The organism is Citrobacter sp. RHBSTW-00944 (assembly GCF_013615435.1).
GTDB lineage: Bacteria > Pseudomonadota > Gammaproteobacteria > Enterobacterales > Enterobacteriaceae > Citrobacter > Citrobacter braakii.
The window spans coordinates 2991196-3221881 of record NZ_CP055418.1; the positions used below are offsets into that span (position 1 = coordinate 2991196).

At 51.3% G+C, this 230686-nt stretch carries 224 protein-coding genes, 5 tRNA genes, 9 pseudogenes and 1 riboswitch (2 of these 239 running past the window's edge); of the genes and pseudogenes, 110 read left to right on the plus strand and 128 right to left on the minus strand.

Annotated elements, in window-relative coordinates; genetic code table 11:
• Positions 1 to 1091, minus strand: the 5' portion of a protein-coding gene (zwf, locus tag HV334_RS14430; protein ID WP_003034896.1) for a glucose-6-phosphate dehydrogenase. The gene continues 385 nt to the left of window position 1, outside the view; only the first 1091 of its 1476 coding nucleotides appear in the window; its start codon is at positions 1089 to 1091; the stop codon falls past the left edge of the window.
• Positions 1092 to 1459: 368 nt separating this feature from the next.
• Between zwf and HV334_RS14435 the strand changes: the two genes are divergently transcribed.
• Together HV334_RS14435 and pyk are read left to right on the plus strand one after the other, a co-directional pair.
• A complete protein-coding gene (locus HV334_RS14435; RefSeq protein WP_019076523.1) occupies positions 1460 to 2329 on the plus strand; it encodes a MurR/RpiR family transcriptional regulator in 870 nt (289 codons plus the stop codon).
• A 118-nt stretch (positions 2330 to 2447) separates the two neighbouring features.
• Positions 2448 to 3890, plus strand: a complete 1443-nt coding sequence (pyk, locus tag HV334_RS14440; RefSeq protein ID WP_046276423.1) for a pyruvate kinase — start codon at positions 2448 to 2450, stop codon at positions 3888 to 3890.
• 45 nt (positions 3891 to 3935) lie between these two features.
• On the opposite strand, the gene lpxM is transcribed toward pyk, so the two are convergent.
• The 3 genes from lpxM to znuA all read right to left on the minus strand — a co-directional run bounded on the left by lpxM (position 3936) and on the right by znuA (position 7306).
• Positions 3936 to 4907: a lauroyl-Kdo(2)-lipid IV(A) myristoyltransferase gene (lpxM, locus tag HV334_RS14445; RefSeq protein WP_047501988.1), complete on the minus strand. Its 972-nt coding sequence runs from the start codon at positions 4905 to 4907 to the stop codon at positions 3936 to 3938.
• A gap of 119 nt (positions 4908 to 5026) precedes the next feature.
• Positions 5027 to 6346, minus strand: coding sequence for a murein DD-endopeptidase MepM (gene mepM / locus HV334_RS14450; protein WP_016152763.1), 1320 nt, complete (start codon positions 6344 to 6346; stop codon positions 5027 to 5029).
• A gap of 15 nt (positions 6347 to 6361) precedes the next feature.
• Entirely contained in the window at positions 6362 to 7306 is a 945-nt protein-coding gene (gene znuA, locus HV334_RS14455) for a zinc ABC transporter substrate-binding protein ZnuA (RefSeq protein WP_019076521.1), read from the minus strand.
• A gap of 78 nt (positions 7307 to 7384) precedes the next feature.
• Between znuA and znuC the strand changes: the two genes are divergently transcribed.
• From znuC to HV334_RS14470, 3 genes and pseudogenes are all read left to right on the plus strand, one after another.
• The gene (znuC, locus tag HV334_RS14460; RefSeq protein WP_016152761.1) at positions 7385 to 8140 is read left to right on the plus strand and encodes a zinc ABC transporter ATP-binding protein ZnuC; all 756 of its coding nucleotides are present in this window, start codon (positions 7385 to 7387) and stop codon (positions 8138 to 8140) included.
• Positions 8137 to 8922, plus strand: coding sequence for a zinc ABC transporter permease subunit ZnuB (znuB, locus tag HV334_RS14465; RefSeq protein WP_016152760.1), 786 nt, complete (start codon positions 8137 to 8139; stop codon positions 8920 to 8922). Before znuC ends, znuB begins: the two co-directional genes overlap by 4 nt.
• A gap of 291 nt (positions 8923 to 9213) precedes the next feature.
• Positions 9214 to 9477: pseudogene (locus HV334_RS14470) on the plus strand (SOS response-associated peptidase family protein); the annotation flags it as partial.
• Between the two features lie 417 nt (positions 9478 to 9894).
• Here the strand turns inward: HV334_RS14470 and HV334_RS14475 are convergent.
• Positions 9895 to 10431, minus strand: coding sequence for a HisA/HisF-related TIM barrel protein (locus tag HV334_RS14475; protein ID WP_249415022.1), 537 nt, complete (start codon positions 10429 to 10431; stop codon positions 9895 to 9897).
• Positions 10432 to 10454: 23 nt separating this feature from the next.
• On the opposite strand from HV334_RS14475, the pseudogene HV334_RS14480 reads away from it, so the two are divergent.
• From HV334_RS14480 to HV334_RS14490, 3 genes and pseudogenes are all read left to right on the plus strand, one after another.
• Positions 10455 to 10709: pseudogene (locus HV334_RS14480) on the plus strand (IS3 family transposase); the annotation flags it as partial.
• Positions 10710 to 10939: 230 nt separating this feature from the next.
• Positions 10940 to 12280 (plus strand): IS110 family transposase, encoded by a 1341-nt coding sequence (locus tag HV334_RS14485; RefSeq protein WP_008786676.1) that lies wholly within the window; start codon positions 10940 to 10942, stop codon positions 12278 to 12280.
• A gap of 28 nt (positions 12281 to 12308) precedes the next feature.
• Positions 12309 to 13202, plus strand: a pseudogene (locus tag HV334_RS14490) (IS3 family transposase); the annotation flags it as partial.
• A gap of 17 nt (positions 13203 to 13219) precedes the next feature.
• On the opposite strand, the pseudogene HV334_RS25315 reads toward HV334_RS14490, so the two are convergent.
• Positions 13220 to 13369, minus strand: a pseudogene (locus HV334_RS25315) (permease); the annotation flags it as partial.
• Between the two features lie 101 nt (positions 13370 to 13470).
• Here HV334_RS25315 and HV334_RS14500 point away from each other — a divergent pair.
• Entirely contained in the window at positions 13471 to 13767 is a 297-nt protein-coding gene (locus tag HV334_RS14500; RefSeq protein WP_065554936.1) for a metalloregulator ArsR/SmtB family transcription factor, read from the plus strand.
• A gap of 66 nt (positions 13768 to 13833) precedes the next feature.
• Here HV334_RS14500 and arsC read toward each other — a convergent pair whose 3' ends face one another.
• The 9 genes from arsC to HV334_RS14545 all read right to left on the minus strand — a co-directional run bounded on the left by arsC (position 13834) and on the right by HV334_RS14545 (position 20655).
• Positions 13834 to 14259, minus strand: a complete 426-nt coding sequence (gene arsC / locus HV334_RS14505) for a glutaredoxin-dependent arsenate reductase (protein WP_088583139.1) — start codon at positions 14257 to 14259, stop codon at positions 13834 to 13836.
• 12 nt (positions 14260 to 14271) lie between these two features.
• Positions 14272 to 15561: an arsenite efflux transporter membrane subunit ArsB gene (arsB, locus tag HV334_RS14510; protein ID WP_088583138.1), complete on the minus strand. Its 1290-nt coding sequence runs from the start codon at positions 15559 to 15561 to the stop codon at positions 14272 to 14274.
• 46 nt (positions 15562 to 15607) lie between these two features.
• Entirely contained in the window at positions 15608 to 17359 is a 1752-nt protein-coding gene (gene arsA / locus HV334_RS14515) for an arsenite efflux transporter ATPase subunit ArsA (protein WP_088583137.1), read from the minus strand.
• 17 nt (positions 17360 to 17376) lie between these two features.
• Entirely contained in the window at positions 17377 to 17739 is a 363-nt protein-coding gene (gene arsD, locus HV334_RS14520) for an arsenite efflux transporter metallochaperone ArsD (RefSeq protein WP_088583136.1), read from the minus strand.
• Positions 17740 to 17786: 47 nt separating this feature from the next.
• Complete coding sequence (gene arsR, locus HV334_RS14525) at positions 17787 to 18140, minus strand: As(III)-sensing metalloregulatory transcriptional repressor ArsR (RefSeq protein WP_044700602.1); 354 nt, start codon at positions 18138 to 18140, stop codon at positions 17787 to 17789.
• Between the two features lie 123 nt (positions 18141 to 18263).
• Positions 18264 to 18809, minus strand: coding sequence for a replication protein P (locus HV334_RS14530; RefSeq protein ID WP_146111737.1), 546 nt, complete (start codon positions 18807 to 18809; stop codon positions 18264 to 18266).
• Positions 18721 to 19632, minus strand: coding sequence for a DnaT-like ssDNA-binding domain-containing protein (locus tag HV334_RS14535; protein WP_181220542.1), 912 nt, complete (start codon positions 19630 to 19632; stop codon positions 18721 to 18723). The genes HV334_RS14530 and HV334_RS14535 overlap by 89 nt, the downstream gene beginning before the upstream one ends.
• Positions 19633 to 19884: 252 nt before the next feature.
• Entirely contained in the window at positions 19885 to 20439 is a 555-nt protein-coding gene (locus HV334_RS14540) for a toxin YdaT family protein (RefSeq protein WP_049270566.1), read from the minus strand.
• Between the two features lie 3 nt (positions 20440 to 20442).
• Positions 20443 to 20655: a helix-turn-helix transcriptional regulator gene (locus HV334_RS14545; protein WP_088583174.1), complete on the minus strand. Its 213-nt coding sequence runs from the start codon at positions 20653 to 20655 to the stop codon at positions 20443 to 20445.
• A gap of 105 nt (positions 20656 to 20760) precedes the next feature.
• Between HV334_RS14545 and HV334_RS14550 the strand changes: the two genes are divergently transcribed.
• The 10 genes from HV334_RS14550 (at position 20761) to roxA (ending at position 29993) form a co-directional block, all read left to right on the plus strand.
• Positions 20761 to 21141: a helix-turn-helix domain-containing protein gene (locus tag HV334_RS14550; protein WP_049270562.1), complete on the plus strand. Its 381-nt coding sequence runs from the start codon at positions 20761 to 20763 to the stop codon at positions 21139 to 21141.
• A 195-nt stretch (positions 21142 to 21336) separates the two neighbouring features.
• Positions 21337 to 21552 (plus strand): hypothetical protein, encoded by a 216-nt coding sequence (locus tag HV334_RS14555; RefSeq protein ID WP_048235613.1) that lies wholly within the window; start codon positions 21337 to 21339, stop codon positions 21550 to 21552.
• Positions 21553 to 21713: 161 nt separating this feature from the next.
• Positions 21714 to 22052, plus strand: a complete 339-nt coding sequence (locus HV334_RS14560; RefSeq protein ID WP_135912188.1) for a hypothetical protein — start codon at positions 21714 to 21716, stop codon at positions 22050 to 22052.
• Positions 22053 to 22063: 11 nt separating this feature from the next.
• Complete coding sequence (locus HV334_RS14565) at positions 22064 to 22390, plus strand: Rrf2 family transcriptional regulator (RefSeq protein ID WP_032944383.1); 327 nt, start codon at positions 22064 to 22066, stop codon at positions 22388 to 22390.
• A gap of 141 nt (positions 22391 to 22531) precedes the next feature.
• A complete protein-coding gene (locus HV334_RS14570) occupies positions 22532 to 25003 on the plus strand; it encodes an exonuclease (protein ID WP_181220543.1) in 2472 nt (823 codons plus the stop codon).
• A 66-nt stretch (positions 25004 to 25069) separates the two neighbouring features.
• On the plus strand, positions 25070 to 25285 hold the full coding sequence (gene xisR / locus HV334_RS14575) for an excisionase family protein (RefSeq protein ID WP_003832298.1): 216 nt from the start codon (positions 25070 to 25072) through the stop codon (positions 25283 to 25285).
• Positions 25285 to 26571: a site-specific integrase gene (locus tag HV334_RS14580; protein WP_080858659.1), complete on the plus strand. Its 1287-nt coding sequence runs from the start codon at positions 25285 to 25287 to the stop codon at positions 26569 to 26571. The genes xisR and HV334_RS14580 overlap by 1 nt, the downstream gene beginning before the upstream one ends.
• Positions 26572 to 26644: 73 nt before the next feature.
• Positions 26645 to 27316 carry a two-component system response regulator PhoP gene (gene phoP / locus HV334_RS14585; protein WP_046274776.1) on the plus strand — a complete coding sequence of 224 codons (672 nt, stop codon included), beginning with the start codon at positions 26645 to 26647 and terminating at the stop codon, positions 27314 to 27316.
• On the plus strand, positions 27316 to 28779 hold the full coding sequence (gene phoQ / locus HV334_RS14590; RefSeq protein WP_016152698.1) for a two-component system sensor histidine kinase PhoQ: 1464 nt from the start codon (positions 27316 to 27318) through the stop codon (positions 28777 to 28779). Before phoP ends, phoQ begins: the two co-directional genes overlap by 1 nt.
• Before the next feature lie 92 nt (positions 28780 to 28871).
• Positions 28872 to 29993 carry a [50S ribosomal protein L16]-arginine 3-hydroxylase gene (gene roxA / locus HV334_RS14595; RefSeq protein ID WP_016152697.1) on the plus strand — a complete coding sequence of 374 codons (1122 nt, stop codon included), beginning with the start codon at positions 28872 to 28874 and terminating at the stop codon, positions 29991 to 29993.
• Between the two features lie 104 nt (positions 29994 to 30097).
• Here roxA and pepT read toward each other — a convergent pair whose 3' ends face one another.
• Positions 30098 to 31324, minus strand: a complete 1227-nt coding sequence (gene pepT, locus HV334_RS14600; protein WP_047415361.1) for a peptidase T — start codon at positions 31322 to 31324, stop codon at positions 30098 to 30100.
• Between the two features lie 250 nt (positions 31325 to 31574).
• Between pepT and potA the strand changes: the two genes are divergently transcribed.
• The 3 genes from potA (at position 31575) to HV334_RS14615 (ending at position 34624) form a co-directional block, all read left to right on the plus strand.
• Positions 31575 to 32711 carry a spermidine/putrescine ABC transporter ATP-binding protein PotA gene (gene potA, locus HV334_RS14605; RefSeq protein ID WP_047501985.1) on the plus strand — a complete coding sequence of 379 codons (1137 nt, stop codon included), beginning with the start codon at positions 31575 to 31577 and terminating at the stop codon, positions 32709 to 32711.
• Positions 32695 to 33558, plus strand: coding sequence for a spermidine/putrescine ABC transporter permease PotB (gene potB, locus HV334_RS14610; protein WP_016150058.1), 864 nt, complete (start codon positions 32695 to 32697; stop codon positions 33556 to 33558). The genes potA and potB overlap by 17 nt, the downstream gene beginning before the upstream one ends.
• 832 nt (positions 33559 to 34390) lie before the next feature.
• Positions 34391 to 34624 carry a hypothetical protein gene (locus tag HV334_RS14615; protein WP_029139493.1) on the plus strand — a complete coding sequence of 78 codons (234 nt, stop codon included), beginning with the start codon at positions 34391 to 34393 and terminating at the stop codon, positions 34622 to 34624.
• Positions 34625 to 34643: 19 nt separating this feature from the next.
• Here HV334_RS14615 and HV334_RS14620 read toward each other — a convergent pair whose 3' ends face one another.
• The 7 genes from HV334_RS14620 to HV334_RS14645 all read right to left on the minus strand — a co-directional run bounded on the left by HV334_RS14620 (position 34644) and on the right by HV334_RS14645 (position 45854).
• Positions 34644 to 43226 (minus strand): glucoamylase family protein, encoded by an 8583-nt coding sequence (locus HV334_RS14620; protein ID WP_181220544.1) that lies wholly within the window; start codon positions 43224 to 43226, stop codon positions 34644 to 34646.
• A gap of 156 nt (positions 43227 to 43382) precedes the next feature.
• On the minus strand, positions 43383 to 43547 hold the full coding sequence (locus HV334_RS25185; RefSeq protein ID WP_175299807.1) for a YnfU family zinc-binding protein: 165 nt from the start codon (positions 43545 to 43547) through the stop codon (positions 43383 to 43385).
• 696 nt (positions 43548 to 44243) lie between these two features.
• On the minus strand, positions 44244 to 44417 hold the full coding sequence (locus HV334_RS14625; RefSeq protein WP_016152691.1) for an addiction module toxin, GnsA/GnsB family: 174 nt from the start codon (positions 44415 to 44417) through the stop codon (positions 44244 to 44246).
• A gap of 206 nt (positions 44418 to 44623) precedes the next feature.
• Positions 44624 to 44854: a hypothetical protein gene (locus HV334_RS14630; RefSeq protein ID WP_019076503.1), complete on the minus strand. Its 231-nt coding sequence runs from the start codon at positions 44852 to 44854 to the stop codon at positions 44624 to 44626.
• Positions 44855 to 44927: 73 nt separating this feature from the next.
• Positions 44928 to 45116, minus strand: a complete 189-nt coding sequence (locus HV334_RS14635; RefSeq protein WP_104651946.1) for a cold-shock protein — start codon at positions 45114 to 45116, stop codon at positions 44928 to 44930.
• 10 nt (positions 45117 to 45126) lie between these two features.
• Complete coding sequence (cspG, locus tag HV334_RS14640; protein ID WP_003841958.1) at positions 45127 to 45339, minus strand: cold shock protein CspG; 213 nt, start codon at positions 45337 to 45339, stop codon at positions 45127 to 45129.
• A gap of 284 nt (positions 45340 to 45623) precedes the next feature.
• Positions 45624 to 45854, minus strand: a complete 231-nt coding sequence (locus tag HV334_RS14645) for a DUF2514 family protein (RefSeq protein ID WP_146050115.1) — start codon at positions 45852 to 45854, stop codon at positions 45624 to 45626.
• An 825-nt stretch (positions 45855 to 46679) separates the two neighbouring features.
• Between HV334_RS14645 and HV334_RS14650 the strand changes: the two genes are divergently transcribed.
• Positions 46680 to 47771 carry an FUSC family protein gene (locus HV334_RS14650; RefSeq protein ID WP_181220545.1) on the plus strand — a complete coding sequence of 364 codons (1092 nt, stop codon included), beginning with the start codon at positions 46680 to 46682 and terminating at the stop codon, positions 47769 to 47771.
• A gap of 487 nt (positions 47772 to 48258) precedes the next feature.
• Here HV334_RS14650 and HV334_RS14655 read toward each other — a convergent pair whose 3' ends face one another.
• Positions 48259 to 48447, minus strand: a complete 189-nt coding sequence (locus tag HV334_RS14655; protein WP_071600303.1) for a cold-shock protein — start codon at positions 48445 to 48447, stop codon at positions 48259 to 48261.
• A gap of 428 nt (positions 48448 to 48875) precedes the next feature.
• Positions 48876 to 49088 (minus strand): cold-shock protein, encoded by a 213-nt coding sequence (locus tag HV334_RS14660; RefSeq protein ID WP_005127641.1) that lies wholly within the window; start codon positions 49086 to 49088, stop codon positions 48876 to 48878.
• Between the two features lie 553 nt (positions 49089 to 49641).
• On the opposite strand from HV334_RS14660, the gene HV334_RS14665 reads away from it, so the two are divergent.
• Entirely contained in the window at positions 49642 to 49854 is a 213-nt protein-coding gene (locus HV334_RS14665; RefSeq protein WP_016152687.1) for a KTSC domain-containing protein, read from the plus strand.
• Positions 49855 to 49993: 139 nt separating this feature from the next.
• On the opposite strand, the pseudogene HV334_RS14670 reads toward HV334_RS14665, so the two are convergent.
• Positions 49994 to 50101, minus strand: a pseudogene (locus HV334_RS14670) (antitermination protein); the annotation flags it as partial.
• Positions 50102 to 50339: 238 nt separating this feature from the next.
• Here HV334_RS14670 and potC point away from each other — a divergent pair.
• Both potC and potD read left to right on the plus strand, forming a co-directional pair.
• A complete protein-coding gene (potC, locus tag HV334_RS14675; protein WP_003030794.1) occupies positions 50340 to 51119 on the plus strand; it encodes a spermidine/putrescine ABC transporter permease PotC in 780 nt (259 codons plus the stop codon).
• Positions 51120 to 51146: 27 nt separating this feature from the next.
• A complete protein-coding gene (gene potD / locus HV334_RS14680; RefSeq protein WP_029139492.1) occupies positions 51147 to 52193 on the plus strand; it encodes a spermidine/putrescine ABC transporter substrate-binding protein PotD in 1047 nt (348 codons plus the stop codon).
• Positions 52194 to 52244: 51 nt separating this feature from the next.
• On the opposite strand, the gene cobB is transcribed toward potD, so the two are convergent.
• From cobB to lolC, 5 genes are all read right to left on the minus strand, one after another.
• Complete coding sequence (gene cobB / locus HV334_RS14685) at positions 52245 to 53066, minus strand: Sir2 family NAD+-dependent deacetylase (protein WP_016152685.1); 822 nt, start codon at positions 53064 to 53066, stop codon at positions 52245 to 52247.
• A 15-nt stretch (positions 53067 to 53081) separates the two neighbouring features.
• Positions 53082 to 53993 carry an N-acetylglucosamine kinase gene (gene nagK, locus HV334_RS14690; protein ID WP_016152684.1) on the minus strand — a complete coding sequence of 304 codons (912 nt, stop codon included), beginning with the start codon at positions 53991 to 53993 and terminating at the stop codon, positions 53082 to 53084.
• Positions 53994 to 54134: 141 nt separating this feature from the next.
• A complete protein-coding gene (gene lolE, locus HV334_RS14695; protein ID WP_016152683.1) occupies positions 54135 to 55379 on the minus strand; it encodes a lipoprotein-releasing ABC transporter permease subunit LolE in 1245 nt (414 codons plus the stop codon).
• Positions 55379 to 56080, minus strand: coding sequence for a lipoprotein-releasing ABC transporter ATP-binding protein LolD (gene lolD, locus HV334_RS14700; protein WP_003832278.1), 702 nt, complete (start codon positions 56078 to 56080; stop codon positions 55379 to 55381). The genes lolE and lolD overlap by 1 nt, the downstream gene beginning before the upstream one ends.
• A complete protein-coding gene (gene lolC / locus HV334_RS14705) occupies positions 56073 to 57272 on the minus strand; it encodes a lipoprotein-releasing ABC transporter permease subunit LolC (protein WP_181220546.1) in 1200 nt (399 codons plus the stop codon). The genes lolD and lolC overlap by 8 nt, the downstream gene beginning before the upstream one ends.
• Before the next feature lie 261 nt (positions 57273 to 57533).
• On the opposite strand from lolC, the gene HV334_RS14710 reads away from it, so the two are divergent.
• From HV334_RS14710 to HV334_RS14720, 3 genes are all read left to right on the plus strand, one after another.
• A complete protein-coding gene (locus HV334_RS14710) occupies positions 57534 to 58598 on the plus strand; it encodes an acyltransferase family protein (protein WP_181220547.1) in 1065 nt (354 codons plus the stop codon).
• Between the two features lie 118 nt (positions 58599 to 58716).
• A complete protein-coding gene (gene mfd, locus HV334_RS14715; RefSeq protein WP_016152681.1) occupies positions 58717 to 62163 on the plus strand; it encodes a transcription-repair coupling factor in 3447 nt (1148 codons plus the stop codon).
• 148 nt (positions 62164 to 62311) lie between these two features.
• Complete coding sequence (locus HV334_RS14720) at positions 62312 to 63277, plus strand: L,D-transpeptidase family protein (RefSeq protein WP_016156209.1); 966 nt, start codon at positions 62312 to 62314, stop codon at positions 63275 to 63277.
• Positions 63278 to 63362: 85 nt separating this feature from the next.
• Here HV334_RS14720 and bhsA read toward each other — a convergent pair whose 3' ends face one another.
• Positions 63363 to 63620: a multiple stress resistance protein BhsA gene (gene bhsA, locus HV334_RS14725; RefSeq protein ID WP_029139491.1), complete on the minus strand. Its 258-nt coding sequence runs from the start codon at positions 63618 to 63620 to the stop codon at positions 63363 to 63365.
• A 243-nt stretch (positions 63621 to 63863) separates the two neighbouring features.
• Here bhsA and comR point away from each other — a divergent pair, with 243 nt between their 5' ends.
• Both comR and HV334_RS14735 read left to right on the plus strand, forming a co-directional pair.
• Positions 63864 to 64499: a TetR family copper-responsive transcriptional repressor ComR gene (gene comR, locus HV334_RS14730; RefSeq protein WP_016156207.1), complete on the plus strand. Its 636-nt coding sequence runs from the start codon at positions 63864 to 63866 to the stop codon at positions 64497 to 64499.
• Between the two features lie 254 nt (positions 64500 to 64753).
• Complete coding sequence (locus HV334_RS14735) at positions 64754 to 66934, plus strand: TonB-dependent siderophore receptor (RefSeq protein ID WP_181220548.1); 2181 nt, start codon at positions 64754 to 64756, stop codon at positions 66932 to 66934.
• Positions 66935 to 66991: 57 nt separating this feature from the next.
• Here HV334_RS14735 and HV334_RS14740 read toward each other — a convergent pair whose 3' ends face one another.
• From HV334_RS14740 to hinT, 8 genes are all read right to left on the minus strand, one after another.
• Positions 66992 to 67531 carry a glycine zipper 2TM domain-containing protein gene (locus HV334_RS14740; RefSeq protein WP_003030814.1) on the minus strand — a complete coding sequence of 180 codons (540 nt, stop codon included), beginning with the start codon at positions 67529 to 67531 and terminating at the stop codon, positions 66992 to 66994.
• A gap of 167 nt (positions 67532 to 67698) precedes the next feature.
• Positions 67699 to 69003, minus strand: a complete 1305-nt coding sequence (gene ndh, locus HV334_RS14745) for an NADH-quinone dehydrogenase (RefSeq protein WP_181220549.1) — start codon at positions 69001 to 69003, stop codon at positions 67699 to 67701.
• A 236-nt stretch (positions 69004 to 69239) separates the two neighbouring features.
• A complete protein-coding gene (gene ycfP / locus HV334_RS14750) occupies positions 69240 to 69782 on the minus strand; it encodes an alpha/beta hydrolase YcfP (protein WP_003030817.1) in 543 nt (180 codons plus the stop codon).
• A gap of 21 nt (positions 69783 to 69803) precedes the next feature.
• Positions 69804 to 70829 (minus strand): beta-N-acetylhexosaminidase, encoded by a 1026-nt coding sequence (gene nagZ / locus HV334_RS14755; protein WP_047501964.1) that lies wholly within the window; start codon positions 70827 to 70829, stop codon positions 69804 to 69806.
• Positions 70830 to 70839: 10 nt separating this feature from the next.
• Entirely contained in the window at positions 70840 to 71664 is an 825-nt protein-coding gene (gene thiK / locus HV334_RS14760) for a thiamine kinase (RefSeq protein ID WP_047501963.1), read from the minus strand.
• Entirely contained in the window at positions 71645 to 72286 is a 642-nt protein-coding gene (gene lpoB, locus HV334_RS14765; protein ID WP_181220550.1) for a penicillin-binding protein activator LpoB, read from the minus strand. The genes thiK and lpoB overlap by 20 nt, the downstream gene beginning before the upstream one ends.
• A 13-nt stretch (positions 72287 to 72299) precedes the next feature.
• Positions 72300 to 72674, minus strand: a complete 375-nt coding sequence (locus HV334_RS14770; RefSeq protein WP_019076489.1) for a YcfL family protein — start codon at positions 72672 to 72674, stop codon at positions 72300 to 72302.
• 2 nt (positions 72675 to 72676) lie between these two features.
• Positions 72677 to 73036 (minus strand): purine nucleoside phosphoramidase, encoded by a 360-nt coding sequence (hinT, locus tag HV334_RS14775; RefSeq protein ID WP_016156204.1) that lies wholly within the window; start codon positions 73034 to 73036, stop codon positions 72677 to 72679.
• A gap of 348 nt (positions 73037 to 73384) precedes the next feature.
• Here hinT and fhuE point away from each other — a divergent pair, with 348 nt between their 5' ends.
• Positions 73385 to 75571 carry a ferric-rhodotorulic acid/ferric-coprogen receptor FhuE gene (fhuE, locus tag HV334_RS14780; protein ID WP_181220551.1) on the plus strand — a complete coding sequence of 729 codons (2187 nt, stop codon included), beginning with the start codon at positions 73385 to 73387 and terminating at the stop codon, positions 75569 to 75571.
• A gap of 76 nt (positions 75572 to 75647) precedes the next feature.
• On the opposite strand, the gene HV334_RS14785 is transcribed toward fhuE, so the two are convergent.
• Positions 75648 to 76538 carry a LysR family transcriptional regulator gene (locus tag HV334_RS14785; RefSeq protein ID WP_181220552.1) on the minus strand — a complete coding sequence of 297 codons (891 nt, stop codon included), beginning with the start codon at positions 76536 to 76538 and terminating at the stop codon, positions 75648 to 75650.
• Positions 76539 to 76683: 145 nt separating this feature from the next.
• Between HV334_RS14785 and HV334_RS14790 the strand changes: the two genes are divergently transcribed.
• The 5 genes and pseudogenes from HV334_RS14790 (at position 76684) to HV334_RS14810 (ending at position 81642) form a co-directional block, all read left to right on the plus strand.
• Entirely contained in the window at positions 76684 to 77283 is a 600-nt protein-coding gene (locus tag HV334_RS14790) for a cysteine hydrolase (RefSeq protein ID WP_047501958.1), read from the plus strand.
• Positions 77280 to 78317 (plus strand): hydrogenase expression/formation protein HypE, encoded by a 1038-nt coding sequence (gene hypE / locus HV334_RS14795; RefSeq protein ID WP_181220553.1) that lies wholly within the window; start codon positions 77280 to 77282, stop codon positions 78315 to 78317. The genes HV334_RS14790 and hypE overlap by 4 nt, the downstream gene beginning before the upstream one ends.
• A 3-nt stretch (positions 78318 to 78320) precedes the next feature.
• Positions 78321 to 79859 (plus strand): annotated as a pseudogene (locus HV334_RS14800) (Sua5/YciO/YrdC/YwlC family protein).
• A 50-nt stretch (positions 79860 to 79909) separates the two neighbouring features.
• Positions 79910 to 80607 (plus strand): IS1-like element IS1B family transposase gene (locus HV334_RS14805; RefSeq protein WP_095033700.1). Its coding sequence is split into 2 segments (ribosomal slippage): positions 79910 to 80159 and positions 80159 to 80607, totalling 699 coding nucleotides; the frame shifts between segments, so codons are not numbered across the junction.
• 54 nt (positions 80608 to 80661) lie between these two features.
• On the plus strand, positions 80662 to 81642 hold the full coding sequence (locus HV334_RS14810; RefSeq protein ID WP_181220554.1) for an MFS transporter: 981 nt from the start codon (positions 80662 to 80664) through the stop codon (positions 81640 to 81642).
• Positions 81643 to 81740: 98 nt separating this feature from the next.
• Here HV334_RS14810 and HV334_RS14815 read toward each other — a convergent pair.
• Positions 81741 to 81816, minus strand: a tRNA-Asn gene (locus HV334_RS14815).
• 160 nt (positions 81817 to 81976) lie between these two features.
• Between HV334_RS14815 and HV334_RS14820 the strand changes: the two genes are divergently transcribed.
• The gene (locus tag HV334_RS14820; RefSeq protein WP_345943263.1) at positions 81977 to 83464 is read left to right on the plus strand and encodes an EmmdR/YeeO family multidrug/toxin efflux MATE transporter; all 1488 of its coding nucleotides are present in this window, start codon (positions 81977 to 81979) and stop codon (positions 83462 to 83464) included.
• A 99-nt stretch (positions 83465 to 83563) separates the two neighbouring features.
• Positions 83564 to 83639 (plus strand) — tRNA-Asn (locus tag HV334_RS14825).
• Positions 83640 to 83681: 42 nt separating this feature from the next.
• On the opposite strand, the gene cbl is transcribed toward HV334_RS14825, so the two are convergent.
• Entirely contained in the window at positions 83682 to 84632 is a 951-nt protein-coding gene (gene cbl / locus HV334_RS14830) for an HTH-type transcriptional regulator Cbl (protein WP_181220556.1), read from the minus strand.
• 101 nt (positions 84633 to 84733) lie between these two features.
• On the minus strand, positions 84734 to 85651 hold the full coding sequence (gene nac / locus HV334_RS14835) for a nitrogen assimilation transcriptional regulator NAC (protein WP_016156200.1): 918 nt from the start codon (positions 85649 to 85651) through the stop codon (positions 84734 to 84736).
• A 60-nt stretch (positions 85652 to 85711) separates the two neighbouring features.
• Here nac and HV334_RS14840 point away from each other — a divergent pair, with 60 nt between their 5' ends.
• From HV334_RS14840 to HV334_RS14860, 5 genes and pseudogenes are all read left to right on the plus strand, one after another.
• Positions 85712 to 85864 carry a hypothetical protein gene (locus HV334_RS14840; protein ID WP_181012486.1) on the plus strand — a complete coding sequence of 51 codons (153 nt, stop codon included), beginning with the start codon at positions 85712 to 85714 and terminating at the stop codon, positions 85862 to 85864.
• 113 nt (positions 85865 to 85977) lie between these two features.
• A tRNA-Asn gene (locus tag HV334_RS14845) sits at positions 85978 to 86053 on the plus strand.
• Between the two features lie 213 nt (positions 86054 to 86266).
• A pseudogene (gene shiA, locus HV334_RS14850) lies at positions 86267 to 87583 on the plus strand (shikimate transporter).
• Between the two features lie 118 nt (positions 87584 to 87701).
• The gene (locus HV334_RS14855) at positions 87702 to 89156 is read left to right on the plus strand and encodes an AMP nucleosidase (RefSeq protein ID WP_181220557.1); all 1455 of its coding nucleotides are present in this window, start codon (positions 87702 to 87704) and stop codon (positions 89154 to 89156) included.
• 15 nt (positions 89157 to 89171) lie between these two features.
• Complete coding sequence (locus tag HV334_RS14860; RefSeq protein WP_181220558.1) at positions 89172 to 90950, plus strand: aminopeptidase P family protein; 1779 nt, start codon at positions 89172 to 89174, stop codon at positions 90948 to 90950.
• A gap of 55 nt (positions 90951 to 91005) precedes the next feature.
• Here HV334_RS14860 and ptsG read toward each other — a convergent pair whose 3' ends face one another.
• The 14 genes from ptsG to yceD all read right to left on the minus strand — a co-directional run bounded on the left by ptsG (position 91006) and on the right by yceD (position 103498).
• The gene (gene ptsG / locus HV334_RS14865) at positions 91006 to 92439 is read right to left on the minus strand and encodes a PTS glucose transporter subunit IIBC (protein ID WP_016152655.1); all 1434 of its coding nucleotides are present in this window, start codon (positions 92437 to 92439) and stop codon (positions 91006 to 91008) included.
• A 293-nt stretch (positions 92440 to 92732) separates the two neighbouring features.
• On the minus strand, positions 92733 to 93530 hold the full coding sequence (locus HV334_RS14870) for a metal-dependent hydrolase (RefSeq protein WP_016156196.1): 798 nt from the start codon (positions 93528 to 93530) through the stop codon (positions 92733 to 92735).
• A gap of 10 nt (positions 93531 to 93540) precedes the next feature.
• Positions 93541 to 94545 (minus strand): DNA polymerase III subunit delta', encoded by a 1005-nt coding sequence (holB, locus tag HV334_RS14875; protein ID WP_016152653.1) that lies wholly within the window; start codon positions 94543 to 94545, stop codon positions 93541 to 93543.
• A complete protein-coding gene (gene tmk, locus HV334_RS14880) occupies positions 94542 to 95183 on the minus strand; it encodes a dTMP kinase (protein WP_016156195.1) in 642 nt (213 codons plus the stop codon). The genes holB and tmk overlap by 4 nt, the downstream gene beginning before the upstream one ends.
• The gene (yceG, locus tag HV334_RS14885; RefSeq protein WP_019076480.1) at positions 95173 to 96195 is read right to left on the minus strand and encodes a cell division protein YceG; all 1023 of its coding nucleotides are present in this window, start codon (positions 96193 to 96195) and stop codon (positions 95173 to 95175) included. Before yceG ends, tmk begins: the two co-directional genes overlap by 11 nt.
• 2 nt (positions 96196 to 96197) lie before the next feature.
• Positions 96198 to 97007 (minus strand): aminodeoxychorismate lyase, encoded by an 810-nt coding sequence (pabC, locus tag HV334_RS14890; protein WP_181220559.1) that lies wholly within the window; start codon positions 97005 to 97007, stop codon positions 96198 to 96200.
• 135 nt (positions 97008 to 97142) lie between these two features.
• Positions 97143 to 98384 carry a beta-ketoacyl-ACP synthase II gene (gene fabF, locus HV334_RS14895; protein WP_181220560.1) on the minus strand — a complete coding sequence of 414 codons (1242 nt, stop codon included), beginning with the start codon at positions 98382 to 98384 and terminating at the stop codon, positions 97143 to 97145.
• Positions 98385 to 98469: 85 nt separating this feature from the next.
• On the minus strand, positions 98470 to 98706 hold the full coding sequence (gene acpP, locus HV334_RS14900; protein WP_000103754.1) for an acyl carrier protein: 237 nt from the start codon (positions 98704 to 98706) through the stop codon (positions 98470 to 98472).
• Positions 98707 to 98861: 155 nt separating this feature from the next.
• A complete protein-coding gene (gene fabG, locus HV334_RS14905) occupies positions 98862 to 99596 on the minus strand; it encodes a 3-oxoacyl-ACP reductase FabG (RefSeq protein WP_016152641.1) in 735 nt (244 codons plus the stop codon).
• A 12-nt stretch (positions 99597 to 99608) separates the two neighbouring features.
• Entirely contained in the window at positions 99609 to 100538 is a 930-nt protein-coding gene (gene fabD / locus HV334_RS14910) for an ACP S-malonyltransferase (protein ID WP_016152640.1), read from the minus strand.
• A gap of 15 nt (positions 100539 to 100553) precedes the next feature.
• Positions 100554 to 101507: a beta-ketoacyl-ACP synthase III gene (gene fabH / locus HV334_RS14915; protein WP_016152639.1), complete on the minus strand. Its 954-nt coding sequence runs from the start codon at positions 101505 to 101507 to the stop codon at positions 100554 to 100556.
• A 77-nt stretch (positions 101508 to 101584) separates the two neighbouring features.
• Positions 101585 to 102664, minus strand: a complete 1080-nt coding sequence (plsX, locus tag HV334_RS14920; RefSeq protein ID WP_071601761.1) for a phosphate acyltransferase PlsX — start codon at positions 102662 to 102664, stop codon at positions 101585 to 101587.
• Between the two features lie 122 nt (positions 102665 to 102786).
• Positions 102787 to 102960 (minus strand): 50S ribosomal protein L32, encoded by a 174-nt coding sequence (gene rpmF / locus HV334_RS14925; RefSeq protein ID WP_003036242.1) that lies wholly within the window; start codon positions 102958 to 102960, stop codon positions 102787 to 102789.
• A 16-nt stretch (positions 102961 to 102976) separates the two neighbouring features.
• Positions 102977 to 103498, minus strand: a complete 522-nt coding sequence (gene yceD / locus HV334_RS14930) for a 23S rRNA accumulation protein YceD (protein WP_003036239.1) — start codon at positions 103496 to 103498, stop codon at positions 102977 to 102979.
• Positions 103499 to 103695: 197 nt separating this feature from the next.
• Between yceD and HV334_RS14935 the strand changes: the two genes are divergently transcribed.
• Positions 103696 to 104280 carry a nucleoside triphosphate pyrophosphatase gene (locus tag HV334_RS14935; protein WP_016152637.1) on the plus strand — a complete coding sequence of 195 codons (585 nt, stop codon included), beginning with the start codon at positions 103696 to 103698 and terminating at the stop codon, positions 104278 to 104280.
• Positions 104281 to 104370: 90 nt separating this feature from the next.
• Here the strand turns inward: HV334_RS14935 and rluC are convergent, their stop codons facing one another.
• A complete protein-coding gene (rluC, locus tag HV334_RS14940; RefSeq protein ID WP_049259723.1) occupies positions 104371 to 105324 on the minus strand; it encodes a 23S rRNA pseudouridine(955/2504/2580) synthase RluC in 954 nt (317 codons plus the stop codon).
• A 698-nt stretch (positions 105325 to 106022) separates the two neighbouring features.
• Between rluC and rne the strand changes: the two genes are divergently transcribed.
• Complete coding sequence (rne, locus tag HV334_RS14945; RefSeq protein WP_181220561.1) at positions 106023 to 109271, plus strand: ribonuclease E; 3249 nt, start codon at positions 106023 to 106025, stop codon at positions 109269 to 109271.
• 242 nt (positions 109272 to 109513) lie between these two features.
• Here rne and flgL read toward each other — a convergent pair whose 3' ends face one another.
• The 11 genes from flgL to flgB form a co-directional block, all read right to left on the minus strand.
• Positions 109514 to 110467 (minus strand): flagellar hook-associated protein FlgL, encoded by a 954-nt coding sequence (flgL, locus tag HV334_RS14950; protein WP_181220562.1) that lies wholly within the window; start codon positions 110465 to 110467, stop codon positions 109514 to 109516.
• A 14-nt stretch (positions 110468 to 110481) separates the two neighbouring features.
• Complete coding sequence (gene flgK / locus HV334_RS14955) at positions 110482 to 112140, minus strand: flagellar hook-associated protein FlgK (protein WP_046274758.1); 1659 nt, start codon at positions 112138 to 112140, stop codon at positions 110482 to 110484.
• A gap of 64 nt (positions 112141 to 112204) precedes the next feature.
• On the minus strand, positions 112205 to 113155 hold the full coding sequence (gene flgJ / locus HV334_RS14960; RefSeq protein ID WP_181220563.1) for a flagellar assembly peptidoglycan hydrolase FlgJ: 951 nt from the start codon (positions 113153 to 113155) through the stop codon (positions 112205 to 112207).
• Positions 113155 to 114231: a flagellar basal body P-ring protein FlgI gene (locus tag HV334_RS14965; protein ID WP_019076467.1), complete on the minus strand. Its 1077-nt coding sequence runs from the start codon at positions 114229 to 114231 to the stop codon at positions 113155 to 113157. The genes flgJ and HV334_RS14965 overlap by 1 nt, the downstream gene beginning before the upstream one ends.
• 33 nt (positions 114232 to 114264) lie before the next feature.
• Positions 114265 to 114963 carry a flagellar basal body L-ring protein FlgH gene (gene flgH / locus HV334_RS14970; protein WP_016152630.1) on the minus strand — a complete coding sequence of 233 codons (699 nt, stop codon included), beginning with the start codon at positions 114961 to 114963 and terminating at the stop codon, positions 114265 to 114267.
• 57 nt (positions 114964 to 115020) lie between these two features.
• The gene (gene flgG / locus HV334_RS14975) at positions 115021 to 115803 is read right to left on the minus strand and encodes a flagellar basal-body rod protein FlgG (protein WP_003036202.1); all 783 of its coding nucleotides are present in this window, start codon (positions 115801 to 115803) and stop codon (positions 115021 to 115023) included.
• 13 nt (positions 115804 to 115816) lie between these two features.
• Positions 115817 to 116572 (minus strand): flagellar basal body rod protein FlgF, encoded by a 756-nt coding sequence (locus HV334_RS14980; RefSeq protein WP_016156188.1) that lies wholly within the window; start codon positions 116570 to 116572, stop codon positions 115817 to 115819.
• Between the two features lie 20 nt (positions 116573 to 116592).
• Positions 116593 to 117846 carry a flagellar hook protein FlgE gene (flgE, locus tag HV334_RS14985; RefSeq protein WP_153690524.1) on the minus strand — a complete coding sequence of 418 codons (1254 nt, stop codon included), beginning with the start codon at positions 117844 to 117846 and terminating at the stop codon, positions 116593 to 116595.
• Positions 117847 to 117872: 26 nt separating this feature from the next.
• The gene (gene flgD / locus HV334_RS14990) at positions 117873 to 118571 is read right to left on the minus strand and encodes a flagellar hook assembly protein FlgD (RefSeq protein WP_016152627.1); all 699 of its coding nucleotides are present in this window, start codon (positions 118569 to 118571) and stop codon (positions 117873 to 117875) included.
• A gap of 12 nt (positions 118572 to 118583) precedes the next feature.
• Positions 118584 to 118988 (minus strand): flagellar basal body rod protein FlgC, encoded by a 405-nt coding sequence (flgC, locus tag HV334_RS14995; protein ID WP_006685091.1) that lies wholly within the window; start codon positions 118986 to 118988, stop codon positions 118584 to 118586.
• A gap of 3 nt (positions 118989 to 118991) precedes the next feature.
• Positions 118992 to 119408 carry a flagellar basal body rod protein FlgB gene (flgB, locus tag HV334_RS15000; RefSeq protein ID WP_016152626.1) on the minus strand — a complete coding sequence of 139 codons (417 nt, stop codon included), beginning with the start codon at positions 119406 to 119408 and terminating at the stop codon, positions 118992 to 118994.
• A 157-nt stretch (positions 119409 to 119565) separates the two neighbouring features.
• Between flgB and flgA the strand changes: the two genes are divergently transcribed.
• The 3 genes from flgA (at position 119566) to flgN (ending at position 121038) form a co-directional block, all read left to right on the plus strand.
• Positions 119566 to 120225, plus strand: a complete 660-nt coding sequence (gene flgA, locus HV334_RS15005; RefSeq protein WP_016156187.1) for a flagellar basal body P-ring formation chaperone FlgA — start codon at positions 119566 to 119568, stop codon at positions 120223 to 120225.
• A 93-nt stretch (positions 120226 to 120318) separates the two neighbouring features.
• Entirely contained in the window at positions 120319 to 120612 is a 294-nt protein-coding gene (flgM, locus tag HV334_RS15010) for a flagellar biosynthesis anti-sigma factor FlgM (RefSeq protein WP_016152624.1), read from the plus strand.
• Between the two features lie 3 nt (positions 120613 to 120615).
• Complete coding sequence (flgN, locus tag HV334_RS15015) at positions 120616 to 121038, plus strand: flagella biosynthesis chaperone FlgN (protein WP_016152623.1); 423 nt, start codon at positions 120616 to 120618, stop codon at positions 121036 to 121038.
• An 84-nt stretch (positions 121039 to 121122) separates the two neighbouring features.
• Here flgN and murJ read toward each other — a convergent pair whose 3' ends face one another.
• From murJ to rimJ, 4 genes are all read right to left on the minus strand, one after another.
• Positions 121123 to 122658 carry a murein biosynthesis integral membrane protein MurJ gene (gene murJ / locus HV334_RS15020; RefSeq protein ID WP_016152622.1) on the minus strand — a complete coding sequence of 512 codons (1536 nt, stop codon included), beginning with the start codon at positions 122656 to 122658 and terminating at the stop codon, positions 121123 to 121125.
• A 223-nt stretch (positions 122659 to 122881) separates the two neighbouring features.
• Positions 122882 to 123805 (minus strand): Gfo/Idh/MocA family oxidoreductase, encoded by a 924-nt coding sequence (locus HV334_RS15025; protein WP_181220564.1) that lies wholly within the window; start codon positions 123803 to 123805, stop codon positions 122882 to 122884.
• A gap of 1 nt (position 123806) precedes the next feature.
• Entirely contained in the window at positions 123807 to 124454 is a 648-nt protein-coding gene (locus HV334_RS15030) for a YceH family protein (RefSeq protein WP_046274762.1), read from the minus strand.
• Positions 124455 to 124488: 34 nt separating this feature from the next.
• Positions 124489 to 125073 (minus strand): ribosomal protein S5-alanine N-acetyltransferase, encoded by a 585-nt coding sequence (gene rimJ / locus HV334_RS15035; protein ID WP_006685101.1) that lies wholly within the window; start codon positions 125071 to 125073, stop codon positions 124489 to 124491.
• A gap of 259 nt (positions 125074 to 125332) precedes the next feature.
• Between rimJ and mdtH the strand changes: the two genes are divergently transcribed.
• From mdtH to HV334_RS15080, 9 genes are all read left to right on the plus strand, one after another.
• A complete protein-coding gene (gene mdtH, locus HV334_RS15040; RefSeq protein ID WP_016156184.1) occupies positions 125333 to 126541 on the plus strand; it encodes a multidrug efflux MFS transporter MdtH in 1209 nt (402 codons plus the stop codon).
• A 114-nt stretch (positions 126542 to 126655) separates the two neighbouring features.
• Positions 126656 to 127216, plus strand: coding sequence for a lipoprotein (locus HV334_RS15045; RefSeq protein WP_016152618.1), 561 nt, complete (start codon positions 126656 to 126658; stop codon positions 127214 to 127216).
• Between the two features lie 106 nt (positions 127217 to 127322).
• On the plus strand, positions 127323 to 128369 hold the full coding sequence (gene pyrC / locus HV334_RS15050; protein ID WP_049259720.1) for a dihydroorotase: 1047 nt from the start codon (positions 127323 to 127325) through the stop codon (positions 128367 to 128369).
• A 65-nt stretch (positions 128370 to 128434) separates the two neighbouring features.
• Positions 128435 to 128680 carry a DNA damage-inducible protein I gene (gene dinI / locus HV334_RS15055; protein ID WP_003036157.1) on the plus strand — a complete coding sequence of 82 codons (246 nt, stop codon included), beginning with the start codon at positions 128435 to 128437 and terminating at the stop codon, positions 128678 to 128680.
• 339 nt (positions 128681 to 129019) lie between these two features.
• Positions 129020 to 129274, plus strand: a complete 255-nt coding sequence (gene bssS, locus HV334_RS15060) for a biofilm formation regulator BssS (RefSeq protein ID WP_003036154.1) — start codon at positions 129020 to 129022, stop codon at positions 129272 to 129274.
• Positions 129275 to 129388: 114 nt separating this feature from the next.
• Positions 129389 to 130507, plus strand: a complete 1119-nt coding sequence (gene solA, locus HV334_RS15065; protein ID WP_047501073.1) for an N-methyl-L-tryptophan oxidase — start codon at positions 129389 to 129391, stop codon at positions 130505 to 130507.
• Positions 130508 to 130559: 52 nt separating this feature from the next.
• Positions 130560 to 130673 carry a YceO family protein gene (locus tag HV334_RS15070; RefSeq protein WP_003036148.1) on the plus strand — a complete coding sequence of 38 codons (114 nt, stop codon included), beginning with the start codon at positions 130560 to 130562 and terminating at the stop codon, positions 130671 to 130673.
• Positions 130674 to 130936: 263 nt separating this feature from the next.
• Positions 130937 to 131503 carry a cytochrome b gene (locus tag HV334_RS15075; RefSeq protein ID WP_049282343.1) on the plus strand — a complete coding sequence of 189 codons (567 nt, stop codon included), beginning with the start codon at positions 130937 to 130939 and terminating at the stop codon, positions 131501 to 131503.
• 1 nt (position 131504) lies between these two features.
• A complete protein-coding gene (locus tag HV334_RS15080) occupies positions 131505 to 132080 on the plus strand; it encodes a YceI family protein (protein WP_047501078.1) in 576 nt (191 codons plus the stop codon).
• Positions 132081 to 132126: 46 nt separating this feature from the next.
• On the opposite strand, the gene HV334_RS15085 is transcribed toward HV334_RS15080, so the two are convergent.
• A complete protein-coding gene (locus HV334_RS15085) occupies positions 132127 to 133179 on the minus strand; it encodes a rhodanese-related sulfurtransferase (protein WP_016152613.1) in 1053 nt (350 codons plus the stop codon).
• A gap of 220 nt (positions 133180 to 133399) precedes the next feature.
• Between HV334_RS15085 and HV334_RS15090 the strand changes: the two genes are divergently transcribed.
• The 3 genes from HV334_RS15090 to HV334_RS15100 all read left to right on the plus strand — a co-directional run bounded on the left by HV334_RS15090 (position 133400) and on the right by HV334_RS15100 (position 136155).
• On the plus strand, positions 133400 to 134320 hold the full coding sequence (locus tag HV334_RS15090; RefSeq protein ID WP_181220565.1) for a Kdo(2)-lipid IV(A) acyltransferase: 921 nt from the start codon (positions 133400 to 133402) through the stop codon (positions 134318 to 134320).
• Between the two features lie 155 nt (positions 134321 to 134475).
• Complete coding sequence (gene mdtG / locus HV334_RS15095; RefSeq protein ID WP_016156180.1) at positions 134476 to 135696, plus strand: multidrug efflux MFS transporter MdtG; 1221 nt, start codon at positions 134476 to 134478, stop codon at positions 135694 to 135696.
• 81 nt (positions 135697 to 135777) lie between these two features.
• Complete coding sequence (locus HV334_RS15100) at positions 135778 to 136155, plus strand: MysB family protein (protein WP_181220566.1); 378 nt, start codon at positions 135778 to 135780, stop codon at positions 136153 to 136155.
• Position 136156: 1 nt separating this feature from the next.
• Here the strand turns inward: HV334_RS15100 and HV334_RS15105 are convergent, their stop codons facing one another.
• The 3 genes from HV334_RS15105 to mdoG form a co-directional block, all read right to left on the minus strand.
• Positions 136157 to 136384 carry a YceK/YidQ family lipoprotein gene (locus HV334_RS15105; RefSeq protein WP_016152609.1) on the minus strand — a complete coding sequence of 76 codons (228 nt, stop codon included), beginning with the start codon at positions 136382 to 136384 and terminating at the stop codon, positions 136157 to 136159.
• Between the two features lie 75 nt (positions 136385 to 136459).
• On the minus strand, positions 136460 to 138988 hold the full coding sequence (mdoH, locus tag HV334_RS15110; RefSeq protein ID WP_181220567.1) for a glucans biosynthesis glucosyltransferase MdoH: 2529 nt from the start codon (positions 138986 to 138988) through the stop codon (positions 136460 to 136462).
• On the minus strand, positions 138981 to 140516 hold the full coding sequence (gene mdoG, locus HV334_RS15115) for a glucans biosynthesis protein MdoG (RefSeq protein WP_085951042.1): 1536 nt from the start codon (positions 140514 to 140516) through the stop codon (positions 138981 to 138983). The genes mdoH and mdoG overlap by 8 nt, the downstream gene beginning before the upstream one ends.
• Before the next feature lie 271 nt (positions 140517 to 140787).
• Between mdoG and mdoC the strand changes: the two genes are divergently transcribed.
• Positions 140788 to 141948 (plus strand): glucans biosynthesis protein MdoC, encoded by a 1161-nt coding sequence (mdoC, locus tag HV334_RS15120; protein ID WP_094169054.1) that lies wholly within the window; start codon positions 140788 to 140790, stop codon positions 141946 to 141948.
• A gap of 24 nt (positions 141949 to 141972) precedes the next feature.
• Here the strand turns inward: mdoC and HV334_RS15125 are convergent, their stop codons facing one another.
• From HV334_RS15125 to csgB, 6 genes are all read right to left on the minus strand, one after another.
• On the minus strand, positions 141973 to 143412 hold the full coding sequence (locus tag HV334_RS15125) for a phospholipase D family protein (protein ID WP_152903216.1): 1440 nt from the start codon (positions 143410 to 143412) through the stop codon (positions 141973 to 141975).
• Complete coding sequence (gene ymdB, locus HV334_RS15130; protein ID WP_016156177.1) at positions 143396 to 143938, minus strand: O-acetyl-ADP-ribose deacetylase; 543 nt, start codon at positions 143936 to 143938, stop codon at positions 143396 to 143398. Before ymdB ends, HV334_RS15125 begins: the two co-directional genes overlap by 17 nt.
• A gap of 100 nt (positions 143939 to 144038) precedes the next feature.
• Positions 144039 to 144359: a type 1 fimbrial protein gene (locus HV334_RS15135; RefSeq protein WP_016152603.1), complete on the minus strand. Its 321-nt coding sequence runs from the start codon at positions 144357 to 144359 to the stop codon at positions 144039 to 144041.
• Positions 144360 to 144510: 151 nt separating this feature from the next.
• Positions 144511 to 144843 (minus strand): curli assembly chaperone CsgC, encoded by a 333-nt coding sequence (gene csgC, locus HV334_RS15140; protein WP_016152602.1) that lies wholly within the window; start codon positions 144841 to 144843, stop codon positions 144511 to 144513.
• Positions 144844 to 144903: 60 nt separating this feature from the next.
• Entirely contained in the window at positions 144904 to 145353 is a 450-nt protein-coding gene (gene csgA / locus HV334_RS15145; protein ID WP_016156176.1) for a curli major subunit CsgA, read from the minus strand.
• 40 nt (positions 145354 to 145393) lie between these two features.
• Positions 145394 to 145849, minus strand: a complete 456-nt coding sequence (csgB, locus tag HV334_RS15150; RefSeq protein ID WP_019076446.1) for a curli minor subunit CsgB — start codon at positions 145847 to 145849, stop codon at positions 145394 to 145396.
• A 759-nt stretch (positions 145850 to 146608) separates the two neighbouring features.
• Here csgB and csgD point away from each other — a divergent pair.
• Genes csgD through csgG form a run of 4 tightly spaced genes read left to right on the plus strand, consistent with a single transcriptional unit; the run spans position 146609 to position 148954 of the window.
• Positions 146609 to 147259, plus strand: a complete 651-nt coding sequence (gene csgD / locus HV334_RS15155) for a biofilm master transcriptional regulator CsgD (protein WP_181220568.1) — start codon at positions 146609 to 146611, stop codon at positions 147257 to 147259.
• A gap of 4 nt (positions 147260 to 147263) precedes the next feature.
• The gene (gene csgE, locus HV334_RS15160) at positions 147264 to 147656 is read left to right on the plus strand and encodes a curli production assembly/transport protein CsgE (protein ID WP_016152600.1); all 393 of its coding nucleotides are present in this window, start codon (positions 147264 to 147266) and stop codon (positions 147654 to 147656) included.
• A 25-nt stretch (positions 147657 to 147681) separates the two neighbouring features.
• On the plus strand, positions 147682 to 148095 hold the full coding sequence (csgF, locus tag HV334_RS15165; protein ID WP_016152599.1) for a curli production assembly/transport protein CsgF: 414 nt from the start codon (positions 147682 to 147684) through the stop codon (positions 148093 to 148095).
• Between the two features lie 25 nt (positions 148096 to 148120).
• Positions 148121 to 148954 carry a curli production assembly/transport protein CsgG gene (gene csgG, locus HV334_RS15170; protein ID WP_016152598.1) on the plus strand — a complete coding sequence of 278 codons (834 nt, stop codon included), beginning with the start codon at positions 148121 to 148123 and terminating at the stop codon, positions 148952 to 148954.
• 48 nt (positions 148955 to 149002) lie between these two features.
• Here the strand turns inward: csgG and HV334_RS15175 are convergent, their stop codons facing one another.
• The 4 genes from HV334_RS15175 to ghrA all read right to left on the minus strand — a co-directional run bounded on the left by HV334_RS15175 (position 149003) and on the right by ghrA (position 151927).
• On the minus strand, positions 149003 to 149485 hold the full coding sequence (locus tag HV334_RS15175; protein WP_016156175.1) for a DUF1097 domain-containing protein: 483 nt from the start codon (positions 149483 to 149485) through the stop codon (positions 149003 to 149005).
• A 101-nt stretch (positions 149486 to 149586) separates the two neighbouring features.
• Positions 149587 to 150141, minus strand: coding sequence for a molecular chaperone (locus HV334_RS15180; protein ID WP_016152596.1), 555 nt, complete (start codon positions 150139 to 150141; stop codon positions 149587 to 149589).
• 23 nt (positions 150142 to 150164) lie between these two features.
• Positions 150165 to 150902 carry a phosphatase gene (locus tag HV334_RS15185; protein ID WP_016152595.1) on the minus strand — a complete coding sequence of 246 codons (738 nt, stop codon included), beginning with the start codon at positions 150900 to 150902 and terminating at the stop codon, positions 150165 to 150167.
• A gap of 86 nt (positions 150903 to 150988) precedes the next feature.
• Positions 150989 to 151927 (minus strand): glyoxylate/hydroxypyruvate reductase GhrA, encoded by a 939-nt coding sequence (ghrA, locus tag HV334_RS15190; protein WP_019076444.1) that lies wholly within the window; start codon positions 151925 to 151927, stop codon positions 150989 to 150991.
• Positions 151928 to 152162: 235 nt separating this feature from the next.
• On the opposite strand from ghrA, the gene HV334_RS15195 reads away from it, so the two are divergent.
• Positions 152163 to 152250: transfer RNA gene (locus HV334_RS15195), tRNA-Ser, on the plus strand.
• A 187-nt stretch (positions 152251 to 152437) separates the two neighbouring features.
• Complete coding sequence (locus HV334_RS15200) at positions 152438 to 152806, plus strand: hypothetical protein (RefSeq protein WP_181220569.1); 369 nt, start codon at positions 152438 to 152440, stop codon at positions 152804 to 152806.
• Between the two features lie 57 nt (positions 152807 to 152863).
• On the opposite strand, the gene phoH is transcribed toward HV334_RS15200, so the two are convergent.
• From phoH to putP, 6 genes are all read right to left on the minus strand, one after another.
• A complete protein-coding gene (gene phoH, locus HV334_RS15205; protein WP_016152592.1) occupies positions 152864 to 153652 on the minus strand; it encodes a phosphate starvation-inducible protein PhoH in 789 nt (262 codons plus the stop codon).
• Positions 153631 to 153927 carry a hypothetical protein gene (locus HV334_RS15210; protein WP_016152591.1) on the minus strand — a complete coding sequence of 99 codons (297 nt, stop codon included), beginning with the start codon at positions 153925 to 153927 and terminating at the stop codon, positions 153631 to 153633. The genes phoH and HV334_RS15210 overlap by 22 nt, the downstream gene beginning before the upstream one ends.
• 246 nt (positions 153928 to 154173) lie before the next feature.
• On the minus strand, positions 154174 to 155457 hold the full coding sequence (gene efeB / locus HV334_RS15215) for an iron uptake transporter deferrochelatase/peroxidase subunit (protein ID WP_181220570.1): 1284 nt from the start codon (positions 155455 to 155457) through the stop codon (positions 154174 to 154176).
• Positions 155458 to 155462: 5 nt separating this feature from the next.
• Positions 155463 to 156590 (minus strand): iron uptake system protein EfeO, encoded by a 1128-nt coding sequence (efeO, locus tag HV334_RS15220; RefSeq protein WP_047501089.1) that lies wholly within the window; start codon positions 156588 to 156590, stop codon positions 155463 to 155465.
• 58 nt (positions 156591 to 156648) lie between these two features.
• Positions 156649 to 157482 carry an iron uptake transporter permease EfeU gene (efeU, locus tag HV334_RS15225; RefSeq protein WP_019076441.1) on the minus strand — a complete coding sequence of 278 codons (834 nt, stop codon included), beginning with the start codon at positions 157480 to 157482 and terminating at the stop codon, positions 156649 to 156651.
• 213 nt (positions 157483 to 157695) lie between these two features.
• On the minus strand, positions 157696 to 159204 hold the full coding sequence (putP, locus tag HV334_RS15230) for a sodium/proline symporter PutP (protein ID WP_016152586.1): 1509 nt from the start codon (positions 159202 to 159204) through the stop codon (positions 157696 to 157698).
• Positions 159205 to 159626: 422 nt separating this feature from the next.
• Between putP and putA the strand changes: the two genes are divergently transcribed.
• Positions 159627 to 163589: a trifunctional transcriptional regulator/proline dehydrogenase/L-glutamate gamma-semialdehyde dehydrogenase gene (putA, locus tag HV334_RS15235; protein WP_181220571.1), complete on the plus strand. Its 3963-nt coding sequence runs from the start codon at positions 159627 to 159629 to the stop codon at positions 163587 to 163589.
• 58 nt (positions 163590 to 163647) lie between these two features.
• The gene (locus HV334_RS15240) at positions 163648 to 164043 is read left to right on the plus strand and encodes a lysozyme inhibitor LprI family protein (RefSeq protein ID WP_047501095.1); all 396 of its coding nucleotides are present in this window, start codon (positions 163648 to 163650) and stop codon (positions 164041 to 164043) included.
• Here HV334_RS15240 and rutR read toward each other — a convergent pair.
• From rutR to HV334_RS15255, 3 genes are all read right to left on the minus strand, one after another.
• Complete coding sequence (rutR, locus tag HV334_RS15245; RefSeq protein WP_016152583.1) at positions 164040 to 164678, minus strand: HTH-type transcriptional regulator RutR; 639 nt, start codon at positions 164676 to 164678, stop codon at positions 164040 to 164042. The genes HV334_RS15240 and rutR overlap by 4 nt on opposite strands.
• Positions 164679 to 164736: 58 nt before the next feature.
• Positions 164737 to 165651: a DMT family transporter gene (locus HV334_RS15250; protein ID WP_049283242.1), complete on the minus strand. Its 915-nt coding sequence runs from the start codon at positions 165649 to 165651 to the stop codon at positions 164737 to 164739.
• A gap of 165 nt (positions 165652 to 165816) precedes the next feature.
• Positions 165817 to 165990, minus strand: a complete 174-nt coding sequence (locus HV334_RS15255; protein WP_003036022.1) for a general stress protein — start codon at positions 165988 to 165990, stop codon at positions 165817 to 165819.
• A gap of 386 nt (positions 165991 to 166376) precedes the next feature.
• Here HV334_RS15255 and wrbA point away from each other — a divergent pair, with 386 nt between their 5' ends.
• Together wrbA and HV334_RS15265 are read left to right on the plus strand one after the other, a co-directional pair.
• Complete coding sequence (gene wrbA / locus HV334_RS15260) at positions 166377 to 166973, plus strand: NAD(P)H:quinone oxidoreductase (RefSeq protein ID WP_003832057.1); 597 nt, start codon at positions 166377 to 166379, stop codon at positions 166971 to 166973.
• A 20-nt stretch (positions 166974 to 166993) separates the two neighbouring features.
• Positions 166994 to 167221 carry a YccJ family protein gene (locus HV334_RS15265; RefSeq protein WP_016152581.1) on the plus strand — a complete coding sequence of 76 codons (228 nt, stop codon included), beginning with the start codon at positions 166994 to 166996 and terminating at the stop codon, positions 167219 to 167221.
• 38 nt (positions 167222 to 167259) lie between these two features.
• Here the strand turns inward: HV334_RS15265 and agp are convergent, their stop codons facing one another.
• From agp to HV334_RS15305, 8 genes are all read right to left on the minus strand, one after another.
• Positions 167260 to 168501 (minus strand): bifunctional glucose-1-phosphatase/inositol phosphatase, encoded by a 1242-nt coding sequence (gene agp, locus HV334_RS15270; protein ID WP_115190720.1) that lies wholly within the window; start codon positions 168499 to 168501, stop codon positions 167260 to 167262.
• 87 nt (positions 168502 to 168588) lie between these two features.
• The gene (locus HV334_RS15275; protein ID WP_181220572.1) at positions 168589 to 169296 is read right to left on the minus strand and encodes a winged helix-turn-helix domain-containing protein; all 708 of its coding nucleotides are present in this window, start codon (positions 169294 to 169296) and stop codon (positions 168589 to 168591) included.
• Positions 169297 to 169365: 69 nt separating this feature from the next.
• Complete coding sequence (locus tag HV334_RS15280; protein WP_181220573.1) at positions 169366 to 170121, minus strand: sulfite exporter TauE/SafE family protein; 756 nt, start codon at positions 170119 to 170121, stop codon at positions 169366 to 169368.
• Positions 170122 to 170255: 134 nt separating this feature from the next.
• Entirely contained in the window at positions 170256 to 170762 is a 507-nt protein-coding gene (locus tag HV334_RS15285) for a protein disulfide oxidoreductase (protein WP_181220574.1), read from the minus strand.
• On the minus strand, positions 170752 to 171375 hold the full coding sequence (locus HV334_RS15290) for a DsbA family protein (protein WP_016152576.1): 624 nt from the start codon (positions 171373 to 171375) through the stop codon (positions 170752 to 170754). The genes HV334_RS15285 and HV334_RS15290 overlap by 11 nt, the downstream gene beginning before the upstream one ends.
• Positions 171372 to 173252 (minus strand): protein-disulfide reductase DsbD domain-containing protein, encoded by a 1881-nt coding sequence (locus HV334_RS15295; RefSeq protein ID WP_181220575.1) that lies wholly within the window; start codon positions 173250 to 173252, stop codon positions 171372 to 171374. The genes HV334_RS15290 and HV334_RS15295 overlap by 4 nt, the downstream gene beginning before the upstream one ends.
• Positions 173253 to 173300: 48 nt before the next feature.
• Entirely contained in the window at positions 173301 to 173663 is a 363-nt protein-coding gene (locus tag HV334_RS15300) for a copper resistance protein (protein WP_103766121.1), read from the minus strand.
• Positions 173664 to 173733: 70 nt separating this feature from the next.
• Positions 173734 to 174138, minus strand: coding sequence for a VOC family protein (locus HV334_RS15305; protein ID WP_103766120.1), 405 nt, complete (start codon positions 174136 to 174138; stop codon positions 173734 to 173736).
• A 397-nt stretch (positions 174139 to 174535) separates the two neighbouring features.
• On the opposite strand from HV334_RS15305, the gene dsbA reads away from it, so the two are divergent.
• The 4 genes from dsbA (at position 174536) to HV334_RS15325 (ending at position 177387) form a co-directional block, all read left to right on the plus strand.
• Positions 174536 to 175159, plus strand: coding sequence for a thiol:disulfide interchange protein DsbA (dsbA, locus tag HV334_RS15310; protein WP_181220576.1), 624 nt, complete (start codon positions 174536 to 174538; stop codon positions 175157 to 175159).
• A 206-nt stretch (positions 175160 to 175365) separates the two neighbouring features.
• Complete coding sequence (gene cbpA, locus HV334_RS15315) at positions 175366 to 176286, plus strand: curved DNA-binding protein (RefSeq protein ID WP_016152571.1); 921 nt, start codon at positions 175366 to 175368, stop codon at positions 176284 to 176286.
• Complete coding sequence (gene cbpM, locus HV334_RS15320; protein WP_016156156.1) at positions 176286 to 176579, plus strand: chaperone modulator CbpM; 294 nt, start codon at positions 176286 to 176288, stop codon at positions 176577 to 176579. The genes cbpA and cbpM overlap by 1 nt, the downstream gene beginning before the upstream one ends.
• A gap of 121 nt (positions 176580 to 176700) precedes the next feature.
• Positions 176701 to 177387, plus strand: a complete 687-nt coding sequence (locus HV334_RS15325) for a Crp/Fnr family transcriptional regulator (protein WP_016152569.1) — start codon at positions 176701 to 176703, stop codon at positions 177385 to 177387.
• A 47-nt stretch (positions 177388 to 177434) separates the two neighbouring features.
• Here the strand turns inward: HV334_RS15325 and HV334_RS15330 are convergent, their stop codons facing one another.
• The 3 genes from HV334_RS15330 to deoD all read right to left on the minus strand — a co-directional run bounded on the left by HV334_RS15330 (position 177435) and on the right by deoD (position 180267).
• On the minus strand, positions 177435 to 178271 hold the full coding sequence (locus tag HV334_RS15330) for an outer membrane protein OmpK (protein ID WP_181220577.1): 837 nt from the start codon (positions 178269 to 178271) through the stop codon (positions 177435 to 177437).
• A gap of 95 nt (positions 178272 to 178366) precedes the next feature.
• On the minus strand, positions 178367 to 179521 hold the full coding sequence (gene tsgA, locus HV334_RS15335; protein WP_016156155.1) for an MFS transporter TsgA: 1155 nt from the start codon (positions 179519 to 179521) through the stop codon (positions 178367 to 178369).
• 38 nt (positions 179522 to 179559) lie between these two features.
• Positions 179560 to 180267, minus strand: coding sequence for a purine-nucleoside phosphorylase (gene deoD / locus HV334_RS15340; RefSeq protein ID WP_153690539.1), 708 nt, complete (start codon positions 180265 to 180267; stop codon positions 179560 to 179562).
• A gap of 343 nt (positions 180268 to 180610) precedes the next feature.
• Between deoD and HV334_RS15345 the strand changes: the two genes are divergently transcribed.
• The 8 genes from HV334_RS15345 (at position 180611) to HV334_RS15380 (ending at position 187779) form a co-directional block, all read left to right on the plus strand.
• Positions 180611 to 181108, plus strand: a complete 498-nt coding sequence (locus HV334_RS15345; RefSeq protein WP_249415023.1) for a GNAT family N-acetyltransferase — start codon at positions 180611 to 180613, stop codon at positions 181106 to 181108.
• A gap of 226 nt (positions 181109 to 181334) precedes the next feature.
• A riboswitch (cobalamin riboswitch) is annotated at positions 181335 to 181559 on the plus strand.
• A 220-nt stretch (positions 181560 to 181779) separates the two neighbouring features.
• Positions 181780 to 182835 carry an ABC transporter substrate-binding protein gene (locus HV334_RS15350; RefSeq protein ID WP_181220578.1) on the plus strand — a complete coding sequence of 352 codons (1056 nt, stop codon included), beginning with the start codon at positions 181780 to 181782 and terminating at the stop codon, positions 182833 to 182835.
• 66 nt (positions 182836 to 182901) lie between these two features.
• Positions 182902 to 183969: an iron ABC transporter permease gene (locus HV334_RS15355; RefSeq protein ID WP_181220579.1), complete on the plus strand. Its 1068-nt coding sequence runs from the start codon at positions 182902 to 182904 to the stop codon at positions 183967 to 183969.
• Positions 183966 to 184781: an ABC transporter ATP-binding protein gene (locus HV334_RS15360; protein ID WP_047501115.1), complete on the plus strand. Its 816-nt coding sequence runs from the start codon at positions 183966 to 183968 to the stop codon at positions 184779 to 184781. The genes HV334_RS15355 and HV334_RS15360 overlap by 4 nt, the downstream gene beginning before the upstream one ends.
• A gap of 10 nt (positions 184782 to 184791) precedes the next feature.
• Entirely contained in the window at positions 184792 to 185232 is a 441-nt protein-coding gene (locus HV334_RS15365) for a pseudoazurin (protein WP_047501117.1), read from the plus strand.
• A gap of 27 nt (positions 185233 to 185259) precedes the next feature.
• Positions 185260 to 185811 (plus strand): ubiquinol-cytochrome c reductase iron-sulfur subunit, encoded by a 552-nt coding sequence (gene petA, locus HV334_RS15370; RefSeq protein WP_049271500.1) that lies wholly within the window; start codon positions 185260 to 185262, stop codon positions 185809 to 185811.
• 1 nt (position 185812) lies between these two features.
• Positions 185813 to 186973: a cytochrome b N-terminal domain-containing protein gene (locus tag HV334_RS15375; protein WP_181220580.1), complete on the plus strand. Its 1161-nt coding sequence runs from the start codon at positions 185813 to 185815 to the stop codon at positions 186971 to 186973.
• Positions 186974 to 186975: 2 nt separating this feature from the next.
• Entirely contained in the window at positions 186976 to 187779 is an 804-nt protein-coding gene (locus HV334_RS15380) for a cytochrome c1 (protein WP_181221906.1), read from the plus strand.
• A gap of 387 nt (positions 187780 to 188166) precedes the next feature.
• Here HV334_RS15380 and HV334_RS15385 read toward each other — a convergent pair whose 3' ends face one another.
• Positions 188167 to 188799 (minus strand): hypothetical protein, encoded by a 633-nt coding sequence (locus tag HV334_RS15385; protein ID WP_181220581.1) that lies wholly within the window; start codon positions 188797 to 188799, stop codon positions 188167 to 188169.
• A 62-nt stretch (positions 188800 to 188861) separates the two neighbouring features.
• On the minus strand, positions 188862 to 189218 hold the full coding sequence (locus tag HV334_RS15390; protein WP_101699898.1) for a hypothetical protein: 357 nt from the start codon (positions 189216 to 189218) through the stop codon (positions 188862 to 188864).
• Positions 189219 to 189422: 204 nt separating this feature from the next.
• Here HV334_RS15390 and HV334_RS15395 point away from each other — a divergent pair.
• The 3 genes and pseudogenes from HV334_RS15395 to HV334_RS15405 form a co-directional block, all read left to right on the plus strand.
• A pseudogene (locus HV334_RS15395) lies at positions 189423 to 189757 on the plus strand (integrase); the annotation flags it as partial.
• A gap of 50 nt (positions 189758 to 189807) precedes the next feature.
• Positions 189808 to 190038 carry a type II toxin-antitoxin system Phd/YefM family antitoxin gene (locus HV334_RS15400; protein WP_049040815.1) on the plus strand — a complete coding sequence of 77 codons (231 nt, stop codon included), beginning with the start codon at positions 189808 to 189810 and terminating at the stop codon, positions 190036 to 190038.
• 26 nt (positions 190039 to 190064) lie between these two features.
• Positions 190065 to 190394: a type II toxin-antitoxin system RelE/ParE family toxin gene (locus HV334_RS15405; protein WP_103766111.1), complete on the plus strand. Its 330-nt coding sequence runs from the start codon at positions 190065 to 190067 to the stop codon at positions 190392 to 190394.
• 124 nt (positions 190395 to 190518) lie between these two features.
• Here HV334_RS15405 and HV334_RS15410 read toward each other — a convergent pair.
• Both HV334_RS15410 and HV334_RS15415 read right to left on the minus strand, forming a co-directional pair.
• Positions 190519 to 190606: transfer RNA gene (locus HV334_RS15410), tRNA-Ser, on the minus strand.
• A gap of 142 nt (positions 190607 to 190748) precedes the next feature.
• Positions 190749 to 192377 (minus strand): ABC transporter substrate-binding protein, encoded by a 1629-nt coding sequence (locus HV334_RS15415; RefSeq protein WP_181220582.1) that lies wholly within the window; start codon positions 192375 to 192377, stop codon positions 190749 to 190751.
• A gap of 270 nt (positions 192378 to 192647) precedes the next feature.
• Here HV334_RS15415 and yccA point away from each other — a divergent pair, with 270 nt between their 5' ends.
• A complete protein-coding gene (gene yccA / locus HV334_RS15420; RefSeq protein ID WP_016152501.1) occupies positions 192648 to 193307 on the plus strand; it encodes an FtsH protease modulator YccA in 660 nt (219 codons plus the stop codon).
• Between the two features lie 56 nt (positions 193308 to 193363).
• Here yccA and HV334_RS15425 read toward each other — a convergent pair whose 3' ends face one another.
• Both HV334_RS15425 and HV334_RS15430 read right to left on the minus strand, forming a co-directional pair.
• Positions 193364 to 193840, minus strand: coding sequence for a hypothetical protein (locus tag HV334_RS15425; protein WP_016152500.1), 477 nt, complete (start codon positions 193838 to 193840; stop codon positions 193364 to 193366).
• Positions 193837 to 194592, minus strand: a complete 756-nt coding sequence (locus tag HV334_RS15430; RefSeq protein WP_016152499.1) for a winged helix-turn-helix domain-containing protein — start codon at positions 194590 to 194592, stop codon at positions 193837 to 193839. The genes HV334_RS15425 and HV334_RS15430 overlap by 4 nt, the downstream gene beginning before the upstream one ends.
• A 308-nt stretch (positions 194593 to 194900) precedes the next feature.
• Between HV334_RS15430 and HV334_RS15435 the strand changes: the two genes are divergently transcribed.
• From HV334_RS15435 to tusE, 6 genes are all read left to right on the plus strand, one after another.
• Positions 194901 to 195644, plus strand: a complete 744-nt coding sequence (locus HV334_RS15435; protein WP_181220583.1) for a fimbrial protein — start codon at positions 194901 to 194903, stop codon at positions 195642 to 195644.
• Between the two features lie 74 nt (positions 195645 to 195718).
• On the plus strand, positions 195719 to 196225 hold the full coding sequence (locus tag HV334_RS15440; RefSeq protein ID WP_016152497.1) for a CS1 type fimbrial major subunit: 507 nt from the start codon (positions 195719 to 195721) through the stop codon (positions 196223 to 196225).
• A 72-nt stretch (positions 196226 to 196297) separates the two neighbouring features.
• Positions 196298 to 199015, plus strand: coding sequence for a TcfC E-set like domain-containing protein (locus tag HV334_RS15445; RefSeq protein WP_181220584.1), 2718 nt, complete (start codon positions 196298 to 196300; stop codon positions 199013 to 199015).
• 1 nt (position 199016) lies between these two features.
• Entirely contained in the window at positions 199017 to 200174 is a 1158-nt protein-coding gene (locus HV334_RS15450; protein ID WP_153690547.1) for a CfaE/CblD family pilus tip adhesin, read from the plus strand.
• 10 nt (positions 200175 to 200184) lie between these two features.
• Entirely contained in the window at positions 200185 to 200736 is a 552-nt protein-coding gene (locus HV334_RS15455; RefSeq protein WP_141875046.1) for a LuxR C-terminal-related transcriptional regulator, read from the plus strand.
• 69 nt (positions 200737 to 200805) lie between these two features.
• A complete protein-coding gene (tusE, locus tag HV334_RS15460; RefSeq protein ID WP_016152493.1) occupies positions 200806 to 201135 on the plus strand; it encodes a sulfurtransferase TusE in 330 nt (109 codons plus the stop codon).
• Here tusE and yccX read toward each other — a convergent pair.
• Both yccX and HV334_RS25325 read right to left on the minus strand, forming a co-directional pair.
• Positions 201132 to 201413, minus strand: coding sequence for an acylphosphatase (gene yccX, locus HV334_RS15465; protein WP_181220585.1), 282 nt, complete (start codon positions 201411 to 201413; stop codon positions 201132 to 201134). The two genes, tusE and yccX, sit on opposite strands and share 4 nt — an antisense overlap.
• A pseudogene (locus HV334_RS25325) lies at positions 201412 to 201594 on the minus strand (hypothetical protein); the annotation flags it as partial. The gene yccX and the pseudogene HV334_RS25325, both read right to left, overlap by 2 nt.
• 113 nt (positions 201595 to 201707) lie before the next feature.
• Here HV334_RS25325 and rlmI point away from each other — a divergent pair.
• Positions 201708 to 202919, plus strand: a complete 1212-nt coding sequence (gene rlmI / locus HV334_RS15470) for a 23S rRNA (cytosine(1962)-C(5))-methyltransferase RlmI (RefSeq protein WP_181220586.1) — start codon at positions 201708 to 201710, stop codon at positions 202917 to 202919.
• Between the two features lie 57 nt (positions 202920 to 202976).
• A complete protein-coding gene (hspQ, locus tag HV334_RS15475) occupies positions 202977 to 203294 on the plus strand; it encodes a heat shock protein HspQ (RefSeq protein ID WP_016152490.1) in 318 nt (105 codons plus the stop codon).
• Positions 203295 to 203361: 67 nt separating this feature from the next.
• Here hspQ and HV334_RS15480 read toward each other — a convergent pair whose 3' ends face one another.
• A complete protein-coding gene (locus HV334_RS15480) occupies positions 203362 to 203775 on the minus strand; it encodes a CoA-binding protein (RefSeq protein WP_016152489.1) in 414 nt (137 codons plus the stop codon).
• 171 nt (positions 203776 to 203946) lie between these two features.
• Between HV334_RS15480 and HV334_RS15485 the strand changes: the two genes are divergently transcribed.
• Both HV334_RS15485 and mgsA read left to right on the plus strand, forming a co-directional pair.
• Positions 203947 to 204609, plus strand: a complete 663-nt coding sequence (locus HV334_RS15485) for a DUF2057 family protein (protein ID WP_181220587.1) — start codon at positions 203947 to 203949, stop codon at positions 204607 to 204609.
• Between the two features lie 93 nt (positions 204610 to 204702).
• Positions 204703 to 205161 carry a methylglyoxal synthase gene (mgsA, locus tag HV334_RS15490; protein WP_016152487.1) on the plus strand — a complete coding sequence of 153 codons (459 nt, stop codon included), beginning with the start codon at positions 204703 to 204705 and terminating at the stop codon, positions 205159 to 205161.
• Between the two features lie 32 nt (positions 205162 to 205193).
• Here mgsA and helD read toward each other — a convergent pair whose 3' ends face one another.
• On the minus strand, positions 205194 to 207248 hold the full coding sequence (gene helD, locus HV334_RS15495) for a DNA helicase IV (RefSeq protein ID WP_181220588.1): 2055 nt from the start codon (positions 207246 to 207248) through the stop codon (positions 205194 to 205196).
• Positions 207249 to 207373: 125 nt separating this feature from the next.
• Between helD and HV334_RS15500 the strand changes: the two genes are divergently transcribed.
• Together HV334_RS15500 and yccS are read left to right on the plus strand one after the other, a co-directional pair.
• Complete coding sequence (locus tag HV334_RS15500) at positions 207374 to 207820, plus strand: YccF domain-containing protein (protein ID WP_181220589.1); 447 nt, start codon at positions 207374 to 207376, stop codon at positions 207818 to 207820.
• An 18-nt stretch (positions 207821 to 207838) separates the two neighbouring features.
• Positions 207839 to 209992, plus strand: a complete 2154-nt coding sequence (gene yccS, locus HV334_RS15505; protein WP_181220590.1) for a YccS family putative transporter — start codon at positions 207839 to 207841, stop codon at positions 209990 to 209992.
• On the opposite strand, the gene HV334_RS15510 is transcribed toward yccS, so the two are convergent.
• Positions 209970 to 210584, minus strand: a complete 615-nt coding sequence (locus HV334_RS15510) for a TfoX/Sxy family DNA transformation protein (protein WP_047501141.1) — start codon at positions 210582 to 210584, stop codon at positions 209970 to 209972. The genes yccS and HV334_RS15510 overlap by 23 nt on opposite strands.
• A gap of 216 nt (positions 210585 to 210800) precedes the next feature.
• Here HV334_RS15510 and sulA point away from each other — a divergent pair, with 216 nt between their 5' ends.
• Positions 210801 to 211310 (plus strand): SOS-induced cell division inhibitor SulA, encoded by a 510-nt coding sequence (sulA, locus tag HV334_RS15515; RefSeq protein ID WP_032931135.1) that lies wholly within the window; start codon positions 210801 to 210803, stop codon positions 211308 to 211310.
• Positions 211311 to 211667: 357 nt separating this feature from the next.
• Positions 211668 to 212726: a porin OmpA gene (gene ompA, locus HV334_RS15520; protein ID WP_181220591.1), complete on the plus strand. Its 1059-nt coding sequence runs from the start codon at positions 211668 to 211670 to the stop codon at positions 212724 to 212726.
• 97 nt (positions 212727 to 212823) lie between these two features.
• Here ompA and matP read toward each other — a convergent pair whose 3' ends face one another.
• Positions 212824 to 213276, minus strand: a complete 453-nt coding sequence (gene matP, locus HV334_RS15525; protein ID WP_016152480.1) for a macrodomain Ter protein MatP — start codon at positions 213274 to 213276, stop codon at positions 212824 to 212826.
• A 185-nt stretch (positions 213277 to 213461) separates the two neighbouring features.
• Here matP and HV334_RS15530 point away from each other — a divergent pair, with 185 nt between their 5' ends.
• Both HV334_RS15530 and fabA read left to right on the plus strand, forming a co-directional pair.
• Positions 213462 to 215222 carry a Lon protease family protein gene (locus HV334_RS15530; RefSeq protein ID WP_181220592.1) on the plus strand — a complete coding sequence of 587 codons (1761 nt, stop codon included), beginning with the start codon at positions 213462 to 213464 and terminating at the stop codon, positions 215220 to 215222.
• A 68-nt stretch (positions 215223 to 215290) separates the two neighbouring features.
• Positions 215291 to 215809, plus strand: coding sequence for a bifunctional 3-hydroxydecanoyl-ACP dehydratase/trans-2-decenoyl-ACP isomerase (fabA, locus tag HV334_RS15535; protein WP_003035875.1), 519 nt, complete (start codon positions 215291 to 215293; stop codon positions 215807 to 215809).
• A 107-nt stretch (positions 215810 to 215916) separates the two neighbouring features.
• On the opposite strand, the gene rmf is transcribed toward fabA, so the two are convergent.
• The 6 genes from rmf to rlmKL all read right to left on the minus strand — a co-directional run bounded on the left by rmf (position 215917) and on the right by rlmKL (position 223839).
• Positions 215917 to 216084: a ribosome modulation factor gene (rmf, locus tag HV334_RS15540; protein WP_003035871.1), complete on the minus strand. Its 168-nt coding sequence runs from the start codon at positions 216082 to 216084 to the stop codon at positions 215917 to 215919.
• 258 nt (positions 216085 to 216342) lie between these two features.
• On the minus strand, positions 216343 to 216906 hold the full coding sequence (gene pqiC, locus HV334_RS15545) for a membrane integrity-associated transporter subunit PqiC (protein ID WP_016152478.1): 564 nt from the start codon (positions 216904 to 216906) through the stop codon (positions 216343 to 216345).
• On the minus strand, positions 216903 to 218543 hold the full coding sequence (gene pqiB / locus HV334_RS15550; RefSeq protein WP_003836843.1) for an intermembrane transport protein PqiB: 1641 nt from the start codon (positions 218541 to 218543) through the stop codon (positions 216903 to 216905). The genes pqiC and pqiB overlap by 4 nt, the downstream gene beginning before the upstream one ends.
• Positions 218544 to 218547: 4 nt before the next feature.
• On the minus strand, positions 218548 to 219795 hold the full coding sequence (gene pqiA, locus HV334_RS15555; RefSeq protein WP_047501146.1) for a membrane integrity-associated transporter subunit PqiA: 1248 nt from the start codon (positions 219793 to 219795) through the stop codon (positions 218548 to 218550).
• A 15-nt stretch (positions 219796 to 219810) separates the two neighbouring features.
• Positions 219811 to 221718 (minus strand): ABC transporter ATP-binding protein, encoded by a 1908-nt coding sequence (locus HV334_RS15560; protein ID WP_016152476.1) that lies wholly within the window; start codon positions 221716 to 221718, stop codon positions 219811 to 219813.
• A gap of 12 nt (positions 221719 to 221730) precedes the next feature.
• On the minus strand, positions 221731 to 223839 hold the full coding sequence (gene rlmKL, locus HV334_RS15565) for a bifunctional 23S rRNA (guanine(2069)-N(7))-methyltransferase RlmK/23S rRNA (guanine(2445)-N(2))-methyltransferase RlmL (protein ID WP_181220593.1): 2109 nt from the start codon (positions 223837 to 223839) through the stop codon (positions 221731 to 221733).
• A 98-nt stretch (positions 223840 to 223937) separates the two neighbouring features.
• On the opposite strand from rlmKL, the gene HV334_RS15570 reads away from it, so the two are divergent.
• Positions 223938 to 225044 (plus strand): YcbX family protein, encoded by a 1107-nt coding sequence (locus tag HV334_RS15570; protein ID WP_049042107.1) that lies wholly within the window; start codon positions 223938 to 223940, stop codon positions 225042 to 225044.
• Here the strand turns inward: HV334_RS15570 and zapC are convergent.
• Entirely contained in the window at positions 225041 to 225583 is a 543-nt protein-coding gene (gene zapC, locus HV334_RS15575; RefSeq protein ID WP_181220594.1) for a cell division protein ZapC, read from the minus strand. The genes HV334_RS15570 and zapC overlap by 4 nt on opposite strands.
• 165 nt (positions 225584 to 225748) lie before the next feature.
• A complete protein-coding gene (gene pyrD / locus HV334_RS15580; protein ID WP_181220595.1) occupies positions 225749 to 226759 on the minus strand; it encodes a quinone-dependent dihydroorotate dehydrogenase in 1011 nt (336 codons plus the stop codon).
• Positions 226760 to 227001: 242 nt separating this feature from the next.
• Here pyrD and ssuE point away from each other — a divergent pair, with 242 nt between their 5' ends.
• The 5 genes in view from ssuE to ssuB are tightly spaced (at most 11 nt apart) and all read left to right on the plus strand, a layout consistent with a single transcriptional unit that may run on beyond the window.
• Positions 227002 to 227577: an NADPH-dependent FMN reductase gene (ssuE, locus tag HV334_RS15585; protein WP_103847899.1), complete on the plus strand. Its 576-nt coding sequence runs from the start codon at positions 227002 to 227004 to the stop codon at positions 227575 to 227577.
• The gene (locus HV334_RS15590; protein ID WP_153690550.1) at positions 227570 to 228544 is read left to right on the plus strand and encodes a sulfonate ABC transporter substrate-binding protein; all 975 of its coding nucleotides are present in this window, start codon (positions 227570 to 227572) and stop codon (positions 228542 to 228544) included. The genes ssuE and HV334_RS15590 overlap by 8 nt, the downstream gene beginning before the upstream one ends.
• Positions 228541 to 229686, plus strand: coding sequence for an FMNH2-dependent alkanesulfonate monooxygenase (ssuD, locus tag HV334_RS15595; protein WP_016156131.1), 1146 nt, complete (start codon positions 228541 to 228543; stop codon positions 229684 to 229686). Before HV334_RS15590 ends, ssuD begins: the two co-directional genes overlap by 4 nt.
• A gap of 11 nt (positions 229687 to 229697) precedes the next feature.
• Positions 229698 to 230489: an aliphatic sulfonate ABC transporter permease SsuC gene (ssuC, locus tag HV334_RS15600; protein WP_016156130.1), complete on the plus strand. Its 792-nt coding sequence runs from the start codon at positions 229698 to 229700 to the stop codon at positions 230487 to 230489.
• Positions 230486 to 230686: the beginning of an aliphatic sulfonates ABC transporter ATP-binding protein gene (ssuB, locus tag HV334_RS15605; RefSeq protein WP_016152467.1), read on the plus strand. Its footprint extends 567 nt past the window's final position; the window shows 201 of its 768 coding nt (coding positions 1-201); it begins with the start codon at positions 230486 to 230488; its stop codon lies beyond the right edge, outside the window. The genes ssuC and ssuB overlap by 4 nt, the downstream gene beginning before the upstream one ends.

The following is a 230686-nucleotide window of genomic DNA, read 5'->3' on the forward strand; positions in this document are numbered from 1 at the left end:
CAGGATTCTCTGAACAGATTCAGCTCAGGCGTTTTGAAGTAAACCACCACTTCAGAGCACTTCGTCGGTAAACGTTTACCGGTACGCAGGTAGAACGGAACTCCCGCCCAGCGCCAGTTATCGATATCCACACGGATCGCCACAAACGTTTCCGTGTTGCTGCTCTTGTTCGCGCCTTCTTCTTCAAGATACCCCGGCACTTTTTTGCCCTGGGCAAACCCCGCGGTGTACTGACCGCGAACCGTTTTTTCACGTACGTTCGAACGATCGATACGACGCAGCGATTTCAGTACCTTCACTTTTTCATCACGAATGCTGTCGGCGCTCAGATCGGACGGCGGAGACATCGCAATCATGCACAGGATCTGCAGCAGGTGGTTCTGAATCATGTCGCGCATTTGACCTGCCTGGTCAAAATAGCCCCAACGGCCTTCAATACCCACTTCTTCCGCCACGGTAATTTCTACGTGATCGATAGTGCGGTTATCCCAGTTGTTCACAAACAGGGAGTTGGCAAAACGCAGTGCCAGCAGATTCAGGACCGTCTCTTTGCCAAGATAGTGGTCGATACGATAAACCTGACACTCTTCGAAATACTCGCCGACCTGATCGTTGATTTCACGGGATGTTGCCAGCGACGTACCCAGCGGTTTTTCCATCACAACACGGGCTGGTTTAGCATTCAGCTTTGCTTCACCCAGGCCTTTGCAGATCGCGCCAAAGGTACTCGGCGGCATCGCGAAATAGTTAATGGTGGTACGTGATTTTTGATCCAGCATTTCGCCCAGACGGCTAAACGCGGCGGTGTCATTGACGTCCAGATTACAAAACTCCAGACGACCGCTGAGAGTCTCCCACAAACCTTCGTCGATTTTTTCTTTCATGAAGGTTTCGAGCGCTTCACGCACAACCTTGGTATAGGCTGCTTTGTCCCAGTCGGCACGCCCTACCCCAATGATACGGGTTTCCGGGTTAATCTGGCCGGCCTTTTCCAGTTGATACAGGGAAGGCAGCAATTTCCGCCGCGCCAGGTCGCCCTTCGCGCCGAAAATGACCAGGTCACATGCCTGGGCTGTTTGCGTTACCGCCATGTCATTCTCCTCAATTAAGTGCCTGGTGCTTTTGCCAGACACTGGTTGTAATTTTATTACAGTGCACTGTACTGCTTTTACGTGAATCCGGAAACCGTAAACGCTTATCCAGCCGTGCTGTTACCGCGAACAGTCGCTTTATGGGCGTTTGTCGTCGCAAATTGGACAAAAAAGTCATCTTTTTTCGTACCCCTGAAGACGTAAGAAAACCCGACTCCGATCATGTAATGAAAAAAAACAACAACTATTCTGTCCATTTTGCCCCGTTGCTGCATTAGCAGGGGTAATATCTATACACGAAATTATGCCCCGATTTCTCCGTATCATTGAAATCGTTTTTGCCCATGACCCATGAGTCTACCTACATCATGAATATGCTGGAAAAAATCCAGTTAAAACTGGAACAGTTGAGCAAGTCAGAGCGTAAAGTCGCCGACATTATTCTTGCCTCTCCCGAGCGGGCAATCCATTCAAGCATCGCCACACTTGCTGTGGAAGCCAATGTCAGCGAACCGACGGTGAACCGTTTCTGTCGCAGCATGGATACCCGCGGCTTCCCTGATTTTAAACTGCATCTGGCGCAAAGTCTGGCAAATGGCACCCCATATGTTAATCGCAATGTGGATGAGGATGACAGCGTAGAATCTTACACGGGGAAAATCTTCGAGTCAGCGATGGCAAGCCTCGACCACGTCCGCCAGTCGCTGGATAACGCAGCGGTAAACCGGGCAGTAGATTTATTAACTCAGGCGAAAAAAATTGCCTTCTTTGGCCTCGGTTCTTCTGCCGCAGTGGCGCATGACGCAATGAATAAATTTTTCCGGTTTAACGTACCGGTAATCTATTCCGACGATATTGTTCTGCAACGCATGAGTTGCATGAATTGTAGTGACGACGACGTTATTGTGCTTATTTCTCATACCGGAAGAACCAAAAGTCTGGTGGAACTGGCGCAGTTGGCGCGGGAAAATGACGCCATGGTTATCGCCCTCACCTCTCCCGGCACGCCACTGGCGCGTGAAGCAACGCTGGCAATTACTCTCGATGTACCGGAAGATACTGACATTTATATGCCCATGGTCTCTCGACTTGCTCAACTGACCGTGATAGATGTGCTGGCTACAGGATTTACTTTGCGCCGTGGGGCAAAATTTAGAGATAACTTGAAGCGTGTCAAGGAAGCGCTCAAGGAATCGCGTTTTGATAAAGAATTACTCATCAAGAGTGATGACCGCTAAAAGCAATAACAATGTTCTACCCTTTTATCATCCGGGTCGTTCATTTACCGTTAATATTTGGGAACGACCGGATTAATGTTCACGCAACACCAAGTTGTTTCAGTCAACGGAGTATTACATGTCCAGAAGGCTTCGCAGAACCAAAATTGTTACCACGTTAGGCCCGGCAACTGACCGCGATAATAACCTTGAAAAGATTATCGCCGCGGGTGCAAACGTCGTACGTATGAACTTTTCTCACGGCTCTCCAGAAGATCACAAACTGCGGGCGGATAAAGTCCGTGAAATTGCCGCAAAACTGGGACGTCATGTAGCTATTTTGGGTGACCTGCAGGGACCTAAAATCCGCGTATCAACCTTTAAAGAAGGTAAAGTATTTCTTAACGTTGGCGACAAGTTCCTGTTAGACGCCAACCTCGGCAAAGGCGAAGGCGACAAAGAAAAAGTCGGTATTGATTATAAAGGACTGCCTGCTGACGTCGTCCCAGGCGATATCCTGCTGCTCGACGACGGCCGCGTACAACTTAAAGTGCTGGAAGTTCAGGGCATGAAAGTCTTCACCGAAGTTACCGTCGGTGGCCCGCTGTCCAACAATAAGGGCATTAACAAACTGGGCGGCGGTCTCTCTGCTGAAGCCCTGACCGAAAAAGACAAAGCCGACATCGTCACCGCTGCGCAAATCAGCGTTGACTATCTGGCCGTCTCCTTCCCGCGCTGCGGCGAAGATCTGAACTATGCCCGCCGTCTGGCGCGCGACGCTGGCTGCGATGCGAAAATTGTCGCCAAGGTAGAACGTGCAGAAGCCGTCTGCGACCAGAATGCGATGGATGACATCATCCTTGCCTCCGACGTGGTGATGGTGGCGCGTGGCGACCTGGGCGTTGAAATTGGCGATCCTGAGCTGGTAGGTATTCAGAAAGCGTTGATTCGCCGCGCACGTCAGCTGAACCGTGCGGTCATTACCGCCACGCAGATGATGGAGTCGATGATCACCAACCCAATGCCGACCCGTGCGGAAGTGATGGACGTGGCTAACGCCGTCCTCGACGGTACCGATGCCGTTATGCTCTCTGCAGAAACTGCAGCAGGTCAGTACCCGGCTGAAACCGTCGCGGCTATGGCGCGCGTCTGTTTGGGTGCTGAGAAGATCCCGAGCATCAATGTTTCTAAACACCGCCTTGACGTGCAGTTTGATAACGTTGAAGAAGCGATTGCCATGTCAGCGATGTATGCCGCTAACCACCTGAAAGGGGTCACCGCTATCATCACAATGACGGAATCCGGTCGTACTGCGCTGATGACTTCACGTATCAGTTCTGGTCTGCCGATTTTCGCGATGTCTCGTCATGAACGTACGCTGAATCTGACTTCCCTGTATCGCGGCGTCACCCCGGTTCACTTTGACAGCGAAACTGACGGCGTCGTTGCCGCCAATGAAGCAGTGAATCTGCTGCGCGATAAAGGCTATCTGGTTTCCGGCGACCTGGTCATTGTGACGCAAGGCGATGTCATGAGCACCATTGGCTCAACGAATACCACGCGTATTCTGACCGTCGAGTAACGCCCCGTTTGATGTAAAAAAGCCTCTCGTTTGAGAGGCTTTTTTTTATTTCTTCGGATAAAGATCTTTACGCTTATAAGGCTCAATTTCACCCGGTTTACGCGTCTTAAGCAGTTTTAGAATCCAGGTGTATTGCTCGAGATGCGGCGTCACAAAGATTTCCACTTCTTCGTTCATTCGTCTGGCAATGGTGTGGTCATCCGCCGTCAGGATGTCATCCATCGGAGGACGAACCTGAATCGTTAAGCGATGCGTTTTCCCATTGTATACCGGGAACAGCGGCACCACACGGGCATGACACACCTTCATCAGGCGGCCAATCGCCGGTAACGTGGCTTTATAGGTAGCAAAAAAATCCACAAACTCGCTGTGCTCAGGGCCATGGTCCTGATCCGGCAGGTAGTATCCCCAATATCCCTGACGTACAGACTGAATAAACGGTTTGATGCCATCATTACGGGCATGCAAACGACCACCGAAACGACGGCGTACCGTGTTCCACACATAATCGAATACCGGGTTTCCCTGATTGTGGAACATCGCAGCCATTTTCTGTCCCTGGGAAGCCATCAGCATCGCTGGGATATCTACGCCCCAACCATGAGGAACCAGAAAAATCACTTTTTCATCGTTGCGACGCATCTCTTCGATGATTTCCAGCCCCTGCCAGTCAACCCGATGCTGAATTTTTTCCGGGCCGCGTATGGCGAGTTCCGACATCATAACCATCGCCTGAGGTGCAGTCGCAAACATCTCATCGACAATAGCTTCACGCTCAGCTTCGCTGCGCTCAGGAAAGCAGAGGGATAAATTGATCAGTGCTCTGCGACGCGAGCTTTTTCCCAGCCGCCCTGCCATTCTTCCGAGCTTTGCCAGAATTGGATCGCGAAATGATGCTGGCGTTAACGAAATGCCTGCTATCGCCGCCACACCAAGCCATGCACCCCAGTAGCGCGGATGGCGAAATGATTTGTGAAACTCAGGGATATATTCAATATTCTTTTTTTTCGTTTCCATGCTCTTCCAGTGTTTGGTGCGGCGAAAAGTAGATCTGCTGATAGTGTAGCGGCGCGCGATGCGCCGTACAAAATAAAAAAGCCGGCACGCATAGCGTACCGGCTCTGTCAGCGTGTTAATTAATCGAAACGCAACTGAGGAACAACCTCTTTCACCTGTGCCAGGTAATCGGTACGATCCGAGCCAGTCAGGCCTTCTGTGCGCGGCAGTTTCGCCGTCAGAGGATTCACTGCCTGCTGGTTGATCCAGACTTCGTAGTGCAGATGCGGACCCGTTGAACGCCCGGTATTGCCAGACAGCGCGATACGATCGCCACGTTTCACTTTTTGTCCTGGTTTGACCAACAACTTACGCAGGTGCATATAACGTGTGGTATAGGTGCGACCATGACGAACCGCAACATAGTATCCGGCTGCGCCGCTGCGCTTCGCTACAACCACTTCGCCATCACCCACCGACAGCACCGGCGTCCCCTGCGGCATCGCAAAGTCGACACCTTTGTGCGGCGCAACGCGTCCGGTCACCGGGTTCAGACGACGCGGGTTAAAGTTGGAAGAGATGCGGAACTGCTTAGCCGTCGGGAAACGCATAAAGCCTTTCGCCAGTCCGGTACCGTTGCGGTCATAGAACTTACCGTCTTCAGCACGGATTGCGTAATAATCTTTACCTTCAGAACGCAAGCGTACGCCCAACAGTTGGCTTTGCTCACGCTTACCGTCCAGCATTTCGCGAGACATCAGTACCGAGAACTCATCGCCTTTTTTCAGTTTGCGGAAATCCATCTGCCACTGCATGGCCTTAATCACTGCGCTGATTTCAGAGCTGGTCAGTCCGGCATCTTTGGCACTGGCGACGAAGCTTCCGCCCACGGTGCCTTTGATTCGGCTGTTAACCCAATCGCCCTGCTGCATTTCGCTGCTCATTTTAAAACCCGTCGCGGTGCGATCGTAAGTACGGGTTTCACGACGGGAGACTTCCCAGGTCAGGCGCTGCAAATCACCTTCCGCGCCTAACGTCCAGGAAAGTTGCTGACCAATTTTCAGGTTACGCAGTTGTTTGTCGGAAGCCGCGAGCTGGCTGATGTCACCCATATCGATGCCGTACTGATTCAGAATACTGCTCAGCGTATCGCCCGTGGAGACGACATACTCATGCACGCCGGCTTCACCAGACGTTTTGTCATCCAGTTCGTCCTGTGGGATGGCTTCGTCTTCCTGAGCGGCCTGATCGATAGGTTCACTGGCCTCAGGCAATAGTGAACGAATCTCGCTTTTTTCCAGCTCGATAGTTTTGACGATGGGTGCAGAATCAGGATGGTAAACATAGGGCCGCCAGACAGCGACGGCCAATGTCAGTACGGTAAGCGACCCCAGCATAACGCGATGGGGCCGCGGCAGATTATTAAATGCCAGAGCGACAGAGCGGGCTATCTGTTGCACGTAATCACTTCCTCATTAATCTCCTTTCAGGCAGCTCGCATACTGGTTGGCTAATTGGTTCAAAAACGCTGAATAGCTTGTTTTACCCAGTTTGATATTCGTTCCGAGCGGATCCAACGTTCCCATTCGAACGGATGTCCCTCTCGCGACGGCTTCAACGACCGCTGGCCTGAACTGTGGCTCAGCAAAAACGCAGGTTGCTTTTTGCTCAACCAACTGTGTTCTTATTTCATGTAAACGCTGCGCACCAGGTTGAATCTCAGGGTTCACGGTAAAGTGACCAAGCGGTGTTAGTCCGTAGTGTTTTTCGTAGTAGCCATAGGCGTCATGAAAAACGAAGTAACCTTTTCCCTTGAGCGGCGCGAGCTCGTTACCTACCTGCTTATCGGTTGCGGCTAATTGTGCCTCAAAATCCTTCAGGTTGGCGTCAAGTTTGGCTCGACTTTGCGGCATAAGTTCCACTAATTTTTCATGGATTGCAACCGCTGAGGCCCGTGCTATCTCTGGGGAAAGCCAAAGATGCATGTTGTAATCGCCGTGATGGTGATGCTCGTCACTTTTTTCACTGCCGGCATCATTATGTCCATGATCGTCATCATCGTCATCAGCACCTTTCATGAGTAACGGCTTCACGTCATTGAGCTGCGCAATCGTTACCTGTTTTGCGTTAGGAATATTCTTGACTGATTTTTCCATAAACGCTTCCATCTCAGGTCCAATCCAAACGACTAAGTCCGCGCCCTGTAAGCGTTTTACGTCTGAAGGACGCAATGAGTAATCGTGTTCGGAAGCCCCGTCAGGCAGCAGAACCTGGGTGTCAGTAACCCCGTCAGCAATGGCTGAAGCGATAAACCCCAGTGGCTTAAGAGAAGCCACGACAGCGGCATTTGCCGACTGTGTTGCACTACCCCAAAGAGCAGCGGATAATGCTGCGAAAAGAAGCGTATTTTTATGTAACATAATGCGACCAATCATCGTAATGAATGTGAGAATTGTGATATTATAACATTCTATAACTTCTGCAAGACTAAAATTGATATGACGACTTTGGTTTCACTGGAAAATGTCTCGGTCTCTTATGGTCAACGCCGCGTCCTCTCTGACGTATCGCTTGAACTTCGACCCGGTAAAATATTGACGCTTCTCGGTCCAAATGGTGCCGGGAAATCTACGCTGGTGCGCGTTGTATTAGGGCTGGTAGAGGCTGATGAGGGAGTTATCAAGCGTAATGGTCGATTGCGGATTGGCTATGTGCCGCAAAAACTGTACCTCGATACGACGCTTCCGCTGACGGTAAGTCGGTTTATGCGCCTACGTCCCGGCACCAAAAAAGAAGATATCCTTCCGGCACTGAAGCGTGTTCAGGCCGGACATCTGATGAATGCGCCGATGCAAAAACTCTCTGGCGGGGAGACACAACGCGTCCTGTTGGCCCGTGCTTTATTGAATAAACCTCAGCTACTGGTGCTTGATGAGCCAACCCAGGGCGTGGATGTCAATGGGCAGGTCGCACTGTACGATCTTATCGACCAGTTGCGACGTGAACTGGATTGCGCCGTACTGATGGTTTCTCATGACCTGCATCTGGTGATGGCAAAAACCGATGAGGTACTGTGCCTGAACCATCATATTTGTTGTTCTGGTGCGCCGGAAGTGGTTTCCATGCACCCGGAATTCATCTCAATGTTCGGACAACGCGGTGCCGAACAACTCGGAATTTACCGTCATAATCATAATCACCGCCACGATTTACAGGGTCGTATCGTCTTACGCCGGGGAAATGGTCACTCATGATTGAATTGTTATTACCCGGTTGGTTAGCCGGGATCATGCTGGCCTGTGCCGCTGGCCCGCTCGGCTCGTTTGTGGTCTGGCGTCGAATGTCTTATTTCGGTGATACGCTGGCCCACGCTTCGCTACTGGGGGTCGCCTTTGGCCTGCTGCTGGATGTAAACCCTTTCTATGCGGTCATCGTCGTCACCTTATTGCTGGCAGGCGGTCTGGTATGGCTGGAAAAACGCCCTCACCTCGCGATTGATACCTTACTGGGCATTATGGCCCACAGTGCACTGTCATTAGGCCTGGTTGTCGTCAGCCTGATGTCCAACATCCGTGTGGATCTGATGGCCTATCTGTTTGGTGATTTGCTCGCCGTGACGCCAGAAGATCTTATCTCCATCGCCATTGGGGTGGTTATCGTTCTGGCGATTTTGTTCTGGCAGTGGCGCAACCTGCTGTCGATGACCATCAGTCCGGATCTGGCATTTGTGGATGGCGTGAAGCTGCAACGCGTTAAGCTACTGCTGATGCTGGTCACAGCATTAACTATTGGCGTGGCGATGAAATTTGTCGGGGCGTTAATTATCACCTCGCTGCTTATTATCCCTGCGGCAACCGCCCGTCGCTTTGCCCGTACGCCAGAACAGATGGCAGGGGTTGCCGTTGGTGTGGGAATGATAGCGGTTACAGGCGGGCTGACCTTCTCGGCCTTCTATGACACCCCGGCAGGTCCTTCCGTGGTGCTGTGTGCTGCGCTGCTGTTTATCTTCAGCATGATGAAAAAACAGGCGAGCTAATGCGTATTTTAGCCGGATGGAGGCTATTGCCTTATCCGGCTTTTTATTTCATGAGCGAAATGCTTCCCTTCCCGCGGTTTATTAAATGTTTATCCCCACAGCCACATAATCAGCGTTAGACTATAAAATTGATTTTGTAAATTTAGCAATTACAGTCAATTACCATAAAATCAATCAGTTAATGAAAAATCGCCTTGGACAATTTCGGGCAATGTGAGTCATTTCATCGCCCCAAATCATGCCCCGAACTGATTTTTGCCCCCAAATTTGCCCCCAAAAATTAACAATCGATGGTGGTCTAAGCTGCCGCTAATTTATGCACGTTCTGAAACTGCAACCATCAGCAGAATGTTTAAACCACTCTGGCAGCATGGCCGTGTAATTTGCTTAGCTGATGGCTGGTAAGAATGGAAAAAGGAAGACGACAAGAAACAGCCTTGCTTTATTCATCGGGCCGATGGTGCCGTACCGGCTGATAAATTTATACGACACGCGGTGACGCGTGCCGTTGGAAATGTGAAAAATCAGGGGCCCCAGTTAGCTCAACCAATGTGACGCAGCATTACATTGCCAAATTCATAGCTACCATTTGATATAATTGAAATTATCATGCTTTCTACTTTCAAAAACAGCCAGTGGCTACCTTTTACAACTCATTGATTATCTAAACTTTGATTTTAGTTTTGGGGAAGAGTTTTCGCCAAGAATCCAAGTTTTTCGCCGGCACATTCAACGCGCTACCACTATTGGCAAACCTCGATGATAAAGCTTTTACTGCCGCTGAAGTCCGCTATGAGCGAAAAGCGGATGTTATGCCTGAAATAATGTTCCTTTAGTGTGAAGAGGATTTAAAGGAATAAGATAAAATTTACATGGCCGTCACCCAGTTAATCCCGAAATCCGGCCATGTAAGAACTTTCCAGGTTATGAAGGCAAGTTGATTCTAATTGTCATATTACGGCCAGGCCGTATTTAACGGATGTTAAACCAGCCAGTCGTTTCCTCAATTACACGCCAGAGTTTCTGGGGTATAGCAAGTTGCTCTACGTCTGATGCAGCAATACTGAGAGCAATTTTTCCTTCAGCTTTGCCATCAACGAATTTAACCCAGTCTGGGTTCATCACCATACCCTGACCTACTGCCGTCAAAGATACCCCTGCTTTTACAGCATCCTCGGCCTGCTCTGGCGTTCGCAACTGCCCGGCAACAATCAGAGGTATACGTCCAGCAAGGTGATCGCGCACGATTTCGATGACTTTGGAGCCATTCGGTGCATCAACTGGTCTGGCTTCAAGTGCATTACCGAGTGATACATGAAGATAATCAATACCCTCATCGACCAGGCGGTCAACCAGCTGAAGCGACTCATCAATGCGCAACCCATCTTCGTAATGCTCATACAGTGAAATGCGGTATCCCATCAGGAAGGGATCGGTTGCATGCTCAGCAATCGTTTTACTGAAGTGGTTTACTGAATTTGGCCACCTGAACAGAGGTGATATGCTCACCTCAGAACAACACAGGTGCCATAATGAAAAAAAGAAATTTCAGCGCAGAGTTTAAACGCGAATCCGCTCAACTGGTCGTTGACCAGAATTACACCGTGGCAGATGCAGCCAGCGCTATGGATGTCGGCCTTTCCACAATGACGCGATGGGTGAAACAATTACGTGATGAGCGGCAGGGAAAAACACCAAAAGCCTCTCCCATTACCCCGGAACAAATTGAAATCCGTGAGCTCAGGAAAAAGCTACAACGTATTGAAATGGAAAATGAAATATTAAAAAACTGTCCATGGGTGAAACCCCGTCCTGAGTCTCAGAAACTCCCCGGAAAAGTTGGCAGGCTAATTTAGCGAAGGAAGCAGCCGTCGGCCTTTTGGTGGTATGACCCCGTAAAAAAACATGGTTCAGGGACTGTGGCGGATCCGGCAGTGGTGACTTTGATCCCGTTCAGGAAGGTGATTTCTCCGTCGTCCCCTCCTTCGTTCATCGAAAAATGAGCAAGGAGATTTCCATGAAAAAATCCTCCCGAATGTCTGTTATCCATCCTCATGCTGCGGGCGTTGATATTGGCGCTGAATTCCACGTAGTCGCCGTTCCACCGGATGCTGACGCCGAGCCGGTCAGAACTTTTCAAAGTTTCACTGGCGACCTTCATCGGATGTCCGACTGGCTCAAAACCTGTCACATTACGACCATTGCCATGGAGTCCACTGGCGTTTACTGGTTGCCTGCTTTTGAGATCCTTGAGGCTGCGGGTTTCAATGTGATCCTTGTTAATGCCAGAGACGCAAAAAATGTTCCCGGTCGCAAGACTGATGTCAATGACGCACAGTGGCTGCAGAAGCTGCATTCATTTGGCCTTCTTCGGGCCAGTTTCAGACCTGAACACGACATTTCCGTACTCAGGTCTTATTTGAGACAACGGGAACGCCTGACTGAATACCGGGCTGCTCATATCCAACATATGCAGAAGGCGTTGATGCAGATGAATGTTCAATTGCATCATGCCGTATCGGATATTACTGGCGTTACCGGTCTTTCAATCGTCAGAGCTATTGTCAGTGGTGAGCGCGATCCTTCAGTATTGATCCAGTATCGTGATGTCAGATGTAAAAAGACGCCAGAGGTTCTTCAACAGGCACTGACAGGGAACTGGCAGCCTGAACATCTTTTTGCACTTGAACAGTCGGTGGCATTTTTCGATTTTTACCAGGAAAAAATCCGTGAGTGTGATGATCAAATCGAAACTTCATTATTGCAGCTCAGCACCGGAACTGAAGAGCCTGAAGGAGTATTGCCCTCCGCCAGACATCGTACAAAACAGCCCAATCAGCTTTCCTTTGATGTCAGGCCATTACTCTGGAAAATTACCGGAGCAGACCTGACACAGATACATGGGTTCGGACCTTATCTGGCACTAAAATTCGTTGCCGAATGCGGTACTGACATGAATCGCTGGCCGGATGCGAGCCATTTTACCTCGTGGCTGTGTTTGTCCCCGGGGAATAAGATCTCCGGTGGAAAAGTACTGTCCTCGAAAACACGGCGTTCATCCAGTCGAATTGCTGCTGCACTAAGACTGGCAGCCACAACAATTGGCCGGAGCGATACAGCGCTGGGTGCTTTTTATCGTCGATTATCATCCCGTATCGGGAAAGCAAAAGCAGTCACTGCAACGGCAAGAAAACTGGCAATACTGTTCTACAATGCCCTTAAATACGGTCAGAAATATGTCGATCCTGGCGCGGATTATTATGAAGAGCGCTACCGTAATCGCGTACTCGACGGGCTTAAACGAAGGGCAAAATCACTGGGTTACTCTCTCCAGCAAGATCCCGAGTTATGCGTGTGAACCGGGAGTTTCTCAGGAAAGCTGCGGCGTACTTCGCAAAGCTGTCCGACTGAGGTACGCCTTTATCCGTGACAACTCCTGTTGCTGGCCTGTTCGCCTGCTCTGTCGGGTGCTGGATGTTCATCCCAGTGGTTTTTACGCCTGGCTTCAGCAGCCGCATTCACAACGCCATCAGGCAGACCTGAGACTGACAGGACAGATTAAACAGTTCTGGCTGGAATCGGGATGCGTCTATGGTTATCGCAAAATCCATCTGGATCTGCGTGACAGCGGGCAACAGTGCGGAGTAAACAGAGTCTGGAGACTGATGAAACGTGTCGGAATAAAGGCTCAGGTCGGATACCGAAGCCCGCGGGCACGTAAAGGCGAGGCCAGTATCGTGTCACCCAACAGGCTCCAGCGACAGTTCAATCCGGATGCTCCTGATGAGCGTTGGGTAACGGACATAACCTACATCAGGACCCACGAAGGCTGGCTGTATCTTGCCGTTGTTGTTGATCTGTTCTCACGCAAAATTATCGGCTGGTCCATGCAATCCCGGATGACAAAGGACATTGTCCTGAACGCACTGCTGATGGCTGTATGGCGGCGTAATCCCGAAAAACAGGTGCTGGTTCATTCGGATCAGGGCAGTCAGTACACAAGCCATGAGTGGCAGTCGTTCCTGAAATCACACGGCCTGGAGGGTAGCATGAGCCGTCGCGGTAACTGCCATGATAATGCGGTTGCAGAAAGTTTTTTCCAGTTGTTGAAACGTGAACGGATAAAGAAAAAGATCTACGGAACGCGAGAAGAAGCCCGCAGTGATATTTTTGATTACATCGAAATGTTTTATAACAGTAAGCGTCGGCATGGTTCTAGCGAACAGATGTCACCGACAGAATATGAAAAACAGTATTATCAACGGCTCGGAAGTGTCTAGATTATCCGTGGCGATTCACCTAACATTTTTTGAATCTTATGGTCGGGTATCTTTTGTCTGATAAGGCTAACACCTGCACTTATCAGAAAAAAAAGGACTGATAACTCGACAGCCAGAAACAGGAACATCTCTGCTGCGCTAGTAAACATAGAAATCAAGCTATTCATAAAACCTCCAATAAACTATATTTCTAGAATATTCGAATTGTATGTGTAAGAGCAACATATTTCTGGTATTATCGAAATATTACTGAATTGAGGAAGGCACCATGCAGCTAGAAGAAGTCGCCAAAGCTATGAAAGAGCTAGGCCATCCGACACGTTTGTTTATATTCAAACACCTTGTTAAAGCCGGTGAGCAAGGTTTACCTGTAGGCGATCTACAAAAACAACTTGCGATTCCTGCTTCAACACTGAGCCATCATATCTCCGCTCTAGTTTCTGTAGGACTGGTTAAACAAAATCGCGAAAGCCGCTCCTTAATCTGCGTTTCTCAATATGACAAGTTAGAGTCGATTATTGATTTTCTACGCGAAGAATGTTGCATCAACAGCCTAAAGAATTAAATTGAAGCATTCCATTGTTTTCATTTGATAAAGGAGCCACCCAATTATAGGCGGCTCTTTTGTAGGCTATTTCAGTCTTTTACCTGAATCATCAACGACTTTTTCACCGTCTTCCTTGGCGAAAGCTGCTTTCTGAGCATCTGGAAGGATATCCAGAACCACCTCGGAAGGACGACATAGTTTAGTACCTAGTGGAGTCACCACAATCGGACGGTTAATCAGGATCGGATGTTGCAACATAAAATCTATTAATTGATCGTCAGTAAATTTATCTTCTGCAAGACCAAGTTCCTCATACGGCTCGACGTTCTTACGCAGCAAAGCCCGGACGGAAATACCCATATCGGCAATGAGTTTGACCAGCTCATCACGTGAAGGTGGAGTTTCGAGGTAAAGAATCACGGTCGGCTCATTACCGCTGTTGCGGATCATCTCAAGCGTGTTACGCGACGTGCCGCAGGCTGGATTGTGATAAATGGTGATGTTGCTCATATCAGTATCTCATTACAAAGTGAAAGAGAGACGTAGCGCCAGCGCTGCCAGCGTTACAAACAGCACAGGCAGAGTCATGATAATCCCGGTGCGGAAATAGTATCCCCACGTGATGGTCATATTCTTCTGTGAAAGTACATGTAGCCAGAGCAGCGTTGCTAGGCTACCAATAGGTGTGATTTTCGGCCCCAGATCGCAGCCAATCACGTTGGCATAAATCATCGCCTCTTTGATGACGCCGGTTGCGGTACTGCCATCAATAGAAAGAGCGCCAACCAGCACGGTAGGCATGTTGTTCATGATGGAAGACAGGAAAGCCGTCAGGAAGCCAGTACCCAGCGTCGCGGCCCAGAGTCCTTTATCAGCCAGCACGTTCAGAACACCTGAAAGATATTCGGTTAGCCCTGCGTTGCGCAGACCGTAAACCACCAGGTACATCCCCAATGAGAAGATGACGATCTGCCAGGGTGCACCATGTAGCACTTTACCAGTGTTAATGGCATGGCCTCGTTTCGCCACTGCAAACAGAATTATCGCCCCAACCGCTGCAATCGCACTAACGGGAATACCGAGCGGCTCGAGGACGAAGAAACCAACAAGCAGGAGAATCAGAACTATCCAACCAGTGCGGAATGTAGCCGGATCTTTTATTGCTTCTGCTGGTTTCTTTAGGAGGGCCAGATCGTAAGTTGGCGGGATGTCCTTGCGGAAAAACAGATGCAGCATAATTAGTGTGGCAATAATGGCGGCGATATCGACCGGTACCATCACCGATGCATATTCGGTGAATCCCAGACCAAAGAAGTCCGCCGAAACAATATTCACCAGGTTCGACACGATAAGCGGCAGGCTGGCAGTATCGGCAATAAACCCGGCTGCCATGACGAATGCCAGCGTGGTACCTTTGCTGAATCCTAATGCCAGCAGCATAGCAATAACGATTGGTGTCAAAATAAGTGCCGCACCATCGTTGGCAAACAGTGCCGCCACCGCTGCGCCGAGCAGGACGATATAGGAAAAGAGCAAACGGCCACGACCGTTACCCCAGCGTGAAACATGCAATGCCGCCCATTCGAAAAAGCCTGATTCATCGAGCAGCAGGCTGATGATAATCACCGCAATAAAGGTCGCTGTCGCGTTCCAGACGATATTCCACACCACCGGAATATCGCCTATATCCACAACGCCAGAAATCAAAGCCAGGCCCGCGCCCAGCATTGCACTCCAGCCGATCCCTAATCCTTTCGGTTGCCAGATAACCAAGACAATGGTCAGGACAAAAATAGCGCCTGCCAGTAACATAGACCCTCCTGACAGGGCGGATCTGCCGCCCTGTATAAACAAAAAATTAACTCGCCAACTCTTTGAGTTTTTCAATACCTGTTGGCTCAGAAGCCAGTACCGGAACGAGCGCTATACGGTCAGCGTGCTGATTCTTAACAGCCTCAATCTGAGGCTGTTCCTGCTGAGCGCGCTGGCAAAGCAACGGAGAACGCGTATCCGCGATGGAAAGGCTGTTATTGATAATCCAGCCCCATGGATGAATCCCCGCTCTTTCAAGGTCAGCCTGTAGGCTTGCCGCTTCCAGTACCGGTGTGGTTTCAGGAAGCGTAACCAGCAGAACTTTGGTTCGTTCCGGGTCCTGAAGCTGCATCATTGGGGTAGTAAAATGACCTTTATCCCCCATTTTTTTGGCAATCTCTCGGTGGTAAGCCCCGGTAGCATCCAGCAACAACAGCGTGTGCCCAGTGGGAGCTGTATCCATGACAACAAACCGCTTACCTGCTTCACGAATCACTCGGGAAAAAGCCTGGAACACGGCAATTTCTTCAGTACAGGGAGAACGTAAATCTTCTTCCAATAGCCGTTTCCCTGCTTCGTCCAGATCTCTTCCCTTCGTCTCAAGAACATGCTGGCGATAGCGTTCGGTTTCATCGTGAGGGTTGATGCGGCTGACCTGCAGGTTTTTGAGGCTGCCGTTCAGCGTTGTACTCAGGTGCGCAGCGGGATCAGAGGTGGTGAGATGCACGTCATATCCCATGTCTGCCAGCCTTACGGCGATGGCAGCAGCCATCGTGGTTTTCCCTACGCCACCTTTGCCCATCAACATAATCAGGCCATGTTCACTGCGGGCGATATCATCGACCAGGCCAGAGAGCGATAAGTTTTCAGGCGTGTACAGGACGTTTGTCACCAGGAGCGGTAATGCATCAGAACGGGTATCCAGCAGCCCCTTCAACGCAGACACACCAACCATATTTACTGGCTGTAGTAATAAGGTATCTCTCGGTAGCTCAGATAAACCAGCAGGAAGATTTGCCAGTGCTTCCTGCTCCCGTTGCCATATCGCAGCCGCCAGCGTGTCATGTTCAGCTTCGGCTTTAGGCAGCACACCATTAATAACCAGGTACTGGTTTTTCAGGTCAATTGCGGCCAGTTCTTCATGGGTGCGGGCTACTTCCTGCAGCGTAGATTTTTGCAGTCGTGCAACCAGAACCAGGCGGGTACGTTCAGGATCGGATAACGCCTCTACTGCATGAGCATATTGCTCACGCTGCTTTTCCAGCCCAGCCATTGGGCCAAGACAGGAAGCACCATCTGGATTACTTTCAATGAAACTACTCCAGGCACCGGGTAGCTGGAGAAGGCGAATCGTGTGGCCCGTCGGCGCTGTATCAAAAATGATGTGATCGAAGCGGGTCAGCAGGGAAGCGTCTGTCAATAAGCCGGTGAACTCATCGAACGCCGCAATCTCAGTCGTACAGGCTCCTGAAAGCTGCTCGCTGATACTGTTAACAACGTCTTCAGGCAGAAGACCTTTGATAGGATCAACGATTCTGGAGCGGTATTGTTGGGCGGCTTCCTGAGGGTCAATCTCCAGAGCGGAAAGTCCAGGAACTGCTGTCACAGAGCAAATGGTGTTACCGATAGCCTGGTCGAATACCTGGCCGACATTGGAGGCTGGATCTGTACTGACCAGCAAAACCCGCTTACCTTGTTCGGCAAGGCGGATAGCCGTCGCGCAGGAAATGGACGTTTTTCCTACGCCTCCCTTGCCAGTAAAAAACAGGTAAGACGGGATATTCTCTAAGAATTTCATATGTCCTCCTGACATATTCAGCAACAGGAAGTATTACCACCACAGCAGCTGGTGGGAGCTAACCCTACCTTCTCCAGCGGAATACCGAACCAGCGAGCCAGCTCAGCGCGTTTTGGGTATCGCCCAGCCATCACCGTTTCACCGTCCAACAGCAGTAGTGGAAGCCCTTCTGCTCCAGATGCTTCGAGGAATACTTTCGCTTTCTCATTATGAACAAAGCTCATGGGCTGCTGCGCCAGGTTGTAACGTTCAACCTTTACGCCACGTCCTTTCAGCCACTGCACATCAGCAGAGAAATCAACCAGAACCTGATCGACATCTGAGCCACATACGCCGGTACTGCAGCACATTGCCGGGTCAAACACCGTTAACGTCTTCATTCTGAATACCTCACATTCGGAAAATCATATATGTTCAGGCAAATTTTTTAGATGCAAACAGCCTTACCGCTACCAGAGCAGTTTGCTGATGCCAGCTTACGGGCGATGGCCTGTACGTCGTCCTGTTGGCTTAACCAAGCCTGCTCAATTACCTGAGCAGCCCATGAAGGAATATGCGGAGATAAGCGGTAGTGAACCCACTTGCCCTGCTTGCGATCCAGCAATAGTCCACTTTCCCGGAGCATTGCCAGATGACGGGAGATCTTGGGCTGCGACTGATCCAGCGCCGTACAGAGATCGCACACGCATAGCTCTCCCATTTCTCTAAGCAGCAACACGATGCCCAGCCGAGTTTCATCGGAAAGGTTTTTGAAGAGTTGTAGAGAAGTTAGTTCAGCCATTTTAGTCTCCTGAATTATCTCCGTAGTTTCCTGCAATAGTTGAGTGTCGTCAAGCATCACATTCGAAAATTCGAATATGATGGCTATGTGGTTTTAATATCAGATTTACTGATTGTTCATTATTCAATTTGTTAATCCTGCCGCTTTTCGACGCCTGTATTCATCTATCAGTAATTGTGCTGGCGTTGGTCCTGCCGGATGGCGCGGCGCTTCCAGTTGACGTCGAATTGGTGGGACACTTAGTCCATTGCCAACATGCTTCGACCACTTCGTGAGTAACTTTTCTGCCAGTCGTTTCAGCTCCCCCTCTGTCATTTGTCGTTCTACGCCCGTTCTGCGCATTTCGATGCAGATGTGATACAGCACGGGCTGAGGCCATGGATATTTATCGCTACCTGAATACCGATATGACTCATTGCGCCAGCGCCGGTATTCCGTCATAACCTGCTCCGATGTCAGTCCGAATGGATTCGCTCCACTCTCTGAAACCAGAGAAACAAACTCAGCCAGGTCTGGCGGCCATGTATTTCCCATTGCGCAGCGCTCCATGCACTGCTGACAAACCAGCCGAATTTGCTGTTCAGTCATCGAACCTATCTGGGCTATCCAGATAGGCGAAGGTTCTGCCCCGTTCTTCTGGGTCCATCGGTTCGAATACACCTCCCCCATGACCTGCCACAGACGCCAGGCTGTTTCCGTCGCCATCAAGTCCATTCCTGCGGCGCCACTCTGCGTGGGCTGACTGAATTTGCTGAACTGCCCGGGATGCTGTTGGTTTTGCTCCTGCTCCCACATGACTGTTACCTCCGGTTTCTGGTTTTACCTGCATTCTCACCCGGGCTACATGTCGGGCAAATTTTTGTTCCCACTGGATTTGCGTAAAAACTTTCCCTTCCGACTCCCAGTACGCAATGAATTCTGCGAGTTCAGTCAGAAGGTAATCTGGTTCAGGGAGGGAGATCCCCCACGATGCGGCACGCTGTCGGAAATCTCTGGATGGGAGCCAGCTATCTGCCATGCTGAATTTCCCGATCGGCTCATCAACCCCGTCCAGGTATCGGGGCATGGCCGGGGGCGGCAGGTTCTCCCCATTCGAATTTTTCATCGCGCACGCGTTAAGAGAGGGGTTTAAGATCTGTTTACTGCTAACTGCTTTCTGGATACCTGATGGCAAAGGTTTAGCCAAAGACTTAGCCTTATCCTTAGGCAAGGCGAAAGCCTTATCAAAAGCCATCCCCATAGCGTCAGAAACCCCGTAACATGCGGCTTTGAGAGCTTCATATGCTTTATCTTTCAGTGAACATTCAGGCAGTAATTCAAACGATCTCGCCCATGATTTGATCACGTTCACTGATGCTGGCGGGTTATGTTTGACCGCATTAGGCAACCAAAAAACTCTGGCTTTAAGGTCGGCTTCCACCATACCTAACGCTATGGCTTCGCCTAAGGCTAAGTCGAAGGCTTCGACATCCCAGTTTAATTCTTCAGCCATAGCAGCCCTCCCCGCCTTATACAGGCCGGGGATGATCCCCGTGAATGGACCTGTAAGCAGGTAAATAAACAGACTCTGCCCACTTGGCGGGAGTGGTGATAAGGCTCGAAACTTCGGGTCATCCCACATGGTGATCTTCACCTTACGGTAAGGCTCGTTATTAGCCTTACTCTTAGGCATGGCCTTAGCCAAAGGATTAGGCATACTTCACCCCGCGAGTTGCAGTAATAATGGTCATTGGTCAAAACTCGATTAAAACAATTGCGGCGCTACGGCGCTTATACTCGCCAGTAGTGGTCCCGCCGCATCAGCTGGTAACATGTTGAACAAAGCGATGGCTGCTTCACGAATTTCCTTCTCCAGTTTCTGTAACGGAGCGCCGATTAATTTCGCCTGATGTGCCTCACTGCATTCTTTGATAGCGCTTGCCACCAACTCCGCTTCTGTGCTCGCATTACTTAGCCCGTGCTTCCTGGCAATCTGAACTGGCATAGCAGCAATGATTGAGCCTGACAGCTGCATAACGTAAGCCGTATACTTTTCTGACCCCCCTTCGTTTTTCAGATATCGGAATAAATTCTGCTTATTAACAGCAATTCCGCGGCCATCTGCCTTGGCCCACTCTTCAGCCACCAGCTGAGCGATCCGTTCCTGTGCCTGTCCTGGTAATGTCGATTCCCATTCACGAACGGCTGCCAATATGACGCGGTGCTGAATGCTGTCACGGCGCTGGGGTTTAAAATGATTTTGCGATTTCACCGGAGCGGCTAACCGTGTTTTATTATGGGTATAAGCTACTGATTGCATCTTTCAGACCTCACTTTGTGGCGGAAATACACTATCAAGAGAGCAGGCGCGCCCTAACTCGTTAAGCTTCTCCACAATTAATCTGCATTCCGGTAGTCCAGGCTGGCGTGTCCCGTTCTCATAATTTGAGAGTCTTGACTGACGCCACCCGAATAATTTGGCTAATTGCTCTTGAGTTAAACCGAGCGCTTGCCGTTCTTTGGCGATGTTGTTCATCTTGTCCTCACATATAGTGTTTAGCTGAATTAAACACATAATGTGTTAGATAGTCAAGACGAAACGTTCTTTGAGCGATAACACGTAACGTGGTAAAAATCAGTAATGAATATAAACACTGCAATTGCCGCCAGACTGAAGCAGTTACGCGAACAGAAAAATATGTCGCAATCTAAACTCGCAGAGTTATGTGGGTGGGCTCAGTCGCGCATTGGGAACTATGAAGCAGGTCGCCGCAATGTTGGCGTTGACGACGCTATAACAATATCGAAAGCTCTCGGTATTAGTCCGGCAGAGCTAATGTTTGGTGATGATCACGCCGAATCATGGTTAACGCCTAAACACCGTAAGTTAATCACCCTTTTTGACCAGTTACCGGAGTCTGAACAAGACAAAATGATCGATACCTTTCAATTGCGACTGAAAGAAATTGATGAATATGTCGAGAAGTACCTTCGAGGACGATTCAAGCCAACAGACGACTAAGCAACAATTTTAAGCTACCTAACCAGCCTATTTGGCTGGTTTTTTTATGCCTATCCCCTTCCCTTTTCCCATATCGTTTTCATCCATACAGCTTTAAACACATGTCGTGTTGACTTTTAAACACAGTTTGCAAAACGTCATCAAGGCAGGATGCCCACGAAGTAGCTGCCGGCGGCATACGAATCACCGGATGAGATGACAGGCATTAACACGCAGCAGGTTCAACGTTCCGCCAGCCTGGCGACAAGGGCAACACAAGAGGATAAATCCATGATCGATTTCGCACGTAAACCAGTGCGGTGTCAGGCCGTACATCTAAATCGCATTGAAGTAATCATTCGACTGATTTGCTACACGCTTGCCCAGAAGGGCGACCCGTCTGCCGACCAACAGACTGCTGTTCGTTCATAACGAGTTTGACCAATGGCTGTTGCCAGCCTCATGCCCGGTGCACAGGGCATTGTGATGGTAATACCACCATCGTAACCAAACAGGAGACGAAGACCTGTTCTGGTTAAATTGGAAAAGTGTTCTTTGCCCGTCCCGTGGCGGGCTTTTTTCCGGAGGTTTTTATGTCAGCTAACGATCTGGCATTGCGCTTCAGCAGCGCACCAGCCGAGGCATTAATCGGGGTTTTGCCTGTTCTGGAAGTAAAAGAAGCATTACGTGAAGAAGTTGAAAGTGATGTGATGGATGAAATCTGGACTGAGCACAACTTTGAAATGGAAGCGATGGGTGAACAAGTTGATGAAACAGCCAGGCTCGCTCGTAAGTTTGAATGTGCGGCTGAAGCTCTTGGAACGGCGATCAAACTTGCTCTGACTCTCCCACATAATGAGGCAATGCAGGTTCTGAATGACGCCTTAAACGATAACCCGGGATACGGTCGCGAACCGGCAAAGGATGCATGATGGAGTTTGGAATGAAACGCGTGGTGGCTTCTGTTCAGGTCGTTGCCATCCTCAACAGGATTTACAACGGCAGTCCGGTTTCCATCGCATCTATCAGTAAAGAATCAAAGCTGTCTGTGTCTTACCTCGAGCAGATTTTCTCGAAGCTGCGCAGCAGTGAAATCGTCACCAGCCAGCGTGGTGCTGGTGGCGGGTACCACCTTAGCAAAGCAAACCCCAGCGTGGCTGACGTCGTTCGCGCCGTTACTCACACGCCTGATTCATTTGAGCCCGTGCTGAATGCTCTGGAGTGGGTCCCCGTCGCACAGCTGGCGCAGGGAAAATCCCCTACCCCATAAAGCACAAAACCCGCGCAAGGCGGGTTAAGTACCCGGTCAGCCGACCAAAGCTTTCCGGAACGAGTTTTGACCAATAACCACTACCTTAGGCGGCGATCATCAGCTGCCGGGTATCTTACAATCCTATGGAGCCCGAACGCAATGTTAACGTATGCGTATCTTATTAAAGCCAAAGCAAAAGCAACTGAGGCAAAAAACCTGTTTTGCTGGTTCTCTGCGAAATCAGATTCCCGTGCAGAACGCGAAATCCTCAATATTCTCGAAGACAACGGTATTGCCGTCGGTCGTGGCGCCGACTATCAATTACCTGTCCGCACCAACTGGTTTGTTGTTAACGATCTTCCTGAGGAAAGCACACTTGATGACACATGGTGCGATCGCTACGAACTGGCAGAAGACCAACAAACGTGGCAACTGAAACAGAAGCCTGATAATGAAAATCAGGAGACTTCCTGCCAGCAAAAACCTGAAACCACCAGTGCCAATGTACCCACCAGCGATGCACCCGCGTTGCTCCGCCCCATATCTCGCCTGCGCCTGTCTCAGCGACTGATTGCGCACCTGGTCAATGACACTGAAGAGAAGGAAATCAGCGAAGCGCAGCACATCCAGATCGGACAAATGGAACTGGACGAAAATGATCTCTATGTACAAAACCTGTTACTGGCCGTTGCGAATGTTCCAGCAGTGAAAGAGCTTTCTGCTCATGTTGAGTGGAACCTGGCAAACGCAATAAAAGAAGTCTTCGCCCGTGAGCAGGTCTATGCCATCGCTTCATTTGAGGAATTTATTACCGAATGGATTGCGGAACCGAAAGCACGGACTCAAACCGTGCAGGAGTGGGTTAACGATAAGAAAGCACGAATTGTGGGTGATGAGCCCACCGTTCCACCTGTAACGCCAGAACTCATTACCGTTGCGACCCTCCCTCTACGCCAGCGCCTTTTAGCTCAGTTTATTTCTGAAGAATATGCTTACCATATTGATACTGAGCAGAAGAAAACCATTCAGGAACTCGAGCTGGATGTGGATAACAGCTATGTGCAAAACCTGCTGCTTGCCGCCGAGAATGTAGAACCATTCAGGAAAGCACCAGAGATCGATATCTGGAAAGTTGTCAGCGCGCTGAAAACCGTTTTTCCGGTTGATGGAAAGCGAGTTGATCTGGTCACCGTTATCCAGTTCTTTAAGGCCTGGTTCAATACTGAGCACATTGACCGTGGGCTGCTGATTAAAGAGTGGTGTAAAGGCAATCGTGTGTCGGAGATTCAGCGCACTGACTCCGGAACCAACGCTGGTGGTGGCAATAAGACCGATCGCAACCCGGAACTTGTCCACACGCTGGACACTCTGGACATTGATATTGCGCTGGCCACACTTCCAATGGATTTCAACATCTACGATATCCCTGGTGGCGTTTTCCGTCGTGCAAAAGAGATCATTGCTAAAAACGAAAGCCCGTTCAAAGAGTGGTCCGCCGCCCTGCGCAAACGCGCTGGCATCCTGGATTATTCCCGTGCCGCTATTTTCGCGCTTATTCGCAGTGCAGAAGAAAACACTCACCATTTCCCGGAGCTGCTGAGCCGTTACATCAATAAGAGCCTGACTGAAACCGACCACCAGCACCCAACTGAAGAAACCCTGGCGGCAGCCGGTCATGTACCAGAAAAAAGCTGGGAAAACGAGATAAACGAGAATGTCACAGCTGAACAGAAGGCATTAGCCGAACAACCAGAAATCGCCAACATGGGCAACGGCGTGTTCTCCATCGATGGTCTGATGGGTAACCAGTCGGCGGCCGCGCTTTCTGTCGTAGACCAGGTACGCCAGCGCGCCGTCGATGAAAAATTACATCAAGCCAATACCGAGGAAACCACCAGCGATGTTCAGATGGAAAAAACTGACAACAACAAAATCAAAGCTAATCCTGAAGTGCCTCAGGGCGAAGCAGCAGTTTTGCCAGTTAAAAGCGCTGATGCAACTGGTGAGCATCCAGCTTCCCTGAATAATGAACCCGTTCACCATATCGATACGGATCACCTGAACGCTTTTTATACTCACCTGATGGTTGATTTGGAAACTATGGGCAGCGGTCCTGATGCCCCAATAGTCTCTATCGGCGCTGTATTTTTCGAGCCTTCAACTGGTAACACTGGTGCCGAGTTTTATCAGGTTGTCAGTCTTGAATCATCGATGTCGTTTGGGATGAAACCGGATGCGTCGACGATTCAGTGGTGGTTGAAACAATCATCTGAAGCCCGCTCTGCCATTCTTGTTGATGAAGCTATGGGGCTGCGTGAAGTCCTTGAACTACTGGCTGACTTTATTGCTGAAAATGCTGCTAACGGTAGTCACACCGTTCAGCTATGGGGCAATGGATGCTCGTTTGATAACGTCATTCTCCGCCGCGCGTATGCATTAACAGAAACTCCCTTCGCTGTTCCGTTCTGGAATGACAGGGACGTAAGGACCATGGTTGAACTGGGTAAATCTGTCGGTATCAACCCGCGCTTCGACATCCCGTTTGAAGGCGACATGCACAATGCGCTTTCTGACGCCCGGCATCAGGTCAAATACGTATCTGCAATCTGGCAGCGCCTGACAAAAAACTGATTTTAGGTTTTCACTTACAGCCAGCTGCAGCATGTACTGTTGTGGCTGGCGGCATCGGAGTTATGTATGTCGCAACTCATTTTCAGCGAAGAGTGGATGGTTGAAGCGCGACTAACAGAAAAGACCGGCTTGTCTGAAAGACAAATTAAAAGTTATCGGTTGAATTTGTGGATCGAAGGCGTGCATTTCAAACATCTGACAGCTCTCGGGGAAACTGACAATTCTAAAGGTCTGCTTTGGTACAACTATCCAAAGATTAACCAATTAGTACAGGAAGCATGATGGACTTTCCAACCGGCGTTGAGCTGCATAACGGAAAAATACGGATCACATTTACCTATCGCGGCAAACGTTGCCGCGAAGTCCTTCGGGGCTGGACGGTGAACAGCAGCAACATCAAAAAAGCTGGAAATCTTCGCGCGCTCATAACAAGTGAAATACAGCTCGGTAAGTTCGACTATGCGGAACGTTTCCCGGAATCCAAGGCGCTTAAGAAGTTCATCACAACCAAAAAAATCACCACGTTTAAAGAACTGAGTGTTTTTTTTACAGACACCAAAGCCTTAGAGGTATCAGGTGCAACACTGCTATCGCTTACTTCGGTCGTAAATACGTTACTGCGTGTAATCGGAGAAAATACCCGTCTGGTAGATATTGAGCATGCCGACATTTTGCATTACCGAAAGGAGTTATTGACCGGGACAATTATTAACCCGGCAATGCCGAATCTGGCCAGGCAGGGCCGCGCGCCCTCAACAGTCAATAAACAGATGGCAGTTTTATCAGAAATGCTTAAGCTCGCGAACCGAAGCCAGTTTATATTGCATACTCCTTATGAAGGAGTGTCGCGACTCAAGTTATCTAAAAATGATCCCGACCCACTTTTACTTCATGAGTACCAGGCACTGATAACCGCCCTTCCCCGTAGCCAGGCATTAATCATCATTGTTGCCGTACATACGGGGATGAGGCCGGGCGAGATATGCGCCCTGGCATGGGAAGATATTGATTTGGTAAAAGGTGAAATCCACGTATCCAGAAGTTTGACGAATAAGCGAGTATTTGTACCTCCTAAGACAGATGCCGGAATAAGGACGATAACGTTGCTTAGACCCGCTCTGGATGCACTGAAGGAACAATACGAAATCACCGGCGCTAATCCGAAGCAAGAAATTCGATTTCACCATCGGGAGATCGGAAAAACTGAGCAGCAATCTCTTCGTTTCGTTTTTTCACCGACAGCATATTCGTCCAAGAAAGGCAGTTACTTCTCCAAGAACTCGATTGCCTATGGCTGGAAGCGAGGCACTAAACTTGCCAATATCCGCGAAAGGAATCCTTATCAGTCACGGCATACCTACGCATGCTGGACGTTGATGGCCGGAGCGAACCCGTCATTCATAGCGAGTCAGATGGGACATGAAGATGCGCGCATGGTGTACGAGGTTTACTCCAAGTGGATTGGCGACATGAACCAGGATCAGGTCAACATGCTGAACAATCAGATGCCAACAGCACTGCCCCCAGGACGCCCCCACGGGCAGGGGAGCATGAGAAAAGTTATTTAATTTCATAGCGCTGCTTTCAATCCACATAATCAGCGTTAAACTATTTATACCGTTATTTTAGGGAGAAACGATGATGCGCGTACTGGTTGTCGAGGATAATGCTTTATTACGCCACCACCTCAAGGTTCAGTTACAGGATTTAGGGCATCAGGTGGATGATGCAGAAGATGCGAAGGAAGCGGACTATTATCTGAATGAACATCTGCCGGATATCGCGATCGTTGATTTAGGACTCCCCGATGAAGACGGTTTGTCATTGATCCGCCGTTGGCGCAGCAATGAGGTTTCGTTGCCGATTCTGGTGTTAACCGCGCGTGAAGGCTGGCAGGACAAGGTGGAAGTACTCAGCGCCGGAGCCGACGATTACGTCACCAAACCGTTTCATATCGAAGAGGTGGCTGCGCGCATGCAGGCACTTATGCGTCGCAACAGCGGTCTGGCATCGCAGATTATCTCTCTTCCTCCTTTCCAGGTGGACCTCTCTCGGCGCGAGTTATCCGTCAATGATGAAGTTATCAAGCTCACGGCGTTCGAATACACCATTATGGAAACACTTATCCGTAATAACGGCAAAGTGGTCAGTAAAGATTCGCTCATGTTACAGCTTTACCCGGATGCCGAGCTACGTGAAAGCCACACCATTGATGTTCTGATGGGGCGTCTGCGTAAAAAAATACAGGCGCAATACCCGAATGATGTCATCACCACCGTGCGTGGCCAGGGATATCTTTTTGAACTGCGCTAATGAATAAATTATTGCGTCATTTTTTCCCGTTATCACTGCGGTTGCGCTTTTTACTGGCAACCGCAGGCGTGGTATTGGTGCTTTCGCTGGCCTACGGCATGGTTGCCCTGGTGGGCTACAGCGTCAGCTTTGATAAAACAACGTTCCGCCTGCTGCGGGGCGAAAGTAACCTGTTCTATACACTGGCAAAATGGGAGAACGGTAAGATAAACGTCGAGCTGCCTGAGAATCTTGATATGCAAAGCCCAACAATGTCGCTGATCTATAACGAAGACGGTGAGTTGTTGTGGGCGCAGCGCAATGTTCCCTGGCTGACGCACAGTATCCAACCGGAATGGCTAAAAGCGAACGGTTTTCATGAGATTGAAGCCAATGTAGATGCCACCAGCACCTTACTGGGCGAAGATCATTCCGCTCAGCAGCAGCTAAAAGAAGTCAGAGAAGATGATGACGATGCCGAAATGACCCACTCGGTCGCCGTGAACGTCTACCCCGCCACTGCCAGAATGCCACAGTTGACCATAGTGGTTGTCGATACCATTCCTATTGAGCTAAAGCGCTCGTATATGGTCTGGAGTTGGTTTATTTATGTGCTGGTCGCCAATCTGTTGCTGGTCATTCCGCTGTTATGGGTAGCCGCCTGGTGGAGTCTGCGGCCTATCGAATCGCTGGCGCGTGAAGTCCGTGAGCTTGAGGAACATCATCGAGAGATGCTAAACCCCGCCACCACGCGCGAACTGACCAGCCTGGTCCGCAATCTTAATCGACTTTTAAAAAGCGAACGCGAGCGCTACGACAAATACCGTACGACGTTAACAGACCTCACCCACAGCCTGAAAACACCGCTGGCGGTATTACAGAGTACGCTCCGCTCGATGCGTAATGAAAAAATGAACGTAAGCGACGCGGAACCCATCATGCTGGAACAAATCAGCCGTATTTCCCAGCAGATTGGCTATTACCTGCATCGCGCCAGCATGCGTGGTAGCAGCGTGCTGCTTAGCCGCGAACTGCATCCGGTCGCGCCGTTGCTGGATAAACTCACCTCGGCGCTAAATAAGGTGTATCAGCGTAAAGGCGTCAACATAAATCTCGATATCTCACCCGAAATCAGTTTTGTGGGCGAACAGAACGATTTTGTCGAAGTGATGGGCAACGTGCTGGATAACGCATGTAAATATTGTCTGGAGTTTGTCGAGATTTCAGCGCATCTGTCCGAGGATCAGCTACACATTCTGGTTGAAGATGATGGTCCTGGTATTCCGCAAAGCAAACGGGAAGTGGTGTTTGACCGTGGACAGCGTGTCGATACGCTACGACCAGGGCAAGGCGTTGGACTGGCGGTGGCGCGAGAAATCACCGAACAGTATGACGGGCAGATTATTGCAGGCGATAGCCTGCTGGGTGGCGCGCGCATGGAAGTTATTTTTGGCCGCCAGCAGCCGGGGCAGATAGACGAGTAATCGCCGCATGTAATAAATATGTACTGATTTCCCGCTTGCGGTTAAGTATCCGTTATAATCGGTTGCAGATACCAGCCTGCGGGATGCTCATTATGGAATACCAACTCACACTTAACTGGCCCGATTTTCTTGAACGCCACTGGCAGAAACGCCCGGTGGTCTTGAAACGTGGGTTTAACAACTTTATTGATCCACTCTCTCCTGACGAACTGGCTGGACTGGCAATGGAAAGCGAAGTCGACAGCCGACTCGTCAGCCACCAGGACGGTAAATGGCAGGTTAGCCACGGTCCGTTCGAAAGCTATGATCATCTCGGCGAGAACAACTGGTCGCTGCTGGTACAGGCGGTCAATCACTGGCATGAACCCACCGCCGCGCTGATGCGTCCGTTTCGCGAACTGCCGGACTGGCGGATTGACGATCTGATGATCTCCTTCTCCGTACCCGGTGGCGGCGTTGGCCCACATCTTGATCAGTACGATGTGTTTATTATTCAGGGAACCGGGCGACGTCGCTGGCGCGTGGGCGAAAAACTGCAGTTGAAGCAGCACTGCCCTCACCCGGACCTGCTGCAGGTCGCCCCGTTTGAAGCCATCATCGATGAAGAGCTGGAACCCGGCGATATCCTGTACATTCCACCAGGATTCCCGCACGAAGGCTATGCGCTGGAAAACGCCATGAACTATTCGGTCGGTTTCCGCGCGCCAAATACTCGCGAACTGATCAGCGGCTTCGCCGATTACGTTTTGCAACGTGAGCTGGGCAGCACGTATTACAGCGATCCTGACCTGCCGCCGCGCGATCATCCGGCTGACGTTCTGCCGCAGGAAATGGACAAGCTGCGTGAAATGATGCTTGGACTGATTAATCAGCCGGAACATTTCCAGCAGTGGTTTGGCGAGTTTATTTCTCAGTCTCGTCATGAGCTGGATATTGCTCCACCGGAGCCGCCGTATCAGCCAGACGAAATTTACGATGCCCTGAAGCAAGGGGATGTGTTAGTGCGTCTGGGCGGATTGCGCGTATTGCGCATCGGCGATGACGTCTACGCCAACGGTGAGAAAATTGATTCACCGCATCGCCCTGCCCTGGAAGCGCTTGCCAGCCATATTGTTCTGACGGCCGAGAACTTTGAGGATGCGCTGGAAGATCCGTCTTTCCTTGCCATGCTTGCCGCACTGGTAAACAGCGGATACTGGTTCTTCGAAGGATAATACGAACGGTGCCTGATGCGACGCTAGCGCGCCCTATCAGGCCTTCTGGAGTGAAATACTGTAGGCCGGATAAGCGAAGCGCTATCCGGCATCTATCGATAAATTTACTGCTGCTTTGCGGTTAACTCCGCAATACGTACAATCACCCGCACCGCTTTTTCCATTCCTTCCAGAGTTACAAACTCATGTTTACCATGATAGTTGTAGCCTCCGGTAAACAGATTCGGACACGGTAACCCCATAAACGACAGCTGCGCGCCGTCGGTGCCGCCACGAATAGGTTTCAGCACCGGCTCAATATCGCAATCGCGCATCGCCTTCTGGGCGATATCCAGCACATGCGGATGCTCAATCACTTTTTCGCGCATATTGTAGTAGCTGTCTTCAATCACCAGTTCGATATAGCAATCCGGGTGTAACCCTTTGCCGACCTTTTTGGCGATCTCCATGATCTTGCGTTTGCGCGCTTCAAACTGCTTGCGGTCAAAATCACGGATGATGTAGTGCATATCCGCCCGATCGACCGTCCCTTTCATGCTCGCCAGATGATAAAAGCCTTCGTAGCCTTCCGTCGTTTCCGGGCTTTCGTCTGCCGGAACCTCAGCATGAATACGAGCAGCCAGCGACAGCGCATTCACCATCACCCCTTTTGCGGTACCGGGATGGACATTGTTGCCGACAATTTTGATATTAACCGACGCGGCGTTGAAGTTTTCAAATTCCAGCTCTCCCACGCCACCGCCGTCAACGGTATAGGCCCACTGCGCATCAAATGCCGCAACGTCAAAATGCTTCGCCCCTTTACCAACCTCTTCGTCCGGCGTAAAGGCCACGCGGATATCACCGTGCGGAATATCTTTTTGGATGAGCACCGCCAGCGCGGTCATGATTTCCGCCACGCCTGCTTTATCATCCGCGCCCAGCAGCGTTTTACCGTCTGTGGTGATCAGCGTCTGACCCAGAAGTTGATGCAGCACCGGGAACATCACCGGCGACAGAACTTCATCACCAATGCCTAACGCAATATCGCCGCCGCGATAGTTTTCAACGATTTGCGGATTAACGTTTTTACCGCTGAAATCCGGTGAGGTATCCACATGGGAAATAAAGCCGATCGCGGGAATATTGCCAGCAACGTTAGCGGGCAACGTGGCCATCAGCGTCCCCTTTTCGCTCAATGAAATGTTAATCAGCCCCATCTCTTCGAGCTGTTGTTTGAGCAGTTGTAATAACTTCCACTGTCCTTCGGTGCTGGGTACCTGCCGCACGCCCGATTTTGATTGGGTGTCCAGCGACACGTAGTGTAAAAAACGCTCAAGTAGTTTATCCATGCAGTCACCCTCACTTTTTGTGACAACATTATCAATAAGCAACAAAAGACAAATATTGCGTCAGGTCACTTTTATCCCCGCAAGTGAGAATATTTCGCCCTGACATCCCCTCTGACTATAGGGCTAAGTCAGTAATTCGCAACAAGGATTGGCGATTACCATGGTTTGCCGTAGAATAACGGCCCTCATTAAGAGTCATCAAGGTGGTTAACCACGAACCCCGCAGCGGTCAGCCATCCGTTGCGTTTACATGGGACAGAGTAAAAAATTGAATAAACAACCGCGTTCGCTTTCTCCACTGGTGCAATTAGCGGGAATTCGCAAAAGTTTCGATGGCAAAGAGGTGATTTCCAGCCTGGATTTGACCATCAATAATGGCGAGTTTCTCACGCTGCTTGGCCCCTCTGGCTGCGGTAAAACAACCGTTCTTCGCCTGATTGCCGGTCTGGAAACGGTTGATTCCGGTCATATCATGTTGGACAACCAGGACATCACTCACGTTCCTGCGGAAAACCGCTACGTGAACACCGTCTTCCAAAGCTATGCGTTATTTCCCCACATGTCCGTATTTGAGAATGTGGCCTTTGGCTTACGCATGCAAAAAACGCCCGCAGCCGACATTACCCCGCGCGTTACCGAAGCTCTGCGCATGGTGCAGCTGGAAGAGTTCGCCCAGCGAAAACCGCATCAACTCTCCGGTGGACAGCAGCAGCGCGTAGCGATTGCCCGAGCGGTGGTCAATAAACCCCGTTTACTCCTGTTAGACGAATCTCTCTCTGCGCTGGACTACAAACTGCGCAAGCAGATGCAGAACGAACTGAAAGCGCTGCAACGTAAGCTTGGTATCACCTTTGTCTTTGTCACTCACGATCAGGAAGAGGCGCTGACCATGTCAGACCGTATCGTGGTGATGCGCGATGGCAAGATTGAGCAGGACGGTACGCCGCGCGAAATCTACGAAGAGCCGAAAAATCTGTTCGTCGCCGGGTTTATCGGTGAGATCAATATGTTTAATGCGACGGTGATAGAACGTCTGGACGAACAGCGCGTTCGTGCTAACGTTGAAGGTCGCGAGTGCAATATTTATGTCAACTTCGCGGTGATTCCCGGGCAGAAGCTGCACGTCCTGTTACGCCCTGAAGATCTGCGCGTTGATGAAATCAACGACGACAATCATATCGAAGGCCTGATCGGCTACGTGCGTGAACGCAACTACAAGGGCATGACGCTGGAGTCGGTTGTGGAACTGGAAAATGGCAAGATGGTGATGGTCAGTGAATTCTTCAACGAAGACGATCCTGACTTTGACCACTCTCTCGACCAGAAAATGGCGATTAACTGGGTAGAAAGCTGGGAGGTCGTACTGGCTGATGAAGAACACAAGTAAATTCCAGAGTGTGGTGATCGTCACCATTGTCGGTTGGCTTGTGTTATTTGTCTTTCTGCCCAACCTGATGATCATCGGCACCAGCTTTTTGACCCGCGACGACGCCAATTTCGTCAAAATGGTCTTTACGCTGGAAAACTATACACGCCTGCTCGATCCGCTCTATTTTGAGGTACTGGTTCACTCCCTCAATATGGCGCTGATTGCCACGCTCGCCTGTCTGGTGCTCGGCTATCCGTTTGCCTGGTTTTTGGTGAAACTGCCGGAAAAAGTGCGTCCATTGCTGCTGTTCCTGCTGATTGTTCCGTTCTGGACCAACTCGCTTATTCGCATCTACGGACTCAAAATATTCCTCAGTACCAAGGGCTACCTCAACGAATTTCTGTTGTGGCTCGGCGTTATCGATACCCCCATTCGCATCATGTTTACCCCCAGCGCGGTGATTATCGGCCTGGTGTACATCCTGCTGCCGTTTATGGTGATGCCGCTCTATTCCAGCATTGAAAAGCTCGATAAACCGCTGCTGGAAGCCGCGCGCGATTTGGGTGCCAGTAAACTTCAGACCTTCACCCGTATCATTATTCCGTTAACGATGCCGGGAATTATCGCCGGATGCCTGCTGGTTATGCTGCCCGCAATGGGGCTGTTTTACGTTTCCGACTTAATGGGCGGGGCGAAAAACCTGCTGATTGGCAACGTGATTAAAGTTCAGTTCCTGAACATCCGCGATTGGCCGTTCGGTGCTGCCACCAGCATTACGCTGACCATTGTCATGGGTCTGATGCTGCTGATCTACTGGCGCGCCTCCCGCTTGCTGAACAAGAAGGTTAGCGACATTGATAGTTAACCGATATTACTCAAAAAGTTAAAATGATCATGGCATGCTTTTTACCCTCAAGTAAACTGCATGCCAGGTCACGAACGGGGATAAGATTTGTAAAATCAGAAAGGAATTGTAAACCCGCAATATTATGCCGTCATGATACTCATGAATTTATTATCGATATTCAAGAAATTGTCTTCTGGATTCATCATCTTCAAGGTACTCAAATGAGAGAAGGCGAATTTTGGTAAGGTTATAAAACCACTCGCAATCGTTTCGTTGAATAATTTCGCCAGGCTTGAAACATATTCCTGATGCTTCCCGGATAATCGCATATTTACCATTATTAAACCTGGCCCTGTGGATACAGAAAGATTGACCAACCTGCCCATGACAGCTGTTCGAAAGGATATGTCCTTCAATAAAAATAGATTTTTTAGATTTCATCATCATATCCTCTCAAACTACAGTACAGGAGCAATATTGTCATTTCCCAACATCACTCACGTTAGGTGGCAGAAGCCGATCAGCCGCCGATACACCAGCATTCTGATGGTCTGAACAACAGCCCGCAGGCAGGGCACTCCAGAACCGCATCTTTTCTTAGTTTACCTGCTTTCTGATCGGCTCTGTATGCGCATACCGGGCAGGCAACATGCACCGGTCTTTCTTTAAAATGCCTGAGTCCTTTTGTATAAGACATAAATAATTCTCTGAGGAATACAGTAATTATTATACGCCTTAATATAAAAATAACTGGCTTAAGTTATGTTAATTTATGATTAAATCAGGAGATCAGATATTGAAAATTAAACGTCTGATTTATGATATAATACCCTTCCGTGAGAAATTTATCATGAAATCAGAAGACACCCTTGACTGGTACCCGGCCCAATTGCCACCAGTGAAAATTATTCTTGGCGAAGCCGTGCTGGCAGTGGGCAAACAGGGCCGACCTATTAATACCCGAACTTTGCTGGAATACCTTCAGGTCATGCAGGACAAGCAAAAAAAACGAGATGACAAAATCGCCATGCAGACAGCGATTGAGGTTCTCAGGGATAATCAGCGCATTAACGGCAGACGTTAATGCGCGTCCGGACTCAGTGTCAGTTCTGAATAATCTCAACCGTATGGTTTTGTCCATCATCCCGCAGCGGTATTCTGTCATCAGGGAGGAGAACACCATCCAGTGTAACGCGATATTCTGCATCGCCGCGTGACACACTAATCTGATAATGGCTTTCGCCATATTGATAAGCCATAGAAAAAGACGGCCACCCATCCGGCAACCGGGCATGAACCGTAAGGTCAGCACCGGAACGTTTTATCCCCAGTAATTCCTCGGTAAGTAAACGCCAGGCCCAGCCTGATGAACCGGTATACCAGCTCCATCCGGCACGTCCGATATGGGGAGCGACGCTGTAGACATCAGCGCTCATGACATAAGGCTCGGCTTTATAGATCCCGACGGAGTTCACATTCAGAGTATGATTTATCGGACTGAGCATGGACCAGAGTTGCCAGGCACGATCGGCATTCCCCATTCGGGCAAATGCCATCACAGCCCAGATAGCGCCATGTGTATACTGCCCTCCGTTTTCCCGCACACCAGGCAGGTAGCCCTGTATGTAACCCGGATTTGGACCGTGCCCATCGAAAGGCGGCGTCAATAGTTTTATCAGTCCCCCCTCGCTATCCACAAGGTGCTTATCCAGCGCCTGCATGGCCTTTGCGCACCGTCCCGGGCTAGCGGCCCCGGACAATACTGACCAGCTCTGGGCAATCGCATCGATCCGGCAGTCCTGTGAGGCTTTCGACCCCAAGGGAGTACCATCGTCAAAATATCCACGCCGGTACCATTCGCCATCCCAGGCGTGGGCTTCGAGATTGCTTTGCAGGTGCACAGCCTGTGAACGGCACATTGAGGCGACACTTTCATCCAGCCTGCGATCAGCCAGCGCCGCAAACCGCTGCAAAATGTCGAACAGGAAGAAGCCCAGCCAGACGCTTTCACCCTTGCCGTCGATCCCCACCCGGTTCATGCCGTCATTCCAGTCACCCGCCCCCATCAGCGGCAGACCATGCTCCCCGAACTGTTGTCCATACTTAATGGCTTTGACGCAGTGTAACCAGAGCGTCTCTTCGGTACCGCTGATCACCGGCGTATCATAGGCAGACTCTTCACCAGGCTGAAGCGGACGTCCCTCCAGATAAGGAATACGTGTTTCCAGTACATCCATATCCCCCGTCGTTTCAACATAGTGGCAAACGGCAAGCGGAAGCCACAGATAATCATCGGAACAGCGGGTGCGCACCCCGTTGCCGTGTGGCGGGTGCCACCAGTGCTGTACATCACCCTCAATAAATTGCCGTGATGCACAGAGGATTATCTGTTCTCGCATCCGGTTCGGATCAGCATGGCTCAGCGCCAGCGTATCCTGCAGTTGATCGCGAAAACCAAATGCGCCGCCGGACTGGTAGTAACCGCTGCGAGCCATCAGGCGACAGGCTACCGTCTGGTACAATAGCCAGCCATTCACCAGTAAATTTACCGATGTGTCGGGGGTGTTAACCGCGATTTTATCGAGCACATTGTGCCAGTGGTTGTGAACCCGGTTCAGCTCCTCGCGGACCGTCTCCTCATTCATATAACGGGCAAGCGTCTCCTGAGCTCGAATATGATTCTCCTCTGCGCCGAGGATAAAAATAAACGTCCTCTGATCGCCATCAATTAATGTTACCGCCGATTGTACTGCCCCGCAGGGATCCAGACCGGCGCCCGTTTTACCTGAAAGCCTGCGTAGCTTCATGACCGACGGGGCGTGCAGAGAACCATTACGACCGATAAACTCCCGGCGATCCCCGGTCAACGAACAGTCATTACCGCTTACGGCAAAAAAGGCAGTACGACCGCTACCGTTATCACCATAAAAGTTGTTCGCCAGCACTCCGCAGCCGCCAGGCGGTCTGGCCGCATGAGTCACAATGTGAGGGGCTGAGCGAGTTCGTGTTCCTCCGAGCGTCCACTCCACATAGCCGGTGACGGAAAGTTTGCGTGTCCGCCCCGAAGAGTTACTGAGCGTCAGGAGCGCCAGTTTAACCGGCGCCTCTTCGGCAACCAGGACCGTCAGCTCGCTGTCTATACCACTCTCTCGATGGGCAAACACGCTGTAACCGAAACCATGGCGGGTCAGGTAATCACCATGTCCGCGAACAGGTAAGGCCGTCGGTGACCAACACTCACCGCTCTCTTCATCGCGCAGATAAAACGCCTCGCCGCTGCGATCGCTCACCGGGTCGTTCTCCCACGGTGTCAACCGGTATTCATGTGCATTCTCATACCAGGAGTAGGCCTGTCCCGCCTCTGAAATCACAGTGCCAAAACGGGCATTTGCCAGTACGTTTGACCAGGGTGCCGGTGTCTGCGCATCTTCCCGCAGGACAATCTGATATTCCCGACCATCCTGAGAAAATCCACCGTACCCATTGAAATGGCATAACTGACTGATATCGGGACTCCAGTCCGTATGTTGATTACGCTCGCGTACAGCCCGTGGAATGAGTGCTCTGGCCTGAGGTTTAAGGGTGTGAGTACGCTGATTAAGCTGCTCATTAATACTGCCTGTGCGGTCATCAAGATAAAGACAGGCCACGCTCATCAAAAGCAACTTATCCTCAGCAGAGAGATGCTCGCCATTACGAACAAAAATACCGCCCGTTTTGTCCAGCAGGCTGGCTTCAGACCCGGCATAAATTAAGTCCATAATCTGATTTTGTAAGCCCTGCTGGTAGCCGCCGGGACTGTTATTCAGGATAACCAAATCAACATCCAGCCCTTTCTGTCTCCAGTAACGGTGCGCCTGAATCAGTGTGGTCACTGAAGCAATACTTTCCTCGCTGGTAATACTGATCAGCACTATCGGCAGATCGCCTGAAATTGCCCAGCCCCACAGACCGGACTGACCACGCCGGTTGCGGCTGATCGCCTGGCCTTCGGCGCGCAGCTCCTGGACAGGGTAAAGCACCGCGCTGGCAAGACGATTAAACAAAGTGGCATCATCTTCACTGGCGTTCATCTGGCGTAACACCACCAGACTGTGAGACCAGGCCAGTTCAAAGACGCGATCAGCGATAGGGTAATCGCGGTATTTTTCCAGCAACGCCAGGCTCTGCTGGCGGGTCTCGCTGATGCCATAAATGATATCAATCGTGACCGGCTGCCCCGGCTGCAGAGTGATGGTGTGGCGTATTGCCAGGATCGGATCCAGCACTGACCCCGACGTGTTGCTGAGCGCCCCGCCTGCCTTTATTGCCTGGGCATCCGCAGGGTTTCTGCCACGACCAAGAAATTTTGCCCTGTCTGTTTCAAACGAAACGTTATGAAGGTTATCGCCATGCACTACCATCATGTGAAACAGGCAGGGACTCGCTTCACCCGGGGAACGCGGGCGCCGGTGGCAAAGAATAGCGTCACGCTCAGGATCCAGTTCCGTCTGAATAAACAGATTGCTAAATGCCGGGTGTGCCAGATCGCTGGCTTCAGGCGCCAGTACCACTTCGGCATAGGTTGTCAGTTCCAGAGAGCGAGGCTGGCGACCACGATGAATCAGTGTGAGTCGTCGCAACTCAATATCATCCTCCGGGGAGATCACAACCTGAGTTTTGACGCTGAGCCCATCGAAAGTGCGTCTGAATTCAGCACTCGCATCGGTGAATATCACTTCCTCGTCATGCCCGCTGGTGTGGGCTGTCGGTTGCCAGGTATTGCTCGACACATTCCCCGTCTGTATATCGCGGATATAGCAAAATGCTCCCCAGTTATCGCGGGTGGTATCACTGCGCCAGCGCGTAAGCGCAATATTATTCCAGCGACTATAGCCGCCGCCGCCCGTGGTCAACATCAGATGATAATGGTTGTTGGACAGCAGTTGAATATCCGGGGCTGGCGTGTCCACGCCATAGAAAATACGGGGTTCATAGCGAACGGGTTTGACCCTGCCCTCATGAGATTCAAAATGACGGCGCGGACTGTACAGATCGACTGCATCCGGCACGCGTTCCTGTAACAGCAGGCTCGCTGATCGGAAGACCGTACTGGACATGAAGCGTTCAGTCATCGGGGCGTCAAGTAGCACATGAGCCAGCGCCTGAAACGCCATGCCCTGGTGATGCGCCATCCAGGACTGAACCACCGCATAGAGCTGACCGGTTGCGAGGCGAGAGGGAGTATAGTCCAGCGCTTCATAAAAACCGTATTCACCATGTGCGCCATTTTTTTGCAGCCTGATCAGGTTCTCACAGGCTTTCTGTGGGGAGACCATCAACGCCAGCAGTGTGGCGTAAGGGGCGACTACCATGTCATCGGCAAGCCCCCTGCGCAGGCCGAGACCCGGCACACCAAATGCCTGATATTGATAATTATGCTGAACATCAAAAGCATGATAACCAGACTCTGAAACGCCCCACGGTACTCCGCGTTCTTTCCCCCAATGAATCTGGCGCATAACCGCCGACTGACTCATTTCATCGAGCAGGCTGCCAGGCCAGGTGGGCATTACCAGATTCGGCATCAGGTATTCAAACATTGACCCGCTCCATGACATCAGGGCGGTTTCATTGTCAATGGTGGTGAACAGTCGCCCCAGCGCGTACCAGCTTTTAAGAGGCAGTTGATTAGTGGCAATGGCAAGAAAGCTGGTCAGGCGGATTTCAGACGGCAGAAGATCGTAGTGGCTCTTGTCAGGCATATTCGTGTCACAGTTATAGCCAACACTGAGCAGACTGGTTGCTTCGCTATACAGAAAGGCGAAATCCATCCGGGCATGCTCATCCAGCCGTTGTTCAAGTTCAGTGATAATATTGAGTCGCATCCGGGCCTGCTCCGTCGCTGACGCCGGGGGGGTTCCTACACCAGTAAATGTTGCGCGGGCAAGCTCGCACAAAGTCGGCAGCGTCTGTTCGTTCCAGGATGCAGGTAACCAGCCAAGCAGCAGCGACCACTCATGGCAAAGCTGAACCAGTTGATGCTCCAGATGTCCTGCCCAACGCATCTGAAGAGGAGATCCCTGATGGCATAGCGTGTTCAGGTGGTTGCACTGGGTGCGCATATTTATCAGCTCGCTGATAAATGTCTGCGGAGAGAGCGACACCGCGCTCAGGCAGTGTTTTCGCAGCAACCGCAAGCTGTCAGGCGGGTTCTGACCCCACTGTTTTTCCAGAATATCCAGCGTATCGTTCAGTCCTGCCAGTATCTGTTGGCGGTTTAAAACTGGCTGATGACGCATGGCGGACAGCCCTGCACGCAGGGTCAACAAATGCCCTGCCATGTTGCCGCTGTCGACGCTTGAGATATAGCGTGGGCTGAGGGGGGCCAGCGTACGAGTGTCATACCAGTTGTAGAGATGGCCCCGGTAGTGCTCCATTTTATCCATTGTGTCGAGCGTGAGCGACACGCGCCGGAGCACTTCCCCGCCGGGCAGGTAGCCAAAGTCCCATGCCGTCAGGTTAGCCATGAGGGAAAGGCCAATATTGGTAGGAGAAGTTCGATGGGCCACCGTCGGCTGCGGTATTTCCTGGTAGTTATCAGGCGGAAGCCAGTTCTCTTTTTCTGTGGCAAAGGTTTCAAAAAACGCCCAGATTTCACGGCTTGTCTGGCGCAACAGCTGTTTTTGTTCCGGATTGGGCGAAAACACCTTACGCGCAGGCTGGCGACTCAGCCAGCTCATCAGCAGCGGTGCCACACACCATAACAAACCGGTCGGCAACGCAATCCCCAGCAGTTGTGGAGCAAATTGTCCGGTCAGTATTATCAGCATCACACCACATGCAACATTCAGCCACATCGCCTGATAAAAACGCGCGACAGTGGGTCCGGCCTGATTGCTGTCCTGGCTGTGGCTGACCCACTGGCTGAGGTGACGCCTGCTGATCCCCAATCGCCATAGCGTCACGGCGATCGCTTTTAGCGAATATCCGGCTTCGTGCGGCAGTATCGCAAAATTAAGGCCGATACCTGACAAACGCTTCAGCGCACCCGCCCCTACCAGTAACAGATGCGGCTTCAGGCGGCGACGTAGAGGTTTATGCAGCAGGTCATGGGTGATGCAGAGGATGGTTGGCAACAGCCATATCAGCGACAGTACGCCCAGCCAGTAAACCGGATTAGGTACCCCGAGCAGGGTGAAGAACAGCAATACCAGTAATGAGGGGGCGACCAGACTGCGACGCAGATTATCGAGTAATTTCCAGTAAGAAAGCGCAGTCAGCGGATTCCTGGTCCGGGTTCCATCGGCTCTTCTGACACGTGGTTTCAGCCAGTTAAGCAGTTGCCAGTCACCCCGGATCCAGCGTGAACGACGTGCAACATCCGACAGATAATTATTCGGGTACTGTTCATAGAGTAACACCTCACTCAGCAGACCCGAACGTGCATAGCATCCTTCGAGTAAATCATGGCTGAGAACCAGGTTTTCTGGGCAGGTGTTGGCAGTGGCCTGCATAAAAATGTCAACATCGTAAATCCCTTTGCCCACGAACGATCCTTCCCCAAAAAGATCCTGATAGATATCCGAAGACATCATCGAATAGGGATTATTGCCCGGTATGCTGCTGCGCATGGCGGCGTAACGTCCCTGACCGTTGCGTGGTATCTCCTCCGCAAGGCCGGGTTGTAAAATGCCAAATCCTTTGACAACCCTCTGGCGTACCGGATCATACTCTGGCGTATTCAGCGGATGCGCCATTGTCGCGACCAGTTTGTGCGCCGTATCGCGCGGCAGCACCGTATCACTGTCCAGGGTAATGACGTATTTAATGTGGCCCGGTAAAAGGTTAGCAGGCATGTCTGCAACGCTGACGAATTGAGTCCCTGGATGGCGCAACCAGCTGTTCAGTAACGCCAGTTTTCCCCGTTTGCGTTCATAGCCCATCCACGTTCCTTCCGCGGGGTTCCATTCAGGCTGGCGGTGTAGCAGATAAAAACGTGGGCGGCTGGAGGGATAGCGGCGATTCAGCGCCTGCGTATCGGCGATCGCCTGTCTGAGCAGCATCTGGCTTTCCGGCGAGGGTTCATTTGCAGAATCAGCGAAATCAGTGAGCAGCGCAAACCTGAGATTTTCGTTTTCATTCCCCAGCCAGCAGACTTCAAGACTGGTGAGGAGTTGGCTGAAACTTGCGTGGCTGGTCAGCATGCAGGGGATGACTAACAGAGTGGCGCTGTCAGGTGGAATGCCGGTTGAGAAATCCATCCGCGGCAAGGGGCGAGGAACGCGAAAACGGGTGGTGGCGTCACTGAGTAAATCGCTCATCAACTGAGTTACAGCGATAATCAGAGGGAATATCACCGCGATCAACAGCCAGTCTGCGCCCTGCATAGCTGTTTCATGCAAAATTGCCGCGGTCGTTGCGGTTGTCAACAACGCCAGGCTTCCAAGCCATGACAGCAGGGTTATTCTGTTGAAACTGTGCCGCAGGCGCATGAGCCTTGAGGTGTCTGCTAACAGATGAATTTCCAGCGCCTGCCGACCTTCGCCTGCGAGATAATAACCAACATGATGTTCCAGTGTATCGGGAGCACTGTTTCCTGAAAGCGTCAGCACCCTGTCAGCAACTTCAGGCTCGCTGAGACCACTGTCTCTGGCCAGTACCTCAACAACGTGCCGGTAATGATCCCGGGTATTGAAGTGCATCCGAGGATAGATACCGGCAGGATCATTGCGTAATGCCTGTTCGACGACACTTATCGTTTCGGCGAAATCAGCCCAATCCGTTTCACTCAGTAATCGCAGACCCGCGATGCTGTTACTGACAGATAGCTGGCTGGCGGCAAGCTGTTGATTGAAATTATGTATGAGAACGTCGGTGGTGATCCCCTGTTCCCGAAGGCACTGATCAACCCAGGTCAGAGGTAACGACAGCGCATTGCCATGCCCCTGCAGACGCCGCACCAGCTCTGCGACAAACGCACTGGTTAACGTAGGTCGGGAGCGTGCCATATCGGCAACCACCATGATTAAATCGCCAGGGGCATTCTCTGCACATCCGAAAATCTTTGTTATCCACATATCAGCCAGCGTTCTGTCCTGCTGCGCTTTGATCACTTCGATACTGATACGACGAAGATTTTCAATCAGCGCCAGGCGCAGCATTCCCGGTAACGCCCAGACTTCACCTAATGTCAGCGGGGTCACCTGTTGATAGGCGGTGAGATAGCTGGTCAGGCTGGCGGCATCCCAGCGCCCGTCACCGTGAGCAATGGCCTCTGATGCAATATTGTAAATTCGTGGGCAATTCAGCGGCGACATCAGCGACGGGAGACCTTTACCAAAGCTTTTCGGCAAGTGCTGGCGGACAGTGCGGATTTGTTCCTCAATCAGATAATAATTGTCCAGCAACCACTCCCCGGCAGGCATGATGCTGGTCTTTTTACCCGCGTTAAGCTCATAACAACTTTGGGTAATGATGGCCTCATTCTCGCCGAGTCTTTTTAGAAGATAATAAGGATGTTTATCCGGCGATAATTTATGGGTCCGTGCGAGCTTCTGACCGTAGCGTTCCATCTGGGCGGTCGAAAAGAGTTCTGACTGCAGAGTGCTTTCACCGGCAGGATCGTTCGCCGAAAACGTTACGCTTTCGGGAGCATTCATCGGAATATGGGAGCGGTTAAACCACGCCCTGGGGTTCATTTTCATAGCATTGCTCTGATGCAGAGTTAGCATGCAGGAGCAGTTGCGAAATCAGTTCAGAAACGTTCTCTCAGGATGGGCGTAAGGCATCAGGGATTTTACAGCTGCCGGGATTTGACTTAAGTATAGAACACCGGGTTTAGGTGCAACTAAGTGTCAGGGTTATCGTGGTGAAACAAACAGTGTTTTACAGCCAGGACACAGCATTGTCTGCTTAAGGCGAATTTTAGAAATAGATTGGGATGAACGTAAGCCGCAGGCCGGGCAGATGACAGTAGTCGTCGATACGCCGCCGAGGTACTTCATTGCGTAATCGATGAGAGACATGGTGATTACCCTTTCGATGAATGAGATTCACTGTACCACGTTTGGATAAAATTTAACCATTTAATTTATCGTCCTATTCTTTATCCAAAAGGGGGATATCACAGGGTAGATGACGACGTTTGCCAAGATAGATATTTGCAGCCACAGGGGCCGTTGAGACCGTTGACCCGCCACTCTTGGATACGGCTCCCTGCAGCCCGCTCTGGTATACAATGACCCGCTTCGATATTTTTTCCGGGAAATACTATGATATTTACCCTGAACTTTTCCTTTATGCCTTAGTCTAATAATCAAATCCATCTGAAATGAAGAAAATTTATGATTACCAGCCTTTCATTGGTATTTACCGTCATTACCGCTCTGTGCATTATGTTGTTTGCTGCGGTAAAAGTAGGAGTTGGGTTATCTAACAATCCCGACCGAAATGATAATTAACCCATTCGCAGGCTACTACGTCATCCCACTCCCCTCAATGTGATACACACTGACCACGAAATTTCCGACAAGTGCATTCCCTGCCCTGAGCCAGCAGTAGCCCGATAGCGCGGGCTGGCATCGGAAAGGCCCCATTAAAAAGTCATGACTTGTCTCTATGATTAAAAATGAAGGTTTTGACAACATCCAAATTTTTTGACAGCAATAAAAAAGCATTACCTTTTAAGATAATGCTTTTCATTCAAGCTGGGTTTTTAACGATTAGATCAATGTAATTTTAATATCATAGCTTTCAAGCCCAGTCATTTTTTCACGAGCAGTAAACTGGATGTCGGAAACTTCTTTTCCTGTCTTTTTTTTGAGTTCAACAATTTTTTTTGTAATGAATTCAGAAATATCCGCTTCAGTTTTTGTTTTTAACTCTTCGACGTTCATTATTTACCTCTCTTGATCTCTAACGTATCAACGCCAAGTATGTAACATTCCCCGTGGAGCACTTATAACAGCGCTGACATGTTTAAAAGATAGAATGGAAAGACTCAATAATCAAGAGGTTGCAGTACAATCTTCATACAAGAAAAGCGCAAAACATCTGCAAACCACTGGACTACTATCTTGGTCGGTAAAGAAACAATCAGATGTCACTTCAAAAGCTTCGATGCTGCCTCGAGAATCTCTTCGGAACTGACATCGCGATCAGAGGCAACATAAACTATTTTATGGTCTCCTGTCAGAGATGGAAATCCTGCTGACATCACGGACAGGTGTGCTTTTTCCCCATTGGGAAACTCACGCATTATCGAAGTAATTCCCTTCATTACGGATACAACAACTGCCGGTTCTGAGTTAAAAAAAACGATTACTTTTTTCATAATGATACCGTGATGGTTCGTACAGAGATGAACGGTTTAGCATACAAAAAAGGCTCCATAAGGAACCTGAACTTTATTTTCTAAAATCTAACAAAGTCTGACCAGAACGAATGTATAGCGCAACATTGTCAAATGTAATCATTACCGATTTGCAAAAAATACATTTTGCTCCGAAAGGATTTTTTTCAGTAACATCAAAGCTCGACGTTCTGTACTGAGATCCGTGGCAACACGGGCATCTGAAGTGAATATGATGTGTAATAACAGTTACCTTATACAGCCACGACATTAACTGCTGAGGGGCCTTTAGGTCCCTGTTCAACACTAAACTCAACTTCCTGATTCTCATTCAGCGTCTTGAAATCGTTACTCTGGATAGCAGAAAAGTGTACAAACACATCTTTACTGCCATCTTTAGGGGTGATAAACCCAAAACCTTTTTCAGGATTGAACCATTTAACTAAGCCAGTCATTTTATTAGACATAATTATTACCTTTCTTGAGTAAGCCCTTGGGCAGAATGGTCCGAAAAAAATCATCAGAGAGAAAAGCCAGCAAGGAAATCTCAACAGGAACAAGAAATAAAATTATTACAGTACTTGCTTTAGATAAATTCGTTACAAACCAAGAATTCATTAACGCATGATTAACCAAACATAGCAAGATTTAGTTTTATAGGAAAATCGCACATGATTTTTATCATAAAAATGAATTTAAATAGCTTAAATCGAAAATTATGTCATGCCGCTTAAGACCTTTATCTATCACCCTAAGTTTTCAGGGATTTTGACTCACGGAAGAGTCGTATTTCCTCCATCTCAGCATAATATTTAGCTTCTACCACGAAATTTCCGAGCATATCAGAGAGGATTACAACGTCAGCTCCTGCTGTTTTGCTTTTGGCAGGAACGGCAAGATTTCCGGTGTGCTTTGCGGCATTCAGGCGGCGGGCAAGCTTTGTTGCATCGGTGCGCAGCCGGTAAAGAGTGACAGAAAGGATAGAAAAAGCCGCATATGGCTGCCTGGGTTATATTTATCAGTAGATTGATCGCGTCTTAATGCCCGGCTGACACTAAGCTCACTATAACAATGCAAGAATCCTATTGTTGGTGCAAACGCACCGTCATAGCGCATCACTGAAACAATATGAAACAATCAAACAATCAATGCCCATGCTTTTTTGTTTGTTGTTGACATTTAAATCTGCCATTAATTAGGAACTGAATCTGTGGAGGATATTTATGCTCAAACTTTTCCATTACCATTCTCAATACTGGATATTTCTCGCACTTGCACTTTCTGTTTACGTAGTTGCTTTTCGATAACACATGAATAGGTTGTGTACTGCTTCCATCTAATGTAGCCAGAACTTATATTTCATGAGCTTTGGTCCGGGCCTTAGCTCATCAAAGTGCATTGTTATTAATATAATGATACCGTTGCTGATATAAAGCCGTGCACAGACACAATCTGACCTGTTTTGCTTAGCCTTATAACAACCTGTAAAAGAAAACGTTTTATACATGCTAACCAGTATTTTGGAAGTCCACAACTTTTTAATATCTGTCAAAGTCAACATGTTGAATTTAAGTCAGGGGCCACTCAAGATGTGTAGAACCGCATACCACCATAATGGCAAATCCAAAGATAATGTGGGTATTAAAAATTACGTCTTCTTTCGCTACTGCATTAGCAATTGATTAACAATAACCTATATCAGGCATCGCCCTCCTTTTTTATAAGTTAAAAAAGTAAGACGAGATTATTTTTTCAGTGTATATCTGAACATTCTTTATAATTCTGTCTATGTTAAAGATTTTAACTAATGAAAAACAATATTTTTTCCATTGAACGGAATAAACCGATAAGTCCTTTAGAACTTAAGATTTACCGCAACTATCGCGTAGTTCATGGGATCCGTATTGCTTTAGCATTTGTTATAACTTTCTTACTAATAAGAATGTTGAATTTACCAGACCACTCCTGGCCCCTGATTACACTGATTGTGGTCATGGGACCAATTAGTTACATGGGCAATGTGATACCCAGGGCACTTGAACGTATGGCGGGAACTGTAGGAGGTGCGATTTTGGGGATCATCGCATTACACATTGAAATGTACTCTCTCACTATGATGATGCTGTGGTGTGGATGCGCAGCTTTCCTTTGTGGTTTTCTGGCCATGAGTAAACGTCCCTATGCCGCATTATTGATTGGTATCACGCTGGCGGTTGTCAGCAGCGCTCCTGCAGGAGACTTACAAACAGCATTGTGGCGAAGCACCAACATTATTATAGGATGCATTCTGGCGATGTTGTTTACCAGCATTTTTCCCCAAAGAGCATTCATTAACTGGCGTATACAACTTGCTGACTTTCTTTCTGATTATCTAAAAATAACAACTGCGGGAGTCTCCCGAAACGTTCTTGCGCCTCCGAGAATGACCAAACTTCAAACGCGAGCGCTGAATAATGTAGTAAAAATGCGCAGTCTTATTACACCAGTAAATAAAGAAACAAAGATTGCGAAGAGTCTACTTGAAGATATTCAATCGATAACCCGCGATATGATAGCGGCGCAAAAATTTCAGATAAATGCCCACTGGGCATCCCGTGGCAGTCGATTTCTCATATTGAATACTCACACGCTGTCAGATATGGAACAAATGACCCGTAGCACCCTCAACACCCTCGCACATGCCTTGCATGAAGGAAACCCAACGCCGATAGCATCAAATAGCAAGCATCTTCTCGAAATTACTAAAGAGTTGCATTGTCTTTTGCTCGCCAATGAGGGCGAGGAAATCATTGAAAGCGCCGTTCACGGATATGTTTGGTTGAGCATTCAGCTTGCTATCCAACTTGAAGCACTATCAACCTTAATCACAAAAGCGCTTACAGAACCGATTTTTTCCTGATAAATATCAATATTTCTCTTATCTCATCGGCCTTTTGACCGTGCAAGGCATGACTTTTCCGTTCGAGCAAATCAATGATATTCCCTGTCGTAACCCTTTTGCCATTTTCAAGTAGCTGGATAACTGTTTCACCAATTTCCTGGGCCATAATATGGTTTTGTATGATTCTCAATGCGTTGCCCTTTATATGGTTATTAGTAATACCGTTACACATCAGACATGATGTTAATAGCAAAACAAAAAATACAATTCTTTGCCCAACTTACTTGTATGTTGCACGGATAACCCTGAAATGACAAAACCCCGTTAGAACGAGGTTTTTATTCATGGTGTAACCATAGAGGATCAAACCCTCGTCTCCTGCAAGTTCAAAAGTCGCCCGCTCAATTCGATGAGGTAGTAGCTGACTGGCGGCCCTTGTTGGACTTAAACCAGTGCCCGGCCATAATGAATCTTGCCGCCTTAACTGGAAGGTCAGAGCCAAATGTTACTTTCGCAACACCTGTTCATTTGATTTACTGGAAGTATATGGCGCATAGTTATCAGGTGTGATCATTGATGATTTACAAAAAATACACTTTGCACCAAAGGGATTTTTCTCAGTCACATCAAAATGGGAAGTTCTGTACTGTGACCCATGACAACAAGGGCACTTAAAATAAATATGGTCGGTCATGATGTTAGCCTTTATTTGCTACAACACTCACTACCGCAGTGATATCCAAAAAATCTATTTAACTAATAATTTCTCTTGGTTTTCAGCATCAGGTTACAACTCACTATTAAAAGCAATAAAAAATAAATATTTCTTATCAGTTCACATGAGGAATCTAAAATAATATAATTTTCTTTATATTATAGCACCAGCGATTTTTGGGATGTTGTTAGCTTTTACGAATGCACTTAAGCGTGCAAGAAAAACTACAGAGGTAAAACAACAAATGACATTTATAAAATAATCATTTCAACTGTTCTACCCAATAATTAGACTCAGACATCTGTTCAGCTTTATGTTGACAGATGTTGAGTTTCTGAAAAACCAATATATCTACTCAGGCATTCACCGTCTTCGCTATCGTATATTGGTTTACATCAGGAAAAATATCAGGCAGCTACAACGTTTTCAGCTGACGGCCCTTTTGCACCAGCAGTAATGCTGAACTCAACTTTTTGGCCTTCATTCAGCGTTTTAAAGCCACCACTCTGAATAGCAGAGAAGTGTACAAACACATCTTTACTACCATTGTCAGGGGTAATAAAACCAAAACCTTTAGACTCGTTAAACCATTTTACTAAACCAGTCATTTTATTAGACACAGGTAATTCCTTAAATTCTATGTAGCCTTACGGCGAAAAGGGCTTCGCACACAATCTAATTAGTAACGATAAGAAGGCTCAAAAGAAAGGATTATCTGTGGATAACGCTTGAGATGAGAACTGCTTTACTAAACCGCTTTAATGGGTCTGTGTACCTAACCAACCCCTCATTAATCACACACCCCACAAACAATAGCAAGTTATTTTTTCATTTAATTTTTCGCAAAATCTTAGAAATGGAAACTGAGACAGCATAATCAATGAGTTCTGTTCACCAGCAATAACATACAGCCGGTCGTCCCCTGGATAACGAAAAATAAAATAAAATATATTTATCAGTCACTTAAAGGAAATCCCGTTTCAATCCGTAAAAATCCAGCAACGAATTTTCGTGCTATTTTTCGCAGCTGAGGAAATTAATAGCAACAAAGAAAATCATTTCATCCAACCAGTAAACTCTGAAACAACCATAACATTTACAAAACTATGCTCCTTTTGTTTCATATCAGTGTATTATCAGAGAAGGAAAATTAAAAAATTTGAAGGAGAAAAAATGCAACGACAGGCAATGATTTCATCAAAAATAAAATTTATTGGTTACTACCCATTAGAAAAGATTCTGGAGATAGGGTTCGTAAATTCTTCAACTTTCCAGTATGTGGGCGTTCCAGAAAGCATCTATAACTCTTTTCTCACGGTGCAATCTAAAGGCCGTTTCTTTGACGGTGTCATTAAAGGTAAATTCTTGTGTCGTAAAACAGGGTGATTCAAGAAATTTACGCTGTAGATAGCGTAAAACGCCGTTCTGGTGTTTTCTGTTTTTTGTTACCACCGGGCCAGGAAATTGATATCCAAAAAACCACTATTCCCGTCAATTTCGTTACCCTTCGTTAAGCATGCTCCCTGCAGCGTTCACAGGTTTCAAACACTGGGACGCCATGCTCTTTCGTGGCTTTGCAGTCAAGTACCTCCTCTTTACCACCACAGCGGCAGCGTGCGCTAATTGTTCCCTGAACCGATTGCTATACCGACACTCACAGTCAAGAATGGGTAAAGCGGGTCATTTAAATGGCCTTTTTTTCCCGATCATCCTAAAAATTGTTGTAAAATTCGCGGCCTTAGTGATAGCTGCTTCTTTTTGGCTATCTGTTTTGGCGGGAAGTTTTGGAGAGATTTTGGAGAAGAGAAAAAGTTGATTATTTTCAATACTCTGAAAACATCGCGCCTTCTGAACAAGAAGGTGAAACGCGAATGATCGGTCGGCTGCTCAGAGGCGGTTTTATGACCGCCATCTACGCGTATCTGTATATTCCAATCATTATTTTGATTGTGAACTCCTTTAACAGCTCGCGCTTTGGCATCAACTGGCAGGGTTTTACCACCAAATGGTACGGCCTGCTGATGAACAACGACAGCCTGCTACAGGCAGCGCAACACTCGCTGACGATGGCGGTGCTATCCGCCACGTTTGCCACGCTGATCGGCTCACTCACAGCGGTTGCACTGTACCGCTACCGTTTTCGCGGTAAACCGTTTGTCAGCGGCATGCTGTTCGTGGTGATGATGTCGCCGGATATCGTAATGGCGATTTCTTTGCTGGTGCTGTTTATGCTGATCGGCATTCAACTGGGTTTCTGGTCACTGCTGTTCTCGCATATCACTTTTTGTCTACCTTTTGTGGTGGTGACGGTTTACTCACGTCTGAAAGGTTTTGATGTACGAATGCTTGAAGCCGCCAAAGATCTCGGCGCCAGTGAAGTGACTATTCTGCGCAAGATTATACTGCCTCTGGCAATGCCTGCAGTGGCTGCCGGCTGGTTGCTGAGCTTTACGTTGTCGATGGATGATGTCGTCGTGTCGTCCTTCGTTACCGGGCCTGGTTATGAAATTTTGCCGTTAAAAATCTACTCAATGGTAAAAGTCGGCGTATCACCAGAGGTGAACGCGCTGGCGACCATTTTGTTGGTTCTGTCGCTGGTTATGGTGATTGCCAGCCAGCTTATTGCACGTGATAAAACCAAGGGCCGCTAAGGCCCTTAATTCAGGGGACGTTAAATGATGAAAAAATGGTCACGCCACCTGCTCGCGGCGGGTGCTCTGGCACTGGGCATGAGCGCCGCTCACGCTAATGACAACAACACGCTCTATTTCTATAACTGGACCGAGTATGTCCCGCCTGGACTGCTGGAGCAGTTCACCAAAGAGACCGGCATTAAGGTTATCTATTCGACCTACGAGTCGAACGAAACCATGTACGCCAAGCTCAAAACCTATAAAGACGGCGCATACGATCTGGTGGTTCCGTCCACCTATTACGTCGATAAAATGCGCAAAGAAGGCATGATCCAGAAGATCGACAAGTCGACGTTGACCAACTTCCACAACCTCGATCCGGAAATGCTCAACAAGCCATTCGACCCCAACAATGACTACTCTATCCCGTATATCTGGGGTGCGACGGCCATTGGCATCAATAGCGATGCCATCGACCCGAAAACAGTAACCAGCTGGGCCGATCTGTGGAAACCGGAGTACAAAGGTAGCCTGCTGTTAACGGATGATGCGCGTGAAGTGTTCCAGATGGCGCTGCGCAAGCTGGGATACTCCGGCAATACCACCGATCCTAAAGAGATTGAAGCCGCTTATAACGAGTTGAAGAAGCTGATGCCTAACGTCGCGGCATTTAACTCTGACAACCCGGCCAACCCGTATATGGAAGGCGAAGTCAATCTGGGGATGGTGTGGAACGGCTCCGCGTATGTGGCGCGTCAGGCAGGTACACCGCTGGAAGTGGTATGGCCGAAAGAAGGTGGGATTTTCTGGATGGACAGCCTGTCTATTCCAGCAAACGCAAAAAATAAAGAAGGTGCGCTGAAGCTGATTAACTTCCTGCTGCGCCCGGACGTGGCGAAAGAAGTCGCGGAAACCATCGGTTATCCGACGCCAAACCTGGCAGCACGTAAGCTGTTAAGCCCTGAAGTCGCGAACGATAAAACCCTCTACCCTGATGCAGAAACCATCAACAAAGGGGAATGGCAGAATGATGTCGGTTCCGCCAGCGCTATCTATGAAGAGTATTATCAGAAGCTGAAAGCAGGACGCTAATTCAGCGTTGTAAGAAATGCCCGATAGCGCTGCGCGTATCGGGCAAAAAAATCACAGTCCTTTCAATAATTTCTCAACAAACTCAGGCACCACCTGGCTTGCCGGACCGTAATACTTCTCTTCAAACTCGCTTCCTACCTGGCTCGGTTCGAGATTTAGCTCTACCGTATGTGCCCCATGTAGTCGAGCTTCATGCACAAACCCCGCTGCCGGGTATACATGGCCCGATGTACCAATCGCAATGAACACATCGGCCATTGCCAGTGCCATATAAATTTCATCCATGCCCAGCGGCATTTCACCAAACCACACCACGTGCGGGCGCAGCGGCGCCGGAAACTGGCAACAATGGCATTTATCTTCCGCAGTCACATCGCCAGTCCACTCCAGAATCTGCCCGCTTTGCGAACAGCGAACCTTGAGCAGTTCGCCGTGCATATGGATTACGTTCTGGCTGCCCGCACGTTCATGCAGATTATCAATGTTCTGCGTCACCAGTAAAAAACGGTCGCCCAGCTCGGCTTCAAGTTTTGCCAGCGCGATATGCGCCGCGTTAGGCTGGATTTCTGACTGCTGCAACTGATGACGACGGGCGTTATAAAACGACTGGACCAGTTGCGGATTACGACTAAATCCTTCCGGAGTCGCAACGTCCTCTACCCGATGTTCTTCCCAGAGACCATCCGCCGCGCGAAAGGTTCGAATTCCTGACTCAGCGGAGATTCCCGCTCCCGTCAGTACCAGCACTCTTGGTTTTTCCATCAATTCAGGCACCACTCTGTCTCTGAAAAAGATTCGTTGACGCAGGCGATCGCGCATATGGCGTTTATTTTTACGAAAGCGGCTTAACCGATGACCCCGGCGCGACAGCATAACAACCTCTTTGTATTAATCGGTAAGATGTAGGAAAGCGGCTCCGCGCATCCCGCCCGCATCACCGTGTCGCGCCTGCTCAATACGCGGCACCCGGGCAACCGGCAGCAGATGACGTGGCAGTCGGTCCGCCAGTTGCGTCGTAATAGCGGTAAAATTCGACAAGCCTCCGCCAATCACCACCAAATCAGGATCGACGATAGTCAGGATATTCCCAAGGCACACCGCCAGCAAATCCAGATAGCGTTCAACATGGGCACGTGCTTGTTCATCACCCTGCTCCCACAGGGCGATAATTTCCCGGGCATCCAGCGATTGATGGTAGTAATGCTGATACAACCACGCAAATCCACCGCCGGAAAGATAGCTTTCGATGCATCCCAGTTGACCACACCCGCAGCGGCGCAATGGGAAATCAAAGCCCATCAACGTCAGCGCATCGACTGGCAAACGGATATGACCAAACTCGCCGGTGATATAACTGCGCCCGGTGATGGATTTCCCGTTAAGCACCAGACCGCCGCCAACACCGGTGCCGAGGATCAACCCCATCACGAGCGGATATTGGGTGAACTCGTCATCCCAGGCTTCGGAAAGAGCAAAACAGTTAGCATCGTTATCCAGACGCACATCGCGGTCAAGGCGAGCGCTGAGATCGGCGCGGAGCGGCTTACCACTGGCAGCAGGAACGTTGGCCGCATACAGCGTGCCGTCTTCCGTTTCTGGCATACCAGGAATGCCGATGCCTACCGAACCTTTAACGCCGAACCGCTGGTCCGCTTCCGTCACCAGATTGCAGACCGCATCAAGGAAAGCGTCATAGCTGTCGCGAGGCGTAGGGACGCGTGTTTCCCATTGCAAACGACGTTGCTTATCAAACACGCCCAGCGCAATTTTGGTCCCGCCGATGTCAAATCCGTAATACATCACCGCTCCTTGATACACGTCATCCTTCAAGATGCCTTGGGGTTGGCTGCGCACTCACCCTCCAGTCACATCGTTATCTATGCTCATGGAGATTTCGGTTTGCCGCCTTACCGCCGCATGAATGCTTTCGTGTATATATTGTTATTGGCCGCTAAGTACTCTCGCAGGATCAATATTGCTGGCGCGACGCGCCGGATACCAACTTGCCAAAAGACTCAGCACGAGTGCTGTCACCAGCACGTAAATCACATCCAGCCAGTGTAATTCCGATGGCAGGAAGTCAATGAAATAGATATCGCCGGACAGGAACTGATGGCCGATAAGCGCCTCAATACCGTTAATGATCGGCGTCAGTTGCAGCGAGACAACCACCCCAATGACGACGCCTATCAGGCTACCGAACAGACCCGCCAGCAGGCCGTACCAGACAAAAATGGCACGGATAAGGCCATCTTTAGCCCCCAGGGTTCTTAATACCGCAATATCGCCGCTCTTGTCTTTTACCGCCATCACTAACGTGGAAACGATATTAAAACAGGCCACGCCAATCACCAGCACCATCGCCAGATACATAATGGCGCGGATCATCTGGATATCGCGATACATATAGCCGTATGTACCGATCCAGCTCTTAATGTACACATAGTTATTGGTGACTTCACCCGCGTCTCGCACCAGCTTATTGGCGTTAAACACGTCGTTCACTTTCAGCGCGATCCCGGAAACGCTGGATCCCATATCCAGGTATTGCTGCGCATCTTCCATTGGGATCATGGCAAAGCTGTGATCGAGCTGACCGCTCAGTTGCAGGATCCCCGTGACGTGCAAACGCACGCGTTTAGGCTGCTGTAACTTATGATCCGCACTGGCGTTAGGGATCATAATCGATACCCAGTCGCCCTGCTTCACCTTCAGCGCATCGGCAATTCCCTTACCAATAATGATTTGTTGCTCACCCGCTTTGAAATTATCCCATGCGTGGTTTTGCACAAACGAGGGTAGCGCGCTTAAACGCTGCTCCTGCTGCGGATCAACGCCCTTCACCTGCACTGCGCGTAGGTTCGCCCCACTCTCCACCAGCCCGGTAAAGTTAATATAAGGCGCCGCAGCAGCAATGCCTGGTACCTTCTGTACCTTGTCGAGCGCTTCCTGCCAGTTGTTCCACGGCTGATTCACGGCTTCAATCTCACCGTGCGGCACCACGGCCAGAATACGGTTGTTCAGCTCACGCTCAAATCCGTTCATGGCGCTTAAGCCGACGATCAACACCGCGACGCCCAACGCAATGCCAACGGTGGAAATCACGGAAATCAGCGAGACCATGCCGCCGCGCCGCCGACCACGGCTAAAACGCAAACCAATCAATAACGATAAAGGCGAAGCCATTACTCAGCTCCCATCAGGCTCAGTTCAGCCGTCAGGCGACCATCGCGCATTTCAAGCTGGCGGCTCATGCGCTTCGCCAGTTGCAGATCGTGTGTCACCACCAAAAATGCCGTGCCCTGAGAGCGGTTCAGCTCACCCAGAAGCTCGAAAATGCTGTCCGCGTTACGCGCATCAAGGTTACCCGTTGGCTCATCCGCCAGTACCAGACGCGGGTTATTCACCAGCGCACGAGCGATGGCCACGCGCTGGCGTTCACCGCCTGAAAGTTCAGACGGACGATGGCTGGCACGATGGTCCAGCCCTACTGCTTTCAGCATATCCCGTGCGCGCTCGGTGATTTCAGCCGGTTTTTTCTTGCCGATCAGCAACGGCATCGCCACGTTTTCCAGCGCGGTAAAGTCCGGCAGCAGATGGTGGAACTGATAAATGAAGCCCAGCTTCTGATTGCGCAGTTCCGCTTTCGCCGCCGACGAGAGTTTGCTCATCGGCTGACCGCTAAAAATGACATCGCCGGAAGTTGGCGTATCCAGCCCGCCTAACAGATGCAGCAACGTACTCTTACCGGAACCGGAGCTGCCGACAATCGCCATCATCTCACCTTCACCGACGCAAAAACTGACATCGTGCAGTACATCGGTCTGCACTGTGCCTTCCTGATAGCGTTTGCACAGGTTGTCGCATTGCAACAGGATCTTATTCATAACGTAAAGCCTCAGCGGGTTGAGTGGCGGCAGCGCGCCAGGAAGGATAAAGCGTAGACAGCAGCGCGATGGCCATCGCCACCAGCGCAATGACGATAACCTGCAGCGGCTCAATGGCGACCGGCAGCGCAGCCCCATCCAGAAGCACGCCGATAATTGGCATCAGGTTGTTCAGTTGACTGGCGAGTAATGCGCCCAGCACCGCGCCCAGCAGCGCGCCGATAATCCCGGCACTGGCCCCCTGCACCATAAACACCATCATTATCTGCCGCGGCGTCAGCCCCTGCGTTTGTAGAATCGCCACTTCCCCTTGCTTCTCCATTACCATCAGACCCAGCGAGGTAATAATATTAAATGCCGCCACCGCCACGATCAGGCTAAGCAGCAGCCCCATCATGTTTTTCTCCATACGCACGGCCTGGAACAATTCCCCTTTGCGCTCGCGCCAGTCCTGCCATTTGGTACCTTGCGGCAGCGTTTGCTGGCTCAGCGTATCAACCTTTAACGGTTCGTTGAGCCACAGACGCCAGCCGGTAATATTGCCCACCGGGTAACGCATCAAACGTGACGCATCCTGGATGTTGGTCAGCATCTGGTAGCCGTCGACTTCGCTGTTGGCGGCGAAGGTGCCAATTACCGTAAACAGACGCTGGCTCGGCAGACGTCCCATCGGGGTAAACTGGCTGGCTGAGGACACCATCACGCGAATTTGATCGCCACGATTAACACCCAGTTGCCCGGCAAGCTGCTCTCCGAGGATGACATTATACTTACCCGGCTGCAGATCTGTTTGCTTCACATTGACCAGATATGGCGTTAATGGATCTTTTTGCGCCGGGTCGATACCCAGCATCACGCCGACTGCCACGCTACGCGCACTTTGCAGTACCACATCCCCCGTGGTTATCGGTGCAACGCGGTTGACGCCGTTCAACACCACCGCTTTTTCCGGTAGCTGTTGCGGGTTTAGAGAACCCTGTTCAGACGAGAGGACGGCCTGAGGCATCAGGCCAAGAATATTGTTTTGCAGCTCGCGCTCGAAACCGTTCATCACCGACAACACCGTAACCAGCGCCATTACCCCGAGAGTAATGCCAATGGTGGAGAGCCAGGAAACGAAGCGACCGAAGCGATCTGCTGCACGCCCACGCATATAACGCAGGCCGATGAATAGAGCGACAGGTTGGTACATGAAATCCGTCTGGTTGCTGTTAGCAAAGTCACGAGTATATAAGCGAAAGCGGAATGGGTAAATGACTGAACCGTAAGTGTTCGTCAGCACTATTCTTAAAAGTATAAATAAATCAAACCGCTAAAGTTGTCCCTCTCCCCTACAACCCTGATCCCTGACCTTTATCCTAAAAAAACAAAATGCAGACAGTTACGCATTACAGCGCACAGCGGGTTGCGCAGGATGGCAGGCTATTGCAATCAATATGGATGCGCCGTCTCAATGAATAAAAAAGAACTATGGATTAATCAAATCAAGGGGTTATGCATTTGCCTGGTGGTGATTTACCACTCGGTGATCACATTTTACCCGCACCTCACCACTTTTCAGCATCCACTGTCAGAGGTGCTGAGCAAATGCTGGATTTACCTCAATTTGTACCTGGCACCGTTTCGCATGCCGGTGTTTTTCTTTATTTCGGGGTATCTGATCCGCCGCTACATCGATAACGTCCCGTGGACAACCTGCGTGGATAAACGGATCTGGAGTATCGCCTGGGTGCTGGTGCTTTGGGGAGTGGTGCAATGGCTGGCGTTGGTGGCGCTCAATAACTGGCTCGCCCCGCAGCGCGATCTGACCCATGCCGCCAACGCCGCTTATGCGGATTCGATTGCGGGTTTTACCCACGGGATGCTGACCGCCAGTACCAGCCTGTGGTATCTGTACGCACTGATTGTCTATTTTGTTCTGTGTAAAATTTTCAGCCGTTGGGCGATGCCGCTGTTAGCGTTATTTGTGGCGCTGAGCGTGGCGATCAATTTTTTCCCGACCCCGTGGTGGGGAATGAACAGCGTGATTCGCAATTTGCCCTGGTATAGCCTCGGCGCATGGTTTGGCGCAATGTTGATGGCGTGGATCAAGGAGGTGCCCCTGCGCCGCCATGCGGTCATTGTTTTGGGTTGCACAATCGTCGCCATCATCGCGTGGCTGGCAAATGTCTCGCTATTGCTTTCTCTCCTTTCCATTGTGCTGATCATGAAGCTGTTTTATCAGTTCGAGCTCCACTTTGGCATGCGCGCGTCCAGTCCGTTAAGCGTGATTGGCGCCAATACCATCGCCATCTACACCACTCACCGTATTCTGGTTGAGCTGTTCAGCTTAACGCTTATCCCCAAAATCAATCATGCCACCTGGCCTGCATACGCGGAGCTGGCCCTGCTACTGGTGTATCCGTTCGCCTGTCTGCTGCTGTGCACCCTGTTTGGCCTGCTGGTGCGTAAGATTTCACAAAAAACCGTGGCCGATCTGCTCTTTTCCCCGCCCTCTTTATCGCTCGCCTCGCGCTAACCCCTACGCGCTTTTTGCCCCCATTCGGGGGCGAATCAATTTGCTTATGAGAAACGATCACGGATAATAAAGAACATTGCTTATCAGATGTATATCTAAACGAGATCCTGACAACCGAATGCCTGAACAACATCGTTACACGCTCCCAACTGGCGCTTCCGATCAGCGCCAGTTGGGTGAGCTTACGGGTGCCGCCTGCGCAACGCTGGTCGCCGAAATCGCCGAACGTCACGCGGGTCCAGTGGTGCTGATCGCGCCGGACATGCAAAATGCTTTGCGTCTGCATGATGAAATTCGTCAGTTTACTGACCAGATGGTGATGAACCTGCCCGACTGGGAAACGCTTCCCTATGACAGCTTTTCTCCCCATCAGGAGATTATCTCCTCACGGCTCTCCACGCTGTATCAACTGCCCGCCATGCAGCGCGGCGTGCTGATCGTTCCGGTAAATACGCTGATGCAGCGTGTCTGTCCGCACAGCTATCTGCACGGTCATGCGCTGGTCATGAAAAAAGGCCAGCGGCTTTCGCGCGACGCCCTGCGCGAACAACTGGACAGTGCTGGCTATCGCCATGTTGATCAGGTCATGGAACACGGCGAATACGCCACGCGTGGCGCATTGTTAGATCTGTTCCCGATGGGCAGCGAATTGCCTTATCGTCTGGATTTCTTTGATGACGAAATCGACAGCCTGCGTCTGTTTGATACTGACACTCAGCGCACGCTGGAAGAAGTCGATGCCATTAATTTGCTACCCGCGCACGAATTCCCGACTGACAAAACGGCCATCGAGCTGTTCCGTAGTCAGTGGCGTGATACGTTTGAGGTAAAACGCGACGCCGAGCATATTTATCAACAGGTCAGCAAAGGCACATTACCTACGGGGATTGAATACTGGCAACCGCTGTTTTTCAGCGAGCCGCTGCCGCCGCTGTTCAGTTACTTCCCCGCCAATACGTTGTTGGTAAATACCGGCGATATCGAGACCAGCGCTGCACGCTTCCAGGCCGATACCCTGTCACGCTTTGAGAATCGCGGCGTTGATCCGATGCGCCCGCTTCTGCCACCGGAATCGCTGTGGCTGCGGGTTGATGAGCTGTTTTCTGAACTTAAACGCTGGCCGCGTGTTCAGCTGAAAACCGAGAGTCTGCCGAAGAAAGCGGCGAATACCAACCTCGGGTTCCAGAAGCTGCCAGATATCGCCGTTCAGGCACAGCAAAAAGCGCCGTTAGATGCATTACGTAAATTCCTTGAAGGCTTTACCGGTCCGGTAATTTTCTCGGTGGAAAGTGAAGGACGCCGGGAAGCGCTAGGCGAACTGCTCGCCCGCATCAAAGTCGCGCCGAAGCGGATATTGCGACTCGACGAAGCCGTAGACAACGGTCGTTATCTGATGATTGGCTCAGCCGAGCACGGCTTCATCGATAGCAAACGCAATCTGGCGTTGATTTGTGAAAGCGATCTGCTCGGTGAACGTGTGGCGCGTCGCCGCCAGGATTCTCGTCGCACCATCAACCCGGACACGTTAATTCGTAACCTCGCGGAGCTGCATCCCGGTCAGCCAGTTGTGCATCTGGAGCACGGCGTGGGTCGCTATGCCGGTATGACCACGCTGGAAGCGGGCGGCATCACCGGTGAATACCTGATGCTCACCTATGCCAACGACGCCAAACTGTATGTGCCGGTGTCGTCGCTGCATCTGATCAGCCGCTACGCCGGCGGCGCGGAAGAGAATGCGCCGCTGCATAAACTGGGCGGCGATGCCTGGTCACGCGCCCGACAGAAAGCCGCTGAGAAAGTCCGCGATGTCGCGGCTGAGCTGCTGGATATTTATGCCCAGCGCGCAGCGAAAGAAGGCTTTGCCTTTAAGCATGACCGTGAACAGTACCAGTTGTTTTGCGACAGCTTCCCGTTTGAAACCACGCCGGACCAGGCGCAGGCGATCAACGCGGTACTCAGCGATATGTGTCAACCGCTGGCCATGGACCGCCTGGTGTGTGGCGATGTCGGCTTTGGTAAAACCGAAGTCGCAATGCGTGCCGCCTTCCTCGCCGTAGAGAATCACAAGCAGGTTGCCGTGTTGGTACCGACCACTCTGCTCGCTCAGCAGCACTTCGACAACTTCCGCGACCGCTTTGCCAACTGGCCGGTACGCATTGAGATGCTGTCCCGTTTCCGTAGCGCCAAAGAGCAAGCGCAGATTCTGGAGCAGGTTGCCGAAGGTAAAATCGATATTCTCATCGGCACTCACAAACTGCTGCAAGCGGATGTGAAGCTAAAAGATCTGGGGCTGCTAATTGTCGATGAAGAGCACCGTTTCGGCGTTCGCCACAAAGAGCGTATCAAGGCAATGCGCGCGGATGTAGATATTCTGACTCTGACGGCAACGCCAATTCCACGCACGCTCAACATGGCGATGAGCGGCATGCGCGATCTGTCGATCATCGCCACACCGCCCGCTCGTCGTCTGGCGGTCAAAACCTTCGTGCGCGAATATGACAACCTGGTGGTACGCGAGGCTATCCTGCGTGAAGTTATGCGCGGAGGACAAGTTTATTATCTCTTTAACGACGTCGAAAATATCCAGAAAACCGCTGACAGATTAGCGGAACTGGTGCCGGAAGCGCGCATTGGTATCGGCCACGGGCAAATGCGCGAGCGCGAACTGGAACGCGTGATGAACGATTTCCACCATCAGCGTTTTAACGTGCTGGTGTGTACCACCATTATCGAAACCGGGATCGACATTCCCACTGCCAACACTATCATCATTGAACGAGCTGACCACTTCGGTTTAGCGCAATTGCATCAGCTACGGGGTCGTGTGGGACGCTCACACCATCAGGCATACGCCTGGCTGCTAACGCCGCATCCAAAAGCGATGACCACCGACGCACAAAAACGCCTGGAAGCCATCGCCTCGCTGGAAGATTTAGGTGCAGGTTTTGCGCTGGCAACCCACGACCTCGAAATTCGTGGCGCTGGGGAACTGCTGGGCGAAGATCAAAGTGGCTCCATGGAAAGCATCGGCTTCTCACTGTATATGGAGCTGCTGGAAAACGCTGTCGATGCGCTCAAAGAAGGGCGTGAACCGTCGCTGGAAGATCTCACCAGCCAGCAAACCGAAGTCGAACTGCGCATGCCATCGCTTCTGCCGGATAACTATATCCCGGATGTCAACACGCGACTGTCGTTCTACAAGCGCATTGCCAGTGCGAAAGGCGAAACCGAGCTGGAAGAAATTAAGGTCGAGCTGATAGACCGTTTTGGCCTGCTGCCCGACCCGGCCCGGACGTTGCTGGATATTGCCCGTTTACGCCAGCAGGCGCAGAAACTGGGGATCAGAAAGCTCGAAGGCAATGAAAAAGGCGGTACTATTGAGTTTGCCGAGAAAAACCACGTTAACCCGGTCTGGCTAATTGGTTTACTGCAAAAACAACCGCAACACTTCCGTCTGGATGGTCCAACACGCCTGAAATTCATGCAGGAGTTGGGCGAGCGTAAAGCACGGATCGACTGGGTTCGCCAGTTTATGCGCCAGCTTGAAGAAAACGCCGTAGCCTAGCGTCAAGCCGGGTGAGCCCTCCGCTCACCCGGCCTGATGAATTTACAAACTCTTTGCACTTCCCTGCACTTCCCGACACTGCAAACCGCCATAATTCTTGTTTACTTTTACATAATAAAAACCACGTAAAAACAATGGATTTATGGTGATGTTAAACAATAAACGACTCTCTCGCTGGTTAGCATTTTTTACGCTTGCCGCGACCTTCGCGTTAGCACTTCCGGCCCAAGCAAATACCTGGCCGCTGCCGCCACCGGGAAGCCGCGTGGTGGGTCAGAATGCCGTTCACGTTGTCGAAGACAATGGCGGTTCTCTGGAAGCGATTGCGAAAAAATACAATGTCGGCTTTCTGGCGCTGCTACAGGCCAACCCCGGCGTTGACCCTTACGTACCACGACCTGGCAGCGTGCTGACTATTCCGTTGCAAACCCTGCTGCCGGATGCGCCACGCGAAGGCATTGTTATCAACCTCGCCGAACTGCGTCTTTATTATTACCAGCCGGGGACAAATTCGGTGACCGTGTATCCTATTGGTATTGGCCAGTTAGGCGGTGACACGCTGACGCCCACAATGGTAACCACCATCTCTGATAAACGTGCCAACCCGACCTGGACGCCTACGGCAAATATCCGCGCGCGATACAAAGCGAACGGGATCGACCTTCCTGCCGTGGTGCCTGCCGGGCCGGATAACCCGATGGGCCATCATGCCATTCGCTTAGCGGCATACGGCGGCGTGTATCTGCTGCACGGAACTAATGCTGACTTTGGCATCGGAATGCGCGTCAGTTCCGGCTGTATTCGTCTACGCGACGGTGATATCGAAACTCTGTTCCGTCAGGTGAAGCCAGGAACCAAGGTCAATATTATCAATACGCCAATCAAAGCATCTGTTGAACCTAACGGCGTGCGCCTGGTTGAAGTACACCAGCCGTTGTCCGAAAAAATCAATGACGACCCGCAATTGCTGCCGATCGTGCTGAACGCATCCATGCAGACGTTTAAGAATGCGGCGCAAACGGACTCTGCCGTCATGGAACATGCGATGGAGATTCGCTCAGGCATGCCGGTCGATGTCACCCGTCATCACGACGTTGCTCAACAACCGCTGTAAACTCAGCGCATAAAAAACCCCCGCTGGATTTTATTCCGCGGGGGTTTTTTATTTAACTCGCAGTGGCATTGCGATGGGTTAAATCTTATTTGTAGATAACTGCAGTCCCGTGGAGGGTGTTAGGACCGGTAACAGAAGTAATACGGAAAGACTTCGCCCCCATCTCATCCGCTTTCTGCGCCAGTTGATCTTCCAGAGAACCTAAGTTAGTCCCCGCATTCGCAGAAATAGTACCGACTTTCTGTTGGCCCGCAGGTGTAGCCTGAACTTCAACGGCAGCAAAGCTTGCAAATGAGAGTGAGCTAAGAACAGCAGCAACAAACAGAGTTTTTACGTTTTTCATGATAGTGACCTTTTGCAGATGAATGTGTGTCGCAAAGATTAACTTAACGATCGATAGGTAAATCATAGATGTGATCCAGGTCACACGTCAACATTTTTTTGTAATGATCGTTATATAAAATACAAAGACCTTATTTTTCATATCAATAGTGTTAAATTATTTTTATCGCTAATCCGCTGGAGTGTGCAGTCGAATATTTTTATAATGGTTATTCAATAAACCCAACAAAGGTACATCGGCGCCATGACAACTGAAATGACAGGTTGTGCTAAAAAAAGCCGTGGCCGACCAAAAGTGTTCGACAGGGAAGCCGCGCTTGATAAGGCCATGACACTCTTCTGGCAGCACGGGTATGAAGCGACATCGCTCGCCGATCTGGTAGAAGCAACCGGCGCAAAAGCGCCCACGCTGTATGCGGAGTTCACCAATAAAGAGGGGTTGTTTCGTGCCGTACTGGACCGCTACATCACTCGCTTCGCGGCGAAACATGAAGCCCAGTTATTTTGTGAAGAAAAAAGTCTTGAGTGCGCGCTGGAAGACTATTTCACCGCAATAGCGACCTGCTTTACCAGTAAAGACACCCCGGCGGGATGTTTCATGATTAACACATCTGCGACACTGGCGGCCTCTTCCCGGGATATTGCGCACACGGTGAAATCCCGCCATGCCATGCAGGAACAGACGCTTACCCAATTCCTTCACCAGCGCCAGCAACGAGGCGAAATTCCGGCCCATTGCGACGTGCAAAAACTGGCCGAATACCTGAACTGTATTTTACAGGGTATGTCGATCAGCGCCCGTGAAGGCGCAACGTTTGAAAAACTGATGCAGATCGCACACACGACTCTGCGACTGTGGCCTGAACTTATCAAAGTTTAACCCTTTCCCGCTATTTCCCCGCAGTACTGACACCACCGGGAGCTGATTAAGCCCCCGGTTAGATTTCCGCGGATTACCCCTACATTATTCAGTTTTTTCATCATCTTATCCGATCATTTTTTGTAAAATGTATTGATAACAACAATTATTATCAGCAATATTCGCATTTGTTTTAACACCTGTTTCACAATGTAACCATCGGTTTCTCTACCGCCATAACAAAAACAGATCGACTCTTTTTAAAAGGAATACAAATGCATAAGCGTCTCTGGGTGCTCAATCCTCTCTTGTTGTCTTTAACTCTCCCAGCCATCGCGGCTGAGGAAGATAACCTCATCGTCAGTGCCAACCGTAGTCAACGCACCGTGGCAGAAATGGCGCAAACGACCTGGGTTATTGAAGGAAGCGAGATTGAACAGCAGGTTCAGGGGGGGAAAGAGTTCAAAGATGTTCTTGCTCAGTTAATCCCAGGAATCGATGTCAGCAGCCAGGGGCGCACAAACTACGGCATGAATATGCGCGGTCGTGCCATCGTAGTACTGATAGACGGTGTCCGTCTGAACTCCTCGCGTACTGACAGTCGTCAACTTGATTCTATTGATCCGTTTAACATCGCACACATTGAAGTCATCTCAGGTGCAACCTCACTGTATGGCGGCGGCAGTACCGGTGGGTTAATCAACATTGTCACCAAAAAAGGCCAGCCGGAGCGTGAAGTAGAACTCGAACTGGGGAGTAAAAGTGGCTTCAATAACAGTAACGATCATGATGAACGCGTTGCCGCGGCGGTGAGCGGAGGAACCGATCGCGCTTCCGGGCGCATGTCCGTCGCGTATCAACGGTTTGGCGGCTGGTATGACGGCAATCACGATGCCCTGCTGCTGGATAACACCCAAACCGGTCTGCAGCACTCCGATCGTCTGGATGTGATGGGCAACGGAACGATTGAGCTTGACGACAACCGTCAGTTACAACTGGTTACGCAGTATTATAAGAGCCAGGGGGATGACGATTACGGACTGGATCTTGGCGAGAACATGTCCGCCGTGACGGGAAACGGTAAGGCTTATACCAGCAGCGGACTGAATTCCGATCGTATTCCCGGCACCGAGCGTCATCTGATCAGCCTGCAGTATTCAGACGCGGATTTCTTCGGCCAGAACCTGGTCAGCCAAATCTATTACCGTGACGAATCGCTGAAATTCTACCCCTTCCCTACGCTGAGCAAAGGTAAGGTCACCAGTTTCTCCGCATCGCAGCAGGACACAGACCAGTTTGGTGCCAAAATCACCCTCAACAGCCAGCTGATGGACAACTGGGAGCTGACGTGGGGTGTCGATGCCGATCACGAAACCTTTGATTCCAATCAGAAATTGTTCGATCTGGCCTGGTCCCTGCCCTCCGGCGGTATGGACAACCGAACCGCTTATACCACCGGGCGTTACCCCGGTTACAGCATCACCAACTTCGCGCCTTTCCTGCAGAACAGCTATGACATTAACGACATCTTTACCCTCAGCGGCGGTGTGCGCTATCAATGGACCGAAAACAGGGTGGATGATTTCGTGGGCTATGCTCAACAACAGGGAATTGCCACCGGTCTGGCAAACTCCGCCGATACCATTCCTGGCGGTAAAACCGATTACGATAATTTCCTGTTTAACGCCGGTATTCTCGCCCACCTGACCGACCGTCAGCAGACATGGTTTAACTTCTCTCAGGGCGTGGAGCTTCCGGACCCGGGGAAATATTACGGTAACGGCACCTATTCCCTGGTTGGCGATCATTACCAGCTCCAGCGCAGCGTCAACGTGGCGGATTCACGCCTGGAGGGGATTAAAGTTAACTCCTACGAACTGGGATGGCGCTACACTGGCGACAGTCTGCGCACGCAGTTGGCCGCTTACTACTCTACTTCGGATAAATCGATCGTTATCAACCGCAGCTATATGACCATTAACGTCCAGCCCGACGATCGCCGTATTTATGGCCTTGAAGGTGCGGTGGATTATTTCATTGCGGATACGGACTGGAGTCTGGGCGGCAACTTCAACGTCATTAAATCGGAAGTGAAGCAAAACGGTAAGTGGCAGAAATGGGATGTCACCCTGGCTTCCCCGTCCAAAGCCACCGCGTGGGTCGGCTGGGCACCTGAACCGTGGACATTGCGCGTACAGAGCCAGCAAACATTTGATCTGACGGACGCCAGCGGCAATAAGCTGGACGGCTATAACACGATGGACTTTATCGGCAGCTATCAGCTCCCGTTGGGTAAACTGACCTTTAGCGTAGAAAACCTGCTGAATGAAGAATACACCACGCTGTGGGGACAACGTGCGCCACTGCTGTACAGCCCAACCTACGGTAGCCCGTCACTGTATGAATACAAAGGCCGGGGCCGCACGTTTGGTCTGAACTACGCCTTAACCTTCTGATAAAAAAAGCCCCCCAGCCTGAGCGAATGGGGGGCTAATGTTCAGGATAATGCTATTTTACGCTTTGTTATTCAGTACCAACTGTCCGTTGTTATCCAACGGAATTTGCGCGCCGGGGTCCTTATCCATACGGATTTTCCCCTGCTGATCGCCAATTTTGTACGTCACGTCGTAGCCCAGCATTTTTTCAGATTTGTCATACACCGTTTTACAACGCTGCTGCGTGGTAGTGTAAGTATCATTTTCCTGCATCGAACCCTGGATCTGGTTACCTGCATAGCCGCCGCCTAAAGCACCGGCCACGGTAGCAATATCTTTACCGCGTCCGCCGCCAAACTGATGGCCGATAACGCCACCAGCAACCGCACCCAGCACGGATCCCGCGATACGGTTTTCATCTTGTACCGGCTTACGGTGCGTGACCGTCACGTTCCGACATTCCTGGCGCGGTGTTTTTACCGACTCTTTAATCGGTGTTGCAGAGACAACTTGTGCATACTGTGGGCCACGCTCAAAAACGTTAAGACTGGCCACCGCTGCAACACCCAGCGCAGCAGCTACGCCAATCCCTATACCCGCCAACATAGATTTATTCACGGGACTTCCTCCTTTTTTGCTATTAGCAACAACTTTGCAACAGAAGGTAAGGAATGCCAATCAGATTACGGATGAAAATAGCACGAGGAGGAGCGAAGGCAGGATGATTCGGAGAACTCTGAAGGAAGGCGCCGGATAAGTACAAACATCCGACGCCATAAGCCGTATTAATGCAGTTTCAGACGCGGGCGGATCACCCGGTTAATGCTGCCAACCAGCATCATCAGACCGGTTTTAAAGTAACCGTGCAGAGCAATCTGGTGCATGCGGTACAGTGAGATGTACACAAAGCGCGCAATACGCCCTTCTACCATCATCGAACCACGGGTCAAGTTGCCCATCAGGCTACCCACGGTAGAGAAGTTAGAAAGTGAAACCAGAGAGCCGTGGTCTTTGTACTGATACGCTTTCAGCGGCTTGCCGTTCATCTGCGCCAAAATGTTGTTCATTGCGCAGCTTGCCATCTGGTGCGCAGCCTGAGCGCGCGGCGGCACAAAACCACCTTCCGGGCGAGCGCAGGAAGCGCAGTCGCCAATCGCGTACACGTCTGGATCGCGCGTGGTCCGCAGAGTCGGCTCAACCACCAGTTGGTTGATACGGTTGGTTTCCAGACCGCCAATGTCTTTCATAAAGTCTGGCGCTTTGATCCCCGCAGCCCACACCATCAGATCGGCTTCAATGTACTCGCCATCCTTGGTATGCAGTCCGCCTTCATCAGCGCTGGTTACCATCGTCTGGGTCAGTACGCGTACGCCCAGTTTGGTTAACTCATTATGCGCAGCACTGGAAATACGCGGCGGCAACGCAGGCAGAATACGCTCACCGGCTTCTACCAGCGTAACGTTCAGCGCTTCGTTGGTCAGCCCTTTGTAACCATAGCTGTGCAGCTGTTTTACCGCATTGTGCAGCTCGGCTGAGAGTTCAACCCCCGTCGCACCGCCGCCGACAATGGCGATATTTACTTTGCCATTAGCGCCCAGATTCGCGGAATACTTCAGGAACAGATTCAGCATCTCCTGGTGGAAACGACGCGCCTGATGCGGGTTATCCAGGAAAATGCAGTTTTCTTTGACGCCCGGCGTATTGAAATCGTTGGAGGTACTACCCAACGCCATCACCAGCGTGTCATACGGGACTTTGCGCTCAGGAACCAGCAGCTCGCCCTTCTCATCGCGCAGCTCGGCAAGAGTAATGGTTTTCGCTTCGCGATCGATATCCACCACCGAACCCAACTGAAACTGGAAACCGTGGTTACGGGCATGCGCCAGATAGCTCAGCGCATCCACGCCTTCGTCCAGGGAACCCGTCGCGACTTCATGCAGTAACGGTTTCCATAAATGGCTGTGGTTTCTGTCCACCAGCGTGATTTTGGCCTTTTTCTTGCGCCCCAGCTTTTTACCCAGCTGCGTCGCCATTTCCAGTCCGCCAGCACCGCCGCCGACAATCACGATTCTTTTTAATGGTGTAGTCAACGTGACCCCCTTAAATTTATTAACCAATTGTTAATTAAAAGTTATAGGCATAGCCTTTAATTAACAACAAGTTACGATAATGAAAATGTTCTTCGAGAGTGAGAATAACACGAACGGTGCATTGGTCATACCAAAATTGATGTGTATCAAGTTTTGATGCTGAAAAGATAGACAACACAAACTTTAAGAACAAAAAAACCAGCCCGAAGGCTGGTTTTTTACACGTTCATTGAGGATTAACCTAACGTCTTGAACGCTTTGATGCGCTGCAAATGCGGGGAGATATTCTTAAACTTGTGCGTCTGCTCTTCGTCCCAGACTATCTCGTAAAAATGATGCAGCTCTTCTGACGAACGCTGACTATTGAGCGCTTCATCATGACGTGACAGGATCACCAGGCAGCGATCGCGATTCTTTTCGCGGAAATTGGTCACGCATTTTGTCGCGATATCGGCATACTCTTCAGGCCTGTCGATTTTTCCCTCCATGTTCTCATACGGGAACAGGTTGGGATTAAACACTACCTGACGAATATCACACAGGAAACCAATCCGTTCAGCCCAATATCCCCCGAGCCCCACGCCACAAATCAGCGGACGGTCGTCCACATTAAGCTGCAGCATTTTGTCCACTTCTTTCAGTAGATGCTGCATGTCATGTTTAGGATGCCGCGTACTGTAGCTAATCAGCCTGACATCCGGGTCGATGAACTGCAGCTGCAACACCTTTTCGTGGTTGCCCGGGCTGTTAGAGTCAAAACCGTGTAAATAGATAATCATCGCATCCTCGCCAAACTTGCGTTAATGACCTGCTTTCTCTTCCTGCCAGCGCTCATGAAGCTGGTTGAGCTGGGCGCTTACCGTCTTCCAGCGTGCCGAGTCCATCAGTTCCTGACGTGAAAATGAACCTTTATGATACAAACGTGTAACACGTTCTGCATTGATCGGCGACAGATTATCTAACACACTGACCGCTCCCTTACGATTATTGCAGACCAGGATCATATCGCAACCCGCATCCAGCGATGCCTGACCACGCTCAGCATAGCTTCCCATAATCGCCGCCCCTTCCATCGACAAATCATCGGAGAAAATGACGCCATCGAAACCAAGCTCCTGACGCAGCACCGTTTTCAGCCAGTGTGGCGAACCGCTCGCCGGACGCGGGTCCACGTCACTGTAGATGACATGCGCAGGCATAATGGCATCGAGTTTGTTTTCCGTAATCAACGTCTGGAACACGGACATATCTTTTGCACGAATTTCGGCTTCTGAACGTGGATCGGTTGGGGTTTCTTTATGCGAATCCGCCGTCACAGCCCCATGCCCGGGGAAATGTTTACCGGTAGTTTTCATGCCAGCAGCATGCATACCGTCAATGAAGCGAGTCGCCATAGCCAGCGCTTTCCGCGGATCGGCATGGTAAGAGCGTTCGCCAATCGCCGCGCTGATATGCCCCACATCCAGCACCGGCGCAAAACTGATATCTATATCCATTGCGATCATTTCGCTGGCCATTAGCCATCCGGCGTCCTGAGCCAGATTGCCGCCTTCTTCCAGACCGTGCAGCGCAGCAAAGGATTGGGCCGCGGGCAGACGCGTAAATCCTTCGCGAAAACGCTGTACCCTGCCGCCTTCCTGATCTACCGCCACCACCAGATGATTGCGTGATGCCTCGCGAATCTGGCGCACTAATTCACGCAACTGTTCCGGGTCATGATAATTTCGGGTAAAGAGGATCAACCCACCTACCAGCGGATGCGCCAGAATCTCGCGCTCTTCAGCGTCCAGCTCATACCCTTCGACATCCAACATTACTGGGCCCACACTGCTCTCCTTATCCTTTCATTATTAGCTGCCGCCAGGTTTCATCGGCCAGCCTGATAAATTGTCGATCGCCGGTTTGTCGCCAGCGATACTCAAACCACCCCGCTTTCAGCATTATGACCCAGGGCCGCCATCGTCTGACCTGCCGCCACAGCGCGTTTTGTTCAATGTACGCTCGTTGGGCGTAGGCGCTCACCAGCCGTTGGTGCTGAGATTCGTCGTTGACCCAAACCGCCGCCAGCTCCAGAGCGATATCACCGTCTCCGGCATATTCCCAGTCAATCAGCCGCAGTCCTGATGCTGTACGTACGATGTTGTCACCGTGGACATCCATATGCAGAGGCCCCAGACGCAAAGGTCGAGGCTCACCGCTTTTCCTGAGTCGCTTCAACGCTCGCAACCAGCATGGCGTACGACGCGCCGGATCGCCACACTGCCAGTACTGTTCGAGTAGCGGCAGCAGACTGATTCGCCAGCCCAATTGGGGTTGTTGGTGCAGATGATACAATAAGCCAGCGAGTTCGTCGGCGTCCGGCAATCTGGATTCTACCTTACCGTGAAAAAAGTCGACCGCCATCCACCCACGTATATAAAAGCGGGGGCGCGGCGCAAGGCTTTCAGGCAGATGCTTTAACGCGTGATAGTGACGTAAGAAATGCGATTCCGGCGCGTCAGGGTCGTGATGACAGCGCAACACTAAGCGGTGGGTATCGTGTTCGATGATGCAGCTCCCGCCGCTCAGGCCGCTCTGGTTGGCTACGACGGGATGATACTGCGGGAAATAGCGCGACAACACCTCGTCGCGCGTTAGCCGGTTATTGTTGCTGTACGGCACCTTTACCTGACCAGATTATCTCGCCAGTTTGTACCAGCATTAATTGCATTTGCAGGGCCGGCGAATTGACGTTGCCGGAGGCGCTGGAATAAAGCACATACTGTGCGCCAACGTTACGGGCGATACCAATCGCTTTGCTGCGCGTTCCCAGACTGTCGTTCGGCGACAGACCTAACTGCTGTTTGGCGAGAGCCAACTGCTGGGCGGAAACCAGGGTAAACTTGCCGTTATTCGCCAGCGCGTTCCTCAAGGTCTCGGTGGCTTCACCGGCATTCAACGAGCCGTTGGTCCGGTTATTCACGCTATCAACCAGCAGAACGCCTCCCGCTTTGACGCCGTCAGCCTGCAGCATTTTACCGACCATCGGCTGCATAGCCCCGTTCCAGTCATAATGACGTTGACGCGGCGTCGGCTGCGCCGTTTGGTCCTCGTGCTCAATCGGACCCGGCTGCTGCGGTATGCTTGGCACCGTTGGTACAACCGGCACCGGTTGTTGCGGCTGCGCGGGCTGTTCCGGCACTGGCTTTACTTCCTCTACTGGTGCGGGCTCACGTTGCGCCACACAGCCAGAGAGAAACATCGCCAGCGCGGCAATCAGTGCGTAGCGATTCATTTTGATCATCAAGATTCACCCCTTACAAATAAAGATAAAGTCTAACCTTGTGCGCCCCCAAAAAATTGGCGCTGCCGTACAGCGTCACCGACGAATGAGCCGGGATAGTCACGCTGCGTGGCGCTTCCAGAGGATGCATTTCCAGTCCTCTGGCGTCATACCAGTAAAACCGATAATGAACGGTAACGGGTTCTTGTCTTTCGTTATAAAGTCGCGAGGATGCTGAGGCCTGAATATCAGACGTGGTTAACGTCGGCTGTTCTGCTGTAATGCCCGACGCCAGAATCGTTGATTCCATCACCAGCGACTGTTCATCACTTACCGGAATTTCAGGATGTGCCCGACAGCCAGCCAGTAGCAGCAAGCTCAGTGAAAGTGCAATGCATCCTCTGGTCATGCTTACAGACCTTTATGCGCAAGCATTGGACCAAGCGCACGTCCACCCAGCAGGTGCATATGAATGTGATACACCTCCTGACCGCCGTGACGATTGGTATTCATGATTAAACGATACCCATCCGCAGCAATGCCTTCCTGCTCGGCGATTTTCGCCGCTACGGTGATCATGCGACCCAACGCCTGCTCGTGTTCCGCCGTCACATCGTTGACGGTCGGGATCAGGACATTAGGAATGATCAGAATGTGCGTAGGTGCCTGAGGGGAAATATCACGAAACGCAGTGACCAGTTCATCCTGGTACACGATATCTGACGGAATTTCACGACGGATAATTTTGCTGAATATAGTTTCTTCTGCCACGACGTTTTCCTTTTTCATTAACAGCCCAAGCGTTATGCCATGCTACGCCGGGTCACTCTGCGAGTATAGAGTATGAGCGAGTTACTCACGCTCTTTCAACTTTAACCCTCGATTTTTTAAGCAAAAAGCCCTGCCACTGCTGTTCTTATAACCATTTCCCGTCGCTATTGCTTAAGCATAGTACTGAAACAACATTTCACTTATGCCGTAGCATCTGTTTACACATTGAATGTGAATGCGTATATTTCGCATTTGTATTCGCGTGCGAGCTTAATAATTTACAACCAAAAAGTTCATCGCAACCTCAGTGATTCGAACTTAATATTAATAATTATCAAGGACTTTTCGATGTCTTTCACAACACACAACGGGGATGACCAACGCCAACCGGGGCTTGCCCCTTCTGTACTGGCAGCCTGCATCACGTTAGCACTATTGCCTTCCACAAGCCTCGCTGCCCCTGCTGAAGAGACGGTTATCGTTGAGGGCTCTGCTCCAGCCACATCCAGCGAGGAGCAGGATTACAGCGTTAAATCAACGACTGCTGGCACCAAAATGCAGATGACGCAGCGCGATATTCCGCAATCGGTCAGCATTATCAGTCAGCAGCGCATGGAAGATCAGCAACTGCAAACGCTGGGCGATGTGATGGACAACACGTTGGGGATAAGCAAAAGTCAGGCGGATTCAGATCGCAGTAGCTATTACTCTCGCGGATTTCAGATTGATAACTATATGGTCGATGGGATTCCGACCTATTTTGAATCCCGCTGGAATCTCGGTGATGCCCTTTCCGACACGGCCCTTTTTGAGCGTATCGAAGTGGTCCGTGGCGCAAACGGGCTAATGACCGGGACGGGTAACCCCTCAGCCTCGATTAATATGATCCGTAAGCATGCCACCAGCCGCGAGTTCACCGGTAATGTTTCTGCGGAATATGGCAGTTGGAATAAACAACGATATGTGACCGATCTTCAAAGCCCGCTCACGGCAGACGGCAACGTGCGCGGGCGCATCGTGGCGGGCTACCAGAATAACGACGCCTGGCTTGATCGCTACAATAGCGAAAAAATGTTCTTCTCCGGGATTGTCGATGCCGATCTGGGCGACACCACCAGCCTGTCTGCGGGTTATGAATACCAGCGCATTGATATCAACAGTCCAACCTGGGGTGGATTGCCGCGCTGGAATACCGACGGCAGTAAAAACAGCTATGACCGCTCGCGCAGCACTGCGCCGGACTGGGCGTACAACGATAAAGACTTCAACAAAGTGTTTGTCACCATCAAGCAACGTTTTGCCGATACCTGGCAGGCGACCATGAATGCCACCCACTCCGAGGTCAAGTTTGACAGTAAAATGATGTACGTCGATGCCTATGTCAATAAAGCCGATGGTACGCTGATTGGCCCGTATGGCAGCTATGGTCCGGGCTATGACTACGTCGGAGGTACCGGCTGGAACAGCGGCAAGCGTAAGGTAGATGCCGTCGATCTGTTCGCCGACGGCGGTTACGACCTGTTTGGTCGTCAGCATAATCTGATGCTGGGCGGCAGCTACAGCAAACAGAATAACCGTTACGAAAGCGCGTGGGCGAACGTATTCCCCAACGAAATCGGCAGTTTCTATACCTTCGATGATAACTTCCCGGAAACCAACTGGAACCCGCAGTCATTGGCCCAGGACGATACCACGCACATGAAATCGCTCTACGCCGCAACACGTATTTCGCTGGCCGACCCACTGCATTTGATTGTCGGCGCGCGTTATACCAACTGGCGTATCGACACCCTCGCCTACAGCATGGAACAAAACCATACCACGCCGTATGCGGGCCTGGTGTATGACATTGACGATAACTGGTCTACGTACGCCAGCTATACCTCAATCTTTCAGCCGCAGAACAAGCGCGACAGTTCCGGTAAATATCTCTCCCCAATTACCGGCAATAACTATGAACTTGGCCTGAAGTCCGACTGGATGAACAGCCGTTTAACCACCACCCTCGCGGTCTTCCGCATTGAACAGGATAACGTGGGCCAATCAACCGGCGTACCAATTGCCGGTAGCAATGGCGACACGGCCTATAGAGCGATGGATGGAACGGTCAGCAAAGGGGTCGAATTCGAAGTTAACGGTGCGATCACCGATAACTGGCAGATGACGTTCGGCGCGACACGCTATGTTGCTGAAGACAACGAAGGCAATGCGGTAAACCCGAACCTACCGCGTACCACAGTAAAACTGTTTACCCGTTATCGCCTGCCTGCCATGCCGGAACTGACCGTGGGCGGTGGGGTTAACTGGCAGAATCGTGTTTATAGCGATACGGTCACGCCGTATGGCACATTCCGCGCGGAACAGGGAAGCTACGCCCAGGTCGATTTATTCACCCGCTATCAGGTGACGAAAAACTTCTCTGTGCAGGGTAACCTCAATAACCTGTTCGATAAAACCTACGACACCAATGTCGACGGTTCTATCGTCTATGGCGAGCCGCGCAACGTCAGCGTCACCGCCAGCTATCAGTTCTGATTCGAAACACATCACGCTCCACCTGCTCGTCAGGTGGAGTGATATTGATACATTGCGGCGAAAACTCCCCCCTTTTTTACACCACAATAGAGGTATCTCCTGCTACGACCAAGCGCAAAAAATCATCCCGACGATGATTTTTTATTTTTGGGTTCCACACCACACCTATATCCCAGCGTATTTGCTTTTCCATAGGCATTAATAAATTAACATTGGCGGGCAAAAAAGTACGAACGCTTGCGGGTAAAAAGGCAACGCCGTTACCACCAGCAATTAATGCCAGTAACGACGTCATATCATCCGTAGCGGACACCGTAACAGCCTTCAACTGGTTACTTTGGAGAAAATATGCAGTTTGTTCAGCAAGGCAAGGGCTGGTAGACGGATCGAGTTGGAGTAAGGGATATGCCGATAGTGCACTCTGAATATTCATATTGTGTATATCGCTATTCGCCGGCATAGCAAGCGCCAGCGTTTCCTCATAAAGAATATATGAAACCAGACCTTTACTTACAGGTGCCCGCACAAAACCAATATGCAACCGCCCCTCCAACAGCATTTTCATTTGAACACTAGAAGGAAGATGATTAATAACAACCTCACACTCAGGAACTTGCTGATGAAATTGTCTTATCCACTTTGGAACTTGCTGAAATGACGAAATCCCAAAGCCCATAAATAACTTTTCACGATTTTTCGAATTTACCTCTCTCGCATAGTTCAGAAATTCAATATGGGATTGTAAAAGCTCATTTGCTATAGAAAAAAGCTGCTGCCCCAATACAGTTAAACTTGCGCCATGACGTCCGCGCAAAAAAAGAACGCCACCTGTCAAATGTTCCAGCGTCTGTATCTGCTTTGATAGTGCTGGTTGCGTCAAGAAGAGTTCTTTTGCAGCATTGCTGTAACTTCCTTTCATCGCCAAGGTAACAAAAGCTCGAAGCAGTTTTATATCTATTCCTTTCATTTATTGAACCCTGAAAAAAATGGAATTATACAAATACCTATAACAGGCCCATGATAGCAAGGGATGGCAATAAAGAAAAATAACTGACCAGTAGAAAACTGTAAAAAAACCATCAATTAATATTTAATTATAAAGGAATATAAATATGCCAAATGTAGCCGTGCTAACAAATGATTTGCAATATGAGTTTACGTATAAAATCACCCGATCGGCTCAGGAATTAGAACAAAAACTAACAGCATTTAATCAATTTCTTGATGGTGTCAGAAACCAAAACCAGGCCGTCATCCATTTGCAGTTAATAAACGATCCCGACGACCCCGCAGTACAGCGCCGCTATAAAAATCGCGCTGCGGGTATTCCAGCTTTGGCCGGGCGGCCAGAAAACCAAATAATCGACAGTATTTACCACCCTTCTGACCTCATCGTAGTAAAAGGGAGAGACAGTGGTTTCTTTAACAATAACCTCGATGAAACGCTGCAAAATCTGGGCATCAAAACGGTTATCGTGACCGGTTTGCAAACGCACGTCTGCGTTCAAACCACCGCTGCAGATGCTTTTTTCCGCGGATACAATGTGTGGGTGCCAGAGGACTGCGTTTTTGCCCCTTCCACAGATGACACCACTCGTGCCTTAGAGTGGCTTGCCAACTATTGCGCAACCGTTGCCCCTTCAACTGAGATTTTATCGCTGTTGGCAAAACATAGCGATCTTCCTGAGCGCAATGAAGGGAAATCCGCATGAAAAATCCATTAATACAGGAACTGGAACCGACAGATACCGTTGTTCTGGACCATGGGACAGGCGCTCGCCTTAGTCGAGAACTTGTCGAACTAATTGCGGAAATTCTCGGCGATACCTATCTGGGTACCATGGAAGACAGCGCCTTACTCGACCTACCGTCGCGACAAATTGCATTTACTACCGACTCTTTCGTTGTTACACCACTGATCTTTGGTAATGGGGATATCGGTAAAATTGCGGTATGCGGTACCGTCAACGATCTTGCTGTGAGTGGTGCACGTCCGCTGTATCTGACGCTGAGTCTTATTATTGAGGACGGCATGCCCATATCCGAACTCGTCACTGTTATTGAATCGGTCCGCGATACTGCTATTGCGGCAGACGTCAAAATCGTTGCCGGGGACACCAAAGTTGTTGGGAAGGGAGAAGCCGATCGTCTGTTCATTAACACGGCTGGCTTGGGCGTTCTTGAACAGTCCCCTGTTTCAATTAAAAACGTTCGTCCTGGGCAAAAAATAATACTGAGTGGCTATATTGGAAATCACTATATCCACCTGCTATCCCTGCGAGAAGGACTAGGATTTGAACGAAATATCCTCAGCGACTGCGCCCCACTCAACATGATGATTCGCCAACTTCTCGATACCGTTCCTGCCGGAAAAATTACCTCAATGAGGGATGTAACTCGCGGTGGCCTCTCTGCAGTGCTTCATGAATATGCGCGTGCAGCAAAACATGAAATGCGTTGCGAGCGACAATCTTTGCCGAGCCAGCCTGAAACAGCGATGGCGGCAAATATGCTGGGCGTCGATGTCATCAATCTTGCTAACGAGGGATGCCTTTGCTTGTTTGTAGAATCGGATAGTGCAGAAGAAGTGCTCAAACTCTTACAAGCGCACCCGCTTGGCCAAAAGGCCGCGATTATTGGCGAGGTATTAACAATCCCTCAAGCCAAAGTCAGCATGCTTGAACAGGATGGAACCGTATCGACTATAGAGGAGCTCTACGGTGCAGAATTGCCACGACTCTGCTAAGCAATGCGACGCAGTGGAAACCCGGCGTTACCGCATTTGCGGTATCGTCCAGGGGGTAGGATTTCGTCCTTTAGTCCATCGACTGGCTCGCACCTTCGAAGCCACAGGCTGGGTACTTAATGATTCCGAAGGCGTATTGCTGGAGCTACAGGCCACGTCCAGACATATCGCGCAACTCATTGATGAGCTAGTATCTAAACCGCCACCAATGGCCCGCATCAATAGTATTGTGGAAGTACCACGAGAAAATTCGGTTCAACAATACGCAGAATTTAGTATCCGTAAAAGCCGTCAGTTGGCGCGGATGGATACTATTATCCCACCAGATTCAAACGTCTGTAAGGATTGCCTTAATGAAATGTCTGACCCGCTAAACCCGAGGTATCGGTACGCTTTTATTAATTGCACCAACTGCGGGCCACGATACTCAATTATCCAGGCAATGCCTTATGATCGTTCACAAACAACAATGCAAGCCTTTGCAATGTGTCCTGCCTGTCAGCGTGAGTATGATGACATCAATAATCGCCGTTATCACGCGCAGCCCAATGCTTGTCCAGAATGCGGACCAAAACTGGACCTAAGGTCTTGCAACGGCGAAACGATAATCACAAACGATATCGTCAAATTTGCCCTAGCAAGGCTACAAGAGGGCGCGATTATTGCGATGAAAAGCCTTGGTGGTTTTCATCTGGTTGTTGATGCGAATAATGAAAATGCCGTTTCGCAACTGCGAAAGCGCAAGCACAGAGATGCCAAAGCTTTTGCTATTATGGTAAGGGATTCAAATCAGGCAGCTCGCATAGCCCGTGTCAGCGCGCATGAAAAAAAATTCTGGAAAGTGTTGAGCGCCCAATCGTATTACTGCGTAAACGTAAAAATACACTGCCGGAAATTATCGCACCGCATAACCCCAATATTGGTGTCATGCTCCCATCAACACCACTTCAGTATTTAATGCTAGAAGATACCACAATGCCAGCCCTGGTGATGACCAGTGGTAATCTCTCAGGCCATCCAATCGTATTTGATAATACGAGTGCTATTGTGCAGTTGGGCGAAATCGCAGACTTTTTTATTCTTAACGATCGTGACATTCATACTCGTGTCGATGATTCCGTTGTCCGTGTCATGACCCATGGTAATAACCTTTCATTCCTTCGGCGCTCACGAGGTTATGCCCCCTATCCTGTACACCTTACTTCCCGGGTTGATCCGATCATCGCTCTTGGCGCAGAACTAAAAACAACCGTGAGTATAGCGAAGGGTAATGAGGTGTTTATGAGCCAGCACATTGGCGATCTCAAAAATGATCTTACGTTTACATCACACCTTACGTGCGTTAATCATCTGCAAAAGCTTCTTAATATTGAGCCGAAGGTTGTGGCTTGCGATCTCCATCCAGCGTTTCGCTCGACGCGTCGTGCACTGGAACAATCGCAACTGCGGGTTATTCAGGTGCAGCATCATCATGCACACATGGCATCGTGCATGGCTGAAAACGGACTCAGTGGAAAAACTATTGGCGTTGTGTTCGGGTGATGCTGCCAACTTACTGATTTAGTGTATGATGGTGTTTTTGAGGTGCTCCAGTGGCTTCTGTTTCTATCAGCTGTCCCTCCTGTTCAGCTACTGACGGGGTGGTGCGTAACGGCAAAAGCACTGCCGGACATCAGCGCTATCTCTGCTCTCACTGCCGTAAAACATGGCAACTGCAGTTCACTTACACCGCTTCTCAACCCGGTACGCACCAGAAAATCATTGATATGGCCATGAATGGCGTTGGATGCCGGGCAACCGCCCGCATTATGGGCGTTGGCCTCAACACGATTTTCCGCCATTTAAAAAACTCAGGCCGCAGTCGGTAACCTCGCGCATACAGCCGGGCAGTGACGTCATCGTCTGCGCGGAAATGGACGAACAGTGGGGATACGTCGGGGCTAAATCGCGCCAGCGCTGGCTGTTTTACGCGTATGACAGGCTCCGGAAGACGGTTGTTGCGCACGTATTCGGTGAACGCACTATGGCGACGCTGGGGCGTCTTATGAGCCTGCTGTCACCCTTTGACGTGGTGATATGGATGACGGATGGCTGGCCGCTGTATGAATCCCGCCTGAAGGGAAAGCTGCACGTAATCAGCAAGCGATATACGCAGCGAATTGAGCGGCATAACCTGAATCTGAGGCAGCACCTGGCACGGCTGGGACGGAAGTCGCTGTCGTTCTCAAAATCGGTGGAGCTGCATGACAAAGTCATCGGGCATTATCTGAACATAAAACACTATCAATAAGTTGGAGTCATTACCGGCCATTTGATACTTATTTTCGGTCTGGGTGCATTATTTATGATGCCGCTGTCCGGCATGGCGATGGAAAAATATGGCTCACAACGCATCGTGCGTTTTTTTTCCATCGCAGCCTCGCCTGCTCTTATTCCTGTGGGACTCGCACCTGATATCTACCTGTTAACACCGATACTCTTTTTTCTTGGTGCCATGATCGGGGCAATGAACGTTGCGATGAATTCGAATGCAGTTGCCGTCGAGAAAGCCTTATCACGCACAGTGTTATCTTCATGTTACTGTTTTTGGAGCATAGGGCTTCTCACTTCAGGCCTGATTGGGGGGTATCTGGTTAAGCAGTTCGGTTTTCTCACGCACCTTTTTTTGATTGGCACGTTTTCCTTAGCGATAACATTGTCGGTATGTCCACATGTCATCAAAGATAAATCGATAAGAATTAAACGTTCAATTAAAGAAAAACAGCCTCATCATTCGAGCACCATCTACGTTATCGGTGTTATTGCCCTGCTGGCCATGATCCCGGAATGTGCGGTCGTTGACTGGTCGTCACGTTATTTACTGAAAAACCTTAATGCAACTACGGAAACGGCAAGTCTTGCTTTTGCCTGCTTCGCGGGAACCATGGCGATTTTTCGCTTTATGGGGGATTTCATTCGCAATCGTTTCGATGCCATTCTTGTAATGCGCACATCCAGTCTGGTGGCTGGAATCGGACTGCTGGCAGCGGCAGCGGCAAATACCCCTTGGCAGGCTACCGTTGGTTTCGCTATTGCTGGTATCGGTATCGCCAATCTGGTACCGATTGCTTTTTCCGCGGCCGGAAACCAGCCTGATATCTCAACCAATGCAGGAATGGGTATCGTTACCACCATTGGTTATCTGGGCACGTTGCTGGCACCTGCTCCTGTTGGTCTGGTCGCTGAACTGACGGGATTTCCTGTCGTATATATAGGGATGGCCGCCATGATGGGCGTGATTATGCTGCTTGCCCCTCTCGTTCGGGTAAAACCCTGCGAAACTTGAGGCAAGCTGGATGGGAAAGCCATTGGCAAGCCTGATGTCGCCTAACGCATTGAAAACAAAAAGCCCGCTTAAGTTTCCTTAAGCGGGCTTCTTAAATATGGCTCCTCTGACTGGACTCGAACCAGTGACATACGGATTAACAGTCCGCCGTTCTACCGACTGAACTACAGAGGAATCGTTGTGGAGGCTTATCTTAGCGGCGAAAAAATTTTTGTCAAACCCCATTTCCCCGAATAAGTTTCAATTGATGCTTCTCTCGACAGTTTGTTGCATTTCCAGACATTTTAAATGGAAAAAACTTTGCAGCTTTTTGGATTCTCCCTCATCATTTGAAATGAGGTTTCAACTTTCTTCTTTAAGGTCCACTTTGAACGTCTCCGCTGCCTTACGCCAGGTCGCTTCCCGCACGCCCTGGTATGCCAAACGCAAGAGTTATAAGGTTCTCTTTTGGCGCGAAATCACTCCGCTTGCTGTCCCCATTTTTCTGGAAAACACCTGTGTGCTGTTGATGGGCGTACTGAGTACCTTCCTTGTTAGCTGGTTGGGAAAAGAAGCAATGGCTGGCGTTGGTCTCGCCGACAGTTTCAACATGGTCATCATGGCGTTTTTTGCCGCGATCGATCTGGGAACCACGGTGGTGGTAGCATTTAGCCTGGGAAAACGAGATCGTCGACGGGCAAGGTCAGCAGCCAGACAATCGCTGGTGATCATGACGTTTTTTGCTACCGTGCTGGCAGCGGTCATTCACTATTTTGGTGAACAGATTATTGACGTTGTCGCCGGTGAAGCAACCCCCGACGTTAAGGCTTTGGCACTCACCTATCTGGAGCTAACGGTGCTCAGCTACCCGGCGGCAGCTATTGCTTTGATCGGTAGCGGCGCACTCCGCGGAGCCGGAAATACAAAAATTCCGCTGTTGATTAATGGCGGTATGAATATCCTAAATATCATTATCAGTAGCATCCTGATCTACGGGGTCTTTTCCTGGCAAGGGCTGGGATTTGTGGGGGCAGGACTCGGGCTGACCATTTCACGCTACATCGGTGCGTTCGCCATTATCTGGGTGCTGATGATTGGTTTTAATCCGGCGCTGCGTATTCCCTTCAAAAGCTATTTTAAGCCGCTCAATCTCGCCATTATCTGGGAAGTTATGGGGATCGGTATTCCGGCAAGTATTGAGTCAGTGCTATTTAATGGCGGTAAACTGTTAACGCAAATGTTTGTCTCCGGCATGGGAACCAGCGTAATTGCCGGAAACTTCATTGCATTTTCCATCGCCGCGCTCATCAACCTGCCGGGGAATGCTTTAGGCTCCGCGTCGACAATCATTACCGGCAGGCGTCTGGGAAATGGTCAGATTGCCCAAGCGGAAATCCAGTTACGCCATATATTCTGGCTCTCAACAATCGGCTTAACCGCCATCGCCTGGCTAACCGCCCCCTTTGCCGGCGTTATGGCCTCATTTTATACCCACGATCAGGATGTAAAAGAGGTCATAGTCATCCTAATTTGGCTCAACGCAGCGTTTATGCCGATATGGGCAGCATCCTGGGTGCTACCATCAGGGTTTAAGGGCGCGCGTGATGTGCGTTTTGCGATGTGGGTATCGATGTTGGGCATGTGGGGCTGTCGCGTTGTGGCGGGTTACACGTTGGGAATCGTATTAGGATGGGGTGTAGTCGGCGTTTGGTTAGGGATGTTCTTCGACTGGGCCGTGCGCGCCGCGTTATTTTACTGGCGTATGGTCACAGGCCGCTGGTTATGGAAATACCCTCGTCCCGAGCGTGAAAAGTGCATAAAACAACCGGTTGCGTCTGAATAAGCGACGAAATGGGGAATATTTCAGCAAACGATCGCATTTAGCTATTCAAGCTTTGACAACGCTGAGTGGCATCGCTAATATTCGCCTCGTTCACACGATTCCTCTGTAGTTCAGTCGGTAGAACGGCGGACTGTTAATCCGTATGTCACTGGTTCGAGTCCAGTCAGAGGAGCCATATTTAAGAAGCCTGCTTAGGAAACTAAGAAGGCTTTTTGCATTATATCTGATAATCAATCACGGCTTCATCTGGCTCCATCGTCTGGCGCTTGATTTCATCGACGGATAACCCTGCGTTGCATAGCTCAATGAATCGCCAAACGTAGTTGCGCTGCAGTTGCCCGCGTTTCAGGCCCAACCAAACGGTATTTGCATCAAATAAGTGCCGGGTATCCAGACGGGTTAAGCTCCCCTCCTCCTGCTCTCCACTGGATTGTTCTGCCACCAGCCCGATTCCCAGCCCCAGCGACACATAGGTTTTAATCACATCCGAGTCCTGGGCGCTGAGGATAATATCCGGCACTAACCCTTTACGGGCAAATGCCTCATCGATACGGGAACGCCCCGTAATCCCCTGACGATACGTAATTAATGGCCAGTGGGCGATAGATTCCAGTGTGAGAGGAGACGTTTTCACCAAGGGATGGTCGTGAGGAACAAGCAGGCTGTGGTGCCAACGGAACCAGGGAAAAGCTACCAACAGCGGATCGCTGCTAAGTCGTTCGCTGGCAATCCCGATGTCTGCCCCACCGTTTTGCAACAGTACGTCAATCTCCTGCGGTGTACCCTGGATCAGTTCCAGACGTACCTCAGGAAAGAGCTCACGAAAGGCTTTAATCACCGCGGGCAGGCTATAGCGTGCCTGTGTATGCGTGGTGGCAATCGTCAGTACACCGGACGTGTCATTGGTAAACAGATCCGCCAGTCTGCGAACGTTGCTGGCCTCATTCAGAATACGCTCGGCAATAACCAGCAAGGCTTTGCCCGGTTCGGTCATGCCCAGCAGGCGTTTACCGCGACGGATAAAAATCTCAATGCCAAGTTCATCTTCAAGTTCACGAATATGTCGGCTGACTCCCGACTGCGAGGTGTACAGTATATTCGCGACTTCCGTCAGGTTGTAATCCTGACGGGCCGCCTCGCGGATTATTTTAAGTTGCTGGAAATTCACTTTTCGCTCCGGGCACATCAGACATTACGCTATTGTTAAAGTCTGATGCCCGGCATAACAAATAATAAAAACCCGCATCTTATTCCTGAAGGGAATAAGGTTTAGCTGACCAGCTGTAGTTCGCGGTTTTCCAGTGCCGGACGGCTTACCAGCGACAACAGGATCTCCTTCACGGCCTGTGCCTGCGGCGATAAGCTCCCTCTGGCTGAGACGTTCAGCGATAATGGCAGATTCATCGACGGGGTTGTTATCCGCGCCATCCAGCCGTTCGCGGCATTACATAATGAACGTGCCGCCGACTCAGGCAACACTGTGACGCCCATCCCACTGGCGATGGCAGCCGTTAAGGTGGCGATAGATTCAATTTCGCCAATCACTTTGGCCGTCAGGCGACGAAGCGAAAAAGCTTCATCTACACGCAGGCGAACTGCGCTGTAATCCCGTGGCAAAAACAGATTCATCTGCGCCACCGCGGCTAAATCGACGCTTTGCCCCGGGCAATCACGCGTCCCGACCAGGTACAGATCCTCTTTAAGCAACGGTTGACTGCTGATACCCGCCACGGGTGAGCGCTCGTAGAGCACCGCCATGTCTAAATGCCCGCTGAGCAGCTTGTCATTCAGCACCGCCCCACTGTTTTCATGCAAATAGACCAGCACATCGGGCAGCTCTGCTCGTACTGTCTGTAATAACGGCATAGTGATGGCTGACGCCGCCGTCCCCGGCGCCAGGCCAATAGAGACCTGTCCCCCCAGGGTCTGACCTACGTTATTGACCGCAAGTTGCGCCTGCTCGCACTGGCGTAAAATCGTCCGCGCATGGGCATACAACACTTTCCCCGCTTCCGTCGGTGTGACGCCGCGTTTGGTGCGAATCAGCAGTTGCTGATCCAGTTCGCCTTCCAGCGTAGCAACCTGCTGGCTCAGCGCGGGTTGCGCGATATGCAACACTTCCGCTGCCTGGGTCAGGCTACCAATATCGACGATTTTCACGAAATATTTCAGTCGTCTGAAGTTCATTTTGCCTCCTGTCGGAATACCAGAACCCGTGCTGGCAGTCATTAAATTCAGGATTGCAAGATGCTTGCCAGTTTAGTCAGCAGCCGTGTTTTACGGTTAAAACCGCGTAAAGTCAGGATCAAAGGTAAAGAATGGACTTTTTGCACACCTGAATCTCTCATTCTGGCTGCCCTGGAAGAGGTAGGCGCGCACCAGAATGGGGCAAAAGCATAAAAAGACGGAAAGATCACCGCTTTGCTGATTTTGTCAGCAAACGAACGCACAAATGTATTTCCCCCTTTGACAAGCCTCATCGCCCTCGCTAATATGCGCCTCGTTCAAACGATTCCTCTGTAGTTCAGTCGGTAGAACGGCGGACTGTTAATCCGTATGTCACTGGTTCGAGTCCAGTCAGAGGAGCCAAATTTAAGAAGCCTGCTTAGGAAACTAAGCAGGCTTTTTGCTTTTCTGTTTTTCATTCATCTTATTTTTCATGTAGCCCTCTGGTGAGGGAGATAATCGTTTTCTCTTCCCGTCTGTCGCGGTAATCTCATAACGGTCGTTAATATATCGACTGCAATGTGTGTAGCCCAATTCAAATACTAATAACTAAAAGACAGTACAGACAGGATAACTATGGATTCCACTCTCACCTCCGCGGGTCCCCAAGAGGACGTCTCTTCGCTTCATCGTGCCCGACGCGCTGCGCTTGGTAGCTTCGCTGGCGCCGTGGTCGACTGGTATGATTTTCTGCTTTATGGCATCACCGCCGCACTGGTCTTTAATCGCGAGTTCTTCCCGCAGGTTAGCCCGGCAATGGGAACACTTGCCGCATTTGCCACCTTTGGCGTCGGATTTTTGTTCCGTCCGTTAGGCGGGGTTATCTTCGGCCACTTTGGCGATCGCCTTGGCCGTAAACGCATGCTGATGCTCACCGTCTGGATGATGGGGATTGCCACTGCGCTGATAGGGATTATTCCTTCTTTTGACACTATTGGCTGGTGGGCCCCTGTGCTGCTGGTGACGCTACGCGCCATTCAGGGATTCGCCGTTGGTGGCGAATGGGGCGGCGCGGCGTTGCTCTCGGTCGAAAGCGCGCCGAAAAATAAAAAAGCCTTCTACAGCAGTGGCGTTCAGGTCGGTTACGGCGTCGGACTGCTGCTTTCTACCGGTCTGGTCTCACTGATTAGCTCGCAAACTACCGATGAGCAGTTCCTGAGCTGGGGCTGGCGTATTCCGTTCCTGTTCAGCATCGTACTGGTTTTGGGCGCGTTGTGGATGCGCAACAGAATGGATGAATCAGCCGAATTCGAACAGCAGCAACAGGCAGCGCAACCAGAGAAAAAGCGGTTACCGGTGGTCGAGGCGTTAATCCGCCATCCGGGCGCATTCTTAAAAATTATCGGCTTGCGCTTATGTGAACTGCTGACGATGTATATCGTCACCGCGTTTGCCCTTAATTACTCTACGTAGAACCTGGGCCTACCCCGCGAGCTGTTTCTGAATATCGGTTTGTTAGTGGGAGGACTGAGCTGTCTGACCATCCCCTGCTTTGCCTGGCTTGCCGACCGCTTTGGTCGACGGCGCGTGTACATTACCGGTGCACTGGTCGGTACGCTGAGCGCCTTCCCGTTCTTTATGGCGCTGGAAGCACAGTCTATTTTCTGGATCGTGTTCTTCGCGATTATGTTGGCCAATATTGCGCACGATATGGTGGTCTGCGTACAGCAGCCTATGTTTACCGGTTTGTTTGGCGCAAGTTATCGCTACAGCGGCGCAGGCGTTGGCTATCAGGTGGCAAGTGTGGTTGGCGGTGGTTTTACCCCCTTCATTGCTGCGGCACTGGTGACATTCTCTGGAAGAGACTGGCACAGCGTGGCCATTTATCTGATGGCCGGGTGTCTTATTTCCGCCGCCACTGCATTGCTGATGCGGGATAAGCAGCACAGTTAAGCCCTGATGCGAAGGTCATTCGGCCTTCGCACAATCTTCCTCTACGTCTGACTTTTGTTTCATATTCCTGTGACATACTATCGGGAGAGCAGTACATCTGTGGAACAAGGAGACAGACATGAACAATAAGGGCTCCAGCCTGACCCCAACTCAGGCACTGGATAAACTGGACGCGCTGTACAAGCAGTCGGTTAAAGCACTGCGTAGCGCCATTGGTAAGTACATTGAAACAGGGACGCTCCCTGACATAATCGCCCGCCATAATGGTCTTTTTGTTTACCCATCGCTTTGTGTCACCTGGGATGGCAGCGCCACCAATCCCCCGAAAACCCGCGCTTATGGCCGTTTTACCCATGCGGGCAGCTATACCACTACGATCACCCGTCCGTCGCTTTTTCGTCCCTATCTTGAAGAACAACTCACGCTGCTGTATCAGGATTATCATGCGCATATCTCCGTCGAACCGTCGCAGCATGAAATCCCTTATCCCTACGTAATTGACGGTTCTGAACTGACGCTCGACCGCTCGATGAGCGCCGGATTAACGCGCCATTTCCCCACTACCGAGTTGTCACAAATTGGAGATGAAACAGCCGATGGTACCTATCATCCGGCGGAATTCTCCCCGCTGTCGCACTTCGACGCCCGACGAGTTGATTTTTCGCTCGCACGACTGCGTCACTACACGGGAACGCCGGTTGAACATTTCCAGCCATTTGTGCTGTTCACCAACTACACCCGCTATGTCGATGAGTTCGTGCGCTGGGGCTGCAGCCAGATCCTCGATCCGAACAGCCCCTATATCGCGCTGTCATGCGCGGGCGGGATCTGGATCACCGCTGAAACGGAAGCTCCGGAAGAGGCCATCTCCGATCTCGCCTGGAAGAAACATCAGATGCCCGCCTGGCATTTAATCACCGCCGACGGTCAGGGGATCACGCTGGTCAATATCGGCGTTGGCCCGTCTAACGCTAAAACCATTTGTGATCATCTGGCCGTACTGCGCCCTGACGTCTGGCTGATGATTGGACACTGTGGCGGCCTGCGCGAAAGCCAGGCGATTGGCGACTATGTTCTGGCCCACGCTTATCTGCGTGACGACCATGTGCTGGATGCCGTACTACCGCCGGATATTCCGATTCCGAGCATTGCGGAAGTACAACGCGCACTGTATGACGCCACCAAAGAAGTCAGCGGCATGCCCGGCGAGGAGGTGAAACAGCGCCTGCGTACCGGTACCGTCGTCACCACCGACGATCGCAACTGGGAGTTACGCTATTCCGCTTCTGCGCTGCGTTTTAACCTCAGTCGCGCGGTGGCTATTGATATGGAAAGCGCCACCATCGCCGCCCAGGGCTACCGCTTCCGCGTCCCTTACGGCACGCTGCTGTGCGTTTCCGATAAACCGCTGCACGGCGAGATCAAACTGCCTGGTCAGGCCAACCGTTTTTATGAAGGTGCCATTTCCGAGCACCTGCAAATAGGTATCCGGGCAATCGATCGTCTGCGTGCTGAAGGCGATCGACTGCACTCCCGTAAATTACGTACGTTCAACGAACCGCCGTTCCGTTAAGGCCTGAAGGTAACTATGCACAACTCAACTCCTCTTTCCGCTCTGCGCAACCTGCTGTTAGCGCAAGGGCTGGATGGCATGATTGTTCCGCGCGCCGACGCTCACCAAAGCGAAGATTGTACACCGCATGACAATAAGCTGGCCTGGCTGACCGGTTTTAGCGGCTCCGCTGGTCTCGCGTTGGTCCTGCGCGACCGCGCATTAATGTTTGTCGATGGACGCTATCAGGTCCAGGTGCGCAATGAAGTCTCGCTGGATGATTTTGAAATTCACCATTTACATGACGAACCGCTGGCCAACTATTTGCAGTCTCACGTTGCTGCGGGCGCGCGTATCGGTTTTGAACCGTTGCTGATGGTCAACAGCCAGTTTGAAGCACTGTCGGCGACCCATTGCGAGCTGGTGCCTCTTGAGCAAGACCCTTTCGACCAGGTATGGCTTGACCGCCCGGCAGCACCCTGCGGCATCATTCATGAAATGCCCATTGAAATCAGCGGGGAAAGCAGCACACAAAAACGTGCCCGCGTCGTGGCTCTGCTCACGCAACAACAGGCCGACGTTCTGGCGATCACGCTGCCGGATAACATTGCCTGGCTGCTGAATGTGCGCGGTTCCGATCTGCCAATGGTGCCAGTGCCGTTTTCGTTCGCCCTGCTCCATCGCAGCGGCGAGCTGGAATGGTTTGTGGATAGCAACAAAACCCAGCAGCTCCCTGCTGCACTGCTGAATACGCTCACGCAGGCCCCACAAGAGAGTTTTCTTGCCCGCTGCCAGCAGTTAGCCAAAGGGAAACGCTTTTTGGTCGATAAAGACTACGCCCCGGTCGCGCTGCGTTTTGCCATTGTAGAACACGGTGGCGAAGTCTTATGGGCACCCGATCCCATCACCTTGATGAAAGCGCACAAGAATGACGTTGAACTGGCGGGCTATCGGGAATGCCATGAACAAGATGGCGCGGCCTGGGTTAACTTTCTGGCATGGCTTACGCATGAAGTTCCCTTGCGCGAAGCGGCAGGCAATCCGGTCACTGAGCTGGAAGCGCAGGCCAGGCAACTGGAATTTCGCCAGCAGCAGCCGGGATTTATCGAGCAAAGCTTCAACACGATTTCGGCCTCAGCCAGCAATGCCGCAATGTGCCATTACCATTCCAGCGAAAAAACCAATACGCCCATTACCTCTCAGGCCATGTATTTGAATGATTCCGGCGGCCAGTACCATAATGGTACGACGGATACAACCCGCACCCTCGCGTTTGGTCCACAGGATCCGCAGCGTCGTCTGCATTACACCGCTGTGTTGAAAGGCTTTTTGTCGCTTATCTCGCTGCAATTTCCCAGCGGCACTCAGGGTCATCAACTGGATGCCTTTAGCCGTCGGGCGCTGTGGGATCTGGGTCTGGATTTTGATCACGGTACGGGACACGGCGTAGGCCATCAGCTACTGATCCATGAGCAGCCCCATCGCATTGCCAAAAAAGTAAACCCCTGGCCTCTGGTTGCGGGCAATATCATTACCATCGAGCCGGGTTATTATCTGGCCGGAGAATATGGGATCCGTATTGAGAATCAGGTGGAGATTATCAACAGTCGTCCTGGCTTCTGTCGCTTCTCAACGCTGACGCTGGTGCCGATTGATTTAAGTCTGGTTGAACTGCATCTGCTAAGTGAGGCTGAAAAGCAGTGGATTGATGATTATCACCAGCAGGTCAGAGAGACGTTATCCCCACGCGTGAACGCAGAGGCTCGTCCGTGGTTGTTCGCCGCCACTGCGCCGATTCGCGTTCAGGCCAATTAATGCATTAAAAAAGGCAGCCCGCAGGCTGCCTTAATTCTCCCCAACCTTCTACTGCTTAGCTGTGACGGATGTACTCATCCATTTCAGTTTTCAGGTTATCGGACTTAGTACCGAAGATAGCCTGAACACCGGAACCCGCCACTACAACGCCCGCCGCACCCAGTTTCTTCAGGCCAGCCTGATCCACTTTGGCAACGTCAGCGACGCTGACACGCAGACGAGTGATGCACGCATCAAGGTTAGTGATGTTTTCTTTACCGCCGAATGCCGCAACCAGGGCCGGAGCCATTTCGCCGGACGCACCCGCTTTGGTGTCTTCGGTAGCATCTTCACGACCCGGAGTTTTCAGGTCCAGCGCTTTGATCAGCACACGGAAGATGGTGTAGTAAACAATCGCATAACCGATACCGACAATCGGGAACAGCCACAGTTTGCTGCTGTTACCGGACAGAACGATAAAGTCGATCAAACCGTGGGAGAACGACGTACCGTCACGCATACCCAGCAGGATACAGATCGGGAATGCCAGACCAGCCAGAATTGCGTGGATGATGTACAGGATCGGTGCCACGAACATGAACGAGAACTCGATCGGTTCGGTAATACCGGTCAGGAACGAGGTCAGCGCCGCGGAGATCATGATACCGCCCACTTTCGCGCGGTTTTCTGGTTTAGCAGAGTGCCAGATAGCGATAGCGGCAGCCGGCAGACCGTACATTTTGAACAGGAAGCCACCAGACAGTTTGCCCGCAGTCGGGTCACCCGCCATATAGCGAGGGATATCGCCGTGGAATACCTGGCCCGCAGCATTGGTGTATTCACCGATCTGCATCTGGAATGGAACGTTCCAGATATGGTGCAGACCAAACGGCACCAGGCAGCGTTCAATGAAGCCATAGATACCGAACGCTACGACCGGGTTCTGGTATGCAGCCCACTGGGAAAACGTCTGAATAGCAGTCCCGATCGGCGGCCAAATGAAGGACAGAACCACACCGGTGAAGATAGCGGCCAGACCAGAAATGATAGGAACGAAGCGCTTACCCGCAAAGAAGCCAAGATACTCAGGCAATTTGATACGGTAGAAACGGTTGAACATATACGCTGCAATCGCACCGGAGATAATCCCCCCGAGAACACCCGTATCAGCAAGGTGTTTAGCTGCGATCTCTTCAGCAGGTAAATGCAGAACCAGCGGCGCAACAACAGCCATGGTCTTAACCATAATGCCGTAGGCAACAACGGATGCCAGTGCAGATACGCCGTCGTTATTGGTGAAGCCTAACGCGACACCGATGGCAAAAATCAGCGGCATGTTTGCAAAAACAGAACCGCCTGCTTCTGCCATTACGTGCGATACAACGGCTGGCAGCCAGCTGAAGTTAGCGGAACCGACACCCAGCAGGATACCTGCAATCGGGAGTACGGATACCGGCAGCATCAGCGATTTACCGACCTTTTGCAGGTTAGCAAATGCATTCTTAAACATAATTGAGAGTGCTCCTGAGTATTTGTGCTTTTCTACGTTCTCACGCATTAGCGAGGGGGGAGAACCTCGCCGTGTACAGGGCATCTAAGTACCCTTTATTTATTACACAGAGTAAAATAATTCAGTTTATTTTTGTTTGACGGCTATCACAATTCAGTCGTGGATGGCCGTAAAATCCGCACATTCCGATAAAATGCGTTTCAGAATGTGTCAAACCGGTTATTCACCGCCCATTTTGAGGCGGTGAACTTTACTCGCTTTGCTTATTAATTACGAGCTTTAAAAAAAGTCAGTTAACGAACGGATTGCAGGCGAGAAGCGTCGATGTGAAACAGGCGGGCAAAGTTATCAGTGGTTGCCTGCGCCAGTTCTTCAACGGCAACACCTTTCACTACGGCCATATACTCCGCAACGTCACGGGTCATGGCGGGCTGGTTCTCTTTTCCACGATGCGGTACAGGCGCAAGGTAGGGAGAATCCGTCTCAACCAGCAACCGATCCAGAGGAACATAGCGGGCGGCATCACGGAGCTGATCTGCGTTACGGAACGTGACGATGCCGGAAAACGAGATATAAAATCCGAGGTCCAGCAATTTGCCCGCCGTTTCTCTGTCTTCTGTAAAACAGTGTAGTACGCCACCACAATCCGTCACTTTTTCTTCGCGCAGAATAGACAGCGTATCGGCTCGCGCATCGCGGGTATGTACGATAACTGGCTTTTGTAACTCACGGCCAATCTGAATATGATGGATAAAAGATTCCTGCTGGCGCACCTTTGTTTCCGGCGTATAGAAATAGTCCAGCCCGGTTTCCCCCATTGCCACAACACCCTCTTCGGCGGCAAAACGGCGCAGGTCTTCAACATCATAGGCTTCATCCTGATTTAACGGATGCACGCCGCAGGAGAACACCACATTGTCACGTTCACCGACCAGTTCGCGCATACTGCGGTATCCTGGCAGAGTGGTCGCGACGGCAAGACAGAATTTCACATCGCGTGCGGCTGCTTTCGCCAGCACGTCATCCACGTCCTTATGCAGAGATTGATAATCCAGGCCATCAAGATGGCAGTGTGAGTCGACTAAAAACATAATGTCTCTCTCAAAGATGGGGAACAGGCAATACGGTGCCTGGTTGCAGGTAATGCTCAATACGCAGGATAAGATCGGTTAACACCAGTTCACGGTTTACGCCTGTTACGTTCAGCAACTGCTGACGGCAATGACAAACGTCACCGAGTATCGCCTGTATCCGGGCGACGGATAACCGTTCTGCGATAGAAGATATCAGGTCCAGCGCATCAGGATTGGTTAAATGGGAAACCCCATACGGACGCTTCAAGGCATCCGTCAACAACGTTGCCAGCCAGTGTAAACGGGCGGCAGCCTGATCGTGGTTTAACGCCGCGAGCAGGATATACCAGTCACCTGCGTTTAATGTGTTTGCCAGTGCCGCACAAAAATCTGTGCGATGCGCCCAGCTTTCAGCCTGTAACAACGAGAGTGCCGCACCTGGCGAACCCGCGCTCAGGCGTAATGCGCTCAACAGCGCTTCTGGAGATGCGGTCACTTCGCGGGCGAGCCAGGAGATAGCGTACGACTCAGCCGGCGGCGCAAGATGGTGTAACCGGCAGCGGCTGCGCAATGTCGCCAGCAATCGCGCAGGCTCTGTGCTGGCGAGGAAAAACCAGGTTTGTGCCGGCGGTTCTTCCAGCGTTTTTAGCAGGGCATTGGCAGCGGCATCAGTTAACTGGGCGGCATCAGGGATCCACACCACTTTCGCACCGCCAAGGCGTGAATGCTCGTACAGCTTTTCACTCACTTCACGTACCGCATCAACTCCCAGCGTGCTTTTACCTTTTTCCGGCAGCAGCGAATAGTAGTCAGGATGCGTCCCCGCCTGCATCAGCTGACAGCCCCGGCAGTGTCCGCAGCTTTTATGCCCTTCCGGCTGCTGGCACATTAAATAGCGACTGAGCGCGTAAATCAGCGCGTCGTCACCCATTCCGGGTAATGCCTGAATCAGTAACGCATGGTGACCACGACCCGCCTGGTAGCTGGCTACCAGTTTTTCAAAATCTGGTCGTAACCATGGGTACCATTTCATGCGCCCTGCTCCTGCACCCACTGGGTGATGGTATTGCGGATATCAGCCATCACAGCTTCCAGCGGCTGCGTAGCGTCGATGGTACGAATGCTGGCATCTTTGGCAGCCAGTTCAAGATAGCGCGCGCGGGTGCGATTAAAGAAATCGAAAGATTCCTGCTCAATACGATCCAGCTCGCCGCGCGCACGGGCACGTTTCAATCCGACCTCTGGAGTCACGTCCAGATAGAGCGTCAGGTCCGGGCGAAAATCACCGAGCACCGCATCGCGCAAGGTTGCCAGCATGTTTTGATCGATGCCGCGTCCGCCCCCCTGATACGCCTGGGTCGACAAATCGTGACGGTCGCCAATTACCCATGCGCCTTTTGCCAGCGCAGGTTTAATAACGGTTTCGACCAGCTGTACGCGCGCGGCGTAAAACATCAGAACTTCAGCTTTGTCAGTGATGACCTCGTCACCCACCGACTTAATGTCCAGCACCAGACTTCTTAGTTTCTCAGCGAGCTGCGTTCCCCCCGGTTCGCGGGTAAAAACCATGTCACGAATACCGAGTTGCTCAAGTGTCTCTACCACCACGTTACGCGCGGTGGTTTTTCCGGCGCCTTCCAGGCCCTCGATGACGATATAGTTACTGCCCATTTTTTTCCTTAAGCACTTTCAGGTAATCCTGCACGGACCGGTTGTGGCTGGCAAGATTGGTGTTAAACGTGTGACCGCCTTTACCGTCAGCCACGAAATAGAGGTACGGCGTTTTTGCCGGATGCGCCGCGGCCTGCAATGAGGCCTCTCCCGGCATGGCAATCGGGCCAGGCGGCAACCCCGTAATGGTATAGGTGTTATAGGCGGTCGGGGTATCTAAATCCACACGCGACAACTTGCCATTATACCGTGACCCCATCCCGTAAATCACCGTCGGATCGGTCTGTAAACGCATGCCAATCCGTAAGCGGTTAATAAAGACGGAAGCCACCTGGTCACGCTCGCTGGCAACCGCAGTCTCTTTTTCGATAATAGAGGCCATGGTTACCAGCTGATTTTTGTCCTGATAAGGCAGGCCTTCAGCGCGCCCTTCCCAGACCGAGTCTACCGCTTTAACCATTTTCTGATGCGCGCGTTTTAGCAACGCCACGTCGGTTGTATTGGCGGTATACATCCAGGTATCTGGCCAGAACCAGCCTTCGACCCATTGCGGGTTCTCCAGCTTCAGCGCCTGAGCAACGGTCTCGTAATTATCATCGCTCAGCGTATGTTTGATGTACGGGGCGTCGCGCAGCTGCTTGAGGTAGTCGCTCAGACGCATCCCTTCAACCAGACGTAACGGAAACTGCGCCTCTTTACCGCTTTCCAGCAGTTGCAACATATCCCGCACCGTCATGTCGGGCGTAAAACGGTAGGTTCCGGCTTTAAAATGCGACAGTTCGGGTTCCACACGCAGCAGCCACTGGAACACACGCGGACGATTGATAACGTTGTCCGCATACAACTGTTCACCGAGAGCCAGACGGCCCGTACCCGCTTTCAGCGTAAAAATCGTCTCTTCTTTAATCAATAACTTACTGTCCGCCAGATGGCGAACTTTCCACATTCCCACTCCCGCAGCTATGCCCAGCACAACCAGCAATAACAGGACAACAAGTAACAGTTTTTTCATGACTAATTCGGGTGCTCACAAAGTGGGGCTAAAAAATCGAACAACATACGTGCAGACAGCAGCGTGTCGCCACAGGTGCGTACGGGAATAACAGGCATTAACGCATTACAGACGACGATTTCATCGGCCTGCATAACCTCTTCCAACCCGGCATACACTTCGACAATGCTGAACGACGATTGTGCCAGCATCCGGATACAGAATTGTCGCATAATGCCGTTCACTCCGGCCTGATCCAGCCGGGGAGTGTAAACCACATCCCCCTTACGCCAGAACAAATTAGCCGCACAGCATTCCGTAACCCATCCCTCACTGTCAAGAACCAGTGCTTCATCAGCTGCCGTCTGCTCAAGATGAGAGCGAATCAACACCTGTTCCAGTCTATTCAGGTGCTTAAGTCCGGCAAGCAACGGATTACGCCCCAGACGCACTGGACTTAACGCCAGCGTTATCCCCTCCAGTCGCCAACGATCGTAATGATCGGGCCTGGCTGAAACAGAGAGAATACGTGTGGCACTGCGACAGTTTGCGCCGCTGTAACCACGGCCACCGCTACCACGGCTGATAATCACTTTTAACACGCCACGCGCATGCCCTTGCGCCAGCATTTTCATTTCACTTTGCAGCTCTGACCAATCTTCGAAAGAGATCAGCAATTTTTGGCAGGCGTCTTGTAAACGCGCAAGATGCGCTGCAAAGAGGCAAATTTCGCCGTCAATAATACGCGCAGTGGTAAAACAGCCATCACCGAATTGGGTCGCTCGATCGCTTGCGGCCAGCATATTCTGCTCGCAGCCATTAATTAAGAACATGGTGGCTCCTTATTTCTGGTCCGCTAGTTTGGCAGGATGAACAACACAGGACAAGGGTGGAAAACCGAATAAAAAAAGGCCCGACAAGCGGACCTTTTTAAATTGCTATCGATGCTAACGCACCACCTGACAGACTTAAATCTTTTTAAAGATCAAAGAGCCGTTGGTGCCGCCAAAGCCGAAGGAGTTACACAGTGCGTACTCCAGACCACTAACCTGACGCGCTTCGTGAGGTACGAAGTCCAGGTCACAACCTTCATCCGGGTTATCCAGGTTGATGGTTGGCGGAATAGCCTGATCGCGCAGCGCCAGGATAGAGAAAATAGACTCTACCGCGCCCGCCGCACCCAACAGGTGTCCGGTCATGGATTTAGTGGAGCTTACCATTACACGGCTTGCCGCATCGCCAAAGACAGATTTCACTGCCTGGGTTTCGGCTTTATCGCCAGCAGGAGTAGACGTGCCATGCGCGTTGACATAGCCGATCTGACCCGCTTCGATAGCCGCATCGCGTAGTGCGTTGACCATTGCCAGCGCAGCGCCCGCACCGTTTTCAGGTGGTGACGTCATGTGGTAAGCATCGCTGCTCATGCCAAAACCAACGACTTCAGCATAGATTTTTGCACCGCGCGCTTTCGCATGCTCGTACTCTTCCAGTACCACCATGCCTGCGCCGTCGCCCAGCACAAAGCCATCACGTTCTTTATCCCACGGACGGCTTGCCACTTGCGGGTTATCATTACGTGTAGACAGCGCACGTGCCGCGCCAAAACCACCCACGCCCAGCGGGGTACTGGCTTTTTCTGCACCACCCGCAACCATCGCGTCTGCATCGCCGTATGCAATGATACGTGCTGCATGACCAATGTTATGCACACCTGAGGTACAGGCGGTCGCAATGGAGATGCTTGGCCCTTGCAGGCCGTACATGATGGTCAGGTGACCTGCCACCATGTTAACAATCGTTGACGGAACGAAGAACGGGCTGATCTTACGTGGACCGCCATTCACCAAAGAGGTGTGGTTTTCTTCGATCAATCCGAGACCGCCAATACCAGAGCCGATAGCGGCGCCAATACGGTGAGCGTTCTCTTCCGTAATTTCGAGACCAGAATCCTGCATGGCCTGAACGCCAGCGACAATTCCATATTGAATGAAAGCATCCATCTTGCGCTGTTCTTTGCGCGAGATAATGTCTTCACAGTTAAAATCCTTTACTAAGCCAGCAAATTTCGTTGCATAGGCGCTAGTATCGAAATGGTCGATCAGGCTGATGCCACTCTGACCGGCAAGGAGAGCTTTCCAGGTAGACTCTACGGTATTGCCGACAGGAGACAACATGCCCAGTCCGGTCACAACTACACGACGCTTAGACACGGTTGTCCTCCAGGGAGGGAAAATAATTCAAGTGGGATAAAAAGATAAAACTCAGGCGGTCGAATGACCGCCTGGAGATGTTCACTTACGCCTGGTGGCCGTTGATGTAATCAATGGCAGCCTGAACGGTAGTGATTTTCTCAGCTTCTTCGTCCGGAATCTCAGTATCAAACTCTTCTTCCAGAGCCATTACCAGCTCAACGGTGTCAAGAGAATCTGCGCCCAGGTCTTCAACGAAGGAAGCATTGTTGGTTACTTCTTCCTGCTTAACGCCCAGCTGTTCGCCGATAATTTTCTTAACGCGTTCTTCGATAGTGCTCATACTCTTAAATTTCCTATCAAAACTCGCTTTCGCGATGGTTTTCGTAGTGTATAAAATGTTGAAAAATTTGCAACTAAATCCCGGCAGGTCTTACCACGATTTTACGTTATTTTGAGGGCATTCACCCTAATAACGCAAATTTTTTTATCTCGTGGTTAAACCATGTACATCCCGCCGTTGACGTGCAAAGTCTCACCTGTGATGTAACTTGCTTCGTCAGAAGCTAAAAATGCAACCGCACTGGCGATTTCCTGAGCGCCGCCAAGGCGACCCGCAGGAACCTGCGCCAGAATACCCGCACGCTGATCATCAGACAGCGCACGCGTCATGTCCGTTTCAATAAAGCCCGGAGCAACAACGTTTACAGTAATGCCACGAGACGCAACTTCGCGCGCCAGTGATTTACTGAAGCCGATCAGACCCGCTTTCGCCGCAGCGTAGTTAGCCTGACCCGCATTTCCCATGGTACCAACCACAGAACCAATAGTGATAATACGCCCATGACGCTTTTTCATCATAGCTCGCATTACCGCTTTTGACAGACGGAAAACAGATGACAGGTTGGTTTCGATGATATCGTTCCACTCGTCATCTTTCATGCGCATTAACAGGTTATCACGAGTAATCCCGGCATTATTGACCAGGATATCGACTTCACCAAATTCTGCGCGAATATTTCCCAGAACAGATTCGATAGATGCCGGATCGGTCACATTCAACATCAGACCTTTACCATTTGCACCTAAGTAATCGCTAATGGCCTGCGCACCGCTTTCGCTGGTTGCAGTACCGATAACTTTCGCGCCACGGGCAACGAGTGTTTCAGCAATTGCGCGGCCAATGCCACGGCTTGCACCGGTAACCAGCGCGACTTTTCCTTCAAAACTCATGGTCTTCCTCTTTTATTGCTCTAGCGCCGCAGATAATGCCGCCGGCTCATTCAGTGCCGAAGCAGTCAGGGTGTCAACAATACGTTTCGTCAAACCGGTCAGAACTTTGCCCGGACCAACTTCATACAGGTGCTCTACGCCCTGGGACGCCATAAATTCAACGGTTTTAGTCCATTGAACCGGGCTGTACAGCTGGCGAACCAGCGCATCGCGAATAGCGTCTGCGTCTGTTTCGCACTTCACGTCGACGTTGTTCACAACCGGAACAGTCGGCGCGTTAAAAGTGATTTTTTGCAGTTCAACGGCCAGTTTCTCAGCAGCAGGCTTCATCAGCGCGCAGTGAGAAGGAACGCTGACCGGCAGTGGCAGAGCACGCTTAGCGCCAGCCGCTTTACAGGCTGCGCCAGCACGTTCTACGGCTTCTTTGTGCCCGGCAATAACCACCTGACCTGGTGAGTTAAAGTTTACCGGTGAAACCACCTGGCCTTCGGCAGACTCTTCACACGCTTTAGCAATAGCAGCGTCGTCCAGACCGATAATAGCAGACATGCCGCCAGTGCCTTCCGGTACCGCTTCCTGCATGAATTTGCCACGCAGTTCAACCAGACGTACGGCATCGGCAAAACCGATAACACCCGCACATACCAGCGCAGAGTATTCGCCCAGGCTGTGACCAGCCATCAGCGCAGGTGTTTTACCACCCTGCTGCTGCCATACGCGATAAAGCGCAACAGAGGCAGTCAACAGTGCTGGCTGCGTCTGCCAGGTTTTATTCAGCTCTTCGGCCGGTCCCTGCTGAGTCAACGCCCACAGATCATAGCCCAGCGCAGCTGATGCTTCAGCAAAAGTTTCTTCAACAATTGGGTAGTTTGCTGCCATTTCAGACAACATCCCAACGGTCTGGGAACCCTGCCCCGGGAACACAAATGCAAATTGCGTCATGTTTAAATCCTTATACTAGAAACGAATCAGCGCAGAGCCCCAGGTGAATCCACCCCCAAAGGCTTCAAGCAATATCAACTGACCAGCTTTAATACGCCCGTCGCGGACGGCTTCGTCCAGCGCGCACGGTACGGAGGCCGCGGAGGTATTGCCATGTCTGTCGAGCGTCACGACAACATTATCCATCGACATACCCAGCTTTTTCGCGGTTGCGCTAATAATGCGGAGGTTTGCCTGATGCGGCACCAGCCAGTCCAGTGCAGAACGATCGAGATTATTTGCTTCCAGCGTTTCATCAACGATGTGTGCAAGCTCGGTCACCGCGACTTTAAATACTTCGTTACCCGCCATCGTCAGGTGGATCGGGTTTTCCGGGTTCACGCGATCGGCATTAGGCAGCGTCAACAGTTCGCCATAGCGACCATCAGCGTGCAGATGCGTAGAGAGAATGCCGGGCTCTTCTGATGCGCTCAGTACAACCGCACCTGCGCCATCACCGAAAATAATGATCGTCCCGCGATCGGTTGGATCACAGGTACGAGCGAGGACATCTGAGCCAACCACCAGAGCATGCTTCACTGCGCCAGACTTAACGTACTGGTCGGCAACGCTCAGGGCGTAGGTGAAACCGGCACAAGCGGCTGCAACGTCAAACGCCGGACAGCCTTTGATCCCCAGCATACTTTGGATCTGGCATGCCGCACTTGGAAATGCGTGTGTGGATGATGTGGTGGCAACCACAATCAGACCAATTTGTTCTTTGTCGATGCCCGCCATTTCAATTGCACGGTTTGCGGCGGCAAAGCCCATCGTCGCAACTGTTTCATTTGGCGCTGCAATATGGCGTTCACGGATACCTGTGCGAGTGACGATCCACTCATCAGATGTCTCAACCATTTTTTCCAAATCGGCGTTAGTACGCACTTGTTCAGGCAGATAGCTGCCAGTACCAATAATCTTCGTATACATGTACGCTCAGTCACTTTTTGGTTATATACCGCCACGAGCAAATCGCTGATACGTTGGCAGCATTCACAAACGCACCGTTATCTGTGTGCTCGCGAGTTTGCGTTTTCGCCACCGTCCAGCAGTTCGAATCCAGCTGGGTATACAGATTCTAGGCGAGCGGCAATTCGCTGAGGAACTTGTCGCTGCACCGCCTGCACTGCCTGTTCAATCGCGACTTCAAATGCTCGCTGATTGGCCGCACCATGACTCTTAATCACCGTGCCGCGCAATCCTAACAGACAGGCGCCATTATACTGGTCGGGGTTGAGGTGACTAAATCGCCTTGTCAGGCTTTTTTGTAACCAACGTTTTAATAACAGCAGCCACCACGACCGTTTTTTGCCCTCACCCTGAGACTTCAGCAGTGAAAGGAACATTCTGACAACACCTTCCATCGTCTTTAATGTGACATTACCTGTAAAGCCGTCACAGACCAACACATCAGTTTTGCCAGTCAGTAACTCATTGGCTTCAAGATAGCCGATATAATTGATAGAAGGGATTGTTTTTAGCACTGCAGAAGCATCCCGAATACTGTCGAGACCCTTGGTTTCTTCTTCACCGATATTGAGCAACGCAACACGGGGATTGGCAATTCCAACCACCTCTTCTGCCAGCACGGAACCCATGACGGCAAATTGCACCAACATCGTGCTATCACAATCCACGTTGGCACCCAAATCCAGCACCACCGTTTTGCCCTTTTGCTGATGGGGTAAAACCGTCACCAGCGCAGGACGCTCAATCCCCTCAAGGGGTTTGAGCAATAACTTCGCAAGACCCATTAGCGCACCTGTATTACCGGCGCTCACACAGGCTTCCGCTCGTCCTTCTTTCACGAGCTCCAGGGCAACACGCATTGAGCTTCCACGACTGGCGCGAATAGCTTGCGAGGGCCGGGCATCACTGGCAATAACTGACTGAGCAGGGATAATCTGCAGACGTGAACGTTGTTCGAAGTCAGCTTTGGCAAGTAATGGCGTGATTGTATCGGGATCCCCGACTAAAAGAAGTGTGAGTTGCGAATTAGAATTCAGTGCCTGCAATGCTGCAGGCACTGTCACGGTAGGGCCAAAATCACCCCCCATGACATCTAACGCCAGGGTTAGACGTGTCAAGGTATCGTCGCTGCCCGGTTAGGTGTTTCCCCAGTTACCCGGGGAAAGCCTCACTAAGCTTCATCACGCGTGTACTCTCTGTCTTTCTCACCGTAGCGGGAAAGCCATTGAGTCATGCGTGATTACTTAGCGATTACCTTACGGCCACGGTAAAAACCGTCGGCAGTGATGTGGTGACGCAGGTGTTGTTCACCAGAAGTTTTGTCTACAGACAGGCTGGTGACTGCGGTCAGAGCGTCATGAGAACGACGCATGCCACGTTTGGAACGGGTTGGTTTATTCTGTTGTACGGCCATGGACCTTACTCCTCAATTACTTACGCTTTAAGCTGGCTAATACGGCAAATGGGTTTGGTTTTTGCGCTTCATCAGGCAATTCGCCAAAGACCATGTCCGCCTCGGACACTTCACAGTGTTCAGAATCATGCACCGGAACTACCGGCAAGGAGAGGATAATCTCATCTTCAACCATTGCAAGCAGATCGATTTCACCGAATTCGTTAACCTCAATCGGCTCATACGCTTCCGGGAGTGCTTCAGCCTGCTCGTCAGAACGGACAGGACTAAAACAATATGTTGTGTGAACATGAAGTGGGAACGGTTTCCCGCAACGCTGACATTCGAGCGTAACCGACACCTTTGCATCACCGGTTATAACGGCAAGGCGCTGGTTATCGATAGCGAACGACATGGAGCATTCCACATCACTGTCCACACTGACTACAGAATCGGCGACACGCTCAACCAGATCAGAAGTATAGATACCTTCATAATCGAGGCGTTTCTGAGCCGTACGAACCGGATCAAGAGTCAGGGGTAATTTTACCTTTTGCATAGGGCGCGCATATTAACTTTGTAACGTCATATAGTCAAAGAAAAAGGCAGCCTGTGGTTGCCTTTTGCCAATAATTCGCACACATTGCGGGTCATCGACTTAAAATCGCTCAACACAAGCCATTACAGCCAGCTTGTAGGACGAAGTCCATAGTTTAAAATGGCTCTCATCAATACGCTATATGCGAGGGAAAAAATATGCCTCAACTTATTCTTGCTTCTACCTCTCCCTGGCGTCGCGCTTTACTAGAAAAACTGGCAATCCCGTTCGAATGCGCAGCACCAGAGGTTGATGAAACGCCGTTACCGGGCGAAGCCCCCCGGCACTTAGTCTTGCGACTGGCGCAGAAAAAAGCGCAATCTCTCGCCCACCGTTATCCATCGCACCTTATTATTGGTTCCGATCAAATTTGTGTTCTCGATGGTGAAATAACCGGCAAACCGTTAACAGAAGAAAATGCACGCCAGCAGTTACTCAAAGCCCGTGGCAATATTGTGACGTTTTATACCGGACTGGCGCTGTATAATTCTGCGACCGGACATTTACAAACTGAAGTTGAACCGTTCGACGTCCATTTTCGTCACTTAAGCGAAACGGAAATTGAAGATTACGTGCGCAAAGAGCGCCCGCTGCATTGTGCCGGTAGTTTTAAAAGCGAAGGATTGGGCATTGCACTTTTTGAGCGTCTGGAAGGCCGCGACCCAAATACCTTAATCGGTTTGCCGCTGATCGCACTGTGTCAAATGCTGCGACGAGAAGATATGAACCCGTTAAAAGCCTGACGGGTTGACGGCTGTACAGGCCAATCCTGTAGGCCTGATAGGCGCAGCGCCATCAGGCCTACAGGTAATGCGCGATAATATCAATGCGCATCAGCCTTTACTGCGTAACACCTCGAGGCAGCGCTTCAACTGCTTATCCATTGGCGCTTCAATACGCATTACTTCACCCGTCCCAGGATGAGTAAATTTCAACGCTGCGGCGTGCAAAAAGAGCCTGCTCAGTCCGGTATCCGCCAGTTGCTTATCGAACTCACGATCGCCATAGCGGTCGTCAAAGGCAATCGGATGTCCGGCATATTGTGTATGCACGCGAATCTGGTGCGTGCGTCCGGTCACGGGACTGCAGCGCACAAGCGTAGCGAACGCATAACGCTCTTCCACTTTAAAGCGTGTTTCCGATGGTTTGCCTTCCTGATTCACCCGCACAATACGCTCGCCGCTTTGCAGAATGTTCTTTAACAGCGGGGCCTGCACGGTTTTGACATGGGACTGCCACTGGCCGCGTACCAACGCGAGGTAGTCTTTCTGCATGCCTTTTTCACGCAGTTGTTCATGCAACGAACGCAAGGCAGATCGTTTTTTGGCCACCAGCAGCACGCCGGAGGTATCCCGGTCAAGGCGATGCACCAGCTCAAGGAAACGCGCTTCCGGGCGCAGTGCACGTAAGCCTTCAATGACGCCAAAGCTTAAGCCGCTTCCACCATGCACGGCCGTACCTGAAGGCTTGTTAAGCACCAGAATGTGGTCATCTTCATATAAAATGACATCGGTCAGCGCCGCGACCTTCTGCAAATTCGGTGAAATGGCCTCTTCTTCACGTTCAGCGACACGTACAGGTGGAATACGCACAATGTCCCCGTCTTCGAGTTTGTACTCGGGTTTAATGCGTTTTTTGTTCACCCGCACTTCGCCTTTACGCAAAATGCGATAAATCATACTTTTCGGCACGCCCTTGAGCTGGGTGCGCAAAAAGTTGTCGATGCGTTGCCCTGCTTCGTCGGCAGTAATGGCAACTGTTTTTACGGCTGGAGTCTCTGTTTTCATGGGGGCCGATTTTAAATAGCCATCAAGATTCGCGCCACACATTTTTCTATGCTTATATTAACTGCTATACCTTATTACTTAAGTTTGACATAGCCGATTTGGTGGTTATTAAAGCAATCACTACGCGGAAGTGAAAAAACTGTGAGTAACCGGGTGATAAATGGCAAAAGTCATCTTGCTATAACAAGGTTAGCAGTGGAATAATGAGGTTGTTTCCGTGTTGAATCTTGTTAAAACAAGAACTTTTCCGGAATGACCCAATTTTGCCCGACCGATCATCAACGCAGCAATGGCGTAAGACGTATTGATCTTTCAGGCAGTTAGCGGGCTGCGGGTTGCAGTCCTTACCGGTAAGTGCTCTATAGATTTCGCGTTGTAGGAAGGCGGCAAGTCTGGGAACCCCAGGTGCTTACTCCTGTAAGTGGTTGGGGTAAGAAGATGAAGCCAACGCACCCACAGCGTGAAAGACGATAAGCACAATGGAAGCTTCTCTGGAGAGTAACACCCAGACTGTTCCCCTGATAATTGCGCTGTGTTTCCGTATGAAATACAGGCAACCGACACTCTGCGCCTCTTTGAGCTGACGATAACCGTGAGGTTGGCGACGCGAATAGACACGAGGCCATCGGTTCACACCCGGAAAGGCATTACTCTGCCCGCAGCTTAGTCGTCAATGTAAGAATAATGAGTAAGTTACGATGAAAAGAATGTTAATTAACGCGACTCAGCAGGAAGAGTTGCGTGTCGCCCTTGTAGATGGGCAGCGTCTGTACGATCTGGATATCGAAAGTCCTGGACACGAACAGAAAAAAGCCAACATCTATAAAGGCAAAATTACCCGTATTGAACCGAGTCTGGAAGCTGCTTTTGTTGATTACGGCGCTGAACGTCACGGTTTCCTCCCGTTAAAAGAAATTGCCCGCGAATACTTCCCCGCTAGCTACAACTCCCATGGTCGTCCCAACATTAAAGACGTGTTGCGCGAAGGTCAGGAAGTCATTGTTCAGATCGATAAAGAAGAACGCGGCAATAAAGGCGCTGCGCTGACCACCTTTATCAGCCTGGCAGGTAGTTATCTGGTTCTGATGCCGAACAACCCGCGCGCGGGCGGCATCTCCCGTCGCATTGAAGGCGACGACCGTACCGAATTAAAAGAAGCGCTGGCAAGCCTGGAACTGCCTGACGGCATGGGACTTATCGTGCGTACCGCAGGTGTCGGCAAATCTGCCGAAGCGCTGCAGTGGGACCTGAGTTTCCGCCTGAAGCACTGGGAAGCGATTCAAAAAGCCGCTGACAGCCGCCCTGCTCCGTTCCTGATCCATCAGGAAAGCAACGTTATCGTTCGCGCATTCCGTGACTATTTACGTCAGGACATCGGCGAAATCCTCATCGACAACCCGAAAGTTATGGAGATGGCGCGTCAGCACATCGCCGCGCTGGGTCGTCCGGATTTCAGCAGCAAAATCAAACTGTACACCGGTGAAATCCCGCTGTTCAGCCACTATCAAATCGAATCTCAGATTGAGTCCGCGTTCCAGCGCGAAGTGCGTCTGCCGTCCGGCGGCTCAATCGTTATCGACAGCACAGAAGCGCTGACCGCTATCGATATCAACTCCGCACGCGCGACCCGCGGCGGCGACATCGAAGAAACTGCGTTCAACACCAACCTTGAAGCAGCCGATGAAATTGCTCGTCAGCTGCGTCTGCGCGACCTCGGCGGCCTGATTGTAATCGACTTCATTGATATGACGCCGGTTCGTCACCAGCGTGCGGTTGAAAACCGTCTGCGTGAAGCCGTGCGTCAGGACAGAGCGCGTATTCAAATCAGCCATATTTCTCGCTTCGGCCTGCTGGAGATGTCCCGTCAGCGTCTGAGCCCGTCGCTGGGTGAATCCAGCCATCACGTATGCCCACGCTGCTCCGGCACGGGTACCGTACGTGATAACGAATCACTGTCGCTGTCTATTCTGCGTCTGATCGAAGAAGAAGCGCTGAAAGAAAATACGCAGGAAGTTCACGCTATTGTTCCTGTGCCGATCGCATCCTACCTGCTCAACGAAAAACGTACCGCGGTAAATGCTATCGAGACGCGTCAGAATGGCGTGCGCTGTGTGATTGTGCCAAACGATCAGATGGAAACCCCGCATTACTCCGTGCTGCGCGTACGCAAAGGGGAAGAAACACCAACCCTGAGCTACCTGCTGCCGAAACTGCATGAAGAAGCGATGGCATTGCCGACGGAAGAAGAGTTCGTCGAGCGTAAACAGCCAGAGCAGCCGGCATTGGCCACCTTTGCAATGCCAGAGGTGCCGCCAGCCCCTGCTTTGCAGGAACCTACTGCGAAGGCCGCCGCGCCTAAAGCCGCAGCAGCGACCGCGACCGTCGCCGCACAGCCAGGTTTGATTAGCCGTTTCTTCAGCGCACTGAAGTCCATCTTCAGCGGTAGCGAAGAAGTGAAACCGGTTGAACAACCTGCGCCGAAAGCGGAAGAGAAAACCGACCGCCAGCAGGATCGTCGTAAACCGCGTCAGAACAATCGTCGCGACCGTAACGATCGTCGTGATAATCGCGACAACCGTGGCGAGCGTGATAACCGTAACGAGCGTTCAGAAAGCGGCGAAAACCGTGAAGATAACCGCCGTAACCGCCGTCAGTCGCAGCAGCAAAATGCGGAAGCGCGCGATAACCGCCAGCAGTCTACTGAGGTCGCCGACAAAGCGAAATCCGGTGATGATCAGCAGGCTCCGCGTCGCGAGCGCAACCGCCGTCGCAACGATGATAAGCGTCAGGCGCAGCAGGAAGTTAAAGAGCTGAACCTGGCAGAACAACCTGCGCAGGATACCGAGCAGGAAGAGCGCGTTCGTCAGCCTCAGACTCGCCGTAAACAGCGTCAGCTGACTCAGAAAGTTCGTTACACAGACAGCCCGGCTGTTGAAGCCGAAGTCGCGACTGCCGAAGTGGTCACTGAAACGGCAGTCGCTCAACCAACTGAACAGCCCGTACCGGCACAGCGTACTGAACTGGCGAAAGTTGATCTGCCTGCCGTCGTTGCGACTGAGCAGGAAGACAACAGCGAAGCGCGTGACTCTAATGGTATGCCGCGTCGTTCCCGTCGCTCACCTCGCCATCTGCGCGTCAGTGGACAACGCCGTCGTCGTTATCGTGACGAGCGTTACCCGGTTCAGTCGCCGATGCCGTTAACGGTTGCCTGCGCATCTCCAGAATTAGCGTCCGGTAAAGTCTGGATCCGCTACCCTGTTGCTCGTCCTCAGGATCAGCAGGTTGCAGAGCAGCGCGAGCAGGAAACGGTTCAGGGGCAAGCTGTACCTGTCGCCGTAGAGCCTCAGGTTGCTGCAGCTGCCGTTGAGCATATTGTGAACGCCCCTGCGTCGGTTGAAACCGTACAGCCAGAGGTGGTCATTGCTGAACCTCAGGCCACTGTCGTTGAAACCACGCATCCGGAAGTCATCGCTACTCCGGTCGAGGAACAACCGCAAATTATCGCTGAATCTGACGCGCCTGTTGCTGAGGATACCGCGGCGAAAGCCGAACCTGTCGCTGAAATCGTGGCTGCGCCGGTTGTCGAAGAATCTGCGGAGGTTGTTATTTCTCAGCCTGAAGTGGCTGAAGAGATTGCAGAGGTTGTGGAAACAGCGCCAGTGGTTGAAGAAGTTGCCGCGCCGCAAGAGGTTGTTGCAGCACCGGTCGTCGAAGACGCAGTCGTTAAGGCTGAAGTTGTCGCAACCCGCGTTGACGCAGAACATCTTCACAGCCATGCGGCCGCACCGATGACCCGTGCTCCGGCACCAGAGTATGTGCCTGAAGCGCCGCGTCATAGTGACTGGCAACGCCCGGAATTCACCTTTGAAGGTAAAGGTGCCGCAGGTGGACACAGCGCCACGCACCAGGCGACTGCGCCAGCAACGCGCCCGCAGCCCGTTGAGTAAGTCATAATCAACATCAAAGCCGACCTTCGGGTCGGCTTTTTTTTATCTCTGCTCTACACACTGACAAACTGAGAAGGCGTGGTTACGCTGGCAATCTTTAGCGGTGCGATTGCGCGGGTAATAAGATTAACGGGGAATCTGTCGCTGAGAAAATAACAGTGGCCTAAAAAAATGCCCGCTCCGGGGTGTTAAAGGAGCGGGCAGACAAACATATCCAGTTTCATGATATGTTCAAAAAGGTGTTACCGGTTCAGTTGAAATAGCGACATTCCCTGCATATCGGTAAACGTTTTGTACGATGCCTGCAGTGCGGCCTGCTGCATCACGTAGGACGAAATCGCTGCATTCCAGTCAACATCCACCAGATTGCTCATCTGCTGAGTCTGGCCCAATGCGCGATCGGCGCCCAGTGAATCCAGTGAACTTAGCTCGCTGAGCTGAGTCCCTAATTCTGCACGAACAGAAAGCACGTTATTCAATGAATTTTTCAGGCCACGACTGGTTTTATCAATGGCTGCAGAGGCGGTAGCTTTTGCCGCGTCATTGCCCTCAATCGGGGTTTTGAGCGCATCAATAGCGGTATCCAGCATTTTGAACAGGTTCTTTTCCTGTGTACCGCCGCCTGGTTCCGGTACGGCATTACTGGTCAGATTAACAAATACTTTATCGCCAGTATGACCAATCACCATGGTACGGGAGGCATCGACCTGCTGGGTCACATTTGTTGTACCGCCACTGTAAGCGCCATCTGCCTGAGCAAACGGTGCAGATTCTGTTTTATATCCGCCAAAAATATAGCGTCCATTACCGTCGGTGCTGTTCGCCAGGTTCATCAGTTGATCGCGGATCCCCTGCAGGTCGGTGGCCAGCGATGCACGGTCGTCATCGCTTAACGTGCCGTTCGCGGCATAGACAATTTTTTCCTGCGCGGTCTGAATTGCCGTCGTTACCTGACTCAGTACGTTCTCTTCCAGCGATACTTTTTGCGTCGCAAATGAACGTGCCAGCGTATATTGGCTGTTCTGCGCCTGTGCTTGAGAAAGCACCACGGCCTGCGAGGCGGCGATCGGATCGTCAGATGGGTTGATCACACGTTTGCCCGTTGACATCTGCTCGCCGAACTTCATCCATTCAGCCTGAGAGTTAGTGATGCCACGCATATTATGCTGGTACATCATCTGGGTGCTGATACGCATTGTGTCCCTCTCCCTTAGCGAATATTAATCAGTGCATCAAACAGCGCATTTGCAGTTTGCAGCACTTGCGCGTTAGCCAGGTAATACTGTTGATAGCGCTGTAAGTTACCGTATTCTTCGTCGAGGTTAACGCCGGAAATAGACTGCTGCTGCTTATAAAGCTGCGTTACCACGTTGTTTTGGGTAATGGCGCTGGTTTTCAGCGTCGCGGTTTTGTTCCCGACATCGCTTACCAGCGTGGCATATGCATCGTTGAAGGTCTTATTACCCACGGTAGCTTTGGTCTGCAGATCCAGCAGTTTCTGACCGTTACGGTTATCGCTTTTTCCCTTATCAATATCCGGGTCCGGATCATTTTTTGAGACTTGGGCCATGGCGATTTTCGACTCATCGGTCACCATGACTTTCATATCAACAACGGCGTTACTGACAGGTTTCACTGTAAAGCTGTCATTTGCTTTTGCGCCAGCATTAACGGTGATTTCCATCCCGTCAAAGGACATCTTCCCACCGGTAACGGTAGCTTTGAAGCTGGTATTATCCGCCAGGCGAGTAACCTGCCAGTCCGTCCCGTCATAAACGATTTTATAATCGGTCGCCTGTACAGCAGAGCTGTCGGTAATCTTCGCGCTTAACGATCCTGTTCCTGTATTTTTAGCGTTGTTGAATACTGCCGGGCTACCGATAGCAAAGAAATCCTTACCCTGATCGCCGTTCGCGTCAAAACCCTCTTTATGCTGGGTGTTAAACGCATCGGCGAACGCCAACGCCAGTTGGCCCAGCGTGTTACGCGTCTGGTCAAGCTCTTGAGAACGGAAGGTCAACAGCCCGCCCAATGAACCGGTATTCAACAGTTTTTCGGGAATTTCAACCTCGCCGGCAACCCCGTCGACGTAGGCCACTGTGGTTCGATTGGGATCGTCACTGGAGGGCACAGCCGCCAGCTGGCGTGCATTGCTGCCCTGCACCAGTGAATAGCCGTTCGCCATGGTTATGTTGTAAGTCCCGCCGTCCTGAACGCTGACTTCAACACCGACAATCTGGTTCAGTTCACTGACCAGTTGGTCGCGCTGGTCAAGTAAATCGTTAGGGGATGCGCCCGCGCCGACGCCGGTCAGACGGGAAATCTGATCGTTGAGGCTGGCAATCTGTTTTGAATAGTTGTTGATCTGGTCAACGCTGGCCTTGATCGCAGTATTAACCTGCTTGTCTTGATCGCGCAGATACTGGTCAGTTGTTCTGAACTGGTTGACTAAACCATCAGCTTTACCGATCAGCGCCTGGCGCGCCGCCGGGTCTTCCGCGTTACTGACAAGCGTTTGCAGGCTGGTAAAAAAGTCCTGCATTGAGGTCGAAATGGAACTGGTTTTGCTGGAGAGCAGATTGTCGATTTTCGACATTTGTTCATAGCGCGTTGTCAGGCCGCTGCTTTGGTTCTGCGCGGCACGTAACTGATTCGTGATAAAGGAGTCATACTCGCGCTGTACGCCAGAAACATAGACGCCATTGCCAACCCAGCCCCCCGCACCCAGCGTGCTGTTCGCTTGCGCCATAATTGTCGTTTGACGGGTGTATCCGGCAACGTTATAGCTGGAGATGTTATTACTGGCAGAATTCAACGCGGCCTGCGCTGCGGCGAGTCCACTCATCGCGTTATTAATCAAGCTGGACATGGAGGTTCCTTGTAATCCTTCAATACTCGTTATTATCGGCAGCAGGTTGGTAGACTTGAGCTATTTAAAAGAGATTATCGATATTCGTACCGTAGGTTTTGCTCACTTTTTCGCTCATCGATTTCAACTGCTGGATCATGCTGGTTAATTTACGCGCATAGTTAGGGTCAGTCGCGTAACCGGCATTCTGCAAAGCCTGTGCCCCCTGCTCGGCGGTAGCAGCGGCGGTTACCGCCGCATAGCGCGGGTTACGCGATATCAGACCGACATAATCCGACAGTGCCTCAAGGTAAGAGCTATAGACGCGGAATCGGGCTTTCACCTTTTTCGCCTCGCCGTTTTCATATTCGGTGGTGGTGATTTCGGTGGTTGGGCCTTTCCAGCTTCCCGAAGCCTTCACGCCAAAAATGTTAAAGCTCGGTTCACCGTTCTCACGGCGGATTTGTCGCTGGCCCCATCCGGACTCCAGCGCCGCCTGCGCCAGAATCAGATGATGCGGAACCCCGCTTTGCTGACTTGCCAGCTTAGCCGGCAGCGATAGCTGGGCGAGGAAGTCTTTGCTGTCACCTGACAGCGGCTCATCATTGCTTTCCGTCGCGCGGGGAATGGCTTTACGGACCAGTTGCGTCAGCGCCTGGTTTTGATAGCTGGTCACCGTTTCCAGAGAGAACTTCATTGGCACCTGCGGCGTATCGTCTGCGGGTTGCGCCTGGCCTTCGGTCATCTGCTTAACCATCATTTCAGCCAGTCCCAGACCTTTACCTGCGGTCATCTGCTGCGCAATTTGTTGGTCATACATGCTGGTATACAAACGTGTCGAATCACTGCTAAAAACGCCATCTTTCGGCAGCGCTTCACGCATGCTTTTCAGCATCATTTGTACGAACATCCCTTCAACCTGACGGGCAACCGGGCGGATATTCGCCGCCGGGTCCTGACCCGCTTTCACTTTCAGTTCGTTCAGTGATTGCGCATCCCAGGCGGCACTGGTCAGCAGTTTGCTGTCACCAATCATTAGATGATTTCCAGTTTGGCGCGTAAGCATCCCGCGCTCTGCATCGATTGCAGAATGGACATCAGATCCATCGGCGTTGCCCCTAGCGCATTAAGCGCACGCACAACATTGTTCAGGTTGGCGCTGGAACGCACGCTTTGCAGCGAACCGCCGCTCTGGCGCAGATCGATCTGGGTTTGAGGCGTCACCACGGTCTGTCCACCGCCAAACGGTGTATCCGGCTGGCTGACGTTCGCCTGGCGGTTTACTGTTATCGACAAGTTGCCTTGCGCGACGGCACAGCTATCCAGCGTGACTTCACGGTTCATAACGACGGATCCAGTGCGCGAGTTGATAATCACTTTCGCATCCTGCGGCGTGACGTTCACCTCCATATTCTGGATGTCAGCAAGGAAACGCACCTGCGAGCTGTTGCCGCTTGGCACGCGTACCTGAATCGTCCGGGCGTCCAGCGCAGTGGCGCTACCAAAGCCGCGCGAACGGTTAATGGTGTCGGTTATCTGCTGCGCCATAGTGAAATCTTCATTATTGAGCTGCAGATTAATGGTGTTACCGCCGCCGAACTGGCTGGGTAATTCACGTTCGATGGTCGCGCCGTTGGTAATACGTCCGCCATTGAGCTGGTTTACCTGCACGCTGCTGCCACCCGCAGCAGCGCCTGCACCGCCTACCAGAATATTCCCCTGCGCCAGCGCATATACCTGGCTATCGACCCCTTTCAGCGGGGTCATCAGCAGCGTACCGCCGCGCAGGCTTTTGGCGTTCCCCATGGAAGAGACCACCACGTCAATGGTTTGCCCCTGACGACCAAAAGCAGGGAATTGCGCGGTCACCATCACCGCCGCCACATTTTTCAGTTGCATATTGGTGCCGGTTGGCACGGTAATTCCCAACTGCGAAAGCATGTTGTTGAGCGTTTGCGTAGTAAACGGCGTCTGCGTAGTCTGGTCACCCGTGCCATCCAAACCGACCACCAGCCCATAACCGATCAACGAGTTTTCCCGCACGCCCTGAACGCTGGTCAGGTCACGAATACGGTCGGCATGCGCAAAGGTGGTTATCAGCACCAGTACCATTCCAACTAAAGATTTAAACACTGGCTACCTCGCTTACATCGGCGACAAGTTAAGGAAGAAACGCTGCAACCAGCCCATATTCTGCGCTTCATTGATGTAGCCGTTGCCGACATACTCAATACGTGCGTCCGCAACCTGAGTTGACGGTACGGAGTTGCTGCCACTGATGGTGCGCGGGTTAACGACCCCGGAGAAGCGAATGAATTCAGTGCCCTGATTAATGGCGATCTGCTTTTCACCCACAACATGTAAGTTGCCATTCACCAGTACCTGATCGACCGTTACGGTCAGCGTACCGCTGAAGGTATTGCTGGCGTTCGCGCCGCCTTTACCGTTAAAGGTGTTACCGCCTGAAGCTTCTACGTCAGCACGCTCGTTGCCAAACAGTCCTTGCAAATAACGCGGTACGGTATCAAAGCCAAAGTTGGTTTTGCCGTCGCGGCTGGCATTAGCCGAAGAACTTTTGCTCGCGCTGACGTTTTCCTGCAATACGATGGTCAACGTATCGCCAATATTGCGCGGACGGCGGTCTTCGAATAACGGCTGATAACCGTAGTTAATCGGTTGGGCCGACTGGAAGATTGATCCATTCGCCACCGGCGTCGGGCCAGGAACAGGCTGGGCAGACGTTGCGCCCTGCACGAGGGGCGTGGCCGGGATCCAGGCGCATCCTGTCAATGAAACCACCAACAGGGCTAAAATTGGGTATGGGTGAAGCGCGTATTTTCGCATTGCGGTCATCTTCAAAATCAGTGTGCCGGTGAGGCTTTCACCCCACCGGGCCACACTTTAGAGTTGCGTCAGTTTTTGCAGCATCTGATCGGTGGTCGATACCGCTTTACTGTTGATTTCGTAAGCGCGCTGAACCTGGATCATGTTTACCAGCTCTTCCGCCACGTTGACGTTAGAGGTTTCAACATAACCCTGGTACAGCAGACCCGCGCCGTTCAGCCCCGGAGTGCTCTCATTCGGCGCACCGGATGACTGCGTTTCGGTGTACAGATTCTCACCAATGCTTTCCAGACCGGTATCGTTCATAAAAGTAGTCAGGTTAAGCTGCCCTACCTGAACCGGTGCTGCCTGGCCCTGCTGGGTTACGCTGACGATACCGTCGCGTCCAATGGTGATACTGAGCGAGTTAGCCGGGATGGTGATAGCCGGCTGAACCTGAAAACCACCCGCAGTCACCAGTTGGCCGTTCTGATCCACCTGGAAAGAACCGTCACGGGTGTAGGCGGATGTGCCATCAGGCAGCATGACCTGGAAAAATCCCTGCCCTTTAATCGCCACATCTTTACTGTTGTTGGTCTGCGACAGGTTCCCCTGGCTGTGTAAACGCTCGGTCGCGACCGGGCGCACACCGGTACCAATCTGCAAACCAGACGGCAGTGTGGTTTGTTCAGAAGACTGTGCGCCAGGCTGGCGAATCGTCTGGTACAACAGATCTTCAAACACGGCACGTTGACGCTTAAATCCGTTGGTGCTGACGTTTGCCAGGTTGTTGGCAATCACATCCATGTTGGTTTGCTGCGCATCCAGGCCGGTTTTGGCGATCCATAATGAACTGATCATAAAATGTCCTGTATTAACTCATCGACAGCAGTTGGTTGGCGCGACCCGCGTTATCATCCACGCTACTGATAATCTTCATTTGCATTTCGAAACGACGGGCGTTGGCGATCATGTCACTCATCGCGGCTACCGGCTTAACGTTACTGCCTTCCAGCACGCCCGACATAACGCGAATGCTGGGGTCAGCCTGTAACGTAGCGCCACGGGTAGCCTGCGCGGCCTGAGTCAGACGGAACATACCGTCATCGCCACGTTGCACTTCACTCCCCGTGGCCTTCACCAGTTTCAGTCGCCCAACTGGCGCAACGGTGTTAGCCGGATCGCCAGGGTTGAGCGCCGAGATCGTGCCGTCTGCCGCAATGGTGACTTCTGAACCTTCCGGTACGGCTATTGGTCCGGCTTCGCCAATCACCGGGTGTCCCTGAATGGTCAGTTCCCCCGTAGGGCTTACCTGAATGGCGCCATTTCGGGTATATCCTTCGCTACCGTCCGCGGTCTGCACAGCCAACCAGCCATCCTGTTGCAGCGCCACGTCCAGCGGACGTGAGGTATAGTCCATCTGACCCGGCGTCATATCGGCCCCCGGCGTGGAGGCCACCACCAGCGTACGCGTCGGTAAAGACAATCCTTCAACGGGAACCGCGCGCAGCGCATTGAGTTGCGCACGAAAACCCGGCGTTGAGGCGTTTGCCAGGTTGCTGGCCGTCACCGCTTGTTGATTCAGCGTCTGACTGGCCGCGCCCATGGCGGTATAAATTGCGTGATCCATTAAGCCATCCCGTCAGGCGCTTAGCGCAGGTTGACCAGCGTGTTGAGGATCTGGTCCTGGGTTTTGATAGTCTGCGCGTTCGACTGATAGTTACGCTGGGCGACGATCATATTCACCAGTTCTTTACTCAAATCCACGTTTGATGCTTCCAGCGCGCCGTTGGTCAGCTTGCCGAAGTTACCCTCGCCTGCGGTACCCAGCAGCGCCACGCCGGAAGACTGAGTAGCTGCCCAGACGTTGTCACCCTGAGAAGCCAGACCTTCGTTGTTGGCAAAGTTTGCCAGCACGATCTGCCCCAGAACCTGTTGCTGTTCGTTGGAGTAGTTACCGACCACAGTACCGTCATTGTTAATCTGGTAGCTCACCAGGTCGCCCGGCTTATAGCCATTCTGATTCGTGGCAACGATGTTGTTGGCGCCAGTGTTTTGCTGCATGGAGTTCAGGAAGCTCAGAGAGAAATTTGCCGCATCAGCACCGTTAATCTGCCCGGTTGTGATGTTGATTTCCTTTGGCCAGACGGTAGGAGGCGTCGGTACCGCCTCGGCGGCTGTGGCGCTAATCCCTAAGAACACACCATTTTCATTAAAGCGCATAAACCCTGCTGATTTTGCAGCGGCTCCGGTTGAAGCATCCTGTGTGTGAACTTCCCAGGTGTTGCTCTGCGCATTTTTGACATAAAAAATATTCATGTCGTGGGCGTTACCCTGGCTATCGAAAACGGTAACTGAGCCTTTTTTGTTGTAGGAATCCGCATCGCTTGGATTAAACGGGGTCTTCGTTGGCACCTTGTCAGTGGAGTTCAGGTTGATCTGCATTGACGCAGTCGTGGTGGTTTTAGCCGCCATCAGCGTATTCGGGATAGTGATCGGCGCCGGGTTAGCACCTTGCTGTATCGTTGGCGGTGTACCGGTAGCCGGATAGCCCGTCAGCTGTAGCCCCTGCATGTTGACGATATTGCGGTTTTCATCGAGCTTGAACTGACCGTTACGGCTGTAGAAAACGGAACCGTTGCTGTCTACCATGCGGAAAAAACCGTTCTGGCTGATAGCGACATCCAGCCCGCGACCGGTGTTGGTCGTGGTACCGTCGGTAAAGTCCTGGGTAATGCCCGCAACTTTAACGCCCAGACCTACTTTAGAACCGGCGAACATATCGGCAAAAGAGGCCGTACCGGATTTAAAACCGTAGGTGGCGGAGTTGGCGATGTTGTTACCAATGACATCGAGGTTGGTCGCTGCAGCGTTCAGACCGCTGACCGCTTGTGAAAAGGCCATGACTTACTCCTGATAAGTGTGAAGGCTTAAATGATCTGCCGTACTTCGTCGAGGGTGGTGGTTCCATAGGTGCCCAGATCCAGCGTATTACCGCCGTTGCTGCGAATAACGCCCTGCACCAGCGCAAACTGAAGCGGCTGAGCCACCAGTTGTGTTCCGCCATTACTGGCAGCAATTGACACGTTGTAAGAACCGCTTGGCGCATCCGTGCCATCGGTCATGGTGCCGTCCCAGGTAAAGGTATGAACGCCCGCTTTCAACCCACCAATATCAATGGTGCGTACCACCTTGCCGTCTTTATCGGTAATGGTTGCGGTAACCTTATCTGCCGGTTGCTGCAGTTCAACGCCAAACGGCGTGGTGGTGGTTTTTGCGCCCTCTTCCGTACCTTTACCGGTCAGGATGGTGGTGCCTGGGATCATGACACCGTGGCCAATCAACGTACTGGCCTGCAGCGACTGACTGTTGTCGATCTGCCCGGAGATCGATCCCAGCGTGGTGTTCAGTTTCTCAATTCCACTCACGGTACTGATTTGCGCCAACTGGGTGGTCAGTTCGTTGTTTTGCAGCGGGTTGGTTGGATCCTGGTTTTTCAGCTGTGCAACCAGCAGCGTAAGGAAGCTGCTTTGCAGGTCCGCGGCGTTGCTGCCCGTCAGCGAACTCTTCCCCGTTGCGTCATTCACACCCGTCGTGCTCGGGTCATTCATTTTTACAGCAATAGACATGTGCGCCTCCTTTTACTGGCCTAGCGTCAGCGTTTTGAGCATCAAGCTTTTCACCGTATTGAGCACTTCAACGTTTGCCTGGTAGCTACGCGAGGCTGACATGGTGTTGACCATTTCGCCGACGACGTCCACATTCGGCATTTTTACGTAACCATTCGCATCGGCCAGCGGATTACCGGGTTCATAAACCAGCTTATCCGGCGCCTGGCTTTCAATGACGTCAGCGACTTTTACGCCACCGGTTGCCGCACCTGGCGCGGCATCAACCTGAAAAACAACCTGCTTCGCGCGATACGGCTGACCGTCAGGTCCGGTGACGCTATCCGCATTCGCCATGTTGCTGGCCGCCACGTTCAGGCGCTTAGACTGAGCCGTCAGCGCAGAGCCTGCGATATCAAAAATATTTAACAGCGCCACGAATTAGTTCCCTCCTTGCAGCACGTTCATCATGCCTTTGATTTGTCCACCCAACGCGGTCAGCCCCATTTGATACTTGAGGCTGTTGTCTGCAAATTGCGTACGCTCCCGGTCCATATCTACCGTGTTGCCATCGAGAGACGGCTGATCAGGAATGCGGTAGAGCAGTTCCGTAGAAGGAGCGGAAACGGTCTGGGCCGGAATGTGTTGTGCAGAGGTCAGCGTCAACGAGACACCGCCGGTTTCTTCCCGTCCTCGCACCATGACTTTTTTTAATTCACTGGCGAAATCCAGGTCGCGCGCCTGATACCCCGGCGTGTCGGCATTGGCTATGTTGGCCGCCAATACTTCCTGGCGTTGGGCGCGCAAATTCAGCGCTTCCTGTTGAAAACGTAAGGCGGCGTCGAGCTTATCGAGCATATCTCCTCCGCAAATGACAAAATTCAGCCGACAGCTTAAATCCCATTACGCGCGCGTTATCGCCGGAATAAACGCAAAATGCGTCGCTATTTGTTGCGTTGATGACTGCGTCACACAGGTAGAATCCTGTCACTACCTGAAAAAGCGCGAGGTTTTGATGCAAACGTTTAAACGTGGAGTCGTCGTGGCAGCACTGCTGTTCAGTCCTATGACGCTGGCGCAAGACCTGAATTCACAGTTGACGGCATGGTTTTCCCAGCGTCTGGCCGGATTTAGCGATGAGGTCGTCGTTACTATCCGAACGTCGCCAAATTTATTGCCGAGCTGCGAACAACCAGCATTAAGCGTGTCCGGGAGTGCAAAATTGTGGGGTAATGTGAACGTGCTGGCGCGCTGCGCCAACGAGAAACGTTATCTGCAGGTGAACGTGCAGGCCACGGGAAACTACGTTGTTGCCGCCGCGCCCGTCGCTCGGGGTAGCGCCCTGACTTCGGCCAGCGTAACGCTAAAACGAGGTCGACTGGACCAACTCCCTCCGCGCGCCGTGCTGGATATGAATCAGGTGCAGGATGCCGTAAGCCTGCGCGATCTGGTGCCAGGTCAGCCGATACAGCTTTCCATGTTGCGCCAGGCATGGCGAATCAAGGCCGGTCAGCGCGTCCTGGTTATCGCCAACGGAGATGGCTTTCGGGTGAATGCCGAAGGTAAAGCGCTGAACAATGCCGCCGTCGCCCAGAATGCCCGAGTACGGATGATTTCAGGCCAGGTGGTGAGCGGTGTCGTCGATTCTGATGGGAATATTCTTATTAACCTATAATAGGTTAAAGATTTTTTAGCGTGTGCCGATAGATAAACAACCAATGATTACAGCGGGCCGCTATAGCGTAACCCCTCGATGAGGATAAACAAAATGAGCATTGATCGTACCTCACCATTGAAGCCAGTAAGTACCGTTCAGCCACGTGAAACCAGCGATGCGCCGGTACAAAAAACGCGGAAGGAAAAAACCACCGCCACCACCAGCACCAGCGTCATGCTGAGCGACGCCCAGGCCAAACTGATGCAGCCCGGCACCAATGACATCAATATGGAACGCGTGGAAGCACTGAAAACCGCAATCCGTAATGGCGAGCTGAAAATGGACACCGGAAAAATTGCCGACTCGCTGATCCGCGAGGCGCAGAGCTACTTACAGAGTAAATAAAGTATGACTCGTTTGTCAGAAATACTTGACCAGATGACGACCGTCCTCAATGACCTGAAAACGGTAATGGATGCTGAACAGCAGCAGCTTTCCGCAGGATATATTAACGGCAGCCAGTTACAGCGTATTACAGAAGAAAAAAGCTCTTTGCTGGCAACCCTTGATTATCTGGAGCAGCAGCGCCGTCTGGAGCATGACGCCACGCGCAGCGCCAATGATGAAATTGCCGAGCGTTGGCAGACCATTACCCGGAAAACACAGGACCTACGCGAACTCAACCAGCACAACGGTTGGCTGCTGGAAGGGCAGATCGAGCGCAATCAACAAGCGATTCAAGTGCTGAAACCGCACCAGGAACCGGCGCTGTATGGCGCAAACGGTCAAACCTCTGCTGCGCACCGCGGCGGGAAAAAATTCTCTATCTGATGCTAGCCTGATAACGTTTTGCTTATCAGGCCTACGCGTTTGTAGGCCGGATACGGCGTCATGCCGCCATCCGGCATTAATCTGTTACGCCGTCCGGCGCACAAACTCTTTCACTTTAAAGCCCAGCACCGCGAGTGCAGCGAAGTAAGCAGCAATACCGGCCACCACAACGGCCATCAGACGCAGCAGACGCCATAACATCGTTCCCTGCGACCAGTCCGGCATGATGTAGAGCATCCCAACCAGCGCCGCCGACATCACCAGCACAGAAATCACCAGTCGCGCCAGGAACCAGGCCCAACCCGGTTGTGGGGTAAAAATTTTCTGTTTACGCAGTTGCCAGTACAGCAGTGAAGCGTTCAGACACGCCGCCAGACCAATCGACAGCGACAGCCCGGCATGTTTCAGCGGCCCAATAAACGCCAGGTTCATTACCTGGGTCATAATCAGCGTGACAATGGCAATCTTGACTGGCGTTTTAATATCCTGGCGCGAATAAAAACCTGGGGCCAACACTTTCACCACGATCAAGCCAATCAAACCTACCGAGTATGCCACCAGCGCGCGCTGCGTCATCGCGGCGTCAAAGGCGGTAAATTTACCGTACTGGAACAGAGAAACCGTCAGCGGTTTGGCCAGAATCCCCAACGCCACGGCGCTCGGTAATGCCAACAGAAAACACAAACGCAGGCCCCAGTCCATCAGACGGCAATACTCATCATGATTACCGCTGGAAAAACTTTTGGACAGCGAGGGCAGCAGGATAGTCCCCAACGCGACGCCAAGTACGCCAGACGGAAACTCCATCAGACGGTCAGCATAATACATCCATGACACTGAGCCAGAGGCCAGAAATGAAGCGAAAATCGTATTGATGATCAGTGAAATCTGGCTGACAGATACCCCAAGGATCGCCGGGCCCATTTGCTTGACGACGCGCATCGCCCCCGCATCACGGAAGTTCACGCGCGGTAGCACCAGCATGCCAATTTTCTTCAGGTGTGGAAGCTGATAAATCAGCTGTAGCACGCCGCCAACGGTAACGGCCCACGCCAGCGCCAGCACCGGAGGGTGAAAATAAGGCGCAGCAAACAGCGCGAAACCGATCATGCTGATATTCAGAAAGGTCGGCGCAAACGCCGGAATGGAAAAGCGATTCCAGGTATTCAGGATCGCACCCACCAGCGAAGCCAGTGAGATCAGCAGAATATACGGAAAGGTGATCCGTAGCAGTTGAGTGGTCAGCGCAAATTTGTCCGCGGTGTCGGCAAACCCAGGCGCGGTGACTAAAATCACCCACGGGGCAGCCAGCATCCCGGCGACCGTCACCACGGCCAGCGCCAGGGTCAACAGCCCGGAAACGTAAGAGACAAAGACGCGGGTCGCATCCTCACCCTGCTTACTTTTATATTCGGCAAGAATAGGCACAAACGCCTGCGAAAAAGCGCCCTCAGCAAAGATTCGGCGCAGCAGGTTAGGAAGTTTGAATGCCACAAAAAAGGCATCAGTCGCCATCCCTGCGCCAAAGATTCTGGCGACAATCGCATCACGCGCAAAACCCAGCACACGTGAAAACATCGTCATCGAGCTGACGGCTGCCAGCGACTTTAATAAATTCATCTATGTTGTATTCCAGACTCTGAGGCAAAACCCCGACAAACCTGCCCGTAGGTCGGATAAGGCATGATCGCCGCCATCCGGCACTTTTGCTGTGCCTGATGGCGACGCCGTAGCGTCTTATCAGGCCGACAAACCAGCCTATGGTTAAAAAGAGGTGTTATTTTTGAGTTGGCATATAGTACCTGGATTACAATGAATTACTACCGCCAGATGTTACAGGGGGTTATTCAGCCATTGCCTCCCGCCACAGCTTTTCGACAACGCGCTGGGCCAGGAGCGCCTGCTCACCTGCCGTCTGGGGAACCGTCTGATTTTGCACGCACTCAATGAAATGACGTGCGCATCCGGCAAAACCACGCTGTTCCAGGGTAGTTTGCCAGCCTGCTACCGGCTTGTGCATCACTCCTTGCCCGCGCTCTTCCCGCCATTCCCGCATATCCGTAACGTCAATCAGGCCACCATCCGTCACCGCCTGCACGCTCTCGCGCTGGCTACCGGCGCGGCGGTGCATACTGGTCGTTACCTGCATTTGCCCGGCAGAAAAATGGTGCTCCGCATAGAGCATCGCGCCGGATTCATTGGTTAACAGCGTACCGTTATTTAACTGCGCTTTCTCTCCCGCCAGCCACAATGCGGTATCGACAACGTGCAGATAGTCGTCCAGCAGAGTGAAGCGCAGATCGTGCGGTCCGACGCTGTCCGTCCGGTGCTTATCCATGCGTACGGACGCCGCATTGCCCAACTGGGATTTGAGATCCTGATACAGCGGCGCAAATCGACGGTTAAACCCCACCATCAGCGTCAGCTTTTTCCGCTCGGCCAGCTCCACCAATTGTTCAGCTTCGTGCAGGTTTTCCGCCAGCGGTTTATCCACGCACACGTGAACCCCGGCATTCAGCAGTTCGCTGACCACCGCATAGTGCGTTGCGGTACTGGAATGGACGAAAACCGCATCGCAGGTTTGCGCCAGATTAACCAGTGAATCAACGTAAGGTATCCGCCAGGTATCACAGATACGCTGCGCTTTTTCCAGCGAAGGTGAAAATGCCCCTTCCAGTGTCCAGTCTGCACTAGCGCCCAGCACGGGCAGCCAGGCCTTTTGCGCAATCCCGCCGAGCCCGACAACGCCGATACGTAATTTATTCACATCAGTCTCCCAGGTGCGCCAGTAAGGAATCAAGCCGCTGCTTAAGCTCCGCGACGTCTGTTTCCAGCGCTTCAACGCGCGCCTGTAGATCGCCCGAAGCTGCCGGAAGTTCATCTGTGGTGGCCATCGCTTCATCAACGTCACCGCAAAACAGGTGCATATAACGGCTTTCACGTTTGCCCGGCTCACGCGCCAGGCGAACGACATAAGGACCATCTTCCCGGGTTGCCAGTTTCTCCAGTGTCGACTCTACTTCGGCCATGTCGCTGAATTCGTACATCCGGGAGGCGCGGCTACGTAGCTCACCTGGTGTTTGAGCGCCGCGCAGCAACAGCGTGGTAATGAGCGCGACCTCCCCCGCGCTGAGCTTAAGATTACCAAACTCAGAGTTGCAGAAACGCTGCTCATATTTCGTGACGCGATTACCAAAGCCACTCACCGTGCGCAGGAAATGCCGTTTCACCAGGTTATCAAGCTGATCCTGCACGTCGGATTCCGACAGGTTCATCACGGGTTCACGATTCGTTTTTTGATTGCAGGCGGTTACGACTCCGTTAACGGAGAGCGGATACTGTTCAGGCGTAGTCACTTGTTTTTCTAATAAACAGCCAATCACCCGTGCTTCAGTGGCGGTTAATTCGTATTTCATCGTCTTCTCCATTAATCATGGCTGCATCTGAAACTTAGCGGCCGGGGGTCCATTCTGATGTGGTCAACGCCGTCAGCACGTGATCGCGCCACTGCCCGTCAATCAGCAGGTAGTCTTTGGCATACCCTTCTTTTTCAAAACCCAGTCGCGCCAGCAGGTCACCGCTGCGTTTATTATGTGGCATGTAGTTAGCCATAATGCGGTGAATATGCTGCGTGCGCTGCATATAGCGGATGGCCGAGGTTAAGGCTTCATACATCAGCCCCTGCCCCTGCCACTTCTGCGCAATGGAGTAACCGAGATAACAGGCGTGGAAAGATCCCCGCACGACGTTCGAGAAGTTCGCGACGCCAATAATCTCTTTTTCTTCCGGATCGAGCAGCGCAAAGTAATAAGCGGTGCCCTGTTTATGAAACTCAGAGATCATGCTCAGACGCGCCTGCCAGCCTGACGGATAACAGTGGCTTTCATCGCGAATAGGCTCCCAGGGTTTTAAGAAATGACGATTTTCTGCGTAATAATCTGCCAGACGCCAGGCATCACGCTCATGCACTAAACGCACGACCAGGCGGTCCGTGGTTAAGCGCACTTTTGGCACGTTACTGCGATAGCCAAACATTCTATACCTACTCCTTCCCGTAACGTCTTCAATACGCTATTCGCATTACTATACCTGCGCAAATACGCCCTGTGAAAAGAGCAAAATGCCATTTTTTGAATTATTCACACATTTTGATGAAAACTCTCTATCAAGACGGACTTTTGATAAAAAAATATTGTCCCGCGAAGGGTGGGAAAAGCGATGACGACACCGCAGAATAGGAGGTGCTTATCTTTTAAACTCTATCCAGAGTGACGAGTTTTTCCCTGGAGGGGAAATGTCGCAAGTCTCGCAGGCAAGGAACCTGGGTAAATACTTCCTTCTTATCGATAACATGCTGGTCGTGCTGGGTTTCTTCGTCGTTTTCCCGCTGATCTCAATTCGTTTCGTCGATCAAATGGGCTGGGCCGCCGTGATGGTCGGTATCGCGCTAGGATTACGTCAATTTATCCAGCAAGGTTTAGGTATCTTCGGCGGTGCTATTGCTGACCGTTTCGGGGCAAAACCGATGATCGTCACCGGCATGCTGATGCGCGCTGCCGGATTCGCCACCATGGGCATTGCCCATGAACCGTGGCTGCTGTGGTTTTCCTGCTTTCTTTCCGGGCTGGGCGGCACGTTGTTCGACCCTCCCCGCTCGGCGCTGGTGGTCAAACTGATCCGTCCGGAAAAGCGCGGGCGTTTTTTCTCTATTCTGATGATGCAGGATAGCGCCGGGGCCGTGGTTGGCGCGTTGCTCGGCAGTTGGTTATTGCAATACGATTTCCGTCTGGTGTGTGCCACCGGCGCAATTTTGTTCGTTCTGTGCGCAGCGTTTAACGCCTGGCTGCTTCCGGCATGGAAACTGTCGACGGTGAAAATTCCTGTGCGCGAAGGAATGAGCCATGTGATGCATGACAAGCGCTTTGTCACTTATGTGCTGACGCTGGCGGGCTATTACATGCTGGCGGTGCAAGTGATGCTGATGCTGCCAATAATGGTAAACGACATCGCTGGCTCACCGGCCGCTGTGAAATGGATGTATGCCATCGAGGCGTGCCTCTCTTTAACGTTGCTCTACCCGATTGCCCGCTGGAGTGAAAAACGCTTTCGCCTTGAGCATCGCCTGATGGCCGGTCTGCTGGTGATGTCTTTAAGCATGATGCCCATCGGCCTGGTCGGGAATTTGCAGCAGTTGTTCACCCTGATTTGCACGTTCTATATTGGCTCAATCATCGCCGAACCGGCGCGTGAGACCCTGAGCGCCTCGCTGGCGAATGCACGTGCCCGGGGAAGCTATATGGGTTTCAGTCGACTGGGACTCGCCATCGGCGGCGCCATTGGTTATATCGGCGGCGGCTGGCTGTTTGACATGGGTAAAGCCCTGGCACAACCGGAGCTGCCCTGGATGATGCTCGGCATTATCGGCTTCATCACTTTCCTGGCGCTGGGCTGGCAATTCAGTCTCAAACGCCCAACGCGTGGTATGCTGGAGCCTGACGCCTGATAGCCAATCTGGTGTACGCGCATTTTTCAGTTTTTTCTGCTGTTACCCGCAGCGCTGGTGCTCGATGATGCTTTGTGTCACGATTACACCACAAGCATCATGTTGAGGAACCCCATGAAAAAGTTTTTTTTTGCCGCTGCACTAATTGTCAGCGGCCTGTTGGTTGGTTGTAATCAACTCACGCAATACACGGTTAGCGAGCAAGAGATTAATCAGGCCCTGGCGAAGAATAATAACTTTTCTAAAGATATCGGTTTGCCTGGCGTCGCTGAAGCACATATCGTACTGAACAACCTCGCCAGCCAGATAGGCCGTGAAGAACCCAATAAAGTGACGCTGACCGGAGACGCCAATCTGGACATGAACTCCCTGTTTGGCAGTCAGAAAGCAACCATGAAGTTGAAGCTAAAAGCTTTACCGGTTTTCAATAAAGAAAAAGGCGCGATTTATCTGCAAGAAATGGAAGTCGTGGACGCTACCGTCACGCCGGAAAAAATGCAGTCGGTACTGCAAACGCTGATGCCTTATTTAAATCAGTCGCTGCGCAACTATTTCAACCAGCAGCCAGCGTACATTCTGCGGGATGACAGCAGCCAGGGGGAAGCGCTGGCGAAAAAACTGGCGAAAGGCATTGAGGTGAAACCGGGAGAAATCATTATCCCGTTCACCGACTAATATGACAGAGGGCGCCGATGCGCCCTTTTTTTTTCGTGCAAACGAAAACGTTTCCGCTTATCCTTTGTTTCCGGCAAAAAAGACTATCCTCAGCCGGAGCATATTGATGACTGCACCATCCCAGGTTTTAAAGATCCGCCGCCCAGACGACTGGCATCTTCACTTTCGCGATGGCGACATGTTAAAAACTGTCGTGCCCTATACCAGCGAAGTTTATGGCCGCGCCATTGTCATGCCGAACCTGGCTCCGCCCGTCACCACGGTGGACGCGGCTATCGCTTACCGCCAGCGAATTCTTGACGCGGTACCTGCCGGACACGACTTCACGCCATTAATGACCTGCTACTTAACGGATACGCTGGATCCCAATGAGCTGGAACGTGGATTCAACGAAGGCGTGTTCACCGCCGCAAAACTCTATCCGGCCAATGCCACCACCAACTCGACGCATGGCGTAACCTCTATTGATGCCATCATGCCAGTGCTGGAGCGGATGGAAAAATTGGGTATGCCTCTGCTGGTGCACGGCGAAGTGACGCATGCGGATATCGATATTTTCGATCGCGAGGCGCGCTTTATTGAAACGGTGATGGAACCACTGCGTCAGCGCTTAACTGCGCTGAAAGTGGTGTTCGAACATATCACGACTAAAGATGCTGCCGAATACGTGCGCGACGGCAACGACCTTCTGGCGGCGACCATTACGCCGCAGCACCTGATGTTTAACCGCAACCACATGCTGGTCGGTGGGATTCGCCCTCATCTGTACTGCCTGCCGATCCTCAAACGTAACGTCCATCAACAGGCGCTGCGTGAGCTGGTCGCCAGCGGGTTTAACCGCGCCTTCCTCGGTACCGACTCAGCGCCGCATGCGCGTCATCGTAAAGAGTCAAGCTGTGGCTGTGCGGGCTGCTTTAATGCGCCGACCGCACTGGGCAGTTATGCCACCGTGTTTGAAGAGATGAATGCACTGGACCATTTTGAAGCCTTCTGCTCACTCAATGGCCCACAGTTCTACGGTTTGCCGGTGAATGAAACCTTTATTGAGCTGGAACGCGTGGAGCACCAGGTCCCGGAGAGCATTGCGCTGCAAGATGATACACTGGTGCCTTTCCTGGGTGGCGAAACGGTACACTGGTCCGTGAAAAGCTAAAAAAAGTGTAGCCAACTGGCGAGAATAGCTGTATAAATAAACAGTATATTCCACAGGGGGCTACTATGCGTATTGAAGTCACTATTGCCAAAACTTCACCTTTACCTGCTGGTGCAATTGACGCGCTGGCAGGTGAACTCTCCCGCCGTATTCAGCACCATTTTCCGGATAACGAAGGTAACGTTACCGTCCGTTATGCCGGCGCAAACAATCTGTCGGTTATTGGTGCCACCAAAGAGGATAAAGAACGCATCAGCGAGATCCTCCAGGAGACCTGGGAAAGCGCGGATGACTGGTTCATCAATGAATAAATAATGATATGCAGTGATGTTTGTTTGCCGGGTCGCCCCGGCTTTTTTATACACACCATCTTTTAATCAATAGTTCATTCCTTCTGGCAAACTGATATTTTAATAATAAATCCCTGGCTATCTTTTAACCACAACACCAAAATAATTGTGCAACATGCTTAAAAAAAATGAATAACATGTCGGTTTGTTAGTCAGATAACGCTGAAAACGAAAATTTTATGTGCTTACCTCTTTAAATTTTCAATGAATACCCTTATTTATTGATATACTGAAGTTGCTTCAGAAAAAACGCATTGAACCTCGAAAACCGTTGTCTAGTAACACGAATTAGGGGGCATGATGGAAAAGAATAATGAAGTCATTCAGACTCATCCGTTAGTAGGATGGGACATCAGCACTGTTGATAGCTACGATGCGCTGATGCTGCGTTTGCACTACCAGACCCCGAATCGTCCAGACCCGGATGGGACTGAAGTTGGTCAAACGCTCTGGTTAACCACTGATGTTGCCAGGCAATTTATTTCGATATTAGAAGCAGGAATCGCTAAAATTGAATCCGGCGATTACCAGGTAAATGAGTATCAGCGACATTAAATCTGATACATCCAACCATCAAAAGGCACCTTTCCGGTGCCTTTCTTATTTCCAGGTTGAATATTCCGGGTCACTTATTTACCCTGCTACTATCGCGATTGCAGAGAGAAGCGGATGAAATACGACTTAATCATAATTGGCAGCGGTTCCGTGGGTGCCGCAGCCGGATACTATGCCACTCGCGCCGGTCTGAAGGTTCTGATGATCGATGCGCATATGCCACCGCATCAGCAGGGCAGCCACCACGGCGACACTCGATTAATTCGTCATGCCTATGGCGAAGGTGAAAAATATGTTCCGCTGGTGCTGCGTGCGCAAACATTATGGGATGAATTATCCACCCAAAATGAAGAGCCGATTTTTGTGCGCTCTGGTGTCATCAACCTTGGTCCGGCAGATTCAACCTTCTTAGCGACCGCGGCGCAAAGCGCAAAACAGTGGCAACTCAATGTTGAACAACTGGATGCAGCAGCCATTATGGCGCGCTGGCCAGAGATTCGCGTACCTGAAAACTATATCGGTCTGTTTGAAGCGGAGTCTGGTTTTTTACGTAGTGAGTTAGCGATTAAAACCTGGATCCGTCTGGCGGAGGAAGCAGGCTGTGCGCAGCTATTTAAATGCCCGGTCAGCGCAATTCGTCATAGTGATGATGGCGTCACGGTAGAAACCGCCGATGGTGACTATCACGCGCAAAAAGCGGTGATCAGCGCCGGAACCTGGGTACAGGCATTAGTCCCTGAACTACCGATACAACCGGTACGCAAAGTGTTCGCCTGGTATCAAGCCGATGGGCGTTACAGCGTTAAGAATAACTTCCCTGCCTTCACCGGGGAGCTACCAAATGGCGATCAATTCTACGGTTTCCCGGCAGAAAACGACGAGCTAAAAATTGGTAAGCACAATGGCGGACAGGTAATTCATTCGGCAGAAGAGCGCAAGCCGTTTGCCGCTGTAGCCAGCGATGGTTCTGAAGCCTTCCCATTCCTGCGCACAATACTGCCAGGCGTGGGTTGCTGTCTGCACGGTGCGTCCTGCACCTATGATAACTCACCAGATGAAGACTTTATTATTGATACTCTACCGGAGCATGACAACACGCTGATCATCACCGGGCTGAGCGGACATGGCTTTAAGTTTGCCTCCGTCCTCGGAGAGATTGCGGCTGACTTCGCCCAGGACAAATCGTCTGACTTTGACCTGACGCCCTTCAGGCTAAGTCGTTTTAAGCGATAATAAATGAATGGCCTCGTTGGTGAGGCCATTTTTAATGACAGGAATAACGTTGATGCGCCGCATCTTTCACTATCTGGTTAATAATATTCGCGAGCATCTTATGCTCTACATTATTTTATGGTCGCTGCTGGCAATTATGGATGTGATATATATTATGTTTTTCTGAACCCGCAACGCTGACACTAATTGACATAAACTGATATTAACTTAATTTTCATTGCAATTAACTGAACAAGAAAAATACCTTAACCCCCCCAGAAACCACGCCTTAATGTCATCCATCCCTACTAATTCCTTGATGATTACTTCACAATTCAATCAATTTTATTGAATCAAAAACAAATATCATCATTATTGTTATTTATTAGTTGCATTAATGTCTTTTACGCGCCATTTTCATTCACTTCTGAAATATCTAACGGTGCACTTATGCAATTCAATAATACTCCACAACGCTATGGCGTGGTGTCTGCCGCTTTACACTGGCTGATTGCGATTGCTGTATATGGCATGTTTGCGCTGGGATTGTGGATGGTCACACTCAGCTATTACGACGGCTGGTATCACCAGGCCCCTGAACTGCATAAAAGCATCGGCGTTATGCTCATGATGGGGCTGGTTATCCGCGTCGTCTGGCGGTTGATCTCCCCTCCTCCTCCTGCGCTGGCAAGTTATTCCCGTTTCACCCGCATCGCGGCGGCACTGGGTCACCTCGCGCTATACACATTGCTCTTTTCAATTGTCATCAGCGGGTATTTGATTTCGACCGCTGATGGCAAAGCGATAAGCGTATTTGGTTGGTTCGACATTCCTGCCACCCTTGCCAATGCGGGCGCTCAGGCCGACCTCGCCGGTAGTCTGCACCTGTGGCTTGCGTGGACCGTGGTGGTTTTATCGCTTCTGCACGGACTGATGGCCCTGAAACATCACTTTATCGATAACGACGATACCCTGAATCGCATGTTGGGAAAATCGTCATCTGACTATGGAGCTTAAAATGAAAAAAAACCTGCTGGGACTTACACTCGCCTCTCTGTTATTCACCACCGGGTCAGCCGTGGCGGCAGATTACAAAATTGACAAAGAAGGACAGCATGCCTTTGTTAATTTCCGTATTCAGCACCTGGGTTACAGTTGGCTGTACGGCACATTTAAAGATTTCGACGGGACTTTTACCTTTGATGAGAAAAATCCCGCAGCCGATAAGGTTAACGTCACCATCAACACCAACAGCGTTGACACCAATCACGCCGAACGCGACAAGCACCTGCGCAGCGCAGATTTCCTTAACGTGGCCAAATTCCCGCAGGCGACCTTTAGCTCTACCAGCGTGAAGAAAGAGGGGAACGACCTGGATATCACCGGTAATCTCACCCTGAACGGCGTCACTAAACCGGTTACGCTGGATGCGAAGCTGATCGGTCAGGGCGGCGATCCGTGGGGTGGCACGCGCGCAGGTTTTGAAGCAGAAGGTAAAATTAAGCTGAAGGACTTCAACATCACCACCGATCTCGGCCCGGCGGCTCAGGAAGTCGATCTGATCATCTCAGTGGAAGGCGTCCAACAGAAGTAACGTATGAGTTGCCGGATGGGGCTAAAGCCGCCATCCGGCATGATGACTATTGCGCAGGGTCCGGAATACCCAGTTTGGTATTCAGACGACCGCGTGACTTATTAAATATTTTGTTGCCATTTTCACGTCCTGCTCGAAGACGACGTTGCTCTTCTTCCGGCAACTTACTCTCTTCGCTACACAACTCGCTACAGCAGCCGTTATACTTCTGCGCGCAGGCCGGACACTGGATAAACAACAGATGGCAGCCATCATTTTTGCAATTAGTATGGCTGTCGCACGCCGTTCCGCACTGATGGCAATGCGCAATAACATCTTCAGAAATCCTTTCGCCCATACGCTCATCAAAAACGAAGTTTTTACCGACAAAACGTACAGGAAGCCCCTGTTCACGTGCCTTGCGGGCATATTCAATAATACCGCCCTCAATGTGCCAGACTTTGCTAAATCCGTTGTGTTTCATCCAGGCGCTGGCTTTCTCACAACGGATCCCGCCCGTGCAATACATAACGATTTTTTTATCTTTATGCGCCTGCATCATTTCAACGGCTTTCGGTAACTGGTCGCGGAACGTGTCTGCCGGGATTTCTAGCGCATTCTCGAAATGGCCCACTTCATATTCATAGTGGTTGCGCATATCAATGAATACCGCGTCAGGATCGTCCAGCATGGCGTTTACTTCCGCCGCCTTCAGGTAATCACCTACGTTGCTGGCGTCAAATTGCGGATCGTCAATGCCATCCGCCACGATGCGTTCACGCACTTTCATGCGCAGCACCCAGAACGATTTACCATCATCATCCAGCGCGATATTCAGACGTAACCCGGCGAATGCGGGATCAAACGCATAAAGCTGCTGGCGGAATGCCTCGACGTTGCTTTGCGGTACGCTGATTTGCGCATTGATTCCTTCATGGGCAAGATAAACGCGCCCGAAGACGTTCAATGCAGTGAACATCTGGTACAGCGCATCACGTGTGTGCTGAGGATTGGCGATGGTGAAATATTTATAGAATGAGATCGTCGTGCGCGGCTCGGTCTCAGCCAACATTTTGGCTTTGAGCGCATCGTTCGAAATGCGGTTGTGTAACACTGGCATGGTGTACGTATCCTGCAAATAGGGAGAAAATGAAAATCGGCGGCATAATAAAGCAAACACCGCCAATTTACATCCACACATTTTACGCTACATTTCTTACTCCAATATAAAAGTGCAACAACAATTGCTGGTTTAATCACCGTTCTCCCGTCACAAATTTTTGATATGCGCGAAAAAATGCGACAATACAGGCAATTGGTCGTTTGAAGACAGGATAGACATGACGAATTTACCCAAGTTTTCGGCTGCGTTACTGCATCCACGTTATTGGTTAACCTGGCTGGGCATTGGCATCCTTTGGTTAATCGTGCAGTTACCCTACCCGGTTCTTTACAAGTTGGGCTGCGCATTAGGTCGTCTGGCATTACGTTTGATGAAACGTCGGGCAAAAATTGTTTCCCGTAATCTGGAACTGTGCTTCCCGCAAATGAGCGAGCAGGAACGCCAGCAGATGGTAGTCAAGAACTTCGAGTCCGTGGGCATGGGCGTGATGGAAACCGGAATGGCCTGGTTTTGGTCTGACAAGCGTATTTCACGCTGGACGGAAGTTATCGGGATGGAACATATCCGCGACGTTCAGGCGCAAAAGCGGGGAATTTTGTTAGTGGGTCTGCACTTTCTGACCCTTGAACTGGGGGCGCGTCAGTTTGGTTTGCAGGAGCCGGGGATAGGCGTATATCGCCCTCACGACAACCCACTGCTCGACTGGCTACAAACCTGGGGCCGTATGCGCTCTAATAAATCCATGCTCGATCGTAAAGACCTGAAAGGAATGATTAAAGCGTTGAAAAAAGGCGAAGTGGTCTGGTACGCGCCGGATCATGACTACGGTCCCCGCGCCAGCGTATTTGTCCCGCTTTTTGCTGTTGAACAGGCCGCAACAACCTCCGGGACCTGGATGCTTTCACGCATGTCGAATGCCTGCCTGGTACCGTTTGTTCCTCGTCGCAAGCCAGACGGTAAAGGTTATCAATTGATTATGCTGCCTCCGGAGTGTTCACCGCCGTTAGACAACGCGGAGACTACGGCAGCGTGGATGAATAAGATTGTTGAGCAATGCATCATGATGGCCCCAGAGCAGTACATGTGGCTACACCGTCGTTTCAAGACGCGTCCTGAAGGTTCACCTTCCCTGTACTAAAGCACGGTTGCAGTCCTGTGGACTGCAACACCTTCCCTGCCCGCTTTAGGTTTAACTGCTATCCGCATTGCAGCAACTATCAACCAGGCGCATAATTAGCCTGCTTGCTTATATTCAATCGATAGCGCAAACAGCGCGCCACACTGCGGAACGCTATGTCACCCTCAGATGCTCCCATAAACTGGAAACGTAACCTCACCGTTGCCTGGTTGGGTTGTTTTTTAACCGGTGCAGCATTTAGCCTGGTTATGCCCTTTTTGCCCCTCTATGTCGAGAGTCTCGGCGTCACGGGTCATAGCGCCCTGAATATGTGGTCAGGTCTGGTCTTCAGCATCACTTTTCTCTTTTCCGCCATCGCCTCTCCTTTCTGGGGTGGCCTTGCCGATCGCAAAGGGCGAAAAATCATGCTGCTGCGTTCCGCATTGGGTATGGCGATTGTGATGCTGCTGATGGGGCTGGCGCAAAATATCTGGCAGTTCCTGGTCCTGCGTGCCCTGTTGGGTCTGCTCGGCGGTTTCATTCCCAACGCCAATGCACTCATCGCCACCCAGGTTCCGCGCAATAAAAGCGGCTGGGCGCTGGGAACGCTTTCCACCGGCGGCGTCAGCGGCGCACTGCTCGGACCGTTGGCAGGCGGGCTGCTCGCGGATCAGTACGGACTACGCCCGGTATTTTTCATCACCGCCAGCGTACTGCTGCTCTGTTTTATCCTGACGCTATTTTTTATTCGCGAACGTTTCCAACCGGTGAGCAAGAAAGAGATGCTGCACATTCGCGAAGTCGTGGCCTCGTTAAAAAATCCCAAACTGGTGCTGAGCCTGTTTGTCACAACGCTGATAATCCAGGTGGCAACCGGGTCCATCGCGCCAATTCTGACGCTGTACGTTCGAGAGCTGGCTGGCAACGTCAGTAACATCGCCTTTATCAGCGGGATGATTGCTTCCGTACCAGGCGTGGCTGCGTTAATCAGCGCCCCGCGGCTCGGCAAATTAGGTGATCGAATTGGCCCGGAGAAGATCCTGATTGTTGCTCTGGTCATCTCCGTGCTGCTGCTTATTCCAATGTCGTTTGTACAATCGCCCTGGCAACTTGCCGTTCTGCGCTTTTTATTGGGGGCCGCTGACGGTGCTCTGCTCCCGGCTGTGCAAACGCTGCTGGTCTATAACTCGACCAATCAGATCGCCGGGCGTATTTTCAGTTATAACCAGTCATTTCGCGATATTGGTAACGTAACGGGGCCGTTAATGGGGGCGGCAATATCCGCCAACTACGGTTTTCGCGCCGTCTTCTGCGTGACCGCGGGCGTCGTACTGTTTAACGCTTTCTACTCGTGGAATAGTCTGCGCCGTCGCCGGAACACTGAGGCCACTGGATGATTTTTGTGCATTCATACTTGCAATATCGGAGAATCAACTATTATTTCCCTGAATACTTCATTAAATCAAAGGGAGACTCTGATGACCATGTATGCCACGCTGGAAGAAGCCATTGATGCCGCTCGTGAAGAATTTCTGGCTGATAACCCTGACCTTGAGCCCGACGAAGCCAGCGTTCAACAGCTAAGCGTACAAAAATACGTGCTACAGGATGGTGACATTATGTGGCAGGCGGAATTCTTTGCTGATGAGGATGAGGGCGCGGGTGAATGCCTGCCAATGCTGAGTGGTGAAGCGGCCCAAAGCGTTTTTGATGGCGACTATGATGAAATTGAAATCCGTCAGGAGTGGCAGGAAGAAAACACGCTTCACGAATGGGATGAAGGTGAATTCCAGCTGGAACCTCCCCTGGATACCGAAGAGGGTCAGACCGCGGCCGATGAATGGGATGAGCGATAGCTTACTCGTAAGGTCCGTGGTGAATGTCGAGCGGGAGCAGCAAGGTATCAAACACCAGCGAAAATGGCAGGTCGAGGATGGTGACGTAGCGCCACGCGGAGTCCCGGACATCCCATTGCACACCAGGATAGTATTGGTTTCCGTGCCCTTGCCCTGGGATAGTTCGGCTAATAATACTGCCGCATCCGCTCAGCAAGCACACCATGATTGCCACTGCCAATATTCGCACCTGATACCTCACGGCTCTTTTATTTAGTATAAAAAAATACCGGCACCAGGCCGGTATTTTCACGTTACTTAACGCTTACTTTTTCCTGAGCGCCAGCGGATTCAGGGTCAGTCCCTGGTAGTAATTCACCCACGAAGAATACTTATCAGGTGAATTCCAGACGCGATAGTGCAAACGCGCCATCGTCACCGGATCGCTCAACAGCACCAGACGGCGGTCACGGTTTAGTTTCTCCGGCGTTTCGTTCAGCGCCTGCTCCACATGGCGGTCACGAGCAATCTCAAGCACGTTACTCGCGCGGTGACGTGCAGTCGCCATTGCCGTTGCCAGTGCATTAAATGACGGGTTAAACACCGCATGCATAAAGCCGTCGTCCAGTGTACGATTGCGGTTCATCACCAGGTAGGTATCCGTATCCACCAGCACCTGCGGCGGAGAATACTCTTCCGGGATCAGGAACAGCTTCCAGCGCTTGGTACGTAACCCAACCGTGGAACGGCTGGAAATCACAGAAACAAATGGCGACAGGATCAGCGAGAAGACAATCGGCGCCAGCCAGAACAGGAAACGCAAATCCAGCCAGGCCATACCTACCGCCCAGACCAGCCCCAGCAGTAGCTGAGAACCGTGACGCATAAATGCTTCACCCCACGGGGTGGAATCGTCATCACGCTGCGGCGAATTCCACACCACTTCCCAACCGAGGAAGGCGCTCACGACAAAGACGGTATGGAACAGCATACGCACCGGCGCCAGCAGCACGGAGAACAGAACCTCCAGCAGCAGCGACAGCGTGACGCGGATAAACCCGCCGTACTCTTTCGTCCCTTTACACCAGATGAGCAAAATACTCAGCAGCTTCGGCAGGAACAGCAGCACCATCGTAGAAGCAAACAGCGCGATCGCCAGTTCAGGACGCCACTGCGGCCATACCGGGAACAGCTGGCGCGGTTGCAGGAAGTACTGTGGTTCCGTCAACGCATGCACCACCTGCAATGCGGTCGATAACGCGAGGAACATAAACCACAGCGGCGCGGACAGATAGGACATAACGCCGGTCAGGAACACCGCACGGTGAACCGGGTGCATCCCCTTCACCAGGAACAGACGGAAGTTCATCAGGTTGCCATGACACCAGCGACGGTCACGCTTGAGTTCATCCAGCAGGTTCGGCGGTAGCTCTTCATAAGAGCCCGGCAGATCGTAAGCAATCCACACGCCCCAGCCGGCACGACGCATCAACGCCGCTTCGACGAAGTCATGGGAGAGGATCGAACCCGCAAACGAGCCTTCGCCCGGTAACGGCGCAAGCGCACAGTGTTCGATAAACGGCTTCACGCGAATAATCGCGTTATGGCCCCAGTAGTGCGATTCCCCCAATTGCCAGAAGTGAAGTCCAGCGGTAAACAACGGACCATAAACACGGGTCGCAAACTGCTGACAGCGCGCATACAGCGTATCCATACCGGAAGCCTTCGGTGAAGACTGGATAATCCCGGCATTTGGATTCGCTTCCATCAGGCGCACCAGCCCGCTCAGACAGTCACCGCTCATCACGGAGTCAGCGTCCAGCACCACCATGTAGCTGTACTGATTTCCCCAGCGACGGCAGAAGTCATCAATGTTACCGCTTTTACGCTTCACGCGACGACGACGACGACGGTAGAAAATCTGCCCTTCGCCTTGCACTTCGGCAATCAGCTCCATCCACGCTTTTTGTTCTGCTACGCAGATATCGGGGTTGTAGCTGTCGCTCAGGATGTAAACATCAAAACGCTCGGCGTTGCCCGTCGCTTTGACCGACTCCCACGTGGCGCGAAGTCCCGCGAATACGCGGTCAACGTCCTCGTTACAGATCGGCATAATCAACGCGGTCCGGTGCTCGGGATTTAACGGCTCGTCCCCAACCGTTGAGGCGGAGATACTGTACTTATCTCGCCCAATCAACAGTTGCAGGAAGCCCATCAGCGCGGTCCAGAATCCTGCTGAAACCCAACAGAAAAGCACGGCAAACAAAATGAGAATGCCGGTCTGGAGCATGTAGGGCAGCAGTTGCATAAAGGAGACCCATAAATCCTGCCCCATCATGTCAACAGGATTAATGAATGCCCACCCCTGATACGGAAGGATCGTCTTCATATACCAGGTTGCGACGACCGTTTGCGCCAGCGTTAAGATCAACAACGTATAGCGGCGGATGGTGCCAACCGTACGCCATTTTTGCTCGCTCTCCTGTTCTTCTTTCGTCAAACGCGAAAGATAACGCGGAGTCACATCGCGCCCGCGCAGGCGATCCCAAAAGCGGCCAACCGGGTTGGTACGCCAGGGATCGGGGAACATAGAGGTACGCGTTGCTTTTGGCATCGCCTGCAGCTGATCGCGCCCCTCATCGTCCTTAACCAACTGCTCTTTGGCCAGAGAATCAGGCCACGCCTGCTCCAGGCGAGCTTTCACCGAACCCTGCGGTGAATCATCTTCGCGCGAGTACGTACGATGCTCGGCATCCAGCGCCTGATGAACGGCGCGGATGTCAGTTTTCGGCAGTGCCGCTTTTTCGATATCCGAAAGCGGCATTGCGTCAATATACTCAGTTGTCTTATTCATTGGCAGGTAACTGGTAGCTCCAGGTTTCACTCAGCGTCTGATCGGCATTGACCAAGGCAGCACGCATTTCAGTGGTTTTCTTCACATCTTTCACTTTCACGCGCAATACCAAACGCCAACCTTTAGTTACCGGGTTGTAGCGCACAGTACTTTCAACGATCTCGCCGTTGTCGCCAATACTGGTTTGTGCGGTAACCGGGGTATCCTGCGGCAGCTTTTTCATATCCGTGCCGGTAAAGTCCACCACAAACGCGATAGTGCCATCAGGCTGACGAATGAGGTTAGACTGTTTTACATCACCGGTAGAACGACGAGTCTGCTGGACCCAGGCGCTATCAGGGGCATGAAGCTTATCTTCGTCACGCGTGAACGTCAGGGTGTACTTGAAGTTCATCTCTTTACCAGCTTCAGGCAGTTGATCCGGCGTCCAGTACGCAACGATGTTATCGTTCGTTTCATCGTTAGTTGGGATTTCAACTAACTCAATCTTACCTTTACCCCAATCACCTTTTGGCGTGATCCAGGCGCTTGGGCGCAGATCGTAACGATCGTCGATATCTTCAAAACGCGAGAACTGACGGCCACGCTGCAGCAGGCCGAAACCTTGCGGGTTTTCCATCGCAAAGCTGCTCACCGCCAGATGTTTCGGGTTATTCAGCGGACGCCAAATCCACTCGCCGTTGCCAGCGTGGATCGACAAACCGTTAGAGTCATGCAGTTCCGGACGATAGTTGGTCGCCGGAGAAGGCTGGTTTGGTCCGTACAGGAACATACTGGTTAACGGTGCCACGCCCAGCTTGCCCACTTTGTCGCGCAGATAAACTTTGGACTGAACATCGACTACCGTGTCACGACCCGGAATGATGACAAAGCGATACGCTCCGGTTGCGCGCGGAGAATCCAGCAAGGCATAAATGGTCAAACGTTTGTCAGTCGGTTTCGGACGCTCGATCCAAAACTCACGGAAGCGGGGAAATTCTTCGCCAGAAGGCAGAGCGGTATCAATCGCGAGACCGCGCGCAGACAGACCGTAGACCTGCCCTGCCCCCAGAACACGGAAATAGCTGGCACCGAGCATGCTGACGATTTCGTCGTTTTTATCTTTGCTGTTGATCGGATACAGCACTTTGAACCCGGCGAAACCGAGATCTTTTACCGTGTCTTTATCATGCTGAACATCGCCAAAATTAAAATAATCCGGGCTGTATTTGATTCTTTTCACCGCTGTAGCGGTAACTTCGTTGATTTTGACCGGCGTGTCGAAGTACATACCCTGGTGGTAGAACTCGAGCTTAAATGGGGTCTTGAGATTACTCCAGTAGGCTTTATCGCGGTTAAACTGGATCTGCTGATAATCCGCATATTTCATGTCGCGGAAAACGGAGGGCAAGTTACTTTTTGGCGCCTCATAGCCTTTACCGGCTAAGGATTGAGCTTGTTTTGCAACATCATCGATGCTGAACGCCCAGCTCGATGATGTGTACAGCGTTAACATAACTGCTGCACCCAACCAACGCATTTTCATCATTTGTAGTTTATGTTTCATAATTAGTAAGCACTTCCCCCTTTGTGTGCTTATATTGATCCGATCCATTTTAATGGATAATCGGGTATTCCGACAACTGAATCCCTGTATTGTTCGCGCGCTGGCTCATGGTTTAATCAGGTTCAACTACCTGTTTTCACTTTGCGTGCTTATCCTGGAGACAGGTTGTTGGACTTCGTGTAGGGTTGCCCTCGAATGTAACCATTATTCGTCTTAGGGATAAGACGAAAAGTCTGAGAATACATAACTGTCTATGAGCTCTGTATCACCACCACGCGAATATTTTCTTGACTCCATCCGTGCCTGGCTAATGTTGTTAGGAATCCCATTCCATATTTCATTGATTTACTCGACCCACACCTGGCACGTGAACAGCGCGGAACCGTCGTGGTGGTTGACCCTGTTTAACGACTTTATCCATGCTTTTCGCATGCAAGTCTTCTTTGTCATTTCGGGTTATTTTTCCTACATGCTATTTTTGCGCTATCCGCTAAAGCGCTGGTGGAAGGTGCGTGTAGAACGCGTGGGGATCCCGATGCTGACCGCGATTCCATTACTTACGCTGCCGCAATTTATCATGCTGCAATACGTAAAGGGAAAAGCAGACAGTTGGCATACTCTCAGCGGTTACGATAAATACAATGCGCTGGCCTGGGAGCTGATTTCCCATCTGTGGTTTTTACTGGTTCTGGTCGTATTAACGACCGTGAGCATGTGGGTGTTCACCCAGATGAAAAACAGACTGACGCGTAGTGACGCCGCCAGCGCCCCGGCGGTGTCGATGACTAAATTATCGCTGATCTTCATCTTGTTAGGTGTCGGTTACGCTGCCGTCAGAAGGACAATTTTCATCCTCTACCCTTCGATTCTCAGCGATGGCATGTTCAATTTTATCGTTATGCAAACGCTGTTCTATGCGCCGTTCTTTATCCTCGGCGCACTGGCGTTTATCAACCCGAATCTGAAAGCGCTGTTTACCACACCGTCACGCGGTTGCACGCTCGGTGCTGCATTCGCATTTGTGGCATACCTGCTCAATCAGCGTTATGGCAACGGCGATGCCTGGATGTATGAAACCGAATATGTCATTACCATGGTCATGGGACTGTGGATGGTGAACGTCGTCTTTTCGTTAGGTCACCGTTTGCTTAATTTCCAGTCTGCCCGCGTGACCTATTTTGTCAACGCGTCGCTGTTTATCTATCTGGTGCATCACCCGTTAACGCTGTTTTTTGGCGCTTACATCACACCGCATATCACGTCGAATCTGCTGGGTTTTCTCTGCGGTCTGCTGTTTGTGGTTGGGATTGCGGTAATACTGTACGAAATCCATTTACGCATTCCGGTGCTGAAGTTTCTCTTTTCGGGTAAACCGCCCGTTAAGCAGGATAAAAACAAGGCCATAGCCGGCTAGTTTTTCCCTCAATCATTGTGTGGTTCAAAGCAGCCATTCAATGGGTAACACGGACGCCAGCTTTACCAGAACCCGCTTCCAGAATCCTGTGGCGGGTTCTTTTTTCAGGACCTGTTCACTGCCAGAAAGTCGGTCGACCCAATTAATTCTCCCCCAACGGTCAAGGCGTAGCTGCCAGGCCATATCACGCTGGCTTTGCATAAACCGTTTATGAATCAATTCGGCCAGCACTTCACTCTCAATCACAAATCCCATTTCTGTATTGAGCAGCGTCGAACGAGGATCAAAATTAAGCGAGCCGATAAACACTTTGCGATCATCAATACTGAACGTTTTCGCATGCAGGCTGGACCCTGAATTCCCGGTTAATCCACGATCGTGAACGACCGAGACGCGATCGCGGGTCGGTTTAAGTTCGTATAATTCTACACCGTAGCGCAGCAGTTTTTTTCGCCAGCGCGCATAGCCCGCATGGACGATCGCCACATCATTCGCCGCCAGTGAATTGGTTAAAATGGCAATCTTGACGCCTTTTCTTACCAGTCTCAGGAGCTGCGCCACACCGGCACGCGTCGGCACAAAGTAGGCAGAAATAATATCAATACGTTCGGTCGGCGAGCCCATTACGTCAAACAAACGCTGCGGTAATAGCGAGTGGCGCGGCGCTTTCCCTTCTCCTTTTGCAGGATCATCGCTCAGCAAACGCGTTTTGGCCCAAATCAGCGGCAGCGATCTTTGATCGAGACTGGACATAAACTGGCTGGTTTCCAGCTTATGCAGATAGCGGCGGGTAATATCATCGTTATACCAGGATTCGGGTAGCTCAATACGCTGCACAGAATCTGGCTCAGACATCTCAAGCACATTTTGTAACGTTGAAACCGAGCGACAGTGCCAGTAACGCTCAAAATCATCTGCCACATCTTTGACAACCGGCCCGATAGCCATGACGTCCAGGTCGGAAAATAGCGGTTGCTCACCCGCGCCAAAATAGGCATCGCCAATATTACGCCCACCAACGAGAGTCACCACGCCGTCAGCGGTATAACTTTTATTGTGCATGCGCCGATTAAGCCGGGCAAAATCGGTTAAATAGCCCAGCGCGCGCAGGATGCGAAAGGAAAACGGATTGAAGAGGCGAACTTCTATATTGGGGTGCTTATCCAGCAGACGCAGCGTGTCGTCCAGACCCGGCGTGTTGTTATCATCCAGCAGCAAACGCACCCGTACGCCTCGCTTCGCTGCGGCCAGCAGAACGGAAAATAACAATAGCCCGGACATGTCGTTTTCCCAGATGTAATACTGCACATCCAGGGTACGTTCCGCCATTTCCGTTAACCGATAGCGAGCAGCAAACGCATCCAGGCTGTCATCCAACGCAAGAATGCCGCATTCTCCCGGGTGGTCTTCGCAAAGGGGCGTGATGGCACGCTCAAGTCGCGTCATATCAGTCCGTGTGATCATCACCTTGTTGTGTTAGCAATCTCTTATAAAGTTGAGCGTTTTCGTCATCAAAGCACACGAAGTATATCTGATCAGGAAGTGCGCGGCGGGTAATAAATTTCAGCACCGTTTTCACCGCTATTTCTGCCGCTGCGGCGCGTGGATAGCCATAAGCCCCGGTGCTAATCGCCGGAAAAGCAATGGAGTGATAACCATTGGCCAGGGCCAGTTGCAGGGTGTTTAAGTAAGCTTCTTCGAGGCGTTCGGCCTCATGATGACCTCCCCCTTGCCAGACGGGTCCTACGGTATGAATGACCGCTTTTGCCGCAAGCGCCCCCGCCAGAGTGATAACCGCATGCCCTGTCGGGCATTCTCCTTGTTGCTGGATAACCTGTTTGCAGGCCTCCAGCAATGCTGGTCCGGCAGCGCGATGGATTGCGCCATCGACGCCACCGCCTCCCAGTAGCGATGAATTCGCCGCATTGACAATCACATCAACAGCGACAGTCGTAATATCGCCATGTAACACATGAACACGTGATTGCATAAGTTCCCCCTGACAAAACACCATTCGTTAAGTGTACAGCAGGGTTTTCCCTTAAATCTCTCTTTTTAACCGTAAGTGTGCATATCTACGCCACAGCGAGTCATTTATATTCAATATTAAGAATCGCCATGTTTTTCTGTTCATTGAGGTAGTGCATTTTGACTGTGGCAATTTCCTGCACATTCTGAGGGGCTGTCGCGAGCTGTTGCGGGTTGTAAAGACTATTCTGGTTGGTGCCGTTGCGGATACATGACAATTCAATTTGCTGCTGCTGTCTGTTAACGTCGCAAGGTGATTCAACTATCGCTCCGCGAAAATGAATAACCCCGCCGGTTGTGATTTGCTGCGCAATTGCAGGGAGGGTTAAAAGAGAAAAAGCACATAAACTGGTACTTAAAATACGCTTTAATAATGTACACATAAGGGTTCCTCAACGATTAGCCATCTTTGAGGGATCGAAATGATCCTTCACCGCTACGATTAACGATCAAATACAAACGCTCACACGCTTCTATATTCATAGAACAGCAGCGCATTCCCAGCCACACCCTTAATGCAAATACAGCAAAAAATTATGGGTGACTGTTTGAGTCAGGCCATTGTTGCGACAGATGCAGAGACTGCCCATCTGAAACGGTAACGATAATTTTGACCGAGTCCTCAGATGAAATATTAAAGCTCAGTTTGGTTAATTCAATCGGTCGATTAGCAGGGACCGAAAGGCTTATTTTCTGCTGCGACTGGCTTTGTCCCCCCTGCCCTTTACGTATGGCAAGGACTTGTACCTCACATACGCACGGTTGGGTTAACGTCACCTGAGGAATAATGGTGTACATATCACCTTGCTGAGTAGTATTGAATGTTATTTGATTTGCCAGCGCGGCAATGAGTAATAGCGTATGCATCATATTCTCCCGAAAAAAAAACAGGGCTCACGCCCTGTTTATTATCAGTCAGAAACTGAATTAGTGTTGGTTAGCTGTAGCGTTGTTGCCAAAGCCAACTTGCTGAATCAGCACATTGGAGTCAGAAGCGGTCTGATTAACCAACGCACCGTTACGGCCACCGAACTGGGTTACACTAATATCAGCATTTTTAGCATTCCACTGATCGATAGTGGCATTGTTCTGGAAGCCAGTCTGTTTCAGGCTAATGGTACTGTCATCAGCGCCCTGACCAACTACAGCCCCGTTACCGCGCCCCTGTTGTGTGATGGTGACATCTGATTTACGCGCATCACTTTGCAGAGCATTCGCAGCGTTGTTTGACCCATATTGGTAGATACTCAGTGAAGAGTCTGGGCCATAATTACTACCGCCACCATGATGATTGCCGCCCCATTGCGGAACAACACCAGCCAGAGCACTGCCAGAAACTACGATTGCTGCGAATGCTGCCACTTTTAAAAGTTTCATGGTAAACCCCCATCGGATTGATTTAATCGTCGTTAATGGATTAGCGTTGAGTAACGCGAATTGCCATTTGCGACTGTCTCTGCACCACAACTGCTGTTTTTTGTGTACCGTACTGAGTAATATTGGCTTTATTACCAGAACCTTTCTGGATAATTACCGCCGTATTACCGTATGAACCTTGTTTAATACTCGCGTCATTGGAACTACCCGTTTGATCAATATATGCAAAGTTATATGATCCCGTCTGGTCTGTTTTCGCTCGGTTACCAGAACCTTCTTGCGAAATAACCGACAATAACTTCGAGCCCCCCTGTCGAGTATTTGCACTGTTCGCAGTGCCAACCTGACCAATAATGGCTGCCTGATTAAATGAAGACTTACTTAATTCATTTACCGCAAAGTTATATTCTGAGTTAGCTAAATCATAACTTGTAGCGGATGCAATCCCAGGCACACCCAGCATTGTAAACATCATAAATAACAACTTGTTTTTCATGTTGTCACCCTGGACCTGGTCGTACATAAGGTTAAATTATTTACCACTCAAATTATTGTTAACGTGACTTACATTTGTTAACGCCACGTTACGATGAAGAGTATGTCCGTTGAAACATTTTAAATAACTCACCCACCAGTTGTATTTTTATATCCAGATTCACCCCAAAGTACTAATTAACCGCAATTAACACCGTTATAGCTCTAGATTTTATTTCTTTTGTAACCCAATGACTGAATTTCTATGCAGTAACAAAAAAACGCGTTTCCCGCGTTTTCTGGGCCTTGCAGACGGTAGTGGGATTGTCCTCGGTACAAGTCGTGACAAGTGTCATTTTTTTCTATCTAAAATTGTTCAACTTAAAGTGAGACCATAAAATCAAAATTCATTAGAAATCTAAAACCATCTAATTATAATTTTACCCCTTAAAATTCAATAAGATATTATAATTTGTATGATTTTTTAAATCTATGCAATAACGCTAAAATGTACAACTTTACTATCAAATCTAAACTCCACAAAAACGCAAAAATCACATTTTAATATATAAATTTACATTATGTAACATGTTTAAAACTTGCTTTAAGATTTGTAATAGCTAGATTGAAATCAGTTGAAGTCCATTTGTTTTAATATTTTCACCCCGTTGGGTCGAAGTTTTATTTCTACACAGCAGTGCAACATCTGTCAGTACTTCTGGTGCCTCTATTTTAGTAGAGGCAACTGTCAGGTGTGCGACTAAAAAAGTGGAGTTTCATCATGTTTAATGAAGTCCATAGTATTCATGGTCATACATTATTGTTGATCACTAAACCATCCCTGCAGGCAACTGCGTTATTACAGCATTTAAAGCAATCGCTGGCGTTAACCGGAAAACTACATAATATTCAACGTTCTCTGGATGATATATCCTCCAGCTGCATTGTTTTACTGGATATGATGGAGGCAGATAAAAAACTGATCCATTACTGGCAAGATAATTTGAGCAGAAAAAACAACAATATAAAAACTTTATTGTTGAATACCCCAGAGGATTATCCTTACCGGGATATTGAAAACTGGCCGCATATCAATGGCGTATTTTACGCAACTGAAGATGAGCAGCGTGTAGTCAGCGGTTTGCAGGGTGTGTTGCGGGGCGAATGCTACTTTTCGCAAAAGCTTGCCAGCTACCTGATCACGCATTCCGGGAACTACCGCTATAACAGCACGGAGTCGGCATTACTTACGCACCGTGAAAAAGAGATCCTTAATAAACTGCGTATCGGCGCCTCAAATATTGAAATCGCGCGTTCACTATTTATTAGTGAAAATACGGTGAAAACACATCTTTATAATCTTTTCAAAAAGATAGCTGTCAAAAATCGTACGCAGGCGGTCTCGTGGGCCAATGATAACCTCAGGCGATAAAGCCATGAAACGCTATTTGACCTGGATTGTGGCAGCAAATTTGTTCCTTGCTGCCGGGAATCTACACGCGGCTGTAGAGGTGGAGGTTCCCGGACTGTTAACCGACCACACTGTCTCTTCCATTGGCCATGATTTTTACCGGGCCTTTAGTGACAAGTGGGAAAGTAAGTACACAGGAAACTTAACCATTAATGAAAGACCCAGTGCACGTTGGGGAAGTTGGATCACCATAACGGTCAATCAGGACGTTATCTTCCAGACTTTTTTATTCCCGACGAAAAGAGACTTCGACAAAATTGTGGTCTTTGCATTGGCAGAAACAGAGGAAGCATTAAATCGTCGGCAAATAGATCAAACACTATTAAGCACGAGCGATTTAGCGCGCGATGAATTCTAAAACATGATTTTGTCCGGAGGCTTTCATGCGTGTCAAACATGCAGTGGTTTTGCTCATGCTGATTTCACCATTAAGTTGGGCCGGAAATATGACGTTCCAGTTCCGAAATCCTAACTTTGGTGGTAACCCAAATAACGGCTCTTTTTTACTGAACAGCGCCCAGGCGCAAAACTCGTATAAAGATCCGAGTGCCGGCGACTACGGGATTGAAACCCCAACAGCGCTGGATAACTTTACCCAGGCGATACAGTCACAAATACTCGGTGGCTTACTTACCAATATCAATACCGGTAAGCCGGGAAGGATGGTAACCAGCGATTTTATCGTTGATATCGCCAACCGGGATGGACAACTGCAACTGAATGTCACGGACAGGAAAACGGGGAGAACGTCGACTATTGAAGTGTCGGGTTTACAAAATCAGTCGACCGATTTCTAAATTATAGCCACGAAAGGAAAAAATCATGCAGCGCTTACTTATCATGGTGGCAGTAATTTTACTCAGCGGATGTTTAACAGCCCCGCCGCAAGAAGCCGCTAAGCCGACATTAATGCCCCGAGCCCAAAGCTATAAAGACTTGACGCACCTGCCCATGCCTACAGGTAAGATATTTGTCTCGGTATACAATATTCAGGATGAGACTGGCCAGTTTAAACCTTATCCGGCAAGTAACTTCTCAACCGCCGTCCCGCAAAGCGCCACGGCGATGCTTGTCACCGCATTGAAGGATTCTCGTTGGTTCGTCCCGCTGGAACGTCAGGGATTGCAGAACTTGCTTAACGAACGAAAAATCATTCGTGCGGCTCAGGAAAACGGCACAGTTGCCATTAATAACCGGATCCCTCTGCAGTCTCTGACCGCGGCAAACATCATGGTAGAAGGGTCAATTATTGGTTATGAAAGCAACGTTAAATCGGGTGGCGTTGGTGCGCGCTATTTCGGTATTGGCGCCGATACGCAGTACCAGCTCGACCAGATAGCGGTCAACCTGCGTGTGGTTAACGTTAGTACCGGTGAAATCCTCTCATCGGTGAATACCAGCAAAACTATTTTGTCTTATGAAGTGCAGGCTGGGGTATTCCGCTTCATTGACTACCAGCGACTGTTGGAAGGTGAAATTGGCTACACCTCTAACGAACCGGTTATGCTTTGTCTGATGTCAGCAATTGAAACCGGTGTTATCTTCCTGATTAATGACGGGATTGATCGCGGATTGTGGGATTTGCAGGATAAGAAACAAGTTGATAATGACATCCTGGTTAAATACCGCCATTTGTCGGTACCTCCGGAATCCTGAGTGGTCTGATACAGCATAAAAAGCGTGAGGAAAACCCTCACGCTTTTTTTATTTACTGGTCAGCGTCGACGATAGCCGATTCTCACGACGAGATGCCAGCCACAATCCGCTGTTTTTCATCGCATAGCCGAATACCAGCCCCAGCGCCAGAGAAGGCACGACCAACTGCCAGTCACCCTGCCCTGCAAACGTTGCGCATGCGCCAATAAAGGTGCCCGGCACAAATGAAAGCAACCATTGCTTTGCCTGAATACACATGAGAAACGCGACAATTCCCGTCATGACATAACCAATAATGTCCATATGCGGGGCAAGCGCGCTACCGTTAATAATCACCAACGCCCACACCACACCGCTTAGCAGCGTACACGCCGAGATCCACAGCCCTTTCAGCCCACCCTGCGGACAGGCAAAATAGGCCGTGCAGCCCAGAAAGCCAGCCCAACTGAGTAAACCAAGAGATACGGCCACCCATCCCCAAATCCCAGAGAGAATGCCCGTTGTGATTGCAATTGAGAGAAGTATGTTCATGCCGCGTATCTTAGCAGAAAAACGGCATGGGAATGAGATCGTGCACACAATTCATGCAATGATGTAATTTGAGTTGCAGTTTAATGAGATATAAATCACATTTATTCTTCAGTATCTTCCTGCAATTCGTCCCACATCGCGCCAATGGCATCACGCGTTAACGGTGCCATGGTACGCCAGAACTGTGTGTTTGCGTGCGCTTCAACTTTGCCAAGGAACGTGCCGCACCAGGGCAACAGGTATTCCACAAACAAGGTTTCGAGTGCTTCACTTTCATCTTCCGCAGACTGGTCTTCAAGCCATGAAGCCGCCAGCAACAGCGTGCCAATATGATCTGCAGGCGTATCTGCCAGCGGCATTCCGCGAGCAGAAAGAAATGCACGAACATCGGATTCTTTCGCCCCTTCTACCCAGGCGCTACGATAAGGCGGCACCGCACACTCGTCGCCGACAAACAGCGCGTTGTAATCCGCAGCCAACTGAGGCATATCGCAGCTTTTCTGCAGACGAGTGAGCAGTTCGTCCTGTTCCAACGGCCAGTTGGCGGACAGTTTACCTTCACTAATCAGGGTAAATAGGGGAACCAGTAAAGGGTCCTGCGGTTGGCGGTAAAACAGCGAGCCCAGTACACGACACAGGATAGAAAACTCGTTCATTGATATATTCCAGTTAGTAACAATTACAGTTCAGCAAATTCCGCGATCGGCTCCATGCCTCGCGATTCCAGAAACCCCAGCAGGCGTTTAGGGGTGACATTTAAAATTCTGTCTTCCGGGAAATTTACATCATCCAGAATTTTACGGCATTCACCAAATTCACCCAGTGTGAAAGCGGTATGTGAATCCGACCCTAACGCCACCCAGCCTCCGGCATCACGCACCGCCGCAGCGACCGCGCGACAATTGTCCTCACTCCCCTTACGCGAATGCAAAAACGAGGAGTTATTGATTTCCAGCGCGACCTGGTATTTTGCCGCCGCCTGCGCAATCGCTGTGATATCAACGGGATATTTGGGATTCCCCGGATGGCTGATGATGTGCACGTGACCACTGGCCATCGTGGCTATCATTGCCTGGGTATTGGTGTCTTTATCGTGAGGTGCAAAAACTGGCTCATGGAAGCCCGCGATGATGAGATCCAGGGAAGTAAACATCGGACCTGAACAGTCGATTTCGCCTTCAATATTCTTAATATTCGCCTCGATACCGCGCAGGATCCCTACGCCATCGACGATACGAGGCCAAATGCGCATATTAATAAAGTGCCAGTGATGAGGCGCATCCGCCATGTCCGGTCCATGATCGGTTATGGCAAACAGCTTGATGCCTTTGCGATGGGCTTCGGCGATGTAATCACTTAAGGTGCTGTAGGCGTGGGTACTGGCGACGGTATGCATATGCAGGTCAACGGGATACATAACTCTCTCCTGTAGTCATTTTCCGTCAAGGATAGCAGGTATCGTCGCCATTTATTAGCTGAAACCCGGCACTTGCCGGGTTACCATCAATATCCCCGAACGCGATCGACCTGACCCGTTACGGATTTCCCACTTTCCAGGTCCAAAATCGTACGGGAGATGTAGTCCACCGCCTCTGCCGGGCGTGTTACCGCGGCGATATGCGGCGTCATTGCCACACGCGGATGTTTCCATAGCGGGCTGGTTTCCGGCAGCGGTTCACGGCTATAGACATCCAGCATGGCACCTTTTACTTTGCCGCTGTCCAGCGATGCCAGAAGATCGTCTTCATTGAGATGAACGCCGCGCGCCAGGTTCAGCACGTAAGCGCCATCCTGCAATTGGCTGAGTAAATCAGCGTTAATAATGCCTACGGTTTCTGCCGTATTAGGCAGGAGGTTGATCAGCACGCGAGTTTGACTCAAAAACGCGCTCAGTTCCTCGGTACCGGCGAAGCTTTCCACACCAGACCAGGATTTACGCGTACGACTCCAGCAGCGTAGCGGGAACCCCCATGCTTGCAGACTTTCTGCAACTTTTGCGCCTAAAACACCAGCGCCCATGATCCCGACGCTAAACTCATCGCGAGTATATTCTGGCAACGGTTGCCATTTCGCCTGGTTTTTTAATGCCTGGTAGTCATCAAAGCGACGGAACCAGTGTAATACCTGACTAACCGCATATTCCTGCATTTGCAGGCCCATCCCCGTATCTTCCAGACGGAAAAGCGGGATCGACGCATCCAACATTTCCGGATGAGCGTTTAGTTTACTGAGAATAGAATCGACGCCCGCACCCAGCGCAAATACGGCTTTTAATTTTCGTCCGGCGAGCATTTCAACCGGAGGATGCCAGACCAGCGCGTAGTCAGCATGCGCATTATCACCTGCCTTCCACTCACGGACCCGCGCGCCAGGTATGGCCTTTGTCAGCGCATTAAGCCACCAGGTTGTATCGAATGTTGGGTGATAGAAAATTATATCCATAGTGTCTCCTGAACATTGTTATGCGGAACGTACTCGCACTTATAATCATCATTTTTCGAGGGAACATCAGAGTAGCAAATTTTAGGGTGCTGGCAAAAAAAACAATTCCCGCTTATTTAAGCTGCATATTGATTGAAGTTTGTGTAAATGCACGTTTTTTTCAAAAAGTTGATTGACGCCGGAGCGGTATTTCCCTAAATTAGCGCCCGTTCCGGTAGCACAGGAACAACAATATGGTGAGGTGTCCGAGTGGCTGAAGGAGCACGCCTGGAAAGTGTGTATACGGCAACGTATCGGGGGTTCGAATCCCCCCCTCACCGCCATATTCGAGAAAGAGCTCGTACGCAAGTACGGGCTTTTTTTTCGCATGTGAGCCGTCTTGAATAGCGTTAACCTGTAGGTCTGATAAGCAACGTGCTATCAGGCATCATCCCCCGCCCCGTTGCACATTATCTAAACCACTCTTATGCTGTAACTACCGCTTTCTCAAGCAATCAGGAAAATAACAGCATGTTAAACATAGAAGGAACTTTGCTTGATGAGATCATGCCGCAGGCAGACGAAGCAGGATTTATTCCGTTGAAGGTTTTCTCGCGAAAAATCCTCAAACGTACACCGAATGAAATAAATACGTTTTTCGATCCTGACAGCCGATTCTACGAAGAGTATCAGCGAACGGTTATTTGCAACGTCAGGCATAACGTCACCATTAAAAAAACCTACACCAGCAATGGGATCTTACGAAAAGAAACTACGGAAGGTGGGATTTATAAGGATGACCTACTGACCTTTCTGGCACAAGCGCTAAAGAAAATAGACCAAAATAACCAGTTGTTTGACCAGGCCTGCGCCAACTACTGGAGCAGCAAAAGAAAGTAATTTGCTGACGTCAAATAACAAAGCCCGGTTTCCCGGGCCTTGAAGACGGAATACTTATCAGTTGTAAGCATTGAGCGTCCGCTGACAGAGTGCCGAACGGACGCAATCGTCTTTATTGAAACGAACAATCCCAACCATATCATCTTCTTCGAAACGGGCCAGCGCATCGCTTAGCCCTGAGCGAACGTGGGCGGGTAGATCGCACTGGGTCACATCCCCGTTCACAATCACCGTCACATTCTCCCCGAGGCGAGTCAAAAACATCTTCATCTGTGCTGCAGTAACATTCTGAGCCTCGTCAAGAATGACCACTGCATTTTCAAATGTGCGTCCACGCATATAGGCGAATGGCGCGATTTCCACCTTACCAATCTCAGGCCGCAGGCAATATTGCATGAAGGAGGCCCCCAGACGTTTCACCAGCACGTCATACACTGGACGAAAATAAGGCGCAAACTTCTCGGAAACATCTCCAGGTAAGAAGCCGAGGTCTTCATCAGCTTGCAGAACTGGACGGGTTACAATGATCCTGTCCACGTCTTTGTGGATCAGGGCCTCTGCTGCTTTTGCCGCGCTGATCCAGGTTTTACCACACCCGGCTTCACCGGTAGCGAAGATCAGCTGTTTACTCTCGATAGCATTCAGGTACTGGGCCTGAGCTTCATTCCGCGCCGTGATTGGCGTGGCGTCGCGACTATCACGCGCCATACCAATCGCTTCTACGCCGCCCATCTGCACAAGCGAGGTGACCGATTCATCTTCACGTTGTTTATGGCTACGCGAATCCCGCCTCAGCACACGTTTTGCTTCACGACGAGCTTTGATCACTGCTTTTTGTCTTCCCATGGATAGCACCTTGAGTTGTAGGTATACATCACACGCGCCGTTGGCGGCACGATTATGCGCACGAACATCTGAGGGTTGGCTTCCTTGTAAGCCATTGCTTGCTTTCGGATAAGACGCCACACACGGCTACGCGCACCGTACAAGGTGTCAGTTACGAAGATAAGAAGTGAAAGGGAGAGAGATTTAGCGGTGACGAGGTGGCTACCGGAAGAGAAACGTCCGCGTAACGTACTGCAGCTACTGTGAAAAATGTGTCCAATACAGGACTTTTCCATCGCGATCTCCATAGTGAACGACTATCACCGCCGGGAACTACCGCTGTTTCTTATAATTACATCATAATCTTTCGTTAATGCAACAATATTTTTACTTGTCGTTAACTTAAATTCTATCTAATCACCAAAGACAGTCTCTTGCAGAGAGATGACAGAATTATTTCAGTCTCGTACCGATCATAAAAAATAATTTGTTCATTCATACAGATGTCAGGAAAAGCCCCGCTGTACAACGGGGCGTAATCATCAGGCTTCGAGCAGAGACTGTCCCAGATATTGATCTGCGGTTTTGACACCCGGCAAAGCAAAGAAGTAGCCCCCACCAATTGGTTTGACATACTCTTCCAGCGCTTCACCGTTGAGGCGTTTCTGCACAGTCAAAAAGCCTTTTTCCAAATCGTGTTGATAGCAGACAAACAACAGTCCCATATCCAGTTGACCGGATGGGGTCACACCGAGCGAATAGCTGTAGCCACGGCGCATCATCAGGCTGGACTCAGTCTCTTTCGTGCGCGGATTCGCCAGGCGGATATGACTGTCGAGCGCAATCACCTCACCCTCGGGATCGCTGGCATAGTCAGGCACATCGTGCTCGTGCTGCATACCCAGCGGCGCGCCGGTGTGTTTATCTCGACCAAATATCGTTTGCTGCTCTTTCAGCGGCGTACGATCCCAGAACTCGACGCGAAACTGAATGAGCCTGACGGCCTGATAGCTACCACCTTGCGCCCAGACAGGTTCGCCCTGCCCGTCCGTAACCCACACCACATCCTGCATCAACTTCGTATCCGTCGCGTCCGGATTCGCGGTGCCGTCCTTAAAGCCAAGCAAGTTGACCGGGGTCTCTTTGCCTTTGCTGCGCGCGGCATGGTCGGAAATAAACCCTTCACGTTTCCAGCGCACGCTAAGGAGATCGGGCGTATGTTTAATGATATCGCGCAGTACATGGATAACGGTGTCCTGCGTGTTGGCACAAATCTGCAGCAGCAAATCACCATGGCACAGCGCCGCATCCAGCGAATCATTCGGGAAGCGGGTCATTTTTTGCAGCTTTTTCGGCATCTGCGATTTCAGGCCATAACGTTCATCAAATAGCGAGGCGCCGACTGACAACGTCATCGTCAGGTTGTCTGGCGCAATGTATGCGCCGAGGATACCGGAATCCATAGGGGGCAAACGCGGATTCGGCGTATCCGGCGCCGGCCCGCCCGTGGTCAGAAACGCAAATCGGGCGGTCAGCAAGCGGAACAAGCGTTCCAGATCAGCCTTATCGCTGGCGAGAACATCGAACGCCACCAGCATCATCGATGCCTGCTGTGGCGTCAGGATCCCTGCCTGATGCTGACCATAAAACGGCTGCGCTTCACTACGCGCATCGGGGGACAGCGTTCCCGGCGCACTTTGTGGTTTTTGCGCGTGGGCAACCGGACATCCACCCGCCAGCGCCAGCGCCCCACCCAGGGCGCCCATCCCTTTCAGTAAACGTCGGCGTGAAGGTTCGCTCACGCCGTTTTCATTATCTTGCTGCATTTTGCTTAATCCAGACCCAGAACACCGCGTAATTGCGACAAGTCTTCCGCCAGCGTCGTGATTGGCCCTTTCAGCGCATTGCGATCGGCGTCGGTCAGTTTGTCATAGGTTTCAAAACCGTCTTTGGTACGGTACTTGCTCAGAATGGTATCGACTTTTTTGAAGTTCACATCCACCTTCGCCAACAGCTCAGCATTGGATTTTTGTAACTGAGGGCGCAGGAGATCGACGATTTTCTGCGCGCCATCGATATTGGCCTGGAAATCCCACAGATCGGTATGGCTGTAGCGATCCTCTTCTCCGCTGATTTTGCTGGCAGCGACTTCTTCAATCAGTCCTGCTGCCCCGCCAACCACTTTTGACGGTGGGAAGGCCAGTTCGCTAATACGCGTTTGCAGGTCAAGAACATCGCGGTTTAATTGGTCGGCATACTTGTCCATGCCTTTGGTGGTGTTGTCGCCGAACAACGCTTTCTCCAGGCGGTGGAAGCCGGTGAATTTAGGATCGGCGGCTTTTTGCTCATAATCATCTTCACGCGCATCGATGCTGCCGTCGAGATCGGAGAACAGTTCAGCAATCGGTTCAATACGCTCATAATGCTGACGGGTTGGCGCATACAGCGATTTCGCTTTTTCCAGATCGCCAGCTTTAATCGCATCGGTGAATGCTTTGGTGCCCGCAACCAGTTGTGCAGTTTCGGCTGTCACATAGGCTTTGTATTCGGTAATTGCGCCACTTAGGCTCAGCAGAGCATCGCCCTGCGCGGCATCCGCCGTTGCGCTACCTTTTACAATGAGTTTGCCTTTCGGGTTAGTCAACAGACCGCAGGTCATATCATATTCACCTGGCTGCAGGTTAGCTGTCATTTTCTGGCTAAAGCCCGGCGCAATGTTTTCACGTTCTTCAACCACCATAACCCCTTTAAGGATCTCCCACTCCAGCGCTTTCTGGCTGTGGTTCTGGATGATGAACTGCGTTTTCCCAGCGTTAACCGTGATCGTCATCGGCTCACACTGTTTGTCGTTAACCGTGACTTTCACCTGCGGAATATCGGCGGCTTGTGCAGAAAAAGCGGAGGCAAACAGCGCGGCAATACCCAACTGCAGCGCACTACGGCGAAAATTAAACGTCATGACCTATCCCTATAAATAAGTATGTTGAAACTAATGAGTATTCTGCATCGCGTTTTTATCAGGGTGCGGTACGCGATGCCGTAGTGCCTGAACGCGGCGGCAGTGCAAACATAATCAATGCCGGAATCAGGTAGATAAACCAAATGGCGACTTCGCTGACGCTCGGCGCTTCCTGATAGCCGAAAATACCTTCCATCAATGTGCCAAACAGCGAATGCGTTGAAAGCACGCTGCTCATGTCAAACGCCACATCCTGAAAATGATTCCATAACCCGGCTTCGTGGAACGCACGGATGGCCCCAGCAGCAAGACCAGCGGCCACCAGCAAAATGAACAGGCTGGTCCATTTGAAGAATGCCCCGAGGTTGAGGCGAATGCCGCCGAGGTAAATCAGGTAACCCAGTACCACCGCGGTGGCCAGCCCCAGCATCGCACCTAACGGTGGCCAAATGCCTACATCCTGCTGGAATGCCGCCAGCAGGAAGAACACCGATTCCAGCCCTTCACGGGCAACGGCAAAAAAGACCATCATCACCAGCGCCCAGCCGTGATGATTGCCGCGTTGCAACGCGTTATCGACAGCCTGTTCAAGCTGGACTTTGACGTTGCGCGAAACTTTACGCATCCAGAACACCATCCAGGTGAGGATCACCACGGCAATGACCGCCACGATGCCTTCAAACAGCTCCTGTTCCTTTTGCGGAAATTCACCGGTGGTTTCATTGATGAAAACGCCTAACGCCAGACATAACGCCGCCGCCAGCAGAACACCAATCCACATCACACCAATCCATCGACCACGCTGAGTCCGTTTCAGGTAGCTGGCAATCAGGCTGACTATCAGCGCGGCCTCTAACCCTTCGCGCAACATAATAAGAAATGGAACAAACATGCGAAGAACCCTTAAACGTTATTCTCAGTCAATTGATGAAAAGAAAAGTAAATTACAGTGATAGTGATTATCATTACAGTAAAGAAAAACTCAAGCAGAATGTTTTGAGAATGATGACTTAATGTAAACAGTTAGGCGGGTAACGATTAGGGCGGTTTTGCAGCGGGGATAAATAAAAAAGCCCGCACGCGGCGGGCTTAAAGATCGAGGCGATTACTCTGCCTGTAAACGCGATGGCGGAGCTGTGTGATAATGCGCATCAGCCTCGGCAAAACGTTGCTGCATAGCGGCTGAAGGCGCTTTACCCAACAGGCTGAAGACCACAATACCGATGCTGCCGAAAATAAAGCCTGGGATGATTTCATACAGACCCAACCAGGCAAACTGCTTCCAGACGATTACCGTCACCGCACCGATGAGCATCCCGGCCAACGCGCCGTTACGCGTCATACGCGACCACATTACGGAGAACAGAACCACCGGACCAAACGCCGCGCCAAAGCCGGCCCAGGCGTAGCTTACCAGACCAAGCACACGGTTCTCCGGGTTCGCCGCCAGCGCGATAGACACCAGCGCCACAACCAGCACCATGATGCGACCAATCCATACCAGCTCTTTCTGGCTGGCATTTTTACGCAGGAACGCTTTATACAAGTCTTCGGTGATTGCGCTGGAGCACACCAGCAACTGGCAGCTCAGAGTCGACATCACCGCAGCGAGGATCGCAGACAGCAGAATACCGGCAATCCACGGGTTGAACAGGATTTGCGCCAGTTCAATAAACACGCGTTCGGCGTTCTGGTTAACGGCACCGGCAAGCTGTGGGTTGTTGTTAAAGTAAGCGATACCAAAGAAGCCAACGGCAACTGCACCTGCCAGACACAGGATCATCCAGGTCATACTGATGCGGCGGGCATGAACAATGCTATGGTGAGAATCAGCCGCCATAAAGCGCGCCAGAATATGCGGCTGACCGAAGTAGCCCAGACCCCAGCCCATCAGGGAAATAATGGCAACAAAATTCAGCCCTTTGAACATGTCCACGTTCTCAATGCTCTTTTGTTTAATCACTTCCAGCGAATCGTCAAACCCACCCACGCCAATGACTACCATTACCGGCGTCAGGATCAGGGCGAAGATCATCAGGCTGGCCTGGACGGTATCGGTCCAGCTTACCGCCAGGAAACCACCGATAAAGGTATAAATAATCGTCGCGGCCGCCCCTGCCCACAGCGCTGTTTCGTAACTCATGCCAAAGGTGCTTTCAAACAGACGCGCCCCTGCCACAATACCGGAAGCACAGTAGATGGTGAAAAACAGCAGAATAACCAGCGCGGAGATAATACGCAGAATTCGGCTTTTATCTTCAAAGCGACCGGTAAAGTAATCCGGTAACGTCAGCGCATTGTTATTGTATTCGGTATGCACGCGTAAACGTCCGGCCACCAGTTTCCAGTTGATCCACGCACCCAAAATAAGGCCAATAGCGATCCAACTTTCTGAAATCCCCGACAGGAAAATCGCGCCAGGCAGCCCCATCAGCAACCAGCCGCTCATGTCAGATGCCCCGGCGGATAACGCGGTCACGAATGGACCCAGACTGCGTCCACCCAGAATGTAATCGTCAAAGTTTTTGGTTGAACGCCATGCAATAAACCCTATCAATATCATGCCGAAAATATAGACACAGAATGTCACTAACATCGGTGTGCTAATAGCCATCAAAACTCTCCAAAATTATGTATCAGCAATGCCGTGGCTTGCCGTTTTATTACCCTGCCGGAACGTGGCAAAGATATCTATGTTTACCAGGGCGACCGTATCCTGCCGGAAGCGATGGTCATTCACAATCGATTTAACACACCATTTACATCAAATTTGATCCAGAGTAGATAGCATTTTTCTGTAGGTTGCACTCTCTCACACTTTTTTCGGTTGCACCTTTTAAAAGTGTTAACTACCGCAGAGAAAAAGATTCGGCAACTTTTATAGCCCCCGTCAAAACACTCACGTTTATTAACATTTCATTCATTTCCAAGCTTGCAAACCAAGTCACATTTAACATGGTTGCACAAAGTTGCAACATAGTGGATATTTCTCGGTAACTATCAGACCCGTATTTCAGTACAACAGGAGTAAACGGCATGGGAACCACCACGATGGGGGTTAAGCTGGATGACGCCACTCGCGAGCGTATTAAAACAGCAGCATCACGAATCGATCGCACGCCACATTGGCTGATCAAACAAGCCATTTTTAATTATCTCGAAAGACTGGAAAATGACGACGCGCTTCCTGAACTACCGGCCCTGCTGGCGGGTGCTGCGAATGAGGGCGATGAGTCGACCACGCTGCAAAATGAAGCGCATCAGCCTTTCCTGGAATTTGCTGAACAGATCCTGCCGCAGTCAGTTTCTCGCGCGGCAATCACCGCTGCTTACCGCCGCGCCGAAACTGACGCCGTACCGATGCTGATGGAGCAGGCTCGTCTGCCGCAGCCCATCGCCGAGCAGGCGCATAAGCTGGCATACGATCTGGCAGACAAACTACGTAACCAGAAGACCGCCAGCGGTCGCGCCGGGATGGTACAAGGTTTATTGCAGGAATTCTCCCTTTCTTCACAGGAAGGCGTCGCGCTGATGTGTCTGGCCGAAGCCTTGCTGCGTATTCCAGATAAAGCGACCCGCGATGCGTTAATCCGCGACAAGATCAGCAACGGTAACTGGCAGTCGCACATTGGCCGCAGCCCGTCTCTGTTCGTCAACGCGGCGACCTGGGGGCTGTTGTTTACCGGTCGTCTGGTTTCAACGCATAACGAAGCCAGCCTCTCACGCTCACTCAACCGTATTATCGGCAAGAGCGGTGAGCCGCTGGTGCGTAAAGGCGTCGACATTGCCATGCGCTTGATGGGCGAGCAGTTTGTCACCGGGGAGACCATCGCTGAAGCGCTGGCTAACGCGCGTAAACTGGAAGAAAAAGGCTTCCGTTACTCCTATGACATGCTGGGCGAAGCGGCCCTGACCGCCGCCGATGCACAGGCTTATATGGTTTCATACCAGCAGGCGATCCACGCCATTGGTAAAGCCTCTAACGGGCGCGGTATCTACGAAGGGCCAGGCATTTCTATCAAGCTGTCGGCACTGCATCCGCGTTACAGCCGTGCGCAGTATGATCGCGTAATGGATGAACTCTATCCTCGTCTGAAATCGCTTACTCTGCTGGCACGTCAGTACGACATCGGCATTAATATCGACGCCGAAGAGGCTGACCGACTGGAGATCTCCCTCGATCTGCTGGAAAAACTGTGCTTTGAACCCGAACTGGCAGGCTGGAACGGGATCGGTTTTGTTATCCAGGCCTACCAGAAGCGCTGCCCGTATGTTATCGACTATCTGATTGACCTCGCCACGCGCAGCCGCCGCCGCCTGATGATCCGTCTGGTTAAGGGTGCCTACTGGGATAGCGAAATTAAACGTGCCCAGATGGACGGTCTGGAAGGTTATCCGGTCTACACCCGTAAGGTGTACACCGACGTTTCTTACCTGGCCTGTGCGAAAAAACTGCTTGCCGTACCGAATCTGATCTACCCGCAGTTCGCCACCCACAACGCCCATACGCTGGCGGCGATTTATCAGTTAGCCGGTCAAAACTACTATCCGGGTCAGTACGAGTTCCAGTGCCTGCACGGCATGGGCGAACCGCTGTATGAGCAGGTCACCGGCAAAGTTGCGGATGGCAAACTGAACCGTCCATGCCGCATTTATGCACCGGTCGGCACGCACGAAACGCTGCTGGCGTACCTGGTGCGTCGTCTGCTGGAAAACGGCGCCAACACCTCGTTCGTCAACCGCATTGCCGACACGACCCTGCCGCTGGATGAACTGGTTGCCGATCCGGTCGAGGCTGTTGAAAAACTGGCGCAGCAAGAAGGTCAGGCCGGTTTGCCGCATCCGAAGATTGCCCTGCCGCGTGATCTGTACGGTAAAGGCCGCGAAAACTCAGGCGGGCTGGATTTAGCTAACGAACATCGTCTGGCCTCGCTGTCCTCTGCCCTGCTCAACAGCGCGCTACAAAAATGGCACGCTAAACCCATTCTGGAGCACCCGGTTGCTGACGGCGAAATGACGCCAGTCGTTAACCCAGCCGAGCCGAAAGACATTGTCGGTTACGTGCGTGAGGCGACTCACGCTGAAGTAGAACAGGCGTTACAGAACGCGGCGAATAACGCGCCGATCTGGTTCGCCACACCGCCACAAGAGCGCGCCGCCATTTTGCATCGTGCCGCCGTTCTGATGGAAGGTCAGATGCAGCAGTTGATTGGCATCCTGGTACGCGAAGCGGGTAAAACCTTCAGCAACGCCATTGCGGAAGTGCGCGAAGCGGTAGACTTCCTGCATTATTATGCCGGTCAGGTTCGCGATGATTTCGATAATGAAACCCATCGACCATTAGGACCGGTGGTTTGTATCAGCCCATGGAACTTCCCGCTGGCCATTTTCACCGGGCAGATTGCCGCCGCGCTGGCGGCGGGTAACAGCGTGCTGGCAAAACCGGCGGAACAAACCCCGTTAATTGCCGCCCAGGGCATCGCTATTTTGCTCGAAGCGGGTGTACCGCCGGGCGTGGTGCAACTGTTGCCTGGTCAGGGTGAAACCGTCGGGGCGCAGCTCACTTCCGATGAGCGCGTACGCGGCGTCATGTTTACCGGCTCAACGGAAGTCGCCACGCTGTTGCAACGCAATATTGCCACCCGCCTTGATGCTCAGGGGCGTCCAATCCCGCTTATCGCCGAAACCGGTGGGATGAACGCAATGATTGTCGACTCCTCCGCGTTGACGGAACAGGTCGTGGTCGACGTTCTGGCTTCAGCGTTTGACAGCGCCGGACAGCGCTGCTCCGCGCTGCGCGTCCTGTGTCTGCAGGATGATGTAGCCGACCATACGCTGAAAATGCTGCGCGGCGCGATGGCGGAATGTCGCATGGGTAATCCAGGTCGCCTGACCACGGATATTGGGCCGGTAATTGATGAAGAAGCCAAAACCAATATTGAGCGCCATATTCAGGCCATGCGCGCCAAAGGACGCCCGGTGTTTCAGGCCGTGCGCGAAAACAGCGACGATGCGCGTGAATGGCAAACCGGTACCTTTATTGCTCCGACGCTGATCGAGCTGGAAAGCTTCGACGAATTACAAAAAGAGGTGTTTGGTCCGGTACTGCACGTCGTGCGCTACACCCGTAACAATCTGGGCAACCTGATTGAGCAAATTAATGCCTCCGGCTACGGCCTGACGCTGGGCGTACACACTCGTATCGATGAAACCATCGCCCAGGTCACAGGATCGGCACACGTGGGGAACCTGTACGTTAACCGCAATATGGTCGGTGCCGTTGTCGGCGTGCAGCCATTCGGTGGCGAAGGCTTGTCTGGTACAGGGCCAAAAGCAGGTGGACCGCTGTATCTGTATCGCCTGCTGGCTAACCGCCCGGAAAATGCGTTAGGCATTACGCTTGCCCGTCAGGATGCAGACTACCCGGTCGATGCGCAGCTTAAAGCTGCACTCGTTCAGCCGCTGGAAGCACTCAGCGAATGGGCAACCGATCGACCCTCGCTGCATGCGCTCTGCCAGCAGTTTGGCGAACTGGCGCAGGCCGGTACTCAGCGTCTGCTGCCAGGACCCACTGGCGAGCGCAATACCTGGACGCTGTTGCCGCGTGAACGCGTACTGTGTATCGCCGATGATGAACAGGACGCGCTGGTACAGGTTGCCGCTGTGGCTTCCGTTGGTAGCTTAATCCTGTGGCCAGATGATGCGTTCCATCGTGAACTGGCAAAACGTCTGCCAGCCGCCGTCTCCGGGCGCATTCAGTTTGCCAAAGCGGACAACATTACCACGCAGCCGTTTGATGCCGTTATTTTCCACGGCGATTCCGACCAACTGCGTTCCCTGTGCGAAGCGGTAGCTGCCCGCGAAGGGGCGATTGTATCAGTCCAGGGCTTTGCCCGTGGCGAAAGCAATATTCTGCTGGAGAGGCTGTACATTGAACGCTCCCTGAGCGTCAATACCGCCGCTGCCGGGGGGAACGCCAGCCTGATGACAATCGGCTAAGGTTGTGGTTAATTAAGGCTCCGGTAACGGAGCCTTTTTTATGAAGCCAGAGGGAAGCATGAAACGAATCGTACTGACATGTGCAGCGCTGCTGTTGAGCGGCCAGGCGCTGGCGGATGACTGCGCCAACGCGAACACTCAGATTGAGCTGAACACCTGTGCGGCAGAGCAGTTTAAGGCGGCCGACACCAAACTTAATGACACTTATCAGAATGCTCTTAAGCGCGCCGCCCCAACCCAGCGCGATTTACTGAAAAAAGCGCAAATCTCATGGATAACCCTGCGCGATGCGGACTGCGCGTTAATCAGTTCCGGCACCGAAGGCGGTAGCGCCCAGGCGATGATTTCCAGCCAGTGCCTGACGGATAAAACCAACGAGCGTGAAGCGTTTCTCGCCTCGCTCTTACAGTGCGAAGAGGGCGATTTAAGCTGTCCGTTACCGCCTGCCAGTTAACGCACGCGGATCCCTTCAATAATCATCCGCTGCACGCTCTCCACCGTTTGGTTAAAAAAGGCTTCATCACGCAGCGTTGCGCCCGTTACCGCCTCTACCTGTGGGGCAAAGTCGGCGTAGTGCTGGGTTGAAGCCCAAATCATAAAAATCAGATGATGCGGATCGACCGGAGCCAGTTTCCCACTTTTGATCCAACCGGCAATCAGCGCCGATTTCTCATCAATTAGCGTTTTGAGATCGCCCGTTAATTCAGCCATCAATAAAGGCGCACCTGCCAGCATCTCCATACAAAACAGCCGTGAAGCCTGAGGGTAATCGCGCGACACTTCCAGCTTAAGGCGAATGTATTCTTTAATGGCCACTAGCGGCGCAAAGTCTTCGCGAAAAGCCTTCAACGGAGCCAGCCAGACGTCGAGGATTTGCCGCAAAACGGCAATATAGAGCACCTCTTTTGACGGGTAGTAATAAAGCAGATTCGTTTTTGACACACCCGCCTGCTCAGCGACCTGTTCGAGACGCGTGCCGTGGATCCCATATTGGGAGAAGATATTTAATGCCGCGGTTAATATGGCCTGGCGTTTTGCACTGACGGCCTGCGAGCGCTTACCTGTTTTTTTCTCTGCGCGTTGGACCATGCGCCCTCTCCTTCTTGTGAGGGCGTCAGCATACCAAATCACGCGGTGAATGGTTAAATTAAAGCGACTCCGGCGGCGCCTCTTGCACTACCCCTTTTTTCTTTTTGAACTTCAGTTCGCTGACCAGCACGCCAACAATAATGAATGCTGCGCCGAGCAAAGCCAGTAGCGGTAAGCGTTCCCCCGCCAGGCGACCAAAGATCCCCGCCCACACCGGCTCACCGGTATAAATGACCGTCGCGCGCGTCGGCGAAACGCTGCGCTGTGCCCAGTTCATGGTGACCTGAATAATCGCACTGAAAATCCCCAACCCCAGCGCCACCACCAGCAATCCCGTAGACATCGGCGGCACGGACTCTCCTGCTGGGGCCATGGCAATAAATGCCACTATCGAAGCGGTTGCCAGTTGTACCACCGTTACCCGCCGCACATCCACTTTTCCCGCCCACGCGCTAATCAGGATAATTTCTGCCGCAATCGCCACCGCGCCGGCGAGTGTGATCCACTCTCCTTCGCCTAAAGCCAGCAAATTGCCTCCCGGTCCGGCGAGAAAAATCAACCCGATAAAGGCCAGCACAATGCCGACACACGGCATCAGGCCGGGCATACGCCCCAGACACAGCCATTGTAAAAGCGGGACCAACGGCACATACATCGCGGTAATAAACGCCGATTTACTGCTGGGAATAAACTGTAGCCCCCAGGTTTGCAGACTATAGCCCAACGCAATTGCGATACCGATCGCAACGCCTGCTTTGACTTCCAGCCACGTCAGTTTATGCAATGTGCGTAGTGACAAAAGCGCGACCGCCAGCGCAGCGGTGGCAAAACGCACGCCGACAAAGAAAAAAGGTCCGCTCAGGGTAACGGCATATTGCACTGCCAAAAACGTGCCACCCCAGAACATAGTGATCACAATAAGGATCGCTTCCTGAGGTTTAACAGAGAAGGAATAACGAGAAAGTAATGACATGAGACACCCGATTAACTGAATGTCGTTAGTCTGCGTTGCGTTTTGTTACAGTTCAACCTTGCAGACAAAAAAAACCGCCGGAAGAAACCGGCGGCGGTGGGTGGCTACGTAACGTCTGACTCTGATCCTCAGCCGTCACGGCATATCTGACAGCTAGCCCGGCAATTACGATTTGTTGTTGCCGTGGCTATTTTTGCCCCCTTTTTTGCCTGCCTCTGAAGCGCGTTGCGGGTCATTCTTAAAGTTGCCCCCGCTGTGCTGGCCACCTTTTCGACCTGCTTCTGATGCTCTTTCGCGATCTTCCGCAAAGTTGCCGGAACCGCCTCGATGGTTTGCCATTACTGACCTCCGTCATTGATTAGACATCATATTGCATAGGTACTGAGGAGTGATACCTCACGCAGCGTTACGGGCGATACCCTGAAAATAACTGCGTGGGATTAAGCATAGTGAAGCGTGGCCTGAGCAGCCGCTAACTGTAATATCCTGCAACAGGATTGGCGGTGATAGAGAAATAATCACAGCAAGAAATCAATAAGTCTTTCTTATGACTACCAAATTCCACCTGGTTAAATATGTATCATTTTGCAACAAGAGAAGTTGTTATAAAAATTGTTATAAATCAAAGAAGTGATTGTGAAATTTGCACTCCTGACAGTACGTCATATCTTTAAAGGTAGGTAGCGAGTCGCTACGGACACGGTTAACTCGAGGAGTAGTGTAAAATGGCAAAAGTTCTGGTGCTTTATTATTCCATGTACGGACACATTGAAACTATGGCCCATGCAGTCGCAGAAGGCGCAAATAAGGTTGATGGCGCGGAAGTGATTATTAAGCGCGTACCAGAGACCATGCAGCCGGAGATTTTCCTCAAAGCTGGCGGCAAAACACAAAACGCACCAGTCGCAACCCCGCAAGAACTGGCAGATTACGATGCCATTATTTTTGGTACCCCCACACGCTTTGGCAATATGTCCGGTCAGATGCGCACCTTCCTCGACCAGACTGGCGGGCTGTGGGCTTCAGGCGGCCTGTACGGCAAACTCGCCAGCGTATTCAGCTCGACAGGAACCGGCGGCGGTCAGGAACAAACCATTACATCAACCTGGACTACGCTTGCTCACCATGGGATGGTGATTGTGCCTATCGGTTACGCGGCGCAAGAGCTGTTTGATGTTTCTCAAGTTCGCGGCGGTACCCCTTACGGCGCAACCACCATCGCCGGAGGCGACGGCTCTCGCCAGCCAAGTCAGGAAGAATTATCTATCGCCCGCTATCAGGGTGAATATGTCGCAGGTCTGGCAGTAAAACTCAACGGCTAATCTTCAACAGGAGGATTCGAATGCCAACTCAAGAAGCGAAAGCCCATCGCGTCGGCGAATGGGCAAGTCTGCGCAATACATCGCCGGAAATAGCCGAAGCCATTTTTGAAGTCGCGCATTATGACGAGAAACTGGCGGAAAAAATTTGGGAAGAAGGTAGCGACGAGGTGCTCATCAAAGCCTTTAAGAAAACAGACAAAGATTCGCTCTTTTGGGGTGAACAGACTATCGAACGCAAAAACGTCTAGCGCTCAGACTCCCCCGCGAACACGGGGGAGTTTTTCTTTTACTTAGCCGCCTCATTCAACACGCTGTCGAACTTATCTATCGGGCAAAAGCCATCCGCATCTATCGGACACCCTTTCAGCTCCAGCGTTACGCGCTGCGCCGGGGATTTCAGAGTCAGAACGTCTGCATTACGCAACTGCTGCGAGCTCTGATACACGTACTCGATTTTCATCAGATCACGATTTGCGTTGCTGTCATGCCAGCGCTGGAAGACAATCTTCCCGCCAATCGGCGTACGCTCGTTCTGATCGTGAAGCTGGTACGGTTTGAAATCCAGCGCGGTGAGCAGCGATGCGATGTTTGAGTCATGCCCCACCAGCACGGTTATTTTTGGCGCTTTTACGCGTTCAGTAACCAGCGCATTATCAATATACTTCACCAGCGGTTTGGCGACATTCTGCGCCACTTCCGGGGAGGTGAACAGGCTGTCCTGATAGCCATTTTTCAGCTTCGACAAAACCTTCCACTGTTGATCGGATTTAATCTCGCCCCAGGCAACCTTATCCATCGGGAAGCCTTCGTAATATTGCAGCGTGAAGGCATCAACCAGCGAATTCCCGACCTTCAGCGGCCCCGAAACCCCTGGCTCCTGCTGATATTTCGCGCTAAACGTATCTTTGGCATCGGTCAGGGAACACTGCTGTTTTTCTTTGCAGGACGGTGAGTCTTTGTAGTCGGTCATTTGCTCAAGCAACTGATAGCTGTCGTTGAGCTGCATTTGGCTACGCTCTTTCTCCATTGCCTGAACCGCCTGCTGGCTGAAGGCGGCGGAATCATCGGTGATCACCGGGTTAAAGGTGGGATCCATGGTGCCCATTTTTTCCTGATGATGGACCGGGACGTCGCAACCCGGGAAAGCACCGGTGACAAAGAACTGCGCCGTCGCGACGGTACGCTGCAGGCTGTTAGCATAGGTATAGACCGTACCCGGCGCCGGACATTCGCCCGATTTCACCATCCCCTGCTCTGCCAGCCACTCTCGCATATAGTGGCCCATATAGATTTCCAGCACGCCGCCTTTGGTGGTGAGTTGTCCGCCGGGGACATCCCATTCTGGCCATTGTTTGGGGGTGGACTGCTCAAGAACACTGCCATTATTGGCTAAAGGTGCGCGTAAGTTATGCCGACTCATCATCAATACTTGCTGAAGCTGATAGCCTTCCGGCGCGGTCTGCGCCTGCGCGGCGGTTGACACTAATACAGCCCCTGCCACGGCTGCGGCGATTAACGATTTATTCATCCCTACGACCTCTTGTTGTTATCAATCACAACAGAGTGTGACAGAAATATGACATATTTCCCGGAACGCTTTCGCAAAACGAACCATCTACGGTGTCGTTTTAATACCGAACTCGGTTTCTAATTTGCGAATGCCAAGCGGGGTGAAGGTGACGCGGCGACCACTCAGCTCCGTTTTTATCCATCGTTTTTCAATCAGCCAGCGTAGCAGCGATGCGCCAAGCACGCCGCCGGGATGGTAACGTCGTTCACTCCAGTCCAGACAACCGCAGGTTAATTTCCGCCGCGATGCGCCCGCAGCAAGGACAATCCCCATTTGTGCCAGTTTTTCCTGCCCAAGAGAGGTCAGCGTTTCACCATCCGACGTTAACCACTGACGGGAAACCAGCGTATCGAACAGCCTCACCGCCACCTCGCCAGCGAGATGATCGTAGCAGGTTCGGGCATGTCGTAAGCCTGGCGGCGTCGTGATTTTTCGTGGCGTTGATGTAGCCCACGCCACGCCCATCAGACGCTCCAGCAGTTCAGCGATATCGGAGCCTGCAAGGCGAAAATAACGATGCCTGCCCTGCGCGAGCGCCACAACAAAACGTTGTTCACACAGACGCGCCAGATGCGCACTGGCGGTCGACGCTGACACATCCGCCACTGCGCTGAGCTCGGTCGCGGTCCAGGCGCGGCCATCCATCAGGGCGCACAACATTCGCGAGCGCGATTTATCGGCCATCGCCGCCGCGGTGAGCGCCATTCGCGACTCCAGAGCGCCCTCTTCCTCACTTAACATCACTGATGCCATAGCGACCTCTTTGACCCTGAATGTCTGAATTAACGATGCCATGAATGCGTTCTAAAGTCACCGCACAGGTCACACCGCACGCAGCATCATCTCGATACCCAACCCGACCAAACAAAACAGAAAACAACGTTTAAACACGAGCGGAGAAATAACCCGTCGTACACGGGTTCCTAACCACTGACCAATCAGCGCAGGAACAATGGCCAAAGCCGATAAGCTCAACGACTGTACGGGCAGCGCGTTGTGCCACCACAGACCAAGCGCCAAAGCCAATGTCGAAAACGTAAAAGAGATCCCGAGCGCCTGAACCAGTTCATCTTTCTCAAAACCCAATGACTGGATCCAGGGCACGGCGGGCATCACAAATACACCGGTTCCGCCAGTCAATAAGCCAGTAACAAATCCTATGACGAGGGAGTACGGTTTTTCATGCTGCGGAGCCACTGCAATTTTCTTTCCGGCCAGCGTCCAGATAACGTAAGCCACCAGCGCCACGCCGAGCGCAAACTGGGTACGGGTGGTGTCGCCGCCGGTAATCCAGGCGCTGGCAAGCAATGTCGCCACCACCACCGTCAATAACATTGGCCACAGTCGTTTGACTAATTGACGCGTATTTCCGCCACCGCCAAACTGAAACAGATTGCTAATCAGCGAAGGCAACAGCAGCATGGCCGCCGCCGCAACCGGCGAAATAAGCGATCCGAGGATCCCCATAGCCACGGTGGGCAATCCCATACCAGTGACGCCTTTTACCATCCCGGCGAGGACAAACGTGGCGGCAATCATCATCACCAGAGCGGGCCCAAACGCTAACGAACTCGTCATGTTGCACTTTCCTGAAAAAGAGAAGATGACCCATTCTGGACGTTAATCGCGGTGCTCGCTTCGCCAGGCAACGAAATATGTCTTCCCTCTTACGGGTAATAATATAAAAAATGCCGGGTTTCCCCGGCACATTATCAGAACGTTTTTGCCCACCACAGCCGCAGCTTCATGCCCCAGTAGCTGGTCCAGCCGCTGGTTGTTGACACCACCCGACCTTGTGACACTACCACCAGCGTGGGCGTGACGCTAATCGCCCAACTGCGGGAGATTACCCCGTTCGCATCATTAATGACCGGAAAGTCCACGCCTTTACGCGACAGCCAACGAGACACCTCAGCTTCACTGCCGGAGCGTAACGCAATGGTCATCACGTTTTCCCCTTCCGAACGCAGCCTGGCGACTTCCGGCGTCGTGAAGCGGCAAACGCCGCACCAGCTCGCCCAGAAATAAAGCAGCACCGGCTCGTCTTTGCTGAGCGCCGCCAGCGTGACGGTTTCACCATCCAGCTTTTGCAAAGGCGTGCTGTCAAAAGAGCCAGGGAGCTGCGGCGCGCGCCAGACATCCATCAGCAGCATCGCCCCTGCCAACAGCGCCAGTAAGATCAGCCCTTCGCGCAGCCAGCGGCGCAGTTTACTGAGCATTGGCCGCCGCCAGCTTTTCTTTGACCACTTCCTCAAGGGTTTCCCACGGCACCGCACCGGGAATAAGCTCATCACCAATAATCGTTGCGGGGGTGCCCTGCACGCCCACCAGTCGCGCCAGTTGCAGGTTAGTGCTTAGCGTTTCAGCACTTTGGGCACCCAGCGTCACCGGACTGGCTCCCGATTTTTCCTGTGCCTGTTTGATACTGACGTCGGTATGATAACCCTTTTTCTGCATCAGTTTTTCATGTAGCGCCAGAAACTGCTGCGGATGCTCAAGCCAGGTAGTCAGCACGGTCCGCGCCGCCAGTTCCGAACTTTCCCCTTTAAACGGCAGCGGTTTAATCACTACCGCCACGTCAGGATATTTCTGCACAATTTTTTCCAGCATGGGATCCAGTTGCTTGCAGTACGGGCAGTTGTAATCGGTGAAGTTTATCAGGGTCAGTTTCGCCTGCTTAGCGCCAATCCGCGGGCTGTTGGGATCGTTAAACAGGGCCTCCTGGATTAACGCTTCAATTTGCTTTTCCTGTTCCGGTGTAAACGGTGCAGGTTCTTTCGCTACGCTGACGGCAGAAAACAGGGTTAACAGCAGAACAATCATTATTTTCATGGGGTTACTCCTTTGGCGTCGGTCAACGTTTGCAATACCGCATCGCGGGTTAACAACGTTGGTAACGCCTGGCCTTCCGGCAGACCGGGGCCATAAATTTGGTTATACGGCACAGCAACCTGGCCGCGTTTTTTCAGAAATTCTGTGATGGCTTCAGAAGGGAGCGTCCAGTCGCCGCGCAGCGCCACTACATCCGGCTGTTGCAAAGCGGTCTGTACGTCATCTTTATGCAACACGTTGTATTTGTTGACCTTACAAGTGATGCACCAGTCGGCAGTGACGTCAATGAACACACGCTTATGTTGCGCCAGCGCATCCTCAATCGCCTGCTCGCTAAGCGGTTGCCAGTTCACGCTTTCTTTAGCGCTAGCGTGTCCGGCCAGCCCTAAATGTGGGAGCAGCAACGTCGCAAGCCAGATAGCCGAACCCAGCATCATGACACCGAGAAGAAGCCGCAAACTATTCATCCAGCGTCCCGGACGCGGCAAACGCAGCGCCAGACCAGGACGCAGAGCCACCAGCAGCCACGGCAAGCTCATCCCCAGGCCAAGTGCGATAAACAGTCCCCACAACGTTGGTAACGAAGCGGTCAATGCCACCGCTACCGCTGTTCCCAGAAACGGGGCGCTGCACGGCGTGGCGAGCAGGGTCGCAAATGCGCCTTGCCAGAAATGTCCCGACAAGCCGTTGCCACCGCGAGTCGCCAGCGTGGTGGTCATCGCCGAAGGCAGGCGGAATTCAAACCACCCGAACAGGCTGGCGCTGAATGTCAGCATCACCACGACCATGACGCCAATGAACCACGGGTTCTGAAACTGGATCCCCCAGCCAAGCGCCTGATTGGTTAAACGTAGCACTGTCATCAATAACGCCAGGGCCATAAAGGAGACCAGGATCCCAGCTACCGATGCGAGGAGCTGACGGCGGATCTGGCGACGGCTTTTTTCCTCAACCAGCAAAATAGAGCCCAGTTTCATGCCGAGAACCGGTAACACACAGGGCATCAGGTTGAGGATCAAACCGCCCAGCAGCGCCATTAGCACCACCTGCCACAATGGGAGTGAGGCGTTCTCAATAACCGGGGCTTCGCCAATCGCAAGACGACTTTCCTGGGCAACACCGTTATCTGCCAGCACCAGCGTGACCGACTTACCGCGTAAATCCGGCGCGCCTTCCCCCCAACCGTCATGAACGGGTACCGTGGCGCGTAACGTCTCACCTGCGACGTGAATTTGCGGCATGCCAAAATCAGCATCATTAACGGCGTCAAGATACAGCCCTGGCGCAGTCCATCCTCCCGCGCGGTGAGCCTCGACGACCAGCTCGCCGGCCCGTGCGCCAGCGCGCAAAGTATCGGTCAGGCCGCTGGCAAGCGGGATCTGCCCCATTGCCTGCGCATAGTCATGCGCAAAAGTCGGGTCCTGGGTCGTGGAGGTCACGGAAAAAGGAAAATCCGTCAACAGGCAAACGTTGCTACAGGTGGATAGCGTCAAAACACCGCTAAGCGTGGCGGGCGATCTGCCGCGCACAACCATCGGGAACGTCACATTATCGTGATAGCCCTGGGTCGTGATATTAGCGACCTCAAAGCGTGCAGGGGTTGGCCAGAACCAGTCGACCGCAGGCATTTCCCCTTGCCAGGCGATAGATGGCGCGACGCCTCCCTCGCCCGGCGAACGCCAGTAGGTTTTCCAGCCGTCCTCCAGTTTAACATCCAGCAACAGACGAGTTTCGCCGCCTGAGGACGTATCAGCGCGTAACCGCACACTGGCGTGATCGTTATCGGATGAACGCAGCCAGCCGGGTTCAGCCGCCCAGGATACGGGCAGCCATAGCAATAACAGACAGAGCAGCACCTGCCTGAAAACAGTCATCATATATTTTCTCCGTGAATAATTATCTAACAGTCAGCAACGGCTGTTCTGTCATTCACGGAAGACGCAAAATCGCAGATGTACCCTTAGCGTAGGCGGCGAGATGGCTCGCGGTGGGAAAAAAGGCAGACGAAACGCCCGCACTGGCGCCAGCAGCGACAGCAGCAGACACAGCACCAGAATAGCGCCTTCGAACAGTACCGGGGGCGCCGCCAGTAATGATTTCGCGCTCAGTTCACAAGGGGTAACGGACGAGGCCTCATCGGTCTGCGCTTGTCCGCTTACGACCACGCTTGTGGCAACGGTGTCCATCTGCAACGCGTGCAGGCCCGCCATGCGTTGTGCGGTGCAAACCATCACCACAACACATGCCAGACAGAGGAACCACCATCCCATCCGTTGACGTTTCGCCATTATACCCTCACTGATTGATGCGAGTTATCTTAACCACTCACCAGGTTTTGGCAACCTTTGCGCTGTAAAGTTATGTCCTGTCATCAGCAGGATATACCGCGATTTCAATCAGATTGAGATCGGGATCTCTGACATAAACCGAGCGAATCGGTCCCATCGCACCGGTTCGTGCAACCGGTCCCTCAACAATATCGACCCCGTGCGTTTGAAACGTGGCAATCACCTCTTCCAGCGCACGCGTGGTGATAAAACACAAATCCAGCGCCCCCGGCGTTGGCGCGTGAGCTTTGGGTTCAAACTCTTTTCCCCGAATGTGGAGGTTAATTTTCTGATTGCCAAAGACGAAGGCTTTCCGCCCTTGCGCGAAGGTTTCCAGCCTCATCCCTAAAAGTTCGACATAAAAATGAACGCATGCCTCTTCATTATTGGAGGTCAATACCAGATGATCCAGGTGGTCAATCATAGCGATATCCATTTTGGTTGCTCATCACTGACACTTACCCTATTCATTCAAACGCTACAAGAAAAAGAAAATCTTACGGCTGCGTTGACAGAACATAGCGCAACGCGTTGCTGCTCACGTTTTATAAATTAAATGATAATTAATCATATTTTCGTTTTTATTTATTACAATATAACATTGCCAAAATAATTACGAAAATATCACGGAAGTGATCATTCACTATTTACGAAGAGTACCAAAGGATATTCGCAGAACAGTACATAAATACTGTCCCGCTACGTATTGATGCGTAAATGAAAGTAAGGGTCAGCGCATTTTTAGGTGATTATCGTATTATAGCCCGACGCAATGAAGAGCGTATTCATTCGCAGAAAATTTGTTTATTGAATGTTATTTAGAGTATATGGAAATGAAAAAATATTTATTACCCCTGATTGGGTTACTTTTTACCGTTAGCGCTCAGGCAGCACCATTTACCGACGGCAAAGAGTTTATCTCACTGGAAAAACCCGTCGCTTCAGCCCCGGCAGCGCTGAAGTTTTTCTCATTCTATTGTCCTTCCTGCTATCAGTACGATGAAGTTTTTGAAATCACTGATAACGTGAAAAAAGTTTTGCCTGCTGACGTCAAACTCACCGAATACCACGTCGACTTTTTAGGCCCTCTGGGGCAGGAAATGACGCACGCCTGGTCCGTCGCCATGCTGTTGAACGTGCAAGATAAAGTCAAACCGTTGCTTTTTGATGCCGTGCAGAAAAAACAAACCATTAAATCGGCGGACGATATTCGTAACGTATTTATCAGCGCGGGCGTCTGTGCCAGTGATTATGATGCCGCATGGAATAGTTTTGCCGTAAAATCACTAACCGCCAAACAGCAAGAAATGGCTAAAGCTGTAGATTTAACTGGGGTGCCCGCCATTTTTATCAACGGTAAATATATGATAAATCCGAAAGGACTGAAATCTGATGACCTTAACGCGTTCGTACAAAACTATGCTGATACGGTCCGCTTCCTGATCACTAAATCCTGATGTTTAGCTAATCTCACTATTCGCACCACACAACAGACGCCATAACGTTAAAAAGCGCTGTTGGTGGTGCAATGCTCGCATCGTTTATAGCAATATCCTCCCTTCCCGGTTGGCATTCTCCGTTATCAGGATTACCCTAAACTTAGCGGTGATACCTGTTGTTAGGGTTCACCTTCTGCAAGTGTTGATTTACACGAGAGAACGCTATGGAATTAAAGGATTATTACGCCATTATGGGCGTGAAACCGACAGACGATCTCAAGACAATCAAGACCGCCTATCGTCGACTCGCCCGCAAATATCATCCTGATGTCAGCAAAGAGACTGACGCGGAGGCCCGGTTTAAAGAGGTTGCTGAAGCCTGGGAAGTCCTGAGTGATGAACAGCGACGCGCCGAGTACGACCAGTTGTGGCAGCACCGCAACGACCCACAGTTCAACCGTCAATTCCAACAAGGAGAGAATCAACGCTATAACGCCGAAGATTTCGACGATATCTTCTCCTCCATTTTTGGTCAGCATGCGCAACAGTCTCGCCAGCGTCATGCCAGCCGCGGGCACGATATTGAAATTGAAGTCGCCGTGTTCCTCGAGGAAACGCTTACTGAGCATAGCCGCACGATCAGTTACACCCTGCCAGTTTACAATGCGTTCGGCATGGTCGAACGTGAAATTCCTAAAACGTTGAATGTGAAAATTCCGGCTGGCGTCGGTAACGGTCAGCGTATTCGTCTGAAAGGCCAGGGCACCCCCGGTGAAAATGGCGGGCCAAACGGTGATTTGTGGCTGGTGATTCATATCGCGCCACATCCGCTGTTCGATATTGTTAACCAGGATCTGGAAGTGGTCGTTCCCCTGGCGCCGTGGGAAGCCGCGCTGGGCGCGAAAGTAACCGTTCCGACGTTAAAAGAGAGCATCCTGCTGACCATTCCTGCGGGCAGCCAGGCCGGGCAGCGGTTACGCATTAAAGGCAAAGGTCTGGTAAGTAAAAAACATACCGGCGATTTGTATGCGGTGATCAAAATCGTCATGCCGCCGAAACCTGACGATGCCAGCGCCGCCCTGTGGCAGCAGCTGGCGGATGCACAAAAGACCTTTGATCCGCGCAAAGAGTGGGGGAAAGCATAATGGCTAACGTCACCGTCACCTTTACCATTACCGAGTTTTGTCTGTACACCGGTGTGTCAGAAGAAGAGCTACATGAGATTGTCGGCTTAGGGGTGATAGAACCTCATGAAGACGAGACTTTTGACGATCATGCGCTGAACGTCATGCGTCGCGCGATACGCCTGCGTCAGGAGCTGGAACTTGACTGGCCGGGAATTGCCGTTGCGCTGACGTTGCTGGAAGAGAACGCTCAACTGCGGCAGGAAAACCGCCTGCTGCGCCAGCGACTGTCTCGCTTTATCAGCCATCCTTAGTGTGTCAAGGCCAGCATGGTGCTGGCCCTTTTATTATCCGCAACCCGCTCTTAATGACATTGCGCAGCAGATGGCATACAGTCAGCGATAAGAATTATCTCAAACAATAAGACGTTGAGCCATGCAGCTTAAGCCCCTCACAAAAGGTCGTTTTCACAATATCTGGCAGCAAGATGATGCCTTAATTGAGAAGATATTCCAGGAGTTGCTCTCTGAAACACAGATTATCCAGGAAGATGACTATCTTTACCGCCAGGGACAGGTAGTCGATCGACTAATCATGGTGCAGTCAGGGAGAATTTCTCTGCGTTATAGCGCGGAGAATGGTCGCCGTTTCCAACTGGGTGCAATGGAATGTGATGAGCAACTGTTTGGCGAAATGGAGTTTTTTACCGGGTATCGTTGCCAGCTTGATATCGTAGCCGAAGAACCGCTGACCGTGGCGGTATGCAACTGTGACCGTCTGGAGGAAGCGCTGAACCAGCACCCCAGACTGGCGATATTTTTCGCCAGCGCAATGGCCGTTGATTATCAGGATATGCTGGAAATCTTCCTGCACCGGATGCTCTACCCTATCGTACATAACGTAGCGTATGACCTGTATCGCCAGCATCAGGACAAGCAGCCAATGGATGGTTTTCATAAAAAATACCAGGAAGCTGAGCGATTCGGCACCACCGACCGGGTCTATCGGCGGGCGGTGAAAGCGCTGACGGATGCCGGGCTGGTAACGCGCACGAAGCAAGGACTGGAGATTAAGGATCTGGATGGGCTGCGTAAATTTCTCGGCAATGACATCATTGACTGACACACCAACCCTGGCAAACGGAGCATTGGTGTGTCATTTCAGCGCAATCAGAACTTATAGGTGAGGTTGAAATAGTGACCCAGCCCGGTGGTACGCCCTGCTCCACCGTGGTTTTCCATCAATGCCATGTTGCGGAAATATTTTAAGCCATAACCTACTGCATAATGCTCTGAATGCCAGTAGATGCCGTTATACCATTCAATCGCGTTATTGCTATATAACGGCTGGTTAGCAATTTTGTTCGCGGCGAACTGGTAGTCAAAGTAACCCTGATAGTTCAAATAACTGCCGTTGGCGAACGTATAGAACGGCGTCGACCAGTTGGTCGAGAACATGTAACCATCCCACTTGCCTTCGTTATCTGCACCGTAATTTTCACGTACATAGTGCGCATAAATGTTCATTCCCACCAGACCAAACCACGGCACTTTAACATCCGTGCCGAGACCAACGTAATGCTCAAATAATTCCCGGTCACCAATGTTATTTACCGTTGCGATATAGAATTCGTTAAATGGCCCAACGGATAAATCTTTATTAAAAATGGCGTCGAGGGAAAAACGTGGAGATATCTTGGCAAAGAAGTTATCCCCCCCGTGACGATCATCCTGCTCGCGATCCAAAATATCAAAGAAATCCACATAACCATACAGATCGATAATCCCGGATCGTGCGCCAAACTCCAGCTCAAGATAGGTGTCATTACGAATACCATAAGGTACTTTCGCATCCACACTTTGCATTAAGTTCATCTGCACCCAGTTAAAATCATTTTTGCGGATGTTGCCATCGGCATAATCAGCCGCAAGCGCTTGCGTACAGCACATCGCAATTACCGCACCCAGAACTGTTTTTTTCATCATTGATTTATTTTTCTTCAGCATTTTCAATTCCTTTGAGCAAGGTTGAGTGTCGCCCCACCAGATAAATGGCGTGACGGCGGGCTATCTAATTAAAGAGGTAAGCGTTATTACTGTGTTTAATTACGTTTGAGTTTTAATGTACCCATCAACATAATAAATATAATTAAATACAACACCGGTATTGCGTACATAATTTTCTGCAATCCCATAGTTTTTTCCATTAGCGCACTGATCGCCGGACTGAACATGGCGCCAGCACTACCGCTAATTAAAATATAAGAAACGTTCTGGCTACTCGCGCGCTTCACGAAAGAAACCCCGTAGGCAATAAAGGAGTTATACAGCGCTGCGCAGACAAACCCGTAACTATAGGCCAGATAATCAAGCCCGGAGATATTTTCCTTCGTGACAATGATGGTGGTAATAACGCAAGCTAACAAAATAATGCTAAGCAAGAAATAATGTATCTTTACGCGGGAAACAATAACGGTTGAGACTAATGCGCCGACCAGCGCAGCACCCCAGTATTGCGTAATAATATTACCTGCTTCTTCGAAGGGAATACCAAATTTGTTCTTCACAAATAATGGTGCCCAGGTCAGGAAGGTATACAGCGCCAACATACCTAAGAACAGGCCAATGCCTCCGCTGATAATCCCTGGATTCCACTCGGATTTCACCGGGTCTGCGCTATCCGCTGCAGGAGCCGTTTCACAGGCGGTAAAGCGGGTGAGAGCCACAACGCCCAGCGTGAGTAAGGCCACTATGCCTACGCTCAGATAGCTGTAACTCCACGACATATTGTGCGTCAGGGCGAAGGTGGTAATCAGCGGGAAAACTACGCCCGCGACGTTAAAGGTGGCGTCCTGCACCACCAGCATCGTACTTTGAATGCGATCCTGCCAAACCGAAACCACGATCGTTCCGGCCACGCACAGACCAATCCCGCCGCAGAAACCCACCAGGGTCATGGCGACCATCACCGGCCATAAGCCAGGGCTTAAGTGCATTGCCAGAGCGCAGAGGAACACTATCGAATAGATAATGAGCGTCATACGCTTAACGCCGATTTTCTCAATCAGGAAAAAGGCGGCAATGGTCCCAGCTAACGCCCCACCGTTAAGCAACGAAAATATCGAGGCGACGGTATTCACATCGGCACTGTAGCGTACTGCAATCGGTTCAATCAGCATGCCAAACTGACTGGCAAATCCTGCCATAATAAAATTTGCCAGAAAACTAATCAGCGTAAGTGCTATTTTATTCTTCATATAATGCCATCTCTGATTGGTTCATTTAAATGCTGATGCTAAGCCGTAACAGCTGTATTTAGCGCCAGCTCTATCATATTTTTAAAGGTTAACTGCCGTTCTTCCGCCGTTGTTTCTTCTCCTGTCAGGCAATGATCGGATACGGTTAATATAGCCAACGCTTCAATATTAAACTGATGCGCTAAAGCGTATAACCCTGCCACTTCCATATCCACACCCAGCACACCAAACTTTTCCAGTGCAGGTATTAAATTTTCGTCAGGATCGTAATAAAGATCGCCACTGAAGACATTGCCGACTTTAACGTCAATACCGGCCTTCTGCGCCAATGCCCACGCCTGCTGCAATAATGGGAAATGGGCAGATGTCGCCATCGTGTAGCCCGCGCTACGTTTTAAATTTGTGATGGAATCCGTTCCGGCGGCGATGGCAAGAATAATATCTCGCATTTTGACATGATGTTGTGTTGCCCCCAGACTGCCGACACGAATAATTCTCTGTACACCGAAATCATGTACCAGTTCATGAGCATAAAGCGTCATTGACGGTATACCCATGCCATGTCCCATCACCGAAACAGGTTGCCCAAAATAAAGACCGGTATAGCCCAGCATATTGCGTACATTGGTGACTTCGCGGTAATCCATTAGATAATTTTCGGCAATAAACTTAGCGCGAAGCGGATCGCCCGGCATAATAACGGTTGGCGCAAAATCACCCGCTTTAGCATTAATATGTGCAGTCATAACAATTCCTGAATTATGGGTATTGAAGATATGCAGGGATTGTAACCAGCGGATTGCAGAGGATTGAGGACAAAAGTCCTGCTCAGAGGATCGGCCTCTCATTTCTGAGAGTTAGTGTTGCGGGCAGATGGTACAGAAGAAAAATGAGCCTCCTCCACAGCAAAGAAAAGCGAGGGCCAGCGCAATAAAGGAATAGATTTGCACCCAAATCGTTGGTTACCACCGCGTTGACACGAGTATCCATTGCAGCGTCAATATTGTTTTTAAAGTGGTCTTATTGTTATTATCATTTTCCGTTCTAAATTTGAGTTATGCTGCCATGATCCCATTTAGGTTTAGTGAGATGACTCCCGCCGATATTCCTGCTGTTCAGTCGTTTCTTGTTGAGCATCTTAATTTATTCTTCAATGCCGGTAGAGCCATGCCTTCTGCCGAAGAAGATCTCTTTGATCTCGCACAACAGTATATCTTGCAGGAGAGAAATTCATTACTTTGCGCGTGGAGTGAAAACCAGGAATTAATCGCTACACTGGCGGTATGTCAATATGATGATCGTATTACTGAACTACGTGGTCGCTATACCTTGTCTGAAACGGCGGAAATTTGTCGTTGCTACGTGGATGAGCGCTACCGCAGACAGGGGATCGGAAGTCAGTTGTTTGCTTTAGCTGAGGTATTCTGTCAGCGACATCAATATAAGACTTTGTATCTCCACACACATCATTTTTTACCCGGAGGGTATTATTTCTGGTTGCGTAACAATTTTAACGTGATTATGGATATGCAGGATGAATGGCAATTGGTACATATGGAGAGTACACAAAAAAGAGTCAAGCGCTGATATGCGGAACTTTTGATGGTGATCAATATGTTTCATACACAGAAGTTTCAGCATGCGTGTAATTTGATCAATATCAACCAATTCTCATTTAGCTTGCTGTTGCTATTTTCATTTACAACATCGCAGTAACCAACAAAATCATAACTCGCTGTATTAAATGGGTATTTTTTCTACACCATTACCTTTGATCTCTTACCCTCTATGGTTGACCTTGTTAACAATTGCCGCTAGAGTCGCTTTCGACAGCATTTCATTACATTTTTGTATATGAATAGGAATATGGTGAGAATTATTCAATTCAATTCCATAACTGCCCCCGCAACTGTAGGCGGATGCAGAATATCCCTGTGTGGCTCATAAACCACAGGTCACTGTAAAGTTCATCTTTATGGGAAGGCCGATATTCTGATTACCGTGAGTCAGGAGACCTGCTGTCAAAGGTATATGCCATTGAGTGGACGGGATGGTCCATGGGATGAATTATTTGACGCAAGCGGTAGTGTATTTATGAATAAGATTTTGGCTGAGTAAAGCTTATTTGCATTTTTTGCATATCTTCATTCTTAAATTTCACGATTCAATGTCATCTATCTTCATGTCTCCTCCCGATATATGGAATGAAATAAGCCATGACCAGACCTTAAGATTCTGGCATCAACGGGACGATGATAATGCACGCTAATTCTACCTTTTACTTCTCTAAAAAAACGCTTCTGGCTATTTTTGGCACGACTGCTCTCCTGCTTACTTCCGGTTTTTCCGAGGCAGCAAAAACCGAATATCCTCTGACGATTAAAAACTGTGGCCGCGATATTACCTTCAATCAGGCACCAACCCGCGTGGCGACGGTGGGTCAGAACAGTACCGAGATTCTCTATTCACTGGGGCTGGCCGATCGCGTCGTGGGTACTTCGCTGTGGTTTGGCCCGGTACTGGAGGCTTATAAAACAGCAAACGAAAAAGTCGCCGTTATCGCGCAAAATATTCCAAGCTTTGAAGGGATCGTGGCGAAAAAACCGGATCTGATCGCCAGTCAGTTTGAGTGGCAAATCGGCCCTGCTGGCACGGTTGCCTCTTACGAACAGTTTAGTGAACTCAAAATTCCTGTTTACACCGCGCCAGCTGACTGTGCGAAAGATAACGAAGATGGTGATGATGGTGTCCGTAAGGGCATGTTTGATATTGCCATGGTGTATCAGGAAGTCGCCGATCTGGCGAAAATCTTCGATGTTCAGGATAAAGGCGAGGCGCTGATTGCCAGCCTTAAAGCACGTGAAGCCGCAGCGAAAAATAAAATTACCGGAATGGATGAGAATGTTTCCGCCGTGTTCTGGTTCTCAAGCGCCGACCTCCAGCTTGACCCTTACGTTGCCGGGAAGTTTGGTCCGGCGGCATGGATCGCCCAAACGCTGGGAGTGAAGAATGTGATTGATTCTGCTGAAGAGTGGCCAACGGTGGGTTGGGAAACCATCGCAAAAGCGAATCCTTCACTCATTGTGCTCGGTGAGATGAGCCGTCGCCGTTTCCCGGCGGATGACTGGAAGGTCAAGATGGAATACCTCAAGTCCGATCCTGTCGCCAAACTGGTTCCTGCCGTCAAGGAAAACCATCTACCGGTCATTGACGTACAGACCATGAATGCCGGGATCAGAACTATTGATGGTGTGGAAAAACTGGCTGATGCCCTTGTTGAATATGGCTTAGCACATCCGCAGGCTGCTCATTAATCTACGTTTTGCGCTATATCCTCACACGGTATAGCGCATCTCCGTTACTCAGGAACGCAGATAATCATGAGTGATTCACGCAGGATGCGTCGCGCTGTTGGTCAGCTTGCGGTGAGAGTCAGTGGGCATGCCGTTTGGGTCAGTGCGCTAATGTGTGGCGTGCTGCTGGCGGGGATTTCCATCGGCGAAACGCTTATCCCCTGGCAGCATGTTTTCAGCACGCTGGCAAATCATCTTTTTGATACACACTATCCTGTCGATGCGCTGGATGCAGGGATCGTCTGGAACTACCGCCTGACCCGAGCGCTGGTCTCGGCCAGTTGCGGCGCGTGCCTGGCTGTTTCCGGCGTAGTGTTACAGTCGCTGCTACGCAATGCGCTCGCCGAACCCTATCTACTGGGGATTTCTGCCGGAGCGTCCACCGGAGCGGTGCTGATTGCTCTCACTGGACTTGGGGCTGGCATCATCAGTATGTCATTGGGCGCTTTCATTGGTGCGCTGACGGCATTTCTGTTCGTTGCGCTATTGGCGATGGCCGCTGGCGGTAGACAAGGTGGGGGTGTAACAACCCAAATCATCCTTGCCGGGATCGCCAGCTCCCAGCTTTTCAATGCGATTACATCGCTTATCATCACCCGCTCAGCAAACGCCGAGCAAGCACGCGGTATTATGTTCTGGCTGTTGGGCAATTTGAGCGGTGTACGCTGGCCCGATGTAGTCTTAGCCATTCCTACCGCTCTGGTCGGTATCGCGCTGTGCTTCTGTTATGCCCGCCATCTTGATGCTTTCTCCTTTGGTGCGGAGTCTGCGGCATCGCTGGGCATTCCGGTAAAACGTACCCGTGCAGTACTGATTGCCGCCGTCACCGGCATGACGGCGATTATGGTCTCCATTGTGGGTGCGATCGGCTTTGTCGGTCTGGTGATCCCTCATGCTGCTCGTCTGCTGGTCGGCAACCAGCATCATCGACTGCTGCCGGTTAGTGCGCTTACCGGAGCTATTTTCCTCATTATCGCTGATGTTATTTCCCGCACGTTACTACCCGGTCAGGTACTCCCAATAGGCGTGATCACGGCTCTGGTTGGCGCTCCTGCGTTTTCAATCATTCTGATTAGAGGAAACCAGAACAAATGACGGTGAATCTCGTACAGCCACTCGTTGCCTCTGCGCAAGTCGTTATTGAAGCCTGTAATTTGTACTGGAAGGTAAAAGGTAAGACGATTGTTGAAGATATTTCACTCAGCGTAACGCCCGGCGAGTTTGTCGGCATCATCGGTCCCAACGGCTCGGGCAAAACGTCACTGATTTCACTGCTGGCCGGTTTGCTGAAGCCAACTTCCGGGCGTATCACCCTGCAGCAAAAGGCGCTCCAGCATTATTCGCGGCGTCACCTTGCGCAGCGGGTGGCGCTGGTCGAACAACAGGCAGAAACCAGCGAGCGTCTTACCGCTTTACAAGCCGTTTCTCTGGGGCGCACGCCCTGGCTTAGCCTGCTCTCGCCCTGGTCCGCCAAAGATGACGATATCGTGCAAACTATGCTGGAGAAGGTCGATCTCCGTGAATTACAGCACCGATGCTGGCATACCTTTTCCGGGGGAGAAAAACAGCGCCTGCATATCGCCCGGGCGCTGGCGCAGCAGCCGCAGTTGTTACTGATGGATGAACCCACCAACCATCTCGACATTCAACATCAGATTGGCCTGCTTAGTCTGGTTAAACGTGAAAAGCTCACGGTCATTGCCGCTCTGCACGACCTCAATCATGCCGCGATGTTCTGCGATCGCATCATCGTCATGACATCCGGGCATATGGCTATGCAGGGGACTCCTTGCGCCGTGTTTACCCGTGAAAACCTCCATGCCTGGTTTGGTATCGACGCCATTGTTGAACATGAAACTGGCGCTGAAAACTGTTTTATCCGTTATCAAAGACCTGATGAATTTTAAGGAAGAATCGATGAAATATCTCAAACAGAGTCTGAAAGTTTTATGTTTACTCGCCCTCGCCTCTTCAACCTTCGCACAAACTCACGACGTTTTGATGAAAAATCGTGGGTCTGCGGGACCAATGGTCTATGAGCCGGATTATCTGGAGATCCAGCCCGGGGATACGGTGAAGTTTATCCGTAAACATAAGAGCCACAACGCGGCTTCAATCGCTGAATTGTCTCCGGCTAACTATCCCGGTTTTTTGGGAAAAATAGATGAAGAGATCGAAGTAACTTATGACAATGCCGGATTTTACGGCATCAAATGTACACCGCATTACGCTCAGGGCATGGTGATGCTGATTAAGGTAGGAGATGCCACGTTACCAGCAAGCTATCGGGCATTCAAAGCACCGGGTATTGCTGATAAGCGCTTTCAGGAAATTTACGCGCGTATCGACAAACGTTAATCCGCGATACTCAGGGAGAAATTCGAGGTGACAGAGAACAAACTTGCAGATGGCGAAATCCAGGAACAGCGCCGGGAATGTCTGTGTAAACTGACAAAATTCGTCGGTGCGGCAGGCGTCGCTGCTGCCGTCTGGCCGCTGGTTTCGGCCCTGGGCCCGGATGAGAAGACTCTTGCGGAAAATGAACCGATTGATGTCTCTCTTGCGGGGGTTGCTGCTGGACAAACCGTCAGACGCGTATGGCAGGGAAAGCTGATTCTTATTCACCATCGCACCCAGGATGAGATTATTACTGCCAGAAGTGCCGACTGGCATACGCTTATCGACCCACAACCGGACAGCGAGAGGGTCTCAGCAGCTCATCCTCAATGGCTGGTGGTTCAAGGGTATTGTCCACATGCCGGGTGCGTACCCAACGCCCGACCAGGAGGGGTGGGTTGGATCTGTCCGTGCCACGGCTCAGAGTTTGATACCTCCGGGCGCGTGACGCGCGGCCCCGCGACGGCCAACCTGGCAATCCCGGACTACGTTATTCATTCGGATGGTCAGGCCGTGCGTATCGGCACGAAGGAAGCCTGAAATGAGGAGTGAGCGCGTCTATTCGCTTCGCTGGCGTATCCCGTTTCCTCGCTCGATTGCCGGACTCTGGGTATTCGCAATCGGCGCCATCCTGCTCGTTATACTCGCCGTGCAGATCCTTACGGGTATCGTGCTGGCGATGTTTTACGTGCCGACGGCCGAGCTGGCATTTGACTCCATTATTCATATTATGCGTGCGGTTCGCCATGGAGAACTATTACGCAACATGCATGCTATTGGCGCGTCGCTCTTTTTCTTTGCCTGTTATCTGCATATTTTTCGTGGCATGTACTACAGCGTTTACCGCAAGCCCTGGACGACAATGTGGATGATTAGCGTGACGCTGTATATCCTGCTGATGATGACCGCATTTCTTGGTTATAGCCTTATCTGGGGGCAAAAAAGCTACTGGGCGGCTACGGTAATTACCCGCTTTGCCCAGGCCATTCCGCTGGTGGGCGATACCCTTTACGCATATTTAGTCGGCAGCCATACTCCGGGAACGCCGATGCTTGGCCGCTTTTTTGTTCTCCACTTTATTCTTCCCTTTGTGATTGTCGGCGCAACGGTTTTTCATATTCGCACCGTACAGTCGGCGTTTGCGCAGGCGATGAAAAAGAGGTTTAGCGAGAAAGAGTCCAGGAGCCTGCTGTTCGATTACAAAATTACCGATCTTGATGCCATCAAAATCATCCTTTTTTTGATGATTTTCGCCTGGTTTTTATTCTTCGCGCCGCATTATCTGAGCAGCGCCGATAACTTTATTCCTGCGGATCCAACAGTTACACCCGCGATTGTTGCGCCGGAATGGTATTTTCTCCCCTTCTTCTCCATCTTGCGTTGCTTCCCAAATGAATTCGTTGGCTTAGCCGCAATGTGCAGCTCGGTACTGATTTTCTATTTCCTTCCCTGGCTTGATACTTCCCGGGCTCGTTTTCGCCATTACAGCAAACTGGTTAAATGCGGATTCTGGCTGTGGGTCATTAATGCCTGCTTTTTAGGCTGGTTAGGGTCGAAAGCGCTGGTTGGCCCCGATCTTATTGACGGTTTCCATAACGAAGAGGGCTGGATCCGTGCCGCATCGCAGCTTTCGACTCTGATTTGGTTTGCCTGGTTTTTAATCGTATTACCTTGCCGTCGTTTTCTGGAAAAGCAGGATTGATGATGAAACAACTATTGAAAATCAGCATTCTGTCCTTTTCTCTGTTGGGACTGGGTTCCTCATATGCGCAGGAAGCCACGCCTGAACGGCAGGAATGGAGCTTCAGCGGCATCAATGGCCAGTATGATAAAGCGCAGCTTCGACGTGGCCTGCAGGTTTATGAAGAGAAGTGTCGCGCCTGTCACGGCATAAAGCACCTTAGCTTTCGGTCGTTGACCAGGCCCGGCGGTCCGGAACTCACGGATGAAGAAGCAAGAAGTATCGCCAGCGGCTATCAGTTTCCTGAGATTCAGGATGACGGCCAGATTGGCGAGCGAGACGGGACGCTAAATGACAGCTTCATCTCGCCGTATCTAAACGAGCAGGAAGCACGATACCTTAACAATGGTGCTTCTCCCGTTGACCTGAGCTATATCGTGCGTGCCCGCTCATACGATCGCGGATTCCCGCAATTTCTGTTGGATGCTTTTCTGCCCTACACGGACCAGGGAGCAGATTACGTCTACGCGCTGCTAACCGGTTATCAACCTGCCGATCCCGAACTGAAGGCTAATCGCTATTTTCCCGGTGGCGTGATTAACATGCCGAAACCGCTGACCAGCGGAGAGATTCAATGGCGCCCGGCGTCGCTACAAGCTGAAACGGAGGAGCAATATGCCAGGGATGTCACCGCCTTTCTGGCATGGGCAGCCGACCCAACGCTCGCAGAACGAAGGCAGCAGGGATATTACGTTATGGGCTACCTGGCCTTTATGCTGGGGCTGCTATGGATATTACGACGAATGAAAAGGCGTTCGCTCATGTAGGCCTTGCCAGATATGAAGATGATTCAGTTCGTCAGCTTTCCGCCGGGCAGCAGCGCTGAGTTGCCCTTGCGCGACTAAGGCTGGTGAAAGATGGCATGACATAAACTGCACAAAACGAAAAAACCCCGAGCTATTAAATAGCTTGGGGTTTATATTTGGCGGAAGCGTAGAGATTCGAACTCTAGAACCCTTTCGGGGCGCCGGTTTTCAAGACCGATGACAATTTAAATAAAATCAATGACATGATATTTTTTCTTGGTAAATTGTACGAACTTTGCACCCAGAAAAAACAACATGTTAGGCACAACCTTGAAGATAGTATACCAACACTTTCAAAGAAATCTGCCTTCCATGGCTATCAATTCCCGTTCATCATATTCACCATCATCAGGTGGTGTTCCCGGTATTGGCGGCCGGGGTTGTATTAGTGCCACTGCTCCCCCTTTTTCTTAATTCCCTCACCAGCATTCCCAGTAAATCTTTTCCATCCTGACTGCGTAAAAAATCCGGCTGCACAGTAATATTTTCAGCCACAAATTTTAAATCATCGCTGGGTAGCGATTCTTCAACAGCGGCAATAAGTGCCTGCATGGGTTGCGGCGCCTCTGGTTGACGCTCCTGAATGTACCTGTCGACTTCAGTTCGGATACTCGGCACAAAATGATCGTTTTTCTGAGACTGCATGGCTTTTCGCCCCATATCCTGTGAGGCCTTAAAAACACGGTTGGTTACATCAGCCAGCGTTTCATTTGCTTTGACGGCGTTAACCAGTTTGTTGCTTAATTCAGTCCATGCGTTTGCGTATTCAACAACAACGTTTGCTGATAATGCGGTCGCTACCGCTGATGCAACGGCGCTTAATTTGCCAAATGAGGCACTGACTTTTTTTACGGAATTATCAGTTTTGTCAAAACCCGACTGCATTTTTTTGTTCGCGCTATCAACCTCTTTTTGTGCGATCAATAAAGGGGCTGTCTGGGCATTTACTGTGTAATAAATGCCTCCCAGGTCTTCTGACATGATTTCCTCCGGGCAATAAAAAACCCCGCCGGAGCAAGGTTTTAGTTATTTAAAATTATTATCTATTTAGCGTTAAAACACCCTGGCAGGGTTTTATCCAGTATCAGGTTGCCTTCAACCGTAAACCCCTGAACACCAAATAAAAATGCGTACATATAGTGTTCGACAACAACATTAGTTAATCCCACAGCGCAACGATCTTTCTCAATAGCCTTGTCCGCTGCTTCCTTAACATTTGGCATACCGAGAGGGAAAATAACTATCGCGGAACTATCCTCCCCGGTAACACGATTACCGGTGACAAATTGTCCTCCGTTCATATTGTAATTTTTAGTGCTTGCCACCGTCAGATCAGCAACGCGCTGACTGCACCCCGATAAAAATAACACTCCCAAAATACACATCGCCACTCGTTTCATTTTACAACTCCATGCCTGGAAAAATCGCACCGTATCACTACGCGCGAACAGTGCCAGAGCGAATCCGTGATTTTAACAACTTTAGGAATTTATAAAAATTAACTGAAATTATTCATTAGAAGTAAACATTCACTGCAATAGATGATCTTAATAACAGTGATTTTTATCACGATGAGTTATTTACGGATACTAATCTATTAGTCTCTTCGTTTAAAAGTGCTGTTGGCGCGGAATATATTCGGTACTGGCGGTGAGTTTGTTGTGACGACAAACAAAGGCGGTCGGGTGATCCCGAAACGTTGAATAACTGGTGGAACGATGCGAAACGAACTGCAGAGCAGAAAGCCGGCGTTCCGTTCGGCTGCAATTTCCACGACATTAAAGCGAAGGGGATTTCGGACTACGAAGGATCCAGCCGGGACAAGCAGCTGTTCTCCGGCCACAAAACTGAAAGCCAGGTGCTGGTGTACGATCGAAAAGCGAAGGTGACGCCGACGTTGGACGCTCCATTCATTGAAAAACAACACCGTTGTATTTAGATCAAATTTAGACTAAATTAAGACTCCCATAACTGATAAAGGAAAGTGCGATGCGAATTGAGACTATTAGCTTCGTTAAGAAAAATGCAGCTTCTCTCAATTTATCTGAGCCGATCCTAGTAACACAAAATGGCACACCCGCGTACGTTATCGAGTCTTATGAACAAGTGCAGGAGCGGGAAAATGCTATTGCTCTTCTGAAGCTACTCACACTGTCTGAGAAAGATAAATCTGACGGTAAGGTACTTTCGAAGGAGCAGTTACTGGATGGGCTTATATGAGAGAATACTGATATAAGGATCCTGTAATGGAAAGCGTCAAAATCGAATACACGCATACAGTCAAAACCTGCATTGATGACATTGCCAACTATCTTTATCACGTTGACGTGGAAGTGAAGCCCGTGATTACCGACATTCTTGAGCAGTTTGAGAAACAGGTCAGCCAGTTTCCCCTCGGTTGCCAAGTTTGCCCGGAGTTGATCAAGATTGGGGTTGCAAAGTATCGTGAGTGTAATACTGCAGGTGGTTATAGAGTTTTGTATTCGGTAGATGGTTCAACGATTACGGCACATGCAATTTTGTCACACCGCCAAGACGTCAAACAGTTGCTGTTTAAACGACTAATCCAAGCCTAGAAATCTCCCGCTTCGGCGGGATTTTTTTCGTCTAAGTTCCGACAGATGAGGAAAATATTCCAACAAGATATTCCAATAGCTGAAAACAACAAGGGGCTACCTTTCGGTAACCCCTTGTTTAATTTGGCGGAAGCGTAGAGATTCGAACTCTAGAACCCTTTCGGGTCGCCGGTTTTCAAGACCGGTGCCTTCAACCGCTCGGCCACGCTTCCAATGAGGCGCACTATAAACATCCCGAACGGACCTGTAAAGCACCAATGCGTTCGTTTGCCTGAAAAACAGCCAAAATATTGTTAATCGACTGAAATAACAACAGATTGACCGTTTATTCAGCACAAAGACTGGCTACAGCGCTTAATGTTTTTTGATGAACATATCTTTGGTGTAGTAATTTCCCCGGTTATCTGGCGCAAATCCTCCCACCCACGGCTTCACAAGATGCGTGCGGACATAGTGGTAAACCGGAATCGCTGGTACATCCTCTCCTAAAAGGTCTTCGGCCTGCTGGTAGTATTTGCCTCGCTCCTCCAGCGAAGTTGCTTTCGCCGCATTGCGCATCGCGTCATCAAAAGCGGGATTGCTGTACCTGGTGGTATTCTCGCTATCGCCGGTACGGAAAATATTGAGGAAACTTGAGGCATCATCATAATCGGCGATCCATGCGTAGCGCACGACGTCAAAATTACCGGTGTGCATGGTATCCAGCATGGTTTTCCATTCCTGATTTTGCAGCTTCGCCTCTACGCCGAGGTTTTTCTTCCACATTGACGATGCGGCAATGGCAATACGCTGGTGCGTTTCGAAGGTGTTATAGAGCAGATTTAAGCTAAGCGGATGCTCAGGGCCATAACCGGCTTCAGCCAGCAGTTTCTTAGCCTCGGTAATGCGTTTTTCGAGCGGCCACGCCGCATATTCCGGCGCATGCAGTTGCACTCCCCCTATTTCCGGCTGGCTGATAACCCACGCCGCGCGTTGCCCCTGCCCCATCACCTTTTGTGCGATGATGTCTTTATCTAACGCCATATTCAGCGCCCGGCGCACGCGCGGGTCATTAAACGGCGCTCGAGTCGTATTGAACTGATAGTAATAGGTTGAAAGCTGAGGTGAGACATGGAGTTCATCGCCCATCGTCTTTTTCAACTGCGCGAACTGATTGACCGGGACGCTATACACAATGTCGATTTCGCCGGCCTTATAGCGGTTAACGTCTGCGGACTCTGAACTGATGGGCAAATAAGTGACCTTATCAATGACGGTGTGCCGATCGTCCCAATAATGCGGGTTACGCACGGCAACGATGCGCTCATTGACTACCCACTGCGATAACTTGTACGCCCCGCTGCAGACAAAATGTTCTGGCCGGGTCCACTTATCACCAAAGCGGCCGATCAGCACTTTATCCAGCGGAACCAGTGACGGGTGCGCCAGCATCGCCAGAAACGCCGCCGTTGGCTGCGTCAGGGTAATTTCCAGCGTGCTATCATCCAGGGCTTTGACCCCGATATCGGCAGGATCTTTTTTCCCTTGGGCAATATCGAGGGCGTTTGCTACGTGCATATTGCCCAGATACGAGGAATAAGGTGAAGCTGTTTGCAGTGAGACCAGACGCTGCCAGCTCCAGACGACATCCTGTGCGGTAATGGCAGACCCATCTGACCAGGTTATGCCCGGACGTAAATGAAAGGTCCAGACGGTGTTGTCTTTGTTCTCCCAGGACGCGGCCAGCCGGGGTTCGATAGACCCATCCGACTTAACCGCCACCAGTCCGTCGAACATATCGCTGATTAAATTAAACTCAACGTTGCTTTCGACTTTATGCGGATCCAGCGACGCTGGCTCACTGCCATTGTTTCTGACCAGTTCCTGTTTTTCTGCAAGAATTGTTCCTGCGGGAACATTTGCCGCCATCGCCGCGCCGTTGATAGACATCAAACAGACAGCCAACAGCGTAAACGTCAATATCTTCGATTTATGTTGAGTCATTCCCTTTACCTTATTGCTCTGTTTTATGTAGACACCGCTGTCACTGTCAGAGAGAAACAGGAATAACGCAATATTTTTCAGTTACCTGGCAGATATCTAACAGGCATTTTTACACATATAGTGCTAACATCTGATTCGGGAGCTTTTGTTGAAATAATATGCTTAAGCCTGGCGGGTTAAAATGCGTAAAGATGGGTAAAACCGCTGTGTCATTCCCCTTGATTTCATTATCCTCCATCATTAATTACATCTGTCATAAGAGAGTGACTCATGGATCGTATTATTAGTTCTTCACGCGATCGTACATCGCTACTCAGCACGCATAAGGTGCTGCGCAATACCTATTTCCTGCTCAGCCTGACGCTAGCATTTTCGGCGCTCACTGCGACTGCCAGTACCGTACTGATGTTGCCCTCTCCGGGGCTTATCCTGACGCTGGTGGGTATGTATGGTCTGATGTTCCTGACCTATAAAACGGCGGATAAACCGGTTGGTATTCTGTCAGCTTTCGCTTTCACCGGCTTCCTGGGCTACATTCTGGGACCGATCCTGAACACATACCTGTCTGCGGGCATGGGTGATGTTATCGCCATGGCTTTGGGCGGTACGGCGCTGGTCTTCTTCAGCTGCTCAGCCTATGTGCTGACCACGCGGAAAGACATGTCCTTCCTCGGCGGTATGCTGATGGCAGGGATCGTGGTGGTGCTGATTGGTATGGTTGCGAATATCTTCCTGCAGTTGCCGGCTTTACATCTGGCGATCAGCGCGGTGTTTATTCTGATTTCTTCAGGCGCAATCCTGTTTGAAACCAGTAATATCATCCGTGGCGGTGAAACCAACTACATCCGTGCCACCGTCAGCCTGTACGTTTCGCTGTACAACATCTTCGTCAGCCTGCTGAGCATTTTGGGCTTCGCCAGCCGCGATTAATCAGCATCACTGATACGAAAAAAGAGAATGCCAATGGCATTCTCTTTTTTTATACCTTATTGACCCCGGCAGATATAGGTAGGATAGCGCCGGTCCTGAATAAGCCACACAGCAGGTGAAAGTTCAGAGATCGTCAGGTAGTAGCGTGAGGTCGGATAGGCGAAGCTCCCCCATTGGGCATTCGGCGTATTGTCACTGTGGCGAAGCCAGGTTTTGGTGTAGGTCAATACAATGACGTTGTCATCGTCCCGCTGCTCCCACGTAAAGTCTACATCCCTGTCAACGATAAAATTTTGCCCGCCAGCTCTTGCCGCACCTTTATAGGTGGTCAACCCTGTACCGTCCCGATGAAAATAGAACTGAGCAAGGGCATTTACCTTCACTTCACTTGCTTTCCCTTCATTGCGCGTAAAGTTAAATTCAGTGCTGCAGGCCAGCACATCGCTTTTTCCTGTCGCGCCGCAATAGTAAAACAGCGCCAGCGCGCCGCCGACCAGGGCTCCGCCCAGTCCAAAAAGAAGCCTTATTTTCATTTTCCAGCCCCGTTTTTATAGCGAATTGTCTTGCACAGACGTGTTTTATTGACCGGGCAGGCCCCGATAAACAGTTCATCAGCAGTTGCAAGCGAAAAACGGGCGCTGAAAAAATAAATAGCATACTCCTCGCGCTCGCAAGCCACGTCATTGGCCTCCAGTCGCTCAGCTAATTTTGATAGCACTAACGGCCGTCCATGATCTTCGATAACCCAGATACTACAACGCGCGATTTTTTCCTGGACCGGCTTTAATTTCGCCGGAACAGTTATCTCCTGCGGGCGGCTAACGTAAAAGATCGCTCCCAACGGCACGGCAATCAATGCCCCTATTCTGAACCACTTTTTCAGGGATACTCGCCGGGGCAGAACGTCTTGTTGCGCTGAGGGGGGTTGCGGATCAACGGCTTGAATTTTCTCTCCAGGCTGAAAAATCACATCAGCATCAAAACGGAAACCATAGCGCGGGACAGTGACGATCAATTCGTGCCCCTCTCCCAGAGACTGGAAGCTTTTACGCAGTTCGCTTACCGCTTTATTGAGATTATTTCCTGATGGCGTAAAGCCAAATTCTTCCCACACGCGAGCGATCAATTCCTCCCGGCTTAAGTCGCGTCCTCGGTGTTTAATGAATTCCTGTAAAAGACGAACGGCTGGCGCCGAAAGTGTTAATACAGACTCGGGTTGTCCAACAAGACTTATTGCATGTGCTTCAGGATCAAATAACAACGAATTATTGCATATAAAAAACATCTTTTATTCTCGGCTGTTACCGCATGCTTTTTATTCCCTGGTACGTCGATATGAAAACCGCCCCCTGACCTGCTTATTTTTTCATCAGAAGGAATTTTCCTCCCATCCTTGGCCGCGGTATTTTCGCTTAACTATACAACCTTAAAGCCAGAAAAGCAGGATAAAAAACTGTATATAACGAGTTAACTAATACAAATTTTCACAAACCGCTGTTCTGGTTAAAGTTTCCCTGCCCTGAAGCGATACGAAAGCAGACGGTGTCCTGGTGTTAACGCGCCGCCTTTAAACTCAGAGCAGGCAGACTGATTGTGAAACAGAAAAAAAGAGTGAGCATGACAACCGCCTTTTATGTCGCCGCGCTGTCATTGCCATTTTTCTCAGAAATGACAATGGCCAATATGAGCGTGTATCCCATGGAACTGAATGTAGACAGATCCAGTGCGGCGCAAATAAAGGTGGCTTCAAAAACGGATGATATTCAGTTCATTCGGGTGAGGCAAAAGAAAATTCTTAATCCCGGAACGGCCCAGGAAAAAGAAATTGACGTCGCTTCGTGGAAAGAAGGTGGCGTGGTGGTTACGCCCGAGAAATTTGCTCTAGCTGCAGGCGCGATGCGCGTTGTTCGTCTGGTATCGCTTATACCGCCGAAAAAAGAGACCACCTGGCGTGTCTATTTTGAAGGGGTAAAACAACCTGACAGCATTATTCCGGGCAAGGCAGAAACCCCTGCAGCAATGGCGACATTAGGTGTCAATGTGATCTGGGGTGCACTGGTCCACATTGCTCCAGAAGAAAACGTAATTTCACTGTCGATTGACCCTCGCCGGGGAACGTTAAAAAACAACGGCACATTGCGTGTGCCGCTCAGAGAGATTGGTATTTGTGATGCTGTTTCATCGTGTAAATGGATAAAAGAAGACGCGACGATTTATCCGGACACTGAACGGAAATTAAAAACGCTCACTATGAAACAGGGTCAGAAATATAAGTTCCGCTACTTCAACTGGGTGAATAAAACCGCTGAAGAAGCTGATTTACCCGTCGTGCAATAACACGACGGCACAGTAAAAACCCACGTAGTTTGTTTAAAGAGCCAAGGTGCTCATTTGTAAATATGGAGATATCAATGCGTAACTATATTAAACCTCTGATGATTGTTGCCGCGATGGCCTCGTCCTTTAGCGCGCTGGCGATTCAAAAAGATATTACCGTCAACGCCAGCGTTGACTCACAGTTGGATATGACTCAGGCCGATAACACGCCACTGCCGGCCAGCATCGACATGCAGTACCTGCCAGGTCGTGGGCTGGAAAGCTACCGCCTGAACACCAAGGTGTGGTCTAACTCCGCCACCAGCAATGTCAAAGTGCGCCTCGTTAGCGCAGCTAAGCTCACCAATATGGATGGCGACGAGACTGTACCGATGACGGTGATTCTGGGTGATAAAACACTGTCTACCACCGATGCCGAATTTACCGGAACTGAACTGTTCCCAGGCAGCATTGAAAACGGTTCAGCGGTACTGCCACTGACCATTTCTCAGACCACCAAAGGCATTCTGAAAACCGGTCAGTACAGCGGCGTTGTCAGCCTGATGCTGACGCAGGCGACGACCACGGAAGGCGGTGCGTAACACCACAGTACATAAGGGATAACGTCAGAGGGTGCCCACCCTCTGACGTCAGGATGATGTCGAGGCTTGGTCATGGCGTTTCACAGAAATACTCTCCTCTTAGTTGCTTTATTACCCGCATCCATCCAACTCGCCTGCGCCGAGATGGCCGTCCCGGCAGGGTTCGAAGATCTGGCGAAAACGCAGCGCCTGTGGATAGAGGTTAACCTCTATGGCGAATCGCTTGGCCTTTTTGAAACGGATATCACACTTGAATCGGTCAGTTTTGTCGCACCCGAAACCGTGGTCGCGGCTATCAAACGTCAGTTTAATGACGCTCCTGCCCTCGTTGCCACCGTGTCTGCAGCTCTCGCCGTTCCACTTGCCCGTAACGGCAACCTGGCGTGCAGCAGCAATGGCTCCGCAACGGGATGTGATTACATTGATACCCATCGCGCGGCCATTATCTATGATGAGAATAACGCGCGCATTAGTCTGTTTTTGGACAAGAAATTTCTGCCTAAACAGACCACAGAAAACCAGTGGTATCAGCCTACGCAGGGCACTGAGAATGCGTTGATCCATCAACAGAATATCAATTTTGTTGCCGACAGGGATTACCAGTCAGCCACCGTTCAGGGCAATGGCGCGCTGGCCATGACACAGGACGGCTACTTTAATCTCGACTGGACCTGGCTGGGGCAGCGTTCAAGGCACCAGCAGCAACAAGAAATAACCGTCAACAATGCCTGGTTTCGCCAGGATATCTGGCGTCAGTACTATATTCAGTTAGGCGAGATGGATACCCGCGATCTGTTCAGTAATGCTGGTGGGAATATCAACCTCAGCCAACTGCCGCTGGGCAAAATTCGCGGCCTGCGCACAGGCTCGACAAGGGCATGGATTAATCCGGTTCAGCAGTCAAAGGGTACCCCTATCACCGTGCTGCTTTCCCATGATGCGCGTATTGACGCCCGCCGGGGCAATCAGCTGCTGGCCAGTTTTTATCTCAATGCCGGGGCTCAGACCCTGGACACGCGATCGTTCCCCGACGGGAGCTATACCGTGACGCTGTCCGTCTATGAAAATAACCGGCTGACACGTACCGAGCAGATACCGTTTACCCGCACCAGTATTACGCCGTTTGACCGCGTCGAGTGGTTCCTGCAGGCGGGCGAAACCGACAATAACAATCAAAACGATGAACGTAGCGCGGTCGCTCAGGCGGGTGTCCGCCTGCCTGTCACTCCAACGCTGGCACTCACCAGTGGCGCAGCGATAAAGAAAAACCAACGTTTTCTGGAAAATGCACTCGACTGGAGTCGTGGTTTCAATGCGGGTCCGATCGATGGCGTACTCTCGACCCGGTTTAGTTACCTTTACGGCAGCGAAGGACAACGCGGCAATATTCAGCAAATCAGCTATAACGACGGTTTTTCACTGAGCTTCTATCGCAACGCGTTATCAGCGGAAAACTGCAATACCCGAAGCTCGGGATATGACGCCGTAAATGGCTGTTACCGAAGCCTATCGGTGATGTTCTCCGTTCCTGTCGGCACCTGGTACGCCAGCCTGGGATATTCGGATAACCGCAACGAAGGACGATACGTTTCTCGTCGGGAACTCCCGGACAGTGACGATCGCCACGATGCAGGCTTGCCCTGGGAGTCGGTTTATATGACCCGCTCACGCACGCGGGCCTGGCAGGGTGGCTTGAGTACGGCTTTCAGCACGCGCGGTCTGAACATCAACAGCAGCATTAACCTTTTCATGCGTAACGATGACTCACGCGAAGGCAGGGATAAAGGCGGCTACCTGAGCGTGAGCCTGTCAATGGCGCATAACCATCAGGGCAATGTGACAAGCTATACCTCTCTGGGCGCGACATGGCAGCACCAGCAGCATGAAAAAAACCAGTTGAGCTATAACGTGGCGCACAACTGGTATGCCGACGCACGTGGTGAAAATGAGTATGGACTGAGCGCATCAGGTATTAACAGCGATTCACTCAATACCTCTGCCTACACGCGCCAGGGCGGACGATATGGCAACGGGAGCCTGACAGTCAGCGATGCCTGGGATCGTCAGGATCGGCGCCATACCCTGAGCAGCAGCGGCAATTACAACTCCACGCTTGCGCTGTCGCGCTCTGGTCTGTGGCTGGGCCGCTGGAGCGACGGACGTCCTGCTTCAGCCATCGCGGTTAACGTTGCCACACCGGAAGATTCCCAGGATCCGAGCATTGCCGTGTCGCTGGATAACGGCGGCAGTGCAGACATTCCAGGCAATAGCCGCGCCCTCTTCGCCGTGCCGGGCTATCAGCAGACTACGTTGACGATTAACGAATCGCTGGATGTCTCGCGGGGTGCCAGCAGTGAAATCACACAAGGTTCGGGCAGCAGAACGTTGTTTATGGTGCCTGGCAAACTGCTCCGCCGGGACGTGCAAACCACGGCAAGCTACACCTGGCTCGGCCAGTTAACTGACGAGCGACATTCGCCGTTTATCGGCGGCGTGCCACTGAACGTTAACGGCTGGAGCGACCTTGGCAACGGCGGGTTTAGCGCTCAAAGCGACGCTCTGCTGCATAACCTCTACCTGGTGCGTCAGCAGCAGTTTTATCAGTGCGAGCTGAACGTAAAGAGTATGCGCGACGTCGTGCGTTACGTCGGGTCGATCCCTTGCCGGGAATTAACCTTCTCTGCCCTGCCGGATACTGTCCAGCAACAGGCACAGCTGATGCTCGCCGGACGATCGGTACCAACGGGTCCAACTGCCATGAATGCAGACAACATCACAAAAGGGAAATGATGTGAACAAGCACTTAATTATTTTACTTTTTTTAAGCCTGTGGGCGGGCCAGACCCAGGCAGCGGCCCCTGCCGGAAGAAACACCAGCGTCGATATCAGTTTCGATCGCATGGCCCCCCCCGCGCGCTTTGATATCTGGGTTCATGAACCGAGCGGCTATGATGTCGCCGATCCGCAAAAGTGGGGACGTAATACTCTGACGTGTCTGTCCCGTACCGACTCCGCAGTTGGCGCCTGCATGACCGCCCCGGCCTGGTTCACGGCGAACCCGGGGACACCTTATGCCATCAATTTACGTTTTACGCATGCCCTTACCAGCAAAACGGTGGATCTTAAGGTCTATGGCGACCACTACATGTTTTTCAATAATAAAGTCTTTACCTATCCCAGTTTTATCACGGGAGGGACAGAGATTGTTGCAAACTGGACCAGAGAACCCTACTTCGATTTCTATATCGTGAAAAGCGAACTGGAAAAGCTCGCTCTGCCGGGTATCTGGACCGCAACGCTGAGGCAGAACCTGCGTCAATGGGATAGTGGCAACTGCGGCGGGAACTTCGCTGATCCCAATACCGGATGTCCAGGCTATCGCGCCATTGCTAGCTGGCAGGCCACGATGCGCATTGAGGTTGTCGATCCGGGTAATCAGCAGATTTATCTGCCGGCATTTCCGCACTCAACGCCTATCGTTAACCTCAACCTGACCAACTTCCCGGGGCGGCCGGGTGGCAGTGAAATTCAGGGTGAAAACACGCTGGATATGTGCCTGTACGACGGCAAAAACAGTACCAGCACCCGTACTTATCTTCGGTTTGAGGATGACGGACTCCCCTCAACGGACCGTGCGGAAGAGGCATTTTCAATCCGGCGACGCGGCGGAAGTCAGACCGATGCGCGGGATCGTCTCGACTATCAGGTCTTCGTCACTAATCCCGTCACGGGCGCAACTGAAACCGTCGCCAACGGTAAAACCCTAGTCTGGCAAGGCACCAACGATCCGCAGCATCTGCGTCAGGTCGTCCTGCCCGGCGGACGTGAGAGCGTACTGTGCGTACCTGCCCCTATTGTTCTGAAAACCCCAGCGTTTGCAGCCAGCAGTAAAAACGCCGGGGATTACACCGGCACGCTACGCATCATCTACACACCCAGTACGTTATAAAGAGGCCGCCGTGAATTACGTCATTCTTGATAATAATCGTTTTTATGCCGAAGGGTTGCGCTACGCCCTTCTGCGCCGTAACGCTCACACTCAAGTTGAGAGTGGCGCGTTACAGTGGCGCCGTTCGCTGTTGGCCTGCGACACCCTCGTTGTGCGTTGCCGCTTTTCCGTCGCGAGGACGCATCTGGCGCTGGTCGACATTCTGCTTCAACTGGAGGCCAGGCGCTGGGCGGGAACGGTTTATCTGGTGTGCAATGAAAAAGGCTGGGCACTGGCCACGCATTTACGAAAGCGTTTTGCCACGCTGACCTTACATATCATTGATGACAGAATTGCCGTCGTGGATGCGGCGTATCTGCTTGCTAAAGAGCCCCGTCGGGTACGCAGTCTGAATTGCTGCCTGACTGGCATGGAGTTCAATGTTCTCGACAGGCTGGTTAACGGTCAATCGGTAAAACATGTTGCGCATATGACGCAGATTAGCGAAAAACAGGTATCGACGTATAAATGCAACGCGCTGAAGAAGCTTAATGCCAACAATCTGCTACAGCTTCTTCTGTAGGTCGAGGTTTCTCACGCCGCCCCTTATTTGCTAAACTAAGGGCGGTTTTTACTTTATCGACAGAGCACTATGTTCATTTTTGCAGGCCATGAAATTGAGACCGATAGCGAAGGCTATCTGAAAGACACCACACAATGGAGCGAGCCGCTGGCGGAGAAAATCGCCGAAAACGAAGGTATCGTTCTCTCCCCCGAACACTGGGAAGTGGTGCGTTTCGTTCGCGAGTTTTATCTGGAGTTTAATACCTCCCCCGCTATCCGCATGCTGGTAAAAGCGATGGCCAACAAGTTTGGCGAAGAAAAAGGCAACAGCCGTTATCTCTATCGCCTGTTTCCGAAAGGCCCAGCTAAGCAGGCAACTAAAATTGCCGGCCTGCCGAAACCGGTGAAATGTATTTAATAGCGGATACTAAATCCCTTTAGCTCGTCGCCAGGGCGGTGCGGTTCGCTGAGAACCCGATCAACCCTGGCGCTGCGCGGTCCCCCGGCTTTCAACCACTTCATCAGTTGTTCCACCCGCTCGCTTTCACCACAGGCGACAACTTCTACGCTGCCGTCATCCATATTCTTAGCATAGCCGGTCAACCCCAGCCGTTGCGCTTCATACTGGGTGGTGTAGCGAAATCCTACCCCCTGAACCCGGCCATAGACCCAGGCGATGATGCAGACTTTCGACATTGCGGTTCTCCTTATCAACATAAATGAAAGAACAGGTACCGATGGACAGATGACCGGCAATCTCCTGAGCTGTCCATAGATTAGCAGGGGATAACTGAATAAGTTGTCGCACCTGTTCAGTGAGATTAAACCGTCGCTCGATAAGCAGAGGCCCCGCCATACCATCATGCAGTAGCGCCAGACGCTGATGATTGACCTCATCATCTGTGCTACTCTACGCGCCATTTTATTTTAATGGTTTCAGGTTGGTACTTTCATCCAACCCGCGTCACTGTTTGTGAGAGGTTGCTCCGCATGACTGAATCTACAATTCCACATTATCCTCGTTTAGTGTTAGCCAAGGGGCGCGAAAAATCATTACTTCGCCGCCATCCATGGGTATTTTCCGGTGCTGTCGCACGTATGGAAGGTAAAGCCAACCTCGGTGAAACCGTTGATATTGTTGACCACCTGGGGAAATGGTTAGCGCGCGGTGCGTTCTCTCCGGCGTCGCAGATCCGTGCGCGCGTCTGGAGCTTCGATAAGTCTGAATCCATCGACATTGATTTCTTTACCCGTCGTCTGCAGAAGGCGCAGACATGGCGTGACTGGCTGGCGAAAAAGGACGGTCTGGACAGCTACCGTCTGATCGCCGGAGAATCCGACGGCCTGCCGGGTGTCACTATTGACCGCTTCGGCAACTTCCTGGTATTGCAGTTGCTCAGCGCGGGGGCTGAATACCAACGCGCCGCGCTGATTAGTGCTCTGCAAATTGTTTTCCCGGACTGCGCTATTTATGACCGTAGCGATGTGGCCGTGCGTAAAAAAGAAGGTATGGCGCTGACCCAAGGGCCCGTCACGGGCGAACTGCCGCCTGCTCTGCTGCCTATCGAAGAACACGGGATGAAGCTGCTGGTTGATATTCAGCACGGTCACAAAACCGGCTATTACCTCGATCAACGCGATAGCCGCCTGGCGACGCGTCGTTATGTGGAAAACCAGCGTGTCCTGAACTGTTTCTCCTATACCGGCGGCTTTGCGGTCTCAGCATTAATGGGCGGATGCCGTCAGGTGGTCAGCGTCGACACCTCTCAGGAAGCACTCGATATTGCCCGCCAGAACGTGGAACTGAACAAGCTGGATCTGAGTAAAGCCGAGTTCGTGCGAGATGATGTGTTCAAACTGCTGCGCGCCTATCGCGATCGCGGTGAGAAATTTGATGTCATCGTGATGGATCCGCCGAAATTTGTCGAAAACAAAAGCCAGTTGATGGGCGCCTGCCGCGGTTATAAGGACATCAATATGCTGGCTATTCAGTTGCTGAACCCCGGCGGCGTACTGCTGACATTTTCCTGCTCCGGGCTGATGACGACCGATTTATTTCAGAAAATCATCGCTGATGCCGCAATAGATGCTGGTCGTGATGTACAATTTATAGAGCAGTTCCGTCAGGCCGCCGATCATCCGGTGATCGCTACCTACCCGGAAGGGCTGTATCTGAAAGGGTTTGCCTGTCGCATCATGTAACTTGAAAAGTGGAATATTACCCTTACATAGAGGGTATCTATTTCCCGGGAGGTGACTATGATTGCCAGCAAATTCGGTATCGGCCAGCAGGTCCGCCATTCCCTGTTAGGTTACCTCGGAGTGGTCGTGGATATCGACCCGGAATATTCGCTTGATGAGCCGTCAGCCGATGAGTTGGCGGTTAACAGCGAACTTCGCGCCGCTCCCTGGTATCACGTGGTGATGGAAGACGATAATGGTCTGCCAGTGCATACGTATCTGGCCGAAGCGCAACTGAGTAGCGAGCTACAGGAAGAACATCCGGAGCAACCGTCAATGGATGAACTGGCGCGCACAATCCGTAAACAGCTTCAGGCTCCGCGCCTGCGTAATTGATACTAACACAGGCCCGATGGCGCTTCGCTTATCGGGCCTGTGCGTTTCATCCGGCGACAGTCAAACTTTACTTCGCCAGTCCCAGTCGCGGGATCTCAATCGCCGGGCAACGATCCATCACCACCGTCAGCCCCGCATCACGCGCCAGCACGGCCGCCTGCTCGTTAATTACGCCAAGCTGCATCCATAGCGTCTTCGCGCCGATGGCGATAGCCTCCTGAGCGACGCCCCACGCCGCTTCAGAATTACGGAAGACATCGACCATATCCACTTTCTCTGGCACATCCGCCAGCGTTGCATAGCCCTGCTGCCCCAGCAGCATTTTCCCGGCAACCTTCGGTGAAACGGGAATAACGTGATAGCCCTGATCGAGTAAATACTTCATCACGCGATAGCTTGGGCGATCGGGTTTATCGCTTGCGCCAACCAATGCAATCGTACGGGTAGATGTCAAAATGCCAGCAATATCGGTCTCTTTCATCGTGTTCCTCCAGGCTGTTTAACAAAGTGTACGACAAACCTGCCCCCGCAACCATTCATCCCATACTGGCGTATGAGAGCTAAACTCAAAAATATGTCTATATGTTAGTAAACGTGATTATCGAAAAATTTAGATACATGTTTGCAGCTATTTTCTGGACAGGAGAAACCTATGAAAGCCGGCATTGTGACAGCCTTAATTGCCCTGTGTTTGCCGGTAACCGTTTTTGCTACCTCATTACGCCTGTCTAATGATATTGACCTTTTGGTGCTGGACGGAAAAAAAGTCTCCAGCTCATTACTGCGTGGCGCCGACAGTATCGAGCTGGAAAATGGTCGCCACCAGCTCGTATTTCGCGTAGAAAAAACCATTCGCTTGTCCAGCCACGAAGAACGTCTGTATATTTCGCCTCCGCTGGTCATCAGCTTTGATACCCAACTCGTCAGCCAGGTTAATTTTCACCTCCCGCGTCTGAACAATGAGCGGGACACAACGCATTTTGATGACGCTCCACGCGTGGAATTGCTGGATGGGGACTCCATGCCTATCCCCGTCAAGCTGGATATTCTGTCAATCACATCCACAGCGAAAATCGTGAATTATGAAATGGAAACTGAACGCTATAACAAAGCGGCTAAACATGCGTCATTACCGCAGTTTGCTACGATGATGGCCGATGACAGCTCGCTGCTTTCCGGGGTATCTGAACTGGATCGCGTGCCGCCTCAGTCGCAAACGCTGACCGAACAGCGCTTAAAATATTGGTACCAGCAGGCCGACGCACAAACGCGAAGTAACTTTTTGCAATGGGCTCAGAAACAGCCTCCTTCATGACATTTATGTTCGCATACGCATTTTTTTTGTCTTTCTCTTGCAGCGTCAAGAGCTTCCAGTACTCTGTAACCAGGTTAACTTGGGAGCTGTACTATGGAATTAACAACTCGCACATTGCCAGCGCGTAAACATATTGCGCTGGTTGCACACGATCACTGTAAAAAGATGTTGATGAGCTGGGTGGAACGCCACCAGCCGTTGCTGGAAAAGCACGTTCTGTACGCCACAGGAACAACGGGAAACTTAATCCAACGCGCGACGGGAATGGACGTCAACGCCATGCTGAGCGGTCCGATGGGGGGTGACCAGCAGGTGGGCGCGCTGATTTCAGAAGGGAAAATTGATGTGCTGATTTTCTTCTGGGACCCGCTGAACGCCGTACCTCACGATCCTGATGTCAAAGCCCTGCTGCGTCTGGCGACGGTATGGAACATTCCGGTTGCCACCAACGTGTCGACCGCCGATTTTATTATCCAGTCGCCAAACTTCAACGATGCAACGGACATCTTGATCCCAGATTACGCCCGCTATCTGGCAGAGCGCCTCAAATAAACGCCGGGCAGGCGGCAATTGCCGCCTGCTATTCAGGGTTTTCTTGCTACCGGAACATCCAGTTGTTTAAGCTCATCAACAAAGCACGACGGTGTTTCTTTATTAAACAGCAGCCATACCCGATACCGTGCCCGCGTTAGCGCCACATACAGCAAGCGTCTCTCTTCAGCATCCGGGAAATCCTCCACCGCCGGAAGCAACGCCTCTTCCATAATCGACTCGCGGGCCGGAGCGGGAAAACCATCATTCCCATCATGAAGCCCCACAACAATAACGTAATCTGCCTGCTGTCCTTTACTGGCATGGATAGTCATGAAATCCAGCTGTAGCTTAGGCCAACGGGTGGCTGCTTTCTCCAGACTGGCAGGTTTCAGGTGATGGTATCGCGCCAGCACCAGAATTCTCTCTTCTGCCTTCACAAATCCCGACAGCTTATCCAGTAGCAGATCCAGCTGGCTTTCATCGAGCAACGTGACGGCTTTTTTATCGCCTGCCATCAGACTGTTGAGCGGTTTCGTAAGCTGATGAGGGTTTTGCTGGATAAACTGGTTTGCAACTTCACCAATGCGGCTATTAAAACGGTAAGTCGTATCCAGATTACAACGGTCGCCCTCACCGAAGTTTTGCTGGAATGCGGTGGTCAACGAAAGCTGTGCTCCGCTGAACCGGTAAATTGCCTGCCAGTCATCCCCTACGGCGAACAGCGTAGTCTGTGAGTTTTGCTTGCGCAGTGCGGCTAACAGGGCGGCACGCTGAGGAGAAATGTCCTGAAATTCGTCGACCAGAATGTGTTTCCACGGACTGATAAACCGGCCTTTTTCCAGAATGACAATGGCCTGATGAATCAACCCGGAAAAATCGACGGCATTCTCATCCTTCAGGGCGCCCTTCCAGGCCTTGAGCAGGGGAGACATCAGCTTAATGCGTTTACTGAAAAGATCGCGAATCTCCTCCGGAGCATTGGCGATCATCTCCGCCTGCGCTCCGCCATGCATACGCATCAGGCTAACCCAACGATCCAGCCGGGAAGCCAGCCGGCGCTGTAATTTTTCGTCATCCCAGAAGTTACCTTCGGGTACAGACCACTGCATCTCTTCTTCTAACCATTGCCGCCAGCCTTTGGCCTGTGCCTTTTTCTCACTGCACTGCTGACGCCAGGTCGTGATAAAAAGTTTGCTGCGCGCGGCAACATCATTTTCCAGCTTGCTAACCGTCGGGACTTTTTTGCTCCCCTGCGAAATAATGTGCAACGCCAGTGAATGAAACGTCCTCGCGGTGACTTCTTCCGTATGCAGACGTTCACGGATGCGATCGTCCATCTCCTGGGCCGCTTTGCGTCCAAACGCCAGCAGCAGGATTTGTTCGGCCGCCGCTTCCCCTCGCGCAAGTAGCCAGCCCGCACGGGCGACCAATACGGATGTTTTGCCGCTTCCGGCCCCCGCAAGAACCAGTAATGATTGTTCGCCGTTCACCACCGCCCGCGCCTGGGCCGGATTCAGCGGCGAGGACTCAATTTGCTGGAAAAAATCGGCATGTTCTTCCAGCATGGCATCGGTATACGCCTGGTTGTGCTGTAAGCGACAAGCTTCAATGTCCTTCAACCATGCCTGACATTGACGTAACGCCTCACGGCAATTTTCAAATTCTTCCAGCCGGTTGATCGGGAGCGGCAATGCGGCAAAGGCGCGGCGGATCTGCTGCTGTAGTCCTAACGTCTGTTCGCGCGTCAGCCATTTATTCTCACTGGTGCGGGTGGCGATCGCCTCCAACTGCTGCTGTAAAACTCCCGCAGCGACGTCGCTCATTTCCTGACTCCACTGCTGCCAGAGCGAATTCAAATGGTGATGGAAGCGCTGGGTTTCTGCCCATTCAGTGCCGTGAAGACGAACCACCTTATCATCCGGGAGCACAAACTCCAGCTCTCCCCATACCAGGCCGCGTTTACAATGAATAGCCAGTAACTGATTGAAGGGAATAAGATACTCGTGACGATCGCCGGAAACCTTAATCCCGGCATTGAGAATAACGGCCCGATCGTAAGGGTGTTGTGCCAGACGTTTTCCAAGAGAAGTTGCTTTCAGTTCCATAAGACTCAAGCGGATCCACACGAAGAGGTTTGCTTATCAGTGTAACCGCCAGAGAAAACGTGCTCCAGCCCAAAAAAACGTTACAATTGCCGAATTCACAGAAAACCAGAGTTAACCGAGGGTTTATGCGTACTGTTCTGAATATTTTAAATTTTGTGCTCGGGGGATTCGCCACCACCTTAGCCTGGTTACTGGCTACGCTGGTCAGTATTGTGCTGATTTTTACTCTCCCCCTGACCCGCTCATGCTGGGAAATAACCCGACTCTCGCTGTTTCCCTACGGTAACGAAGCGATTCATGTCGATGAGCTTAATCCAGCGGGCAAAAACGTCCTGTTGAATACCGGAGGCACCGTGCTCAATATTTTCTGGCTGATTTTCTTCGGCTGGTGGTTGTGCCTGATGCACATTGTCTCCGGTATTGCCCAGTGCATTACGATTATTGGTATCCCGGTTGGCATTGCGAATTTCAAAATCGCGGCGATTGCACTGTGGCCGGTGGGTCGCCGGGTAGTGTCAGTTGAAGTTGCTCGCGCAGCGCGTGAAGCCAACGCGCGTCGTCACTTCGAATAATCAGGACCGATGGCCTTTATGTTAAGTCCTCTGCTCAAACGCTATACCTGGAACAGCACCTGGCTGTACTACGTGCGGATTTTTATCGCGCTTTGCGGCACAACAGCGCTGCCCTGGTGGCTGGGTGACGTTAAGCTGACCATCCCGCTCACGCTGGGTATGGTCGCAGCCGCGCTTACTGACCTGGACGATCGTCTTGCAGGTCGCCTGCGCAATTTGATCATCACGCTGGTGTGCTTTTTCATTGCCTCGGCCTCGGTCGAACTGCTCTTCCCATGGCCATGGCTGTTTGCCCTTGGGTTAACGCTTTCCACCAGCGGCTTTATACTGCTGGGGGGATTAGGGCAGCGCTATGCAACCATCGCCTTTGGCGCGTTGCTGATCGCCATTTACACGATGCTCGGCACCTCGCTTTACGATCAGTGGTATCAGCAGCCAATCCTGCTGCTCGCGGGCGCCATTTGGTACAACCTGTTAACCCTGACCGGACATCTTCTGTTCCCTATTCGCCCGTTGCAGGACAATCTGGCGCGTAGCTATGAACAGTTAGCGCACTATCTGGAACTGAAATCGCGTCTTTTTGATCCCGACATAGAAGTTGAAAGCCAGGCGCCGCTGTATGATTTGGCTCTTGCGAATGGGCAACTGATGGCGACCCTAAACCAGACAAAGGTGTCACTGCTGACCCGCCTGCGCGGCGACCGCGGACAGCGAGGAACACGTCGCACGCTACATTACTATTTTGTGGCGCAGGATATTCACGAACGCGCAAGCTCCTCGCATATTCAATATCAAACGCTGCGCGACCATTTCCGCCACAGCGACGTGATGTTCCGCTTCCAGCGCCTGATGTCGATGCAGGGGCAAGCGTGTTCGCAACTGTCTCGCTGTATTTTATTACGCACGCCTTATCAGCACGATCCGCACTTTGAGCGCGTCTTCACCCATATTGATGCTGCACTTGAGCGCATGCGCGCGAGTGGTGAGCCTGCCGATCTGCTCAACACGTTAGGATTTTTGCTGTCAAACCTGCGGGCCATCGATGCTCAGTTGGCTACCATTGAGTCCGAACAGGCTCAGGTACTTTCGCGCAATGAGTCTGAAAATCAGCTTGCCGATGACAGCCCGCATGGGTTCAGTGATATCTGGTTGCGTCTGAGCCGTAATTTCACGCCTGAGTCCGCCCTGTTTCGTCATGCTGTTCGCATGTCGCTGGTGCTCTGCGTCGGCTATGCCATTATCCAGATAACCGGAATGAACCACGGGTACTGGATCCTGTTGACCAGTCTGTTTGTCTGCCAGCCAAACTACAACGCCACCCGACATCGTCTGGCACTAAGGATAATCGGCACATTAGTCGGGATCGCTATTGGGTTACCGATCCTGTGGTTTGTACCTTCTCTCGAAGGGCAATTGATACTTCTGGTGATCACCGGCGTGTTGTTTTTTGCCTTTCGTAACGTCCAGTACGCCCATGCCACCATGTTTATCACGCTGCTGGTGCTGCTGTGCTTTAACCTGCTCGGTGAAGGTTTTGAAGTTGCACTTCCGCGCGTCATCGATACGTTGATCGGCTGTGCCATCGCCTGGGCTGCTGTCAGCTTTATCTGGCCAGACTGGCGTTTTCGGAATCTGCCGCGAGTGATTGAACGGGCCACTGACGCTAACTGTCGTTATCTTGATGCTATTCTCGAACAATATCATCAGGGGCGTGATAATCGTCTGGCATACCGTATCGCCCGCCGTGACGCGCACAATCGTGATGCGGAACTTGCTTCGGTGGTGTCGAACATGTCGAGTGAACCGGATGTCACGGCCCAAACACGCGAAACGGCGTTCCGCTTGCTGTGTCTTAACCATACGTTTACCAGCTATATTTCCGCCCTCGGCGCACATCGCGAGCAGTTAACCAATCCTGACGTCCTGGCATTGCTGGATGATGCCGTCTGCTATGTAGATGATGCGCTTCACCATCAACCTGCTGATGAGCAGCGCGTATACCAGGCGCTGGAAGATCTGAAGCAGCGAATTCAGCATCTCGAGCCACGTCCGGACAGTAAAGAGCCGCTGGTCGTACAGCAAGTTGGGTTACTGATTGCCCTGCTCCCGGAGATTCGGCGATTACAGCAACAAATTGCTGTGCTGCCATCTAATACCCCGGTTCCGGCGTAAGAGAACTCACCCACTCCACCAGCTCCTGGCGACGCGTCGCCGGGAGCGCGGCTTCATGCACCCCGTCAACCGCTCCTTCAAGGGCATAGAGTATTTTTACCGTTAAGGCAGGGTTATTTTGCCGAAGTTTCAACCAGCACATCTGAGCTCCCAGCGATCGCAATGTCCCCTCATCCTTAATTCCTGCTTCATTTAGCAAGGTCTCCAGATGAAACGTCATATTCGGTAATTCCCGCAGGCGATGTTGTGCAAAGCGACTCTGTTTTTCCTTAACGGCTGCATCGAGTGAAAATTGTGATAGCGACACTAACTGCTGCTGGTTCTGCCACAGGGTATCGTTCACCTGGTAATAATTGAGTACAACCGGACGCCCGCGCTTGATAAATGTTAGCCAGACAGGAGAATTTTTTACACAGTACTGGGCGCTCTGCTCACAGGCGCGAAGATATAACTCACCGCTGGCAACCATGGCAAAGACCGTATCACCAACCGTCAGACTATAGCTGCCAAACAGTGAGCGGTAGTGAATTGTTCCCAGAGAAGCCAGATATTCTTGTGATTTATAGATTCTTGCATAAGACTTTTCTTTCATAAAAATCCTTTTAAATCATAACGTAAGCAAATAATTTGCAGTAGCAGATCCGTTAATGACGAAAATAGGCAACTTATGCGTATGGGGCAAGATGAATTTTATTTTTCCCCTGATGATGACTAAAAATTGCGAACCTGTTTCCGAAAATAAGGTTGATCTTTATTGATGGCGGGGTTACTGTATATCCATACAGTAACTCACAGGGCTGGATTGATTATGTACACTTCAGGTTATGCAAATCGTTCTTCGTCGTTCTCTTCCGCATCGAGCAGCATTGCGCGCGTTTCAGCAGAGAACGCTACCGCTGGGCTTATCAGTGAAGTGGTCTATCGCGAGGACCAGCCCATGATGACGCAGCTCCTGCTGCTTCCCCTGCTGCAACAGTTAGGGCAACAATCACGCTGGCAGCTGTGGCTGACGCCTCAGCAAAAATTAAGCCGTGAGTGGGTGCAGTCGGCCGGGCTTCCATTGACCAAAGTCATGCAAATCAGCCAGCTCTCTCCCTGCAATACGCTGGAATCGATGGTTCGTGCGCTGCGCACGGGTAACTACAGCGTCGTCATCGGCTGGTTGACAGAAGAATTAACCGAAGATGAACATGCCGAGCTGGTAAAAGCGGCAGATGAAGGTAATGCGATGGGATTTATCATGCGTCCTGTTCGCGCTCAGACACTTGCGGGGAGACAGCATTCCGGGCTAAAAATTCACTCGAATTTGTATCATTGAGTAAAATTAGGAATTATCCTGGAATTTTTTTTCATGTTTTAATTTGCCATTGAGCTGTAACGCGTTTTCCGGCTGAAGGCCTGTCTGAAGCGGTTTTCAGGAAATCCTCAGTACATTTATTCATCTATAAATGTTAAATAATGTGTACACAAGCCTTTTTTTTTCATATGCCTGACGGACTTCACACTTGTAAGTTTTCAACTACGTTGTAGACTTTACATCGCCAGGGGTGCTCGGCATAAGCCGCAGATATCGGTAGAGTAACTATTGAACTGGTCCCCGGGTGAAGGATTTAACCGTGTTATCTCTCTTCGGAGATATTCATGGCGAATTTTGGATGATAACGAGGCGCAAAAAATGAAAAAGACAGCTATCGCAATTGCAGTGGCACTGGCTGGTTTCGCTACCGTGGCGCAGGCCGCTCCGAAAGATAACACCTGGTACACTGGTGCTAAACTGGGCTGGTCTCAGTACCATGATATTGGTAACAACCAGATCAACAACTCCGGTCCTACCCACGAAAGCCAACTGGGTGCTGGTGCGTTCGGTGGTTATCAGGTTAACCCGTACGTTGGTTTCGAAATGGGTTACGACTGGTTAGGTCGTATGCCGTACAAAGGCGCCACCGATACTACCCACAATAATGGCGCTTTCAAAGCTCAGGGCGTTCAGCTGACCGCTAAACTGGGTTACCCAATCACTGACGATCTGGACGTTTATACCCGTCTGGGTGGTATGGTTTGGCGTGCAGACGCTAAAAACAACCAAGACTTCAAAGACCACGACACTGGTGTTTCCCCAGTATTCGCAGGTGGCGTAGAGTATGCAATTACTCCTGAAATCGCTACCCGTCTGGAATACCAGTGGACCAACAACATCGGTGACGCGAACACCGTTGGCGGTCGTCCGGATAACGGTCTGTTGAGCGTTGGTGTTTCCTACCGTTTCGGTCAGCAGGAAGAAGCAGCTCCAGTAGTTGTTGCTCCGGCTCCGGCTCCAGAAGTACAGACCAAACACTTCACTCTGAAGTCTGACGTTCTGTTCAACTTCAACAAAGCAACTCTGAAACCAGAAGGCCAGCAGGCTCTGGATCAGATGTACAGCCAGCTGAGCAACCTGGATCCGAAAGACGGTTCCGTAGTGGTTCTGGGCTTCACTGACCGCATCGGTTCTGACGCTTACAACCAGGGTCTGTCCGAGAAACGTGCTCAGTCCGTTGTTGATTACCTGATCTCTAAAGGTATTCCTTCTGACAAAATCTCTGCACGTGGCATGGGCGAATCCAACCCGGTTACTGGCAACACCTGTGACAACGTGAAAGCTCGCGCTGCACTGATCGACTGCCTGGCTCCGGATCGTCGTGTTGAGATCGAAGTTAAAGGTATCAAAGACGTTGTAACTCAGCCTCAGGCTTAAGTTATCGTCTTATAAAAAAACCCCGCTTTGCGGGGTTTTTTTTCACTTTTTATCAATCAAAGCACGCCTGTACACAACACATTTAGCCACTCTGTGGTTATTCTTTTCCCAGCAGCGCCTGTAAATCCTGCTTCAATGTCGACATTTTATTCGCGTACTTCTCTTTATGCTCTGCGTCTTCAATCAGTTGCACAATGGTTTCAGAAAGCGTTTTGCCGCGCCGCTGCGCAAGCCCCGCTAAGCGCTGCCAGACCATAAATTCCAGATCGATAGATTTCTTTCGCGTATGCTGATGCTCCGCGTTAAAGTGCCGCTTACGCCTCGCTCGTATGGTTTGTTTCATACGATTTAACAGCGCAGAGTTCATGTGTTCTTCAATCCAGGTATTGACCCGAACCGGTTCATTTTCGAGGGTTAGCAACAAATCAACGGCTTCTTCGGCAGCGCTGGCCTCTACGTAACGGGTGATTAATTCCCCCTCACGATGCTTCTTCACCAGATACTTCCATTTCCAGCCGCTTTCAAGGTTTTCAAGTTGTTGATATTTCATTGCGATCTCAATGTTACCGTGTAACTCTTATCAGAATATCAGCTTTTTCGGCATCTGAAGAAAAGAATATCCAGCCTGTGAACTGTCGCGCGTCATCGCATTCGTTTCACAGCGCTTTCCACGTGTGCAGTGATGATGGTTACGGTATAATCTCGTTTTTTACAACAGACTAAAAAACATCAACTTTGACCATTACGAAACTTGCATGGCGTGATCTGGTTCCTGACACCGATAGTTATCAGGAAGTATTTGCACAGCCGCACGTCACTGACGACACCGATACCTTACTTAGTGATACTCAGCCACGTTTACAATTTGCGCTGGAGCAGCTTCTTCAGCACTGGACGACGTCTTCGTTCATGCTGGTAAAAGCGCCGGAAGAGCTTGAGTACATCAACCTTATTGCAGAGGCCGCGCGGCCTCTGCACTCGGATGCCGGAAGTCTCACCGGAGGTCATTATGATATCTCCGGTCACACTATCCGCTATCGTACAGCTGAGACAGCAGAAGACAATTTTGCGACATTAACCCAGGTAGTCTGCGCTGACTGGGTTGAAGCCGAACAACTGTTTGGCTGTCTGCGTCAGTTCAACGGCGAAATTACCCTACAGCCAGGCCTTGTGCATCAGGCCAACGGTGGTGTGCTGGTTATTTCGTTGCGCACGCTACTGGCCCAACCGCTGCTGTGGATGCGCCTGAAAGCCATTGTCAGCCACGAGCGTTTTGACTGGGTAGCTTTTGATGAGTCTCGCCCGCTGCCTGTCTCCGTTCCACCTATGCCGCTTAAACTCAAAGTGGTATTAGTCGGTGAACGTGAATCACTGGCAGACTTCCAGGACATGGAGCCGGAGCTGGCTGAGCAGGCTATTTATAGCGAGTTTGAAGATAATCTGCAGATAGTGGATGCCGAAACCATGACGCAGTGGTGTCAGTGGGTAACACATACCGCTACGCGCAACAATTTGCCCTACCCGGCCCCTGATGCATGGCAAGTGCTGATCCGTGAAGCCGTTCGTTATACCGGCGAACAGGATACATTGCCGCTTAACCCACTGTGGATCACCCGGCAGTTCAAAGAAGTGGCCCCGTTATGCGAGAGCGAAACCTGCAACGCTGAGCAGTTCAGCCTGATGCTGACCCAGCGTGAATGGCGGGAAGGTTTCCTCGCCGAACGAATGCAGGATGAGATCCTGCAAGAACAGATCCTGATCGAGACGGAAGGCGAGCGTATTGGTCAAATCAACGCCCTGTCGGTGATTGAATTTCCTGGCCACCCCCGCGCGTTTGGTGAGCCTTCTCGTATCAGCTGTGTGGTTCATATTGGCGACGGCGAATTTACGGATATTGAGCGCAAAGCCGAGCTTGGCGGAAATATTCATGCGAAGGGTATGATGATTATGCAGGCGTTCCTGATGTCGGAACTCCAGCTTGAACAGCAAATCCCCTTCTCTGCCTCGCTGACCTTTGAGCAATCCTATAGCGAAGTGGACGGCGACAGCGCATCCATGGCAGAACTTTGCGCATTGATTAGCGCCCTCGCCGACGTTCCTGTTAATCAAAGCATCGCCATTACCGGTTCTGTCGATCAGTTTGGTCGGGCACAACCTGTTGGTGGTCTGAACGAGAAAATTGAAGGCTTCTTCGCCATCTGTCAGCAGCGTGAGCTGACAGGCACACAGGGCGTTATCATTCCTTCAGCGAATGTCAGACACCTGAGCCTGCATCCCGCACTGCTACAGGCCGTAGAAGAAGAAAAATTCACTATCTGGGCGGTGGACGACGTGACCGATGCGCTGCCACTGTTATTAAATCTGGTGTGGGATGGTGAAGGCCAGACAACGCTGATGCAAACTATCCAGGAGCGTATTGCTACGGCAACGCAGCAGGAAGGTCGTCACCGTTTTCCCTGGCCGCTACGTTGGCTGAACTGGATTATTCCGAACTGATCGGACTTGTTCAGCGTACACGTGTTAGCTATCCTGCGTGCTTCAATAAAATAAGGCTTACAGAGAACATGGTAGATAAACGCGAATCCTATACAAAAGAAGACCTTCTTGCCTCTGGTCGCGGTGAGCTGTTTGGCGCAAAAGGGCCACAACTGCCTGCACCAAGCATGCTGATGATGGACCGTGTCATCAAGATGACCGAAACCGGCGGCAACTTTGACAAAGGTTATGTTGAAGCTGAACTGGATATCAACCCGGACCTGTGGTTCTTCGGATGCCACTTTATCGGCGATCCGGTGATGCCGGGCTGCCTGGGTCTGGATGCCATGTGGCAGCTGGTTGGATTCTATCTCGGCTGGCTGGGCGGCGAAGGTAAAGGCCGCGCGCTGGGCGTAGGCGAAGTTAAATTCACCGGCCAGGTTCTGCCGACTGCGAAGAAAGTGACTTACCGCATTCACTTCAAACGCATCGTTAATCGTCGCCTGATCATGGGCCTGGCTGATGGTGAAGTGCTGGTTGATGGTCGTCTGATCTATACCGCAAACGATCTGAAAGTGGGTCTGTTCCAGGACACTTCCGCGTTCTAATCCCGGTCTGCGTAGCAGCCAGACATTAACGTTTATTCGTCTTGTCTGGTGGGCAAAAAGGCGAAACCTCCGCTCTGCGGAGGTTTCTTTTATCTAAAGAGACAGAATCAGGCCATTAAAACCCTATCCCCCATGGCTTCTCGCCAGCCTCCCAGCCAGTATGACCTCTGATTCAGCGTCTGATAGGGACACATTTCTTTTGATCGTCCGGCAATGCCGGCCTGATATCCACGTTGATGTGCCCGTTCCAGGCGATCTCGTTTTTGTCTCTTCATGCCTCGTTTCCCTCATCTTTTGGGTCTGGTGGAAAAGAAAACAGTGATTACTAAGTGTGCAATCACACTAAAACGAATACCCCTAAACATCAGGCTCGTCAATGCGCAAAATTCACGCCAGTGTCATATTTGTGAGCTACCCGCAAAATCATTTGTACAAAAATAGTCTGTCAGAACAGCTATCTCCACGGCTAAAAAAATAAAAAAAACCGCCCCGGGCAATGAACCAGGGGCGGCATAATTTACAATTATTTAAGCTTAAGGGATGCGTTTCAGCTCTTGAGCCATTGCCGTCGCTTCCTGGCTCCAGGCGTTGGCCAGAACCTTCACCATCTCATCGTAGCCGTCTTTAGTCTGTACAGCTTCGATGTGGAATGGACGCTTGATCAACTGCCCCTGGTGATTCAGCAGCCATTCACCGCTCACGATGACCTTACCATCGTACCGACCGTGGAAGCCGGTCACGGTGACGTTCAACGTGTCCTGAGTGCTTCCCAGCGGCTGCGAAGCGACAACCCAGCCAGGCAACTGCATACTGAGGTTCGTAACCAGGGTATTGCGCAATTGCTGATCTAAGGGGCTGGCCCAGAGATTATTATTCGCTATCACATATTGCACATCGCTGGTCTGGTAAACCACCCCATTACCCGCCAGATAGTCCGGGACCGCAATCTGTTCAACCCACAGCAGACGGTTACCCTGGTTAGCTGAGCTCTGTACGCCCCCTTGCGCGATAGGAAGCTGGTAATAGCTTTTATTTTCTCCGCTGGAGCTGCATGACGTCAGCCAGACCGCCATCATCGCCACTAGCCACTTTTTCATTGTTTCGCCCTCTTCGGCTCTGGATCTTTTTTGTCCTTCGCTTCAAATACCAGCGCATTGCTCTTATCGTTCAACGTTTTCAGTACCGGTTGAAGTTCTCGCAGCACCTGATCAAGACGCTGCATATCCGCCACCATCTTGTTGTAGGCGGCGGAACCCGGCTGGAAGCCCTGCATACTACGGTTCAGTTCACGCAGCGTATTCTGCATATCCGCCGGAAGATCCTGCATCGACTGACTGGACGTGATCTTATTCATGTTGTCCAGCGTGGTTTGCAGATGCTTCATCGTGCGCTGGCTTTCCGACAACGTATTGGTCGCCTGCTCAATCATCGGGTTCAACGGCAGATTGTTAATCTTATCCAGCGCTTCCATCAGTCGCTGCTGGATCTGCGCCAGACCACCGCTCACGGTCGGAATAATTTGATAACCGTTAAATTCGCGCACACCGGTAATCGGCGGTTCTTTCGGGTAGAAATCGAGATCGACATACAGTGCGCCAGTCACCAGGTTCCCGGTTTTCAGCGATGCCCGTAAGCCGCGTTTAAGCAATTCTGCCAGATGAGCGCCAACATCAGTATCTTCTCCCAGCTGTGCCTTCAGACGTTCTGGTTCGATACGTACCAGCACCGGAATGCGGTAATCATTGTTGAAGACCTGACGCATATTCGGTGAGAAGAAAGGTACTTTACTTACCGTACCCAAACGGATGCCACGGAATTCCAGTGGCGCGCCGGGCTGCAGGCCACGAATTGAATCTTTAAAGAACATCAGGTAATCAATATGATCGGTATACAGTGAATCCTGAATACTTTTTTGGTCGTCATAAAGATTAAACGCAGACTGTTGTGCGACCGGTTCGCCTTGTTCCAGCCCTTCTGGCACATCAAAACTTACGCCACCGCCAAACAGCGTGGAGAGAGATCCCATTTCCACGCGCATACCTGCCGAAGTAAGATCCACGGCGATCCCACTGTCCTTCCAGAAACGCACATTGCTGGTCACCAGACGATCGTTAGGCGCATTGATAAATAGCTGATAGCTAATCGTACGCTTTTGCGCATCAAATGTGCTGGTTTCAACCGAACCTACACGATAACCACGGAACAGTACCGGGTCGCCCGGGCTCAACTGACCGGCTTTTTTGCTGTCCAGAATCACACGGATCCCTTTCGCATCTGGCGGTGCCAGCGGCGGTGAATCCAGCAGTTGGTAATTTTCCAGCTTGCTGCCTTTATTGCCAGGCTGCAGTTCAATATAAGCCCCGGACAATAGCGTGCCGAGCCCACTGATACCTTCACGTCCAACCTGCGGCTTCACCACCCAAAAGACAGAATCTTTATGCAGCAGCTTTTCCATTCCGGAGTTAAGACGAGCTTTAATTTCCACATGGGTCAAATCATCAGTCAGGGTTGCGCTCTCGACGATACCGACATCCACGCTGCGGCTCTTAATCGTCGTTTTACCCCCTTCAATACCTTCGGCATTGGTAGTAATCAGCGTGACTTGTGGCCCCTGATGACTGTAGTGATAAAACAGGACCCACGCGCCAATGAGGGCAGTGACTATAGGGAATATCCACACGGGCGACCAGTTTTTTACCTTTTGCACTTTGGCTTCCCCACTTTTAGATTCCATGCTGTCAGGACTCCTCATGATCTGGTTCACGGTCCCACGACAGACGGGGATCAAATGTCATCGCAGAAAACATTGTCATAATGACGACTAAAGCAAACATCAAAGCACCCATTGCAGGATAAATGTTCATTAACCCTCCCATGCGCACCAGCGCAGAGAGTACGGCAATTACAAAAACGTCGATCATTGACCAGCGACCGACAAATTCTACAACCTCGTAAATTAAATGCATTCGTTCACTATCGCGTTTGCCGTGCCCTTTGGCATCCCAACACAGCCAGGCAATGGCGATCATTTTCAACGTCGGCACCATAATACTGGCGATAAAGATAATCGCAGCCACCGGGTAAGAGCCTTCGCTCCAGATTAAAACCACGCCCTCGAGTATCGTCGAAGGCAGCTTTGACCCGAGCAGATCGGTGATCATGATCGGCAGAATATTGGCAGGAAGATAAAGCATGATCGACGTAAACAGTAATGCCAATGTCCATTGCAGACTGTTTTTACGCCGCACATAACCTTTCGTCTGACAGCGTGGGCATACCAGCTCGTCTGCAGGAAGAATAGCGGTGCAGCAGGAACAGGAACGCAACCCTTGTCGGATGCCGGGCACACCAGGCTTTAATTCCTGCTTAATGGCTGGCATAGGGGCAATATCATCCCACAACCAACGGCGATCCACACACTGGAAAGCCCGCAACTGGAGCATACAAAACATGCACCACGGGATGAAGCTGCTGCCCACGCCGATATCACCGTAGGCCATCAGCTTAACAAAGCTCACCAGCACGCCCGCGAGGAAAATTTCTGCCATTCCCCAGCTTTTTAACTGAAACAAAATACGCGCCAGCCATGTTTTAAGCCGCTCAGGCATATGAACCCGATTCACCAACAGCAAAATGGTCAACAAGCAAAAAGCGGGAACCAACTGAACGAATAAGATAAAGAAGGTACCGAGGCTGGCGTAATCTTCCGAAAAGAGAACGCTGGGGATTTGCAGCAGCGTCACTTCGCTGCTCACCCCCGCAACATTCATATTCACAAAGGGAAAGAGGTTTGACAAAAGCAGCATAAATAATGCTGCTAACACATAGGCGGTAGGACGCTGCCGTGGCGCGTCCCACTCAACCGTTAACGTAGTGCCACATCGTGGACATGCCGCTTTCTGACCATGCTCAAGGCGAGGTAACGCCACCAGCATGTCACACTGCGAGCACAGAATATGCTTCGCGGCATGGTGATGTTCGCACATATGTGCTCCTTTAAATTATGCGCCGTTCTTCAAAGACTCAAGATACTCCCAGCGCTCAAAGGCTTGCTCAAGTTCTTGTTCAGCTTCGTTCAGATTAGCTAATACCTGTTGCGTTTGCTCATGCGGCTGACTGAAAAAAGCGGCGTCAGCTACCTGAGCTTGTAATGCTTCCAGTTTAGCTTCCAGTTCTTCAAGCAGCGCGGGGAGCAGCTCCAGTTCGCGCTGCAGTTTATAGCTTAGTTTGCTCGTGCTGCGTTTGACAATTTCTGCTTTAGGAGCAACGGTTTCCTCTGTTTTTTTCGCAACTGGCTGTTTAAACGCCACATACTGCGATTGCTGGCTGCGGGCATCATGATAACCGCCGACATAACGACCAATTTTACCGCCGCCTTCGAAGATCCAGCATTCGGTTACAGTATTATCCACAAACTGACGGTCGTGGCTCACCAGCAGCACGGTGCCCTGGTAGCTATCAATCAGCTCTTCAAGCAGTTCCAGCGTTTCGACGTCCAGATCGTTCGTTGGTTCATCGAGAATCAAAAGATTACTGGGTTTGAGAAAAAGACGCGCCAGCAGTAGGCGATTGCGTTCCCCACCAGAGAGCGCACGTACTGGCGTCATCGCCCGTTTCGGATGGAACAGGAAATCCTGGAGATAGCCCAGCACATGGCGAGGTTTACCGTTAACCAGCACCTCTTGCTTACCCTCAGCAAGGTTGTCCATCACGGTTTTATCCGGATCCAGTTCGGCGCGGTGCTGATCGAAATACGCCACTTCCAGCTTCGTGCCGACGTGAATGCGTCCGCTGTCAGCCTGAAGCTGACCTAACATCAGCTTCAGCAGCGTTGTTTTACCGCAGCCGTTAGGTCCAATTAGCGCAATCTTGTCGCTACGTTGCACCTGCGCGGAGAAATCTTTTACCAGTTGCTTTCCATCAACCTGGTAATCAACATTCTCCATTTCGAAGACAATCTTGCCAGAGCGGCTCGCCTCTTCGACCTGCATCTTCGCCGTGCCCATCACTTCGCGACGTTCGCCACGCTCGCGACGCATGGCTTTCAGCGCCCGCACGCGGCCTTCATTACGGGTACGACGCGCTTTGATGCCCTGACGGATCCACACTTCTTCCTGCGCCAGCTTGCGATCAAATTCCGCGTTTTGGAGATCTTCCACCCGCAGCGCTTCTTCTTTATCCAGCAGATACTGATCGTAGTTCCCCGGATAGGTCACCAGCTTGCCGCGGTCGAGATCGACAATACGCGTCGCCATATTGCGAATAAATGAACGGTCGTGGGAAATGAAAATAATTGTCCCATTGAAGGATTTCAGGAACCCTTCCAGCCAGTCGATAGTTTCAATATCCAGGTGGTTAGTTGGTTCATCCAGCAGCAGTACGCGCGGGTTGCTCACTAACGCGCGGCCCAGCGCCGCCTTACGCAGCCAGCCGCCCGAAAGCGAAGAAAGCGCGGCGTTAGGATCCAGTCCCAGTTGTGCCAGCACTTCATTAATGCGGCTTTCGAGCTGCCACAGATTATGGTGATCGAGCATTTCCTGAACCCGCGCCATTTCATTCAGGTTTCTGTCGCTGGGATCGGTCATCACCAGGCGCGAAATATCGTGATAACGCTTCAGATATTCAGCCTGTTCCTCAATACCTTCGGCAACGAAGTCATAGACGCTGCCCTCAACATTACGCGGCGGATCCTGCTGCAGACGCGCCACAACCAGGTCCTGCTCATAAATAATACGCCCGTCGTCAAGACCCTGTTCACGGTTGAGGATCTTCATCAGCGTCGACTTACCTGCGCCATTACGGCCAACCAGACAGACGCGTTCGTTATCTTCGATATGCAGTTCTGCATTATCAAGAAGCGGCGCATCGCTGAACGACAGCCATGCACCATGCATACTGATCAATGACATTTATTTATCCTTTCAGGCTGCGGTAATCAGCCAGCAATTGTGGATCTGGCGGTTACGGGCAAAATCCTGGGAAAGCGTTTTTTGGGTGATTTCTTGTGCTTTTAATCCCAGTTCAGCCAGACCGTCGAGATCCATACGGAACCCACGCTTGTTGTTGGAGAACATGATCGTACCGTCTTTACGCAGCAGACGTTTCAGATCTTTCATCAGCGCCAGATGATCGCGCTGTACATCAAACGAGTCTTCCATACGTTTTGAGTTAGAGAACGTCGGCGGATCGATGAAAATCAGATCAAACTGTTCATTGGCATCGCGCAGCCAGCCCAGGCAATCGGCCTGAATTAAACGGTGAGCGCGACCACTCAGGCCGTTCAGCCGCAGGTTACGCTCAGCCCACTCCAGGTAGGTACGCGACATATCAACCGTCGTGGTGCTACGCGCACCGCCCAGCCCGGCATGAACGCTGGCACTGCCGGTGTAGGAGAACAGGTTAAGGAAATCCTTACCTTTACTCATCTGGCCCAGCATGCGGCGCGCAATACGGTGATCGAGGAACAAACCGGTATCAAGATAGTCTGTCAGGTTGACCCACAGGCGCGCGTTGTACTCGCTTACCTCAATGAATTCACCCTTTTCATTCATCTTCTGATACTGGTTCTTCCCTTTCTGCCGCTCACGGGTTTTCAGCACCAGTTTATTTGGCGCGATTTCCAGGACCGACAACGTTGCGGCAATGATATCGAACAGACGTTGACGTGCTTTTTGCGCATCGACCGTCTTCGGCGGAGCGTATTCCTGAACCACGACCCACTCACCGTAACGGTCCACTGCAACGTTGTATTCCGGCAGGTCAGCATCATACAGGCGATAGCATTCAATTCCTTCCTGACGCGCCCATTTTTCCAGCTTCTTGATATTCTTGCGCAGGCGGTTGGCATAATCTTCCGCGACAGTGGCTGGCTTGCTGTCCGCAGTGGTCTCTGCAACGTGATAGTTTTTCTGTACGCAATCCAGCGGACCGTTTTTCGCTTTGAACTGCTTATCAGCACGCAATTGCAGGCTGCTGAGCAAATCCGGAGAGGCGCTGAACAGCGACAAATTCCAGCCGCCAAACTGGTTTTTCATCGTACGGCCCAGCAAGCTATGCAGGGCAATCAGCGCCGGTTCGCTATCCAGACGTTCGCCGTAGGGCGGGTTACTGATCACCGTACCATACGGTCCCTTCGGCAGTGGATTAGTCAGTTTGGCGACATCTTTAACGTCAAATGTCATTAGATCGGCAATACCTGCGCGACGGGCGTTACTACGCGCTTTTTCAATCACGCGCGCATCGTTGTCGGAGCCATAGAAGTGCGAAGTATAGTCAGCAAGCCCCTTACGCGCACGCACCTGAGCTTCGGCTTTAACCTCTTGCCAGACGGCTTCATCGTGCTGTGCCCAACCGCTAAAGCCCCAGTACCCGCGATGCAGGCCCGGCGCGCGATCGGTTGCCCACATCGCCGCTTCAATCAGCAGCGTGCCGGAGCCGCACATCGGATCGAGTAACGGTGTGCCCGGCTGCCAGCCAGAACGCATAACAATAGCGGCGGCCAGCGTCTCTTTAATCGGCGCCTGACCCGCGCGATCGCGATAACCGCGCTGATGCAAACCGTCACCGCTCAGATCGAGCGCAATGCTGGCGGTATCTTTGTTCAACCAGACATTGATTCGCAGATCCGGAGATTCACGATCCACATTCGGGCGCGGCAGATTTTTGCGGGTAAAGGCATCGACAATCGCATCCTTGACCTTCAACGCACCGTACTGGCTGTTACGAATGGTCTCGTTCAGGCCGCTAAAATGGACGGCAAACGTAGCACCAGGATTAAATATCTCTGTCCAGTCGATTGCCTGAACGCCGAGGTACAGATCAAGATCGCTGTAGACCTTGCACTCTCCCATCGGCAGGATAATGCGCGAGGCCAGGCGGCTCCACATCAGGCTCTGGTAAACAAGCCGCGTGTCGCCCTTAAAATGGACCCCACCCTGAACGACCTGACACTCCAGCGCGCCGAGGTTTTCCAGTTCAGTTTTTAACAGCTCTTCCAGCCCGCGGGCCGTACTGGCAAACAGAGAATTCATAATGTCACTTTTACTCCTAGAAAATTGCTGCGCATTATAGCTAATATGGGCTGTATGTCATAAAGTTGAAGGCTTATTTTCGTTCAAGGGGCTGTGCAGTGGTAACGTTGACCCGACTTTTTATTCATCCGGTTAAATCAATGCGTGGAATTGGACTCACGCACGCCCTGGCAGACGTGAGCGGTCTCGCCCTGGATCGTATATTTATGATTACCGAACCCGACGGGACGTTCATTACCGCCCGACAGTTCCCGCAAATGGTCCGCTTTACCCCTTCCCCTTTCCACGATGGACTTCATCTCACGGCTCCAGACGGCAGCAGCGCGCTCGTGCGATTCGCAGACTTCGCCACCCAGGATGCGCCGACTGAAGTGTGGGGAAACCATTTTACCGCGCGTATTGCGCCAGCGGCTATCAACCTGTGGCTGAGCGGCTTTTTCTCCCGTGACGTGCAGTTGCGCTGGGTGGGTCCGCAACTGACACGCCGGGTGAAGCGCCACGCTGATGTTCCTTTGTCCTTCGCCGATGGTTATCCCTACCTGCTGGCCAACGAAGCATCTCTGCGCGATGTGCAACAGCGCTGTCCGGCAAGCGTCAAAATGGAACAGTTTCGCCCCAACCTGGTGGTTTCGGGGGCTGACGCCTGGGCAGAAGACACCTGGAAAGTGATTCGCATTGGCGACGTCATTTTTGATGTGGCAAAACCCTGTAGCCGCTGCATTTTCACTACCGTTAGTCCAGAAAAAGGCCAGAAACATCCGTCTGGCGAGCCGCTCGCCACGCTGCAAACCTTCCGGACAGCGGTGGATAACGGCGACGTCGATTTCGGCCAGAATCTTATCGCACGCAACAGCGGCGTTATTCGCGTCGGCGATGAGGTAGAAATTTTGGCAACCGGTCCCGCCAGAGCTTACGGTGCGGCGGAGCCAGATGATACCGCACTGGAACAACAGCCCGATGCCACGGTACTTATTGACTGGCAGGGGCAGACCTTTCGCGGAAATAATCAGCAGGTATTGCTTGAACAGCTGGAAAATCAGGGTATCCGGGTGCCCTATTCATGCCGGGCAGGAATTTGCGGATGCTGTCGAATTCGACTGTTGGAAGGCGAAGTTAGTCCGCTGAAAAAATCAGCGATTGGGGATGACGGGACGATTCTGTGCTGCAGTTGCGTTCCCAAAACGACAATCAGGCTGGAGAGTTAAACCGCCTGTTCAAGGCTGAAACTGTCGACAATAACCTGCGGTTTCAGTCTGTCATTCATTATTTTAATCGCGTCGCCAAGTTGCATTGTGCGCCCGGCAATAACCACACCAGGTTGCGCAAGCAGACAAAGCGCGGCATTTTCACCCGGTTCAACCACTAACAGGTTTACCTGTTCATCCGTATCGCTTAAATCCACACAAGCAGCATCCCCCACGACTGGCGACCAGTTAATACCGTGTGCGACAAAGTGCCAGCTTTTTGGCATTTGCGGTTTAAGGTAACGAATCGCCACCAGCGCATTAAGCACCAGTTCCGCCTTTTGCTCTTTGGCTAAATCCAGGTAGCGACATTTTTCTTCAAAGGAAAAATAAAGCGCGGCGTCATCAACACAAAAACCCGACGGAGAAAATGCATCCGGAGTGAGCATTTTACGAGCAAAACGCGAACGGAATAACATGCCATTGGCTAAATCGAGCATCATACGATCGTGCTCTTCATCATAATACCAGCGCCAGTTATCGTCGGGTTTAATTCGCATCAGTTTCTCTCCTTTCCTTAATCATCACCATTACGACAGTATCCTTTTGCCGCTTCGTTTATTGCCTTAATAATAAAAGCTCAGAATGTTTAAATAAGCAACAGTAAAGGAATATAAAACAACCAGGGCCAGAAATAAAGCCCTGGATTGTGATTAAGGTAGCATTCAGATATTGGTGACGATTTCTTTAATCAACGGTGGGCCTTTAAAAATAAAGCCCGAATAAATCTGTACCAGAGAAGCACCGGCAGCTATTTTCTCACGCGCGGCGATTACTGAGTCGATACCACCAACCCCAATAATCGGCAGCTGACCTTTTAATTCCTGAGACAACTGGCGAATAATTTCTGTACTTTTTAATTGTAACGGTCGACCGCTCAGGCCACCCATTTGATCGCAATTTTTCATTCCCTGAACGAGAGAACGATCGAGAGTGGTGTTAGTCGCAATTACGCCATCAATATTATGACGAACTAAACTGTCAGCAACCTGGATCAGTTCTTCCACAGAAAGATCCGGTGCGATCTTAACCGCCACTGGAACATATTTATGGTGGATCGCATGCAGATCATTTTGCTTATTTTTAATTGCCGTCAGAAGATCATCCAGCGCCTCACCATATTGCAGCGTACGTAATCCCGGCGTATTCGGTGAAGAGATATTAATCGCGATATAACCAGCATAAGCATAGACTTTTTCCATACAAATCAGATAGTCATCTTTGCCGTTCTCTACCGGAGTATCTTTATTCTTACCAATATTAATCCCCAGAATACCGTCAAAATGCGATTTTTTGACGTTCTCAACCAGGTTATCAACCCCCAGGTTATTAAACCCCATGCGGTTGATCAAACCTTCTGCATCGACCAGACGAAACAGACGTGGTTTATCATTACCCGGCTGAGGACGCGGCGTCACGGTACCAATCTCAATGGAACCAAATCCCATCGCGCCGAGCGCATCAATGCACTCCCCGTCTTTATCCAGTCCGGCAGAAAGCCCGAGTGGATTTTTAAACGTCAGCCCCATACAGGTAACCGGTTTTGCGGGTACTTTCTGGCGGACAAGCGCTTCGAGCGGCGTGCCGGTAATGCGACGTAATTGCTGGAATGTCAATTCATGAGCGCGCTCTGGATCGAGCTGGAAAAGGGCTTTACGAACGAAGGGGTAGTACATGAACTCTCCTGGATTCCCGGTGTGCAAACCGGGGGCGTATTATGTGCGATCGCGAGCAAAAAGGGAATTGACCTGCGGCAATAAATAGCAATCGTTTTCCTGCTTCCTCCTTTTTATTCATTTTTCAACTTTTCTATCCCGTATAAATCATTTCGATAAACAAAGTCTCTCTGCCAGACTGCACAAATTGTTATCAATGTTAATAAAAAGCAAACAATTGGTTATAAGGGGAGAATAACATTATGCGCGTCATTACTCTGGCGGGAAGCCCACGCTTTCCCTCTCGCTCCAGCGCGTTGCTGGAATATGCCCGAGAAAAATTGAACGGCCAGGATGTCGAAGTCTTTCACTGGAACCTGCACAACTTTGCCCCGGAAGACCTGATCTATGCCCGTTTTGACAGTCCGGCGCTGAAGACATTTATCGAACAACTACAGGATGCAGACGGGCTGATTGTCGCAACGCCGGTCTACAAAGCCGCTTACTCTGGCGCACTGAAAACGCTGCTCGATCTGCTCCCCGAGCGGGCGCTGGAAGGAAAAGTGGTTTTGCCGCTGGCGACTGGCGGCAGCGTGGCGCATTTACTGGCCGTCGATTACGCGCTGAAACCGGTGCTGAGCGCGTTAAAGGCTCAGGAGATCCTGCACGGCGTGTTTGCCGATGATTCACAGGTCATCGATTATCAGCATAAACCGCAGTTTACGCCCAACCTGCAGCTGCGCCTGGACAGTGCGCTCGACACCTTCTGGCTGGCGTTGCATCGTCGCGATCTCCAACTCCCGCAACTGAACGCCCTGCGAGGTGCCGCCCATGCTTAATCTGCTCAAGCGTCACACCTCATGGCTGGCATTTACCGGGCTGCTGTCCCTGTCATCCTTGGCGCATGCCGCAGAATCGGCTCCGGATGCCCTGCGCATTGGCTACCAGAAAGGAAGCGTCAGCATGGTGCTGGCAAAAAGTCATCAGCTACTGGAGAAACGTTACCCACAGACCAAAATCTCGTGGATTGAGTTCCCGGCTGGACCGCAAATGCTGGAAGCACTCAATATCGGCAGTATCGATCTCGGCAGTACCGGTGACATTCCGCCAATTTTCGCCCAGGCCGCCGGAGCCGATCTGGTTTATGTGGGCGTCGAACCACCCAAACCTAAAGCCGAAGTGATTCTGGTGCCGAAAAATAGCCCGATCCAGAGCGTTGCGCAGCTCAAAGGGCATAAAGTCGCCTTCCAGAAAGGTTCCAGCGCCCACAATTTACTGCTCCGGGCGCTGCAACAGGCAGGGTTGAAATTTACCGATATTCAACCGACTTATCTGACCCCCGCCGATGCGCGAGCGGCCTTCCAGCAAGGAAACGTCGATGCGTGGGCTATCTGGGATCCTTACTATTCGGCCGCATTACTGCAAGGTGATGTGCGCGTGCTGAAAGACGGCTCAGACCTCAAGCAGACCGGTTCGTTTTATCTCGCTGCACGTCCTTATGCCGAAAAAAATAGCGCTTTTGTTCTTGGCGTACTGGATACCTTTAGCCAGGCGGATGCGTTAACTCTCAGCCAACGCCAGCAAAGTATTACTCTGCTGGCTAAAACCATGGGTCTGCCCGAGCCGGTAATTGCGTCTTATCTGGATCACCGTCCGCCAACCACCATTACGCCCGTCAGCGCCTCGGTTGCCGCCCTACAACAACAAACCGCGGATCTGTTTTATGACAACCGTCTGGTGCCGAAAAAAATCGATATTCGCCAGCGTATCTGGCAACCCACTCAGCAGGCAGGAGAAAAATTATGAGTCTGAACATGTTCTGGTTTTTACCCACCCACGGTGACGGTCATTATCTGGGGACGGAAGAAGGTTCGCGCCCGGTCGATCACGGTTATTTGCAACAAATTGCGCAAACAGCCGATCGTCTGGGATTTACCGGCGTTCTGATCCCAACCGGTCGCTCCTGTGAAGATGCCTGGCTGGTCGCCGCGTCGATGATCCCGGTCACCCAGCGATTAAAGTTTCTGGTCGCGCTTCGTCCAAGCGTAACCTCGCCGACGGTCGCCGCCCGCCAGGCCGCGACGCTCGACAGACTCTCTAACGGCCGGGCGTTATTCAACCTGGTAACCGGCAGCGATCCACAAGAGCTGGCGGGTGACGGCGTGTTCCTTGATCACACCGAGCGCTATGAAGCCTCTGCTGAATTCACTCAGGTTTGGCGGCGTTTGCTGCAAGGTGAAACCGTGGATTTCAACGGCAAACACATTCATGTCCGCGGCGCGAAACTGTTTTTCCCTCCTGTACAACAACCCCGGCCACCGCTTTATTTCGGCGGTTCGTCTGATGTTGCACAAGATCTTGCTGCCGAGCAGGTTGATCTCTATCTGACCTGGGGCGAGCCGCCTGAACAGGTGAAAGAGAAGATTGAACAGGTGCGGGCCAAAGCGGCGGCGCTCGGGCGCAAGATCCGCTTTGGTATTCGTCTGCATGTGATCGTCCGGGAGACAACGCAAGAGGCGTGGCAGGCAGCGGATCGTCTGATAGCCCATCTGGATGACGACACCATTGCCAAAGCCCAGGCCGCCTTCTCAAGAACGGATTCGGTTGGTCAGCAGCGAATGGCTGCACTGCACAACGGTAAACGCGACAAACTGGAAATCAGCCCAAACCTGTGGGCAGGAGTAGGACTGGTGCGCGGTGGCGCGGGTACCGCGCTGGTCGGAGATGGTCCGACGGTCGCGGCGCGTATCAACGAGTATGCCGCACTGGGAATCGACAGTTTTGTGTTGTCCGGGTATCCACATCTGGAAGAAGCATACAAGGTTGGCGAGCTGCTGTTCCCACATCTGGATGTCGCTATACCAGAAATTCCGCAGCCGCAGCGCCAGCATCAACAAGGCGAAGCGGTGGCAAACGAATTTATCCCACGCAAAATCGCGCAAAGCTAAGGAGCCTGCTGATGGCAACGCCGAAAAACAGGTGGTTACTGCGCCTCGCGCCCTGGTTTTTACCGGTTGGGTTGGTCGCGCTCTGGCAGCTCGCATCATCAATGGGCTGGTTGTCCACCCGCATCCTGCCCTCTCCGGAGGGCGTTGTCGAAGCCTTCTGGACGCTTTCCGCCAGCGGCGAGCTTTGGCAGCATCTGGCGATCAGCTCCTGGCGCGCGCTGGTAGGCTTCTCCATCGGCGGATCGATTGGCCTGACGCTGGGACTGATTAGCGGTCTTTCGCGGTGGGGAGAACGCCTGCTGGATACTTCGGTGCAGATGCTGCGTAACGTGCCGCATCTGGCGCTGATCCCACTGGTGATTTTGTGGTTCGGCATTGATGAATCCGCCAAGATCTTTCTCGTCGCGCTGGGCACGCTTTTTCCGATTTACATCAACACCTGGCATGGGATCCGCAATATCGATCGCGGTCTGGTAGAGATGGCTCGCAGCTATGGGTTGTCTGGTTTTTCACTATTTATTCATGTGATCCTCCCCGGCGCCCTGCCCTCGATTATGGTTGGCGTGCGTTTTGCTCTCGGGCTGATGTGGTTAACGCTTATTGTCGCGGAAACCATTTCAGCCAATGCCGGCATTGGTTACCTGGCAATGAACGCCCGCGAATTTCTGCAAACCGATGTGGTCGTGGTGGCCATTATTCTCTACGCCCTGCTCGGCAAACTTGCCGACGTCAGCGCCCAATGGCTGGAGCGGATCTGGCTGCGCTGGAACCCGGCTTACCATGTGAAGGAGGCTACCGTATGAATACCGCTCGCCTAAACCAAGGCACGCCGCTTTTACTGAGTGCCGTGACGAAACAATACGCCGCCAATACGGTGCTCAATCAGTTAGATTTACACATTCAGGCCGGACAGTTTGTTGCCGTGGTTGGCCGCAGCGGAGGAGGAAAAAGCACGCTACTGCGTCTGCTGGCTGGGCTGGAGTCTCCCACCTCAGGTGCA

Coding starts and splice junctions, on each gene's coding strand:
- HV334_RS14860 (WP_181220558.1), top strand. CDS start 89,172: ATGCACAACTCAACTCCTCTTTCCGCTCTGCGCAACCTGCTGTTAGCG.
- HV334_RS14540 (WP_049270566.1), bottom strand. CDS start 20,439: ATGCAATCAGTAGCTTATACCCATAATAAAACACGGTTAGCCGCTCCG.
- fabD (WP_016152640.1), bottom strand. CDS start 100,538: ATGACGCAATTTGCATTTGTGTTCCCGGGGCAGGGTTCCCAGACCGTT.
- pyrC (WP_049259720.1), top strand. CDS start 127,323: ATGACTGCACCATCCCAGGTTTTAAAGATCCGCCGCCCAGACGACTGG.
- HV334_RS14655 (WP_071600303.1), bottom strand. CDS start 48,447: ATGACCGACCATATTTATTTTAAGTGCCCTTGTTGTCATGGGTCACAG.
- HV334_RS14840 (WP_181012486.1), top strand. CDS start 85,712: ATGCTTGCCAGTTTAGTCAGCAGCCGTGTTTTACGGTTAAAACCGCGT.
- HV334_RS15030 (WP_046274762.1), bottom strand. CDS start 124,454: ATGAAATACGAATTAACCGCCACTGAAGCACGGGTGATTGGCTGTTTA.
- HV334_RS14790 (WP_047501958.1), top strand. CDS start 76,684: ATGCCAAATGTAGCCGTGCTAACAAATGATTTGCAATATGAGTTTACG.
- HV334_RS15090 (WP_181220565.1), top strand. CDS start 133,400: ATGACGAATTTACCCAAGTTTTCGGCTGCGTTACTGCATCCACGTTAT.
- arsR (WP_044700602.1), bottom strand. CDS start 18,140: ATGGCTGAACTAACTTCTCTACAACTCTTCAAAAACCTTTCCGATGAA.
- HV334_RS14870 (WP_016156196.1), bottom strand. CDS start 93,530: ATGTTTTTAGTCGACTCACACTGCCATCTTGATGGCCTGGATTATCAA.
- bhsA (WP_029139491.1), bottom strand. CDS start 63,620: ATGAAAAACGTAAAAACTCTGTTTGTTGCTGCTGTTCTTAGCTCACTC.
- hspQ (WP_016152490.1), top strand. CDS start 202,977: ATGATTGCCAGCAAATTCGGTATCGGCCAGCAGGTCCGCCATTCCCTG.
- HV334_RS15275 (WP_181220572.1), bottom strand. CDS start 169,296: ATGGCATCAGTGATGTTAAGTGAGGAAGAGGGCGCTCTGGAGTCGCGA.
- HV334_RS15290 (WP_016152576.1), bottom strand. CDS start 171,375: ATGAAAATAATGATTGTTCTGCTGTTAACCCTGTTTTCTGCCGTCAGC.
- HV334_RS14435 (WP_019076523.1), top strand. CDS start 1,460: ATGAATATGCTGGAAAAAATCCAGTTAAAACTGGAACAGTTGAGCAAG.
- HV334_RS15200 (WP_181220569.1), top strand. CDS start 152,438: ATGTTAAACATAGAAGGAACTTTGCTTGATGAGATCATGCCGCAGGCA.
- phoH (WP_016152592.1), bottom strand. CDS start 153,652: ATGGGAAGACAAAAAGCAGTGATCAAAGCTCGTCGTGAAGCAAAACGT.
- csgA (WP_016156176.1), bottom strand. CDS start 145,353: ATGAAACTTTTAAAAGTGGCAGCATTCGCAGCAATCGTAGTTTCTGGC.
- HV334_RS14560 (WP_135912188.1), top strand. CDS start 21,714: ATGTCAGCTAACGATCTGGCATTGCGCTTCAGCAGCGCACCAGCCGAG.
- HV334_RS15100 (WP_181220566.1), top strand. CDS start 135,778: ATGACCATGTATGCCACGCTGGAAGAAGCCATTGATGCCGCTCGTGAA.
- HV334_RS15265 (WP_016152581.1), top strand. CDS start 166,994: ATGCCAACTCAAGAAGCGAAAGCCCATCGCGTCGGCGAATGGGCAAGT.
- rpmF (WP_003036242.1), bottom strand. CDS start 102,960: ATGGCCGTACAACAGAATAAACCAACCCGTTCCAAACGTGGCATGCGT.
- HV334_RS15175 (WP_016156175.1), bottom strand. CDS start 149,485: ATGAACATACTTCTCTCAATTGCAATCACAACGGGCATTCTCTCTGGG.
- murJ (WP_016152622.1), bottom strand. CDS start 122,658: ATGAATTTATTAAAGTCGCTGGCAGCCGTCAGCTCGATGACGATGTTT.
- HV334_RS15365 (WP_047501117.1), top strand. CDS start 184,792: ATGAAATATCTCAAACAGAGTCTGAAAGTTTTATGTTTACTCGCCCTC.
- nagK (WP_016152684.1), bottom strand. CDS start 53,993: ATGTATTACGGATTTGACATCGGCGGGACCAAAATTGCGCTGGGCGTG.
- fhuE (WP_181220551.1), top strand. CDS start 73,385: ATGTCTTTCACAACACACAACGGGGATGACCAACGCCAACCGGGGCTT.
- HV334_RS14630 (WP_019076503.1), bottom strand. CDS start 44,854: ATGAAAAAAGTAATCGTTTTTTTTAACTCAGAACCGGCAGTTGTTGTA.
- HV334_RS14810 (WP_181220554.1), top strand. CDS start 80,662: ATGATGCCGCTGTCCGGCATGGCGATGGAAAAATATGGCTCACAACGC.
- HV334_RS15385 (WP_181220581.1), bottom strand. CDS start 188,799: ATGTCAGAAGACCTGGGAGGCATTTATTACACAGTAAATGCCCAGACA.
- rutR (WP_016152583.1), bottom strand. CDS start 164,678: ATGGTCCAACGCGCAGAGAAAAAAACAGGTAAGCGCTCGCAGGCCGTC.
- HV334_RS15360 (WP_047501115.1), top strand. CDS start 183,966: ATGACGGTGAATCTCGTACAGCCACTCGTTGCCTCTGCGCAAGTCGTT.
- znuB (WP_016152760.1), top strand. CDS start 8,137: ATGATTGAATTGTTATTACCCGGTTGGTTAGCCGGGATCATGCTGGCC.
- HV334_RS15075 (WP_049282343.1), top strand. CDS start 130,937: ATGCAATTCAATAATACTCCACAACGCTATGGCGTGGTGTCTGCCGCT.
- sulA (WP_032931135.1), top strand. CDS start 210,801: ATGTACACTTCAGGTTATGCAAATCGTTCTTCGTCGTTCTCTTCCGCA.
- HV334_RS15415 (WP_181220582.1), bottom strand. CDS start 192,377: ATGACTCAACATAAATCGAAGATATTGACGTTTACGCTGTTGGCTGTC.
- csgG (WP_016152598.1), top strand. CDS start 148,121: ATGCAGCGCTTACTTATCATGGTGGCAGTAATTTTACTCAGCGGATGT.
- cbpM (WP_016156156.1), top strand. CDS start 176,286: ATGGCTAACGTCACCGTCACCTTTACCATTACCGAGTTTTGTCTGTAC.
- HV334_RS15510 (WP_047501141.1), bottom strand. CDS start 210,584: ATGAAAGAAAAGTCTTATGCAAGAATCTATAAATCACAAGAATATCTG.
- HV334_RS14620 (WP_181220544.1), bottom strand. CDS start 43,226: ATGAAAATGAACCCCAGGGCGTGGTTTAACCGCTCCCATATTCCGATG.
- yccS (WP_181220590.1), top strand. CDS start 207,839: ATGTTAAGTCCTCTGCTCAAACGCTATACCTGGAACAGCACCTGGCTG.
- HV334_RS14545 (WP_088583174.1), bottom strand. CDS start 20,655: ATGAACAACATCGCCAAAGAACGGCAAGCGCTCGGTTTAACTCAAGAG.
- bssS (WP_003036154.1), top strand. CDS start 129,020: ATGGAAAAGAATAATGAAGTCATTCAGACTCATCCGTTAGTAGGATGG.
- mdtH (WP_016156184.1), top strand. CDS start 125,333: ATGTCGCAAGTCTCGCAGGCAAGGAACCTGGGTAAATACTTCCTTCTT.
- fabH (WP_016152639.1), bottom strand. CDS start 101,507: ATGTATACGAAGATTATTGGTACTGGCAGCTATCTGCCTGAACAAGTG.
- lolD (WP_003832278.1), bottom strand. CDS start 56,080: ATGAATAAGATCCTGTTGCAATGCGACAACCTGTGCAAACGCTATCAG.
- cobB (WP_016152685.1), bottom strand. CDS start 53,066: ATGCTGTCGCGCCGGGGTCATCGGTTAAGCCGCTTTCGTAAAAATAAA.
- HV334_RS14720 (WP_016156209.1), top strand. CDS start 62,312: ATGTTAAACAATAAACGACTCTCTCGCTGGTTAGCATTTTTTACGCTT.
- potD (WP_029139492.1), top strand. CDS start 51,147: ATGAAAAAATGGTCACGCCACCTGCTCGCGGCGGGTGCTCTGGCACTG.
- lolE (WP_016152683.1), bottom strand. CDS start 55,379: ATGGCTTCGCCTTTATCGTTATTGATTGGTTTGCGTTTTAGCCGTGGT.
- HV334_RS15430 (WP_016152499.1), bottom strand. CDS start 194,592: ATGTTTTTTATATGCAATAATTCGTTGTTATTTGATCCTGAAGCACAT.
- fabG (WP_016152641.1), bottom strand. CDS start 99,596: ATGAGTTTTGAAGGAAAAGTCGCGCTGGTTACCGGTGCAAGCCGTGGC.
- HV334_RS14785 (WP_181220552.1), bottom strand. CDS start 76,538: ATGAAAGGAATAGATATAAAACTGCTTCGAGCTTTTGTTACCTTGGCG.
- cspG (WP_003841958.1), bottom strand. CDS start 45,339: ATGTCTAATAAAATGACTGGCTTAGTTAAATGGTTCAATCCTGAAAAA.
- HV334_RS15440 (WP_016152497.1), top strand. CDS start 195,719: ATGCGTAACTATATTAAACCTCTGATGATTGTTGCCGCGATGGCCTCG.
- HV334_RS15390 (WP_101699898.1), bottom strand. CDS start 189,218: ATGAAACGAGTGGCGATGTGTATTTTGGGAGTGTTATTTTTATCGGGG.
- lolC (WP_181220546.1), bottom strand. CDS start 57,272: ATGTACCAACCTGTCGCTCTATTCATCGGCCTGCGTTATATGCGTGGG.
- yccA (WP_016152501.1), top strand. CDS start 192,648: ATGGATCGTATTATTAGTTCTTCACGCGATCGTACATCGCTACTCAGC.
- csgC (WP_016152602.1), bottom strand. CDS start 144,843: ATGCATACGCTATTACTCATTGCCGCGCTGGCAAATCAAATAACATTC.
- HV334_RS14570 (WP_181220543.1), top strand. CDS start 22,532: ATGTTAACGTATGCGTATCTTATTAAAGCCAAAGCAAAAGCAACTGAG.
- dinI (WP_003036157.1), top strand. CDS start 128,435: ATGCGTATTGAAGTCACTATTGCCAAAACTTCACCTTTACCTGCTGGT.
- tmk (WP_016156195.1), bottom strand. CDS start 95,183: ATGGGCAGTAACTATATCGTCATCGAGGGCCTGGAAGGCGCCGGAAAA.
- acpP (WP_000103754.1), bottom strand. CDS start 98,706: ATGAGCACTATCGAAGAACGCGTTAAGAAAATTATCGGCGAACAGCTG.
- yccX (WP_181220585.1), bottom strand. CDS start 201,413: ATGTCGAAAGTCTGCATCATCGCCTGGGTCTATGGCCGGGTTCAGGGG.
- putA (WP_181220571.1), top strand. CDS start 159,627: ATGGGAACCACCACGATGGGGGTTAAGCTGGATGACGCCACTCGCGAG.
- arsA (WP_088583137.1), bottom strand. CDS start 17,359: ATGAAATTCTTAGAGAATATCCCGTCTTACCTGTTTTTTACTGGCAAG.
- HV334_RS15285 (WP_181220574.1), bottom strand. CDS start 170,762: ATGCTCAGTAAACTGCGCCGCTGGCTGCGCGAAGGGCTGATCTTACTG.
- HV334_RS14625 (WP_016152691.1), bottom strand. CDS start 44,417: ATGAACGTCGAAGAGTTAAAAACAAAAACTGAAGCGGATATTTCTGAA.
- HV334_RS15045 (WP_016152618.1), top strand. CDS start 126,656: ATGAAAAAGTTTTTTTTTGCCGCTGCACTAATTGTCAGCGGCCTGTTG.
- HV334_RS15305 (WP_103766120.1), bottom strand. CDS start 174,138: ATGGATATCGCTATGATTGACCACCTGGATCATCTGGTATTGACCTCC.
- tsgA (WP_016156155.1), bottom strand. CDS start 179,521: ATGAAGAATAAAATAGCACTTACGCTGATTAGTTTTCTGGCAAATTTT.
- rluC (WP_049259723.1), bottom strand. CDS start 105,324: ATGAAAACAGAGACTCCAGCCGTAAAAACAGTTGCCATTACTGCCGAC.
- HV334_RS15480 (WP_016152489.1), bottom strand. CDS start 203,775: ATGAAAGAGACCGATATTGCTGGCATTTTGACATCTACCCGTACGATT.
- rmf (WP_003035871.1), bottom strand. CDS start 216,084: ATGAAGAGACAAAAACGAGATCGCCTGGAACGGGCACATCAACGTGGA.
- dsbA (WP_181220576.1), top strand. CDS start 174,536: ATGAAAAAATATTTATTACCCCTGATTGGGTTACTTTTTACCGTTAGC.
- pyrD (WP_181220595.1), bottom strand. CDS start 226,759: ATGTACTACCCCTTCGTTCGTAAAGCCCTTTTCCAGCTCGATCCAGAG.
- ssuC (WP_016156130.1), top strand. CDS start 229,698: ATGGCAACGCCGAAAAACAGGTGGTTACTGCGCCTCGCGCCCTGGTTT.
- flgG (WP_003036202.1), bottom strand. CDS start 115,803: ATGATCAGTTCATTATGGATCGCCAAAACCGGCCTGGATGCGCAGCAA.
- ymdB (WP_016156177.1), bottom strand. CDS start 143,938: ATGCAATCACGTGTTCATGTGTTACATGGCGATATTACGACTGTCGCT.
- HV334_RS14855 (WP_181220557.1), top strand. CDS start 87,702: ATGAACAATAAGGGCTCCAGCCTGACCCCAACTCAGGCACTGGATAAA.
- rne (WP_181220561.1), top strand. CDS start 106,023: ATGAAAAGAATGTTAATTAACGCGACTCAGCAGGAAGAGTTGCGTGTC.
- xisR (WP_003832298.1), top strand. CDS start 25,070: ATGTCGCAACTCATTTTCAGCGAAGAGTGGATGGTTGAAGCGCGACTA.
- pqiB (WP_003836843.1), bottom strand. CDS start 218,543: ATGGAATCTAAAAGTGGGGAAGCCAAAGTGCAAAAGGTAAAAAACTGG.
- HV334_RS14650 (WP_181220545.1), top strand. CDS start 46,680: ATGAAAAACAATATTTTTTCCATTGAACGGAATAAACCGATAAGTCCT.
- ghrA (WP_019076444.1), bottom strand. CDS start 151,927: ATGGATATAATTTTCTATCACCCAACATTCGATACAACCTGGTGGCTT.
- flgM (WP_016152624.1), top strand. CDS start 120,319: ATGAGCATTGATCGTACCTCACCATTGAAGCCAGTAAGTACCGTTCAG.
- HV334_RS15210 (WP_016152591.1), bottom strand. CDS start 153,927: ATGGAAAAGTCCTGTATTGGACACATTTTTCACAGTAGCTGCAGTACG.
- rlmI (WP_181220586.1), top strand. CDS start 201,708: ATGACTGAATCTACAATTCCACATTATCCTCGTTTAGTGTTAGCCAAG.
- nac (WP_016156200.1), bottom strand. CDS start 85,651: ATGAACTTCAGACGACTGAAATATTTCGTGAAAATCGTCGATATTGGT.
- ssuE (WP_103847899.1), top strand. CDS start 227,002: ATGCGCGTCATTACTCTGGCGGGAAGCCCACGCTTTCCCTCTCGCTCC.
- HV334_RS15325 (WP_016152569.1), top strand. CDS start 176,701: ATGCAGCTTAAGCCCCTCACAAAAGGTCGTTTTCACAATATCTGGCAG.
- HV334_RS14935 (WP_016152637.1), top strand. CDS start 103,696: ATGCCTCAACTTATTCTTGCTTCTACCTCTCCCTGGCGTCGCGCTTTA.
- HV334_RS14580 (WP_080858659.1), top strand. CDS start 25,285: ATGGACTTTCCAACCGGCGTTGAGCTGCATAACGGAAAAATACGGATC.
- HV334_RS15180 (WP_016152596.1), bottom strand. CDS start 150,141: ATGAACGAGTTTTCTATCCTGTGTCGTGTACTGGGCTCGCTGTTTTAC.
- HV334_RS15085 (WP_016152613.1), bottom strand. CDS start 133,179: ATGCCAGTGTTACACAACCGCATTTCGAACGATGCGCTCAAAGCCAAA.
- phoQ (WP_016152698.1), top strand. CDS start 27,316: ATGAATAAATTATTGCGTCATTTTTTCCCGTTATCACTGCGGTTGCGC.
- pabC (WP_181220559.1), bottom strand. CDS start 97,007: ATGTTCTTAATTAATGGCTGCGAGCAGAATATGCTGGCCGCAAGCGAT.
- flgN (WP_016152623.1), top strand. CDS start 120,616: ATGACTCGTTTGTCAGAAATACTTGACCAGATGACGACCGTCCTCAAT.
- holB (WP_016152653.1), bottom strand. CDS start 94,545: ATGAAATGGTACCCATGGTTACGACCAGATTTTGAAAAACTGGTAGCC.
- deoD (WP_153690539.1), bottom strand. CDS start 180,267: ATGACTGCACATATTAATGCTAAAGCGGGTGATTTTGCGCCAACCGTT.
- arsD (WP_088583136.1), bottom strand. CDS start 17,739: ATGAAGACGTTAACGGTGTTTGACCCGGCAATGTGCTGCAGTACCGGC.
- wrbA (WP_003832057.1), top strand. CDS start 166,377: ATGGCAAAAGTTCTGGTGCTTTATTATTCCATGTACGGACACATTGAA.
- yceD (WP_003036239.1), bottom strand. CDS start 103,498: ATGCAAAAGGTAAAATTACCCCTGACTCTTGATCCGGTTCGTACGGCT.
- HV334_RS15380 (WP_181221906.1), top strand. CDS start 186,976: ATGAAACAACTATTGAAAATCAGCATTCTGTCCTTTTCTCTGTTGGGA.
- HV334_RS14485 (WP_008786676.1), top strand. CDS start 10,940: ATGAAAAAATCCTCCCGAATGTCTGTTATCCATCCTCATGCTGCGGGC.
- HV334_RS14500 (WP_065554936.1), top strand. CDS start 13,471: ATGCAGCTAGAAGAAGTCGCCAAAGCTATGAAAGAGCTAGGCCATCCG.
- matP (WP_016152480.1), bottom strand. CDS start 213,276: ATGAAATATCAACAACTTGAAAACCTTGAAAGCGGCTGGAAATGGAAG.
- HV334_RS14565 (WP_032944383.1), top strand. CDS start 22,064: ATGAAACGCGTGGTGGCTTCTGTTCAGGTCGTTGCCATCCTCAACAGG.
- mfd (WP_016152681.1), top strand. CDS start 58,717: ATGCCTGAACAACATCGTTACACGCTCCCAACTGGCGCTTCCGATCAG.
- mdoG (WP_085951042.1), bottom strand. CDS start 140,516: ATGATGAAAATGCGTTGGTTGGGTGCAGCAGTTATGTTAACGCTGTAC.
- HV334_RS14770 (WP_019076489.1), bottom strand. CDS start 72,674: ATGACCAGAGGATGCATTGCACTTTCACTGAGCTTGCTGCTACTGGCT.
- HV334_RS15500 (WP_181220589.1), top strand. CDS start 207,374: ATGCGTACTGTTCTGAATATTTTAAATTTTGTGCTCGGGGGATTCGCC.
- HV334_RS15375 (WP_181220580.1), top strand. CDS start 185,813: ATGAGGAGTGAGCGCGTCTATTCGCTTCGCTGGCGTATCCCGTTTCCT.
- efeU (WP_019076441.1), bottom strand. CDS start 157,482: ATGTTTGTTCCATTTCTTATTATGTTGCGCGAAGGGTTAGAGGCCGCG.
- yceG (WP_019076480.1), bottom strand. CDS start 96,195: ATGAAAAAACTGTTACTTGTTGTCCTGTTATTGCTGGTTGTGCTGGGC.
- flgD (WP_016152627.1), bottom strand. CDS start 118,571: ATGTCTATTGCTGTAAAAATGAATGACCCGAGCACGACGGGTGTGAAT.
- flgB (WP_016152626.1), bottom strand. CDS start 119,408: ATGCTCGATAAGCTCGACGCCGCCTTACGTTTTCAACAGGAAGCGCTG.
- HV334_RS14530 (WP_146111737.1), bottom strand. CDS start 18,809: ATGGGGGAGGTGTATTCGAACCGATGGACCCAGAAGAACGGGGCAGAA.
- flgH (WP_016152630.1), bottom strand. CDS start 114,963: ATGCGAAAATACGCGCTTCACCCATACCCAATTTTAGCCCTGTTGGTG.
- potB (WP_016150058.1), top strand. CDS start 32,695: ATGAAGAACACAAGTAAATTCCAGAGTGTGGTGATCGTCACCATTGTC.
- HV334_RS15425 (WP_016152500.1), bottom strand. CDS start 193,840: ATGAAAATAAGGCTTCTTTTTGGACTGGGCGGAGCCCTGGTCGGCGGC.
- HV334_RS15345 (WP_249415023.1), top strand. CDS start 180,611: ATGACTCCCGCCGATATTCCTGCTGTTCAGTCGTTTCTTGTTGAGCAT.
- hypE (WP_181220553.1), top strand. CDS start 77,280: ATGAAAAATCCATTAATACAGGAACTGGAACCGACAGATACCGTTGTT.
- lpxM (WP_047501988.1), bottom strand. CDS start 4,907: ATGGAAACGAAAAAAAAGAATATTGAATATATCCCTGAGTTTCACAAA.
- efeB (WP_181220570.1), bottom strand. CDS start 155,457: ATGCAGCAAGATAATGAAAACGGCGTGAGCGAACCTTCACGCCGACGT.
- HV334_RS14665 (WP_016152687.1), top strand. CDS start 49,642: ATGCAACGACAGGCAATGATTTCATCAAAAATAAAATTTATTGGTTAC.
- HV334_RS25185 (WP_175299807.1), bottom strand. CDS start 43,547: ATGTCTCTCATCGATTACGCAATGAAGTACCTCGGCGGCGTATCGACG.
- HV334_RS14535 (WP_181220542.1), bottom strand. CDS start 19,632: ATGGCTGAAGAATTAAACTGGGATGTCGAAGCCTTCGACTTAGCCTTA.
- HV334_RS14980 (WP_016156188.1), bottom strand. CDS start 116,572: ATGGATCACGCAATTTATACCGCCATGGGCGCGGCCAGTCAGACGCTG.
- HV334_RS14550 (WP_049270562.1), top strand. CDS start 20,761: ATGAATATAAACACTGCAATTGCCGCCAGACTGAAGCAGTTACGCGAA.
- csgB (WP_019076446.1), bottom strand. CDS start 145,849: ATGAAAAACAAGTTGTTATTTATGATGTTTACAATGCTGGGTGTGCCT.
- pepT (WP_047415361.1), bottom strand. CDS start 31,324: ATGGATAAACTACTTGAGCGTTTTTTACACTACGTGTCGCTGGACACC.
- pyk (WP_046276423.1), top strand. CDS start 2,448: ATGTCCAGAAGGCTTCGCAGAACCAAAATTGTTACCACGTTAGGCCCG.
- zapC (WP_181220594.1), bottom strand. CDS start 225,583: ATGCGAATTAAACCCGACGATAACTGGCGCTGGTATTATGATGAAGAG.
- csgF (WP_016152599.1), top strand. CDS start 147,682: ATGCGTGTCAAACATGCAGTGGTTTTGCTCATGCTGATTTCACCATTA.
- mdtG (WP_016156180.1), top strand. CDS start 134,476: ATGTCACCCTCAGATGCTCCCATAAACTGGAAACGTAACCTCACCGTT.
- mdoH (WP_181220567.1), bottom strand. CDS start 138,988: ATGAATAAGACAACTGAGTATATTGACGCAATGCCGCTTTCGGATATC.
- csgD (WP_181220568.1), top strand. CDS start 146,609: ATGTTTAATGAAGTCCATAGTATTCATGGTCATACATTATTGTTGATC.
- HV334_RS15070 (WP_003036148.1), top strand. CDS start 130,560: ATGCGCCGCATCTTTCACTATCTGGTTAATAATATTCGCGAGCATCTT.
- HV334_RS15485 (WP_181220587.1), top strand. CDS start 203,947: ATGAAAGCCGGCATTGTGACAGCCTTAATTGCCCTGTGTTTGCCGGTA.
- HV334_RS15125 (WP_152903216.1), bottom strand. CDS start 143,412: ATGATCACACGGACTGATATGACGCGACTTGAGCGTGCCATCACGCCC.
- flgK (WP_046274758.1), bottom strand. CDS start 112,140: ATGTCCAGCTTGATTAATAACGCGATGAGTGGACTCGCCGCAGCGCAG.
- HV334_RS15135 (WP_016152603.1), bottom strand. CDS start 144,359: ATGTGTACATTATTAAAGCGTATTTTAAGTACCAGTTTATGTGCTTTT.
- cbpA (WP_016152571.1), top strand. CDS start 175,366: ATGGAATTAAAGGATTATTACGCCATTATGGGCGTGAAACCGACAGAC.
- efeO (WP_047501089.1), bottom strand. CDS start 156,590: ATGACGTTTAATTTTCGCCGTAGTGCGCTGCAGTTGGGTATTGCCGCG.
- HV334_RS15400 (WP_049040815.1), top strand. CDS start 189,808: ATGCGAATTGAGACTATTAGCTTCGTTAAGAAAAATGCAGCTTCTCTC.
- HV334_RS15250 (WP_049283242.1), bottom strand. CDS start 165,651: ATGTCATTACTTTCTCGTTATTCCTTCTCTGTTAAACCTCAGGAAGCG.
- znuA (WP_019076521.1), bottom strand. CDS start 7,306: ATGTTACATAAAAATACGCTTCTTTTCGCAGCATTATCCGCTGCTCTT.
- HV334_RS14615 (WP_029139493.1), top strand. CDS start 34,391: ATGAAATCAGAAGACACCCTTGACTGGTACCCGGCCCAATTGCCACCA.
- ptsG (WP_016152655.1), bottom strand. CDS start 92,439: ATGTTTAAGAATGCATTTGCTAACCTGCAAAAGGTCGGTAAATCGCTG.
- potA (WP_047501985.1), top strand. CDS start 31,575: ATGGGACAGAGTAAAAAATTGAATAAACAACCGCGTTCGCTTTCTCCA.
- fabA (WP_003035875.1), top strand. CDS start 215,291: ATGGTAGATAAACGCGAATCCTATACAAAAGAAGACCTTCTTGCCTCT.
- helD (WP_181220588.1), bottom strand. CDS start 207,248: ATGGAACTGAAAGCAACTTCTCTTGGAAAACGTCTGGCACAACACCCT.
- HV334_RS15405 (WP_103766111.1), top strand. CDS start 190,065: ATGGAAAGCGTCAAAATCGAATACACGCATACAGTCAAAACCTGCATT.
- HV334_RS14965 (WP_019076467.1), bottom strand. CDS start 114,231: ATGGTACTGGTGCTGATAACCACCTTTGCGCATGCCGACCGTATTCGT.
- HV334_RS15330 (WP_181220577.1), bottom strand. CDS start 178,271: ATGCTGAAGAAAAATAAATCAATGATGAAAAAAACAGTTCTGGGTGCG.
- csgE (WP_016152600.1), top strand. CDS start 147,264: ATGAAACGCTATTTGACCTGGATTGTGGCAGCAAATTTGTTCCTTGCT.
- HV334_RS15445 (WP_181220584.1), top strand. CDS start 196,298: ATGGCGTTTCACAGAAATACTCTCCTCTTAGTTGCTTTATTACCCGCA.
- rimJ (WP_006685101.1), bottom strand. CDS start 125,073: ATGTTTGGCTATCGCAGTAACGTGCCAAAAGTGCGCTTAACCACGGAC.
- ycfP (WP_003030817.1), bottom strand. CDS start 69,782: ATGATTATCTATTTACACGGTTTTGACTCTAACAGCCCGGGCAACCAC.
- HV334_RS15355 (WP_181220579.1), top strand. CDS start 182,902: ATGAGTGATTCACGCAGGATGCGTCGCGCTGTTGGTCAGCTTGCGGTG.
- tusE (WP_016152493.1), top strand. CDS start 200,806: ATGTTCATTTTTGCAGGCCATGAAATTGAGACCGATAGCGAAGGCTAT.
- HV334_RS14820 (WP_345943263.1), top strand. CDS start 81,977: ATGAGGTTTCAACTTTCTTCTTTAAGGTCCACTTTGAACGTCTCCGCT.
- putP (WP_016152586.1), bottom strand. CDS start 159,204: ATGGCTATTAGCACACCGATGTTAGTGACATTCTGTGTCTATATTTTC.
- HV334_RS15240 (WP_047501095.1), top strand. CDS start 163,648: ATGAAACGAATCGTACTGACATGTGCAGCGCTGCTGTTGAGCGGCCAG.
- HV334_RS15350 (WP_181220578.1), top strand. CDS start 181,780: ATGCACGCTAATTCTACCTTTTACTTCTCTAAAAAAACGCTTCTGGCT.
- ompA (WP_181220591.1), top strand. CDS start 211,668: ATGAAAAAGACAGCTATCGCAATTGCAGTGGCACTGGCTGGTTTCGCT.
- lpoB (WP_181220550.1), bottom strand. CDS start 72,286: ATGATCAAAATGAATCGCTACGCACTGATTGCCGCGCTGGCGATGTTT.
- rlmKL (WP_181220593.1), bottom strand. CDS start 223,839: ATGAATTCTCTGTTTGCCAGTACGGCCCGCGGGCTGGAAGAGCTGTTA.
- ssuD (WP_016156131.1), top strand. CDS start 228,541: ATGAGTCTGAACATGTTCTGGTTTTTACCCACCCACGGTGACGGTCAT.
- HV334_RS15300 (WP_103766121.1), bottom strand. CDS start 173,663: ATGGCGAAACGTCAACGGATGGGATGGTGGTTCCTCTGTCTGGCATGT.
- HV334_RS15560 (WP_016152476.1), bottom strand. CDS start 221,718: ATGTCATTGATCAGTATGCATGGTGCATGGCTGTCGTTCAGCGATGCG.
- comR (WP_016156207.1), top strand. CDS start 63,864: ATGACAACTGAAATGACAGGTTGTGCTAAAAAAAGCCGTGGCCGACCA.
- arsB (WP_088583138.1), bottom strand. CDS start 15,561: ATGTTACTGGCAGGCGCTATTTTTGTCCTGACCATTGTCTTGGTTATC.
- HV334_RS14710 (WP_181220547.1), top strand. CDS start 57,534: ATGAATAAAAAAGAACTATGGATTAATCAAATCAAGGGGTTATGCATT.
- flgA (WP_016156187.1), top strand. CDS start 119,566: ATGCAAACGTTTAAACGTGGAGTCGTCGTGGCAGCACTGCTGTTCAGT.
- pqiC (WP_016152478.1), bottom strand. CDS start 216,906: ATGAAAAAGTGGCTAGTGGCGATGATGGCGGTCTGGCTGACGTCATGC.
- phoP (WP_046274776.1), top strand. CDS start 26,645: ATGCGCGTACTGGTTGTCGAGGATAATGCTTTATTACGCCACCACCTC.
- HV334_RS15590 (WP_153690550.1), top strand. CDS start 227,570: ATGCTTAATCTGCTCAAGCGTCACACCTCATGGCTGGCATTTACCGGG.
- flgE (WP_153690524.1), bottom strand. CDS start 117,846: ATGGCCTTTTCACAAGCGGTCAGCGGTCTGAACGCTGCAGCGACCAAC.
- HV334_RS15255 (WP_003036022.1), bottom strand. CDS start 165,990: ATGGCAAACCATCGAGGCGGTTCCGGCAACTTTGCGGAAGATCGCGAA.
- HV334_RS14735 (WP_181220548.1), top strand. CDS start 64,754: ATGCATAAGCGTCTCTGGGTGCTCAATCCTCTCTTGTTGTCTTTAACT.
- HV334_RS15080 (WP_047501078.1), top strand. CDS start 131,505: ATGAAAAAAAACCTGCTGGGACTTACACTCGCCTCTCTGTTATTCACC.
- mdoC (WP_094169054.1), top strand. CDS start 140,788: ATGAGCTCTGTATCACCACCACGCGAATATTTTCTTGACTCCATCCGT.
- HV334_RS15280 (WP_181220573.1), bottom strand. CDS start 170,121: ATGACGAGTTCGTTAGCGTTTGGGCCCGCTCTGGTGATGATGATTGCC.
- mgsA (WP_016152487.1), top strand. CDS start 204,703: ATGGAATTAACAACTCGCACATTGCCAGCGCGTAAACATATTGCGCTG.
- HV334_RS14555 (WP_048235613.1), top strand. CDS start 21,337: ATGACAGGCATTAACACGCAGCAGGTTCAACGTTCCGCCAGCCTGGCG.
- roxA (WP_016152697.1), top strand. CDS start 28,872: ATGGAATACCAACTCACACTTAACTGGCCCGATTTTCTTGAACGCCAC.
- HV334_RS15185 (WP_016152595.1), bottom strand. CDS start 150,902: ATGTATCCCGTTGACCTGCATATGCATACCGTCGCCAGTACCCACGCC.
- arsC (WP_088583139.1), bottom strand. CDS start 14,259: ATGAGCAACATCACCATTTATCACAATCCAGCCTGCGGCACGTCGCGT.
- potC (WP_003030794.1), top strand. CDS start 50,340: ATGATCGGTCGGCTGCTCAGAGGCGGTTTTATGACCGCCATCTACGCG.
- flgL (WP_181220562.1), bottom strand. CDS start 110,467: ATGCGTATCAGCACCCAGATGATGTACCAGCATAATATGCGTGGCATC.
- agp (WP_115190720.1), bottom strand. CDS start 168,501: ATGAATAAATCGTTAATCGCCGCAGCCGTGGCAGGGGCTGTATTAGTG.
- znuC (WP_016152761.1), top strand. CDS start 7,385: ATGACGACTTTGGTTTCACTGGAAAATGTCTCGGTCTCTTATGGTCAA.
- flgJ (WP_181220563.1), bottom strand. CDS start 113,155: ATGATTGGTGACAGCAAACTGCTGACCAGTGCCGCCTGGGATGCGCAA.
- pqiA (WP_047501146.1), bottom strand. CDS start 219,795: ATGTGCGAACATCACCATGCCGCGAAGCATATTCTGTGCTCGCAGTGT.
- solA (WP_047501073.1), top strand. CDS start 129,389: ATGAAATACGACTTAATCATAATTGGCAGCGGTTCCGTGGGTGCCGCA.
- HV334_RS15295 (WP_181220575.1), bottom strand. CDS start 173,252: ATGATGACTGTTTTCAGGCAGGTGCTGCTCTGTCTGTTATTGCTATGG.